At 52.7% G+C, this 230,686-nt stretch carries 192 protein-coding genes, 5 pseudogenes and 2 riboswitches (2 of these 199 running past the window's edge); of the genes and pseudogenes, 151 read left to right on the forward strand and 46 right to left on the reverse strand.

The annotated features are described in order from the left end of the window. The 6 genes from NST26_RS08410 to NST26_RS08435 all read left to right on the forward strand — a co-directional run. Positions 1-774 carry the 3' end of an endonuclease MutS2 gene (locus tag NST26_RS08410; RefSeq protein ID WP_340979014.1) on the forward strand. Its footprint begins 1,593 nt before the window's first position, so 774 of the gene's 2,367 nt are visible here — the last part of the coding sequence; the start codon falls outside the window, past its left edge; it ends in the stop codon at positions 772-774. Positions 775-806: 32 nt separating this feature from the next. After that, positions 807-1,226: a DUF350 domain-containing protein gene (locus NST26_RS08415; protein WP_036696710.1), complete on the forward strand. Its 420-nt coding sequence runs from the start codon at positions 807-809 to the stop codon at positions 1,224-1,226. Positions 1,227-1,356: 130 nt separating this feature from the next. Further along, on the forward strand, positions 1,357-1,902 hold the full coding sequence (locus tag NST26_RS08420; protein ID WP_339313264.1) for a hypothetical protein: 546 nt from the start codon (positions 1,357-1,359) through the stop codon (positions 1,900-1,902). Positions 1,903-1,983: 81 nt separating this feature from the next. Next, a complete protein-coding gene (locus NST26_RS08425) occupies positions 1,984-3,186 on the forward strand; it encodes an MFS transporter (RefSeq protein WP_339313265.1) in 1,203 nt (400 codons plus the stop codon). Between the two features lie 36 nt (positions 3,187-3,222). Next, positions 3,223-3,621 carry an Imm7 family immunity protein gene (locus tag NST26_RS08430; protein ID WP_340979015.1) on the forward strand — a complete coding sequence of 133 codons (399 nt, stop codon included), beginning with the start codon at positions 3,223-3,225 and terminating at the stop codon, positions 3,619-3,621. A 23-nt stretch (positions 3,622-3,644) separates the two neighbouring features. After that, positions 3,645-4,052 (forward strand): hypothetical protein, encoded by a 408-nt coding sequence (locus NST26_RS08435; protein ID WP_340979016.1) that lies wholly within the window; start codon positions 3,645-3,647, stop codon positions 4,050-4,052. Positions 4,053-4,450: 398 nt separating this feature from the next. Here the strand turns inward: NST26_RS08435 and NST26_RS08440 are convergent, their stop codons facing one another. Continuing rightward, a complete protein-coding gene (locus NST26_RS08440) occupies positions 4,451-5,152 on the reverse strand; it encodes a Crp/Fnr family transcriptional regulator (RefSeq protein WP_340954887.1) in 702 nt (233 codons plus the stop codon). 94 nt (positions 5,153-5,246) lie between these two features. On the opposite strand from NST26_RS08440, the gene NST26_RS08445 reads away from it, so the two are divergent. Both NST26_RS08445 and NST26_RS08450 read left to right on the forward strand, forming a co-directional pair. Then, positions 5,247-5,924, forward strand: a complete 678-nt coding sequence (locus NST26_RS08445) for a lactate utilization protein (protein WP_340954885.1) — start codon at positions 5,247-5,249, stop codon at positions 5,922-5,924. Between the two features lie 156 nt (positions 5,925-6,080). Beyond that, complete coding sequence (locus NST26_RS08450; protein WP_340979017.1) at positions 6,081-6,800, forward strand: response regulator; 720 nt, start codon at positions 6,081-6,083, stop codon at positions 6,798-6,800. Between the two features lie 126 nt (positions 6,801-6,926). Here NST26_RS08450 and NST26_RS08455 read toward each other — a convergent pair whose 3' ends face one another. Further along, positions 6,927-7,385 (reverse strand): hypothetical protein, encoded by a 459-nt coding sequence (locus NST26_RS08455; RefSeq protein WP_339254937.1) that lies wholly within the window; start codon positions 7,383-7,385, stop codon positions 6,927-6,929. Between the two features lie 184 nt (positions 7,386-7,569). Here NST26_RS08455 and NST26_RS08460 point away from each other — a divergent pair, with 184 nt between their 5' ends. The 4 genes from NST26_RS08460 (at position 7,570) to NST26_RS08475 (ending at position 12,890) form a co-directional block, all read left to right on the forward strand. Then, entirely contained in the window at positions 7,570-9,000 is a 1,431-nt protein-coding gene (locus NST26_RS08460; RefSeq protein WP_340979018.1) for a flavocytochrome c, read from the forward strand. A 25-nt stretch (positions 9,001-9,025) separates the two neighbouring features. Continuing rightward, positions 9,026-9,385, forward strand: coding sequence for an FMN-binding protein (locus NST26_RS08465; RefSeq protein WP_036722498.1), 360 nt, complete (start codon positions 9,026-9,028; stop codon positions 9,383-9,385). A 204-nt stretch (positions 9,386-9,589) separates the two neighbouring features. Continuing rightward, positions 9,590-11,203, forward strand: coding sequence for a DcuS/MalK family sensor histidine kinase (dcuS, locus tag NST26_RS08470; protein ID WP_340979019.1), 1,614 nt, complete (start codon positions 9,590-9,592; stop codon positions 11,201-11,203). Positions 11,204-11,330: 127 nt separating this feature from the next. Continuing rightward, complete coding sequence (locus tag NST26_RS08475) at positions 11,331-12,890, forward strand: flavocytochrome c (RefSeq protein ID WP_340979020.1); 1,560 nt, start codon at positions 11,331-11,333, stop codon at positions 12,888-12,890. Between the two features lie 83 nt (positions 12,891-12,973). Here the strand turns inward: NST26_RS08475 and NST26_RS08480 are convergent, their stop codons facing one another. After that, positions 12,974-14,212, reverse strand: a complete 1,239-nt coding sequence (locus NST26_RS08480; RefSeq protein WP_340979021.1) for an NAD(P)/FAD-dependent oxidoreductase — start codon at positions 14,210-14,212, stop codon at positions 12,974-12,976. Positions 14,213-14,400: 188 nt separating this feature from the next. On the opposite strand from NST26_RS08480, the gene NST26_RS08485 reads away from it, so the two are divergent. The 6 genes from NST26_RS08485 to NST26_RS08510 all read left to right on the forward strand — a co-directional run bounded on the left by NST26_RS08485 (position 14,401) and on the right by NST26_RS08510 (position 18,403). Further along, complete coding sequence (locus NST26_RS08485; protein ID WP_036696741.1) at positions 14,401-14,634, forward strand: hypothetical protein; 234 nt, start codon at positions 14,401-14,403, stop codon at positions 14,632-14,634. Between the two features lie 32 nt (positions 14,635-14,666). Continuing rightward, complete coding sequence (locus NST26_RS08490) at positions 14,667-15,065, forward strand: spore coat protein (RefSeq protein ID WP_209878353.1); 399 nt, start codon at positions 14,667-14,669, stop codon at positions 15,063-15,065. 168 nt (positions 15,066-15,233) lie between these two features. Further along, positions 15,234-15,725, forward strand: a complete 492-nt coding sequence (locus NST26_RS08495) for an Lrp/AsnC family transcriptional regulator (protein WP_036696743.1) — start codon at positions 15,234-15,236, stop codon at positions 15,723-15,725. Positions 15,726-15,738: 13 nt separating this feature from the next. Beyond that, on the forward strand, positions 15,739-16,956 hold the full coding sequence (locus NST26_RS08500) for an aminotransferase class I/II-fold pyridoxal phosphate-dependent enzyme (protein ID WP_036696744.1): 1,218 nt from the start codon (positions 15,739-15,741) through the stop codon (positions 16,954-16,956). 200 nt (positions 16,957-17,156) lie between these two features. Then, positions 17,157-17,411, forward strand: coding sequence for an aspartyl-phosphate phosphatase Spo0E family protein (locus NST26_RS08505; protein ID WP_051477788.1), 255 nt, complete (start codon positions 17,157-17,159; stop codon positions 17,409-17,411). Positions 17,412-17,500: 89 nt separating this feature from the next. Continuing rightward, positions 17,501-18,403 (forward strand): alpha/beta fold hydrolase, encoded by a 903-nt coding sequence (locus tag NST26_RS08510; RefSeq protein ID WP_340979022.1) that lies wholly within the window; start codon positions 17,501-17,503, stop codon positions 18,401-18,403. Positions 18,404-18,457: 54 nt separating this feature from the next. Here NST26_RS08510 and NST26_RS08515 read toward each other — a convergent pair whose 3' ends face one another. Next, entirely contained in the window at positions 18,458-20,533 is a 2,076-nt protein-coding gene (locus NST26_RS08515) for a methyl-accepting chemotaxis protein (protein WP_340979023.1), read from the reverse strand. 258 nt (positions 20,534-20,791) lie between these two features. On the opposite strand from NST26_RS08515, the gene NST26_RS08520 reads away from it, so the two are divergent. From NST26_RS08520 to NST26_RS08540, 5 genes are all read left to right on the forward strand, one after another. Further along, complete coding sequence (locus NST26_RS08520; RefSeq protein ID WP_340979024.1) at positions 20,792-21,571, forward strand: class I SAM-dependent methyltransferase; 780 nt, start codon at positions 20,792-20,794, stop codon at positions 21,569-21,571. A gap of 142 nt (positions 21,572-21,713) precedes the next feature. Beyond that, positions 21,714-22,280 (forward strand): cob(I)yrinic acid a,c-diamide adenosyltransferase, encoded by a 567-nt coding sequence (locus NST26_RS08525; protein ID WP_036696754.1) that lies wholly within the window; start codon positions 21,714-21,716, stop codon positions 22,278-22,280. Next, on the forward strand, positions 22,277-23,377 hold the full coding sequence (locus tag NST26_RS08530) for an RluA family pseudouridine synthase (RefSeq protein ID WP_340954867.1): 1,101 nt from the start codon (positions 22,277-22,279) through the stop codon (positions 23,375-23,377). The genes NST26_RS08525 and NST26_RS08530 overlap by 4 nt, the downstream gene beginning before the upstream one ends. 431 nt (positions 23,378-23,808) lie before the next feature. Next, entirely contained in the window at positions 23,809-24,174 is a 366-nt protein-coding gene (locus tag NST26_RS08535; protein ID WP_036696760.1) for an arsenate reductase family protein, read from the forward strand. A gap of 27 nt (positions 24,175-24,201) precedes the next feature. Beyond that, a complete protein-coding gene (locus tag NST26_RS08540) occupies positions 24,202-25,143 on the forward strand; it encodes a 5'-3' exonuclease (protein WP_051477787.1) in 942 nt (313 codons plus the stop codon). A gap of 43 nt (positions 25,144-25,186) precedes the next feature. On the opposite strand, the gene NST26_RS08545 is transcribed toward NST26_RS08540, so the two are convergent. Then, entirely contained in the window at positions 25,187-26,164 is a 978-nt protein-coding gene (locus NST26_RS08545) for a hypothetical protein (protein WP_340954864.1), read from the reverse strand. After that, the gene (locus NST26_RS08550) at positions 26,161-26,574 is read right to left on the reverse strand and encodes a peptide deformylase (RefSeq protein WP_340979025.1); all 414 of its coding nucleotides are present in this window, start codon (positions 26,572-26,574) and stop codon (positions 26,161-26,163) included. The genes NST26_RS08545 and NST26_RS08550 overlap by 4 nt, the downstream gene beginning before the upstream one ends. Positions 26,575-26,762: 188 nt before the next feature. On the opposite strand from NST26_RS08550, the gene NST26_RS08555 reads away from it, so the two are divergent. From NST26_RS08555 to NST26_RS08565, 3 genes are all read left to right on the forward strand, one after another. Further along, positions 26,763-28,256: an alpha-N-arabinofuranosidase gene (locus NST26_RS08555; RefSeq protein ID WP_340954860.1), complete on the forward strand. Its 1,494-nt coding sequence runs from the start codon at positions 26,763-26,765 to the stop codon at positions 28,254-28,256. A gap of 12 nt (positions 28,257-28,268) precedes the next feature. After that, entirely contained in the window at positions 28,269-28,547 is a 279-nt protein-coding gene (locus NST26_RS08560) for a DUF6171 family protein (protein WP_340954857.1), read from the forward strand. A gap of 212 nt (positions 28,548-28,759) precedes the next feature. Further along, entirely contained in the window at positions 28,760-29,038 is a 279-nt protein-coding gene (locus NST26_RS08565) for a hypothetical protein (RefSeq protein WP_340979026.1), read from the forward strand. A 295-nt stretch (positions 29,039-29,333) separates the two neighbouring features. On the opposite strand, the gene NST26_RS08570 is transcribed toward NST26_RS08565, so the two are convergent. Further along, the gene (locus NST26_RS08570; protein WP_339254968.1) at positions 29,334-30,266 is read right to left on the reverse strand and encodes an ArsR/SmtB family transcription factor; all 933 of its coding nucleotides are present in this window, start codon (positions 30,264-30,266) and stop codon (positions 29,334-29,336) included. 139 nt (positions 30,267-30,405) lie between these two features. Next, a riboswitch (cobalamin riboswitch) is annotated at positions 30,406-30,600 on the forward strand. A 285-nt stretch (positions 30,601-30,885) separates the two neighbouring features. On the opposite strand from NST26_RS08570, the gene NST26_RS08575 reads away from it, so the two are divergent. From NST26_RS08575 to NST26_RS08645, 16 genes and pseudogenes are all read left to right on the forward strand, one after another. Beyond that, the gene (locus NST26_RS08575; protein WP_036722468.1) at positions 30,886-31,650 is read left to right on the forward strand and encodes an energy-coupling factor ABC transporter permease; all 765 of its coding nucleotides are present in this window, start codon (positions 30,886-30,888) and stop codon (positions 31,648-31,650) included. After that, positions 31,650-31,943, forward strand: a complete 294-nt coding sequence (locus tag NST26_RS08580; RefSeq protein WP_036722466.1) for an energy-coupling factor ABC transporter substrate-binding protein — start codon at positions 31,650-31,652, stop codon at positions 31,941-31,943. Before NST26_RS08575 ends, NST26_RS08580 begins: the two co-directional genes overlap by 1 nt. Beyond that, positions 31,940-32,728, forward strand: coding sequence for a cobalt ECF transporter T component CbiQ (gene cbiQ / locus NST26_RS08585; protein ID WP_036722464.1), 789 nt, complete (start codon positions 31,940-31,942; stop codon positions 32,726-32,728). Before NST26_RS08580 ends, cbiQ begins: the two co-directional genes overlap by 4 nt. 12 nt (positions 32,729-32,740) lie before the next feature. Further along, positions 32,741-33,601: an energy-coupling factor ABC transporter ATP-binding protein gene (locus NST26_RS08590; protein WP_340979027.1), complete on the forward strand. Its 861-nt coding sequence runs from the start codon at positions 32,741-32,743 to the stop codon at positions 33,599-33,601. Between the two features lie 14 nt (positions 33,602-33,615). Further along, positions 33,616-35,328 (forward strand): annotated as a pseudogene (gene cobJ, locus NST26_RS33995) (precorrin-3B C(17)-methyltransferase); the annotation flags it as partial. 87 nt (positions 35,329-35,415) lie between these two features. After that, positions 35,416-36,660 (forward strand): annotated as a pseudogene (locus tag NST26_RS34000) (sirohydrochlorin chelatase); the annotation flags it as partial. Continuing rightward, entirely contained in the window at positions 36,657-37,451 is a 795-nt protein-coding gene (gene cobK / locus NST26_RS08600) for a precorrin-6A reductase (RefSeq protein WP_340979029.1), read from the forward strand. The pseudogene NST26_RS34000 and the gene cobK, both read left to right, overlap by 4 nt. A 2-nt stretch (positions 37,452-37,453) precedes the next feature. After that, positions 37,454-38,119 carry a precorrin-8X methylmutase gene (locus NST26_RS08605; RefSeq protein WP_339257381.1) on the forward strand — a complete coding sequence of 222 codons (666 nt, stop codon included), beginning with the start codon at positions 37,454-37,456 and terminating at the stop codon, positions 38,117-38,119. A gap of 1,108 nt (positions 38,120-39,227) precedes the next feature. After that, positions 39,228-40,301: a cobalt-precorrin-5B (C(1))-methyltransferase gene (locus tag NST26_RS08610; protein ID WP_340980820.1), complete on the forward strand. Its 1,074-nt coding sequence runs from the start codon at positions 39,228-39,230 to the stop codon at positions 40,299-40,301. Then, complete coding sequence (cbiE, locus tag NST26_RS08615) at positions 40,294-41,520, forward strand: precorrin-6y C5,15-methyltransferase (decarboxylating) subunit CbiE (protein WP_340979030.1); 1,227 nt, start codon at positions 40,294-40,296, stop codon at positions 41,518-41,520. Before NST26_RS08610 ends, cbiE begins: the two co-directional genes overlap by 8 nt. 31 nt (positions 41,521-41,551) lie before the next feature. Continuing rightward, positions 41,552-42,427, forward strand: a complete 876-nt coding sequence (gene cobI, locus NST26_RS08620; protein ID WP_340979031.1) for a precorrin-2 C(20)-methyltransferase — start codon at positions 41,552-41,554, stop codon at positions 42,425-42,427. Beyond that, positions 42,424-43,221 (forward strand): precorrin-4 C(11)-methyltransferase, encoded by a 798-nt coding sequence (gene cobM, locus NST26_RS08625; RefSeq protein ID WP_076079758.1) that lies wholly within the window; start codon positions 42,424-42,426, stop codon positions 43,219-43,221. The genes cobI and cobM overlap by 4 nt, the downstream gene beginning before the upstream one ends. Next, a complete protein-coding gene (locus tag NST26_RS08630) occupies positions 43,214-44,353 on the forward strand; it encodes a cobalt-precorrin 5A hydrolase (protein ID WP_340979032.1) in 1,140 nt (379 codons plus the stop codon). The genes cobM and NST26_RS08630 overlap by 8 nt, the downstream gene beginning before the upstream one ends. Position 44,354: 1 nt before the next feature. Further along, entirely contained in the window at positions 44,355-45,944 is a 1,590-nt protein-coding gene (locus NST26_RS08635) for a cobyrinate a,c-diamide synthase (RefSeq protein ID WP_340980822.1), read from the forward strand. A 424-nt stretch (positions 45,945-46,368) separates the two neighbouring features. Next, positions 46,369-47,250 (forward strand): ROK family protein, encoded by an 882-nt coding sequence (locus NST26_RS08640; RefSeq protein WP_051477785.1) that lies wholly within the window; start codon positions 46,369-46,371, stop codon positions 47,248-47,250. A 168-nt stretch (positions 47,251-47,418) separates the two neighbouring features. Next, positions 47,419-48,435, forward strand: coding sequence for an HRDC domain-containing protein (locus NST26_RS08645; protein ID WP_036722453.1), 1,017 nt, complete (start codon positions 47,419-47,421; stop codon positions 48,433-48,435). Positions 48,436-48,605: 170 nt separating this feature from the next. Here NST26_RS08645 and corA read toward each other — a convergent pair whose 3' ends face one another. Then, on the reverse strand, positions 48,606-49,541 hold the full coding sequence (gene corA / locus NST26_RS08650; RefSeq protein WP_209873045.1) for a magnesium/cobalt transporter CorA: 936 nt from the start codon (positions 49,539-49,541) through the stop codon (positions 48,606-48,608). Between the two features lie 526 nt (positions 49,542-50,067). Then, positions 50,068-50,199, forward strand: a riboswitch (SAM riboswitch). Between the two features lie 116 nt (positions 50,200-50,315). Here corA and metA point away from each other — a divergent pair. The 3 genes from metA to mqnC all read left to right on the forward strand — a co-directional run bounded on the left by metA (position 50,316) and on the right by mqnC (position 53,816). Continuing rightward, on the forward strand, positions 50,316-51,233 hold the full coding sequence (metA, locus tag NST26_RS08655; RefSeq protein ID WP_036722451.1) for a homoserine O-acetyltransferase MetA: 918 nt from the start codon (positions 50,316-50,318) through the stop codon (positions 51,231-51,233). Between the two features lie 49 nt (positions 51,234-51,282). Then, positions 51,283-52,449: an aminotransferase class I/II-fold pyridoxal phosphate-dependent enzyme gene (locus tag NST26_RS08660; RefSeq protein WP_340954830.1), complete on the forward strand. Its 1,167-nt coding sequence runs from the start codon at positions 51,283-51,285 to the stop codon at positions 52,447-52,449. 230 nt (positions 52,450-52,679) lie between these two features. Next, positions 52,680-53,816: a cyclic dehypoxanthinyl futalosine synthase gene (gene mqnC, locus NST26_RS08665; protein WP_340954829.1), complete on the forward strand. Its 1,137-nt coding sequence runs from the start codon at positions 52,680-52,682 to the stop codon at positions 53,814-53,816. A gap of 96 nt (positions 53,817-53,912) precedes the next feature. On the opposite strand, the gene NST26_RS08670 is transcribed toward mqnC, so the two are convergent. Continuing rightward, entirely contained in the window at positions 53,913-54,614 is a 702-nt protein-coding gene (locus NST26_RS08670) for an HAD family hydrolase (protein WP_340979033.1), read from the reverse strand. 320 nt (positions 54,615-54,934) lie between these two features. Between NST26_RS08670 and NST26_RS08675 the strand changes: the two genes are divergently transcribed. The 23 genes from NST26_RS08675 (at position 54,935) to NST26_RS08785 (ending at position 84,565) form a co-directional block, all read left to right on the forward strand. Further along, positions 54,935-59,305: a bifunctional 2',3'-cyclic-nucleotide 2'-phosphodiesterase/3'-nucleotidase gene (locus NST26_RS08675; protein WP_340954822.1), complete on the forward strand. Its 4,371-nt coding sequence runs from the start codon at positions 54,935-54,937 to the stop codon at positions 59,303-59,305. 146 nt (positions 59,306-59,451) lie between these two features. Then, positions 59,452-60,294: an SPFH domain-containing protein gene (locus NST26_RS08680; RefSeq protein WP_036722389.1), complete on the forward strand. Its 843-nt coding sequence runs from the start codon at positions 59,452-59,454 to the stop codon at positions 60,292-60,294. A 13-nt stretch (positions 60,295-60,307) separates the two neighbouring features. Beyond that, entirely contained in the window at positions 60,308-60,481 is a 174-nt protein-coding gene (locus tag NST26_RS08685) for a toxin-antitoxin system HicB family antitoxin (protein WP_036722388.1), read from the forward strand. 456 nt (positions 60,482-60,937) lie between these two features. Continuing rightward, the gene (thrS, locus tag NST26_RS08690; RefSeq protein WP_209872960.1) at positions 60,938-62,875 is read left to right on the forward strand and encodes a threonine--tRNA ligase; all 1,938 of its coding nucleotides are present in this window, start codon (positions 60,938-60,940) and stop codon (positions 62,873-62,875) included. 171 nt (positions 62,876-63,046) lie between these two features. After that, positions 63,047-63,748: a 3D domain-containing protein gene (locus NST26_RS08695; protein ID WP_143803748.1), complete on the forward strand. Its 702-nt coding sequence runs from the start codon at positions 63,047-63,049 to the stop codon at positions 63,746-63,748. Between the two features lie 134 nt (positions 63,749-63,882). Beyond that, complete coding sequence (locus tag NST26_RS08700) at positions 63,883-64,029, forward strand: hypothetical protein (protein WP_200869501.1); 147 nt, start codon at positions 63,883-63,885, stop codon at positions 64,027-64,029. A gap of 236 nt (positions 64,030-64,265) precedes the next feature. Further along, the gene (gene liaF, locus NST26_RS08705; RefSeq protein WP_340954817.1) at positions 64,266-65,345 is read left to right on the forward strand and encodes a cell wall-active antibiotics response protein LiaF; all 1,080 of its coding nucleotides are present in this window, start codon (positions 64,266-64,268) and stop codon (positions 65,343-65,345) included. Then, entirely contained in the window at positions 65,346-66,410 is a 1,065-nt protein-coding gene (locus NST26_RS08710; RefSeq protein WP_340954815.1) for a sensor histidine kinase, read from the forward strand. A gap of 64 nt (positions 66,411-66,474) precedes the next feature. Further along, positions 66,475-67,128 (forward strand): response regulator, encoded by a 654-nt coding sequence (locus tag NST26_RS08715; protein WP_036722382.1) that lies wholly within the window; start codon positions 66,475-66,477, stop codon positions 67,126-67,128. Between the two features lie 267 nt (positions 67,129-67,395). After that, positions 67,396-68,391, forward strand: a complete 996-nt coding sequence (locus tag NST26_RS08720) for an ROK family protein (RefSeq protein WP_340958114.1) — start codon at positions 67,396-67,398, stop codon at positions 68,389-68,391. A 156-nt stretch (positions 68,392-68,547) separates the two neighbouring features. Continuing rightward, the gene (locus tag NST26_RS08725; protein ID WP_340954812.1) at positions 68,548-69,759 is read left to right on the forward strand and encodes an MFS transporter; all 1,212 of its coding nucleotides are present in this window, start codon (positions 68,548-68,550) and stop codon (positions 69,757-69,759) included. Between the two features lie 263 nt (positions 69,760-70,022). Further along, entirely contained in the window at positions 70,023-71,684 is a 1,662-nt protein-coding gene (locus tag NST26_RS08730) for a S1C family serine protease (RefSeq protein WP_339254985.1), read from the forward strand. A 130-nt stretch (positions 71,685-71,814) separates the two neighbouring features. Continuing rightward, positions 71,815-72,501, forward strand: coding sequence for a response regulator transcription factor (locus NST26_RS08735; RefSeq protein WP_036722376.1), 687 nt, complete (start codon positions 71,815-71,817; stop codon positions 72,499-72,501). Position 72,502: 1 nt separating this feature from the next. Further along, a complete protein-coding gene (locus tag NST26_RS08740) occupies positions 72,503-73,954 on the forward strand; it encodes a sensor histidine kinase (protein WP_209872944.1) in 1,452 nt (483 codons plus the stop codon). Positions 73,955-74,011: 57 nt separating this feature from the next. Further along, entirely contained in the window at positions 74,012-74,968 is a 957-nt protein-coding gene (locus NST26_RS08745; protein ID WP_036722368.1) for a 4-hydroxy-3-methylbut-2-enyl diphosphate reductase, read from the forward strand. Positions 74,969-75,229: 261 nt separating this feature from the next. Beyond that, on the forward strand, positions 75,230-76,276 hold the full coding sequence (gene aroF, locus NST26_RS08750; RefSeq protein WP_339254986.1) for a 3-deoxy-7-phosphoheptulonate synthase: 1,047 nt from the start codon (positions 75,230-75,232) through the stop codon (positions 76,274-76,276). 13 nt (positions 76,277-76,289) lie between these two features. Further along, positions 76,290-76,568: a hypothetical protein gene (locus tag NST26_RS08755; protein WP_076079776.1), complete on the forward strand. Its 279-nt coding sequence runs from the start codon at positions 76,290-76,292 to the stop codon at positions 76,566-76,568. Continuing rightward, on the forward strand, positions 76,558-77,982 hold the full coding sequence (glnA, locus tag NST26_RS08760) for a type I glutamate--ammonia ligase (RefSeq protein WP_036722362.1): 1,425 nt from the start codon (positions 76,558-76,560) through the stop codon (positions 77,980-77,982). Before NST26_RS08755 ends, glnA begins: the two co-directional genes overlap by 11 nt. Before the next feature lie 542 nt (positions 77,983-78,524). Next, complete coding sequence (locus NST26_RS08765) at positions 78,525-81,272, forward strand: GH36-type glycosyl hydrolase domain-containing protein (protein WP_340954808.1); 2,748 nt, start codon at positions 78,525-78,527, stop codon at positions 81,270-81,272. Between the two features lie 145 nt (positions 81,273-81,417). After that, positions 81,418-82,299: a hypothetical protein gene (locus tag NST26_RS08770; RefSeq protein WP_340954805.1), complete on the forward strand. Its 882-nt coding sequence runs from the start codon at positions 81,418-81,420 to the stop codon at positions 82,297-82,299. Positions 82,300-82,405: 106 nt separating this feature from the next. Beyond that, positions 82,406-83,497, forward strand: coding sequence for a 3-phosphoserine/phosphohydroxythreonine transaminase (serC, locus tag NST26_RS08775; protein ID WP_036722639.1), 1,092 nt, complete (start codon positions 82,406-82,408; stop codon positions 83,495-83,497). Positions 83,498-83,692: 195 nt separating this feature from the next. Then, positions 83,693-84,157, forward strand: a complete 465-nt coding sequence (trmL, locus tag NST26_RS08780) for a tRNA (uridine(34)/cytosine(34)/5-carboxymethylaminomethyluridine(34)-2'-O)-methyltransferase TrmL (protein ID WP_036697752.1) — start codon at positions 83,693-83,695, stop codon at positions 84,155-84,157. A gap of 153 nt (positions 84,158-84,310) precedes the next feature. Then, entirely contained in the window at positions 84,311-84,565 is a 255-nt protein-coding gene (locus NST26_RS08785) for an AbrB/MazE/SpoVT family DNA-binding domain-containing protein (protein ID WP_340954801.1), read from the forward strand. A 386-nt stretch (positions 84,566-84,951) separates the two neighbouring features. Here the strand turns inward: NST26_RS08785 and NST26_RS08790 are convergent, their stop codons facing one another. Together NST26_RS08790 and NST26_RS08795 are read right to left on the reverse strand one after the other, a co-directional pair. Beyond that, positions 84,952-86,019 carry a phosphodiester glycosidase family protein gene (locus NST26_RS08790; RefSeq protein ID WP_036722359.1) on the reverse strand — a complete coding sequence of 356 codons (1,068 nt, stop codon included), beginning with the start codon at positions 86,017-86,019 and terminating at the stop codon, positions 84,952-84,954. Next, positions 86,016-86,423 (reverse strand): hypothetical protein, encoded by a 408-nt coding sequence (locus NST26_RS08795; protein WP_036722356.1) that lies wholly within the window; start codon positions 86,421-86,423, stop codon positions 86,016-86,018. The genes NST26_RS08790 and NST26_RS08795 overlap by 4 nt, the downstream gene beginning before the upstream one ends. Positions 86,424-86,706: 283 nt before the next feature. Here NST26_RS08795 and NST26_RS08800 point away from each other — a divergent pair, with 283 nt between their 5' ends. The 6 genes from NST26_RS08800 to NST26_RS08825 all read left to right on the forward strand — a co-directional run bounded on the left by NST26_RS08800 (position 86,707) and on the right by NST26_RS08825 (position 94,101). Beyond that, positions 86,707-87,363, forward strand: coding sequence for a response regulator transcription factor (locus NST26_RS08800; protein ID WP_036722353.1), 657 nt, complete (start codon positions 86,707-86,709; stop codon positions 87,361-87,363). A 67-nt stretch (positions 87,364-87,430) separates the two neighbouring features. Beyond that, on the forward strand, positions 87,431-88,648 hold the full coding sequence (locus NST26_RS08805; RefSeq protein WP_340954798.1) for an aminotransferase-like domain-containing protein: 1,218 nt from the start codon (positions 87,431-87,433) through the stop codon (positions 88,646-88,648). A gap of 267 nt (positions 88,649-88,915) precedes the next feature. Further along, positions 88,916-90,373: a glycoside hydrolase family 1 protein gene (locus NST26_RS08810; RefSeq protein ID WP_340954795.1), complete on the forward strand. Its 1,458-nt coding sequence runs from the start codon at positions 88,916-88,918 to the stop codon at positions 90,371-90,373. 248 nt (positions 90,374-90,621) lie between these two features. Further along, the gene (gene licT, locus NST26_RS08815; protein ID WP_036722348.1) at positions 90,622-91,473 is read left to right on the forward strand and encodes a BglG family transcription antiterminator LicT; all 852 of its coding nucleotides are present in this window, start codon (positions 90,622-90,624) and stop codon (positions 91,471-91,473) included. 238 nt (positions 91,474-91,711) lie between these two features. Next, entirely contained in the window at positions 91,712-93,613 is a 1,902-nt protein-coding gene (locus tag NST26_RS08820; RefSeq protein ID WP_036722345.1) for a beta-glucoside-specific PTS transporter subunit IIABC, read from the forward strand. A 209-nt stretch (positions 93,614-93,822) separates the two neighbouring features. Beyond that, on the forward strand, positions 93,823-94,101 hold the full coding sequence (locus NST26_RS08825; protein WP_036722342.1) for a hypothetical protein: 279 nt from the start codon (positions 93,823-93,825) through the stop codon (positions 94,099-94,101). An 818-nt stretch (positions 94,102-94,919) separates the two neighbouring features. Here NST26_RS08825 and NST26_RS08830 read toward each other — a convergent pair. Then, positions 94,920-95,819, reverse strand: a complete 900-nt coding sequence (locus NST26_RS08830) for a DUF2161 family putative PD-(D/E)XK-type phosphodiesterase (RefSeq protein WP_340954788.1) — start codon at positions 95,817-95,819, stop codon at positions 94,920-94,922. A 170-nt stretch (positions 95,820-95,989) separates the two neighbouring features. On the opposite strand from NST26_RS08830, the gene NST26_RS08835 reads away from it, so the two are divergent. Then, on the forward strand, positions 95,990-97,885 hold the full coding sequence (locus NST26_RS08835; RefSeq protein WP_036721316.1) for a PrkA family serine protein kinase: 1,896 nt from the start codon (positions 95,990-95,992) through the stop codon (positions 97,883-97,885). A 195-nt stretch (positions 97,886-98,080) separates the two neighbouring features. Here the strand turns inward: NST26_RS08835 and NST26_RS08840 are convergent, their stop codons facing one another. Then, positions 98,081-98,962: a hypothetical protein gene (locus NST26_RS08840; RefSeq protein WP_340954786.1), complete on the reverse strand. Its 882-nt coding sequence runs from the start codon at positions 98,960-98,962 to the stop codon at positions 98,081-98,083. 161 nt (positions 98,963-99,123) lie between these two features. On the opposite strand from NST26_RS08840, the gene NST26_RS08845 reads away from it, so the two are divergent. Genes NST26_RS08845 through NST26_RS08860 form a run of 4 tightly spaced genes read left to right on the forward strand, consistent with a single transcriptional unit; the run spans position 99,124 to position 102,318 of the window. Beyond that, the gene (locus NST26_RS08845; RefSeq protein ID WP_340954782.1) at positions 99,124-99,711 is read left to right on the forward strand and encodes a TetR/AcrR family transcriptional regulator; all 588 of its coding nucleotides are present in this window, start codon (positions 99,124-99,126) and stop codon (positions 99,709-99,711) included. Positions 99,712-99,769: 58 nt separating this feature from the next. Continuing rightward, positions 99,770-100,687, forward strand: coding sequence for an AraC family transcriptional regulator (locus NST26_RS08850; RefSeq protein ID WP_235191717.1), 918 nt, complete (start codon positions 99,770-99,772; stop codon positions 100,685-100,687). Positions 100,688-100,741: 54 nt separating this feature from the next. Beyond that, positions 100,742-101,674, forward strand: a complete 933-nt coding sequence (locus tag NST26_RS08855) for a VanZ family protein (RefSeq protein WP_340954778.1) — start codon at positions 100,742-100,744, stop codon at positions 101,672-101,674. Between the two features lie 38 nt (positions 101,675-101,712). Then, a complete protein-coding gene (locus NST26_RS08860; protein WP_340954776.1) occupies positions 101,713-102,318 on the forward strand; it encodes a DJ-1/PfpI family protein in 606 nt (201 codons plus the stop codon). Positions 102,319-102,751: 433 nt separating this feature from the next. Here NST26_RS08860 and NST26_RS08865 read toward each other — a convergent pair whose 3' ends face one another. The 4 genes from NST26_RS08865 to NST26_RS08880 form a co-directional block, all read right to left on the reverse strand. Then, positions 102,752-105,169 carry a transglutaminase domain-containing protein gene (locus NST26_RS08865; RefSeq protein WP_340979034.1) on the reverse strand — a complete coding sequence of 806 codons (2,418 nt, stop codon included), beginning with the start codon at positions 105,167-105,169 and terminating at the stop codon, positions 102,752-102,754. A 250-nt stretch (positions 105,170-105,419) separates the two neighbouring features. Beyond that, a complete protein-coding gene (locus NST26_RS08870; RefSeq protein ID WP_340980823.1) occupies positions 105,420-106,163 on the reverse strand; it encodes an MBL fold metallo-hydrolase in 744 nt (247 codons plus the stop codon). Positions 106,164-106,398: 235 nt separating this feature from the next. Continuing rightward, positions 106,399-107,796: a SpoVR family protein gene (locus NST26_RS08875; protein ID WP_340979035.1), complete on the reverse strand. Its 1,398-nt coding sequence runs from the start codon at positions 107,794-107,796 to the stop codon at positions 106,399-106,401. A gap of 94 nt (positions 107,797-107,890) precedes the next feature. After that, a complete protein-coding gene (locus NST26_RS08880) occupies positions 107,891-108,808 on the reverse strand; it encodes an ArsR/SmtB family transcription factor (RefSeq protein WP_340979036.1) in 918 nt (305 codons plus the stop codon). A gap of 270 nt (positions 108,809-109,078) precedes the next feature. Between NST26_RS08880 and NST26_RS08885 the strand changes: the two genes are divergently transcribed. The 3 genes from NST26_RS08885 to NST26_RS08895 all read left to right on the forward strand — a co-directional run bounded on the left by NST26_RS08885 (position 109,079) and on the right by NST26_RS08895 (position 112,765). After that, the gene (locus tag NST26_RS08885) at positions 109,079-110,875 is read left to right on the forward strand and encodes a glycoside hydrolase family 2 protein (RefSeq protein WP_340979037.1); all 1,797 of its coding nucleotides are present in this window, start codon (positions 109,079-109,081) and stop codon (positions 110,873-110,875) included. Positions 110,876-110,909: 34 nt separating this feature from the next. Beyond that, the gene (locus NST26_RS08890) at positions 110,910-112,025 is read left to right on the forward strand and encodes a glycoside hydrolase family 88/105 protein (protein ID WP_340979038.1); all 1,116 of its coding nucleotides are present in this window, start codon (positions 110,910-110,912) and stop codon (positions 112,023-112,025) included. A 110-nt stretch (positions 112,026-112,135) separates the two neighbouring features. Next, complete coding sequence (locus NST26_RS08895) at positions 112,136-112,765, forward strand: hypothetical protein (protein WP_340979039.1); 630 nt, start codon at positions 112,136-112,138, stop codon at positions 112,763-112,765. A gap of 294 nt (positions 112,766-113,059) precedes the next feature. Here NST26_RS08895 and NST26_RS08900 read toward each other — a convergent pair whose 3' ends face one another. Next, positions 113,060-115,312 carry an FAD-dependent oxidoreductase gene (locus tag NST26_RS08900; protein ID WP_340979040.1) on the reverse strand — a complete coding sequence of 751 codons (2,253 nt, stop codon included), beginning with the start codon at positions 115,310-115,312 and terminating at the stop codon, positions 113,060-113,062. Between the two features lie 138 nt (positions 115,313-115,450). Here NST26_RS08900 and NST26_RS08905 point away from each other — a divergent pair, with 138 nt between their 5' ends. The 5 genes from NST26_RS08905 (at position 115,451) to NST26_RS08925 (ending at position 120,856) form a co-directional block, all read left to right on the forward strand. After that, positions 115,451-116,248: an AraC family transcriptional regulator gene (locus tag NST26_RS08905; protein WP_340979041.1), complete on the forward strand. Its 798-nt coding sequence runs from the start codon at positions 115,451-115,453 to the stop codon at positions 116,246-116,248. 103 nt (positions 116,249-116,351) lie between these two features. After that, complete coding sequence (locus NST26_RS08910; protein ID WP_340979042.1) at positions 116,352-117,128, forward strand: GNAT family N-acetyltransferase; 777 nt, start codon at positions 116,352-116,354, stop codon at positions 117,126-117,128. A 57-nt stretch (positions 117,129-117,185) separates the two neighbouring features. Continuing rightward, positions 117,186-117,554, forward strand: a complete 369-nt coding sequence (locus NST26_RS08915) for a hypothetical protein (RefSeq protein WP_340979043.1) — start codon at positions 117,186-117,188, stop codon at positions 117,552-117,554. Positions 117,555-117,808: 254 nt separating this feature from the next. After that, positions 117,809-119,374 (forward strand): glycoside hydrolase family 43 protein, encoded by a 1,566-nt coding sequence (locus NST26_RS08920; RefSeq protein ID WP_340979044.1) that lies wholly within the window; start codon positions 117,809-117,811, stop codon positions 119,372-119,374. Positions 119,375-119,404: 30 nt separating this feature from the next. Continuing rightward, a complete protein-coding gene (locus NST26_RS08925) occupies positions 119,405-120,856 on the forward strand; it encodes a glycoside hydrolase family 28 protein (protein WP_340979045.1) in 1,452 nt (483 codons plus the stop codon). A gap of 25 nt (positions 120,857-120,881) precedes the next feature. On the opposite strand, the gene NST26_RS08930 is transcribed toward NST26_RS08925, so the two are convergent. Beyond that, positions 120,882-121,751 (reverse strand): helix-turn-helix domain-containing protein, encoded by an 870-nt coding sequence (locus tag NST26_RS08930; protein ID WP_340979046.1) that lies wholly within the window; start codon positions 121,749-121,751, stop codon positions 120,882-120,884. A gap of 74 nt (positions 121,752-121,825) precedes the next feature. Between NST26_RS08930 and NST26_RS08935 the strand changes: the two genes are divergently transcribed. The 4 genes and pseudogenes from NST26_RS08935 to NST26_RS08950 form a co-directional block, all read left to right on the forward strand. Further along, positions 121,826-122,716, forward strand: a complete 891-nt coding sequence (locus NST26_RS08935; RefSeq protein ID WP_340954740.1) for a pectinesterase family protein — start codon at positions 121,826-121,828, stop codon at positions 122,714-122,716. Between the two features lie 56 nt (positions 122,717-122,772). Continuing rightward, positions 122,773-123,807, forward strand: coding sequence for a dienelactone hydrolase family protein (locus NST26_RS08940; protein WP_339313330.1), 1,035 nt, complete (start codon positions 122,773-122,775; stop codon positions 123,805-123,807). Between the two features lie 35 nt (positions 123,808-123,842). Continuing rightward, positions 123,843-124,970, forward strand: coding sequence for a glycoside hydrolase family 88/105 protein (locus NST26_RS08945; RefSeq protein WP_339313331.1), 1,128 nt, complete (start codon positions 123,843-123,845; stop codon positions 124,968-124,970). A 1-nt stretch (position 124,971) separates the two neighbouring features. Beyond that, positions 124,972-125,166 (forward strand): annotated as a pseudogene (locus NST26_RS08950) (phosphoribulokinase); the annotation flags it as partial. Positions 125,167-125,246: 80 nt separating this feature from the next. Here NST26_RS08950 and NST26_RS08955 read toward each other — a convergent pair. Continuing rightward, complete coding sequence (locus NST26_RS08955; RefSeq protein WP_036721371.1) at positions 125,247-125,738, reverse strand: DinB family protein; 492 nt, start codon at positions 125,736-125,738, stop codon at positions 125,247-125,249. Between the two features lie 299 nt (positions 125,739-126,037). Between NST26_RS08955 and NST26_RS08960 the strand changes: the two genes are divergently transcribed. The 7 genes from NST26_RS08960 (at position 126,038) to NST26_RS08990 (ending at position 135,597) form a co-directional block, all read left to right on the forward strand. Beyond that, positions 126,038-128,905 carry an S-layer homology domain-containing protein gene (locus NST26_RS08960; RefSeq protein ID WP_340979047.1) on the forward strand — a complete coding sequence of 956 codons (2,868 nt, stop codon included), beginning with the start codon at positions 126,038-126,040 and terminating at the stop codon, positions 128,903-128,905. Between the two features lie 193 nt (positions 128,906-129,098). After that, entirely contained in the window at positions 129,099-129,848 is a 750-nt protein-coding gene (locus NST26_RS08965; protein ID WP_340979048.1) for a response regulator transcription factor, read from the forward strand. Then, positions 129,845-130,780 carry a sensor histidine kinase gene (locus tag NST26_RS08970; protein WP_340979049.1) on the forward strand — a complete coding sequence of 312 codons (936 nt, stop codon included), beginning with the start codon at positions 129,845-129,847 and terminating at the stop codon, positions 130,778-130,780. The genes NST26_RS08965 and NST26_RS08970 overlap by 4 nt, the downstream gene beginning before the upstream one ends. Before the next feature lie 104 nt (positions 130,781-130,884). Further along, complete coding sequence (locus NST26_RS08975) at positions 130,885-131,802, forward strand: ABC transporter ATP-binding protein (RefSeq protein WP_076079106.1); 918 nt, start codon at positions 130,885-130,887, stop codon at positions 131,800-131,802. Further along, entirely contained in the window at positions 131,795-132,487 is a 693-nt protein-coding gene (locus NST26_RS08980; protein ID WP_076079105.1) for an ABC transporter permease, read from the forward strand. The genes NST26_RS08975 and NST26_RS08980 overlap by 8 nt, the downstream gene beginning before the upstream one ends. 241 nt (positions 132,488-132,728) lie before the next feature. After that, positions 132,729-134,546 carry a PAS domain-containing sensor histidine kinase gene (locus tag NST26_RS08985; RefSeq protein WP_340979050.1) on the forward strand — a complete coding sequence of 606 codons (1,818 nt, stop codon included), beginning with the start codon at positions 132,729-132,731 and terminating at the stop codon, positions 134,544-134,546. A 250-nt stretch (positions 134,547-134,796) separates the two neighbouring features. After that, the gene (locus NST26_RS08990; RefSeq protein WP_340954721.1) at positions 134,797-135,597 is read left to right on the forward strand and encodes a class I SAM-dependent methyltransferase; all 801 of its coding nucleotides are present in this window, start codon (positions 134,797-134,799) and stop codon (positions 135,595-135,597) included. 268 nt (positions 135,598-135,865) lie between these two features. On the opposite strand, the gene NST26_RS08995 is transcribed toward NST26_RS08990, so the two are convergent. The 3 genes from NST26_RS08995 to NST26_RS09005 all read right to left on the reverse strand — a co-directional run bounded on the left by NST26_RS08995 (position 135,866) and on the right by NST26_RS09005 (position 138,130). After that, positions 135,866-136,711 carry a DegV family protein gene (locus NST26_RS08995; protein WP_036721385.1) on the reverse strand — a complete coding sequence of 282 codons (846 nt, stop codon included), beginning with the start codon at positions 136,709-136,711 and terminating at the stop codon, positions 135,866-135,868. A 155-nt stretch (positions 136,712-136,866) separates the two neighbouring features. Further along, positions 136,867-137,727 (reverse strand): AraC family transcriptional regulator, encoded by an 861-nt coding sequence (locus NST26_RS09000; RefSeq protein WP_200869495.1) that lies wholly within the window; start codon positions 137,725-137,727, stop codon positions 136,867-136,869. Positions 137,728-137,836: 109 nt separating this feature from the next. After that, positions 137,837-138,130 (reverse strand): alpha-amylase family glycosyl hydrolase, encoded by a 294-nt coding sequence (locus tag NST26_RS09005; protein WP_340954715.1) that lies wholly within the window; start codon positions 138,128-138,130, stop codon positions 137,837-137,839. Between the two features lie 63 nt (positions 138,131-138,193). Here NST26_RS09005 and NST26_RS09010 point away from each other — a divergent pair, with 63 nt between their 5' ends. Next, positions 138,194-138,901 (forward strand): HAD family hydrolase, encoded by a 708-nt coding sequence (locus NST26_RS09010; RefSeq protein ID WP_340979051.1) that lies wholly within the window; start codon positions 138,194-138,196, stop codon positions 138,899-138,901. Here NST26_RS09010 and NST26_RS09015 read toward each other — a convergent pair. The 4 genes from NST26_RS09015 to NST26_RS09030 all read right to left on the reverse strand — a co-directional run bounded on the left by NST26_RS09015 (position 138,891) and on the right by NST26_RS09030 (position 146,204). Further along, complete coding sequence (locus NST26_RS09015) at positions 138,891-141,209, reverse strand: glycoside hydrolase family 65 protein (protein ID WP_340979052.1); 2,319 nt, start codon at positions 141,207-141,209, stop codon at positions 138,891-138,893. The genes NST26_RS09010 and NST26_RS09015 overlap by 11 nt on opposite strands. Positions 141,210-141,883: 674 nt before the next feature. Next, positions 141,884-142,546: a beta-phosphoglucomutase gene (pgmB, locus tag NST26_RS09020; RefSeq protein ID WP_340954707.1), complete on the reverse strand. Its 663-nt coding sequence runs from the start codon at positions 142,544-142,546 to the stop codon at positions 141,884-141,886. Positions 142,547-142,971: 425 nt separating this feature from the next. After that, positions 142,972-144,006, reverse strand: coding sequence for a LacI family DNA-binding transcriptional regulator (locus NST26_RS09025; protein WP_036721398.1), 1,035 nt, complete (start codon positions 144,004-144,006; stop codon positions 142,972-142,974). A gap of 449 nt (positions 144,007-144,455) precedes the next feature. Beyond that, on the reverse strand, positions 144,456-146,204 hold the full coding sequence (locus NST26_RS09030) for an alpha-glycosidase (protein WP_340954703.1): 1,749 nt from the start codon (positions 146,202-146,204) through the stop codon (positions 144,456-144,458). An 866-nt stretch (positions 146,205-147,070) separates the two neighbouring features. Between NST26_RS09030 and NST26_RS09035 the strand changes: the two genes are divergently transcribed. The 7 genes from NST26_RS09035 (at position 147,071) to NST26_RS09065 (ending at position 156,646) form a co-directional block, all read left to right on the forward strand. Then, positions 147,071-148,405 carry a sugar ABC transporter substrate-binding protein gene (locus NST26_RS09035; RefSeq protein ID WP_036721401.1) on the forward strand — a complete coding sequence of 445 codons (1,335 nt, stop codon included), beginning with the start codon at positions 147,071-147,073 and terminating at the stop codon, positions 148,403-148,405. A gap of 101 nt (positions 148,406-148,506) precedes the next feature. After that, positions 148,507-149,820: a sugar ABC transporter permease gene (locus NST26_RS09040; protein WP_209872835.1), complete on the forward strand. Its 1,314-nt coding sequence runs from the start codon at positions 148,507-148,509 to the stop codon at positions 149,818-149,820. Continuing rightward, positions 149,817-150,665 (forward strand): sugar ABC transporter permease, encoded by an 849-nt coding sequence (locus NST26_RS09045; protein ID WP_340942434.1) that lies wholly within the window; start codon positions 149,817-149,819, stop codon positions 150,663-150,665. Before NST26_RS09040 ends, NST26_RS09045 begins: the two co-directional genes overlap by 4 nt. Positions 150,666-150,785: 120 nt before the next feature. After that, the gene (locus NST26_RS09050) at positions 150,786-152,966 is read left to right on the forward strand and encodes a methyl-accepting chemotaxis protein (protein WP_036721405.1); all 2,181 of its coding nucleotides are present in this window, start codon (positions 150,786-150,788) and stop codon (positions 152,964-152,966) included. 80 nt (positions 152,967-153,046) lie between these two features. Further along, positions 153,047-153,733: a Type 1 glutamine amidotransferase-like domain-containing protein gene (locus NST26_RS09055; RefSeq protein WP_051477732.1), complete on the forward strand. Its 687-nt coding sequence runs from the start codon at positions 153,047-153,049 to the stop codon at positions 153,731-153,733. A gap of 358 nt (positions 153,734-154,091) precedes the next feature. Then, positions 154,092-154,988, forward strand: coding sequence for an AraC family transcriptional regulator (locus tag NST26_RS09060; RefSeq protein ID WP_076079140.1), 897 nt, complete (start codon positions 154,092-154,094; stop codon positions 154,986-154,988). Positions 154,989-155,140: 152 nt separating this feature from the next. Next, positions 155,141-156,646, forward strand: a complete 1,506-nt coding sequence (locus tag NST26_RS09065; RefSeq protein WP_340954695.1) for an alpha-glucosidase/alpha-galactosidase — start codon at positions 155,141-155,143, stop codon at positions 156,644-156,646. 521 nt (positions 156,647-157,167) lie between these two features. Here the strand turns inward: NST26_RS09065 and NST26_RS09070 are convergent. The 6 genes from NST26_RS09070 to NST26_RS09095 all read right to left on the reverse strand — a co-directional run bounded on the left by NST26_RS09070 (position 157,168) and on the right by NST26_RS09095 (position 168,914). Next, entirely contained in the window at positions 157,168-157,743 is a 576-nt protein-coding gene (locus NST26_RS09070; RefSeq protein WP_340954692.1) for a DUF2812 domain-containing protein, read from the reverse strand. Continuing rightward, positions 157,743-158,075, reverse strand: a complete 333-nt coding sequence (locus NST26_RS09075) for a PadR family transcriptional regulator (RefSeq protein ID WP_036721415.1) — start codon at positions 158,073-158,075, stop codon at positions 157,743-157,745. Before NST26_RS09075 ends, NST26_RS09070 begins: the two co-directional genes overlap by 1 nt. A 286-nt stretch (positions 158,076-158,361) precedes the next feature. Continuing rightward, positions 158,362-159,522, reverse strand: coding sequence for a sporulation protein YhbH (gene yhbH, locus NST26_RS09080; protein WP_036721417.1), 1,161 nt, complete (start codon positions 159,520-159,522; stop codon positions 158,362-158,364). 114 nt (positions 159,523-159,636) lie between these two features. Further along, entirely contained in the window at positions 159,637-161,322 is a 1,686-nt protein-coding gene (locus tag NST26_RS09085; RefSeq protein WP_340954689.1) for a hypothetical protein, read from the reverse strand. Beyond that, positions 161,319-168,038, reverse strand: a complete 6,720-nt coding sequence (locus NST26_RS09090) for a DUF7507 domain-containing protein (RefSeq protein WP_340979053.1) — start codon at positions 168,036-168,038, stop codon at positions 161,319-161,321. Before NST26_RS09090 ends, NST26_RS09085 begins: the two co-directional genes overlap by 4 nt. Positions 168,039-168,269: 231 nt before the next feature. Next, positions 168,270-168,914 (reverse strand): methyltransferase domain-containing protein, encoded by a 645-nt coding sequence (locus tag NST26_RS09095; protein ID WP_340979054.1) that lies wholly within the window; start codon positions 168,912-168,914, stop codon positions 168,270-168,272. 172 nt (positions 168,915-169,086) lie between these two features. Between NST26_RS09095 and NST26_RS09100 the strand changes: the two genes are divergently transcribed. Both NST26_RS09100 and NST26_RS09105 read left to right on the forward strand, forming a co-directional pair. Beyond that, positions 169,087-169,515 (forward strand): hypothetical protein, encoded by a 429-nt coding sequence (locus NST26_RS09100; protein ID WP_340979055.1) that lies wholly within the window; start codon positions 169,087-169,089, stop codon positions 169,513-169,515. A 205-nt stretch (positions 169,516-169,720) separates the two neighbouring features. After that, positions 169,721-171,997 (forward strand): copper amine oxidase N-terminal domain-containing protein, encoded by a 2,277-nt coding sequence (locus NST26_RS09105; protein ID WP_340954681.1) that lies wholly within the window; start codon positions 169,721-169,723, stop codon positions 171,995-171,997. Between the two features lie 86 nt (positions 171,998-172,083). Here the strand turns inward: NST26_RS09105 and NST26_RS09110 are convergent, their stop codons facing one another. Continuing rightward, positions 172,084-172,539, reverse strand: a complete 456-nt coding sequence (locus NST26_RS09110; protein ID WP_036721420.1) for a hypothetical protein — start codon at positions 172,537-172,539, stop codon at positions 172,084-172,086. Between the two features lie 167 nt (positions 172,540-172,706). Here NST26_RS09110 and NST26_RS09115 point away from each other — a divergent pair, with 167 nt between their 5' ends. Further along, positions 172,707-173,084 carry a DUF423 domain-containing protein gene (locus tag NST26_RS09115; protein WP_036721421.1) on the forward strand — a complete coding sequence of 126 codons (378 nt, stop codon included), beginning with the start codon at positions 172,707-172,709 and terminating at the stop codon, positions 173,082-173,084. Positions 173,085-173,173: 89 nt separating this feature from the next. Here the strand turns inward: NST26_RS09115 and NST26_RS09120 are convergent, their stop codons facing one another. After that, complete coding sequence (locus tag NST26_RS09120; protein ID WP_036721422.1) at positions 173,174-173,707, reverse strand: hypothetical protein; 534 nt, start codon at positions 173,705-173,707, stop codon at positions 173,174-173,176. A 212-nt stretch (positions 173,708-173,919) separates the two neighbouring features. On the opposite strand from NST26_RS09120, the gene NST26_RS09125 reads away from it, so the two are divergent. Further along, entirely contained in the window at positions 173,920-174,222 is a 303-nt protein-coding gene (locus NST26_RS09125) for a YunC family protein (protein ID WP_340954676.1), read from the forward strand. Between the two features lie 275 nt (positions 174,223-174,497). Continuing rightward, on the forward strand, positions 174,498-174,959 hold the full coding sequence (locus NST26_RS09130; RefSeq protein WP_036692784.1) for a Dps family protein: 462 nt from the start codon (positions 174,498-174,500) through the stop codon (positions 174,957-174,959). A gap of 132 nt (positions 174,960-175,091) precedes the next feature. Here the strand turns inward: NST26_RS09130 and NST26_RS09135 are convergent, their stop codons facing one another. Then, on the reverse strand, positions 175,092-175,598 hold the full coding sequence (locus NST26_RS09135; RefSeq protein WP_340954674.1) for a MarR family transcriptional regulator: 507 nt from the start codon (positions 175,596-175,598) through the stop codon (positions 175,092-175,094). 208 nt (positions 175,599-175,806) lie between these two features. Here NST26_RS09135 and NST26_RS09140 point away from each other — a divergent pair, with 208 nt between their 5' ends. From NST26_RS09140 to NST26_RS09175, 8 genes are all read left to right on the forward strand, one after another. Next, on the forward strand, positions 175,807-176,835 hold the full coding sequence (locus NST26_RS09140) for a nitroreductase family protein (protein ID WP_340954672.1): 1,029 nt from the start codon (positions 175,807-175,809) through the stop codon (positions 176,833-176,835). A gap of 173 nt (positions 176,836-177,008) precedes the next feature. Then, positions 177,009-177,791 carry a Fe-S cluster assembly ATPase SufC gene (gene sufC / locus NST26_RS09145; protein WP_036721433.1) on the forward strand — a complete coding sequence of 261 codons (783 nt, stop codon included), beginning with the start codon at positions 177,009-177,011 and terminating at the stop codon, positions 177,789-177,791. A 25-nt stretch (positions 177,792-177,816) separates the two neighbouring features. After that, positions 177,817-179,118: a Fe-S cluster assembly protein SufD gene (sufD, locus tag NST26_RS09150; protein ID WP_340954669.1), complete on the forward strand. Its 1,302-nt coding sequence runs from the start codon at positions 177,817-177,819 to the stop codon at positions 179,116-179,118. Beyond that, entirely contained in the window at positions 179,115-180,341 is a 1,227-nt protein-coding gene (locus NST26_RS09155; RefSeq protein WP_036721439.1) for a cysteine desulfurase, read from the forward strand. The genes sufD and NST26_RS09155 overlap by 4 nt, the downstream gene beginning before the upstream one ends. Further along, positions 180,328-180,756 (forward strand): Fe-S cluster assembly sulfur transfer protein SufU, encoded by a 429-nt coding sequence (gene sufU, locus NST26_RS09160; RefSeq protein WP_036721441.1) that lies wholly within the window; start codon positions 180,328-180,330, stop codon positions 180,754-180,756. Before NST26_RS09155 ends, sufU begins: the two co-directional genes overlap by 14 nt. A gap of 30 nt (positions 180,757-180,786) precedes the next feature. Further along, positions 180,787-182,184, forward strand: a complete 1,398-nt coding sequence (gene sufB, locus NST26_RS09165; RefSeq protein ID WP_036721442.1) for a Fe-S cluster assembly protein SufB — start codon at positions 180,787-180,789, stop codon at positions 182,182-182,184. A 498-nt stretch (positions 182,185-182,682) separates the two neighbouring features. Beyond that, positions 182,683-184,452 carry an ABC transporter ATP-binding protein gene (locus NST26_RS09170; RefSeq protein ID WP_340954666.1) on the forward strand — a complete coding sequence of 590 codons (1,770 nt, stop codon included), beginning with the start codon at positions 182,683-182,685 and terminating at the stop codon, positions 184,450-184,452. Further along, positions 184,449-186,317, forward strand: a complete 1,869-nt coding sequence (locus tag NST26_RS09175) for an ABC transporter ATP-binding protein (RefSeq protein WP_340954663.1) — start codon at positions 184,449-184,451, stop codon at positions 186,315-186,317. The genes NST26_RS09170 and NST26_RS09175 overlap by 4 nt, the downstream gene beginning before the upstream one ends. A 93-nt stretch (positions 186,318-186,410) precedes the next feature. Here the strand turns inward: NST26_RS09175 and NST26_RS09180 are convergent, their stop codons facing one another. Beyond that, complete coding sequence (locus tag NST26_RS09180; protein ID WP_340954660.1) at positions 186,411-186,659, reverse strand: DUF7667 family protein; 249 nt, start codon at positions 186,657-186,659, stop codon at positions 186,411-186,413. 266 nt (positions 186,660-186,925) lie between these two features. Between NST26_RS09180 and licT (NST26_RS09185) the strand changes: the two genes are divergently transcribed. Next, positions 186,926-187,771 (forward strand): BglG family transcription antiterminator LicT, encoded by an 846-nt coding sequence (licT, locus tag NST26_RS09185; protein ID WP_340954658.1) that lies wholly within the window; start codon positions 186,926-186,928, stop codon positions 187,769-187,771. Between the two features lie 230 nt (positions 187,772-188,001). Next, a complete protein-coding gene (locus NST26_RS09190) occupies positions 188,002-189,864 on the forward strand; it encodes a beta-glucoside-specific PTS transporter subunit IIABC (RefSeq protein ID WP_340954657.1) in 1,863 nt (620 codons plus the stop codon). Between the two features lie 113 nt (positions 189,865-189,977). Here the strand turns inward: NST26_RS09190 and NST26_RS09195 are convergent, their stop codons facing one another. Continuing rightward, on the reverse strand, positions 189,978-191,018 hold the full coding sequence (locus NST26_RS09195; RefSeq protein ID WP_036721450.1) for an HD-GYP domain-containing protein: 1,041 nt from the start codon (positions 191,016-191,018) through the stop codon (positions 189,978-189,980). A 159-nt stretch (positions 191,019-191,177) separates the two neighbouring features. Next, positions 191,178-191,426 (reverse strand): molybdopterin converting factor subunit 1, encoded by a 249-nt coding sequence (gene moaD / locus NST26_RS09200; RefSeq protein WP_036721451.1) that lies wholly within the window; start codon positions 191,424-191,426, stop codon positions 191,178-191,180. A gap of 152 nt (positions 191,427-191,578) precedes the next feature. Between moaD and NST26_RS09205 the strand changes: the two genes are divergently transcribed. From NST26_RS09205 to NST26_RS09245, 9 genes are all read left to right on the forward strand, one after another. Further along, complete coding sequence (locus tag NST26_RS09205) at positions 191,579-193,018, forward strand: bifunctional metallophosphatase/5'-nucleotidase (RefSeq protein ID WP_036721453.1); 1,440 nt, start codon at positions 191,579-191,581, stop codon at positions 193,016-193,018. Between the two features lie 75 nt (positions 193,019-193,093). Continuing rightward, entirely contained in the window at positions 193,094-193,915 is an 822-nt protein-coding gene (locus NST26_RS09210; protein WP_209872766.1) for an undecaprenyl-diphosphate phosphatase, read from the forward strand. Positions 193,916-193,974: 59 nt separating this feature from the next. Continuing rightward, positions 193,975-195,081 (forward strand): HD-GYP domain-containing protein, encoded by a 1,107-nt coding sequence (locus NST26_RS09215; RefSeq protein WP_036721458.1) that lies wholly within the window; start codon positions 193,975-193,977, stop codon positions 195,079-195,081. Positions 195,082-195,250: 169 nt separating this feature from the next. After that, complete coding sequence (gene yfkAB / locus NST26_RS09220; RefSeq protein ID WP_339255043.1) at positions 195,251-196,390, forward strand: radical SAM/CxCxxxxC motif protein YfkAB; 1,140 nt, start codon at positions 195,251-195,253, stop codon at positions 196,388-196,390. An 18-nt stretch (positions 196,391-196,408) separates the two neighbouring features. Next, positions 196,409-197,767: a hemolysin family protein gene (locus NST26_RS09225; RefSeq protein ID WP_036721461.1), complete on the forward strand. Its 1,359-nt coding sequence runs from the start codon at positions 196,409-196,411 to the stop codon at positions 197,765-197,767. Positions 197,768-197,985: 218 nt separating this feature from the next. After that, complete coding sequence (locus tag NST26_RS09230; protein ID WP_036692819.1) at positions 197,986-198,201, forward strand: spore coat associated protein CotJA; 216 nt, start codon at positions 197,986-197,988, stop codon at positions 198,199-198,201. 3 nt (positions 198,202-198,204) lie between these two features. Further along, complete coding sequence (locus NST26_RS09235; RefSeq protein WP_036721463.1) at positions 198,205-198,471, forward strand: spore coat protein CotJB; 267 nt, start codon at positions 198,205-198,207, stop codon at positions 198,469-198,471. 48 nt (positions 198,472-198,519) lie between these two features. Next, entirely contained in the window at positions 198,520-199,089 is a 570-nt protein-coding gene (locus NST26_RS09240; RefSeq protein ID WP_036692823.1) for a manganese catalase family protein, read from the forward strand. A gap of 553 nt (positions 199,090-199,642) precedes the next feature. After that, on the forward strand, positions 199,643-200,527 hold the full coding sequence (locus NST26_RS09245) for a hypothetical protein (protein WP_340954649.1): 885 nt from the start codon (positions 199,643-199,645) through the stop codon (positions 200,525-200,527). A gap of 271 nt (positions 200,528-200,798) precedes the next feature. On the opposite strand, the gene NST26_RS34005 is transcribed toward NST26_RS09245, so the two are convergent. Next, on the reverse strand, positions 200,799-200,951 hold the full coding sequence (locus NST26_RS34005) for an IS3 family transposase (protein ID WP_445323366.1): 153 nt from the start codon (positions 200,949-200,951) through the stop codon (positions 200,799-200,801). Beyond that, on the reverse strand, positions 200,942-201,436 hold the full coding sequence (locus NST26_RS09250; protein ID WP_340954646.1) for a hypothetical protein: 495 nt from the start codon (positions 201,434-201,436) through the stop codon (positions 200,942-200,944). Before NST26_RS09250 ends, NST26_RS34005 begins: the two co-directional genes overlap by 10 nt. Before the next feature lie 814 nt (positions 201,437-202,250). Here NST26_RS09250 and NST26_RS09255 point away from each other — a divergent pair. From NST26_RS09255 to NST26_RS09280, 6 genes are all read left to right on the forward strand, one after another. Further along, on the forward strand, positions 202,251-203,435 hold the full coding sequence (locus NST26_RS09255; RefSeq protein ID WP_340954644.1) for an acetyl-CoA C-acetyltransferase: 1,185 nt from the start codon (positions 202,251-202,253) through the stop codon (positions 203,433-203,435). A 34-nt stretch (positions 203,436-203,469) separates the two neighbouring features. Continuing rightward, on the forward strand, positions 203,470-204,213 hold the full coding sequence (locus NST26_RS09260) for an acetoacetate decarboxylase (protein ID WP_340954642.1): 744 nt from the start codon (positions 203,470-203,472) through the stop codon (positions 204,211-204,213). A 46-nt stretch (positions 204,214-204,259) separates the two neighbouring features. Next, complete coding sequence (locus tag NST26_RS09265; protein ID WP_036721470.1) at positions 204,260-204,928, forward strand: CoA transferase subunit A; 669 nt, start codon at positions 204,260-204,262, stop codon at positions 204,926-204,928. Further along, the gene (locus NST26_RS09270; protein WP_036721471.1) at positions 204,921-205,577 is read left to right on the forward strand and encodes a 3-oxoacid CoA-transferase subunit B; all 657 of its coding nucleotides are present in this window, start codon (positions 204,921-204,923) and stop codon (positions 205,575-205,577) included. The genes NST26_RS09265 and NST26_RS09270 overlap by 8 nt, the downstream gene beginning before the upstream one ends. A 98-nt stretch (positions 205,578-205,675) precedes the next feature. Continuing rightward, positions 205,676-209,995, forward strand: a complete 4,320-nt coding sequence (locus NST26_RS09275) for an S-layer homology domain-containing protein (protein WP_340954637.1) — start codon at positions 205,676-205,678, stop codon at positions 209,993-209,995. Positions 209,996-210,077: 82 nt separating this feature from the next. Continuing rightward, positions 210,078-210,959, forward strand: a complete 882-nt coding sequence (locus NST26_RS09280; RefSeq protein ID WP_340958112.1) for an Rpn family recombination-promoting nuclease/putative transposase — start codon at positions 210,078-210,080, stop codon at positions 210,957-210,959. A gap of 84 nt (positions 210,960-211,043) precedes the next feature. Here NST26_RS09280 and NST26_RS09285 read toward each other — a convergent pair. The 3 genes and pseudogenes from NST26_RS09285 to NST26_RS34015 all read right to left on the reverse strand — a co-directional run. Then, a pseudogene (locus NST26_RS09285) lies at positions 211,044-211,322 on the reverse strand (short-chain dehydrogenase); the annotation flags it as partial. Positions 211,323-211,400: 78 nt separating this feature from the next. Further along, positions 211,401-211,463 (reverse strand): annotated as a pseudogene (locus tag NST26_RS34010) (hypothetical protein); the annotation flags it as partial. Next, positions 211,450-211,524: a MerR family DNA-binding transcriptional regulator gene (locus NST26_RS34015; RefSeq protein ID WP_155991183.1), complete on the reverse strand. Its 75-nt coding sequence runs from the start codon at positions 211,522-211,524 to the stop codon at positions 211,450-211,452. The pseudogene NST26_RS34010 and the gene NST26_RS34015, both read right to left, overlap by 14 nt. Positions 211,525-211,752: 228 nt before the next feature. On the opposite strand from NST26_RS34015, the gene NST26_RS09295 reads away from it, so the two are divergent. Next, positions 211,753-212,358, forward strand: a complete 606-nt coding sequence (locus NST26_RS09295) for a DUF1349 domain-containing protein (protein ID WP_340954636.1) — start codon at positions 211,753-211,755, stop codon at positions 212,356-212,358. 40 nt (positions 212,359-212,398) lie between these two features. On the opposite strand, the gene NST26_RS09300 is transcribed toward NST26_RS09295, so the two are convergent. After that, complete coding sequence (locus NST26_RS09300; RefSeq protein ID WP_340954634.1) at positions 212,399-212,944, reverse strand: hypothetical protein; 546 nt, start codon at positions 212,942-212,944, stop codon at positions 212,399-212,401. Positions 212,945-213,067: 123 nt separating this feature from the next. Here NST26_RS09300 and NST26_RS09305 point away from each other — a divergent pair, with 123 nt between their 5' ends. Continuing rightward, complete coding sequence (locus NST26_RS09305; RefSeq protein WP_340958110.1) at positions 213,068-213,664, forward strand: TetR/AcrR family transcriptional regulator; 597 nt, start codon at positions 213,068-213,070, stop codon at positions 213,662-213,664. A gap of 22 nt (positions 213,665-213,686) precedes the next feature. On the opposite strand, the gene NST26_RS09310 is transcribed toward NST26_RS09305, so the two are convergent. Next, positions 213,687-214,649: an NADP-dependent oxidoreductase gene (locus NST26_RS09310; RefSeq protein ID WP_340954632.1), complete on the reverse strand. Its 963-nt coding sequence runs from the start codon at positions 214,647-214,649 to the stop codon at positions 213,687-213,689. 183 nt (positions 214,650-214,832) lie between these two features. On the opposite strand from NST26_RS09310, the gene NST26_RS09315 reads away from it, so the two are divergent. From NST26_RS09315 to NST26_RS09375, 13 genes are all read left to right on the forward strand, one after another. Beyond that, entirely contained in the window at positions 214,833-215,420 is a 588-nt protein-coding gene (locus NST26_RS09315) for a TetR/AcrR family transcriptional regulator (RefSeq protein WP_209872679.1), read from the forward strand. Between the two features lie 66 nt (positions 215,421-215,486). After that, positions 215,487-216,425 (forward strand): aldo/keto reductase family protein, encoded by a 939-nt coding sequence (locus NST26_RS09320; RefSeq protein ID WP_209872675.1) that lies wholly within the window; start codon positions 215,487-215,489, stop codon positions 216,423-216,425. An 18-nt stretch (positions 216,426-216,443) separates the two neighbouring features. Then, positions 216,444-217,466 (forward strand): SDR family oxidoreductase, encoded by a 1,023-nt coding sequence (locus NST26_RS09325; RefSeq protein WP_340979056.1) that lies wholly within the window; start codon positions 216,444-216,446, stop codon positions 217,464-217,466. 177 nt (positions 217,467-217,643) lie between these two features. Then, positions 217,644-218,303 (forward strand): class I SAM-dependent methyltransferase, encoded by a 660-nt coding sequence (locus tag NST26_RS09330; RefSeq protein WP_340979057.1) that lies wholly within the window; start codon positions 217,644-217,646, stop codon positions 218,301-218,303. A gap of 131 nt (positions 218,304-218,434) precedes the next feature. Continuing rightward, positions 218,435-218,632: a DUF1877 family protein gene (locus NST26_RS09335; RefSeq protein ID WP_340980827.1), complete on the forward strand. Its 198-nt coding sequence runs from the start codon at positions 218,435-218,437 to the stop codon at positions 218,630-218,632. A gap of 69 nt (positions 218,633-218,701) precedes the next feature. Further along, positions 218,702-219,706 (forward strand): CapA family protein, encoded by a 1,005-nt coding sequence (locus tag NST26_RS09340; RefSeq protein ID WP_445323367.1) that lies wholly within the window; start codon positions 218,702-218,704, stop codon positions 219,704-219,706. Positions 219,707-219,937: 231 nt separating this feature from the next. Next, a complete protein-coding gene (locus tag NST26_RS09345; RefSeq protein WP_340979059.1) occupies positions 219,938-221,659 on the forward strand; it encodes a sensor histidine kinase in 1,722 nt (573 codons plus the stop codon). A gap of 40 nt (positions 221,660-221,699) precedes the next feature. Continuing rightward, positions 221,700-223,259: a response regulator gene (locus NST26_RS09350; RefSeq protein ID WP_036721496.1), complete on the forward strand. Its 1,560-nt coding sequence runs from the start codon at positions 221,700-221,702 to the stop codon at positions 223,257-223,259. Positions 223,260-223,451: 192 nt separating this feature from the next. Beyond that, positions 223,452-224,378 (forward strand): ABC transporter permease, encoded by a 927-nt coding sequence (locus NST26_RS09355; RefSeq protein ID WP_036721498.1) that lies wholly within the window; start codon positions 223,452-223,454, stop codon positions 224,376-224,378. Positions 224,379-224,463: 85 nt separating this feature from the next. After that, positions 224,464-225,327, forward strand: coding sequence for a carbohydrate ABC transporter permease (locus NST26_RS09360; protein WP_425355110.1), 864 nt, complete (start codon positions 224,464-224,466; stop codon positions 225,325-225,327). Between the two features lie 70 nt (positions 225,328-225,397). Beyond that, positions 225,398-226,966: a DUF3502 domain-containing protein gene (locus NST26_RS09365; protein ID WP_445323368.1), complete on the forward strand. Its 1,569-nt coding sequence runs from the start codon at positions 225,398-225,400 to the stop codon at positions 226,964-226,966. Positions 226,967-227,075: 109 nt separating this feature from the next. Further along, positions 227,076-229,430: a beta-galactosidase gene (locus NST26_RS09370; RefSeq protein WP_340979061.1), complete on the forward strand. Its 2,355-nt coding sequence runs from the start codon at positions 227,076-227,078 to the stop codon at positions 229,428-229,430. Positions 229,431-229,559: 129 nt separating this feature from the next. Beyond that, on the forward strand, positions 229,560-230,686 hold the beginning of the coding sequence (locus tag NST26_RS09375) for an ATP-binding protein (protein ID WP_340979062.1). The gene runs 1,981 nt beyond the window's last position; the window shows 1,127 of its 3,108 coding nt (coding positions 1-1,127); the start codon lies at positions 229,560-229,562; its stop codon lies off the right edge, out of view.

Consider the following 230,686-nt stretch of genomic DNA (forward strand, 5'->3'; position numbering starts at 1 on the left):
GCAGAGAACGAACGCATACGGGCGGAAGAGATTCGCCGTGAAGCGGAGGAGTTCCGTAAGCGGCAGCAGCAGGAGCTGGAGAAGCTGGAGGGCTCACGCGACAAACGCCTTGAGAAGGCAGAGAAGGATGCCAGCGAACTTCTGGCCAAGGCGCGCAAGGAAGCCGAGGAGATTATCAGTGACCTCCGCCGCCTGGCGCTGGAGGAAGGCGCATCCGTCAAGGAGCATAAGCTGATCGAAGCGCGCCGCCGGCTGGATGAAGCAGAGCCTGCGCCACGCAAGAAGGCTGTGCCGCGCAGCGCGGTCAAGGCGCCGCGTAAGATTCAGCCAGGGGATGAAGTGAAGGTAGCGAATGTGAATCAGAAGGGCCTTGTGGTTGAGCTGAGTGGTACCAAGGAAGCGGTGGTACAGTTCGGCATCATGAAGATGAAGGTCAATCTGAGTGATCTGGAATTCCTGGCCTCCGCCCCGGATGCTCCTCCGCCGGCTCTGCGCAGGGCCACAACGGTCAAGCGTACACGCGATGAGAATATCCGTAATGAGCTTGATCTGCGCGGTGCGAACCTGGAGGAAGCCATTATGGAGACCGACCGCTTCATCGACGAAGCTTTTCTCGGCAATCTGGGGCAGATCTCCATTATCCACGGCAAGGGGACGGGGGTCCTGCGGACAGGAATACAGGAATACCTCCGCAAGCACAAGCATGTCAAAAGCTATCGGCTCGGGAACTATAATGAAGGCGGCGCGGGTGTGACGGTAGCTGAACTGGAGTAGCGCCCATAGTCCGGCAGGGAAGAGGGAAAAGTGTGCAGGATAATATTGATCTTTTGCTGGAACATCCGCTGGGGGCGCTGCTAGGCTACTTCACTGTCGCCATATTGGGGCTGGTCGTATTCCTGTCCTTCTTCGAAATGGTGACGAAATACAACTGCTGGGAAGAAATCCGTAAGGGGAATGTGGCCGTAGCCATGGCAACCGGAGGCAAAATCTTCGGAATCTGCAACATCTTACGCTTCAGCATTGAAGCGGGGGCATCCATCTATGAGACGATGAAATGGTCGGTTGTAGGCTTTTTGCTGCTGCTGCTGGCTTACTTCCTGTTCGAGTTTTTTACTCCGGTCTTTTCAATTGATGAAGAGATTGCCGCAGATAACCGGGCCGTAGGACTGACAGCCATGCTGCTCTCCATATCCTTGTCCTATGTTATCGGCGCGGCCATATTCTGAATTAGGGGGCAGGGAGATGAAGCTGCTGATTCGGATTCTGTTTTTTTCAGCCCTGGCTTTTATAGCGGCCGGCATTATATATTTAACGGTGAATTGAACCGAATGTGAGTAAGCGAAGGAGATTATACAGATGGAGACAACAGTTTGCCCATGGTGCCATACCGAGATTGTATGGGATGAGGAGTTTGGCCCCGAGGATACCTGTCCTCATTGCAATAACGAGCTTAGCGGCTACCGCACAGTAACGATAGGTGCAGAGGATCTGGAGGATGAAGAGCCGGATACGCAGGAAGCTTCCGGGGAGGAAGAGATCAGCGACGATAATTTGTGGGATGACGACGACAAGGATAGTGTGGTGCCTGTATGGGGTACGCTGGGCCAATTCGGCGATGACTATGATCTGAAGCGTTATGAGGACAAGGTCTCAGGCTTGCTGGCTGCCCAGCTGGAAGCTCCGGAATGTCCGCAATGCCATGAGCTGATGCTTCACTCCGGTACGCAGCAGGTGGACGGGTTCACCCCGGCAACGCCGGAAGCGCTAGGCGGCGCAGCCGTGCTGAAGCCTCCTTTTGCGCTGAATCTGTACGTCTGTCCTTCCTGCTTCCATGTGCAGCATAGTCTGGCGCAGGAAGACCGCATCCAGCTTGTCCGCAATCTCAGCACCGCAGCCGAATAAAGTTCGGATTCATGCTTTCCCTGCCGTCTGGACATGTTAGTAATAGATGATGTGTCTTAGGACGAGCAGGGAGGGCTAAGCATGAGAGGTTCTGAACGGGGACAGGCGGCGCTGCTGCTGGCTGTAGGCGGGCTATACCTTCTGGCTACAGTGCTTGCAGGGACGTTCCTCAACGTATATCTGTGGAAAAGCCGGCAGAACTTCGCCATGATCGGCTGGTTCACCGTGGCCCAGCAGCTTGCGGTGGGTCTCAGCTTTTGGCTGGGCGGCAAGTGGGTGAAAGAACATAACAAAATGAATGCCCTACGGCTGGGAATTGCCGTATCGGGCTTTTTTTATTTGCTGGTGCTGTGGCTGCGGGGCGACGCGATTCATTACATTTGGCCGCTGGGCGGGGTCCTCGGGCTATCCATCGGGCTGTACTGGCTGGCGTTCAATATTGTTTTCTTCGAGATTACCGATGCCAAGAACCGCGATTTCTATAACGGGTGGATGGGCCTGCTCGGTTCCCTGACTGGAATAGCCGGACCCTGGGTGTCCGGCTGGATGATCTCCCGCTGGCAAGGCGGACAAGGCTACCGTATGGTATTCATACTGTCGTTATGTATCTATGGGTTGGCTGCTGTGCTCAGCTTCGGCCTGCGCAAACGGCCGCGCGGTGAAGCCTATCTCTGGCTGGAGCCCTGGCGCGAGCTTACCCGCAGGCGCAGTCCTTGGCGGCCAGTTGCGGCGGCGCTAGTATTTCAGGGCATCCGGGAAGGCGTATTCTCCTTCCTGATTGGTCTGCTCGTCTACATTGCAGCACAAGAGGAGAGCAAGCTGGGACAGTTCGCCCTGCTGACCTCCGCCGTCTCCCTGATCAGCTATTATGCGGCCGGCAGATGGTTCAAGCCCCGCGCCCGCCTCGGCGGTATGCTGGCAGGCAGCCTGCTGCTCATCGCCTTCCTTCTTCCGCTGCTATGGAAGGTGAACTTTACGACCCTCCTCATCATGGGGATCGGGACCTCACTCTGCCTGCCCCTCTACATGCTGCCGATGCTGTCCACCAGCTTCGACCTGATGGGAGTGTCCGAGGAGAGCGCCGGCAAACGCGTGGAGCTGGTAGTGCTCAGGGAGCTTAGCCTGATGAGCGGCCGCCTCCTCGGCCTGCTGATCTTCATCGCCGTGCTGTCCCTGGACCAGTCCCTGCGGACGATCACGCTGCTCATGCTCCTGCTGGGGGCCGCGCCGCTGGGGAGCTGGGTGGTGGTGCGGGGGTTGCTGGGGCAGAGGGGGAGGTTTTGATTGTTTTCATCAAATATCTAGGAAGCGGGTGAGAAGATGTACGAGTTTCATGGCTGGGCTACGATCCGGGAGACATTTGAAGAAGATTCTGAAAATTTAGAATTGGTGTTCAAAAATATACAAAACTTTATCTTAGAGTTGGGTTGGAGTGATGGACTCCTAAAAGTCTATCCCGCAAATGGGACGTATCATCTTGCTGTAGGAGGATTTTTGAATCACAAAAGTTTCGAGGCCGGGGAGATCATTGAGCTATTTCAATTCATCGCAGACCAAGCACCGGGTTCTTATGGCTTACTCTATACAAGAGATGATGAGGATATCGAAGGCTACGATAACGAGTTCAAAGTCTACGTACTAGCCCGAGGAACTCTAAGGCGGCAAGAGGATGTCTGGTTATCACCGTTTGTTCCGGTCGTGGAGGATGACATATTATAGTGACCAAGCAGGAGAGGATTCATATGTTTGCAATGAGTGTAGATGAAGTTAACTTAGAGATCAAGAGAATCAATACGCATTTAAGTCGATGCTTATGGATGGATTTTGAATTTTGTCGCATGGATGCAGGACAAATTGTTTTGTCAGGTAGCATTGACCAAAGTAGTAATGAATATGCGATAGATATTGAGTTTGAAGAACCTTATTTTGTTTCAACTTTATTTTTATGGCATACGGATACAGCCAAAGTTTTTATTGAACTAGCCAATGATGATGAAATCATTGACTTGAATCAAAAATATAGGGTAGAACTGGGGAATTATATTTTCAAAATCAGTGTAGAGGGTTTTGATAAAATTCCAATTTTTATAGCAGCAAAAAAAATATCATTCAAAATATTAGAAGGAGATCCTTTTCCAAGAAGTAAGTGAAAAACTTGAATACTGCCATGTAGGATATTGATGGTTCTTGAGACACTTAGTCAAAAAAATTATGGCATGAAGATGAGTTTACAATAGCGGACCCATTCGATTTTTAGATTTAACCAACAACCTTGGGAGGCCTAGAGTCTTTCAAGATTGTTTTGATTGGCGAAATTTACTAATCTATATAGAATATAAAGATATATGGTTAACTAAATATACCCTTCTGCGCAACATTTGTAATATAAATAACCGTCCAAAGTTCGAAAATTAAGGGCGTGCGAAACAAAGTTTTTTTCAATAGAAAACCACCCCCCAATATCATCCAATCAAAACTGGAAAATCGGTGAACTCCCCCATAGTAACTGCCGTCACATAAGCAAAGACCACACCAGCCCTGCTTGCTATTACTGAACATCCTTTTCCACTGCTTCTTCCAGCAGCCTAAACTCATTTCTATAAAACTCAATCAAGCCGTCCCGCTTCATCCATGCCAGCTCTCTGGACAAGGCGCTGCGGTCTACATCCAGATACTCGGCCATCGCTTCTCGATCAAAGGGAATCGTAAAAGTTTCTGTTCCAGCATCACGCATCACTCTTGTTAAATAAGTTAGAACCTTATCCCGAATAGTCGGCATAATTAGACAATCATTCCGGTCATGCAATTCTAACGCACGTTCGGCAATACTATCAAAAAGATTGCCAAGTAATTGTTCGTGACCCATACATAGCTTCGTGCAACGGCTCAATATGCTTTGGATAGGAATAAAGAGAACCTCAAGCGGTTCTATGGCCTGTACTGACATCGGGCATCTTCTTCCACGGCTGGCAGCTGTGAGAACAGCGGTATATCCACCCGGGTAATGGAGGGATACAATAATTTGTTTTCCTTTGACGTTCAATTTCGTACTTTGAGCGAGGCCCTGCAATATGATGCCGACATCATCAACGTAATCGCCCTCACGGACAACCATCTCATCTTTTGCATATTCTTTGCGTGTGGCTGACAGACATTCAAGCATTTGGGGAATATCATCTGGAGCAATCCCTGTAAATAAACGTGATTGGCAGAGGGATTTTAAGTTATTCTGAGCGGCTTCGCGTTGCATGTGCAACATCCTTTTTCTTTTTACTATACTATATTAATCATACATACACACGAAGTTTAGCCACCTTGTCTAACGTCAGAACGGAGGAAGAGCAATGCAAACGAAAGAAGATTCAATCAAAGCGAGAAACCGGCTGTTAGCCTCCAAGGTTATGAAAAATCTGCAAAGCAGAAAATTTGAGGCCTATTACTGTGACAACGCCATAGAAGCTGCGGAAAAGGCGCTATCCTTAATTCCGGAACAGTCTTCGGTATCTTGGGGCGGTTCAGTCACGCTTGAGGACATCGGGCTTCTTGACCGGGTACGCCAAGGCAACTATGCAGTCATTGATCGTGATACAGCGCAGACGATGGAGGAACGTTATGACCTCATGCGCCAATCTCTTTTGTGCGACACCTATTTAACCAGCTTCAACGCGGTTAGTGAAGATGGGATACTGGTCAATATCGACAGTGTGGGCAATCGGGCGGCAGCGGTTACTTTTGGACCGAGAAGTGTGGTTGCTGTCGTGGGGATGAATAAGGTGTGCAAGACCGCTGAAGATGCAGTGATAAGAGCCAGAACCTATGCCGCTCCCATTAACGCAAACCGTCTTTCGAGTTCGTCCAGCCCATTTTTACATTCACCGCAAAAAACGCCCTGCCTAATCAATGGTGCTTGTGCAGATTGTAAATCAGAGGATTGTATCTGTTCTTACATCGTCGAAACAAGAATGTGTAAAACAGCGGGGAGAATAAAGGTTATCCTCGTTGGTGAATCTCTGGGATTTTAATTTTTTCGGCACCGTTCGGTTAATTTCTCGAATTGGTGTCTTTTTGTTAGTTTTGATTCTATGTCTCAGCACACCTCCCTCCAAAATTCTCCGCCGCAATGTTATATTAGTTGTAGTTATATGTAGTTATAGTTTCACAAAAGACAAGGAGACCCCATGAACATTAAAGTACTAATCGTTGAAGATGACCCGATGGTGGCGAAGTTTAACCGGCATTATCTGGAGCAGGTTCCGGGTTTTGAGTATGCGGGCTGGGCGGCGACAGGGGATGAAGCGAGAACTATGCTGGAGGAGCAGCAGGTAGATCTGGTGCTGCTGGATATTTATATGCCGCGTGTCAGCGGGCTGCAGCTGCTCTCTGCTCTGCGGGAGCAGGGGAGCAAGGTGGATATCATTGTGATCTCTGCCGCCAGTGACAATGCCAGCATCCGCAAGGCGCTGCAGAACGGGGCCGTGGATTATTTGATCAAGCCGTTTGAGTTTGCCCGGTTTCAGGCGGCCTTGTCAGCGTATCGTGAAGATTATCAGCTAATGCACAAGGAGCACCTAAGCCAGGAGCAGCTGGATAAGCTGCTGCGGCATTCGCTCGGGACGGAAGAGGAGAAGTACGCTGCCCTGCCGCTGCCCAAAGGGCTTGCCGAAGGCACACTGGAGAGCATCTGGAGCACAATTAACCGGCTGGAGAGCCCGGTGTTCTCCACGGAGGATATCAGCAGTCATGCGCCCATCTCGCGGATCTCGGTCCGCAAATATCTGGCTTTTCTAACGGAGGCAGGTATTCTGGAAATGGAGCTTAGCTACGGGGCGGTAGGCAGGCCGGTGTATATGTATAAGGTGAGACCTGAAGGGCATGAGCTTATCCGTAAATATCTATGAGCGTTCTCTTAAAATAAAACGGAGTCAAGGTGTCCCGAGGCTGCCCCAGGCGTTCCATGACTCCATATAGCCGTCACATTAGCTGTGAAGGTTATTAAGCTATGCCATACATAAGCGTGCGCAGAATCAATCGAAGGCCTGCTGCAGAGCCAGCGGACTGAACTCGTTAATGATTTTATAGGCTACCAGGTGCGGGTTGTTCATGTCATTGTCATAGATAATCATGTGATGCTTGCCCTTCAAAATAATGTCGAACCGCTGCTTCCGGTCGGCCTGGACGATGGTAATGTAATAGCTGTACTTGTTGTCTGTGCTCACATTGCGGGCGGATTTCATCAGGCGGACGCTGGAGAAATCATCGTAGATCCGCTTAATCGCTTCCGGCTCAGTAAGCACAATATCCTTCTGTTCACCGGGAACAGAAGATAGGCGGGTAATTTCCAGAGCGGCGATATCTTCCAGATGGATGGTTCGGGTAACTACTCTTTTGAATGAAGTATAGCGGCTCGCGGTGTAGCTCATCAGGGAGACACCGGCTGCTGCCAGAACAGCACCGGCCAGCCAATATTTTTCGCTTTTTTCCATAGTTTCTGTTCCTCCTAGTGATACGGTTGTATAAGCTCTAATTATAAATCTATAAACACATTCAAGCAAATTCACTACCTTTATTTACTTTATCATTTCTTTAATTACTAAATATTCTTGTCAGGGCTCCTTCAGGTTATGATGATTGTGAAAATATGCACAATAACAATTGGAGGAGAACTGAATGAACAGAAAGAGATGGGGAAGTCTGCTGGGCAAGGGGTTGCTGCTGGCAAGTCTGGTGGTATTGCCTGCATGTAACAGCACCAAAGGGGAGTCTACGGACATTGTTATTATCGGCGGCGGCGGCGCGGGAATGACTGCTGCCATTGAAGCGCATAATCAGGGAGCCAAAGTGATATTGATCGAAAAAATGCCTATGCTTGGAGGCAACACCGTCCGTGCGGAAGGCGGATTGAATGCGGCAGGAACACCTTATCAGGCAGCGGCTGGCATTACAGACAGTCCGGAGCTGCATTTCGAGGATACCATGAAGGGCGGCAAGAACCTTAATAACCCGGATCTGGTCAGAACACTTACGAACGGTGCGGCGGTTTCGGTGGAGTGGCTGAAGGAGAATGGAGCCGAGCTGTCTGAAGTGGGACGCGCAGGCGGGGCAAGCGTGAACCGGATTCACCGTCCGGCAGGCGGGGAAGCGGCAGGGAATTTCATCGTAGTCGCGCTGAAGAAGAAGCTGGAGGAGTACAAGATTGATATGCGCCTGCGGACGACTGCCGATGAGATCGTCAAGAACAAGGACGGCGTGGTTACTGGAGTGAAGGTGACGGATAAGGATGGCAAGCAGTACACGATTAGTGCGAATTCCGTTATCCTGGCGGCTGGCGGTTTTGGAGCTAACATGGACATGATCAAGGGGTACCAGCCGAAGCTGGAAGGGTTCTCTACCACTAACCACCCGGGCGCAACCGGCGATGGTACAACGATGGCAGAGAAGATCGGTGCCAAGCTGGTAGATATGAAAGAAATCCAGATTCATCCGACCACCATTCCGAATCAAGGCGTGCTGATCACGGAAGGGGTACGCGGAGACGGTGCGATTCTGGTCAATAGCGAAGGCAAGCGATTCACGAATGAACTGCTGACCCGCGATGTCGTGTCCCAGAATATTTTGGCCCAGTCCGGTAAAGTAGCTTACCTGATCTTCAATGATGAGCTGCGTGCGAACCTGAAGGCAACTGAGGTTTACTTTGGAATGGATTTGGTCAAAGAAGCGGCAACACCTGAAGAATTGGCGGCACAGATTGGTGTAGATGGCAAAGCGCTTGCGGATACACTGAAAACGTATAATGGCTTCGTTGCTTCCGGCAAGGATACAGAGTTTGAACGGCCGGATCTTGAGCTGTCTTTTGAAAAGGGTAAATATTATGCAATTCAGGTAACACCGGGAATCCACCATACCATGGGCGGAGTAGCAATTAACACCCAGGCTCAGGTGCTGGATACCAAGGATCAGGTCATTGCCGGGCTGTATGCTGCGGGCGAAGTAACCGGCGGAGTACACGGCGCGAACCGTCTGGGCGGTAATGCACTGGCAGACATCACTACCTTCGGGCGGATCGCAGCGGATGAAGCTGTGAAGGCACTTAAGAAATAGGAACTTTCAGAAGGAGGAGTTATTCATGCACAAGTGGACAAAAACCTTGCTGTTCTCTGCCCTCGCGGCTGCAACAGTACTAACAGCTGGATGCTCATCATCTTCCGGCAAGTATGTGGACGGGACATATGATGGAACAGGCAAAGGGGTTAAGAGTGATATTAAAGTGGCGGTAGAGATCAAAGATGAGAAGATCGACGCCATTACCGTACAGGAGCATAAGGAGACGCAGGCGATGATCGATGCGGCTGTAGAGAATACGATTCCTGAAATTATTGAAAAGCAAACCACAGAAGGCGTAGACGCCCTCTCCGGGGCTTCCGGCTCCAGCGGCGGAATTATTGAAGCGGTGACCCAGGCGCTGGAACAGGCCAAGAAGCAGTAAGCTATCATCTATTTGTCTATACAAGAGTTGTGAAAAGTTCATTCCAGCAAGCCCAGCCCTCCTGTCTCCGGCAGAACGGCTGGGCTTGCTGCATAGTTCCATCCCCAGAAACAATCACTCTGGAGTAGCTTTACAAATTCTAGTTCAAATAATATAGTTCGAATGGTATAGGAATATGGGATATGAAGGGAGGTCTTCGCACCAGTGGCCAGGAAAAAAAGCTACAGTCTGCGCACAATGATTGCCGTCATGGTGTCTGCCGTTGTCCTGCTGGTACTGCTGATTTTATATTTTATTTTCCGGAATCAGATTATTCCGCAGACCCGGCAGGCACTGGAGGATAAGGCGATTACGATTGCCCGTACCATCGCCCTGATTCCGCTGGTCTCTGAGGGACTCAGTGAGGGCAACAGCAAGGAGATTCAGGACTACACCTCAAGGATCGCCCGCCGCAATGATATTATGTTCGTGGTCGTGACAGATATGAAGGGAATCCGCTATTCTCATCCGGATGCTTCGCTGGTCGGTCTGCCCTTTGCGGGAGGCGGCCAGGAGATATCGCTGCGCGGAGGGGAGAGCATCTCCGAAGGGGCTGGTCCGCTCGGCAGATCCCTGCGCGGCTTCGTGCCAGTCTATAACAACCGGGGGCATCAGGTGGGTGTGGTCATTGCCGGTCTGTCCCTGGAGCGGGTCGAGCGGCTGGTCCTGATGAATGAGTGGACGATTATTGCGATTCTGGTCTCGGGAGCCTTGCTTGGAGCGGGAGGAGCATTCATTCTGGCGGCCCGGATCAAGCGGATGGTGTTCGGGATGGAGCCGGAGGACATCTCCAAGCTGCTCCAGGAACGCAGTGCGATGCTGGAATCCACACGTGAGGGAATTATTGCCGTAGATCAGGAGGCGCGGATTACCATCCTTAATATGGAAGCACAGCGGCTTCTGCGGGCAGCGGGGATTGGCGGGAGCGCCATGAACCGGCAGATTGCCGAGTATTGGCCGGAGCTGGGTCTTGAGCAGGTATTGGCTGAGGGAGAGGGGATACAGGACCGGGAGCTGGAGCTGGGAGACAGCTCTCTTTTGGTGAACAGCCTGCCAGTCCGGGTGAACGGGAACATCGTTGGCGCGATTGCTACCTTCCGGGATGAAACCGAATTGGCTGTGCTGGCGGAGAAGCTGTCGGGAGTCTCGGTCTATGCAGAAGCGCTGCGCTCCGGTGCCCATGAGTTCATGAACAAGCTGCATGTCATTATGGGCATGACGCATATGGGTCTGTATGATGAGCTGCAGCAATATATTCTGGGAACGGTAAGCAATTACCAGAAGGAGATCGGGTCGATCACAAGACAGATCAAGGACCCGGTGCTGGCCGGATTTCTGCTGGGGAAGCTGAGCCGGGCACGCGAAGCGGGGATGGAGCTGCTGCTGACCGGAGACAGCTATCTGCCGGAGCCGGCTGATCCGCAGGTGATTCATGAGCTGATTACGATTGCCGGCAATCTGCTGGATAATGCTCTGGAGGCGCTGGGGGAGCTCTGTGAGCAACCCGTGAAGCGGGTGGAGCTTGCTTTTCAATATGAAGAAGGGCGTCTGCTATGCGAGGTTAGCGACAACGGTCCGGGAATTCCGGCGGGCCTGGGGGAGAAGATCTTCGTTCAGGGCTACTCCTCCAAGGGTGAACAGCGGGGAATCGGCCTATATCTGGTGAAGAAAAGTGTAGACAAACTCAAGGGTCATCTTGAGCTTGCCGCCGGCTGCGGGCCGGGAGCACATTTTATCGTGGATGTGCCTTATGAGGTGAAGGAGGAGGAGGGTGTGTGAACATTTAAGGTCCGCATACCCGCTTACTTTAGTTACAAAACTCTTTAATAATTTACGGAAGGTTCCACAAACCGCTTCTTTGGCGCTATGATAATTGTGAAAATATGCACAAGGGGGCACAACTCACATGAATAAGAGATTAACAGCGGCGCTTATCCTCATTCTCTCCGTGATGCTGGTCATTGCAGGCTGCGGAAACAACAATGCGGGCAGCAGCAAGAATGAGAGCAAGGAGGCAGGCAGCGCGGCTACAGAGCCGGCAGCAACCACTGCACCTACTGAGAAGCCGGAGGCCGTGTCGGGAGCATCCGAAGCGAGCTATACTCCGTACGATCAGTTAAAGGATAAATATGATATCGTCATCGTCGGCGCGGGCGGTGCTGGAATGTCTGCTGCGCTGGAAGCCAAAGCAGCCGGCATGAACCCGGTTATCTTAGAGAAAATGCCGGTTGCCGGCGGCAATACGACCAAATCCTCCTCAGGGATGAATGCCTCGCAGACCAAGTTCCAGAAGGAGCAGGGCATCGAAGACAGCAACGAACTGTTCTATGAAGAGACCCTTAAGGGCGGACATGATACGAACAATAAGGAGCTGCTGCACTTCTTTGTGGATCAATCCGCAGGTGCCATTGACTGGCTCGATTCCATCGGAATCCGCCTGAACAATATTACAATTACCGGCGGTATGAAGGAGAAGCGTACCCATCGTCCGGAGGACGGCTCGGCCGTGGGACAATATCTTGTAGCAGGACTTGTCCGCAATGTTCAGGAGCAGGGAATTCCGCTGTTCGTCAATGCGGATGTGAAGGAGCTTACGGTACAGGATGGTAAGGTGAACGGCGTGAAGGTGCTGTTCAACCAGGCCGATGACAAAACGATCAGCGCAGCAGCAGTTATCGTAACCACCGGGGGCTTCGGTGCCAACAAGGAACTGATTGCCAAGGTTCGCCCGGATCTGCAAGGACTGGTAACGACCAACCAGATTGGCAGCACCGGCGACGGCATTGCCATGATTGAGAAGGTCGGCGGAACTACCGTAGACCTGGATCAGATTCAGGTTCACCCGACTGTACAGCAGGAGAAATCCTACCTGATCGGTGAAGCGGTCCGGGGAGAAGGGGCTATTCTTGTATCTGCTGAGGGCAAGCGCTTCGGCAATGAGATGGATACCCGTGACAAGGTGACGGCTTCAATTAATACACTTCCTGAGAAATCCGCTTATCTCGTGTTCGACGCCGGAGTGAAATCCCGTGTCAAGGCGGTAGATCAATACATCAAGATGGGTGTAGTCAAGACCGCAGATACCATCGAGGCACTGGCGGATCAGATGAAGGTTCCAGCCGCTGCACTTAAGACCACCGTGGAAACATGGAACAGTGCGGTGAAAAGTAAGTCGGATGCCGAGTTCGGCAGAACAACCGGTATGGATAATGATCTGTCCGGTGCTCCGTATTATGCGATTCAGATCGGCCCTGGAATTCACTATACGATGGGCGGAGTGGTGATCAACACCAACACTGAGGTCTTGAACAAAGACGGCAAGGCGATTACGGGCCTGTTCGCGGCAGGAGAAGTGGTCGGCGGGCTGCACGGCGAGAACCGTATCGGCGGTAACTCGGTAGCCGAGATTATTATCTTCGGACGTCAGGCAGGGATTAAGTCGGCTGAATTTGTAAAAGCGCAATAAGCTATTATCCTATATTGTTCTCATGTAAAAGGGATGCTCCGCAGCCATCAGGCTATGCGGGCATCCCTTTCTGTGTTGCAGCTCTAAGGTTGTATCGCCGGGGAGGGCGCAGGCTTGGCCGACCGGGTCAGCGAGAACAGCTCCAGCTCCGGACGGCTTTTGCCGGCCAGCGTATCGGCAAGCAGCTCGGCGGCAATCATGCTGTAGACCGTGCCGTTTCCGCCATAGCCTTCAATGAAGTAGCAATGCGGGAATTCCGGGTGCGGCCCCATATAAGGCAATCCGTCACGGGTGGAGCCGAAGACCGCTCCCCAGGAATATTCGGCCTTGATTCCTTGAAGTTCCGGGAACAGGGCCGTAAGCTCCTCGACCAGACGCTCACACTGGGAGAGGACCCTTACCTCACGCCGCTCCACGCTGGTAAGCTGCTCATCCTTGCCGCCGGCGATAATCCGGCCTTCCGGGGTAGTCCGGAAATACAGATAAGGCCGGGCCGTTTCCCAGAGCAGGCTCTGCTCATGCCATTTTGGAAGATGTGGCAGAGGCTCGGTCATAATAGCATAGGTGTTGATCAGCTCTGCTCCCCGGTCCTTCTTCATCTCCTGGGTCTCGTACCCCATAGCAAAGACGACTTTCTTTGCAACAATCCGCCCCTGTCCGGTATGACAGATTACGCCGTCTGGATTGTACTCATAATGAAGGGCTTCGGTATGCTCATAGACCCTTACCCCGCCGGAGTGCGCTTTATGAATCAGGCTGTGTACCGTCCGCAGCGGATTGGTTTCCGCATCTCCTTTGGAATACAGCGCACCTTGTTTGGAGAAGGCGTAATGGGCGCGGATCTTCTCCGCCTCCCAGAACTCCGAGTCGAAGCCGTGCTTGATCAGATTCTCATTCTCCAGCTTCAGCATATCCACATCTTCCGGGACGCTGGCATAGAGCAGACTGGTGCGTTCGATGATCTGCGGATCGATGTCCAGCTTGCCGGGCAGGTCAAGAATCGCACGCATGGCCTGCTGGCAGAGTCTGTAGAACAGCACGCCATTCTCTTCCCCAAAAGTATTCATGCAAGCTGTCAGCGACTTGTCATTGGCGATCTGCAGCAGTCCCGTATTGGCGTGGGAGCTTCCGGTACCGATCGTTCTTTTATCGATAAGAACGGTATCTGCTCCACTGAGGGACATGCGGTAAGACATCATCGCTCCGCCCATCCCGCCGCCTACAATGAGACAGTCGCAGGTTATATCTTCCTCAAGCACCGGATATACCGGAGGCTCAGGCAGTGTGTGTTCCCAGGGCAGTTGCCCGCTGACGAGTTTCATAGATCTGTTCGCTCCTTTATGTCATTCAGAGTATTATTATTTGCACTATTGAAGAGTCTCATGCGTCAAGACCTTAAGGATTATTCATCATATGTGAGCTTGCTTAATGTACCTTCTGGCACATAAACAGCCTTCTCCTGAAGCATACTAAGGAACGCTTGAACAACCAGAAGGAGGGACTACCGAACATGCAATCTAACCAAATGCAGGCACTTAGCGGAAAAGAATTGGAATACATTGCCGATTCCATTTCCAATGAGGATTTGCTGATTAAGCAGCTCGCGGCTACAGCCGGAACCACTCAGAACTCTGCCGTGCAGGGGATCTGCATCCAGCAGATTCAGAGTCATACCCATCACATGGATATGCTGGTCCAGCTGCTCCATCAGCATCAGCAGTACGCACCATCACAGCCGCAATAACAGAACCCACAAACTTTGAAGGAGGTTTTACTGTGTACGCACAGAATGGAACACCGTTTATGGCGGATGAAGATTTACTGAACACAATTTTGGCTGATCTGAAGCGGACTGTCCGCGAGTACACCACAGCAGCTACAGAATCGAATTGTCCCGCCGTCAGACGGGTATTCAATGATCTGACTATGGATACCCTCAGAATTCAGGGGGAATTGTACATGCAGATGTCGCAAATGAACATGTACACCCCTCCGGGCAAAGCGCTGCGCCAGGATGTGGACAAGCAGATTCAGAGTGCCCAGCAGACCCAGCAGAAGCTGCAGCAGTTCGTGCGTGAGAAAACAGGCGGGGCAGGAGCGTATAACCAGCATTCGAATGTTTCGCAGCACCAGCCGAACGTCCAGCAGCATCATAACGGTTCCTATTATATGTAACCCTGGCGATGGCCCTGTGAAGCATTAGAGCGCTTACCCGGCCATGCAGGAGAAAATATAAAGGGAATGAAGTCAAATAGCCCCGCCTCGGCGGGGTTATTTTGTTTGCAGAACGGCACTTTTCATGTCATATTAATACTAAACTCTTTTTTGCAGGAGGCCCTGAGAATGAATGAATTGAAGAGGAAAGTGCTGGAACTGCTCAAGGAGGACGCGCGAAGCTCAACGGCATTAATGGCGACCCTGCTTGGTGCGGAGGAAGAAGATGTGAAGACCGTGATCGCTGAAATGGAGCAGGATCATGTCATTGTGAAATACGCGACGGTAGTCAATTGGGATAAAGTCGATGATGAACGGGTGACGGCGCTGATCGAGGTGCAGATTACGCCGGAACGGGGCCGCGGCTTCGAGGGCATTGCCGAACGGATCTATCTGTATCCGCAGGTTAAATCCGTCTATCTGATGTCCGGCGCTTACGATCTGCTGGTGGAAGTGGAAGGACGCAATCTGCGCGAGGTCGCTAATTTTGTGTCTGAGAAGCTGTCACCGATTGATGCTGTGCTCTCTACCAAGACGAACTTTACGCTCAAAAAATACAAACAGGACGGTATCATCTTTGAAGAGCATGAGGAAGACAACCGTCTGATGATATCTCCGTGAAGGATGTAATGTCATGATCATTAATAACGCTCAGCACACAGGAGATAAAGGCAAGTCGATGAACTCTTATTTGGCCCCGCTGGTCCAGCAGATTCAGCCTTCGGGCATCCGCAAGTTTTTTGATCTGGCGGCAGGCAGCAAGGATATTATCTCGCTCGGTGTCGGCGAGCCGGACTTCAAGACGCCCTGGCATGTGAGAGAGGCCTGCGTCTATTCGCTCGAACGAGGCTTCACCGGTTACACCTCCAATGCCGGAATGCCCGAGCTCCGCGAGGGGATTGCCGAGTATCTGGAGACCCGCTTCGCCGTGAAGTATGATCCGGCGAATCAGATTATCGCCACAGTCGGCGGCAGCGAGGCCATTGATTTGGCTCTGCGTGCCCTGATCTCTCCAGGAGACGAGATTCTGATACCCGAGCCATGTTACATCTCTTATTCTCCGATTACGGCTATCGGCGGCGGTATTCCGGTAGGCATTGAGACCTTCGGGAAGAATAACTTCAAGCTGACTGCCGAGGATCTGGAGGCCAAGATTACCCCGCGCTCGAAGATTCTGATTCTCTGCTATCCAAGCAATCCGACGGGTGCCATCATGAGCCGTGAAGATTGGGAGCCGATTGCCAAGGTGGTAGAGAAGCATGATCTTATCGTCATCTCGGATGAGATATATGCCGAGCTTACGTATGGAAGCAACCATGTCAGCTTCGCTTCGCTGCCGGGGATGCTTGACCGGACGATCCTGGTCAGCGGGTTCTCCAAGGCCTTCGCCATGACCGGCTGGCGGATGGGCTATGCCTGCGGTCACCCGGACCTGATCTCAGCCATGCTGAAGATTCACCAGTATACCGTCATGTGTGCGCCTTCGATGGGCCAGGTGGCTGCGCTGGAGGCCCTTACCAACGGAATGGAAGAGAAGGACCGCATGACAGACTCTTATAACCAGCGCCGCCGATTGATTGTCAAGGGGTTGCGGGAGGCGGGACTTGAGTGTCATGAGCCGCAGGGTGCCTTCTATGCATTCCCTAGTATCCAGGCCACCGGCCTGACCTCCGACCAGTTCGCCCAGCGTCTGCTGCTTGAATATAAGGTCGCCGCCGTTCCGGGAAGTGTCTTCGGTCTGGGCGGAGAAGGCTATCTGCGCTGCTCCTATGCCACCTCGGTGTCCCAGTTGAATGAAGCGGTTGAGCGAATTGGGGCATTTGTCTCACAGCTGGCCCGGGAAGGGGCCTGACAAGGCTCGACAAAGAAGTAAATAGAACTATAGCCGATCACCTTCTGATATGGTATTATTTTACTCTAAGGACAAGAAACACCTGTAATACACTTACATGGACCTCTTATTCCGGGAATAAAGGCGCTTCATATCTGGTTGCATAGAACCACACAGTTCTTATCTGGATGACGCGCAATACTACATCAGGAAGGGTGATTGTGCTGAGCGCAGATTATTACTTATCCTCCTTTGGCGGGAAATGTGGCTCCGGAAGCGGGCGACCTCCTGCCAGAGAAGATGCGAATGCACGCAGGCTCTCGCTGGAAGATGAAATTCAGATGCTCCGCAGCAGAATGGAACAGCTCTTTATGCAGGAGAAGTCCTTTACCTCGGATAATGTAATAGCAATCAGCAGCTTGCTGGATCTCAAGATTAATGAGTATATGAGAGGCCGCCACCGCAAGAGCAATTAATACGGCACGATTATATCAAGCGGATGTCTTCCTTTGGGGAGATGTCCGTTTTTTTTGAATAATGAAGTACCGGAAGGTGGAGTATGAAAATGATCAAGGTATTTAAAAGCGAGTCCGGCAAAGAACAGGTTCTAAGGTCCTATAACGAGCTTCTTGACGCGTGGGGGACGGAATTTCAGGAGCTTGATGTGGAGACCCCTTATGGGACAACTCATTGTATAACAGCGGGAGAGCCGGAGTCACCGCCCTTGCTCCTATTACACGGGGTAGGCGATAATTCGGCGGTGATGTGGCTGCTGAATATGAAGGAGTTGTCCCGGCATTTCCGCTGCATTGCGGTAGATACGCTGGGAGGACCGGGGAAGAGTGTTCCAGGTGAGCTGTTCCATAAACGGACCTTTGACCAGGTGGATTGGATTAACAAGGTCGCAGATGGGCTGAAGCTTGACCAATTCTGTGTGGCAGGAGTGTCTAACGGAGCATATATGGCCTTCAATTACATGGTGAACGGGCCGGGAATAGCGCTGAAGGCTGTCTGCATGGAGGGAGGAATAATCATTTCTCCAATTAAAAGCATGATACATACGCTGATGATGATGTTCCCGGAGATTCTTGTTCCTACACGCAGCAATCTGCTCAAGGCAGCCCGCAAGCTCAGCTCCCCGGCCTCAGGCCTGTTCGACAAGCATCCCGAAGTCGGGGAGCATCTGGTGCTGTTAATGCAGAATCATAACCAGCAGGCGATGTTCGCCCATAAGCTTCAGCCCTACGAACAAGAGAAAGCGGTTACGTTCCGGGATCAGCTATACTTCCTGCTGGGAGATTATAAGCTGAAGCAGAAGCGGGAGCTCACTGGAACACTGGATGCTGGCGGGTTCCGCTACACGGTCATCCCGGACGCCGGTCACGGCGTGAATCATGAGCAGCCGGTGCGGGTCAACCGCGAGCTGGTGGCTTTTTTGAAGGGAAGGAAGGGGAGCGAATCTATATAAATAACCCCCTGTGCTGGTCCGAAGACCTATCAGGGGGTTAGCACTGTTGCTCTGTTAGTTAACCTTGAACGTGGCCACTGCCTGCTGTAGCCCATCGGCCATCTTCGCCAGCTCGGTAGAGGCTGCGGCTACCTCCTCCATGGAGGCGAGCTGCTCCTCGGAGGCCGCGGCAGCGCTCTGGGAACGCTCTGCCGCCTGCCTGGCCACTTCTGCCATCTCCGCCACCGAGGAGGTTAGTTCCTCGGTTCCGGCCAGCAGCTGCTCGGAGGAAGCAGACATCTCATGAACTTGGGTGTTAATCTCGCCGATGCCGCCAAGAATATCCGTGAACAGACGCCCGGCCTCGCCTACCATCCGCGAGCCTTCCTGAACGGCACCGGCATTCGCCAGCACCGCATCGGATGCGGCACGGTTGCCCTGCTGGATCTCAAGAATCAGGGTGCTGATATGCCCGGCGGCTTCGGCTGTCTGCTCGGACAGCTTCTTCACCTCACCGGCAACCACGGAGAAGCCCCGCCCGTATTCGCCCGCTCTGGCAGCCTCAATCGCCGCGTTTAAGGCCAGCATGCCGGTCTGATCGCTGATGCCTTTGATCAGACCAATGATGTTGCCGATCTGCTGGGATTGTGCGCTAAGAGAGGTAATCATGCTGGAAGCATCTGCGGCGGTCCGCTCCATCTCTTCCATCCGGTCCACCGCCTCCGTAATGACGGAATACCCGTTCTGCGCCTGGCCTGCCGCCCGCCCAGCCGCTGCTGCGGTGTCCATTGAGGCCTCCGCGATCCGCTGCACACCGGCGGCCATCTCCTCCATCGCTCTTGCAGACTCGCGGGTGGACTGCATCTGCTGATCCGCTCCGGCTGAGAGATCCTGAATATTCTCCACAATAGCCTCTGTGGTGTGATTGGTCTGGTTGGCGCTAGACATTAATTCCTCCGAGGTCGAGGCGACTTGCAGCGAGTGATCGGCAATGGTCCCCAGGAGTCTGCTCAGATTGGTAATCATCTGGTTCAAATGCCCGGCCATATTGCCGAATTCATCCTCACTGTCTACCTCCAGCTTCCCGGTGAAGTCTCCGGCAGCCATCTGCCGGGACATCTCATTGACCCGAGTCAGCTTACGGGTAATATAGCGGCTGTATAGATATACGGCTGCTACCGTCAGGATAAGACCTGCAAAGCTAACCAGCAGAATAGACCTTAGCAGCCCTTTAAGCGGCGCATACAGCTCCTGTTCCGGCATGGCAAGACCCACGATCCAGCCGGTATCCGGCAGCTTTTCATAATACATCTGGATGGTCCCGCCGGAATCGGCATAGGTTACCATCCCCTGATTCTGCTGAAGCATTTCTGCTCCCGCTGCGGACAGACTTGCGCTTTTTTCATCTGTTATTTTCAGCTGCATATTCTTCTCGTCATCCGGTCCGGCAATGTAATTCCCCTGCTTGTCCAGCAGGAAGGCCCAGCCTGTATTCCCCACCTTGGTCTGTTCGATCCTGCTCTGCAGCGTCTTGAGATCGATATCTCCGGCCATGACACCCAGCAAGGTATTCGTGGTATCCCGGAAAGGAACAGTAAACGTAGCCATCGTTGTCCCTGTAATTGTGTCATAGAATGGATCTGTAAACGCTGCATGGTCTCTGCCGATAGTGTACCAGTTCTGCCCGTGATAATTATAATCGGGGTCATTGTACTGCTCGGTTGTCACAATTTTGTCGCCGTCTCGGTGGGCATAGGTGGAGAAGTACTTCAGCTTGCTGTCATACCGTCCGGGTTCAAAATAAATACCCACACCATATGTATCCGGATTAGCCTCCAGCGCACTAGACAGCATCGTCCGGTATTGATCCAGTGTGAATTCCGCAGCGTGACTCTCCAGCGTCCTTGCCAGAACCTCGGGAACCTTGCTGTGCACATTTAAGTTCGCATTAATTTCGTTAGAAATATCTGATATCTGCACATTCATTTTTTGTGTAACCTCGCGCTGGATAATGCTTTTGGAATACATGTACGACAACAGAGCGACCAGCACCAGCGTGATCAGAAAGATGGGCAGGATGAATGCAAATGTTCTCATACGTATGCTTTTGAACCGGAGCCTGGAAATCCCCTTGTGAACAACATTAGCCATGTTAATCCCCCCATTAGATAGTGAAGCTATTTATACCTGTATTGAATATCATCGGCTGGAGAGCTGATTTTGTTGTTACTTTTTGTCGAAAAAAATAAAAAAATGTCGTATATCTAAGTCTGTGGGGTACGACCAAAGGCGGAGACGGCGGCAGACCCGGGGCTGATGTCCGCTTCCAATTGTAGGCATATAATGAATATTCACGAACATCACAAAGTATGGGCTTGAACCGTACTGTGTCAGGAGAGGAAGATATTCATGCTGCATGATCAGCTGTTGAGGGACCCGAATACATATGAAGAGCTTAAGCTGGTTAGTACGGGGGCGGTCAATCCGGCAAATGGACGGAAGTACCCGTGGAAGCACGGGTATTTGGCTTTTATGGAGGAAGCGGATGCCACAGGCAGTAACCGGAAGTACCTGGAGCTGTACAACCGGATTGCCCGTTTCTACCGGCTGTCCAACAAGCTGTATTTCGCGCTGAAGTTCGGCGGAGAACGCAGCTATAGAGAGCAGTTCCTGTCTGCGCTTGAGCTGCGCGGCGGTCAGCGTGTGCTGGAGACCTCGGTGGGCAGCGGTGATAATTTCCCGTACCTTAACATGAAGGCCAAGAACGCGCAGGCCGAGCTGTACGGGCTGGATATTTCCAGCGGAATGCTGAAGCAGGCGGTGCGCAATCTGCGGCGGTGGAAGTTGGAGGCACATCTGTTCCAAGGGACTGCTGAGGAGCTGCCTTTTCAGGACAACAGCTTTGACTGCGTGTACCATGTCGGCGGAATCAACTGTTTCAGCGATCCGCATGCTGCGGTACTGGAGATGATCCGGGTGGCGAAGCCGGGCACAAGGCTGATGATTGCCGATGAGACGCAGAAGCTGGTGAAGGGAACGTACGGGAAGGTGCCGGTGGTTAAGGGATATTTTGCAGAGGGAGCGGACATGCCGGAGATGCTTGGGCTGATTCCGCCGGAGATGCTGGAGGTAGAGTACAAGGAAGTGTGCAAGGGCCTGATGTATTGCATTACCTTTCGTAAGCCTTGAGGCGAATTGTGCGGCAGGACGATTACGGACTTCCTCCTCAGGGTTTTATTTACATGTCTTTAATGTTGATCTTTGTTTGCCACCCTACCTAAGAACGATTACACTATTACTATGTGATTTTGCAACTTAGGAGGGAAGTATCATGGCGATCTATACGCGTACGGGGGATAAGGGGGAGACCTCGGTGATTGGCGGCCGGGTAGGCAAGGACGATGTCCGCGTCGAGGCTTACGGCACCATTGACGAGCTGAACTGCTTCGTTGGCCAGGCACGGAGCCTGATGGAGGACGAACGGTTTCTGGATGTCCGCGAGCAGCTGCTGGAGATTCAGCACGAGCTGTTTGACTGCGGATCGGATCTGGCGTTCGTGAAGCTGAGTGAGAACCGCTATAAGGTGAAAAGCGAGATGGCCACCCGCCTGGAAGGCTGGATCGATGCGCTTCAGGCCGAGAATCCGGTGCTGGAGCGCTTCATCCTGCCCGGCGGAAGCCAGCTGTCCTCGGTGCTGCATGTCTGCCGGACGGTCTGCCGCCGGGCCGAGCGCCGGGCAGTGACGCTGGGCCGCAGTGCGGAGATTAACCCGGAGGCGGTAATCTATCTGAACCGGCTGTCCGACTATTTCTTCGCTCTGGCCCGTGCCGCCAATACCCGGCTGGAGATTGCTGAAGTAGAATATCTGCGCAGCAAAAAGGTGTTCCGGAACAAATGACCAGCTATTATCCCCCCATCTCCTATATCGTGCCGCCGTCCGAGGACGGCTGGCTGCTCAAAACCATCCTGCAAAAGAGGATGGAAGTCTCCCGCAAGCTGCTCTCCCGGCTCAAAATGACGGACCTCGGCATTACCCTGAACGGAGAGCGTGTCTATATCAGCGTCAAGGTGAGCAGCGGGGATCAGGTCCAGATCCGGATGGAGGAGGAGACGTCAGAGGATATTTTACCGCAGCCGATTCCCTTCGAGATTCTGTATGAGGACGGGCATCTGCTTGTGGTAAGCAAAGCCGCAGGAATGATTGTCCATCCGACCCACGGCCATTATACCGAGACCCTGGCGAATGGTGTGGTTCATTACTGGGCAGAGAAGGGCGAGCGGGTCCGCTTCCGCCCCGTACACAGGCTGGACCAGGAGACCTCCGGGGTGCTGGTGATTGCCAAGAACCCGTACAGCCACCAGCACATCTCTGAACAGATGATCGCAGGAACGGTGGACAAGCGGTATACCGCGTTCGTGCACGGCGTGCCTGCTCTGCCCAGCGGCGATATCGACGGTCCGATCGACCGCGACCCGCTGGAGCCGCACCGGCGGATTGTAACGCCGGACGGCTATCCCTCCTTGACCCGGTATGAGGTCAAGGAGGTCTATGGCAGCGCCGCTTCACGCGTCGAGCTGAAGCTGGAGAGCGGGCGCACCCACCAGATCCGGGTGCATATGGGGTCGGTCGGCTGCCCGCTGATCGGTGACGGGATGTACCGTCACCCGCTGTATGGGCAGGCGGCTGACAGCCGGGCGGAGGCGTCAGCGCCGGGCGAGGAGCGGCGTGCGGGAGAGTCGGCGGTGACCGCAGGCGGCGAGGAGCAACAGGTGCAAGAGCTGGCGGTGACCGCAGACGGCGCGGCGCTGCCGCCAGGCGACGCCGCCCGGCTCGCGCAGATCGCGGAGCTGGACGCGGCCATTCCGCGCCAGGCGCTGCATGCGGTGCGGCTGGCCTTCCGGCATCCGGTGACGCATGCCGAGCTGGTGTTCGAGGCTCCGCTGCCGCCGGATATGGCGCTGCTGCAGGAGAAGCTCCGGCAGTCGGCGCGGTAAGTAAGCGCCGGACATGTTCTGGCCGCAGCTGTCAGCTGCCGCAGCGGGCAGCAATTTATATGCTCCGACTGTTCATAGAGTAACCATTCTGCCACCGCAGGAGCACAACAGCAGACAAATAAGTGCCAGGCTGCACTTATTCCCGGCTATATGGCAGCTCCGCGGCAAGCAAGTGGAAAAAGTACAACTAATATTGCCCCATACTTCGCAAAGTAACGATTGTTCCCGATTTAAGTGCCGAAAATCCAACTATTTCCTCTCACAATGCGGATTTGAATGGAATAGTTGTACATTTTCCACCTAATGATTCCTGGTGTATTGCCGGTCGGGAATAGCCGCAGCTATGCAGACGGTCCAGTCAACGATTAAGCAGCAGTGACGACCTGTAGGACTAGCATCACTGCTGCACATTATAATAGAAGGAGAAGACGATGAGTAACTTGAAAGTATATCAATATCCCAAGTGCAGCACCTGCCGCAGCGCAGTGAAATGGCTGAAGGAAGCAGGGCATGAGCTGGAGCTGCAGCATATCGCAGAGCAGCCGCCAACTGTGGAGGAGCTGCGCGTGCTGGTGAAGCACAGCGGCCTGCCGCTGAAGAAGTTTTTTAATACGAGTGGTGAGGTCTACCGGGAGCTTGGCCTGAAGGATAAGCTTGCAGACTTAAGCGAAGACGAGCAGCTTGCACTGCTGTCTGCACATGGAATGTTGATTAAGCGTCCGGTAGTCACTGACGGCAAGAAGGTTACCGTAGGCTACAAGGAAGACCAGTACGCCGAAGCTTGGAGCAACGCCTAAATTAAGGAATACAAGGAGAGGTTACACATGAGCACAGCAACAGAAATGAAGGGCCGGGTCATGATTGTCGATGGAATGGCTCTGCTGTTCCGCGCTTTTTATGCTACCTCTTATGGTGGATATATCCGCAAGACCCGCGCCGGACTGCCGACGAATGCGGTGTATGGATTTTTGCAGTATTTTTTCGATGCGGTAAGTACGTTTGAGCCTTCACATGTGGTCTGCTGCTGGGATATGGGCAAGGGCACGTTCCGTTCGGAGAAGTACGAAGGCTACAAATCGAACCGGATTGACGCGCCGCTGGAGCTGATCCCGCAGTTCGACCTCGTGAAGGAGGTTGTGGCAGAGCTGGGCGTGCCGAATATCGGGCTGGTCGGATACGAGGCAGATGACTGCATCGGTACACTGGCTTCGTGCTACAGCGGGGAGTCGGAGGTCTATATTCTGACGGGGGATCACGACATGCTCCAGTTGGTGAATGACAGCGTCAAGGTCGTGATTATGAAAAAAGGCCGCTCTAACTATAAAGTGTATGATCCGGCTGAGCTTTTGGCAGAACGGGGCCTCACTCCTGCGCAGGTGATCGACCTGAAGGGCTTCATGGGCGACACCAGCGATAATTATCCTGGAGTGAAGGGCATAGGCGAGAAGACGGCCACCAAGCTGCTGACCGAATACGGCACGGTAGAAGGGGTCATTGAGAACCTGCATCTGCTGCCCAAGGGCGTACGTGCCAAGATTGAAGCGGATCTCGACATGCTGCATCTCTCTCGCGAGCTGGCGGAGATCCGCTGTGATGTGCCGGTAGTCTGCGAGCTGGCCGAATGTCTCTGGGAGCTGCAGCGGGATACGGCGGCACGCAAGTTCCAGGAGCTGGAGTTCGGCAGCCTGATGCATCTGATCGGCGGAATCGCCGAGGTGCGGGATGACCGGGGGATCGTGCAGATTGAGCTGGGAGATCTGGGCTGAGGCCGGAATAGACAGCAAACCAAACAAGACAGTAGATACTCACCTATCGTGAGTGTGTACTGTCTTGTTTGCGTGTGAAGAGATAAACCGCATTGTCCCCGGAGGGCGGCACAAGCAGGCGCGATAATTCCTCATTCAGCTCCATGCTGAAATGCTTAGCCTTATCATACGCGTCGAAGTCACCGGTGATCGCCGGATCTCTTGTGCCGATTACAATATACAACTCTACAGATTCCGTATTAAAAACATGCTTCTCGTACGGGTTGCCGGGCACCGGCCAGGAACAAAGCACAACCTTAGGAGCGTATTTGCTCAGGGCGGCTTTGGCATCGGCTTTTTCCACAAAATCCGGGTAGGTGATATAATGCGCCCAGCTATAATCATCGGTTGCCTGGCAGGCCGTGCCGTTATCGTTAAGGAATCTCGTCAAGGTACCGTCACCCGCACCGATCTCCAGGCATGCCTTGTCTCCGATCAGAGCGGACAAGCGCTTGATTAACGTACGGGAATAGAAGCAGTAGATCCCTTGTTTGTTGACAAGCGGCATCAGCACTTTGGGGCGGATAATCAGCTTCCAGCATACCCGGAACAGAGGGAGCGATACGGGCTTGCGTACAAGCTTTTCCTTGAACAGGAGCTTCTGCAGAATATAACCGTCCCAGAGATTGAACCGGACAGGCCCGGAGGCTGATTCGGCGGACACCGCTAATTGCAGCTGTTCGATCAGATAAATGGCAAAGCGGGCTTTAATAATATTAGGAAGAAAAGCGTTGATAGTGGTTTGATTAAAGCCGCTTTTGACAATTTTGTTCTTCGCTATTATGGCGCTGCTGGTATAGCTGGCGAGCAGATTATGGATCAGGTTGGCGCGCTTTTGGCTCGATAGGGCATTGATCTCAAGCAGCACTTCTTCCTTGTACTCCGGATATTCTGACAAAAGCGTACGGGTATCGGTCTCATTCCTCAGAATTTGCTCGGCGGCCGTCTTGCTGAAGGTTATCGCTCTCAGGTCCCGGCTCAAATGACAATACCCTCGCAGTGATCCACCTCATGCTGGATAACCTGCGCCGTAAATCCGGTAAAGCTATCCCGGTGCTTTTTAAAATTATAATCGAGGTACTCTACCTCAATATAGTCGTATCGTTTCGCAGGACGTACGCCTTCGAGCGACAGGCAACCTTCCTCAGTGTCATAAGGACGGGCACGCTTGACGATCACCGGATTGATCATCGAAAGGGTTAATTGCTGCTCCACGCGGATGGCGATGATGCGTTTGTTGACGCCAATCATGTCCGCAGCCATGCCGACGCACCGGTCGGAGTTGGCGTTCAGGGTCTCCACAAGATCCATTAACACGGGCAGATCCTTCTCCGTGGCCGGCGCAGATTTCTGGCTAAGAAGCGATATATCTTTATTGATAGGTCTAATCATCATACTCTCCAATTATGCTGTATTTGTGTGTCCATAATATCATTTTTGGCGGGGAAGTGAAATGCGGGAATGCGAGAGGTGCTGCTTAAGATAAAGATTGACGAACTAGAGGAAGCTTGATTATAATGTTAATATAAGTGTTAAATGATTAACAAATATATTAATCTAAAGAGGAGCGTTAACTTCCCATGGCAGAACGCATTGTACTGAACACCGACATCCGCAAAGGTAAGATTGACCGCAACATCTACGGACATTTCGCTGAGCATCTTGGACGCTGTATCTATGAAGGCATCTGGGTGGGCGAAGATTCCCCTATTCCGAACACCAAAGGTATCCGCAACGACGTAGTGGAAGCGCTTAAAGAAATGAAAATTCCGGTATTGCGCTGGCCGGGCGGCTGCTTCGCCGATGAATACCACTGGAAGGACGGTATCGGCCCGAGCGAAGAGCGCAAGCGGATGATCAACACACACTGGGGCGGCGCGGTAGAGAACAACCATTTCGGTACACATGAATTCATGCTCCTCTGCGAGATGCTGGGCTGCGAGCCGTACATCAACGGTAACGTAGGTAGCGGAACTGTTCAAGAGATGTCCGAGTGGGTGGAATATCTGACCTTCAACGGAGTCTCGCCAATGGCTGAGCTGCGTCAGAAGAACGGCCAGGAAGATGCCTGGAGCGTTAAGTATTTCGGCGTGGGCAACGAGAACTGGGGCTGTGGCGGTAACATGCGTCCTGAGTTCTATGCTGATCTGTACCGCCAATATCAGACGTATGTACGTAACTATGGAGACAACAAGATCCACCGGATCGCCTGCGGTGCGAATTCGGATGATTATAACTGGACGGAAGTGCTGATGCGTGAAGCTACCCGCTTCATGGATTCAATTACCCTGCACTATTACACCCTGCCTAATTCGGACTGGAATCATAAGGGCGCGGCTACAGGCTTCGGAACAGACGAATACTTCACAACGTTGAAGAAGGCGCTATTCATGGATGAGCTGGTTACCCGCCATATTGCCATCATGGACAAATACGATCCTGAGAAAAGAGTCGGCCTGATCGTTGACGAGTGGGGCACCTGGTATGATGTTGAGCCGGGTACGAACCCGGGCTTCCTCTACCAGCAGAATACGATCCGCGATGCGCTGGTGGCCGGCTTGACGCTGAATATTTTCCACAAGCACAGTGACCGTGTACGGATGGCGAACATTGCCCAGACCGTGAACGTGCTGCAGGCTGTTATTCTGACCGAAGGCGAGAAAATGCTCCTGACTCCTACTTATCATGTATTCAACATGTATAAGGTGCATCAGGATGCAGAACTGCTGGAGTTCACCGTGGACAGCCCGGTATACAGCTATGATGGCGTAGAGATTCCTGAAGTATCGGCTTCGGCTTCAGTCAATGCTGAGGGCATCATTCATGTCAGCCTGTGTAACCTGAATCACGCGTCATCGGCAGTGTTGCCGCTTGCCCTGCGCGGATTGGCTGGTCAAGCATCCGTAAGCGGAACAACGCTGGCCGGAGCTTCCATCGATGCCCACAATAGCTTTGAGCAGCCGGAAGCTGTAACACCGCAGGCATTCAGCGCCTTCAAGCTTGAAGGGGATACGCTGACTGTAGAGCTGCCACCAATGTCGGTAACGGTACTGGCCATCACTCCACAAGCCTAAGGAGAGAACTGCATGACAACCACTTCAGCCTGCAAAGGATGCCGGGAGGAGTACAAGGTCACGGAAGCACAGATTGCCCGCATTCTGGCGTCCTCCATGTTCAACCCCGGCAATACCGCTTCAGACGAGGTCTATGCCGAGCGGCTTGCGCTTTGCGGGGCTTGCCCCAAGCTGCAGGATGGCGTAACCTGTACCGCCTGCGGCTGTATCATTCCCGTCGTGGCCCGGCTGAAGGCCCGCAGCTGTCCGCTGCCGGGCGGCGGCGGCAAGTGGCAGCCGGTGGCGGAATGACGGCCCACGCCTAACGGCTAGGGGCCAGGCGAAAAGATAGGCTAGAAGCCGCTCTTGTCATAAGAGACGGATCGATCACCGATAGCCCCTCCAACCTGCACAATGCGGCGGTTGGAGGGGCTTTTTTTTGCGTTGTGGAGGTGAGGGGGAGGAAGAGGAAATGAGAGGGATAAATCCATCTAATGCGGCGTGAAAGTGGGCTGGAGGAGGAAATGAGAGGGATTTATCCCACTGATGCGGCGGAAAGTGGGCTGGGTGAGGAAATGAGATGTATAAATCCCTCTAATGCGGCAGAAAGTAGGCTGGGTGAGGAAATGAGAGGGATAAATCCCACTGATGCGGTGGAAAGTGGGCTGGAGGAGGAAATGAGAGGGATAAATCCCTCTGATGCGGCGGAAAGTGGGCTAGATGAGGAAATGAGAGGGAAAAATCCCTTTGGTGCGGTTGGAAGTGGGCTGTATGGATGTTGCGAGGGGCATAAGTGCCCCTGAATTTGCTGAAAGTGAGCGTTGAGCAGAAATGAAGAGCACTAATGCACCTGAATTTTGCTGAAAGTGAGCGTTAAGCAGAAATAAGGAGTATTAGCTCTAAAAGTAGCTGAAACGAAAACTAACCTACCTACCTACCTACCTACCTACCTACCTACCTACCTACCTACCTACCTACCTACCTACCTACCTACCTACCTACCTACCTACCTACCTACCTACCTACCTACCTACCTACCTACCTACCTACCTACCTACCTACCTACCTACCTACCTTCTACACACCCTAATCTGGCTTTCATATAGGACCCGGCAAATCTGCCACGCCATCTGTATAAAACAACTCAAACACCAAATCCTCGTTGTAGTTGCCGAAGCCCTTGCCGAACAGGGTGAGGCCACCAATATGCTCGGCATCCTCCTCGACAGAGAGCCGGAAGGTCCATTGTTTGTTGCGGATGCCTACCTGATCCAGGGTGACCTCCGACAGCTTTTGCCCATCCATGAAGGTACCCGTCTGAGTAATCCGCAGCTGCTTGAGCAGGCCGTATTGATTGGTGAGTGCAGGCCACCAGGCCGGGGTGTATTTTCCCGGATTATCTCCGTAGTCACCGGGGCTGGTCCAGAAGCCGAGCGATTGTCCGTTCAGTGTGAAGGTAATATCCGACGGCCAGTTGTTGTTGACCGACGGGGCTTCGGAGGCGATCTCCATCGTGATGGCAAGCTCCTCCGGCTGCTGGCTCGACAGCAGGAAATTCGGGATTTTATACTCCACGAACCCCTTTCCGAACCAGAGAATCCCGGCGTTCACCCGCTCCTGGTCCCAGAAATAACGGGGATCGTCAAAGTGCCCGATGACCCTCTCTGTCGTAGACAGTCCGCAGGTAGGCTCGATCTGGAAGTCGGAATAATGCCCCACAGGGATGTCCTTGCGGTACCCTCTGCGCGGAGTCCGGGCCTGTCCCGGAAAAACTATCTCAGCCCCGTCGGCGGCCAGTGTACAGATCTTCTGCAGACCGCTTTTACCGGGAGCCATATGGCTGCGGATCAGCCCGGCGGCTTCGAGCTTGCGCACATGCATGGTCATAATCGCACTGCTGAGCTTGAGGGCTGCGGCCAGCTCCTTCACGTTCATGGGCTTATCGGACAGCAGCCGCAGCATATGCAGGCGCACGGTACTGGACAGGGCCTCGTACACGGGCAAAGATTGTTCGGTTAGATCAAGTTTCATCGGATGCCTCCACGTTCAGGTTATATAGTTAATAATTATATTACTCAAATAAAATTTCTACAAGCCATGATTGGCTGCAGGCGAGCTTTTCCAATTTATATCACAGACAGGCCAATCTCTGTCCGCTATGATGTGAGATGAATTAGCAATGAAACAAGGTGCTCTTGCCGGAAGCGGCAAGGGATAACAGGGAATCGGGTGCAACTCCCGAGCGGTCCCGCCACTGTATGGAAGAGCTGCACTTCATGAGGTCACTCGGGAAGCCCCCGGGGAAGACGAAGTCTGCAGCGCCTGTATTCCAAGCCAGGAGACCTACCTTGTCTACGCACACCACGACTCTACGCGGATAGGAGCGGTGTACGGATAGGTTAATGAGAAGAGGCGTTCTGCCCTGATGGACCGGAGAAAGCTTGGTGCTTCAAGGTGATCCCCGGTTATAGCTGCTGGATACAAGGATACGGCCCATAGTGATGGGACGGTGAAAAGCACCTTGTTCCGCTTCGCCACGGGTTGCGCGCTCTATCGAACTTGCCTGCGTACATACACTCCCACCCTATAGGGTGGGTTTTTTGGGCTTTATGATCTGTAATGGGAAATCAACAAACATGGAGGGTGACAAATGAAAAAGCACAGATGGTGGAGCTTTGCGGCACTGGTTGCCGGATTTACGGTGTACTTTATGCTGAACGAACCGGGGACGGCCCGGGCGATGCACATTATGGAAGGATTCCTGCCGGTTGGCTGGGCGGTGTTCTGGTGGGCGGCGTTTATCCCGTTCTTTGTCCTTGGAATCTTCAAGCTGAGAGCCATGACCCGGGAGAATCCGGAGCTGAAGCTGCTGCTGGGTCTGGCCGGGGCGTTTACCTTCGTACTGTCTGCGCTCAAAATGCCTTCCGTGACCGGAAGCAGCTCCCACCCCACCGGTACCGGACTAGGTGCGGTAATGCTGGGGCCGCTGCCCATGAGCGTAATCGGCTCGATTGTCCTGCTGTTTCAGGCGCTGCTGCTGGCGCACGGCGGGATCACTACGCTTGGAGCCAATGCGTTCTCGATGGCGGTGGCGGGTCCTTTTGCCGGATATGCAGTGTATAAGCTGATGATGAAAATGCCGGACCGCGAGAAGCTAGCCTTGTTCTGTGCGGCTGCGGTGGCTGATCTGAGTACGTACGTAGTGACTTCCTTCCAACTGGCGGTGGCTTTTCCGGCGGCGGATGGCGGCGTTCTGGCTTCTTTTCTCAAATTCGGGGGAATCTTTGCCGTGACGCAAATCCCGCTGGCTATCAGTGAAGGGCTGTTGACGGTACTGCTCTGGAACTGGCTGAAATCGTATAGCCCGAATGAATTGTCGCTGCTGAAACGCAAGGTGAACGGAGGAAGAGCCTAATGAGCAATAAATGGAAAAATGGGTTGATGCTGCTGGTTGTTATTCTGCTGGTCATTCTGCCGCTGCTGCTGGTTAATGGGGAATTCGGCGGGGCCGATGATGCGGCTGAAGGTGTGATTACCGAAATGAATCCTGACTATAAGCCGTGGTTCAAGCCGCTGACCGAGCTGCCGGGTGAGACGGAGAGTATGCTGTTTGCATTGCAGGCCGCGATTGGTGCCGGTGTGATCGGTTATACCCTGGGGCTGCTCAAGGGCAAGCAAGGCGGGACGAAGCAGCATAGCAGCAAGTGATCCGGCGGATTGACGTTCTCTCTTACAATAATGCTCTGCGCCAGTTGTCCCCGATGTGGAAAAGCTCGTTCGCAGCCCTGATGTTCCTTCTCTCTTACACCGTACATCCGGTACTACAGGCTGCAATTACCCTATGGATGATGTCCTGGTGTGTATTGCAGGCCCGTATTCCCTTCCGTGCTTATGGCATGCTGTTCGGCACAGCGCTGCTGTTCTATGCGCTTAGCGTACCGGCGCTGCTCGTGGAATTCGGGCATCCGGCTGCGGGAGAGGCAGGGATATTCCCGCTTCCGGGACTGAACCTGCCGGTATATGTCACAGCGGCGGGACTTCAGCGGGCAGGGGAGCTGCTGGCCAGAATCTCTGCCTGCATGAGCTGTTTCTTCTTCCTGATGTTTACGACTCCGTTCAGTGAGCTTTTGCAGGTGCTGCGCAGGCTGCGGATGCCGCAGATTGTCCTGGAGCTGATGCTGATTATGTACCGCTTCTTATTCCTGCTGAGTGATGCAGCGCATGGTCTGCTGCTGGCCCGCAGGCTGCGCGGAGGCCGCCGGGGCTACAAGGCCAGAATGCGGGAGACTGCGGCTATGGCAGGAGCGCTGTTCGGCAACACGATGCACCGGTATTACGGATTATCGCAGGGGCTGCTGGCCCGCGGATTCACAGATGAGATTATTCTCCCGCCTTATACGGCGCGTCCTGTGCCGCGGCGCTATACAATCCAGGCTTATGCCGGGATTGCGCTACTGCTGCTGGCTGAGGCGTACTTTATCACTAACACATGAAAGGAGTCACCCATGGATCAGGAATCTAGCTTGGCTTGTGACGGAGTGGTGTTCCATTACCCGGATACGAAGGAGCCTGCACTGCATGAACTGACGTTCTCCATCCCCGCAGGCAGCAAGACGGCGGTGCTCGGTCATAACGGTTCAGGCAAATCCACGCTGTTCCTGCATGCCGTCGGCATTTTGCGCCCACAGCAGGGGACGGTTGTGCAAGGAGGGAAGGCGTTATCCTACTCCAAAAAAGAGCTGGCCGCTCTGCGGCGGAAAGTGGGCCTGGTCTTCCAGGACCCCGAGCAGCAGCTGATTCTCAGCACTCCGCTGGAGGATGTGTCGTTCGGGCTGCGCGGCAGCGGCATGGCTGAACAGGCTATCGCTGCGCGCTGCCGGGAGGTCATGGAGCTGCTGAATCTAACCGGCCTGGGCGATAAACCGATTCACCAGCTTAGTCTGGGCCAGAAGAAACGCACGGCACTCGCCGGTGTACTGGCTATGGAGCCGGAGCTGATTCTATTGGATGAGCCGACCTCGTATCTGGACCCGTTATCGGAAACGCAGATGCTGAAGGGGCTTGAAGCCATACATGCTAAAGGGACAACCGTAGTTATGGCTACGCATGATATGGACCTAGCCTACCGCTGGGCGGACTGGATTATTGTGCTGGAGCATGGAAGATGCCGGGCGGCGGGGACGCCGGAGGAGATTTTTGCGGGACGGGAAGAGCTATTGTCCATCGGGCTGGGACTGCCGCTGCTGGCTGACTTATGGTTCAGCCTGCCTGCCAGCCTGACCGCAGGGCAGAGCGCTCCCCGCACCGCCGGGGAATTCAAGGTGAAGCTGCATAAGCTGCTTGCGCTTAACCACAGCTATTCATGAACGGGGGAAGAAGAATGAAGAAACAAGGAAAGCTGCTGATTATCGGCTTCGGCCCCGGAGCGCTGGAACATATTACCGGCCGCGCACTGGCTGCGCTGGATGAGAGCGAGGCGGTCATCGGCTATACCACTTATGTAGATCTGATCAGGCCGCTGCTGCGGCACCAGGAGATTGTCGGCACGGGGATGACTGAAGAAGTCAGCCGGGCCCAGGAGGCCGTCCGCAGAGCTGAAGCGGGCCAGAGAATTGCGGTAATCTCCAGCGGCGATGCCGGTGTCTACGGAATGGCCGGGCTGGTCTACGAGGTGCTGATCGAACGCGGCTGGAGCCGCTCAGAGGGGGTACAGGTGGAGGTGATCCCGGGAATATCGGCGATCCAGTCCTGTTCCTCGCTGCTTGGAGCCCCGATTATGCATGATTCCTGCACGATCAGCCTGAGCGATCATCTTACGCCCTGGGAGAGCATCGCTGCGCGTGTGGAAGCGGCGGGGGCGGCGGATTTCGTCATTGCGTTCTATAATCCGCGCAGCGGCAGACGGACGCGCCAGATTGAAGAAGCGCGCACCATTCTGCTGCGTTACCGTGATCCGGCTACACCGGTAGGCATTGTCAAAAGCGCCTACCGTGACCGCCAGCAGACAGTCGTAACGACGCTGCAGGATATGCTGGAGCATGAAATCGGCATGCTCTCAACCGTGGTGGTCGGCAACTCTGCTACCGTTGTCTATGAGGATCTTATGATTACGCCGCGCGGATATGAACGCAAGTACAGTCTCGGGGCACAGACGCAGACGCTGAAGCCGCACGAGCGGCTGCGCACAGCCGCAGAACCGTGGTCGCTGGCTGCGGCGGAGTCCGGGCAGGCAGAGGAGGCAGCTGGAGCCGGAGCGGCCAAAGCTGTTGTTGCGGGGAGAGCAGCAGAGACTGGGCAGAGGGATGCAGCAGATGTTGGAAGCGAGACCGAGCCGGGACAGGTGAAAAGTGCAGAAGCATCAGGTTCGGTTCGGATGGAATGGGCGCTGGGCTGTGGCGAAGCGGAATCAGGACAGACGGAAGAGGCTGCTGCGCAGAGCCTGGCTGCTGCTCCGCAGGTGGAGCGGCTGCGGAGCTTGTCCGGTCGCCTGAAGGCATCCACCGATTCTTCCTTCGAGCTGGAGATTGCTCCCGCAACCGGCAGCCGCAGCTTCAACGGTGATCAGATGAAGCTGCTGGCTGAGCTTGCAGGCAGCGATGGGCAATTGATCTATACGAAGGACGGATATTTCCTGCTGCGCGGCAGCCGGAATGAAGAGGCAGAGGCAGGAGCAAGGCTGCTGGAGGCCGGACTGAATGTAAGTACGCCTGGAGATTACGTGAAGGTGAAGACCTGCGGATTCTGTGAGCTGCGCAGAAGCGGGGCGTTAAGTGCTGCTGTCCGGCTCCACACCCTGCTGTATGGAATGGCTGTGCCCAGAGAGCTGCACATCAGTGTAGCCGGCTGCGGGATGGCTTGCAGCTCCGCTGTGCTGGATGATATCGGACTGGTAATGTCGCGCGGCAGCTATGAGTTGTATCTCGGCGGCAAGAAGTCCGGGCGGGGTGCCCATGCAGGGATTTTGGTGCGTGAAGGGATGGACGAAGAGCAAGCGGTAGCCGCTGTAGCTGCCGCAGTTGAGGACTACAGGGCTCATGGCCGGGAGCAGGAGCGGTATCATGCGTTCCGGGAACGGATGGACAGCGCAACAGGGAGTGCAGCCCATACATCCGATAACGATAACAGCAAAGAAGGAGTGCAGACGATGAGAACGGTATTACTGGTGGGACACGGGAGCCGGGTTCAAGCGGGAAATGAGGAGCTGCTGGAATTCACCCGACTGCTCGCAGCCCGTAAGCCGGAGCTGAAGGTTGAGACCTGCTTCATAGAGCTGGCCTCGCCTTCCATCGCTGGCGGAATTGCCAGATGCATTGAGGGCGGTGCGGCGGAGATATACGTTGTGCCGATTATTTTGTTCGCGGCAGGTCATTCCAAGCTCGATATTCCAATGGCGATTGATGAGGCCAAGCAGAGATATCCCGGGGTGAAGTTCATCTACGGACGCCCGCTGGGGGTGCAGGACCGTGCCGTCGATATTCTGCTGGAGCGGATTCAGGAAGCAGAACGACTTCCACTCCCGCCGGTGAAGGCGGCTGGCGGAATGGACCTGGACCTGCGCGGGAACGGTGCATCCACGATTGAGGATAAGGACACCATCGTACTGCTGATGGGACGCGGGGGCAGTGACCCGGATGCTAACAGCGATCTGTATAAAATAAGCCGGCTGCTCTGGGAGAGAACAGGCTACCGCAGCGTGGAAAGCTGCTTCATTGCCATCGCCAAGCCTTCGCTGCCGGACGGGCTTGAGCGCTGCCTTGCACTGGGTGCGCGCAAAATTATTGTTCTGCCGTACCTGCTGTTCACCGGAGTGCTAATGCAGCAGTTCGCAGAGAGAGTGGCGCAATTCGCAGCGGAGCATCCCGGGCTTGAAGTGGAGATCGGCGGCACACTGGGCGCACATCCGCTGCTGGCGGATATGCTGACAGAGCGGATCGAGGAGACGCTGGAAGGGCGTGCCTTCAGCAACTGCGATAACTGCAAATACCGCGATGCAGCCTCTTTGCATCATCACCATCACCATCATGGTGAGGAGGAGCACGGGGAGCATGGGCATGGACATCACGGGCATGGGCATCACAGTCATGAGGGACATGGACACGGGCGCCATGAGCATGGAGATGAAGAGCACGGACACGTACATCACTGCCATGGGAAGCATGGGCATCACGAATGTGCGCATCACGGGCATGGGAATCACGGGCACACGCACGAGCATGGGCGACATGAATGTACGCATCACGAGCATGAGGAACATAGGCACGGGCACCACTGCCATGGGAAGCATGGGCATCACGAGTGTGCGCATCACAGGCATGATGAACATGGGCACACGCATCACGCGCATGAGCATCACTGCCATGGGCGGCATGATGTAACGGAGGCGGCGGCTCCGGCAGACGATCTGGCGCTTCGCCAGCCGCGATGATCTTCATGTTATGCGGCACCAGCGACGCCCGCGAGCTGGCTCAGAGCCTCCTGCGCCAAGGCCTGCCGCTGCAGGCCAGCGTGGTGACGCCCAGCGGGGCAGAACGCCTTATGGCCGCAGGCATCCGCACCCGCGTCGGCAGACTGGACCGCGCGGCGATGATCGCTTTGCTGCAGGCGGGCGGGTACCGAGCCGTGGTGGACGGCAGCCATCCTTTTGCGCTGGAGGCCCATGCTAATGCAATGGAAGCTGCTGCTGCGCTGGGGTTGCCTTACTTCCGCTACGAGCGGCAGAGCCTTATCTATAACAGCCATCCCCGGCTGTTGCTAGTGCATTCCTATGAAGAGGCTGCGCGCAAGGCTAAGGAGCTGAAGGGCTCTGTGATGCTGACTACCGGCGGCAAAACGCTGGAGATTTTTGCGGAGGAGCTGCTGGGAGATCCGGACATCCGGCTGACCGTAAGGCTGCTGCCTTGTCTGGAGAATCTGGAGAAGTGTCTGGCCCTTGGGATAGAGCAGCGGAATATTATTGCGCTTCAGGGCCCTTTTAGCAGAGAGATGAATGAGGCCTTATACCGGCAGTATGGCACCCGGGTGATGATTACCAAGGAGAGCGGGGCCGAGGGCTCGGTGGATGAGAAGCTGCATGCCGCGCTGGATATGGGGTTATATGTGATTTTGATTATGCGGCCGGGGCTGTCCTTCGGGGATGGCGGAACGGTGTTTGATTCTTTTGACGAGATTACGGCTGCTGTGAAGAATGCGCTGCTAATGACGAGGGAAGAGGGATGAATGTGGATTTCGGGACAGAGTTCAAGCCGGTGACCGTACAGCCGCAGGAGATAGAGGGTCTAAGCTTTCAGATGATTACGGAGGAGCTGGGTGAACATTCGTTTAGTGCATTGGAGTACCCGATTGTACAGCGGATTATTCATGCTTCGGCTGATTTTGAGCTGGGGCGCAGCCTGGTGTTCCATCCCGGGGCGATTGAGGCGGGGATTCACGCCATTCTGCAGGGCAAGCCGATTATAGCGGATGTGCGGATGGTGGAGGCGGGCATTGCCAAGGAGCGGATTCAGCGGTACGGCGGCGAGGTCCGGGTACATATTTCAGATCCTGATGTGGTGGACGAGGCGAAGGCGCTGGGAACCACAAGGGCGATTATCGCAACGCGCAAGGCCTGCGCACAGGCACCGGGGGGGATCTATGTCATCGGCAACGCGCCGACTGCCCTGCTGGAGCTGATCCGTCTGGTAAAGGCAGGCGCCGCCCAGCCCGGACTTGTCATCGGCATGCCCGTTGGCTTCGTCTCTGCGGCGGAATCCAAGGATGAGCTGCGCAAGCTGGATATTCCATACATCACGAATATCGGCCGCAAAGGCGGCAGTACAATCGTGGTCGCCGCAGTGAACGCACTAAGTCTGCTGGCCGTCCGCCGGGCGGCGGGTGAGCTGGGGTAGCTTGATCAGAGAATCAGATCGCTGAAGCGTAGGGCTGGTGAGTTGTCATATCCCGATTAAGGTGCAAGTGGTATGCTCAATCGCACTCTGTACAACTAAATGCTCTGATGTACGAGTGAATAGCCATTTAGCTGTAAAACGTACAATTAAACTTTTCTATAATCGGTGTTCTCCTTCATTTGGGCAGATATAGTTGTACAGATTACAGTTAGATGAGGAAATCCTCCCTTTTTGCGGGTTTTAAATGTACAGAATACAACTACTATCTCAAATTATTTACTTTTTTAGTTCTAATAGTATTCTTTACAACAGAATTCGTGATTTTATAGTTAAAATCCGGTTCTATTGTAGTTCGTACACTTGATTTCTGGATAAAGGCTCCAAAACACCTCCCCCGCCAAATTCTAATGTACAAAATGCAGCAGACTTACTTTTTTGGCGGATTTGGGGTTCAACTAATGTACAAAGTGCAGTGGAGCCAGAATTTGTATAAAAATCTCCTGATTTGCTTAGAAGCAGCAGTATAATCAGGTTATATAGAGAGTAAGACAGGTTACCTGCCCAGGGCGAAAGCTCAGCGGATAAGCATCAGCGATGTGAAGATAGTTCAGATTCTGAGGATTTATTCTTAGACCAACAGCAAAGAGGGATTGCCATGACCAAGGAAATACCCGGTCACGCCGTCAGGCAGAACCGGAGCCAAGAAAGCGGGGAGGCAGGGGCGGGGCAAGCAGAGCGGGTAGAGCAAGCAGCCGGACCTGAATTCGATCAGGGATCTGAGCAGTTGGAGCAAGTAGGCAGCCCCAAATTCGCACAGGCGGCTGAACGTTTGGAGCACGCAGCCGGCTCCGAGATCGAGCAGATGGCTGGGCAGGTACAGCAGGCTATCAAACCCGGATTGCCCGGATTCGATCAGGCAACTAAGCAACCGGAGCAAGCCAGCTGCCCCGAGTTCGATCAGGCAGCCCAGCAGGTGGAGCAAGCAGACGGCCCCGAGATCGAGCAGGAGGGTGATCGTGTACAACAGTCTGCTGGGCCTGAGTTCGCACAATCGCCCGATACCGGATCGCCCGATCACGATTCCGAAGAAGCGCCCCCTGCTCCTCCGATGCGCAGGGGCTACACGACAGGGGCCTGTGCCGCAGCGGCAGCCGCAGGTGCGGCCACCCTGCTCATTACAGGGGAGAGCCTGCCTGCGGTAGAGATTGATCTGCCGGCCGGGTTCCGTCATACCTTTGAGCTGACTGGCTGGCAGTGCGCAGGGTCGCATACGGCAAGCTGTGCCACAGTGAAGGATGCCGGAGACGACCCGGATGCGACACATCTGGCGTGGATCGAGGCGGCGGTGAGCTGGCGGGATCAGCCCGGCGTGGAGATTGACGGGGGCCGCGGTGTTGGCCGGGTGACGAAGCCGGGGCTGCCGGTGGGCGTCGGAGAGGCGGCGATTAACCCAGTGCCCCGGAGGATGATTCAGGAGGCGGTATCCGCCGTACTGGAGGAGCACGGTGCAGTGCGGGGCCTGAGGGTAGTCATCAGCGCGCCGGAGGGCGAGAGCATCGCCATGAAGACGCTGAATCCCCGGCTGGGTATTCTGGGCGGCATTTCGATCCTGGGCACGCGGGGCGTGGTGACCCCGTTCTCCACCGAGGCCTACAAGGCGAGTGTGGTTCAGGCTATCTCGGTGGCGGCTGCGGCGGGGAACCGGCAGGTTGTGCTCACCACAGGCGGCAGCAGCGAGAAATACGCCATCGCGATGTTCGCAGAGCTTCCGGAGGAAGCTTTTATACAGATGGGGGAATATGTGGGCTTCTCGCTGGAGCATGCCAAGGCATACGGAATTCGCAAGGTTACCTTCGTCGGGATGGCCGGCAAATTCTCCAAGGTGGCTCAGGGGGCCATGCTGATTCACTCCAAGAACGCGCCCGTCGATTTCGGATTTCTGGCAACCGTTGCGGCGGGGGCGGGAGCGTCCCCGGAGCAGGTGCAGGAGATTGCTGCCGCCAACACAGCCTCACAGGTCGTGGATATGATGACTGAGGCGGGGAATCACACTTTTTTCGAGCAGCTGTGCAGGCATGCCTGTGAACAGAGTCTGGCGCATATGAACGGAGGCATGATTGTGGAAATGGTGCTCATTACAATGAAGGGCCGGGTGCTGGGAAGGGCGGAGATTCATGGATAACCTGATTTATGTAATCGGGATCGGTGAGGATGGCGCCGGCGGCTTGACACCGGATAGCTTAAGTATAGTGAACAACAGCGAGGTGCTGCTGGGCGGCGAGCGGCAATTGAATTTTTTCGGCAGGTATAGAGGGGAGAAAATCGTGCTGCAAGGCGGGCTGAAGCCTTTTACAGACAAGCTGGAGGAGGTGTGGCGTGAGCGGCGGACGGTGGTGCTGGCCTCGGGGGACCCGTTCTTTTTTGGGATTGCGGGTTATCTGGTCCGCAGGTTCGGACCGGAGCATGTGGAGGTGATCCCCCATTATAGCAGTGTGCAGCTTGCGTTCGCGCGGCTCGGGGACAGCTGGCAGGATGCTGAGCTGATCAGTCTGCACGGGCGTCCCATTCAGGGACTGGCCCAGCGTATCGACGGCAGGCACAAAATCGCTCTGCTGACAGACGAGAACAACACCCCTGCGGTCATTGCCGCTTATCTGCAGGAGTTCGGGATGGTGGAATATGAGGCGTTTGTCTGCGAGCGGCTTGGCGGCGCAGAGGAGATCTGCCGGTTCTGGACGCTGGAGGAAATGGAGACCAGGGAGTTCGCAGCGCTTAATGTCGTGATCCTGCGCCGTAAGCAGGAGGTCTCCGCTCCCGTGCGGCGCGGATTCGCTTATCCCGACGGGGAGTTCCGGCAGCGTAAGCCGGAGAAAGGCCTGATTACGAAGCGCGAGGTCCGCGCTCTGGTGCTTTCGGAGCTGAACCTGTCCGAGGATGCAGTCGTGTGGGATATCGGTTCCGGCTCGGGTGCGGTGGCTGCGGAATGTGCGCGGATCGCCAGACTCGGGAGGGTCTACGCTCTGGAGAAAAGTGCGGAGAACCTGCCGAATATGGCAGCGAACCGTCTGAAGTTCCGGGCGGATTTCGAAATCATTCAGGCGAAGGCGCCGCAGGGCTTAGCGGCTCTACCTGACCCGGATGCCGTCTTCATCGGCGGGAGCGGCGGTGAGCTGGCGGCCATTATTGAACATAGCGCTGCGAGACTTCAGCCCGGCGGACGGATTGTGGTTGGGGCGATTACGGTGGAGACGCTGCATGGCAGCATGGAGGCGCTTAAGGCCGCAGGGCTGGCCTGCGAGGTGACGATGCTTCAGGCGTCGCGCGGCAAGCTGATTCTCGGCATGACCCGGTTCGACGGGATGAATCCCGTTTATGTGGTCAGCGGCCGGAGGCTTCATTAATCATCAGACAATAACGAAGGAGGAACCCGCAATGAAGACCGATGTAACTGAGCCGCGTGAGCAGGCTGCGGAGGGACAGGAAATATCGTCAGGAGAAGCTGCAGGGACGCTGTGGACAGAAGCAGCGATACAGGCGGCCAGTGCGTTATTTGACCCGCTGGATGCAGAAGAGCTGGAGCTGGAGGAAAGACTGACTCCCCGGGCGCTCGGAACGTTATACGGCATAGGCGTTGGCCCCGGCGACCCGGAGCTGATTACGCTTAAGGCTTGCCGTCTGCTGCGGGAATGTCCGGTGATTGCCTACCCGGCTACCAAGAAGGGAGGCAAATCCTACGCCTATGAAATCATTGAGCTGCATGTAGACCCGCAGGACAAAATCATGCTCGGACTGGTCTTTCCGATGACGAAGGACCCGGAGCTGCTGGCTGGCGGCTGGACCCGTACGGTAGAGCTGTGCTGGGGAGAGCTGAGACAGGGGCGGGATGTGGCTTTTGTGACGGAAGGCGATCCTAATCTCTTCAGCACTTTCATACATCTGTCCCGGCTGATGCAGGAGCTGCATCCCGGCGTGCCGGTCGTCTCGGTTCCGGGAATTTCCTCGGTGCTGGGCGCGGCGGCGGCGCTGGAGCAGCCCCTGGCGGACGGCAATCAGCGGGTGGGGATCATCCCGGCTACGGACGACAGAGAGGCGCTTCGGGAAGCGCTGCTGCATCATGATACGGTGGTGTTCCTTAAGGTGGCGAAGGTGCTGGATCTGGTGCTGGATGTGCTGGATGAGCTGGGCTTGTCCGGCCGCGCCTCGGTGGTAACCAAGGTCACCTCCCCCTATGAGACTGTCTGGCGCGATGCACGGGACCTGCGGGGCAAGGAAGTGGAGTACCTGAGTCTGATGGTGGTGAGCAAATGACTGAGCTTGCGTCGAAGGTATACATTGTAGGTGCCGGACCGGGCGACCCGGAGCTGATTACTGTAAAAGGCAGCCGAATCTTGCGCTCCGCTGATCTGGTGCTGTATGCGGATTCGCTGGTCAGCGAGGAGCTGATCCGCAGCGCTAAGCCCGGTGCGCAGGTGCTTCAGAGCTCGGGCATGGATCTGGAGCAGCAGGTGGAGCTGATGACGCTTGCCGTGCAGTCCGGTAAAAGCGTAGCCCGTGTCCACACCGGAGACCCCGCCATGTACGGCGCGATTCTGGAGCAGATGTCGCTGCTGAAGCTACGTGGCGTCGCTTACGAGATTGTACCGGGCGTCAGCTCGGTTTTTGCCTCTGCGGCGGCGGTTGGCGCAGAGCTGACCGTGCCGGAGCTGACGCAGACGGTCATTCTGACCCGTGCGGAAGGGCGCACGCCGGTGCCTGAGCGTGAGCAGCTGCGCAAGCTGGCGGAGCATCACTGCACGGTGGCGCTGTTTCTGAGTGCATCACTGGCCGGTCATGTGAGCAGTGAATTCCTGGCCGCAGGCTGGAGCCCGGAGACCCCGGTGGCGGTCGTGAAGCGGGCCACTTGGCCGGATCAGCAGATTCTGCGGACCACGGTTGAGAAGCTGGAGGCGGACCTGCAAGGTGCTGGCATCACCATGCATGCCATGATCCTGGCCGGCTGGGCGCTGGACCCCGGGCTGACGGACCGCGATCAGCACCGCTCCAAGCTGTATGACAAGACCTTCACCCACGGCTGCCGGGAAGGAATCGGCTCCGGTGAGTAAGCGGTATGCGGCTGTTGCCATTACGCGGAGTGGCATAGAGCTGGCTGTGAAGCTCGGCGGGCGGCTTGGCGGGACTGAGGTCTTTGCCTATGCCAAGTATAGCGGAGAGCTGGAGGCGCGGAGCGGGGAGATCACTGTTTTTGACGGACCGGTCAGAGGGGTGCTGCCTAGGCTCTTCGGGAGCTATGAGGCGGTCATTCTGTTCTTCTCACTGGGGGCGGCTGTCCGGCTGACGGCTCCGCTGCTGCGGGATAAAAGAACCGATCCTGCCGTCGTCGTCATCGATGAGCGCGGGGAGCATGTCATCAGCATGCTCTCCGGCCATCTCGGCGGAGCGAATAAGCTGACACTGGAGATTGCGGAGCTGCTGGGCAGCCATCCGGTGATCACCACGGCTTCGGATGTGCAGGGCACCTTCGCTGTCGATCTGCTGGGCCGGGAGTACGGCTGGCGTGCCGACAGCTTCACCTCCATGAAGGGGGTTAGTGCTGCGCTCGTTAACGGGGAGCCGGTAGCCTTTGTGCAGGAGAGCGGGGAACGTGACTGGCTGCCGCCGGGTGCTGAGGTGCCGGAGCATGTCTCTATGTTCGCAAGCAGAGCCGAGCTTCGGCATAGCGGACGCAGCTTCAGCGCAGCGATTGTGGTAAGCGACCGGGTGACGGAGGAACCAGAGGAGGACGCACCGGCAGATACTACTCTGGCCGAGTACACTGTAGTGTATCGCCCGCGCAGTCTGGTGCTTGGACTCGGCTGTAACCGCGGGACGTCTGCGGAAGAGCTGGAAGCGGTGGTTCTGCGCACTCTGAATGAGCTTCGTCTGTCGCTCGATAGTGTGCGGAATGTGGCGACAGCCGGGATCAAGGGGGATGAAGCGGGACTCTTGGCCTTGTGCGCCAAATACAGCTGGGAGCTGGTTCTGTACACCCCGGAGCAGCTCAATACAGTAGAGCTGGACCATCCGTCTGAGGTGGTATTCAGGGCAACCGGGGCTTACGGTGTCTGTGAACCTGCTGCGCTACTGTCTTCAGGTGCGCATTCGCTCCTGCAGCCTAAGCTCAAGAGCGGCAATGTGACCATCGCCGTAGCCCGGATTGTCTATCCCGGAGAGAAGGAGGGGAAGAGCGGTGAATGAGCTGAGGAATGCAGCCGGATATGAAAAAAAGCCTGGATCAGCCCCCCGTGAGCCGCAGGCGCATCCCCGCCTGGTCATCGCAGGCACAGGCAGCGGCTCGGGCAAAACAACGGTCACACTGGGGCTGATGCGCGCTTTTGCCCGGCGGGGCCTGAACGTTCAGGGCTTCAAATGCGGCCCTGACTATATCGATCCCGCCTATCACACTGCGGTCACAGGCCATCCCTCGCGCAACCTGGACTCCTGGATGACTTCAAGCGACTATCTGCAGGAGTATTTCCTGCAGGCTTCGGCGGATGCTGACCTGTCCGTCATTGAGGGCGTGATGGGGTTGTATGACGGCAAGGAAGACACAGCACTGACCGGATCCACGGCGGAGATCGCCATCCTGACCGCCAGCCCTGTGCTGCTGGTGGTCGATGTCCGCAGCATGGGGCGCAGTGCGGCGGCGATAGTGCTGGGCTTCCGGCAGCTGGAGCCGCAGGTGCAGATTGCCGCCGTTCTGGTGAACCGCTGCGGCAGCGAGGGTCACTACCGGTTAGTTAAGGCTGCCATTGAAGCAGCCTGCGGGATTCCCGTGATTGGCTGGCTCCCCCGCGACAGCGGGCTGGACATCCCGGAGCGGCATCTGGGCCTGCTGCCCGCTGTGGAGCGAGGGGAGCTTGCGCCCTTGTTCGAGCATGCCGCCGATATGCTGGAGCAAGGCACGGATCTGGAACGGCTGCTGGAGCTTGCGGCTGCCGCTCCTGCTGTGCAGGGGCAGCCTGTGTCGCCGGAGCAAGAAGCCTTGCTTGCCTGCAAGCAGACGCCGGACCAGCAAGTCCGCTCCCTTACATATGCGGCTGAACTTTGTAACCCCACTGCTCAGATACATAAGACACAGGCAGGCCCGGCGGGGCCTGGCCCGCTCATTGCCATAGCCCGGGATGCGGCGTTCAATTTCTACTACGCCGATAATCTGGAGCTGCTTGCACATGCGGGTGCTAAGCTGGCTTACTTCAGCCCGCTCAGCGGTGAAGGCATTCCGCCGGAAGCGGACGGCATCTATCTCGGCGGCGGCTTCCCGGAAGAATTCGCGGCGGTGATTGCCGCGAACCAACTCTTCCTAAGCGGCCTGAGATCCGCCGCAGACGCTGGAATGCCAATGTATGCGGAGTGCGGCGGCTATATGGTGCTGGCCCGCAGTCTGACCGACCGCACCGGCACGGTGCATGAGATGGCCGGAATCATTCCGGCGCATACCGTGATGCAGGAACGCCGGGCGGCACTCGGGTATCGTGAAGTTACGGCACTTCACGACTGTCTGCTGCTGAAGCAGGGCGAGCGTCTGCGCGGCCATGAATTTCATTACTCCGTCATGAGCTATCCTGAGGGGGCAGCCCGGACCTATGCCTACGAGAGTAAGGGCAGAGGGGGCAGCCAGCCGGAAGGCTACATCAGCGGCAGCATTATGGCTGCTTATGCGCATATCCATCTGGCCTCCCATCTTTCGGCAGCAGCCCGGCTTGTAGCAGCCTGCCGGGCCTATCGTGACAGCAAACAGGCTGTGCAGCAGCATGTTCCCGGCTCCCGCAACCAACAAGTGGAATAACGTATTTTAATTTATTAATTTTCATGGGATGCCCGGCAACAAGTGGAAAAACAACATCAATTCATGTTACTTTTAGCTACTTGGGCTAAAATGGGCAACATTAAGTGTTGTTTTTCCAACTGTTGTTCTAGCATCGGCTATTCGTTCATTAGCAAGTGTAGAAAATCCAACTACCCCCGTCCCGTTCAATGCGGCCTAAGCCTCATCAGCAAATCACTTATTCATACTGTATGTCAACCGCTTGTCATACGTATATTTGATACGTATAATAGGACAAGAGAACGCTTCATTATCGCGCACGGGCTGGTCAACGGGCAAGTTCCAGCGCAGGAAACTATCATTGTATTTATCGTATCTCAGGAGTCTATCGAAATTATCAGAAGCAACAGCATATGGATGCATCAGGAGAAGGGGGAACGCTGCAGTGAAATTGTTGGGAGCGATTGAAGCAGGGGGAACGAAGTTTGTATGCGGTATCGGGAATGAGGACGGGACGATTATCGACCGGGTGAGCTTTCCGACGGCTACTCCTCAGGAGACTATGGGCCAGGTAATGGATTATTTCAGCGGAAAATCAGTGGAGGCTATCGGGATCGGTTCCTTCGGACCGATTGACCCTGTTATCGGCAGCCCCACCTATGGATATATTACAACCACACCGAAGCCGCATTGGGGCGGATATAATCTGGTTGGAGCCGTGGAGGAGCAATTCCGGGTTCCGATCGGCTTTGATACAGATGTAAACGGCGCAGCGCTGGGCGAGTACACCTGGGGAGCAGCGCAAGGGCTGGACAGTTGTCTCTATATCACGGTGGGCACCGGGATTGGTGCCGGTGCTGTGGTAGGCGGGAAGCTCGTTCACGGTCTGTCCCACCCGGAGATGGGCCATATTCTGGTCCGTCGTCATCCCGAGGACCACTACGAAGGCTTCTGCCCTTATCACGGCGATTGCCTGGAGGGTCTGGCGGCGGGTCCGGCCATCGGCAAGCGCTGGGGTAAGCCCGCGGGCGAGCTGCCTGCGGATCATCCGGCCTGGGCGATGGAGGCCCACTATCTGGCTCATGCTCTTATGAACTATGTGCTGATCCTCTCGCCGCAGAAGATCGTAATGGGCGGCGGTGTGATGAAGCAGAGCCAGCTCTTCCCGCTGATCCATGCCAAGCTGCAGGAGCTGCTCGGCGGATATGTGCAGCATCCAGCGCTCAATGAAGAGATTGGCAGCTACATTGTGCCTCCGCAGCTTGGAGATAACGCCGGTCTGTCGGGAGCACTGGGTCTGGCCAAGCTGGCTTTAGACCGCAAGTAGGATATTTTGTCAAAAAGAGATTGACTGTTACGTAATATATGGTATTCTAGGTTTTAACAGTATAGCATTTAAGAGGAAGCACCTCTTTCACGAATGTCGTGGGAGAGGTGCTTTTTTTGCGTTCAGAGCGCTCATGCGTACTGTAAGACGACGAAAGAAGGGATTCATATGCAGATCGTATTTATGAACCGTTTGTGCAGAAGATCAGGAATGGACGAAGAGAATTTTGCCCAGCTGTGGATTGGAGAGGAAGAGGGTCAGTGGCGTCTTGGCTGGCGTGATTTCTCCGGCGAAGAGGAGACGGGCGACAGCCTGTGGTATGAAGGCGGATCATGGAATGAGATGCTGTGTGTTTACCGGCACGAGCTTGCCGTGAAGATGGGGGATGGCTACCGCCCGCTGATTGACGGGGTATTTCATGATGACGATAACCTCAGCAGCCGCAGCCAGGAGCAGCTTAAGCTGCAGTATTACAGTGAGCAATACGGGAATGAAGCCATCTTCGAGGAGCTGTGCTCCTGGCGCAGAGGGAAGGCCTCCAGTGAGCGGAAGGCGCCTTATATCCTGGCCAGCAACCGACTGCTGCGCATGATCAGCGCATTTCTTCCCCGCACGGAGGAGGAGCTGCTGCAGCTCCCGGGTGTGGGTGAAGGCAAAGTCTCACAGTATGGTGCAGACTGGCTTAGCATCACCGCGGCGGCTGAGCGTGAGCATGATTTTCCGCTAAGCTGGGTGAATCATGCCATAGACGAAGAGAGCTTCGTATCCTGGCACTATAAGCAGAAGGAGCTTAAGTACAAGAAGCAGCTGGAGCGGCTGAGACTGCGGCGCGTTCTATTACAGGGGATTGAAGAGGGACAGGGGATGGAGCAGCTCAGAGTGCTTAGCGGAGTTTCCCGCCGTGAAGTGCTTGAAGTGGTAGAGGAGCTGGAGAAGGACGGCTACTCGGCCGAGAAGCTTATTGCCCTGGAGCTGAGAGAGGTGAGTCCCGAAGAACAGAACAATATTTGGACAGCCTATGAACTGATCGGCGACAACTTCCTGAAGCCTGTCCTCTACAAAGCCTACGGCGACAACTTCGTACCTGCTGACGGACTTGATCTGTATTACGAACGCCTGCGGCTGATCCGCATCCGCTTCCGGCGGGAGCATCCGGCGGCGTTAGGGATAGTTACCCCTCAATAATTATTGAGTCTGATGGCCTGCATCAGTCCCAATCTACGGTCCTGATGACCGGAATTCCTGATCGGCGCAGACGCATTACATACTGGTGACATACCAAAAAGACGAAGGCTCTCCGAGTCCCGGTAGCCGGGTATACGGTGCCTTCGTCCTTCGTATTCGTCCGCTCTGCTTCATAGCCACTCCTTCTTACGGAAGATAATTAGCATTCCGCAGCCTAGCGTCACCATAACGGCAATGACGCCATAGTAGCCGTACTCGGTGTGGATCTCCGGGATATTGTCAAAGTTCATGCCGTAGATTCCGGTAATCACGGTCAGCGGCATGAATATGGTAGTAATTGCTGTAAATACACGCATGATTTCATTGGCTCGGTTCGCAATACTGGACTGATAAGCTTCGCGCAAGTTGCCCATGAGATCGCGGTATGTTTCGAAGGTCTCAGAGATCTTGACCGCATTCTCATAAATATCGCTGAAATACTTCTGCAGCTGATCGTCGATCAGGCGAAGATCCTTCTTGTTGAGTGTGTTGATAACTTCCTTCTGCGGGCCGAGCATCTTCTTCAGCCAGAGAATCTCACTGCGCAGACCGATGATCTCGCTCAGATGCGATTTCTTGGTATGCATGAGGATGTCTTCTTCCAGCTTCTCGATCCGCGCTTCAATCCGGTCACCGACCGAGAAGAAGTTGTCGACAACGAGGTCGATCAGCAGATACAGGAAGCGGTCAGGCGTACTGACCTCCTGCTCCCACAGTACGGGCTTCAGGACACGCAGTTCATGGATCTTCTGCTTCGTAACGGTAATAATGAAATGTCTGCCAAGGAATACATTGAGTGCACGGAGGAAGATTTCCTCATCATCGAACCGGATGCTGTTCACCACGATGAAATAATGACTCTCATAAATCTCCAGCTTCGGACGCTGATCCTCTTCACTTAGACAGTCTTCCACAGCCAGATCATGCAGGCCGTATATAGGCTGAAGCTCTACAAGGTCCTCCACATCGGCATCAATCCAGTAGAACCCCTCAGCAGGGGCGGTTAAAGTTTCTTCAATATTGTCAATAGGCGTAAAAACCCCTGCATTCACCAGCCGGATTTTCATCTGATTCACTCCTTATGTCCCTGGTCTTCTCCAGGGGTATGCTAATTTCAGCACACGGAAAAAATCAGCTTGGCCGGTGGTACAATCATGGACGAAGGCCAAAAGACGGTCCGAGAGCATGAAGAAAAAGGGCTCCCGCCGCCGGCAAGCTGATGTTAATCCTGTGTGGTTGTTCATTCTGCACGCTTATTCGCGAGCCCGGGTCGCCTTCCATTGTTCTCTCACCTCTTCTTTTCGCCGTTTTTTTTGAAATATAAGAATGTATAGGTTTCACACGATCCCTTATCCTTATATTTCTCGCTGAAACGGTACCGTCCTTTAAAGGGACGGCAAAGCCGTTTCCACTTGGTTGAAACACTTGTCTAGTATAACGCCGGGATATGGCTCTTACAAGAGAAATTGTTTTCTGTTATAAGGCCCCTTCAGCATTGTATGGACTTGACGAAAAGGAGGTTCATGATTTAAAGTGAAATTTAAGAAAAAGCATCGTTCAGATGCTTAAGGTTATTCAACTGAATACAGCTAAATCTTATCAAGAGCAGGTGGAGGGACTAGCCCGATGAAACCCGGCAACCGGCGTGTGAACGCACGGTGCTAATTCTTGCGGAAGCTTTGCAGGGCGTTGTTCGTCCGGCGGAAGTTCTCTGGCAGATGAGAGAGGCGCATATGACTGCATGATATGACCTTTCTCGCCCGGGAAAGGTCTTTTTTCGCTACCCTGCCTCAGGTTGAACCACCAAGTGGAACCCCATTTCAGTTAAGGAGTGAACAGCAATGCCTATCAAAATTCCCGACAGCCTGCCGGCCAAAGAAGTATTATCCGGTGAGAATATTTTTGTAATGGATGAAAGCCAGGCCTTCCATCAGGATATCCGTCCTCTCCGGATCGCCATCCTGAACCTGATGCCTACCAAAGAAACTACTGAGACCCAGCTGCTGCGCCTTATCGGGAATTCCCCGCTTCAGGTGGATGTTGTTCTGCTGCACCCCAGCTCCCATACGTCGAAGAATACTTCGGCAGAGCATTTGAAGAGCTTTTACAAAACCTTTGATGAGATCAGCCACCGCCGGTTCGACGGCTTGATTGTAACCGGCGCTCCCGTAGAACAGCTTGAGTTCGAGGATGTCAACTACTGGGAAGAGCTGAAAGTGATTTTTGAGTGGAGCAAGCAGAATGTAACCTCGACCATGCACATCTGTTGGGCGGCGCAGGCAGGGCTGTATCATCACTTCGGCGTGCGCAAGGTGAGTCTGCCGGACAAATGCTTCGGAGTGTTTCCGCATACAATGAGCCATAATAATGTCAAGCTGCTGCGCGGCTTCGATGAAGTGTTCCATGTTCCGCATTCCCGCCATACCGACGTCTCCCGTGAAGATATTGAGCAGAACCCGGAGCTGCAGATTCTGGCAGAATCCGAGGAAGCCGGGGTGTACCTGGTGGCTACGCATGACGGGAAGCAGATTTTTGTCACCGGACATTCGGAGTATGATCCCTTCTCCTTGAAATGGGAGTATGACCGGGATATCGCCAAGGGGCTGGAGGTTGCCCTGCCGAAGCACTATTATCCCAAGGATGATCCGACACGCACACCGCCGGCAGTCTGGCGCGCCCATGCTAACTTATTATTCGCTAATTGGCTCAATTACTATGTATACCAGGAGACTCCTTACGATATCGGGGCATTTATCTAAGAGGTTGACTTATTCTTAATAGAAGTAATTAATCAGGAGGGCAATGGAGATGGATGAGAAACTGAGAATTGAGAGCAGACTGGCACAGATTGGTTCAATGGAGGACCCCGCCACCGGGGCCATTAATTACCCGATTTATCATGCGACAGCCTTCCGTCACCCGCGGCTTGGACAGAGCACAGGCTTTGACTACATCCGCACCAAAAATCCTACCCGCTCTGTCCTAGAAGAAGCGGCAGCGGCCCTGGAATCAGGGGATGCCGGCTTCGCCTGTGCCTCCGGTATGGCTGCACTGACTACAGTGTTCACCTTGTTTGGACAAGGGGACCATCTCATTGTATCGCTGGACTTGTACGGCGGTACTTACCGGCTGCTGGAACGGATTCTCTCCAAATACGGCATCAGCGCCTCCTATGTAGATACGAATGATCTGGATGGCCTGGAAGCGGCCCGCCAGCCGGGCACGAAGGCTGTATTCATTGAGACACCGACCAATCCGCTGATGATGATTACGGATGTCGAAGCCGTATGTACCTGGGCCCGCCGTCACGGGCTACTCACAATTGTGGACAATACGCTGCTGACCCCGTTCTTCCAGCGCCCGCTGGAGCTTGGCGCAGATATCGTGGTTCACAGTGCGACTAAGTATCTGGGCGGGCATAACGATGTGCTGGCGGGGCTGATTGTGACCAAGGGTGCAGAATTGTCGGCTGAAATGGCTGTCCTGCATAACTCCTTGGGAGCCGTTCTCGCGCCGAATGACAGCTACCAGCTGATGAAGGGCATGAAGACCCTCGCCCTGCGTATGGAGCGGCATGAGAGCAACGCCCTGGCTATTGCCCGTTATCTGCAGGAGCATCCGGCTATTGCCGAGGTCTTCCACCCGGGCCTGCCGGACCATCCGGGTTATGCCATTCAGAACCGCCAGTCCTCCGGCAACACCGGGATCTTCTCCTTCAAGGTAAAAGAGGCCAGCTATGTGGAGCCGTTGCTCCGCCATATCAAGCTAATTGCCTTCGCCGAGAGTCTGGGCGGTGTGGAATCGCTGATGACCTATCCGGCGATACAGACCCATGCCGATATTCCGGCTGAAATCCGCGATGCTGTAGGCGTGGATGACCGGCTGCTGCGCTTCTCTGTCGGCATAGAGCATGTAGATGATCTGATCGCCGATCTCGGGCAGGCCCTGGAGGCCGCCGGGAGCGAGCTGGAATAAGGCGATGCGCCGCCGGACCTGCCCGGCATGCGAGATTCACAGAACGTACAAGCAGCAGTGCCTTCGGGCACTGCTGTTTAATTTGCCTGGAACAAGGGCATTTATTCGGTCCTGTGCAGCGAAACATTTTTCAAGAACAGCCGATTGTGATACGATGGGAGAACGGACTATTTTTATTTCAAATTGTATTTATCTCATAGACTTCATAGATGAAGAGGAGGCCGTCAACAGTGAGTGCAGTCGATCTTATACTGGATAAGGCACTGAAGGGTGAACGTCTTCAGTTGGAAGATACGATCACATTATTCGAGAGCAATGAAATTGAGAAAATGGGCGCTGCCGCAGATATTATTATGAAGCGCTGGCACCCGGAGCCAGTGACGACATTCGTCATCGGCCGCAACATTAACTACACCAATGTATGTGATGTATACTGCCGATTCTGCGCCTTTTACCGCAGACCCGGTTCGGAGGAAGGCTATGTGCTTCCCGATGAGACGATCTACCAGAAGATTGCCGAGACCATGAGCGTAAACGGAACCGAGATTCTGATGCAGGGCGGTACGAATCCCAATCTGCCGTTCAGCTATTATACGGATATTCTGCGCGGCATCAAGCAGCGGTTCCCGGAGATTACGATGCATTCCTTCTCACCGGCGGAGATTATGAAGATGGTGGAGGTCTCCGGCCTGCCGCTGGAGCAGGTCATGCGTGAGATCCATGCTGCGGGCCTCGATTCCCTGCCCGGCGGCGGTGCAGAGATTCTCGATGACCGTACCCGCCGCAAGATCAGCCGGCTCAAGGGCTCCTGGCGCGAGTGGATGGACGTCATGCAGACCGCACACCGGATCGGCATGAATACAACAGCCACGATGGTGATCGGTCTGGGCGAGAGTATGGAAGAACGGGCGCTGCATCTGCTGCGTGTCCGTGAGGCCCAGGACGAATGTATTGCGAACAAATATGATTCCGAGGGCTTCCTGGCGTTCATCTCCTGGACCTTCCAGCCGGATAATACGAACCTGAAGCTGGACCGCCAGACCCCGGAGGAATACCTGAAGACCGTAGCGATCAGCCGCCTGGTGCTGGACAATATCAAGAACTTCCAGTCCTCCTGGGTAACGATGGGGCCTGAAGTAGGCAAGCTCTCCCTGCAATACGGCTGCAATGACTTCGGCAGCACGATGATTGAGGAGAACGTAGTCTCCTCGGCGGGCGCCACCTACAAGGTCAACATCGAGTCGATCACCCAGCTCATCCGCGAAGCGGGCAAGATCCCGGCGCAGCGCAACACGCGCTATGACATCCTGCGGACGTTCGAGGATGCGAGTGTCAAGATTGACAATGATTTTGTGATGCAGAACTAGAATAAATAAAGAAAACAAAAATAACGGAGTTAATCTACAAATTGTAGTTTTGACTCCGTTATTTTTTTATGCTCAACTGCAATGCTTGTTCCATTTCTATAAATAGGATAATAAATCGGATAGCTTTTTGAGGTTTAGATACTTTGTGCTTGCTTGAGAATTCGGTCTTGATAGGACTAATACGGATTGTATACCCAGAGCTGATGCACCATCTAAGTTCTGCTCATAATCATCGACAAATACTGTTTCTGTTGCCGGCAAATGCATCGCATTAAGTGCATGGCTGAACATGCCGGGATTAGGTTTGTTTACTCCAAGTTCAAAACTAAGTGTCATATTATCAAAATACTCATAAATACCAGCATTTTTAAGAACCCTTTTGATTGACGGGTCTGTATCTGAAATAACTCCAATCATATACTTTTCTCTCAGGCTTTCAAGGGTCTGCTTTGTATGATCAAAAAAAACGTAATTAGAATCGTTATACACTCTATCATATGCAATGATTTCAGCTTGTTCGTTGGTAAGGTGAATTTCAGGTAACCCTTCAGCCATTGTTTTATAGTAATTTGTATATCTTTCAAGCTCCTCATCTTCAGTTTTGTAAACTTCATTTTTGAGGTGCTCATTTGCTTTTGAAATTGCTGTATTCAATTGTTCTTGTGGTATTGACCCTAGTATTTGCGGATTTATGTATTCCAACGCTTTTAATGTTATCCTCCAATCACCTGTTGCAGGGCGGAAAATCGTCCAGCCAAGGTCGAGAAATATACCACGTACAGGTTTTTGTATAGTCATTTCAACTCCCCCTATAAATCCTATGATATTGGTAAAAATCCATTTATAAAAGAGTAATTAATCTGTTTTTATTTCCTGTTTAACCTGTCTAACAGGGTGGAGTCCAATTGAATTGGCTTTTTACGCTTTCTTCACTCGATTGTTCACTTGATTGTAAATTGATATCGTTATATTTTACAAAAAACGATGAATTAATGTGAGATTTTACACAACAATTTATAAGAGTTAATGGAATTTGATAGATTCATAGGGAAGGCTATGATACAATTTTTCGGACAGTGGTAGAATAATATAGCAATCACAGGGAGGAAATTAGATTTATGGGAGAGAGAAGATGGAACAAGCCGATAGCTTCTTTATTGGCTACCACAGTTCTGGCAGCACAGATGCTGGGCGGAGTATTCAATGTTCCTGTGCTGGCGGCAGGAAAGGCGGAGGCTTCTCCGGTGATTAATCCGGGAACCATTAATTTACGCTTGATGAGCACGACTGATGTTCATACGAACGTATATGGATGGGACTATTTCAAGGGTGCCGCCTCCGCGACTGTAGGTCTGGACCGTACTTCAACCTTAGTAAAGGCTGCACGCAATGACGCAGAGGGGAAATACAACCTTTTGCTGGATAATGGCGATTTAATTCAAGGAACACCGCTGGGAACGTATATGGCCCAAGTGTCTGATTTCAGGACTAGCGAAGACCAGATTCATCCGATCATCGCAGCTATGAACCTCATGGGTTATGATGCAGCAACCTTCGGCAATCATGAATTCAATTATGGTTTGGATTATCTGGACCGGACAGTTAAAGGCAATGTAAGCAGCGCAACTTATAAGGAGTCTACGGGAGCGAAGTTCCCTTATGTGAATGCAAATATTTATAATGTATCCGATAATGATAATACATTTGAACCTTATAAAATCATCGATAAAGAGGTAAAGGACAGCAACGGCAACACCGTTACCATTAAAGTCGGCCTCCTGGGTCTGGTTACTCCGCAGATCATGGAGTGGGACAAGGTGAACCTGGAGAAAAAGGTTATTGCCAAAGATATTGTGGAAACGGCGAAGAAGTTTGTTCCTGAAATGAAGACGGCTGGTGCGGACGTTATCGTCGCCATGACTCATTCCGGGTTCGACGCTGCTGCCGCAGAAGGAACCGGAGCAGAGAATGTCATTAACCTGCTGAGCAAGGTCCCTGGCATCGATGCCATTACCTTCTCGCATACCCACAAGGTATTCCCGACGAACGGGGATGACAGCAAGCTGGATGCTTCCTTCAAAGATCCATCCACCAAGCTCCCTTACAATAATGATGTAGCCAAGGTAGACAACCTCAACGGCCATATTAATGGCACTCCGGCAGTACAAGCGGGCTATGGCGGAGGTTACCTGGGCCTTATCGATCTGAAAATCGCCCAGAACAGCAGCGGCAAATGGGCAGTAGACAAAGCAGCTTCCAAGGCTTCTACGCGCTCTATTGCTGGCGCTGCCGTTGACACCGCTATCGATGATCTTGCCGGAGCGGCACATCAAGCTACGATTGATTACGTGAATCAGCCGCTTGGTGTAACTTCTGCGCCGATGAACAGCTATTTTGCTATGGTACAGGATGATCCGACAGTCCAGATCGTAACCTATGCCCAGCAGCAGTATGTATCTAACTTAATTCATACGAACGAGAATCTGGCCGGCTACAGAAACCTGCCGATCCTGAGCGTCGGCGCACCGTTCAAGGCTGGACGCAACGGCCCTGAAGAGTATACAGATATCAAGAAGGGCGACCTTACAATAGCCAGTGCAAGCGATCTGTATCTATATGACAATACGCTTAAGGCGATTGTAGTGAAAGGTTCGACCGTCAAAGAATGGGTAGAGATGAGTGCAGGAGCGTTCAACCGCATCAAGCCGTCCATCTCTACACCGCAATCTCTGTTAAATTCAGCATTTGCTGTGTACAATTTCGATGTGATTGACGGCATCCAATATACGCTTGATGTCACCCGCAATGCCAAGTACAAGCCCGATGGAAGCATCAACGATAAATCCTCCAGCCGGGTAACCTCCATCACTTATGGTGGCGAGCCGCTGGACCTGGATCAGGAATTCGTGGTCGTTACCAACAACTACCGTGCAAGCGGCGGGGGTAACTTCCCAGGTGTCAAAGAAGCGAAAATGATTATTGATTCCCAAATGGAGAACCGCCAGGTGCTGATGGATTACATCAAGGAAGCGGGAACAGTTGATCCAACAGCAGACAACAACTGGTCGATTGCTCCTATCGAAGGGAATGTCACTGTAACGTTCCCGTCTTCACCTAAAGCAGAAGCAGTCGCTCCTGCTAACATTAAAGCTACGGGTGCTACAGATGTCAGAGGCTTTGAAATCTACAACCTTGACTTGAAAAAAGCTCCTCCAACCCCAACGGGAGATGTTGAAGTTCACCTACTGGGCATCAATGACTTCCACGGCCAACTGGACACTACCTCGGTGGTGAACGGGGAAGCTGTAGGCACAGCGGCTACACTTGCTGCTTATTTGAAGGAAGCCCGTGCCAAATATGAGCATTCACTGCTGTTCCACAACGGCGACTCTGTGGGCGCCTCCGCTCCGGTATCTTCGCTGGAACGCGACAAGCCTACGATGGAATGGATGAACCTCATGAAGTTCGACGTCGGCACCCTTGGGAACCATGAGTTTGACCAAGGTGTTGAGGCGATGAAGGCTCAAATCTATGGCGGTAAGGACCCTAAGAACGAGAAGGTCGTCCATAATGGCGCAGATTTCGATTATATCAATGCCAACGCAGTAGACAGCACTACTGGCAAACCTATTATTACCCCTTATGTTGTAAAAGAAATTGGCGGCGTGAAGATCGGTTTCATCGGAGTTGTGACCAAAGCAACGCCAAGCAAAGTATCGCCAGCCGGTACAGCTGGTGTGAAATTCCTGAGTGCCGAGGAAGAGGTCGCGGCGATTGAGAAATATGCGGCCGAGCTGAATGCTCAAGGCGTCAAGACGATCGTGGTGCTTGCCCATGATCCGGCAACAACCAAGGTTGATCCGGTTACCAAAAAAAATGTATCCACCGGTGAAGCTGTAGATCTGGCTAATGCGCTTCCTGCCAATTCCCCGGTTGATGTGATCGTAGCCGGAGACAATCATGGCTATGCCAATGATACGGTGAACGGTAAGCTGATCGTTCAGGCTTACTCTTACGGAACGGCTTTTGAAGACATCAAGCTGGTGATTGACGGAGCTACAGGTACAGTGAAGAGTAAAACAGCCACTGTAACGAACACGGTTCAGAGTAAAATCACACCGGATGCCGAAACCAAGGCGTTGGTGGACTACTATCTGAGTCGGCACCCTGAATTAACCAAGCCTGTAGGAACTACTGACGGTACCATCACCCGTACAGATGCCTACACTAAGGAATCAGCATTGGGTAACCTGATTGCAGATGCGATGCGTCATGCTATCTTCAAAGAGGGCGAGAAAGATCCTGCTGATTTCGCCTTCATGAACCCGGGCGGTATCCGTGCGGATCTTCCGAAAGGCAATGTAGCGTTCGGAGATCTGGCGAAGATCCAGCCGTTCGGCAACACACTGGTGAAGCTGACCCTGACTGGTCAACAGATCAAGACCCTGCTGCAGCAGCAATGGGCTGTTAAGGCTGACGGCACCGCAGACACGAAGACATTGCAAATCTCAGGGCTGAAATATACAGCGAACATGTATCTGCCGGTTGCAGAGCGTGTGGCTAACCTGACTAAGGCTGACGGAACACCTATTGAAATGTCGAAGAGCTACACGGCTGTAGTCAATAACTTCATGGCTGCGGGCGGCGACAATTACAAGGTATTGACTGAGGCAAGCGCCTCGCTGGCCGGACCGATTGACCTGGATGTATTCTATGAATACATTAGGGACACATTCAACGGCGGGGCGATCACTGCTGCCATTGAAGGCCGGATCACTAATGTAGAGAAAGACCCTGGAACGGTTAATCCGAACCCTGGTAACCCTGGACCGGTTACAACTGCAACACCGAAGCCAACGGCTTCGCCTTCGGCCACTCCAAGTCCGGCAGCTACACCTGCGGCAACAGCAGCTCCAACGCCAAGCCCGGCTGTACCTGTTGTAGCCTTCAAGGATCTGGGCAAGGTAGCCTGGGCCGCAGATGCCATTAATGCATTGGCAGCCAAAGGCATTATCAAAGGAATGGATGGCACAAACTTTGCACCAATGAAAAGTGTAACCCGCGCAGAATTCGTAACCATGCTGGTTCGTTCACTTGATTTGAGCAATTCGGCTTCACCTGCAAAATTCAGCGATGTGAAGCAGGGAGTCTGGTACTCCGATACGATTGCTGCGGCTGTGAATGCAGGTCTGGTCAAAGGCTCAGGCAACGGTAAGTTCGAGCCGGGCCGTGAGATTACCCGTGAGGAAATGGCGATTATGATCGCGAATGCCCTCAAGAGTCAGCTGCAGCCGGTAGACGCTGCAACGTTGAACAAATTCACGGATAAGGCCAAGATTGCCCCTTACGCCCAGCAGGCAGTGGCACAGCTGACTCAGATTGGTATCGTCAACGGAGTGGATGCCAAGCAGTTCGCACCGAAGAGTATGGCTAACCGTGCCCAGGCTGCGGTCATTATCTTCCGTATGCTGGAGAACAAAGCATCATAAGTAAAAGTTTCATCATGTGATCATGAAATGATAATCCATCAGAGAGAAGGCCCGTGCAGAAATAGCGCGGGCCTTTTTTGGTTTACAATTGTATCCAAAAGTGATATCATAATCATATCAAATACATATCTAATGGAGGCGGCTTTATGAAAGAGAAAATTTTGCATCCGGTCAGCGGTTTTTGGGTCATCGCTCTGATTGCCATTTGTATCGGCGGCGGGATTTATGGTGCGGTTCAGGAATATGTGGCATTGCCTGTTATCCTGTTCGTAGCGGCGTTCATTTTGAGCACCAGTATATCCGTGGTTCAGCCTAACAAGTCGGTGGTAGTGACTTTTTTCGGCCAATATGTGGGCACTATTGCAGCAAGCGGACTGTTCGCGGTCATTCCGTTCAGCATCCGTAAGACGGTATCTCTCCGGGTCCGCAACTTCAACAGCGTGAAGCTGAAGGTCAATGATGTGGAAGGTAATCCGATTGAGATTGCTGCGGTGATTGTGTTCAAGGTCATTAATTCCGCCAAAGCGCTGTTCGATGTAGATAAATATATGGCATTTGTGGAAATTCAGAGTGAGACAGCACTGCGTCATGTGGCGAGTAAGTACCCTTACGATAACTTTAATGAGACCGGCATGTCCCTGCGGGCCAATGCTGATGAAATTGCCAAAGAGCTTGCCGTAGAGCTGCAGGAACGCTTATCCCTTTCAGGTGTAGAGGTCATTGAAGCCAGGCTGACCCACTTGGCTTACTCTACCGAGATTGCCAGCACGATGCTGCAGCGCCAGCAGGCTTCGGCCATTCTGTCCGCCCGCCAGATCATTGTGGAGGGAGCTGTCAGTATGGTCGATATGGCGATCCGTCAGCTTAAGGAGAGCGGTGTAGTTGAACTGGATGAAGAGCGCAAGGCAGCAATGATCAATAACCTGATGGTCGCGATTGTGTCTGAGCGCGGCGCGAGCCCGGTAATCAATGCCGGCTCGTTGTACTAAAGGCGGTAATATTATGGCGGCCAAAAAAAGCTTTCCGCTGCGGATCGATCCCGAGCTGCACGAAGCGCTGGAACGCTGGGCCGGAGAAGAGTTTCGCAGCGTAAACGGACATATCGAATATTTGCTGCGTGAGTCTTTGAAGCGTGCAGGCCGCTTGCCGGTTAAAAAACGCCGGGAAGAAGAATAATCTGCCCGGGGCGGCGGCCCTTCTGGCCTGAAGACGGACAGCCGTTTTGCGCTTGACGGAAGATAAGCTGAGATTTATAATTGCCTTAATTCATGTTATCAGCGTTGACGAAGATATGAACCACTTGCTTTGGACCGTTTCAGAGAGAGGAAGCCTCAGGCTGCAACTTCCTCCGGTACCGGCTGTCGGTTTACCCCTTTGTAGCTGCGGTTATGAACCCCTGACGGCTTCCGTACTCCGGAACCTTAACGGATAGTAAGAACCGCCGGTTCATGGCCGTTATCCCCATGCTAACGAAGGATTATATTCTGCAGTGAAGCATAAGCAACTGCTGCAAGGATAGATCGAATTTGGGTGGAATCACGGGTGCAATCACTCGTCCCTTTGCGGGACGGGTGTTTTTTGTGTGAAGAGTTCAAGGAAGTATAGCCCAACAAACCTTAGGAGGAAGTAATCATGTCAGTAAATATTAAGCTTCCGGACGGATCGGTCCGGGAATACGCAGACGGCAGCAGCATTGATGATGTAGCCGCCTCTATCAGCAGCGGACTGCGCAAGAACGCCGCAGCAGGCAAGCTCAACGGGATTGTCGTAGACCTGTCAACACCGCTGCAGGAAGGCGATCTGGTAGAGATCGTAACTCTTGATTCGCCGGAAGGTCTTGAAGTGATGCGCCACAGTACAGCCCACCTGATGGCGCAGGCGGTAAGACGCCTGTTCGGCACCAAGGAAGTGAAGCTTGGAGTCGGTCCTGTGATCGAAGACGGCTTCTATTATGATATGGACCTGGAGCATCCGCTCAATCCCGAGGATCTGCTGAAGATTGAGAAGGAAATGGACCGTATCGTCTCGGAGAATCTGCCGATTGTCCGGCATGAGGTCAGCCGGGGGGAAGCACTGGAGCGCTTCGGCGAGCTGGGTGATCCTTACAAGCTGGAGCTGATTGAAGCTCTGCCGGAAGACAGTGTCATCACGATCTATGAGCAGGGCGAATTCTTCGACCTCTGCCGTGGCCCGCATTTGCCGTCTACGGCCAAGATCAAGGTATTCAAGCTTATGAATGTGGCCGGGGCTTACTGGCGCGGGGACAGCAAGAATAAGATGCTGCAGCGTGTCTACGGCACAGCCTGGATCAAAAAGGCACAGCTGGATGAGCATCTGCGCCTGCTGGAGGAAGCGAAGAAGCGCGACCACCGGAAGCTGGGCAAGGAGCTGGAGATTTTCACCTTCAACCAGTTAGTTGGACAAGGCCTGCCGATCTGGCTGCCTAAGGGCGCGAAGCTGCGCAGTATTCTGGAGCGTTATATTGTCGATCTGGAAGCAAGCCTCGGATACCAGCATGTCTACACTCCTGTACTGGGGAACGTAGAGCTGTACAAGACTTCCGGGCACTGGGAGCACTATCAGGAAGATATGTTCCCTAAGATGACTATCGATAACGAAGAGTTCGTGCTGCGCCCGATGAACTGCCCGCACCATATGATGATCTACAAGAGCTCGATGCACAGCTACCGCGATCTGCCGATCCGTATTGCTGAGCTTGGGATTCAGCACCGTTATGAAATGTCAGGAGCCTTGACTGGTCTGCACCGCGTGCGTTCCATGACGCTGAATGACTCGCATATCTTCTGCCGTCTGGACCAGATCAAGGGCGAGTTCATCCGCGTGCTGGAATTGATTAAGCAGGTATACAGCGACTTCGGGATTGAAGATTACCGGTTCCGCCTGTCCTATCGTGATCCTAAGGATACTGAGAAATATTATGCCAACGACGAGATGTGGGAAACTGCACAGCGTATGCTGCGTGAGGTAGTCGAAGAAGCCGGCCTGCCGTTCTACGAAGCCGAAGGCGAAGCAGCCTTCTATGGTCCGAAGCTAGATGTGCAGATTAAGACTGTACTCGGTAAAGAAGAGACACTCTCGACCGTACAGATTGACTTCCTGCTGCCGGAACGCTTTGAGCTGGAATATGTAGGCGACGACGGCCAGAAGCACCGTCCGGTTGTCCTGCACCGCGGGATTCTGGGAACGATGGAACGGTTCGTAGCCTTCCTGCTGGAGAACTTTGCCGGTTCACTGCCGCTCTGGCTGTCTCCGCAGCAGGTGAAGATTATTCCGGTATCGTCAGCCTTCGACGACTATGCGAAGGAAGTGGAAGCGAAGCTGCTGCGCAGCGGCATCCGTGCGGAAGTGGATTTACGCAATGAGAAGATGGGCTACAAGATCCGTGAAGCTCAGCTCGAGAAGCTGCCGTACATGTTCGTGGTCGGCGAGAACGAGATGAACGCGGGCAGCGTAGCGATACGTAAACGCGGTGAAGGGGATATCGGTGCCCAACCTCTGCAGGAAGCGATTGATTCACTTGCACAGGAAATTGCCGGACGTGTAATTTAATTCAGTCTGATTACTGAACCTCTGTTATAAGCCTCGTGAGACCGCTATGGCGCGGTGTCATGTATAAAGTTTTGTGAATCGGGAAACCCTCGTACTATGGGGAGGGTTTAACTAATGAACAAAATGGGCTTATACCAGAGGTTTTGGTGTCTTTTCGTCACGATCGTCCTTATGCTGACCGCTGCCGGGATCTTCCCGGATTACGCGCGCAAGTCAGCCCAGGCGAGAGGGATGGAGGACACTGCAGGGCAGCATGGAAGCAGCATACAGAAGCAGTCACCCGTTGATCGTCAGCAGGCAGGCTCAGCATCCCGTCTTGGAGGCTCTTCAAGAGCCGTACAGCCGGATGCTGCAGACAAAGCTGCTAAGCCAGAGGTACAGGCAGCTAAGCCTAAGAATGCTGTCAAAGCACCCGGCTCGGTACCGGTAGCCGCTCCGGCTCCAGAGCAGATTATCACCTCGCTGAAAGTAATGGCGACCGGCTATACAGCCGGATACGAATCCACCGGCAAGACCGCTAAGCATCCGGAGTACGGGATTACGTATTCAGGAGTGAAGGTACGGCGGGACAAGAATGCGGTATCCACGATTGCAGCGGACCCGAAGGTGCTGCCGCTGGGGAGTATTTTATATATACCGGGTTATGGATATGGAATTGTGGCCGATACCGGATCGGCAATCAAAGGGCGAAAGATCGATCTCTACTTCAGCACCACCAAGCAGGTCTACAAGGAATGGGGCAAGAAGTCGGTCGTGGTTCAAGTGATCAAACGTGGCGACGGCAAATGCACGGAAAGTATGCTGAAGAGCCTTGGCCATGCCATCCAGACTTATAATGCAGTTCCGCAATATTTGCTGGAAGAAGCTATTTAACGGATGCTTTCGCTGGACAATCCGGGAGTTTGAATTTATTTTCACGTGAGCATGCATAATACAGCGGGCTGCTTCCCATAATATCGACTGGGGCAAATACTTGCTTCTTCCGATACAATAGGGAGGTGAATCTCGTGGCTAATTCCAAGAAACCAAAGGTACAAGAAAACTTCAAAACACCAAATGAAAAATACAATGCAGAGTTCGCTGTTGAAAATGACGGTGCAACTAAGCAAAGCAGCTCTTCTATGACCAAGCCGGCTCAGAAACCGCAGCAGTAATGCTGGGTTCCCGGTAAGCTCCTGAAGCAACAAGCTGTCCTCCCATGTCCGGATTACGGGCTGGAGGGCAGCTTTTTTATGCGTTTATAATTCAACTTATTATTCCAGTTGTCTCGGTCTGGAGACTGAGATGCGGTTCCTTCTTACGCCGCTGTTCTCCGCCGCATTCTTCCTGTAGACTAAGGCTATAAGTGTTCAAAAGGAAGAGTTGTATTTACGACAAGGAGGATGACATTATGAAACGAAGGTTCACCAGCCAGGTACTCGGAGGCCTGCTCCTCGTAGGTCTTGGAGGAATGTTCCTGCTCCGGCAGATGGGCTATACGGATTTCAGTCTGGGTTCACTGATCTCCACCTATTGGCCGGTTATTCTGATCGTGATGGGCGTACAACGGTTTTTGGCCCCGGATGAGGAGCGTTCAAGATTCTCTGCAACACTCGGCGGATTTATATATCTGGCGATCGGTGTATTTTTCCTGGGACGGAATTTAGACTGGTTCTACTATTCGGCAAGCGACTTCTTCAAAATGCTGATTCCGGTCATGCTGATCGGCGGCGGCTTATCCGTCATTTTCAGACCGCGGCCGGGCACTCCGCCTATACCTCCGGCACCGCCTTCACCGCCCGGCTATTACCCGCCTGGACCCGGTAAGAGTCCGCTGGATACAGCGCCGCCCGCTCCGCTCGAATCTACGCTCGATCAGCAGTTCGAGCAGAAATTCGGCAAGCCGGCAGGCAGCGTGGACCGGAACTGGAATGATTATCTGCATAAGAATGAGGAAGACGCAGACGGTAACCCGCTGCATGACTCGGCAGATACCCGCTGGCAGGAGAAGCAGGAGCGTCAGGAGCGCAGACGTCAGGAGCGTCAGGAACGGCATGCCCGCCGTCATGGCGAATGGCATGAGGAGTTCCAGGATTCCGGGAATGATAAGGATGCGACGAACCGCTCGGCTTTTATCGGTGATGTGCATATGGGCAAGGAGCATTTTCAACTGAAACGGACCAATATTTCCCAGTTTATCGGGGATACGGTGCTGGACCTGACCAATGCGCAGATTCCTTACGGCGAGACCAAGATTAATATCTCTGCTTTTGTCGGCGACATTAAGGTATACATTCCAGACGATATGGATCTCGGGGTGTCTGTGAATGGCAGCTCGTTCATCGGTGATATGCAGGTGCTTGAGCAGTCGCGCAGCGGGTTCATGAGCAATGTGCAGTGCAAGACGCCGTATTACAAGGAATCGGGCAAAAAGGTCCGTATCAACGTTAGCTGCTTCATCGGTGACGTTAAAGTTAAAACGGTGGGTTAAATGGGGATCTTCAGTAATACCAAGTGGATGCTGCTGGTGTATTTCCTGCTTAGCGGCGGGGTGAGCGCGGGGCTGATGTATGCGGGGACATGCCTGGGCTATATTCAGGTGGTGGATACCCGGATGTGGATCTACCTGTGTCTGGGCATTGTACTGTTCACAGTTATCATCGGTTACATCGCCGGTCAGCGGATTCAGCGGCGGATCGATCATCTGGATCTGAATATGCTGCAGGTGGCTAAGGGCAATATGTCGGTGAGGATGCCGGAGAGCGAGGACCAGTCTTTCGCACGTGTCTACCATGAGTTCAACATCATGATGGATACGGTCGAGAAGAAGATGAAGCGGCTTCAGCAGCTCGGAGAACAGGAAGTTATTGAGAAGGAAAAGGCAGCGGAGAGTGCGGTACTGGAAGAGCGCAGGCGTATGGCCCGGGATCTGCATGATACGGTGAGCCAGCAGCTGTTCGCTATTCACATGTCCGCCTCTTCGCTGCCTAAAGTGCTTGAACGCAGCGCAGAGCACGGGCAGACGGTGATGGATCAGCTGATCAGCATGTCCCAGATGGCACAGAAGCAGATGAGGGCGCTGATCGCACAGCTGCGTCCGGTGGAGCTGGAGGGGCGCAATCTGTTCGAGGCACTGGAGAAGTGGTTCCCGGATTACTGCCGCCAGAACGGGCTCAAAGGGGTGAAGGAGCTCGAGCTTCAGGGTGAGCTGTCCGAAGCGATTGAGCATCAGCTGTTCCTGATTATTCAGGAATCAATGGCGAATATCGTGAAGCATGCCGGTGCACGGGTGGTCAGTCTGTCCCTGCGGGAGGTGCCGCGCCAGGTGGTGCTGAGCATCAGCGATGACGGTCAGGGCTTCGAGCACGTGCAGCACAAGCAAGGCTCCTACGGGCTCACAACTATGCGTGAGCGTGCCGAGAAGCTCGGCGGTCAGGTCGAGATTATCAGCCGCAGGGGAGCGGGAACGACGATCCGCGTACATATTCCAAAGTTTGTCCAAGGCCGCGCGGAGACCGCTGCTGACGGGATTGAAGCCGATTCTGAAGAGGCTTGATGGGCTCAGCGGTGATGAAGCCGGGGCTGAATCATGCTTTACACAATGTTAGGGGGAGTACAGAATGAGTCTCGTAAAAGTACTGCTTGTAGATGATCACGATATGGTGAGGATGGGCCTCAAAACCTATCTGATGCTGGACCCGATGTTTGAAGTGATCGGAGAAGCAGCCAACGGTCATGAAGCGCTGGCGATGCTGCGCGAGCTGGGACAGGAATCGCTGCCGGATCTGGTGCTGATGGATCTGATGATGCCGGTGATGAACGGGGCTGAGACCACCCGCGCGGTCCTGGCCGAATTCCCCGGGCTCAAGATCGTCATCCTTACCAGCTTCCTGGAGGACGATCTGGTGGTCGATGCGATTGAAGCCGGGGCTGTCAGCTATGTGCTGAAGACCGTCTCGGCAGAAGAGCTGATCTATGCGCTGCAAGGCGCCTATCGCGGCATGCCGGTGATGACCGGCGATGTGTCGCAGGCGCTGACCCGCGGCATCCGCCAGCGCACGGTCCAGGGCGACACCTCCGGCTTGACCGAGCGGGAGAAGGAAGTGCTGCTGCTGATCGCCGAGGGCAAGACGAATAAGGATATCGGCGAGGAGCTGCATATCAGCATCAAGACCGTGAAGACCCATGTCAGCAACCTGCTGATGAAATGCGAACTGGATGACCGCACCCAGCTGGCGATCTACGCCCACCGCAAGGGCTGGGCGCAGGGGTAGCAGCTGCCGGTTTTTTGACTAAATCTAATGATCTATATAGATTGAACTAAAAATTTAAGTTAAAGGAAAAGTGGCGGAGGGGAATTTTGGAACTGGAGGAGCGGTAGCGACCGCCTTTGTCTACGGATTTCAACCGTTAAAAACGGTATAAAATCATGAAATCTGTAGACAACAGCGGCCGGAAGTCCAAAACTTCTCTGGAGTCACGGCTAATTCCAAAACATAAAAACATTAGTTCAATTTATATAGTGAACCGATAAGGAGGCTATCCGAATAGCAAACGCCAATCTGATGAAGGAAATTAACCTGAATAATGTGCGCCAGGTGATGAAACGGATGGAGACGGCTACAAAACCCCAGCTAGCTGCACTGACCAAGCTAAGCGTAGTAACTGTGAACTCATTAGTTAAGGAGCTGTCCGAGTTAGGGGAGTTGTTTGAAGACTTGGTGGTGCCTTCCAACGGGGGCAGACCCGCACAGACCTATCGCTTTAATTACGATTTCAGTCTCGCGTTGGTGATGTACGTGACAGAAAAAGCGGGAAAAGTACTGATCTCCGCCGCAGTTATCAATTTGAAGGACGATATTCTGATGAAGGATGAGCATATCATCCCGGTTTTCGAAAGAGATTTTTGCTATACAATTATTGAACATGCCCTGAACCGGTATCCTTCCATCAAGGTCATTGGCATAGGTATTCCGGGACAGGCGGTAAACGGTGAAATTAAGGTTAGCAGTCTCCGGGAGCTGACGGGCACCCGGTTAATAGAAGAGATTGAAACCCGGTTTGGGCTGCCTATTCTGGTGGAGAATGATGTGAATGCCGCGATCAGCGGATATTGCATGAAGCATAGCGAAGGCGAAGAGCAATATTTACTGGGTCTCTACTTTCCGAACGGTTACCCGCCGGGTATGGGGATATACCTGCACGGCAGCCTTCTAAAAGGAAATCAGGGGATGTCAGGAGAGGTAAAGTTCCTTCCTGATATGCCTGAGTGGAGCCTGGAGATCCCCCGGGACACATTCATAGCTGCAACCTGCAGGATCTTACAGACGGTGAATGCTGTGCTGGCCCCGGATAGAATTGTCATCTATCAGGACAGAGTGGAGGATGCCGTCTGGACATCGGCCTGGACAGCCTATCAGCTTCAGCACCCCATGCCTGTTTATCCGGAAGTCATCTTACAGCATACCTTTCAGGAAGATTTCGAGCACGGTCTGCGCAGGCTGACCCTGAAGGAGTTAGAGCCGGAGCCCGTTTAGACCTAACGTACTAAGAACCCTTGTTAACTATACAGGGGTTTTTTTGTTGTTTTTGAATCATTCAATCCACTCCTTGACAAAAAATAAGAGAGAGAACATACTTAGTATATATACTTTATAAAGTTTATTTATTAAGTGGTTTTAGGAGGAGAATCATTGTCTACGTATTTTTTGATTATTATTTATCTGGCTTTTATTAGTCTGGGACTTCCCGATTCTTTACTTGGCTCTGCGTGGCCTGTGATCTGGCCAGAGATGGGTTCATCGCTGGGGTCGGCGGGAATCATCTCGATGATTATTGCCGGAGGGACCATCGTGTCCAGTCTGTTCAGCAACACAATCGTGAAGCGCCTGGGGACAGGACGAATTACCTTTGTCAGTTGCCTCTTAACCGCCGCCTCATTGTTCGGATTCTCCGTGTCTCCATCTGTGTTGTGGTTCATTGTAATGGCCGTTCCGCTGGGTCTTGGGGCAGGTGCAGTGGACGCGGCACTGAATCATTATGTGGCTGAACATTACAAGGCTCATCATATGAGCTGGCTGCACTGCTTCTGGGGCGTAGGCGCGACCCTGGGACCCATGATTATGGCAGTCAATCTCGTACACGCCCAGTCCTGGAGAGGGGGATATGCGGTTGTGGCCATCATTCAGTTCGGATTCGCAATGCTTCTGTTAGTGACACTTCCGTTATGGAAAAAGGTTGCTGCCACGCGCGAGCCTCAGCTTCCCGCAGCGCTTAGCAGCACTCTTCCAGAGGAAACGGCAGTGAACCTTAAGCCGCAGGCGAACACCCTCCGCTTGCAGGGCGTTAAGCCTACTCTGTTGACGTTCTTGTTGTACTGCGGGATAGAAGCAATGGTTGGACTGTGGGGCGCCAGTTATCTGGTAGGCGCAAGGGGAGTTGCGCCAGATACAGCAGCGGCCTGGATCTCCGTATACTATGCGGGCATTACAGTTGGCAGGCTGATTACCGGCTTCATCACTTTAAAAGTCCATAACCGCCTGCTTATCCGTTACGGTCAATTGGTGACCATTATAGGCGGAGCTATTCTTGTAATCCCGCTCCATCCGGCCCTCTCGCTTGCAGGCCTGATATTGATTGGTCTTGGCCTCGCACCGGTTTATCCGGGTCTCCTGCATGAGACGCCGGTCCGGTTCGGCAAGGAGAATGCAGCCCGCTTAATCGGGTATCAGATGGCGGTAGCCTATACGGGGACAACGTTAATTCCGCCGTTATTCGGACTTTTATCCGTGCGCACCAGCATTGCCGTTTTCCCCTTTGCTGTACTTACGTTACTGATCTTCATGTTCGGCAGTACAGAGCGTGTGAACCGGCTATTGGGCCAATCCACTTTAGGGAGGGAATAAACGGATGGCTTATATTCTTATATGCGCAATCATCTGGCTGGCCGCCTACTTTCATATGGCCGCATTCAAAGAACCTATGGAGGTGAAGCCTATCCGTAGTGTAGAAGATCTGTTTGATTAATCAACGATCCATCATCGTCTTGGTATCTTTTATCTCCGCTTAAATTGTTTTTAATGTGACCTTAAGGTTTACAGTACAAAATAAGGACATCAAAACAAATAACACTTTGCCTGACACGGCAAGGCGCGGGAGGAAAGTAAACATGGACGATAACAAAAACAACTTCAATCGTGAGAACAACTACAATCGTGATCATGAACCGGGACCGGATCGTGAATGGGACAATAATCATAATGATACTGATAACAGCACTAATTCAACCGCAGAAGGCGGCTCCTACTACTATTCTTACGGACCTTTCAAATCGCTGAACAATGATGAGATGAACGGCAATGACCCGCAGCATTATAACCGCCGCGATCCTGAGCGGGTAGAGGTTACACCGCCACAGCCGGTGAAGTCCTTACCGTATAACACATCGCTTCGCACTACCGGCAATGACGGGAACGGCGGACGCGGCGGCAATCCTCCTGAGGGGGGCAACGGCTGGCAGTACAACCGTAAGCCGAAGAAGCCGGTGAAGGCGGTACTGGTATCTTTTCTCGCCGGAATGGTAGTCTTATCAGGCTCCATGTTCATGGCAGACCGGGGGAACTGGTTCACCGGAGGCCAGGAGGCAGCCACAGTTGCAACGAATCCGGCAGGGAAGACGGCAAGCGGCAATGCTAATATTACACCTTCCACTTCCGCAGCGGCGCTGGTCACCGGCTCGGGAGATGTATCCGGCGTAGTTGAAGGGGTAGGGCCGGCAGTCGTCAAGATTGAGACGCTGGTGAAATCGAACAACTCGCGGAATAGAAGCAGCAGCCCGAATATGAGCGATCCATTCTCACAGTTCTTCTTCGGTGATCAATTCGGCGGCGGAGGTTCCGGTTCGAATAATTCGGAATCCCAGCCGGGCTCGAATAATTCTTCTCCGCAGCTTACACCTTACGGTATTGGTACAGGCTTCATCTATGATTCGAACGGTTATATCCTGACCAACCAGCACGTGGTAGATGGTGCCGATGTCATTCAGGTTACCGTAGACGGCACCTCCAAGACTTATGAAGCGAAGCTGCTGGGCTCCAGCAAGGATCTGGATCTCGCCGTACTGAAGATTGAAGGCTCGGACTTCCCGTCTGTGGCGCTTGGCGATTCCGATAGCATTAAGGTCGGCTCAGAGGTTGTGGCGATCGGGAACCCGCAGGGCTTCGACCATACAGTGACAACCGGGGTGCTCAGTGCCAGAGGCCGCAGTATTGATATTGCCGAAGAAGACGGTAGTGGTACAAAAACCTACAAAAATCTGCTGCAAACCGACGCCTCGATCAACCCGGGGAACTCCGGCGGACCGCTGCTCAACATGAATGGCCAGGTCATCGGTATGAACGTTGCAGTAAGCAGAGATGCCCAAGGGATCGGTTTTGCGATTCCGGTAAATACCATTAAAGGCGTGGTAGATAAGCTTGAAGCCAATCAGGAAATTCCTAAGGAACCGGTGCCGTTCATTGGGGCTACTCTGATGACGATTACCGATGAAGTTGCCAAGCAAATGGGGACAACGATTAAAGAAGGCTCTGTAGTAGCTGAAATTGTCTTTAAATCTCCTGCTTATACAGCGGATCTGCGTCCTTACGATATCATTACAGGAATTGACGGAAAGAGCTATGCTACCAGCCAGGATCTGATCACTTACATCCAGACGCTTAAGGTAGGCGATAAGGCGACTCTGAATGTGGTCCGTGACGGCAAAAAGCTGGATCTGCCGGTAACGATCGGCAACAAGAATGATTTCGAGACCACGCAGACTCAGAAGCAATAAGCACATCATGCGGTGGGCGTTAGAGCGGAAGGGGCAACCCTTCCGTTCTGTGCTGTTCGTGTACGGATGCGGAGAGACTGGTGCATCTGATACAATAGAGATATATGAATGAGACAATGGGGGCTGCCGGATGCGACCGAATATACTGATAATTGATGATGATGAGAAAATAACCTCTATGCTCCGCCGCGGGCTGGCCTTTGAGGGCTATGATGTCAAGACGGCGTCCAACGGGGCTGACGGGCTGCGTGCCGTTCTGAACAGTGACCCAGATGTGGTCATTCTGGATGTTATGATGCCCCAGGTGGACGGGTTCGAGGTCTGCCGCCGTCTGCGGGAGGGCGGGAGCAGCGTTCCTGTGCTGATGCTGACGGCAAAGGATGAAATCGAGCACCGGGTGAAGGGGCTGGACCTGGGCGCGGATGACTATCTGGTGAAGCCGTTTGCGCTGGAGGAGCTGCTTGCACGGGTACGGGCACTGCTCCGGCGCAAAAGCGAGCAGGGCGGTAGCCCGGATCAGGCCGTCACCTATGAGGATATTACGCTGGATGTGGATTCCCGGGAAGTGACCCGCGCCGGGCGGCGCCTGGAGCTGACGGCGAAGGAATTCGAGCTGCTTCATCTGTTCATGCAGAATCCGAAGCGGGTGCTCTCCCGCGATCTCATTATGGATAAGATCTGGGGATACGATTACAGCGGGGAATCGAATGTCCTGGAGGTATATATTGCAATGCTGCGTCAGAAGACGGAGGAGCATGGCGGCAAACGACTGATTCAGACGATCCGGGGAGCCGGTTACATCCTAAGAGGTGACTAATATGTCCATACGTTTGCGGCTTACTGCCTGGTATTCGGGAATTCTGGCTGTCATGCTGCTGGTTTTGTCCGGCGTGATCTATGCGTTCGTCTATATTAATACGTACGGCGATTTGAAAAACCGGCTCCAGAATCAATCGCATCAGGTAGAGCTGAAGGCGGGCCTGAGCCCGGACGGAAACCTGCAGCCTGTGCTTGGGGGACCAGCGGGTCAGAGCCTGTTCGCCCAAATGTACATCTATGATCTGGACCGGCTGATTCTAAGCCCAAATATGACCGAAATTAAACTGAAATTCCAGGTTCCCGCCAAGGAGGACCTGCATAACCAGGAGGGATTCCTGCAGGCCAGCTATGGCGGTAACCCCTTCCTGATCTATCAGCGGGCGGTTGATGTAACGCTCAACAACAGTCTGCCTGCGCCTGCTGTCCTTCAGGTCGCCGTCTATACGGGGGAACAGGTCACGCTGCTGAACCGGCTGAAGAATATTCTGCTGGCCGGCTCCTTCGCTACCCTGCTCGCAGCCTTCACCTTCGGCCTCTTCCTGGCCCGCAAGGCGATGAGTCCGATTGGCAAGGTCATTGAAGCTGCGAATGGAATACAGACGGGAACTGACCTTAGCTCGCGGATCGTATATGACGGTCCGCAGGATGAGATCGGACGGCTGATTGAGACGGTGAACAGTATGCTCGGGCGGATGGAAGGCTTCTATACGGGGCTGGAGGAGGCCTATGCCACGCAGCGCCGCTTCGTCTCGGATGCTTCGCATGAGCTGCGGACACCGCTTACAACCATCCGCGGGAATATTGATTTGCTGCAAAAGGTCTGGGAAATGAAGCCGGATGACAGCCGGATGTCTGAGGCGGATATCCGCCAGCTCTCAATTGAATCGGTGAAGGATATCGCCGATGAAGCGGCACGCATGAGCCGTCTGGTAGCGGATATGCTCTCCCTGGCCCGGGCGGATACCGGCCGGACCTTCGAGATCGAGCCGGTAGCGCTGGAGCCGATGATGACTGAGGTAGCCCGCCGGGCGTCCTTCCTGACGCGCGAAGCGGAGTGGTCTGTAGGTGAGATGGGCCATCTGAATGGTAAGTATATCCTGGGGAATAAGGATTACCTGCAGCAGATGATGTTTATTTTCATTGACAATGCGTTCAAATACACTCCGGCCGGTGAGGTAACGCTGGATGCCTTGCTGTATCAGAATCAGGTGGGAATCCGCATTGCTGATACGGGAATCGGGATGGACAAAGATGAGGTGCCGCATATCTTCGACCGCTTCTACCGTGCAGATGAATCCAGAGGAATTACGGAAGGCATCGGGCTAGGACTGTCCATTGCCAAATGGATTATTGAGGAGCACGGAGGCTCTGTTGAGGTGGTCACCCGTCAGGGGGAAGGGACGACCTTTGTGATCTGGCTGCCGCTTCTCTTTGCCCCGCCGCTGGAATAGGGTATAATTGAGTGGCTCCTATTACAGCAGTCATTGACAGCAGAAAGCGGTGAATTCATGGAAGTCATCAAAATCTCTCCCCGGGGTTATTGCTATGGCGTCGTCGATGCTATGGTGATGGCACGGCAGGCTGCGCAGAATCTGGATCTGCCCCGGCCGATTTATATACTGGGCATGATTGTGCACAACAGCCATGTCACGAACTCCTTCGAGGATGACGGAATTATTACGCTGGACGGGCATAACCGTCTGGATATTCTAGATAAAATAGATAAGGGAACAGTCATCTTCACAGCCCACGGCGTATCGCCTGAAGTACGTAAGGTGGCACGCGCCAAAGGCCTGACTACGGTGGATGCTACTTGCCCGGATGTGACGAAGACGCACGACCTGATCAAGGAGAAGGTTGATGAGGGCTGCGAGATTATCTATATTGGCAAGAAAGGCCACCCGGAGCCGGAAGGTGCGGTGGGAATTGCGCCGGAGCATGTCCATCTGATCGAGAAAGAAGAGGACATTGCCGGCCTCTCTATCCCTTCCTCACGGATTGTCATTACGAACCAGACCACAATGAGCCAGTGGGATATCAAGCATATTATGCGCAAGCTGCTGGAGACCTTCCCTGGTGCCGAAGTTCATAATGAGATTTGTATGGCTACGCAAGTGCGGCAGGAGGCTGTCGCTGAGCAGGCGGGCCAGTGCGAGCTGGTTATTGTGGTCGGTGATCCGCGCAGCAATAACTCCAACCGCTTGGCGCAGGTATCAGAGGAGATCGCGGGAGTTACAGCCTATCGCATCTCGGATGTATCCGAGATGAATACAGAATGGCTGAAGGGAATCACCAAGGTAGGTGTGACTTCCGGCGCTTCTACGCCGACGCCGATCACCAAGGAAGTCATTAATTATCTGGAGCAGTATGACGAAGCGAAGCCGGAGACCTGGGAGATCAAGCGCACAGTCAATATGGCGAAGCTTCTGCCTCCTGTGAAGAACAAGACTGCCAGCACCAGCTGACAGGTCTGCATAACAATAACGATGAACTCATAGCGGATAACCGGCAGTGCGGCCTGAGAGGGCTGTGCTGCTTTCTTCGTTTTTGCCACATAGAATTCACACGGAACGGGGAATAATGGTTGACTGAAAGGGGAATATGCGATAAAATTACTTTAGTGCTTAAAAGCGTACACGCGTCGTAGCGAAATAGTAAATCAGAGAATTAGCAGTGTGCCGGTCTATCCAACAACACTAATACGGGTCCAAAAGGGGAGCTATAATATGATCGTTATTACATCCAACCAAACACCTCAGGAACAGGTGAGTGAGATTATTGCCGTGATTGAGAAGGAAGGCTTGCAGGTCCATCTCTCTGTAGGGGCTGACCATACCGTAATCGGACTGGTAGGGGGCGTCACTCCGAAGCTAGCCGAGCATCTTCGCCAGATGAAGGGCGTGGAGAATGTAGTTAAGATTACCAAATCCTATAAGCTGGCGAGCCGCGACTTCCATCCGGAGGATACGGTTATCGATATCCGCGGAGTGAAGATCGGCGGGGAGAACTTGGTTATTATGGGCGGTCCGTGTGCCGTAGAATCTCCGGAGCAGATCGATGAGATTGCCCGGCTGGTCAAGGCTTCCGGCGGCCAGGTACTGCGCGGAGGTGCCTTCAAGCCGCGTACCGGACCTTACAGCTTCCAAGGGGTTGGCGTGGAAGGGCTGACAATGATGGCGGAAGCCGGCAAACGTCACGGCCTGCTGACCATTACTGAGGTCATGACGCCGGAATACGTGGATATTTGTGCTGAGCATGCGGATATTCTGCAGGTAGGTACACGCAACATGCAGAACTTTGACCTGCTGCGCAAGCTGGGGACCTGCGGCCGTCCTGTGCTGTTGAAGCGCGGGTTCAGTGCGACCTATGATGAGCTGCTGAACGCGGCAGAATACATTCTCGCGGGGGGCAACCGGGATGTCATGCTGTGCGAGCGCGGCATCCGTACCTTCGAGACTTACACGCGTAACACGCTGGATCTGTCGGCCATTCCTGTGTTGCAGAACCTCAGCCATCTGCCTGTAATCTCTGACCCGAGCCACGGCACCGGACGCCGCGAACTGGTAGCCCCTATGGCCAAGGCCTCGGTTGCTGCAGGCGCCAACGGTCTGATCATCGAGATGCATACCGACCCCGATAACTCCATGACCGGAGACGGCGTTCAGTCTCTGTTCCCTGAGCAATTCGACAGCCTGCTGCGGGATCTGGAGAAGCTGGCACCGCTGGTGGGCCGCAAGTTCTCTCCGTCTCTGGAGGCTGCGCCTGTAGTATGATTGTCAACGAATAATGACTATTGAACAGCTCTCTTCTCCCGCTTCAGGCTGGAGGATGAGAGCTGTTTTTGCTGCATATTGGACAAAGGTGACATGGAATCCGGATGAAATTGGTATTTTCACCAAAGCGTCAGAATATCTCACATTGTCGCAAGAAATACCTGACATAAGCATTGACGATGTTAGGTATGCGATTTATAATGACGACAGCAAAAAAATAAAAACAAGAACATTTGATACGATGAGCGGCCTAATGTTCGGAATCTGGGGAGGAATTAAGCATGTCGGTTGAAAAAGTATTGCAGACGATCAAGGAAAACAATATCGAGTGGGTGGATTTCCGGTTTGTAGATTTGGGTGGACGTGCTCACCATATCTCTTTGCCAGCATCCGCAGTTGAAGAAGAAACCTTTGTAAATGGAGTAGCATTCGATGGTTCTTCCATTACAGGCTTCCGGGGGATTGAAGAGTCGGATATGGTAATGATGCCTGATCCAAGCACCACTTACATTGACCCGTTCACTGCTCACCCGACACTGAACATTATGTGCGACATTTTCACGCCTGATGGCGAACGTTATGAGCGCGACCCGCGCGGTATCGCAGTGAAGGCTGAAGAATTCCTGCAATCCAGCGGTGTAGGTACAGCAGCATTCTTCGCACCTGAATCCGAGTTCTTCATCTTCGACGATGTCCGTTACGAGAGCGGAATGAACACTTCCTCCTTCTATGTGGATTCCGAAGAAGCAGCATGGAACACAGGCCGTAAGGAAGAAGGCGGCAACATGGCATTCAAGGTTGGCGTGAAGGGTGGATACGTGCCTGTAGCTCCAGTGGATTCCCAGCAGGATATCCGCAGTGAAATGTGCCGTTTGCTTGGTGAAGCGGGTCTCGAAATTGAGCGTCACCATCACGAAGTAGCAACAGCAGGCCAGGCGGAAATCAACTTCCGTTTCGATACCTTGAAGAAAACAGCTGATAATCTCCTCACTTACAAATACATTGTGCAGAACACTGCACGCCAATACGGCAAGGTAGCCACCTTCATGCCAAAACCGCTGTTCGGCGATAACGGTAGCGGAATGCACGTTCACCAATCGATCTTCAACGGCAGCGAGCCTTTGTTCTATGAAAAAGGTGCTTATGCCAACCTGAGTGAAATGGCGCTGCACTACATCGGCGGTATCCTGTATCATGCTCCTGCATTGATCGCGCTGACGAACCCAAGCACCAACTCGTTCAAGCGTCTGGTTCCTGGCTATGAAGCACCGGTCAACCTGGTCTATTCCAAGGGGAACCGTTCCGCTGCTGTCCGTATCCCGGTAGCTGCTGTGACACCTAAGGGCTGTCGTATCGAATTCCGTACACCGGACTCTACGGCTAACCCATACCTGGCCTTCTCCGCTATGCTGATGGCTGGTCTGGACGGAATTAAGAAGAAGATCAACCCTGAAGAAATGGGCTACGGTCCGCTGGACAAGAACATCTACGAATTGTCTGATGCAGACAAAGAGAAGATCCGCAGCGTTCCGGGTACCCTGGACGAAGCTCTGGATGCACTGGAGGCTGACTTCGAATTCCTGACAGAGGGCGGCGTATTCACCAAAGACTTCATCGATAACTATATCGCCCTGAAGCGTTCCGAAGCTCAAGCCGTTGCCATCCGCGTTCATCCGCATGAATACTCCCTGTACTTCGACGTATAAGCTTATAAGATAAGCTAGTGTAAAACTAGCTGGATAGAGAGGCCCCTGGAATCTTTTGATTCCGGGGGCTTTTTGTATTTATCGTGTAAACAAACTTCGGTGACAGCTGATCGTGCTGGAGGGTGAGGTGAATGGTGGAAGGTGAAAGGGATAAATCCCTCTGATTTAGAGGGGAGTTGGCAAATGAGTTAAATGAGGAGCACTAGTGCACCCGAATTCGGAGAATGTGTGCTAGTTGAGCAAATGTGGAACCCCGTTCGTACTTGTTACAAATAGCTTAATATTGTGGTTTCGTAAATTTTCGTTACTAAAATAGTATTAATGTAATGAAATTACAATTATATGTGATTATCTGAGCTTTAGAGTATTAATTTTGCACATTAATCTCTGCTCATAAGTCACAAATAACGCTTTACAAAGGAAAATAACGGTGTAATAATGAAACCGAAACCGATTTCGGAAAGCGGTACCGGGCTTTGCGATTATGTGGTCATACGCAATCAAGAATACGTCTGCTGTTAGGAAAAGGGAGGATGAATGTATTGAAGGAGCAATTAAAGGTGTCAAGATCGGGCTGGAGCTTCACCGGGAATAACGGGGACTTTCGACTGGAGCAGCCGGACCGGAGCAGCTTTTTATATTTTCCGCTGGTGAATGAAGGGGGCATGATGTCCTCGGTCAGTCCTAAGCTGCATGGTCAGGCCACTTCGGGCCATAATACCTTTCTGACACCGCCAATCTCCGTGGAGGATCTGCATAACTCCCGCGCCTCGCGCAATTTCTGGGTGTACATTGAAGGCAAGGGCGCCTGGTCGGCTGCCGGCAATTCTGCACGGCAGAATGCGGCGTTCTATGGCGAAGCAGCAGATGAATCCTTGCTGGAGGCAGGACTTCTGTGGCATCGGGTGACGCGGGAGAGTAAGGAGCTGGGGCTGAGAGCGGAGATCACAAGCTTCGTACCCTGCGGCAACGACAAGGTTGAGCTGATGAAGGTGGTACTTACAAACAGCGGTACAGAGGCGCTTACGCTGACATCTACAGCGGCTATTCCGTTGTATGCGCGTTCTGCGGATGATCTGCGCGATCACCGGCATGTCACCTCGCTGCTGAACCGGATCTATACTTCGGCGTATGGCGTAGAGGTGCAGCCTGCGCTGTCCTTCGACGAACGCGGCCACCGGGTGAATCATACTTCGTACGGGGTATTCGGGGCTGGTGAGGGCGGAGCGCTGCCAACCGGATTATTCCCGGTGCAGGAGGAATTCATCGGCGAGGGCGGAAGTCTGGACTGGCCGGAAGCGGTCGTGAACAATCTGGCGCCGCCGATTGGGGAAGATGGCGGAGTGCCTTGGGAAGGATATGAGGCGCTGGGTGGTTTGCGGTTCGCCGCAATCACTTTGGAGCCGGGTCAGAGTCATTCTTATGTCGTAGTCATGGCGATTGACAATGATAGAATCGATGTGCAGGCGCTGATGGCCAAATATGGCTCTGCTGCGGCTTTTGACGCGTTGCTTGATGAGAATAAACGCTTCTGGGCGGATAAAGTCAATACGGTAAAATTCCATACCGGAGATCACGCCGCCGACGAATGGATGAAATGGGTCACGCTGCAGCCGGTGCTGCGCAGGCTATACGGCAACTCGTTCCTGCCTTACCACGATTATGGCAGAGGGGGACGCGGCTGGCGCGATCTCTGGCAGGATTGCCTGGCTCTGTTGATTATGGAGCCTGCGGATGTGCGCAGCCTGCTGCTGAACAACTATGCCGGAGTTCGAATTGACGGCAGCAATGCGACGATCATCGGGCAGCAGCCGGGCGAATTCATTGCCGACCGCAACAATATTCCCCGGGTCTGGATGGACCATGGTGCGTGGCCGTTCCTGACTACCATGCTATACTTGGATCAGAGCGGGGATCTGGACTTCCTGCTGCAGGAGCAGACTTATTTCCGTGATACCTTCATGAACCGCTGTAAGGACCGCGACGCCTCCTGGGAGCCGGGGGCAGGAAGCAGTCTGCGGACAACTGCGGGCGAAGAATATACAGGTACTATTCTGGAGCATATCCTGCTGCAGAATCTGGTTCCTTTCTTCAATGTGGGTGAGCACAATAACATCCTGCTGGAAGGCGCAGACTGGAACGATGGCCTCGATATGGCTGCACAGCGGGGCGAAAGTGTTACATTCACAGCCTTCTATGCCAGCAACCTGCTCGATCTGTCCAAACTGCTGGTTACCCTGAAGGAACGGACTGGCGGAGATACGCTGGAGCTGGCCGAAGAGATGGTGCTGCTGCTTGACTCGCTCGGCCAAGCTGTCGATTATGAATCGGTGACGGCCAAGCATGAGCTGCTCAGCCGCTTCTATGCTGCTGCACCGAATAAGGTGAGCGGGGTAAGAGCCGTGCTGACGCTTGAAGAGGTTGCAGCAGATCTCTCCCGTAAGGCGGAATGGATCTTCGATCACCTGCGCCGCAATGAATGGGTAGAGAGCGGACACGGTGACGGCTGGTTCAACGGCTATTATAATAATGACGGTGAACGTGTAGAAGGGGAATGGGCGGAGAGCACACGGATGACGCTTACCGGTCAGGTCTTCCCGCTCCTCGGCCACGCTGCTGCTCCAGAGCAGATTCCTGCGATCATCTCTGCGGTAGAGCGCAATCTGTACGATGAGAAAATCGGCTACCGTCTGAACAGCAACTTCGGCGGCATTCAGCAGAATCTGGGCCGGGCATTCGGCTTCGCCTTCGGACACAAGGAGAACGGAGCCATGTTCAGCCACATGACCGTTATGTACGGCAATGCGCTGTATAAGCGCGGATACGTCAAAGAAGGCCGCAAGGTGCTGGATTCACTGTATAATCTGAGTGCGAACTTCGAGGTGAGCCGGATGTATCCCGGAATTCCGGAATATATCAATGAGCAGGGCAGAGGAATGTATACGTATCTGACAGGCTCGGCAAGCTGGCTTCTGCTGACGATGGTAACTGAGGTATTTGGCGTCAAAGGCAAGCTCGGCGACCTGCTGCTGCAGCCGAAGCTGGTGAATGAACAGTTTGACGGCGATAAGAGCGCCTCGATCAAGACTATCTTTGCCGGACGCGAGCTGAAAGTCGTCTATATGGCCTCTGGAAGCACGGAATACGGAGAGTATCAAATACACGCAGCCCGCTTGAACGGGGCTGAGGTAACGCTTCAGCGCGTCTCAGAGGGTGCTGTGATTCCACGCAGCCTGTTGACAGACCTGCCTGAAGGAGAAATTCATCTGCTGGAGGTAGAGCTGGCCTAAAGCCGGAGCTGCTGAATTCTATCGCCTGCTTTGCCGGTCCGCGCGGAGCAGGCGTTTTAATATCCAAATAACCCGTATAGAATGGGCTTGGAAATGCTATGATAGGATGTGCTGCGTCCAACCAGGACAGAAAGGAAAGAGATCAATGACACGTATACTATCCAATGGAGTACTGACCGTAGAGATTGCTGATGTGGGAGCCTATGGAGGCACCCGTTTTGACTGGACAGGATTTATTACAGGCGTGAAGCTGGACGAGGGCGGGCATACCTTTTGTGTTCCGGAAAGTCTGGTGCCTGGGCAGGGTACTGGAGGGATAGGCCTCTGCAATGAGTTTGGCATTTCCCGGGCAATTGGCTATGAAGATGCTGCTCCTGGGGAATGGTTCCCCAAGCCCGGCATCGGGCTGCTGCAGAAGCAAAGTGATGAGCCTTATTCATTCGTCGGGGAGTATCCGCTTAAGCCATTCCCGATCACTGAAGAGTGGAGCGAAGACTCGGTTACATACACTGTGCAGCCGCTGGAATGCCGGGGCTACAGCATGCGGCTGGTCAAGACATTGAAGCTTGAAGATAACCGGCTGGATATTTCCTACAGGATAGAGAATACAGGGACCGAAGCGCTGCGGATTGAAGAGTATATTCATAATTTTGTCGGCATTGATGGGGCGCTGGTAGGGACGGATTATGAGCTTAGGCTGCCGGGAACGCCCCAGATCGTAGCCCCGGAATCGGCGTATACGGAGAATTTGCTCAGCATAGACGGGAATAGCCTGACATGGGCCGGGGAACTGGACCGCCAATTCTATTGCAGACTCGAAGGCTGGGAGCAGGAGGCGGACTATTACTGGGAACTGATCCATAAGCCTACTGGGGCCTGCATCAGAGAGAGCGGAGATTTCGCTGCTGAGCGGATTGCGCTGTGGGGAGACAAGCATGTAATTTCACCCGAGGTTTTTGCAGACATCACTATTTTACCGCGTCACAGCAAGGGTTGGAGCCGCAGCTACCTGTTTTCAGCCTCCTGATTGCGGCCTAGCTTACCTCATATGTGAATAATTATACTTGCTGGTGTTTATCGTTATCTGCTATCATAGCGATATCCATATTCATAGGAGAGAAAGGGTGGGAGTTATTTTGAGCAAGAGAGCATACAATTTTAATGCCGGTCCGGCCGCATTGCCGCTGGCAGTATTGGAACGTGCACAGGCGGAGTTCGTTGAATTCCGGGAGAGCGGAATGTCCATTATGGAGATGTCGCACCGCGGGGCGATATACGAATCCGTGCATAATGAAGCTCAGGAACGCCTGCTTTCGCTCCTCGGCAATCCGCAGGGCTACAAGGTATTGTTCATTCAGGGCGGAGCAAGCACACAGTTCGCCATGGTTCCGATGAACCTTATCGCTGAAGGCCAGGTCGGCAGTTATGTCATGACAGGAAGCTGGGCGGACAAAGCCCTGAAGGAAGCCAAGCTGACAGGCGGCGGTCATGTAGCCGCATCCTCCGCAGATAAGAAATTCCTGGCTATTCCTGAGCTTAGCAGCATCAAGGCTGCGGACAATGCCGCTTACCTGCATATCACCTCGAATGAGACGATTGAAGGCACGCAGTATGCACAGTATCCTGATGCCGGTAACATTCCGCTGGTTGCCGATATGTCCAGTGATATTCTGAGCCGCGACTTCGATGTGAACCAATTCGGTCTGATCTATGCCGGTGCACAGAAGAATCTCGGACCGTCGGGCGTTACCGTAGTGATTGCCAAGGAAGAGCTGATCGCAAGTTCTCCGGCGAATATTCCGACGATTCTGCGGTATGATACTCATTACAAGAACAACTCTCTCTACAATACGCCGCCATCCTTCTCTGTATATATGGTTAACGAAGTGTTAAAATGGATTGAGGAACAGGGCGGGCTTGCCGGCACTGAAGCCAAGAACCGTGACAAAGCAGGTCTCCTGTATGATTATATCGATGGCAGCGACGGCTTCTACCGCGGAGTTGCGGAAGAAGGCAGCCGTTCCATCATGAATGTAACGTTCCGGATGCAATCGGAGGAGCTGGAGAAGCAGTTCATCAAAGCTTCCGAAGCGGAAGGCTTTGTCGGCCTCAAGGGACACCGCAGCGTAGGCGGCTTACGGGCTTCGATCTACAACGCAGTCCCACATGAGAGCGTTAAGGCGCTGGCTGATTTCATGAAGCATTTCCGGCAAACTCAAGGGTAATGAAAGAACGTTCCTGACCTTCCGCCTTGCAGCGGAAGGTTTCTTCTTGCCCGCAGCCAGGATCATAGAGCCCGGCCTGTGTCCGGCCTGTATCTGCAAGCAGCATCAAGAACACAACACAGGGCCATGGAGGACACGGCGGATACTTACTCCGCCGCACTCCTTAAGACCCTACAGAGAGGAAGCATTCGTATTATGGCATTACACATTGTGCTGGTGGAACCGGAAATACCGGCGAATACCGGCAATATCGCCCGTACCTGTGCGGCCACAGGAACCCATCTCCATCTCGTGCACCCGCTGGGCTTCCGCACAGACGATGCTACGCTGAAGCGTGCCGGACTCGATTATTGGCATGCAGTGAATATTGAATATCATAATTCCTTCAGTGAAGTTTTGGAGAAGTATCAGGAAGGGCGGTTCTTCTACGCGACCACCAAGGCCAAGAAGCGCTATAGCGATTTCGCCTTCCGGGATGGAGACTTCTTCGTGTTCGGGAAAGAAACCAAGGGGTTGCCGGCAGAGATCCTGGAGGCTGGTCAGGAAACGGCGATGCGGATGCCGATGAGCGAGGCGGTCAGATCGCTTAATTTGTCCAATTCGGCAGCGATTGTGGTCTATGAAGCGCTCCGGCAGCTCGATTTCCCACAACTTTTCTAAAAGTTGACATCATTTTTTATTTTTTTCAGCAGGATTCGACATTTTAGTAACGAAATAGTTGATTAGTGCCGAAGAAAGTAATAGGGTACGTGAACTTGGATGTCAGAAATGGCACTACTAATCATAAGTTGAACAGGAGAGTGTAAGTTAGATATGAAACCTGCTGGCGTTGTACGTAAAGTAGATCAGCTGGGTAGAATTGTTCTGCCTAAGTCTCTGCGTAAAAGGTATCAAATGAATGAAGGTGATCCTGTAGAAATTCTTGTTCAGGGCGACCACATTATTCTGGAGCGTTACCGTCCGAAGTGTGTCTTCTGCGGATCTATGGAAGGCGTAAGCGAATATAAAGAACGTTACATTTGTTCAAGTTGCCTTACCGAGATGACCCAACTGCCAAAACACGCGTAAGCGTAGAGCGCATCAATTATCTACATAGGGTAAAACGCGTAAGCGCGTCTTATAACATGGATGCTGGTTGGACTCGGCTTCAGTGAATAGTGAAGAACACAAAAAGAGCGCCGCACACATCAGTGCGGTGCTCCTTTTTGTGGTATACGTCCATCAGATGGTTCGCGGAGGGCGGGTCACAGCCCCTTAGTCTTGTCGTCGTTGTAGGAAGAAGTAAGAATACCAGCCAGAAACAGTACAAATACCAGGGTCACGATCCAAAAAGTCAGGGAGAACGACATGCAGGCACCTCCATTATTGACGATCTTCGTTACCCTGAGTATACCCTTTTAATCTGTAAAAATAAATGAAAATGTGATATTTAGCATTGACGGTTATACTCGGAATTACTTGAAGAACAAGAAGTTGGTTGGGACGCGGCGCAAATTGCCGTCGGAAGGCTTGTTAATGACCTTGCCGCGGAAAATCATGGACGATGAGCCGCCGCCGTCCAGGTTATAAGCATCGATGACGCCGAGATTGTACAGCTTATCCTGCAGCTCAGCCAGTGTAGCTCCCGAGTTACCGTTCTCGTTATATCCGTCAGCGACCAGAATCAGCAGCTGATTATCCTTGTAGTTACCGATGACGGTCCGCGGTGCCCGCTTCGGGGCCAGCTGCCATTTCAGCGGAATGGCTGTCTTGCTCTGATTCTTCAGCAGCACAGGGACGAAGGTTGCTCCGAATACCGGCTCCAGCTGATCGAGCTGGTCACGACTGGTGAATTTGCCGCCGATCAGCTGGCCGGATTTGTTCAGGCCGACGAAGCTGAGATCCTTGTAGCTGGGCTCGAAGCCGTACAGATATTCTCCGCCGACGATGGTGGTCGAGAGCGGATAACGCTTGCCGTTCTGATCAGCGAAGCCGCCGGCATTAATACCGGCCGAGGCACCGTAGCGGTTCACGGCCTGCAGTGTGGTCTCGGAAGCGCCCGTGCCGTCACCGGCCAGGCTCATCTTCATGGCTGAGGTATCCTTCAGCTTAATCTTCATTGCGTATGCTGTATAATTGCCGGGGTTCAGCCGGTATAATTCAATGGTAATCCGGTCGCTGCTGATCACATCGGCAGGAATGCCGAGCCGGGAACTAATCCGGCGGTTGTAGATCCGCTCAGGACGGGAGGTCTGGGCCGTTGCTGTGCTGACCAGTGTGTTCATAGCGTTCGTGGTCTGCTTGTAGAGCTGTGCGCTGGTACCGATAGAGTCTATGGTGTAAGCGGCATAGCTCTTGGCTACAGCCAGGTCCTGCTTCAATTGCGCGGTTTCATTCACGGGTCCGGGGTCAGCTGCGAAGGGGGCGGTATTCAGCTTAAGCTCAAGCGGAGGCTGGTACAGCCACAGACAGAGCAGCAGTCCGAACAATGGAGCGGTCAGGAGCATGAAGAACCGGTTCACTCTTTTGACAGGAGTCATCATTTCAGCAGATCCATCTCTTTCTTGAGCGTATCAAGCTGTTTCTTGACCTCGCTTAATTGCGTGTACAACTTGTTGCTGTTGTCCGTCTTGTTACTGGCATTATCCTTGGTGAAGGTCAGCAGCTCGTTGAACGTCTGCACGGTGCTCTGAAGCTCCTTCACTTGTTCTGACAGGACGGCGATCTTCGACTCGTAGTCGGTCTTCAAAACGGTAAGCTGCTGCTGGCTTTGAGATCCAAGCTCGCTCAGCACCTGATCCTTCAGATGATTGGTGTAGCTGTACACGGCATATACGCCGGCTGTGATCATCAGAATCCAGAACAGTAGAAACCATTTGACGGACGAGCCGCTTCTCTCTGCACTCCGGCGAGAGTGTACCCGGGTCGATTCCGCTAGCGGTTGCATTTCATCACCTCAAGCCATATTTTTTCAAGTTCTCATTCTATCAGACTTTCAGGTTTTTCGCAAAAGTGAAAGAGCCGCGCAGAAACGACAAAAAGTAATTGCATCCTGTTAAACTACTGCGATACAATTTCTATAGATTGGAATATCTGATGGACGTATTCAAGGTAAAAGTAGGAAGAATAGACTTATGACAGCATAGATCCTTGCTTGCGTGTTGACAGGAAACGCTTACAGCGCTTTCCATTCTGGAAAATTATATAGATAGCAGGAGGTCTGGGCATTAATGACGAAGGTCTGGCAGGTGGTCATCGTGGGATGTCATCCCACAAGTATGCTGGGAACAAAATTAATTCTGGAAGATGAGGAGGGACTAACGGTAGATGGCATGTTCGCTACCTGGGAAGAATGTCTCGCGGGCATGGAGGAATTAAGGCCTGATCTGGTGCTGAGTGATTATCAGATGCATGACGGAACCGTAGAGCAGGTGCTGCCGGACATGAAAAAAAGCTCACCGTGCTCCCACATTATTATCATGACGGAGGAGAACGATAAGGAGATATTCCTGCCCCTGATTGAACTGGGAGCGAGCGGGGTATTGTCGAAGGGAGCCACCCCGGATCAGCTTCTGCAGATGATCCGCGGCATCCGCGAAGGGTTCCTCTCCATTCCGCTGGAATGGATCGAAAAGGGCTTCCGTCCGGTAGCCTCCTCCAGAGGGCTGGAAGGTGTCTTGCAGCTGACACAGACGGAGATGTTCATCATGGAACGCATTGTGCAAGGAATTACATACGACAAAATCGCACTTGAAATTGAAGTCAGCCGCCGTTCGATCGATAACTACCTGCGAAAGATTTATGTGAAGCTGGAAGTATCGACAAGAGCGCAGGCAATTGAGAAGTTCGCGCTTTTCTCAAGACAGAACAAGCAAATCTACGCATAATCCCTGTATTACGACATAATGGCGTCAGGACTGGAATATTCTTAAACCAGATAAAGGGGGGAAGCGTATGAAGTATGAGTTTTCTTCGCGCGCACATACATTGTTATCTTCACCGCTGCTGAGTATCCGTAAGGAGACACGCCGGGGTACGCTGATCTCGCTGGCAGAGGAGCTCCCGGCAGAAGAATTATTTCCGCTGTCGCTGCTGTCTGAGGCGGCATCTACCGTGATCTCCACAGATGCAAGTGCGCTGCAGTACGGGGAGCCTGAAGGGTATGGCCCGCTCCGCGAATGGCTGACCGGAGATTGGCTCCACAGCAAAGGGGTGGCGGTAACCGAAGGCGGAGTGCTGCTGACAACGGGCAGCCAGCAGGCCATCGATCTGCTGTCCAGGGTGTACATCGATCCCGGGGATCATGTGCTGGTTGAGAATCCGACTTCTCCCGGTATTCTGCAGGCGCTGCGGATGCAGGGAGCCGTCATTATTCCGGTCCAGGGGGATGGGGACGGCCTGCTGCCGGATCATCTGCGCCGAACGATCCGCAGCTATAGGCCCAAGATGCTGTTCGCTGCGCCAAGCTTCACCAACCCCAGCGGAGTACTCTGGAGCCTTGCCCGGCGGCAAGAGATTCTGGAGCTGTGTATCTCACATAATGTGCTGATCGTAGAGGATGATTCCTATGGCGATCTGCACTTCCAGCGGAGTGAGGGCCACCCCTTCAAGAAATATCCTACTCTATATGCGCTGGAGAATGTCAGCGAGGGCGGGCATGTGCTGTACATCGGCTCCTTCAGCAAGACGGTCGCGCCGGCGCTGCGGACGGGCTGGGCGGCGGGAAGCCGCGAGCTGATCGGCATGATGGCTGCCGCCAAGCAGATGGCGGATTGGCAGTCCAGCTCGCTGAACCAGCGCCTGCTGCATCATCTGCTCAGTGTGTCGGCTTTTGATCTAAGGGAGCATATCGCGCTGCTGAACCGCGAATACAATACCCGCCTGAAGCTGATGGCGGAGCTGCTGAAGCGTCCGGCCTGGAAGCACAGCGTGTATGATATGCCGGCCGGCGGCATGTTCCTCTGGGTATCGCTGCCTGAAGGCCTGGACGCGATGGCTCTGCTGCGAGCTTCGCTGTCCAAGGGGGTAGCCTTCCTGCCTGGTCCGCTCTGCAGTGTAAGCGGAGGCTCAGACCGTATCCGGCTCAACTTCAGCCATCCCGGCCGCGATGAGCTGCTGCTTGGAATGAATCTGATGAGCGAAGCGGTGACCGAGTTCACGGCGCGCAGCTAGGGGAGAAGGAACGGGCGCAAATATGAGCTTCACAGAAATTGAGCGGATTTTCATTTGAATTTTGCCGGATGCTATGTTAGGCTGGAGTCAATTAAATCTTCCATAAACACATCGTTTACTGGATTGTTACTGGCCGTGCCAGGCAAAACCTAAACTGATGGTGACTGATTTGAACCCGTTCGCCGGGCTCGATGATCTTGCCATAGGTTTAGGTTTTTCTGTTATATAGGCCATGCAGAAAGATCATAATGAAAAGGGGTAAGGACTATGGCTACAGTACTTAACGGATTTCCTGAGCATTTCTTATGGGGCGGGGCAACCGCTGCCAATCAGCTGGAGGGCGCTTTTGATCAGGGAGGCAAAGGGCTGTCAACCGCAGATATGATCGCCTTCGTGCCAAAGGATAAGCGCATAGGGGATCATTCCATGGAGATCTCTTCGGAGCGTATCGCCCGGATTCTTGCCGGAGAGACGGATGACTGGTTCCCGAAACGCGAAGGCGTTGACTTCTATCACCGCTACAAGGAGGACATTGCTCTATTCGCCGAAATGGGCTTCAAGGTGTTCCGGCTGTCGATTAACTGGGCACGGATCTTCCCGAACGGCGATGATGCCGAGCCTAACGAGCAGGGTCTGCAATTCTACGACGATGTATTCGATGAACTGTTGAAATACGGCATTGAGCCGCTGGTTACTCTCTCGCACTATGAGACTCCGCTCGGTCTTACACAGAAGTATAACGGCTGGGCCAGCCGTGAAGTGGTCGGCTTCTATGTGAAGTATGCTGAGACTGTATTTACACGTTACCGGAAAAAAGTAAAGTACTGGCTGACCTTCAACGAGATCAATGTCATGCTGTTCAGCCCGTATACCGGAGGCGGTATTCTTACAGACCGCGTGGAGAACAAGCTGCAAGCGGTCTTTCAGGGGCTGCACCATCAGTTCGTAGCAAGCGCCCTGGTTACCAGACTCGGACATGAGATTATTCCAGGCTCGCAGATTGGCTGTATGCTGGCCCGTATGGAGAGCTACGCGCATACCTGCAATCCGGCGGATGTACGTAAGAGACAGCAGGAGGACCAGCTGAATCTGTTCTTCACGGATGTGCATGCGCGCGGCAAGTACCCGCGTTATATGAACCGTTATTTTGCCGAGAACCATATTGAGATTGTCCGTGAACCGGGGGATGATGAGCTTCTTGCTGCGAATACAGTAGATTTCATCTCGTTCAGCTATTATATGACGCTTACGGTGTCCGCAGGTCCGGAGGGTGAGGCGACTGAAGGAAATCTGCTGGGCGGCATCAAGAACCCGTATTTGAAGGCCTCCGACTGGGGCTGGCAGATTGATCCTGCGGGCCTGCGCATTACCCTGAACAACCTGTACGACCGTTACCAGAAGCCGTTGTTCATCGTAGAGAACGGGCTGGGCGCATATGACAAGGTGGAGGAAGACGGATCGATCCATGACCATTACCGGATTGATTATTTGCGGGAACACATCAAGGAGATGAAGGAAGCGGTTAAGGACGGCGTGGAGCTGATGGGCTATACGGCCTGGGGCCCGATTGACCTGGTGAGCATGTCGACCTCGGAAATGTCCAAGCGCTACGGCTTCATCTACGTAGACCTGGACGACACGGGAAGCGGCACGCTGAACCGCAGCAAGAAGGATTCGTTTGAGTGGTACAAGCAGGTGATTTCGTCGAACGGTGAAATATTGTAGGTGAAATGGGGCAAGCTTAAGAAGCACAGGTCTTAATAAACCGTTTTCATAAAAGTGTTGTCATATTAACAATGATATGCTAAGATGCTGCTACAGGTAGAATAACTGGATTGTTACTGTTCATTCAGGCAAAACCAGAAACGGGCACTCTTTTGATGCCGTTTTGGTTTTGCCTTTTTTAACACGATAATGTTGTATCCCCGCGCCTGCGGGGGGATTTTATTACTCTGACGGTGTAAGGTGATGGAATGAAAATTGCTAAGGTGCTCAACAACAATGTGGTCACCGTACTCGATGCCAGCGGGAAGGAACGGGTCGTAATGGGCCGCGGTATCGCCTTCAAGAAGCAGGCCGGGGATGATGTTGAGGATGCTCAGGTCGAGAAGGTATTCGCCCTGGAGAATAAAGAAGGTTCACAGAAGCTGATGTCGCTTCTCTCGGAGATCCCGCTGGAATATGTGGAATGCACCGATGAAGTGATCCGTTATGCCGAGACGGTGCTCGGGGAGAAGCTGCATGACAGCATCTATATCTCCCTGACGGACCATATCCATTTCGCCATCGACCGCCACCGTCAGGGGCTTCAAATCAAGAATGCACTGCTGTGGGAAATCAAGCGAATGTACCGCAAGGAGTTCTCAATTGGACTCAAGGCGCTGCAAATTATCGAGGAACGGCTTGGGGTTCTGCTGCCGGAGGACGAGTGCGCTTTCATCGCGATGCATCTGGTTAATGCGCAGATGAACGGTGAGATGCGGGAGACGGTAAGTATCACGAATATCGTGAAGGACATCTTGAATATTGTCCGGCGGAGCTTCCTGATTGAGCTGGATGAAGAATCACTCGGGTATTACCGCTTCCTGACCCACCTTAAGTTCTTTGCGCAGCGGGTGGTTCAGGGCACTCCGATGGAGGAGCGGGACCATGATCATGCGCTGCATGATCTGGTCATGAAGCAGTACCCGGCTGCCCATGCGGTTGCGGTGAAGATAGCGGACTATTCCCGCAAGATATACAAACGGGTCTTGTCCAAGGAAGAAATATTGTATCTGACCATTCATATTGAACGGATTATCCGTAATGAGGATATAACAGAATAATGTGGTGCAGGATTGCAACTCGGAACAGAGGCAAAACCTAAACCCGGACAGTGCTGGAGGCAGAAGACTGCCTTTCCCCGCTGATCGGCGTTTAGGTTTTTTTAAATATAAAAATTTATATGTTTCATGCTATACATTATCCTTCTATTTCTCGCTGAAGCGGTACCGTCCTTTGAAAGGACGGCGAAGCCGTTTCTGCTTGTGCGGAAAACATACTACATCTAAGGAGCAACATCTTATGAATACAAAAGAGCTGTCCAAAGAAATATTGAAGCTTGTCGGCGGAGAAGACAATATCGATCAGGTAACCCACTGTATGACCCGTCTGCGCTTCAACCTGAATGATAACAACCGTGCGGACAAAGCGGCGCTGCAGAAGACGGACGGGGTTATGGGCGTGATGATTAACGGCGGGCAATTCCAGGTTATTATCGGCAATGATGTGCCGGTGGTCTACAATGAGCTGATTGGCAATATGTCCGTTTCTCCTGAGATGAAGGCTTCCGGTGACAAGGTGGAGAAAAAGAAGCAGAATCCGCTCAGCAAGCTGTTTGACTTCATCTCGGGAATCTTCACACCGATCCTGCCGGCCATTACCGGTGCGGGGATGATCAAAGGGATTGTCGCCCTGCTTGTCGCAGTAGGCTGGATGGGGACAGAGAACTCCACGTATATCATTCTCTCGGCGATCGGGGACGGTGCCTTTTACTTCCTGCCGATTGTTCTGGCCATCAGCGCTGCCCGTAAGCTGGGAAGCAATATGTACATCGCTGCTGCGATAGGTGCGGCCATTCTGCATCCGACCGTCACCACGCTGCTGGGGTCCGGGGAGCCTGTTACCTTCGCTTCACTGCCGGTGGTAGCTGCAACCTACGCTTCGTCCGTCATTCCGATTGTGATTGCAGTATGGCTGGCCTCCTATGTGGAAAAAGCCGTTGATAAAGTAACCCATGCTTCCCTGAAGCTGATTATCGTTCCGACGGTTACGCTGCTGGTCATTGTGCCGCTTACCCTGATTGCCGTAGGCCCGCTGGGAGTAATTATCGGAGATGGCCTGACTGGAGGGATCAGCTGGCTGTTCGAGAATACGGGATTGTTCGCAGGCCTGCTGCTGGGCGGAACCATGTCGCTGCTGATCATTACCGGGATGCACTATGCTCTGATTCCAATCATGATCGCATCCATTGCACAGCTTGGCTATGACTATATGATTCCGATTATGATGGTAGCGAACTTCGCCCAGGCGGGCAGTGCGCTCGGTGTCTCACTGAGAACGAAGAACAGCAAGCTGAAGTCCCTCTCCCTGTCCACAAGTATTACGGCTTTCATGGGGATTACAGAACCGGCTATGTACGGTGTGAATATGCGGCTTAAGAAACCGTTCATCGCCGCCCTGATCGGCGGAGCCGCCGGTGGTGCGTTCCTCAGCTTGTTCAAGGTAAAAGCGTATGTCATCGGCGGACTCGCCGGGCTCTCCGGCATCCCGATGGTTCTCGGTGCGACCTTTGTCTATTCGGTCATCGGCTTCGCCATCGGGGCGGCAGTTGCTGCCATTGTCACTTATATTATCGGCTTCGAGGATGAGCCGGAAGCTGCTGCTGCTGCGCCTGCGGTGACTTCTGCCGAGCCTGTCGCATCTGACGCTAACACTACTGTAATCGGCGCTACTGCTGAGTCTACGATGGTGAATCAAGAGGTGTTCAGTCCGATTGCCGGAGCGGTGAAGCCGCTCAGCGAAGTGAGCGACCCGGCCTTCTCGGAAGAGATTATGGGTAAAGGATATGCCATTCAGCCGTCCGAAGGCCGCGTAGTCTCGCCGGTCCAGGGAACGGTGTTCTCGCTCTCGAAGAGCGGACATGCCATTGGTCTGGTCAGCGACAGCGGAGCGGAAATGCTGATCCATATCGGCATCGACACGGTGAAGCTGAAAGGCCTGCATTTCTCGCCCAAGGTAACCGCCGGAACCCGGGTGGCTGTCGGCGATCTCCTGATGGAATTCGATCTGGTCGAGATCGAGAAGGCTGGTTATAGCACGATTACGCCGGTTATTATTACGAACATCCAGCAGTACCAGTCCATCCAGTCTGCTGGCGCCACCTGGGTTAAGGAGAAGGAGCTGCTGTATACGGTGCTTGCTTAGGGCGAGCCAGGAGCGAATAAGCGAAGGGCTGGGGGCTTGGAGTGAATGAGTGAAGAGCATGGTATAAACCAGTAGGATATTCTAGAGTATAGATCAGGTAAGTGGATAGAGAAGGTACAAAGGAGTTGTCGCTCGCAGCAGGTCTGCGTGGGGACAACTCCATTTGTGCTTGTATAGTTAGCGCGAGAGATGATTCGCAGGCTGAATGTGTGCGGAAAACTGAATACAATGTGCTGGGGCGATGGGGCGAAGGTAAGCGGACCAAATGTGTGCGGAAAACCGAATACAATGTGATGGACGAGGGTAAGCGGGCCGAATGTGTACGGAAAACCGAATACAATGTGATGGACGAGGGGAAGCGGGCCGAATGTGTGCGGAAAACAGAATACAATGTGATGGACGAGGGTAAGCGGGCCGAATGTGTGCGGAAAACCGAATACAATGTGCTGGGGCGATGGGGCGAAGGTAAGCGGACCAAATGTGTGTAAAAAACCGAATACATGTATTGGCGCTTATCCAGTAACTTTATTCTGTGGAGATAGGTGGAAAAAGAGCATCTAATTTGACTGGATTCCTGAGAGTTGGGACTTTAGTTGGAAAAAGTACATTTATTCAGCTGAAATATGCTACTTGAGACAAAATGATGGAAAATAAGTGTTTTTTATCCAACTAATCTTTTGCGCCGGGAAAAACTCAATGATTTAAGTGTTGATTTTCCATCTATTAGCCGGGCAGTAGAGCGGGAACGTCTCACAATTGTGTGAATGCCCATGTAAAGGGAGGCGCTTCCGCTCGGGTTCGGCAGGTGGAGCTGCGAACGGATAGGCAGTCGCAGCGGCCCAGGTCCGGCAGGTGGAGTAGTGAGCGGATGGGTAGGCGCGCGGCCCAGGTCCGGCAGGTGGAGCTGCGAACGGATAGGCAGTCGCAGCGGCCCAGGTCCGGCAGGTGGAGTAGTGAGCGGATGGGTAGGCGCGCGGCCCGGGTCCGGCAGGTGGAGTAGTGAGCGGATGGGTAGGCGCGCGGCCCGGGTCCGGCAGGTGGAGTAGTGAGCGGATGGGTAGGCGCGCGGCCCGGGTCCGGCAGGTGGAGTAGTGAGCGGATGGGTAGGCGCGCGGCCCGGGTTCGGCAGGTGGAGCAGTGATCGGACAGATGGGCAGACACGGCGGCCTGGGTCCGGCTATTGGGGCTGCGAACGGATAGGCTGTCGCAGCAGCCCAGGTCCGGCAGAGGAGCTGCGAACGAATCGGCGGGACCTGGGCTGAGGGCGGCCAGAATCCGCTGAGATCCGCTCCGGCCGGGCGCGGGCCTACAGCTTGCCCGCGCTGATCTCCGCGACCGCTGCATACTCGATCAGCGCGGCTTGTCCGGCGGCCGTGAGCGTGTAGCGGCCGCGCTGCACCCGGAAGAACCACGCATAGTAGTTCTTCTGCAGGATCGCAGCGGCGCCGGGTACGCCGCTGCGCTTCCGCAACGCGGCGGGCGTGACGCCGACGCCGCGCGCGCTCTCCGCCTGGCTGTGCGCAGCCGCCGGGCCCGCACCCGCAGCGGCATCACCCGCCGCCGCTGCTGCCGTACCCGCGGCCGCCGACTCCCCGGCGGCCAGGGCAGTGCCCGGCGCGCCGCTTAGCGCCGCGCGCCCCCCGCCGAGGCCGGCCGCTCCGGCGGCTTCGGCCTCCAGGGCCTGCAGCGCGAGGGCCACGCGCAGCGCCTTCTCGCGGTAGGCAGTCACGAGCTTGACGCGCGTGCTGCCGCCGGTGTTGTAGTCCCCGCTGCGCTCGCGGAACTCATAGAGCAAGCGCTCGCGGCGGCGCACCGCGCTGCGGGCCTGCGGCGGCGCGTCGCCCGGCTCCGCGAGCACCTCGACGAGCGGGGCCTTCGTCTTGTAGAAGACGACGGTGATCAGCCCGAGGCCGAGCCGGCGGCACAGCCCGGTGAGCTCGCCCCAGCGCTGGTTGACCGCGCCCTTCTTCTCCCTGACGCGTTCTACCGCGAGGTAGACGTTAGGGCTGAGCCGCAGCCGTTCAATCCCCTGCAGCAGCAGGGCGAGATTGAACGATTTTTTCATCTCCACAATGAGTGGCGGTGCCTCGTCCTCCCGGATGCCCACCAGATCACAGGTCCGCACCTCACCCTTGATGTCATAGCCTTGCCGTTCAAAAAAACTCTTCAAAGGAGCATACAGCTCCGTCTCCTGCTTGATTGCCATTCGTATTCACTCCTGCCCTGAATTGCAGCGTAATTATAATAGAGAATTTATGATTCTCTATTATAGCACAGCAAAAAAGAGGTCAACTATTCCGGGCTCGCCGCATAGGTATGTAATACACTTTCTAAGCTTGGTGGAGCAAGTAGGAGCGCAAGAGGAGGCAGCGAGCCATGGATATTTTTGAGCGTATAGCAACGCATCGGGCTGAGAACGACCGTTTGGCGTGGAGCGGCACTTTCAAGGACTATATAGAACTGCTTAGAGTAGACCCCTCTCCCGCCAAAACGGCTCATTCCCGCGTATACGACATGATCAAGTCACACGGCGTCGAGGACATTAACGGACGTAAACGGTATAAGTTTTTTGAACAGGAGATCTTTGGACTGGATCGTGCGGTGGAAAAGCTGGTGGAGGAATACTTCCATTCCGCAGCCCGAAGGCTGGATGTGCGTAAACGGATTCTGCTGCTGATGGGACCGGTCAGTGGAGGAAAGTCCACCTTGGTAACGCTGCTGAAGCGCGGCCTGGAGCAATATTCGCGCACGGATGCGGGTGCGGTGTATGCCATTGAGGGCTGCCCGATGCATGAGGACCCGCTGCATCTGATTCCGCTGGAGCTGCGGCCTGAGATCGAACGCGAGCTGGATGTACGGATTGAAGGCAATCTCTGCCCGTCCTGCCAGATGCGGCTGAAGAATGACTACCACGGGGATATTGAACGTGTGGCGGTTACCCGGGTGCTGTTGTCGGAAGAGGAGCGGGTAGGGATTGGTACATTCAGCCCTTCCGACCCGAAGTCGCAGGATATCGCGGATCTGACCGGCAGTATCGACTTCTCCACCATTACCGAATTCGGCTCGGAATCCGATCCGCGGGCTTACCGCTTCGACGGGGAGCTGAACAAGGCCAACCGCGGGATCATGGAATTCCAGGAGATGCTGAAATGTGACGAGAAGTTCCTGTGGAATCTGCTGTCGCTGACTCAGGAAGGCAATTTCAAGGCCGGGCGGTTTGCGTTAATTTCGGCGGATGAGATGATTATTGCCCACACGAATGAGACCGAATATAAATCCTTCATCTCCAATAAAAAGAACGAAGCACTCCAGTCCCGCATGATCGTCATGCCGGTTCCCTATAATCTGCGCGTCTCTGAAGAGGAAAAAATCTACGCCAAGCTGATCGGCCAGAGCGATATGAAGCATGTGCATATTGCCCCTCACGCGCTGCGCGCGGCGGCGATCTTCTCCATCCTGACCCGGCTCAAGGAGAGCAAGAAGCAGGGGATGGATCTGATCAAGAAGCTGCGCATGTACGACGGCGAAGAGGTCGAGGGCTACAAGGAAGCGGATCTGAAGGAGATGCAGACCGAATACTTAGATGAAGGCATGTCCGGCATCGACCCGCGTTATGTTATTAACCGCATCTCCAGCGCCCTGATCAAAGGCGATCTGCAGTGCATGAACGCGCTGGATGTGCTGCGGGCAATCAAGGACGGTCTGGATCAGCATCCTTCGATTACGAAGGAGGAGCGCGAGCGTTATCTGAACTTTATTTCTATTGCCCGCAAGGAATACGATATTCTCGCCAAAAGCGAAGTGCAAAAGGCCTTCGTCTACTCTTTTGAAGAATCCGCCAAAACGCTGTTCGAGAATTATCTCGACAATATCGAAGCCTTCTGCAACTGGTCCAAAATCCGCGACCCGCTTACCGATGAGGAGATGGAGCCGGATGAGCGGCTGATGCGCTCCATTGAAGAGCAGATCGGCATCTCGGAGAATGCGAAGAAGGCCTTCCGCGAGGAGATCCTGATCCGTATTTCGTCCTACTCCCGCAAGGGCAAGAAGTTCGAGTACAACAATCACGACCGGTTGCGGGAAGCCATCGAGAAGAAGCTGTTCACGGACCTCAAGGATATCGTCAAAATCACCACTTCCTCCAAGACACCGGATGAAAGCCAGCTCAAACGGATCAACGAGGTCAGCCGCCGCCTGATCGACGAGCACAACTACTGCCCGATCTGTGCCAATGAGCTGCTGAAATATGTCGGAAGCCTGCTGAACCGCTGACGGAGGTAGCTTCACGGATACTGGAGACCGGGGACTGCCATCAGGCAGTCCTCTTGTCTGTCCCGGAGCTAATTAAGACTTGTATGCTCAGCCAAAAGGGAATATCCCAGGCCATGGTGATGGCTTAGGGATATTCCCTTTAGTCTAGCGAAGCGCCTGATCGGCGAATCCGTGCGGACTGGATAACTAATTCTTCTAATCCTCCTGAGAGTCCTTAGGCTCCTGCTCCTTACCGCCAATCTTGAAGCTTAATTGGCCGTTATATTTGCCGAGCTGTCCGCCCACGCCGATGCCTGCACCTTCGCCGCCGCCGAACTGGGCTTTGGCCTCAGCCCCGATGCCCTTGTTGCCGCCGAGCTGAACATGAGAGTCAAAGCCTGCACCTTGACTAAGCCCCAGATGAGCACCCGCATCTGCATTCAGCCCGTGATCGCCCCCGGCCTGTGCGCCCAACTTGACATCTGCGCCTTGCCCGCCGCCGAGCTGGGCCTTGCCTTGTGCAGCCACCCCGTATTTGCCGAAGGCCTGGGCTTCGGCGTTCACTCCGAGGCCTTGCCCGTTGCCCACATGGGTATCGCCTTGCGCTTCGATCCCGTAGGAGCTGCTGCCGATATGGCCGTCTGCCTGCATGCTTGCGCCGCTGTACGCCAGGTTTCCTCCGGCATTCATGCCGATGCCGTGTTTACCCCCTAACTCGCCTCCTACATCGACATGAATTCCCTTTCCGCCGGCCTGACTTGCCCCGGGATGGCCGTCCACCGGCTTGTTCGCGGCAGCCGGATGTCCGCTTTCGAGGACCGTCTGCGGCTTGCTGGCATTCTGAATCTGCTGCCAGCCGTCCATGTTGTCCTCCGCATGGTCATTCTCGAGCTTATGTGGAGCGGCCGGAGGTTCGGAGGCCCTGACAGTCTGCGTATTCCCGGCAGTTGTGGAATTCTTAGCAATCCTCGGAGCGGTCTCCTCAGTGGACTCCGAACGTATCAGGTAGTGGTAATGCGAATAAGGGTAGGGCTGCGGCAGATGCCGATAGCCTGACGGATGAGCTGAGCTGTTCGAATCTTCGTTCCTGTAATTCATGCGGGAACCCTCCATTCTTGAAGTCATTACAATAGCCTATTCACCGAAATGGGAAGTGATTCGTGTCAGCTGAATATAAAAGTGCATTGTAATGCCTGCAAGGCTATGCTACCATTATGAATGAATTATATATTATTCACTCAGGCGCGGAGGGCTTACGGATGGAAGATAAGAAGGCTGAGATTTTCAGATGCGGCAAAGAGCTGTTCAGCTCCAAGGGCTTCAAGGACACCAATATTTCCGACATCACCAAAATGTGCGGATATGCCGTAGGCACGTTCTATAATTATTACGCTTCGAAAGAGAAGCTGTTCATCGATATTTATCTGCAGGAGAACGAGAAGCTGAAGCGGAGCATCCTGCAATCTTCGGTCAATCTGGACGACGAGCCTGCCAAAGTGCTCAAAGAAATCATGGCGCTTAATTACAGCGGGATCAATACGAATCCAATCCTGAAGGAATGGTACAACAAAGCTCTTTTCAGCAAGCTGGAGAAGGAGTTCTATGAGCATGGCGGAATAGAGGGTATTCATGAAATGATGAACAGCGGCACGCTGGAATTAATCCGGCACTGGAAGTCCAGGGGGAAAATCAGAACAGATCTGGAGGACGGGATGATTCTAGCTTTGTTCAACTCTATTCCGTATATCGACATTCACAAGGAAGAGATCGGGGCAAGCCATTTTCCGCAGCTTCTGGATTATATAGTGGAATTCATCATGAAAGGCTTGACGGATACGAAGAGCTGATTATATAGCAAGACTGGATCAGTCCCGCAGGCCGCCATCTGCTATAATGTATGCACCTATGTATACTGAAAGGCCGGTGGAGTCACTGAATTACAGCAGAGAGATCGGGCGGAGTATTGATTATATTGAGGAGCATCTCATGGACCCGCTGACAGCGGAGCAGATTGCGGCGTATGCGGGTTATTCGCTGTTTCATTTTTGCCGGATGTTCAGCCAGTCTCAGGACATGCCGGTCATGGAATATGTGCGCACCCGGAGATTGTCGCGGGCTGCCGTTGAATTGTTCAACGGGCGGAGAATTACGGACATCGCGCTGGAGTATGGGTTCGAGACTCCCGGCGGCTTCGCCAAAGCCTTCCGCAAGTCTTACGGCTACAGCCCCTCCCAGTATGCGGCGCGGATGAACGGCTATGTCCGGGACCGGCTGGCGTATGACATCAAGGAATACATCGCGGAGCCTGTATTGGTGACGAAGCCTGCTTTTAACGTAGCGGGGTATGGAATCGAGACGGATGTAGAGGCCGGGAATGCAACGCAGGATGTCGCTTCCTTCTGGTATTACTATGAGGGTGACAATCTGGAGGATCAGATGTACGCAAAGCTGAATCCGCCGAAGCACGGGGAGGTCGGCTTATGTATACCGTCAGACGCTGGCGGTAATGCTGTGTATCTGCTGGGGGTTATAGTGGAGGACTTCAGTAAGGTCACTCCTGACATGCTTACGGCTGCTGTACCGGCGGCGCAGTACGTGGTATTCACGACACCTCCGGTGGACGCTACTGATGAGGCGAGACCGGAGACTTTTGCCGAGGTGGTCAAGAGTACCTGGAGATATATCTTCGAGGACTGGTTCCCGGGCAGCGGCTACATGCATGACGAAGATAAACTGAACTTTGAGTTCTACGACGAACGCTGTCACGCCCGCGTGGATTCCGTGATGGAGATTTATGTCCCTGTACGGGAACGGGTTTCATGAAACCACTAACCGTTTAATTGAAATAAGTGGAAATGTAGAGTGAAGGAGTTAACCATGGTCAAACAACGCAAGAATTTGCTAACGGTAACTATATTGTACACACTGTTTGTTCTTTATTTTATGTTCTTTGCTTTCGGCAGAGGTGAGGCATCGGATCATACCGTCTACACCTTTATTTTCATGCCCGATAACTTCCTTCTGCTGCCGTATCCATCTGATCTTCTACATCCCAGCCTCATGAGTATGGTGGGTTTCGGGAACACGCTTGCGTTTGTTCCTTTCGGCATATTGATTCCATGGCTGTACCGGGTCGGCTTCGTCCGGTTCATCACCTTATTCTTCATCGCGATTCTTGTGCTTGAAACGATCCAGGCTCTTACCTTCCTGGGCAGCTTCGATATCAACGACGCTCTTCAGAATTCGGTTGGGGCAGCCCTCGGCTTCGGAGCGTACAAGCTTGGTTTCCGTAACCGCAGCCTCGGGCGCAATCTGGTGGCAACGGCTATATCAGGGTTGGTTCTTTTTATAGCTTTATGGGGACTAGGCGCGGCGGTAGACAAAATATTAACTAAAGTAGAGGGTCCGTTTACGGCGATCATGGAATGGACGGACACCTCGGGCAATTCATCCGCAGACAAACCGGATAGTATTCAAATCAACGGACAGAAGATACCGCTCCGCTCTAATCTGTATGGCGCTGAAGGCGGAGATTCCAGAACATTCACGTACAAGTCTGAGGGACAGACGATTTTCTCCTTCACTTTCGGAAACCCCGAACCAACGGATTATTCCGGTGAGATCAGTATTACCCGGGATGGCCAGGAGATTCTGAATTATACTGGAGATTTTCAGCGTACTAATCCTGAACAGTACCCTGTGGTATATGAGATGCCGGTTGAGCCCGGGGATGAGCTGAAGATCACGATTAAAGGCGGCTTGAAAGTATGGGATGTGGGGTATAAGAAGATGCAGTATTTCTGGCAATGAGTGCTTGATCTTCTATTCAGAGAGGATGGGTGACGGTTATGAAAATGGCATTTGTTCTGTTCGACGGCATGACCAGCATGGATTTTGTGGGGTTCTATGAAGCGGTGAGCTGGGTGGCGATCCTGAAGGCGAAGGAGGATGTATCCTGGACCTTCTGCGCCAACAAAGCGGAGGTGACGGATGACCGGGGGCTGACCATGAAGGCTAATGAGGTGTTGCCTGATCTGGGGGATTTCGATCTGGTCTTCCTCCCGGGCGGCATGCCGACCCGGACACTCCGCAATGATGAGGAGTTCATAAGCTGGATACGGACGGCAGAAGGCGCACGTTATAAAGTGTCGGTGTGCACGGGGGCACTGCTCTTAGGGGCGGCAGGATTCTTAGAGGGGAAAAAAGCGACCACGAACTCGTCAGCCTACGATCTGCTTGCCCCTTACTGCGGGGAAGTCATTAAGGCCCGGGCCGTCCGGGACGGTGATACCTTCACCGGAGGCGGAGTAACGTCCTCGATCGATCTTGGTCTGTACCTGATTGAGTGCTTAGTGGATACAGACACTGCACGCCTGGTGCAAAAAAAACTGGAGTACCCTTACTACCAGGCAGGTAAGCTGAGCGATATCTACTATCCGTATGAAGTGGAATAGACAGAGGGCGGTGTGATTCTACAAGAAAGGCAAGCCCCTGCATCAGGGCTTGCCTTTTGCCCATATATCCGGTGGATGCACCTTTGCGGCCGCTCAATGTGATCGGTTTTTCGCCTACATTTGGCCATATCCGTGCGCCACTGCTTAATGTAGTCGGTTTTTCGTCTACATTCGGCCATATGCCTGCGCCACTGCTTAATGTGGTCGGTTTTTCGTCTACATTTGGTCATATGCCTGTGCCACTGCTCAATGTAGTCGGTTTTTCGTCTACATTTGGTCATATGCCTGTGTCACAGCTCAATGTGGTCGGTTTTTCGTCTACATTTTGGATTCCTCATTCGTAAGAGCACCTATCCATGGGCAGGCGTAAATCATAATTCCCTAACAGCAAAAAAGGCAAGCCCGTAGCAGGGGCTTGCCTTTTCTTGTCCGTTTATTGCCCGGCTGCAGCGTCCAATTGAACCGCAACGTAGCTTCCCAGCTCAACCATGCCTGCACTATCCAGCTTGGCGGCATCGTGTTGCTTGATGACCTCGGCGGTTTTCTGCATGAGCTCCGAGCTGTCGGTATTGCCCAGAACGCGCAGGACTACCAGCGTCTCGCCTTTCTTCAGCTGTTCGGCCAGCTTGGTCTTGTAGGCTTCCAAAGAATCTACTTCCAGTCCTTGTGTCACGTAATAATCGTAGGCATTGCTGGTGGCCTTGAACTGAGGCAGCTCATGGTCCAGCCAGTAGGCATTGTCCATCACATACTCTACATCGGTGGCTGTAGCGTCATTGGAGTTATAGAGCAGATAAGGAAGTCCGGTATTGGTGGCGTTATTGGTCGGGTCAACATTGACCCATTCGTCGCCGATCTTCACCTTGTTCCAGGCGTGATTCACGCCGCTCATGGTTCCTGTGACGACCATCGAAGGGACCTGGACGAGATCAGACAGCAGCTGGAAGGTATGGGCATAGCTCATGCATACGCCGACTTTTTTAACCAGAATGCCATAGGTATTGAAAGAATCGTTATACTTCGCATCTACTGTCTTGAACTCCTGCTCCATGGCATTCTCCAGTGCAGCATCGTCATAGGCGGTGTTATCATTCAGATAATCGTAGATCGCCATCTGTTTCTCATCCGCGCTCATGCCTTCCTTGATCACAGCAGCGATTACTTTATCTGCCTCGGCAAGGATCTCCTTCTGCTTTGAGCGGATGATCTCGGCAGAATCATCGTACTTCACATTCAGCGTCAGCTTCTCATAATCGTAGCCATAGCCGCGGAAGCCGAGAATGAGCGGGTTCTGGTAGACTACCTTCTCAATTACATCCACCAGGGTACGGGCATTCTGCGCCTCCGGGAAGGCTTGCAGCGAGATTTCGGTGTCGCCGTTCATCAGGGTCAACGCGAGATACTCCTCTAGCGCAGAGTCTGCATGAATCAGATCTGCCCGTATCGTGGTGCCCGGAACCGCCTGTTTGTTGCCTTCCTCTACCTTGCTCTTGGTATTTTCTTTTTGCTGGTCGATGACATTATCTACAGGTTCACTGGCGTTGCCGTTATTGTTGTTGTCAATGATGGTCGGTACATCCGGTGCAGGTACATAATCCGTGTCATTCTGCGGCTCCACATACCCGGGATTCGCCTTGTTGCTCTGGGCGGCGGCAAGACTGGTAATATCCGCTTCCGTCAATTGCGTAACCTGGACATAGCCTTTGAGCGCAGTACCTTGTATCGTGTACGGGACATCGGTTGGACCGGAAGCCTTAAGAGTCACAGCTCCGGTATCGTACATCACTGTTACTGAGGCTTTGGAACCGTCAATGAACTGGACCGGGACGGTCTTGGGCAGCTCTTTGGCATTCTTGTACAATTTCAGGTTGATGTTATCCTCAGGAGCCACGGTGCGCGGCAGCCGTTTGGATAATGCCACGGTGTCCACCGAGCGGCTGAATCTGGATTCTTTGTCTCCCTGAACGGCAGTAACGTAATATTCTCCTTGCACATTGTTGTTCTGGACGCTGGTAATGGTCTCATCCACAATGCCGAGCGCACCGCGGCCGTCCTTCATGAAGTCGTTATACGCATTGCCCTGTACCGTTGCAATCTTCAGCGGACGCTGATCCGCATAGCCCTGCTCGGCGCCGCTGAGCGGCTCATTGATGTTCTCCATTGTAATATGGGAGGCGCTGTAAATATTGTAGCTTTCCGCGCCCGGAACTTCATTCCATACCAGAGTCAGTCTTCCGTCAGGACTGATGTCGGCTTGCAGCGTCGGCGTGGGCAGATCCGATTTCACCGTAAACGGGATGATCACCGGCTGCTTCAGCAGAGTAGGCGACTTGGCATCCAGGTCATAGTTGAGCCGGATGTAGTAGACCGGGGCGTTCCCCCAGGAACTGTCTCCCGTGGCACGCAGAGAATCGGAGGGAAGGACGCCGAAGCCGAGCGGCTTGATTGAGTACACGCTTTTGCCGTCTACGAGCTGTGAATCCTCAAGGGTCGCGACCTTGCTCTCCGGCAGCGCCTCGATATCGGTATGTACGGATAACGTCTTGCCAATGGCTTCTGAGCCAAGATCGGTATTGAATCTGAAGATGAATTCCATATCCTGCTCCACATTATACATAGGCATGATGCCCGGATTGTGATCTGCTTCGTCCGAATCATACTTCTGCTTCAGATCGTACACGGTCTGTGAAGCCTCCGGCGGAGGGTTCCCCGAAGTGTTCTTCGTCTCGGCAGCTGCCGTGGCGGCGGGGCTGGATGAAGGCGCTGGACTTCCTTCTTTGCTGCCCCCCATGCAGCCTGTCAGAATCACACACATGATGAGCAGCAGTATTGCCATTTGTTTCACTTTCACTTACGTCCTCTCCCGTCTGGTTTCTGTATGAGGGTAATTATAGACCATCCAGAATTACCCATTATAAATCACAGGAGATATTTAACCCATTCGGATACTATTAAAACAAAATTGGGATAATTTATATTTAAGTATTTTTTGCAGCAGGGGATATGGGGGAGAGGGGGCGATGGGAAGGGCGGATTTATTATTTTCTGGGCAACACGCTTGTCATACTTTTCGACATTTCTTTAGTATTTGTTTAAGCCGTTTACGCTTTCCTGACAAGCTCTTGGAGCTGGTCATTAACGTTACCCTTACATAATCCTCCGTGATAACAAATAACCGATGTAATGTCGAAGTCTAAATATTTTTCTAGGGAACGGAAAGCTGTGTTCATATCCGGTGTGGAATGCGGGTGGGGTCCCCTCAAGATGCCTTCCACACTGAACATTGCATCACCAACAACAAGGGTTTTGCTTTGTTTCAAATAAAGACTAATATGTCCAGGCGTATGCCCGGGTGTAAAGATAACTTGAATTCCCCCGCAATACGGAAGCTCTTGTCTGTCAGCTAAGGTTCTGTCAACTTTGGCCTTAGGAGAGTTCTTTAACAAGTAGGCTACTATTTTCAAACGTTCGTCTTCCGGAAGGGATTCTAATTGCCAAGCCATACTATCGAGATTCACTTTCATAAGGGGCAATTGGCCTTCAATATATGGTTTATCCAGCCCATGAGCGTATACTTTAATATCTCCATCAAGTTCCTGCAGGATTTCAGGAAGACTGCCGATATGGTCAATATCTTGATGAGTTAAAATGATTGCCTTCAACTTATCCATGGAGACTCCACACTCGTTCATGGCTGCACGTATTTGCTCGAATTGACCGGGTGTGCCGGTATCAATTAAAATAGCAGCTTCATCGTCCCAAAGCAGGGTAGGATTCAATTCTTGACGACTGCCGAATACTTCAACCTGCAATTCCAGCATTTCTACTCCATTTGAAATTTTCATCATTTCTTCTCTCCTATTATATGAATTAGTACTCTTTACTATATAAACGAATGGGAACCATCTAAAGATACGGGGGAGCAATCTTTAAGTTTACTGAAGTTTGGAGCAGAAGCAGCATTCGTATCAGATTGGTTGTCATGGGACGGTATAAATTCTTATGTTATCAAAAACGAGCCGCAGCGTAATTGCACATAGCAACTACACTGCGGCTTATTGTGCGAACTCATACGTTTCTTTACATAAACCGCCGCTGCACCTTTTTGCCGTCATAGGTGAACAGGGCGTTTTTGTCTTCCACGACGGTCTGCAGATGCACGGTCCGGCCCCAGAGGGCGTAGATATGCGGGAGCGTGCGCTCCAGATATTTCAGATCCAGCTCGATACTCTCGTAGCGGTGGGCAATCAGCAGTTCGCCGTTCCGCTCATAATCGGCATCCTGGATGACGAGGTACGGGGAGCCGCCGTTCACCCGGGCCAGCACCAGCTGGTCTCGGACATTCTCCCATGCCTTATCGGTAATTTTCCACTCCGGGCCTTTTTTCTCGAATACATAGAGGTCCAGGTCGTTCACCAGTTCCTTTGAGAGATAGCTGCGGATGAAGGAGAGGTCGGAATCCAGCTCGCGCACCTCGAACATTTTGTCCCGGTCCCAGCGGCGTTCGATATCCTCGAAGATTTTCAGCCCCAGATAGTACGGATTCAGGCTCTGACGGGAGGGCTGCACCACCGATGAATTTAGCTTGGCGTATTCGACAGTCTCTTCTGGGGTAAGGTCCAGCTCGCGCATGATCCGCTGATGCCAGTAGGAGGCCCAGCCTTCGTTCATGATTTTGGTCTCCATCTGCGGCCAGAAATAGAGCATCTCGTCATGCAGCATAGTCATAATATCGCGCTGCCAGTCCTCCAGAGCGGTGGAATACTGCTGGATGAACCAGACGATGTCCTTTTCCGGCTCCGGGGGGAAGGTGCGTTTGCCAGCGGTTTCCGGCACTGGCGGGACGTCATCACTCTTTTCCAAGTCCCACAGCTCACTGTAAGCATTAGCCGGTCCAGGCCCGCCGGGAGGGGCGTCCTTGCGCTCCTTCATCTTAGCTTCAAGCAGATGGGTCTTGCCCAGCTTGCGCGGTTGGATCAAGCTGGGATCGATATGCTCCTGGATCGCCAGCACGGAATCAATGAAGCTTTCTACAGTGTCTGTGCCATAAGTGACGGAATAATCATTGATGCGGTCGGCGGTGGCCGCCATGCTCTCGACCATATCCCGGTTGGACATGGAGAAGCGCATATTGTTCTTGAAAAAATCGCAATGCGCCAGCACATGCGCAACAATCAGCTTATTTTGCACCAGGGAGTTGCCATCAAGCAGGAAGGCATAACAGGGGTTAGAGTTAATGACCAGCTCATAAATTTTGCTCAGGCCGAAATCGTATTGAGCCTTCATTTTATGAAAGGTTTTGCCAAAGCTCCAGTGCCCGAACCGGGTAGGCATCCCGTACGCACCGAAGGTATAAATAATATCCGCCGGACATATCTCATAACGCATCGGATAAAAATCGAGCCCGAACCCGGAAGCAATCTCCGTAATCTCGGCAATCGACCTCTCCAGCGCTTTAATCTCATCATCACCGGGCATGCATCCATCTCTCCTTCCAGCTTGTGAACCGTTCTTCCTATGTATATGGGGGGAGGGGAGGGAGTATGATGGGCAGGCCCAGCCTAAATATCCATTACTCTGCTTCTGTGTAAAATAGCTTAAGCAGCATATTCTGCGGATAATTTCCAAAGTGCTCCCCGAAGATGGTAAGTCCGCCTTTGTTCTTAGAATTCCCGTCAATACCAATCCTTAGCTTGATGAAGGGGGAATCTTCGATTTTTAATTGGGCGAGTGTAACCGATGATATTTTTTGACCGTCTATTCCGGTATCTTTCTTGGTGACTCTTAAATGCTTCAAAAGGCCATACTGGCTTAGTTCGTTATCCCACCAGTTTGGTGTTAATTTCCCGCGCACATCTGAAAAATTACCCGGAGCCGTCCAGGTGCCTAAAAAAACATCGTTGATATAAAAAGCGATATCACTGGGCCAATTATTGTTGGAGCCAGGAAACTCTGAAGAGAGCTCTAAGGATAACTCTAATAATTCTGCAGTGAAATTATGGTTGAAATCATTCGGAATCATATATTCAACGAAGCCTTCGGCAAACCAAAGTAAGGATGCATCGATCCGGTCATTGGAGACGAAGGTCCGTTGATCATCTAACTTGCCGATAATTTTAGCCTGGCTGGCTAATCCGCAGGTAGGGGTGACTGAGAAATTAGAATAGTATCCCAGCTTGATTTCATTCGTAATGACTTTAAAAGGAAGATGGAGCTTCTGGGGTAAGTTGAGGGCAATATGATCCACAGCAACAATGAAATTCTTTTTTCGGCTGTCGGCAGCCTCCAGGTTGTCCTGGAGCTTGATGATTTTGGCGTCCTCCAGTAACCGGATATGGCGTGAGACGATCGCTTTGCTTAAGTTAAGTTTTGCGGCCAGCTCACTGACAGTAAGCGGTGTATGTAACAATAGTCTAAGCATCGAAGCTCTTGTATCAGATGCCAATGCCTTCAAAACAGAAATACCATTCTCATCGAGTTCTAAGAACATAATTATACCTCCTTGTCATATCTGTGGCTTCCGCCGATTGTTGAATAGTATAACATATTGTTAACTTTTTAGTTTACAATAAACGATCTAATTAAGTATGGATTTTTATTTGTATACCACAAAGTTGAAAATCAAAGATAACGCTGATATAAGCTTGAAAGAACGCTTTCATCATGGTAGTATTTGCTTGCCCGCGAGGGAGATTTACTATCTAAACTACAAAAAGTTAACTTTTATTGTTGTGACTACTAAGATGGGAGCTGAAGCTGGATGACACACAGGATGGAATATCCGCGTCCGCAGTTCGTCAGAGACGCATGGCTTAACTTGAATGGAACCTGGCAATTTGAATTTGATGACAGGAATGAGGGAGCCGCACAGCGGTGGTTTGATCCAGGTGAGAGCTTCAGCCAGACCATTCAGGTTCCCTTTGCTTTTCAGACCCCTGCCAGCGGAATACATGATACCACTTTTCACGACTATGTCTGGTATAAACGCAATTTCACACTTGATCCGGACTGGTATCAGAAGCGGGTGATATTACATTTTGGAGCGGTAGATTATAGAGCTTGGGTGTATGTGAATGGTCAATATATCGGGATGCATGAGGGCGGACACACTTCATTTTCGTTTGATATTACCCATGCCTTAACCGGACAAGAGGAACAGGTAACGGTTCACGTGGAGGACCCATCAACAGACGAGACCATACCCCGGGGCAAACAGTTCTGGATCGAGCAGCCGGAAAGCATCTGGTATACGCGCACGAGCGGGATTTGGCAGACTGTGTGGCTGGAGGCGGTAAACCCTGTGCATATTCAGCAGGTGAAGTTTACGCCGGATTTGGATCAAGGGAGTGTTGGGATAGAGGTTAAATCGGAGGGACATGGATCAGAAGAATTAGATTTGGAACTTCGTATTTCTTTTGGCGGAGTACCTGTTATTCAGGACCGTGTACGATTATTACAGCCTATAACACGCAGAATGGTAGATCTGTTTGGTCTGAAAATATTCCGCACCAACTTCCATCGGGCCGGCTGGACATGGAGCCCGGAAGCTCCTAATTTGTTCGATGTGGAAATGAAGCTGTACGATCACGGGGTTGAGGTGGACTCGATTCAATCGTATTTTGGCATGCGGAAGGTGCATACAGAGAATGGTATGGTCTATCTGAATAACAAACCTTATTATCAAAAGCTTGTACTGGACCAAGGGTATTGGCAGGAAGGACTGCTTACAGCGCCAACGGATGAACACCTGAAGACAGATATTGAATTAGCCAAAGAATTAGGGTTCAACGGTTGCCGTAAGCATCAAAAGGTTGAGGACCCGCGTTTTCTGTACTGGGCAGATCAGATAGGGTTCCTTGTATGGGGAGAATGTGCTGCCAGCCCCTCTTTTAATAGTGATGCGGTAGCCCGGTTAACCAGAGAATGGATTGAGATTATTGACCGTGATTTCAATCATCCCTCGATTGTGGCATGGGTTCCGCTTAACGAAAGCTGGGGCATTCCGCTGGTGAAATCGGATAAGCAGCAGCAGTATCACAGCTTAGCTATGTATAGTCTTATTCATTCATTGGATAATACCCGGTTAGTGATATCGAATGACGGATGGGAAATGACGTTGACTGACATCTGTGCGGTACACAATTATCAGCATGGCAGAGCAGATGAGCCTGATAAGTATGAAGAGTTCAAGCGGATTCTTTCTACAAAAGATACGATGCTTGCTTCCAATCCATCAGCCCGTAGTGTGTATGCAGGCGGTTATGAGCATCGGGGCGAGCCGATCTTGTTGACTGAATTCGGTGGTATAAGCTACAAGGCTGGCGCTGACGATGGCTGGGGATATACCAGTGCACAATCTGCAGAGGATCTTGTTCTGGAATACGGAAGAATTATGAAGGCGGTATACGCGTCCAAGATTATTTATGGATATTGTTATACGCAGTTAACGGATGTGGAGCAGGAGATTAACGGCCTGTTGGCCTATGACCGGACACCCAAATGCGATCTGGCGTTAATTAAAGAAATTAATGATCAGTGGCACCTGCGGACCATTTAAGCGGACCTAAGGAATAATAAGGAGCTGATAATCGATGACAAATGAACTATTGCTTGAGAAGATCGGGCTGGTCGTAGACAGGCTTATGAACCTGGGCGGCAGCGACTATGAAAAGGATAAAACTGTGGTTCAGGCCGATACCAGAGTAGGGATTGTGCAACGGGATTTCGGCATTGAAGAATGGGATTGGCCTCAGGGCGTAGGTCTTTATGGTCTGTACAAGCTGCAAAAGTATTATGGCGATACGCGCTATATGGAATTTTTCCGGAATTGGTATTCGCGTAACCTGGAGGCAGGCCTGCCTTCCAAAAACATTAATACAACAGCTCCTTATTTGCCTCTGGTGCTGCTCCTGGATCGGCTTGAGTCTTCCAGTGAACTGGAAAAGCTATGCCGGGAACATGCGGATTGGCTCATTCATGAGCTGCCCAAAACCAAAGAAGGCGGCTTTCAGCATACGGTCACTGCCATCGGCAACCGGGATGGAATTCACCTGCACAATGGACAGTTATGGATTGATACGCTTTTTATGGCGGTTCTGTTTCTGAACCAGGCGGGGCGCAAGTTCAACCGGCCGGAGTGGGCGCATGAGGCTGAACACCAGATCCTGCTCCATATCAAGTATTTGTTCGACAAACATACCGGCTTATTCTTCCACGGCTGGAGCTTCGAACGCAATGATAATTTCGGCAGTATCTTCTGGTGCCGCGGCAATTCCTGGTTCACCTATGGTATCGTCGATTACCTGGAAGCCTGCCAGGATTCGATTAGTCCGGGGTTCCGCCGATTTCTGATTGATACGTATACGGCTCAGGTCAATTCTCTGGTATCCCTCCAGGCAGCTTCCGGTCTCTGGCATACCGTCCTGCAGGACCCATCCAGCTATGAAGAGGTATCCGGGTCAGCCGCAATTGCCGCAGGGATTATCAAAGGCATTAAGGCCGGTATTCTGGATTCCTCCTATCAGGCTGCGGCAGACAAGGCCATTCAGTCGGTATGTCAAAATATTAGCGGAGACGGAACCGTACTGAATGTGTCAGCGGGAACCGGTATGGGAATGGATAAGGAGCATTACAAGAACATTGCTCTCAGACCTATGGCGTACGGACAGTCCTTGGCTCTTATTGCGTTATATGAAGCGTTAAACTAAACGGCAAAAAGCCTAATCCTTGAGCAAAGGATTAGGCTTTTTTCACAATAAACTATGTTAAGATTACGTTAATTAACACTTGGATATCGACGAACGGGGAGGGATAAGTAATGACAGACTTTACAGTGATTCGAGACCTGTTCCATATTACGGAACCGTGCGGATTTGATCATGAATCGTTAACGCCGTGGATGGAACGCTACGGACATATTCCGCAGGTGTTGCGGGCGTATTATACGGAGCTTGGGGCCCACTCTGCATTGAACGCGACTCAGGATTTTCTGGTTCAGCCTCACAATTTTCCGCGTTATATGGAAGAAGATTACTGCATCTTTTATACCGAAAATCAAGAAGCCTGCGTGTGGGGAATCCGTGCAGCGGATATGAAGCTTGATAATCCTTCCGTTTATGTGCGCAGCGGAGCGGAATGGGAGCGCCTGCGTTCGTCTGTTAAGGAATTTTTGCTGGCCATGGCCCATTTGCAGGCAGTGCTGGCGATGGAGTATAGCAGCGAAGAATATTGGGATATCGATGAGGTTGTTGCGGAGCGAATTGAGCAGAACTTTCCATCCCGCCAAGCGGATTCGGATTTGTACACGGGCGTACGCTTTTTTGGCCGGCCGGGTGAATTGATTGTGATTATGAACAACAACGGGGGCCATCTGCTAATGTTCGCGGCCGAAGACGAGGAACGCCTTGATGAATTGTACAACCTCTTTGAGCAGTGGACGGATCAATAGCTCCTTCAGCGTCAAAAGGGCCTGACCGCAGTCAGGCCCCGCTCAACATCCATCAAACAGTTTGCATTTTATTTGAACTGGAACCAGGTTGAATTTGCAACTGTGGTTGAATCGGACTTCACAAAAGTAACATATACCGTATGGGTTCCTACAGCGGTTCCAGCATTAAGCGGGATATTCTTAACTGACCATGTTTGCCATCCATACTTGTTTTAGCTGTATTACCGAAGTCTACATTTTAAATGCTATAGCCTTCCGCTTCAAATTTCAATGTATTAAATTTAGTCCGCTCCCTTAACCGTACACCCGCACCTCAATAATCTCCGCATACTGGCTTCCGTTAGTTGACTCAATCACGACGCGCAGGCGGCCGGTTGTCACAGCTTCGTTCAGCGTGTGTACCCGCTTGCGCTTGTGGTTGTCACGTTCCCCGGCAACTGAGGTCCATTTGCCGTCCAGGTAAGCTTCAATACGATACTCCTTAACGAGTGTTGGCAGGATTTCGTAAGGCGTAATATGATGATGCAGGTTGATCAAGTCCTCGTTGACATCGTCGTTGAAGGTAACGTGAACCTCGCGCAGAGTTACCGGCTCGTTCCAGGCCAGCTCCAGCCATTCCGGCTGATCGGAGGCCATCCGGTCAGAGGACCACATATGCGGACCGCCGTACGGGCGGAGGTAGCCGTCGATAACTTTATCCGCAGCGAAGGCACTCGTTATCCCGGACAGGCGGAGACACGGGGCTTTGTGGTCGAATTTCTTTTTGTCCCATTGCACTACGGGTTGTGCAGGCGGATTCTCGCCAAAGTCCCGCGAGGCTGCGGGGGTGTCACTATGCCCGTAGGCGAGCATTCCTGAAGCGGGCTCATCTGCCATATGCAGCGACAGTACAGCGTTGGCCTTGACGATCAAGAATGCATTGCGCGGTGACTCCGGCTTCCACTGAACCGGGAGCTTCACCCACTGGGCGGCTCCGGCCTGAACGGGAGCTGACGCGGACTGAATCAGCGTATGGGGAATATAATTCTCGGGCCGTCCGGTCTCCCATAGCTCGACCGTCAGCTCTGCGGCTTCGGCCGCATCGATCAGCAGCTCAATTCCGTCCAGCCCCGGATCGGCCGCAACGGTGATGCCGATGTTCGCTGTGAGCGGGACGCTGAACGCGGATTGCTCCACACCGAACCGGCTCCGCTCACTGGAAGCGCTGAGCGCAGCCTTCAGCGCCAGATCGGCATCATCCTCGTTGCGTAGCCCGAGGACGGAAGCATCCTGGCGCAGCATCGTCTGCTGCAGCTCGTTCAGGTGGGCCGCATGCAGTTCGCGCGGCGATTTTCCCTTGGCGGCGCAGAGTGCCGCGCCGATACCGGCGGCTTCGCCGATGACGGCGCAGGTAGCCATGACGCGGGTCGTGCCGAACGCGACATGCGAGGCGCTGATGTCGCGGCCGGCCATCAGCAGATTGCTGACGTTCACCGAATACAGCGAACGGAACGGGATGTGATAGCTGCCGTCCGAATACATATGCTTCGAGCCTGACTCTGTAGCGTACACTCCCTGCGGCGGATGCAGGTCAATGGACCAGCCGCCGAACGCTACGCGGTCCGGGAATTCGCACTGGGCCAGGATATCGTTCTGATTCAGGACATAATCGCCAATGAACCGGCGGTACTCCCGCTTGCCCGGAGTCGAGCCGACCCATTCCAGCGTCATGTTGTCAGCGTCGAATTTGCCGGAGTTCTTAATATAGTCCCAGATCCCGTAGATCACAGACCACAGCTCGTCGCGGATGGCCTCATTGTCATGAACAGTGTCCTGCTCGCCGCCGAATTCGATCCACCAGTAGGCGCAGCCGTTGTCGCCGCTGCGGATGATGCGGCGCTCGGCAATAGAGGTTTGTGTAATATCCTTTGCCATGGCTGGAGCGATATATTTGACCGGATGACCTGCGTCCTTGGTATAGAAGAGCAGTGTGCTGCCGAGCGTAATATCATCTGCGACCAGCGGCGCCCATTCCTCATTATATTCTTCGCGTGCTTCACGGCCCAGCCGGTACTCTGCCCCTGCCAGGAAGCCTACCAGGCCATCTCCCGTACAGTCCAGAAAGACCGCGCTTTCAAAAGTGATTCTCCGCTCCGACCCCATCATCCACCCGGTCACGGACCGGATGCTCCGCTGGCCGCTGCCATCCTCGGAAGCATCGACCTCATGAACATCCGTGTTCAGAAACAGCTGAATGTTCGGCTCGGCCTTAACCGCTTCAAGCACAACCATATCCCAGAGATACGGATTGCCGTCTTTGTTGCGGTACTGGTTCTCCACAAACAGCTCGCCCATAATCCCCGTTTCACGGGCATACCGGTGGATACCGTGCGAGGTTGCACCGCATACCCATACCCGCACCTCACTGCTGGAGTTACCGCCGAGCACCGGACGGTTATTAATCAGCGCCACACGCTGGCCCAGACGGGCTGCCGCAATCGCCGCGCATACCCCTGCCAGTCCGCCGCCTACCACAGTTACATCCGTGTTGACCGTTTCACTACGCATTGTTGAACCTCTCCTTTGGTGTGTGTTAATATATCCGTAGTTTCATGATAGAATAATCAATAATCAAATGACATGCATATAATTTCTTGATTTATACACTTTATTTCATTGAATAATACATCTGAGGGGAGTCAGAACATGCGCATGAATTGGTCGGTTCGTCCGGCAGCCCACATCTATTGGGAGCAGAAAAAACAGTTCCTGCTGGAGCACGACACCTACCCTGTGTGGACCTTATTTGCGGTGGAGCAGGGACAATTCGCTTACCGCTTCGGAGACCACGAAGGGGAAGGAGGGTCCGGGGACATCATTGTATGTCCGCCGGGGACAACCTTTTACCGGAGAACGCTTAGTCCGTTGACCTTTCATTTCATACAATTCGAATGGGAGGAAGAGGGGGGACCAGAGGACGCCGCAACGCTTGGAGGCAGATGGACTGTCAGGGATGTGGAGCGCCTGATGTCTACCTACCGCTATATGCGGAGTATCGGAAGAGGGATTCAGGAGGAGCCGGGCTATAGCCGGATGAAGCATATGCTGGAGGATCTGTGGAGGCTGCTTGAAATCGAGCGCAGCAGTGCATCCGAGGAGCTGCGCTCTGGAGAGACAAGCCCGGGCCCGCTGATGCAACAGGCTAAGCAATGGCTGCTGGAGCATGCCTGTACACCTATGACCCTGCAGGAGCTGGCCGCTACCCTTAATATTACTCCGGTACAATTAACGCGGCGATTCCGTGCGGCCTTCGGGACGGCCCCTTCAGACTTTGTAACTGGACTCCGGCTCAGACGCGCCTGCCAGCTCTTGGAGGATTCAAGGTTGCCCATTGAACTGATCGCCCAGCAGTGCGGTTACGAGAACGGCTTCTACCTAAGCCGGGTGTTCACGGCGAAGCTGGGATTAACACCATCCCGGTACCGTAAGCTGCACCGCGTATAATAATAACAATTGTATGGATCAACGAATTATATTATCATGTAATTAGCTGTTTATCTAATTTGTTGTAAACCATACTGTTTTCTCTAGAAAGGAACGTTTTGAAATGATTGAGAACGAAGCTTCTGCCATCGCCGCAAGAAATATAATGGATGCTGATCAAGATAACACTTTTCCCACATTTGCGTATTCGGTATTAGACAGTTACATTGACGGGGACATCATCGTCGATAAGTCTTCGGCGCTGATCGGTACTTCTTCAGGCATTTATACAGTGGTTGGGGATGAGACAAATGATGATTTTGCACCCATGCTTATGCACGAATTCAAGCGTAGAGAGATGCTTAATCAGAGATTTACGTTATTTTCATCCTCTGAACGATGGGATCGCAGAATCAATGAGCTTTTAGGGGCGAAGCTGCAGCGGATGCCGAGGTATTCTTTTACATTCAATGAGCACCGTTTCATGCAATCGCAAAGAGTGGGTATACCGGATGGCTTCTGGCTGAACAGGACAAACAAGGAATCGCTTGAGGTGAATAGAGAGTTCGATGCAGCGTACATCCGGAAATACTGGGGATCGGTGGAGCGTTTTGCGGACAAGGGCTTCGGTTTCTTTGTTACGGAACACGATGTATTTGCTGGGGAATGTGTCTCTATATTCTCGTCCGAACAGTACGCTGAAATTGATATAGTGACGAATCCTTTGTTTAGGGGAAAGGGCGTGGCTCAATGTGTTGCCGAAGCTTTTATCCTGGAGTGCTTAGAACGTCAGATCACGCCAAGATGGGACTGTGACCTTCACAATACTGCCTCTATCCGGTTAGCGCAGAAACTACATTTTGCCGCTCCAGAGACCTATTCGCTCTATGTGAGGAAGTAAGGCTGAATTATTGTAGTAATATATGGGTATGTAGATGGAATAGGGAGGGGGAATTGCATGCTTAAGCATTGGCATAGACTGTTCTTGCTGGTTGCAGTATTCTTATTGATTGCTGGCTGCGGCCCTACGAAAGCAGATGTCATTGATCAGCTAGTGTCCAAGGAAGAGAATGTACTCCACTTGCATATGTTCTCCAATTCACGGGATTGGGATGATGAAGTAAATGAGGCGCTTAATTCCGAGCCTGCGCTTGTGGAGCATATCCCGCATGTGACTGTGCATACAGAGGAGAAGAAGCTGAAGTGGCTGGAGCTACTGGGCCTGGAAGCGAAACGGCCCTTAATTGTGATTTTTGATCATGAACAAATGGTGTATCACACAAGTGAGCCTGAACAGCTGAGAGAGTATGCTAAAACACTTGATTAATGCAATCTGATTCATCCATTCCAGTAAGCCGTTGCCAGAGTGAATTCTGCTTCGATAGTACAGCGACAGCCAGAGACGTTATCCGTCCTCTGCTGTCGCTGTTTCTGTTTGTAGGACAAGAAAGTATAAAAAACAAGAAAAAGAACATAGAAAGCGCAAGAAAATTAAACTTATCCGAACTATAATTGGTTATGCTTACATATCGTTGATTTAGTATTCGTACCTATTGCCCGTATGAAGGAGGACTTCCGAATTTGAGAACATTCCGTAATCCGGTGCTGCCGGGCTTCTACCCCGATCCTTCGGCTATCCGTGTAGGAGAGGACTATTATCTGGTTACTTCAAGCTTTGAATTCTACCCCGGGGTTCCGGTCTTTCACAGCAGGGACCTTGTCCACTGGCGTCAGCTGGGCCATGTGCTGGACCGTCCGTCCCAGCTCAATCTGGACGGAATTCTCCCGTCGAGAGGGATTTGGGCACCGACTCTCCGGTACCATCAAGGTCTCTTTTATATGATCACGACATTTGTTGATAATCACAAGCAGCCGCATAATTTCTATGTAACCACAGCTGATCCGGCGGGAGACTGGTCAGATCCGGTCTGGTTGGAGGATGCGCCAGGCATTGATCCCTCGCTGTTCTTCGATAAGGACGGCAAGGTCTACTACACTGGTAACCGGGTGCCTCCCGGGGGCCAGGATTATCCGAAGCATATGGACATCTGGCTGCAGGAGATTGATCTGGCGCAAGGCAGGCTTACCGGCCCGAAGCACAGTCTCTGGCAAGGTGCGCTGAAGAAAGCGCATGCCCAGGAAGGGCCGCATCTGTATTCCATAGGAGGATGGTATTATCTGCTGATCGCTGAGGGCGGCACCGGCCATACCCATGCGGTAACGGTTGCCAGAAGCCGGAACGTGACGGGGCCTTATGAAGGATATCGGGCGAACCCGATCTTGACCCACCGCCATCTCGGCAGGGAGTACCCCATCGTGAATACGGGTCACGGGGAACTTGTCGAGACGCAGCATGGGGAGTGGTGGATGCTCTGCCTGGCCTCCCGGACCTGCGGGGGATATTACCGCAACCTGGGCCGGGAGACCTTCCTGGCACCGGTCAAATGGGAGGACGAATGGCCGGTAGTGAATCCCGGCAAGGGCGTAGTTGAGCTTGAGGGGCCAGCACCGGATTTGCCGGTGACGCAGTGGCCGCTGCTGCCGGTGCGTGATGATTTTGCTGACGGGGAGCTTAGCCCCGTCTGGAACTTCCTGCGCACGCCGCGCGGTGAATTCTGGAGCCTCAGCGAGCATCCGGGACATCTGCGGCTGCGGCTGAAGCCGGAGGTGCTTGCAGAGACCGGCAATCCGGCTTATATCGGAAGACGGCAGCAGCATCTCAGCTTCAGAGCCGCAGCGGAGATGCGCTTCCAGCCGGAGGCCGCAGGCGAGAGCGCCGGACTGGCCCTGATCCAGAATGCGGATAACCACTTCCGCTATGAACGGGTGGCAGAGGATGGCAGGCAGCTGCTGAAGCTGACCGTGCGCAGCAGAGGAGCTGAGCAATTGCTGGCCTCTGCGCCTTATCCGCTGGATACCGTACAGCTTAAGGTAGAAGCCAGGGGGCAGGATTACAGCTTTTATTATAGAGCTTCAGGATCAGACACCTGGACCGCACTGTATGAACAGGCTGACGGCCGGGTGCTGAGCACGGATTGGGCCGGAGGATTTACGGGGGCCTATATCGGAATGTATGCCAGTGCGGGCGGAGCACAGAGCAGCAATGTTGCGGATTACGGCTGGTTCAGCTATGAAGAGCTTGAATAGATCTTGATTAGACAGAGATGGAGGAATACGATGACTAATATACATGATTTCGAAGTTTATCCAATCCCGGAGCTGCCGCAGATTCCGCAGCGGACCTTCCGTATTACAGACTATGGGGCAGAAGCTGAAGGGCTGCTCTGTACATCTGCTATACAGGATACCCTGGATGCCTGCGCAGCTGCGGGAGGAGGAACGGTGATCATCCCGCCTGGAATCTGGCGTACCGGGCCGCTGACGCTGCACAGCCGAATTAATCTGTGTGCCGAGCGGGGGGCACTGGTATGCTTTGAACCCGACTATTCGCGGTATCCCCTGCTGTTCTCCCATTACGAAGGGACTGCCGGCTGGCGGTGCCAGGCTCCGCTGGACGGTGAGGATCTGAGCGATGTAGCCATTACCGGTGAAGGCATCTTCGATGGCAGCGGTGAGGCCTGGCGTCCGGTGAAGCGCTTCAAGCGGACGGAACTGGAGTGGAATAGCCTGCTTGCCTCCGGGGGGGCCTTGGATGAACAGGGTGAGATCTGGTGGCCTTCCAAGGAAGCGCTTGCGGGAGAAGCCTGTTATCTGAGCCTGAAGAAAAAAGGCGAGACAGCAATGGAAGCCTACCTCCCTGCCCGTGCGTATCTGCGTCCAGCGCTGCTGAGCCTGCGGAATTGCCGTAGAGTGCTGCTGGAGGGGCCGACCTTTCAGAATTCTCCTGCCTGGTGTCTGCACCCCGTGGGCTGTGAGCAGGTTACGATCAGACATATTCAAGTGCGCAATCCGTGGTACTCCCAGAACGGGGACGGGCTGGATCTGGAGTCCTGTACACATGCGCTGGTCGAGCACTGCGGGTTCGATGTAGGCGACGATGCCATCTGTCTGAAATCGGGCAAGGATGAGGAGGGCCGCCGGGCAGGAAGAGCTTGCCGGTACATTACGATCCGCCATTGTACGGTCTATCACGGACATGGCGGGGTAGTGATCGGCAGTGAAATGTCGGGCGGTGTACATGCAGTCCGGGTGAACGACTGCGTGTTCATGGGTACGGACATCGGGCTGCGCTTCAAGAGTACCCGGGGAAGAGGCGGCGTAGTAGAGGATATCCGGGTAGAAAATATACAGATGTCAGGCATCGTCCATGAAGCGGTCTCCTTCCACCTGTTCTATGCCGGGGTTGAGGGGTCTGAGGGCTATGATGAGCAGGAGGTCCCGGTCACGGAGGAGACTCCGCAGTTCCGTAACATTACGCTGCGGAATATGGCCTGCTACGGGGCGGCAACCGCGCTGCTGGTGAACGGGCTGCCGGAAATGCCGCTTGCTGCGCTTACGGTGGAGAATTTCAGCGCCATAAGCAGGCGGGGCATCATCCTGCGCCATGCCGCAGGTCTGAAGCTGGACCGGATTAGGCTGCAGACGCAGGAGGAGCCGCAGGTACAGATGCATAAGTGCAGTGATGTTGAGCTTGTCCGTTCAGGAGAGCTGGCCATCACAGAGCATTAAGCAGAGGTACGGGGCGGAACGGATACTACCCTCCAGACTCCGGTGCAGGCAGTGCCCCCGCTTCCTTGCGGAACTGGAGCGGGGTCAGGCCGGTTGATTTCTTGAAAGTTTTATTGAAATGGGACAGATGCTCGAAGCCGACTGCCCCTGCAATCTCCTGGATTCTGGCGGGGGTACCGGCCAGCAGGCGCTGGGCCTCGCGGACCCGGATATGGACGATATATTCCCGGAAATGAAAGCCGGTCAGGCGATGAAATACCCGGCTCAAATAGGACGGACTGATGAAAAAGTCCTTGGCGGTCTCTTCCAGCGTAAGCGCTTCCCGGTAATGGGCACGGATATAGGTGGCGACATCGGTTACCAGATGGTGCAGCGGATGGAGGGTCCCGCCGGACTGGGCCGTGCTCTCCGAACGCTGGAGCAGAATCATCAGCTCGGTCAATAGCGCGGTGACACAGGCTTCGTACAAGGGCCGCCGGAGGCGGGATTCCTCCAGCATGCGGTTCAGCAGGGACTCCGCTTCATTCTGCTCGCGCAGGGTCAGCCTGAACAAGCGGTAGCGGCGGCTCTGGAACCACTGCTGCTCGTCCCTCAGCACCGGGGGCAGCAGCAGCGGGTCATAGTTGATCAGGATCCGCTCGAACTCGGCCTTCTCAGAGCTGGCCGTGGAATGGAGCTCACGGCCGGGAATCAGAATCAGCTCGCCTTTGTGGACCGTAACCACCCGGTCGTCCACGAAATATACACGCTCCCCGTCCGTCAGATAATACAGCTCAGTCCATTCATGGCTGTGGGGGCGCGGCATGGCAGTGATGCCTTTGCGCTTCATATGCTGGATGCTGAAGCGTCCGTCTTCAAGATAATATTTGGGATTAGGGCCAGATACGCTGTTCATACATCTCCTCTTCTCCTGGAAGCTGTTACGGTTATTATAGAATACATTCAGGTTGCTGTGAAAGGAGCCGTTCAATGTTAATGATAGTCTCGAAGAATGCCGGAGAAGGATTCAGCAGTCTGCAGGAGGCGCTGGATTCCATTCCGCCGGGGGAGATGCAAGCCGTAACCATACGGATTAAGCCCGGGATCTATGAGGAAAAGGTTACGGTTGTCCGCGAAGCCCCGCCCATCCTGCTGCTGGGAGAGGATCAGCATTCCACGATTATCTCGTGGAATGATAATGCCCATACGCTCGGTGCGGACGGTGAACCGCTGCGTACCTTCCGCACCGGGACGCTGAACGTGTTCGCAGAAGGCTTCACTGCCGAGAATCTGACCATCCGCAACACTTCCGGCCCGGGAACAGGACAGGCGGTCGCGGCGTTCGTGGATGCCGGGCAGGCTGTGTTCCGGCGTGTACGTCTGTTAGGGGACCAGGATACCCTATATACCGGGCCGGGGCGGCAATATTATGATGATTGCTACATTGAGGGGGATGTGGATTATATTTTTGGCCCGGCCACCGCGTTGTTTGACCGCTGCCATCTCCATAACAAGCGCTCGAGAGGGTATATCACAGCGGCTTCAACGCCGGAGGGAGCCGCCTTCGGTTATGTGTTCCTGGATTGCCGGATTACCGGCGGCGAAGGGGTAAGTGAGGTCTATCTCGGACGCCCTTGGCGCCCTTACGCGCATGTCGCCTTCATCCGCACGGTAATGGACGGATCGGTGACCGGCGAAGGCTGGCATAACTGGGGGCAGCCGGACCGGGAGCAGTCCAGCCGCTATGAAGAGTACGGCAGCAGCGGCCCGGGCGCTTGCCCCGAAGGCCGGGTGGCGTGGTCTCGCCAGTTAACTGCGGAGGAAGCCGCACAGTACCGGATCCTGTCTGTGCTGGACGGCTGGCATCCCGAGGGCTATTAATCACTTGGACCGTGGTACACCCGGACCCAGGCATTCAGGATTGGAGGATTTCCCTGATGGAATCACTTGAACAATATATCAATCAACTAACGGCGTCTGCACCGCGCAGCTCTGCCTTCAGCGCAGACCTTCCATTCGGACAATGGCGGGCATCCCTTACCGCGAGGTTCATAGAGCGGCTGGGCGGATTCCCTGCTCAGAGGGCGGCACTTGAACCGGTACGGCTGGAGCGTACAGTCTGCAGCGGATATATCCGTGAACGTATAGAGATCACCACCTATGAAGGACTTAGAATGGCCCTGTATCTCCTGATCCCGGAAGAGCCGGCAGGCTCTCCCTGCCCGGCTGTGCTGGCTATTCACGGGCATGGCTACGGCAGCCGCGAGATTACCGGCTTGAACCCGGACGGGTCGGAGCGGACGGGGGACCCGGGACTGCATAAGGATTTTGCCGTCTCCCTGGTGAAGCAAGGCTTCGTCGTTGCGGCTCCCGAGGTACTCGGTTTCGGAGACAGGCGTCTGGCTGAGGATCTTGCCAGCGGCGAGCCCGGACGTAATTCCTGCTTCCGCCTGTCCGCGGCGCTGCTGATGACAGGGCAGACGATGGCAGGCTTCCGCATCTATGAGACGATGCGGGCGCTGGATTATCTGCAGCAGCGGGATGAGGTGGACGGTGAGCGGATCGGCATTATGGGCATCTCCGGCGGCGGGCTGGTGGCAGGCTTCACGGCTGCACTGGATGAACGGATCAGCAGTGCGGTGGTCAGCGGCTACGCCAATACGTTCCAAGACAGCATTCTCACGCGGAATCATTGTCTGGACAATTACATTCCGGGCATTCTGCTGGAAGCGGAGATGCCGGACCTGCTGGGCCTGATTGCACCGCGCGGGCTGTTCCTGGAGGCGGGGGATGCGGACCATTTGTTTGGTCCCGCCGCCGCGAGGCAAGCCTTGGACCGGCTTGAGCTGATTTATGCGGCAGAGGGCTATGGAGGGCGGCTTGCGGCGGATTTTTTCACAGGGGGTCATGAGATTCATGGGGAACCGGCGTATGCCTGGCTGCTTAAGCAGCTTGCCGGTCCGCAGGAGTAGGGTAACAGTTAGCGCAAATGACAGGAGGAATAGAGATGTCTATATCAGAAGCAGTAAGCACAGGCTTATCCCGCAGAATCGCGGATACCTTCATCGGTCAATGCAATGAACAAGGGGAACACGAGTATGTAATGGAGCGCTGGGCGTATGTCCCCGGTATGCTGCTGATGTCAGTGGCCCGGGCCGGGATGCAGCATAACGAGCCTGAGTACCTCTCGTTCATGCAGCGGCATATGGACAGCTTCATCGGGGAGGACGGAAGCATCCGCTCCTATTCGCTGGAGGAATATAACCTGGATCAGATCAATCAGGGCAAGAATCTGTTCTGGCTGTACCGTCAGACGGGTGAGCAGCGCTACGCGGAAGCCGCTCATCTGTTGGCAGCGCAGCTCATCGGACAGCCCCGGACCTCGGAAGGCGGCTTCTGGCATAAGAAAATATATCCCTTCCAGATGTGGCTGGACGGATTATACATGGCTTCGCCGTTCCTGGCCGAATACGGGGCAGTCTTCGGGCGCCCGGAGCTGATCGATGAAGCTGCCCGTCAGCTGCTGCTGATTGAGCGCCGAACCCGTGATCCCCGTACCGGCCTGTTCTATCACGGCTGGGATGAATCCCGGGAGCAGGAGTGGGCGGATTCCTCCACCGGATTGTCGGCCCATTTCTGGAGCCGGGCGATGGGCTGGTACGCGATGGCCGCCGTGGACTGCCTGGAGCATTTCCCGCTGACCCATCCGCAGCGGGGAACGGTCATGGGGATTTTTCAGCGGATGTGCGGTGCACTGGTTGAGGTGCAGGATAAGGAGAGCGGCCTGTGGTATCAGGTGCTGGATCAGGCGGGACGTAAGGGCAACTACCTTGAAGCAACAGGCTCCTGCATGTTCGTCTATGCGATGGCCAAAGCCCTGCGGCTGCGTTATCTGGAGCCTTCCTTCAAGGCAGCGATGCTAAGCGGCTACGAGGGAATCCTTAAGCATCTGATCACCGAAGATGAACAAGGCGTTCATCTGCATCAGATCTGTCACGGGGCAGGGCTCAGCAAGGACCGCAACGGCTCCTACGATTACTACATTTCCGAAGCGGTTGTATCAGATGTACCTATGGGGGTAGCACCGCTGCTGCTGGCTTCTCTTGAAGTGGAGAGGTACGTTGCCGGGCAATAGGCTGTATGACCTCAAAGTATACCTGCATACGGATGGGGAAACCGAGCTGAGGCGCAGGGGAATCCGGGATGTGGCTGAGCGGGGCACGGATATCGGATACTTAATGAAGTCCCATCAACAGCGTAGAATTCAGTATGAATTATTCATGCATCCGGTTCATGAGAGGTTCGATATTGTGATTAGGAATCAAGATTAAGCATCGTTTATATCCAAAAGAATGATCAAAAGCTGCGGCTCCATCTATCCAGATTTCAGAGGACAGACGGGGCCGCAGTTTTATGCTTTAGTGACCGCAACCGTTGCTGCATATTTCTCTATCTGCTTCTTGTGATGCTTGTCGTGGGAGATGAAATCTCTCAGATACTTGCGGATACTGAATTTCTTGCCGTCACCATCGGGATGGTTCTGTTCAAGCGCCGCATCGCTGAAAGAGGCCGCAAGCCCGGTAATCTTGGTCCGGTACAGGACGAATTGCCGGATGGCTTCCTGCCGGGTCACAGTTCTGGCGTATAATACCGCATTGGCATTGAATGCATTGAAGTCGAGATGTGCGGCTGTCAGCGGCAGGCCTTCTTGGATTTTGACCAGGGCCTCCTCATAAAAGTATTTGTCCCACAGCATGATGTGGCAAAGGACATCCTGCAGGGACCATTTACCCGCCTCCAGCGGAGCCTCCCAGTCTGCATCTTCCATGCTGTCCAGCGATTGAATATAGGGGATGAAGGATTCGAATTCAAGAATGAGCTGCTTGTTGGTTTTGGCTGCCATGATCATACCACCTTGTCTGTCAGATTGAATAAGAGTTTATATCACTCATTATAATAGGAGGAACTGGACGACAGCCTGTCAGGTTCGCAGAATTCATAGACTGGATGATATGACTAGAACCGGGCAGTCATTAGGCGGTATTTTCACTTTCCCGGTTAGAAAATAAAATCCGGAAATATACCAATCTTTTACCGGAATCATGCTATAATTTTAACGGATTCATAGGGCTTAAGGATTAGTTAGAGCAAGGAAATTTATAATTTGTATGCTTTTATAACTACATAGTCGGGGGAATCAGTTTGTTTATCAAAAGAAGTGTAAGCAAAAAAGTAGTCGCTGGAGCACTAGCCATATGTCTTGCGATATTGCCGGCAGGCGCAGCTTTTGCGGGTAATGCGCCGGATCTGGCAGGAAACTGGGCGAAGGATCAAATCAGCAGGTGGATGGATCAAGGTCTGATCTCCGGCTACCCGGATGGGGAATTCAAGCCGGATAACCCGGTCACCCGGGCGGAATTAACGGTTTTGATTAATAGGGCTTTTGGATTCACTGAAACGAAAAAAGCTAATTTTAACGATATCTCCAGCAGTAAATGGTATTATTCAAGTATTTTGCAGGCTAATGCTGCAGGTTACATTCAAGGCTACGAGGATGGGACCTTTAAGCCTGATCAGAAGATCAACCGGCAAGAGCTGGCTGTGATCATCAGCAAGCTGCTCAAGCTGACAGCATCGGCTGCGGCTCCTGAGTTCAAGGATATTACTAAGAGTGCAGCTTGGAGCAAAGGTGCGATCGGGGCTGTCAGTGAACAAGGTATCATGAAGGGTTTCGGTGATGGGAACTTTCGGCCTCTCGCTTATACAACCCGGGCAGAGACCGTAGTCATTTTGGATAGGGCTCTATCGGTGCTAAATGCAGATTCCGATGAATATGTAATCATCTATGAAACACCAGGTATATATGGTCCGTTGTCAGGAATGTCGGAAGTAGACAGTGATGTAGTGGTCAGCGTGCCGGGTATCACACTCCGTAATATGAATATCACTGGAGATCTGCTGCTGGGAGAAGGCATAGCTGAAGGCGATGTGCGGCTCCAGAATGTAACAGTAAAAGGCAATACCGCAATTGAAGGCGGCGGGGTGAACAGTATTCATCTTGCCGATTCCACACTGGGTTCTGTACGTGTTGACAAGGAAGATGGCAGTGTAAGAGTGGTCGCTGAAGGAAAGACCCAAATCCATAACCTTCAGATTCAGTCCGCTGCTGCCGTTGAATCCCTCACCGGAGCTGAGATCAGCACTCTCACGTTATCTCCTGAAATTCCAGCGGATGCCCGCATTCTGTTGACCGGCAGCTTCAAGGCTGTAAATATTCTTGCCTCACGCCTTAACATCGAACTCAGCGGGGGCACTGTGGAGGCAGTCAATCTTGATAAAACAGCGGGCAGTAATAAATTGTCCAATAGCAGCAATATCAAGTCCATGACAATGAACGCCGGTATACAAATATCAGGTAAAGGCAACATCGGGAATGCGGTTGTCAACGCTTCGGGCATTACAATGGAGAATGCTCCAGGTAAACTTACGATCGGCACAGGTGTTCCGGCAGATGTGAAAGTAAATATAGCCGGTTCTGATCTAACGGTTGCTGCGTCTTCGGCGGCCCCAACAGCGGCTGTACTAGTTGGCGGCGGAGGGGGAGGAGCTGGTGGAGGCGGCGGAGGTGGCAGTACGGTAGAGACACCGGCGCCAGCAGCGACGCCGACACCAGTCCCGACGGAAGAACCGACACCGGCACCAACACCAGTCCCGACGGAGGAACCAACACCGGTGCCAACACCAGAACCGACGGAGGAACCAACACCAGTGCCAACACCAGAACCGACGGAGGAAGCAACACCAGCACCAACACCAGTACCGACGGAGGAAGCAACACCAGCACCAACAGCGAAGCCAACGGCGGAAACTTCACCGTCACCGTCGCCGTTAGCGACACCAACAGCGGTGTTTTCACCGACACCTTCGCCGTCCCCATCCTCGTGGCCGGAAGTAACACCGACACCCACACCTTGGTCAACGGCAACGGCATCTCCAACACCGCCTGTTCTTAATCTTAGTCTTATACAAGGGGTCATTGAGCGTGCAGACGGGAAGGTTGTAGATTCAGGCACTATATACGTAGAACGGGATAGCGATAGCGATAGCGATCATACGATTTACACCGCTGGAGTGATGAACGGGCAATTCTTGATGAATTTGCCGGATGGGACGTACAGAATTTACTCCATGCGTTCCACAACTACACAAGAGATCATTTCACTCTACTATATGTTTTACGTTATGAATGGCAAGGCAGATAGAGAAGTGCATATTCTCATTCCTGAGCAGCAGGCCGGTACGATCCAGTATTGGGACGGGACCGCATTTGAGAATGGTGAAATTATTGTACAGCGCTTAGACATCGGACCGCTTGGCTGGTATAGTGCCGAAATCCAAGCAGGCAGGTTCAACTTTAATCTACCGGACGGTCATTATAACGTAGAAATGTTAATCTATGGCGAAACCAACAATCAATTAAGAATTAATTATTTATTTGAGGTCATTGACGGGAAGAGCAATCTGGATATAAAATTGCCTCCAAAAATTGAAGGGAATATTAGCTTCGTGGACGGCTCCCCGATTGACGACGGATGGCTGGAAATTAGACAAATGAATGCTCAGAATTACGGAATTTACAGGGTCCCTGTGGTTGCAGGTAAGTTTGATCTTTATTTACCGGATGGCGATTATAACATACAACTGCTGAACATTAAGAATTCAGAAAGTATAGCCTTACGCACACAGATAACAATTGTCAATGGTGAACCTGCCGCTGGACCGATTGATATCAAGGTACCTTTAGCAATATCAGGCAAGATCTATAATGAGGATGGAACTCCACATGCTAATGGAGTGCTAATGATTACTGAGGCCGGTACGGATTCTCCGCTTTCCTATGCAGCAACAGTTACCAATGGCAATTTTGATTTTTATCTGCCGGATGGGGAATACGATGTATTATTCTATTGGGATGCTGAGCATCAAAAGAGAATCGATATAAATCGTAAATTTAAAGTTGAAGAGGGCTTGCTTGTTGATCCCCTCGATATTATTTTGGCTAAGGAATAATAACCGAATACAGCAGATGATCAGGAAAACAGAGCAGCGCTTCTCCCATTGCCGGAGAGCCGCTGCTCTGTTGCATGTAAACCTTATTCAATAGTCATTCAGTACACAACCGTATGTATGGTTAGCTCTTTTTAGTAGAATCGCGTCTGCAGCATTGATATACTTTAACAAATAGGAGTACGGGAGGTTCATTATGCAACAGAGGGTGCTGCTGATCGAAGATGATGAAGCGATCAGCGAAATGGTTCATTCTTATTTGACCAAAGAGGGCTATGAGGTAGAGACCGCATATGACGGGGAAGCGGCGGTGAGCAAGTTCGTCGGAGGTCTTCCTTATGATCTGGTGCTGCTGGATCTGATGCTGCCGAAGCGCAGCGGCACGGATGTGCTGCAGATGATCCGCAGCGGCAGCCTTGTGCCGGTGCTGATTATGTCAGCAAAGGACAGCGATGTGGACAAGGCGCTGGGGCTGGGCTTCGGCGCGGATGATTATATTACCAAGCCGTTCTCGATGATTGAACTGGCGGCCCGGGTGAAGGCGGCGATCCGCCGGGCGGGGTATGCTGCATCTGGAAGCCAGGCTGCTGCCGCGAGCGGGGTGCAGGATGGCGGAGAGACACAGCCGGAGAAGCCGAAAGGAATCGAGCTGCGCGGGCTGAGTGTGGACCTGGATAATTTCTCGGTGCGGAAGAACGGGCAAGAGCTGAAGCTGACCGCCAAGGAGTTCCACATCCTGAAGCTGTTCGTGAGCAGTCCGGGCCGGGTATTCACCAAGGCGCAGATCTACAGCCAAGTCTGGGAAGAGGATTATTATGGCGATGAGAATGTAATTAATGTACATATGCGCAGATTGCGCGAGAAAATTGAGGATGATCCCTCCCATCCGGAGTATATCAAAACGCTGTGGGGGATCGGCTACAAGCTGGGGGATGTGCTGCTGTGATCATTCTGTTGCTGGTTCTGCTTGTACTGCTACTTGTGGTCACTACGTTACAGTTCCTGAAATCACGGCAGCATGCCCGCCAGTTGGACTACATTCACTATAAGCTGGAGAGCATTATAGAAGGCGGATCGTATGAGCGGCTGCTGCTGATGAGCAGCAGTCCGCAGGTGCAGCAGCTGCTGACCGACCTGAATCGGCTGCTGGATGTCAATCATCAGGGAGCGGCTAAGCGGAGTAAGCTGGAGCAATCCATGCGCGGAATGCTGGCGAATGTGTCGCATGATCTGAAGACGCCCCTGACGGTGGTGCTGGGCTATATTGAGACGCTGCTGCATGATGAGGCGATATCCAAGGAAGAGCAGGAACGGATGCTGCGGACGATTCATACCAAGGCAGGTGAGGTCATTGTGCTGATGAACCGGTTCTTTGATCTGGCGAAGCTGGAGTCGGGGGACCGGGATATCCCGCTCTCGCGGGTAGAGCTGGGCGAGGTCTGCCGCCGGAATATTCTCTCCTTCTATGATCTGCTTAGTGAGAGCGGCACGGAAGTGCAGATCGAGATCCCGGAAGAGCCGCTTCATATCATGGGCAACGATGAGGCACTGGACCGGATTCTGACGAATCTGCTCTCCAACGCGATTACCTACGGTAATGCAGGGGGAGTGCTGGGGCTGAAGCTGTATCCGGACGCCGGACGAGTCTGCATAGAAGTGTGGGACCGGGGCAAGGGCATCGCCGAAGGCCACGAGGATAAGGTGTTCGAGCGGCTGTACACCCTGGAGGATTCGCGTAACCGCGACTATCAGGGCAGCGGCCTGGGACTGACGATTACGAAGCGACTGACCGAGCAGATGAACGGGACTATTTCCCTGAGCAGCCAGCCGAATGTGCGTACGGCATTTACGCTCTCTTTTCCCAGACAGTCCTTCTGAAGCTTCTTAAGAATTAAGTAAGATTTCAGTAAGAAAAAAGCAAATTCCGCCCTGTAGAATAAATACCAGGAAGAACAAGACGATGCTAAAGGGGATAACGGAAAATGACAACGATACTCCGGACATGGGATCTGACCAAGGTCTATGAGGATAAGGAAATTGTTAGCAGTGTGAATATGGAGATTAAGCAGGGTGAAATTTACGGATTCCTGGGACCGAACGGCGCCGGCAAAACAACGGTGATGAAAATGATCACGAATCTGGTTAAGCCGACGGCGGGCGAGATTGAATTTGCCGGGGAGAAAATGACCCACCGCTCTTACGACATGCTTAAGCGCATGGGCAGCATTATTGAATACCCGGTGTTCTACGACAAGCTGAGTGCCCGCGAGAATCTGGCGCTGCATGGGGAATATATGGGTTTTTATGATGCCAATGCAATAGAGGAAGCGCTCGAATTAGTGAAGCTGAGAGCCGTGGACAGCAAACCGGTGAAGAATTTCTCCCTGGGGATGAAGCAGCGGCTGGGCATTGCCAGAGCGGTCATGACCAAGCCGGAGCTGCTGATTCTTGACGAACCGATTAACGGGCTGGACCCGCTTGGAATCAAGGAGCTGCGCGAGGTGTTCCGTATGCTGAGCCGTGATTATGGCATGACCCTGCTGATCTCCAGCCACATTCTGGGTGAAATCGAACAGATTGCCGACACGATCGGCGTAATCCGTGAAGGAGTGCTGGTGGAGCAGGTGGCAATGGATACGATCCGGAGCCAGCAAACCCAGTATATCGAGCTGGTGACCAGCGAGTGCACGAAAGCCGTCTTCGTCCTGGAGGGGAAGCTGGGTCTCCGCAATTACAAGGTGCTTGACCCGCGGACCATTCGTGTCTATGAAGACATCCCGCAGCTAGAGCTGAGCCGGGCCCTGTCCGCAGCAGAGGTGGAGCTGGAGAGTATGAGCAAGAAGCATCATTCGCTGGAGGATCATTTTGTGGAACTGATGGGGGGCGTCAACCATGTTTAAGTTAATCCGGCTGGAGCTGCGCAAGAGTAAATTCACTTTTCTTAAGGGCGTGCTGATTGCGGATCTGGCCATTCTTACTGCTATGATCTTGCTGATTTTTACAGGGATGGATGATGGGGAATTCGATACTTATGGCGAGATTTTTCAAGGAGTATTCATATTTGTAAAAGCGACTTATATCGTCTTCGCCTCTGTGTTGCTTAGCAAGCTGGTCATCGACGAATACAAAAACAATACGATTACTGTGTTGTTCACGTACCCGGTACCCCGCAAAATGCTCATGGCCGCCAAGCTGATCATTGTCTTTTTGTTTACCTTCTTCGGCATTTTGCTGTCGGATATTGCCATCAGCAGCCTTCTAGCAGGAAGCTTGTATGTGTTTCCGAATGTTATTCAGGAGACATTGACCCGGGAGCTGATTACTACTCACCTACTCAGCGCGGGGACGGATGCGCTATACGCGGCAGGCATCGGGCTGATTCCGTTATACTTCGGAATGCGCCGCAAATCCGTATCCGCCACGATTGTGTCCGCCGTGTTGATCGTCTCGCTGATATCCTCCGGCAACAGCTTCGGCGGCTTCCGCATGGGGGATGTGTTCGGGATTTCGATCACGCTTGCCTTGGCCGGTATGGCGATTGCCTACCTCTCCATCCGCAAGATCGAGCATCAGGATATAAGCTGAGGCTGCCGGAATCGAAGCCGGTCCACTCTTAGAAATGCAGCAGACAGTGCGGTCCTCCTGAAGGATTTGCACTGTTTTTGTTGTTGTACAGCCTGGTTAGTGCTATGTTTTTCTGGCGACCGCTAACGTTTTTTTTGCTATAATAGGAACTAATTCAGAGAGTTCTACATAATCAGAGCGTTTCTGCAGTCTTCGGACGCTAACGATAGCAGGGTTGAAGGAGCAGCGGAGGAGGTGGGCTATGCTTAAGGACTGGGCTTCTATTCTGGACAACGCGCTATCTGGTGAAAGTGCTTATAGGGCGTTGTTCGATCATCATCCGGACTTCATTATTGTGCTGGACAGGCAGGGAAGGTACAGGGACAGTAACCGGATTTTAAGTGCTGAGGAGGCAGGCAGACTGAACGATTGCCGGATGCATCCGCCCGGTGAGGCTCATTTCGCAGCTGCCCTGGCCGGGATTACATCGAGCTTCGAGCTGGCCGTGGAAGCCTCGGAAGGACATGAAGAGACGGGGAGAGGGGCCGGCGGTGCTGAGCCTGGGGGAAATTATGGTGCTGGAAGTGCGGGAAGTACCAGTGCTGGAAATGTGGTAAGTGCTGGTGCTGGAAGTACTGAGAGTGCTGGGAGTTCTGGAAGTGCCAAGGGAACGGGAAATGCTTGCGGTTCAGGGGTTACGGTACGCTATGTGCCGCTTCACACAGACGAGGGCATTGCCGGTGTATTCGCTATCCTCCATGATCCCGGAAACCGCCCCCTGTCCAGTCTGCTGCATAGCTGGGTGAGCATGAGCAGCAGTCTTGCGGCAGGTGCTGAGCGGAATGTGCAGGCAGGAGACGAGTGTTCTGCGTATGCGGATGAAGTGGCCGCCGCGAAGGATGACGAGGAGCTGCCGCAGGCCGAATTCGTGTTCGAGATGGCCGAGGACAAACGGCTTAGCCTCATTCTGAACTCCGTCTCTGCCGGAATCTTCGGCCTGGACAACCTCGGCCGGACCATATTCATTAACCGTGAAGGGGCAGAGATGCTGGGCTACGAGCCGTCAGAGCTGACCGGGCTGCCGATGATGGAGATAATCCATTACATGCATGGAGGCGCGCCCCTCCATTCTCTGCTGGAGTGCCCCATCACGCTTACCCTGCAAGACGGAGTTACCCGCAGCAAGGCGGATGAAGTGTTCTGGCGCAAGGATGGGACCAGCTTCTTCGTGAATTACCGGATCGCTCCGCTGCTGGACAGAGGGATGATCTGCGGTGTGGTTATTTCCTTCAGCGATATTACGAACGAGCGGCAGATTCTCCGCGCCAAGGAATCGGCAGAGCGGGCCGCACAGGCCAAGTCGGATTTCCTGGCAATGATGAGCCATGAGATCCGTACGCCGATGAACGGAATGATCGGTATGGCCGACCTGCTGCTGGAGACCGAGCTTGGGGAGGAGCAGCGCAGCTACGCCGAGATTCTGCGCAGCAGCAGCTACAGCCTGCTGCAGATTCTCAATGACATCCTTGATTTCAGCAAGATGGAGGCGGGCAAGATGCCGCTGCAATCCGAACGCTTCGATCTGCGGGAGATGCTGGAGGGCATTATTGATCTGTTCACTCCAAAGGCGGAGGAGAAGAAGCTCTCTTTGCGCTGGTGGGCAGATACCAGTGTGCCGGACATCGTCACGACCGATCCGAGCCGGCTGCGCCAGATTATCGTCAATCTGGTCGGCAACGCGCTGAAATTCACCGATCGGGGCAGTGTCACCTTGTCAGTCAAGAACATCCCGCTGCCTGCCTCACCGGAATATCTGCTGGAGTTCTCGGTCCGTGATACCGGTGTAGGCATTGCCGACAGCAAGCTGAATCTGCTCTTCCAGTCCTTCTCCCAGCTGCATCCGTCCATTAATCGCAAATACGGCGGAACCGGACTGGGACTTGCCATCTGCAAGCAGCTCGTGGAGCTGATGGGCGGAACGATCTTCGTGGAGAGCGAGGAGGACCGGGGATCGATCTTCCGGTTCATGCTGCCTTTTATGAAGGAAGAGGCGGAGCTGGAGCCGGAGTTACTCTCCTGAGGGTTAACCTGAGCCGGGGGCTGACGCTCACTTGTGTTCTCGTATATCGAGGACAATCACCTGTATTCTCAACTCTCAAGCCAGACAACCCGTTCCCCAAGATACAGTGGGGCGGGTTATTTCTGTTCGTTATATCGACTTTAACGCATGGGTAGCGTAAACCATTAGATTTCAGCTTGTTGCATTATAACCGGATTGTAGTAAAATCAGAAAGTGCCATTTCCAAATTCTTCTTACAAGGGGGAGTAACATGCAAGAGCAGATGTCACGTACGAATAAGGCGGCTTGGGAGACAAAAGCCTATCAGGCTTGGACGCAGTACCATGGTTCACCTGAGGAGCTTGCAGTGCAGCTGCAGCAGGATCCCGCACATACGCTGCGGTATTGGCTCAAGTACACGGGCGATCCGTCAGGCTTGAAGGTGCTGAATCTGCTTGGCTCTCACGGCAGGAAGGCCATTTGCTTCTCGTTGCTTGGCGCTGATGTTACCGTCGTGGATATTTCAGAAGAGAACCGCTTATATGCCTGCGAGGTAGCGGAAGCAGCGGGGGTGAAGCTGGATTACATCTGTGCAGACGCAATGAATATCCCCGGAGAAGAAGCCTTGGGAACGTTCGACGTGGTGCTGATGGAGTTTGGGATTTTGCATTATTTCACTGATTTGAATGCGGTGTTTGCCTTGGTCCGCAGACGGCTGAAGGCAAATGGACGACTTCTGCTGACCGACTTCCACCCGTTCGCCAGGGCATGGCTGACCACGAAGACGCTTCAGCATCCCACCGGCAATTATTTTGACGATACGCTTAGAGAAAGTGAAGTTGCGTTCGCCAAGCTGCTTCCTGAAGAGGAGCGTTCCGGCTTAGGACAAGTGGTGGTGCGGAGCTGGACGCTGGGGGATATCCTGACCTCTGTCGCTTCGCAAGGATTATATATCCGTACCTTCGAAGAAATCAAGAGTGCCGAGCACCCGGGATTCCCCGAATTCTACACGCTGGTTGCCGATGCTGTTGAGGGGCCGCTGAGCCCGTTATATCCCGATACAACAACGTAAACGTAATACAATCCCATGCAAAAGAAAAACAGCAGGTCCCCCGGAGACTTGCTGCTGTCGCGGTGGCACATGGGCCAAATGTAGGCGGAAAACCGCATACAATTGCGGACGCTTGCTTGTTGCAGAGACGTCAGACAACCCATGAACACGAACAAACAGCAGGTCCCCGCCAGGAGACTTGCTGTTTCTTGTGGTAAGCTGTGGCTGTTCGGCAGTTGCCTGATCCGGCAACTACCGGACCTGATGCCTGCTGCGGGGTCCAACCGTTCTAGCGCATATACATCAGACCCACCGTAGCAGGTCCGCAGTGACTCCCGATGACACAGCCGGCATGAATGACGGCGATTTCCTCAACACCGGTCTGCGCGCGCAGCGCGGTCTCCAGAATTTTGGCATCCTCTTCAGCCAGCGTATGGGCAATAATGAGCAGCTCCTTGTCCATATCGGCGGCATTCGCCAGCGCATGGTGGAGCATCTGTTCCACGGCCTTCTCCTTCTTGCCGCGGATGCGGGCAACGGGGACAATGGCTCCGTCCACCAGCCGGAGAACCGGACGGATCTTCAGCAGGCTGCCGATAAAGTTCTGCATCCCAGAACAGCGGCCACCCATGTATAAGTAGTCCAGCGTATCGACAACGAATTCCGATTCTACCCGGTTACGGGCTTCGGTAATCATTGCTGCGATGTTGGCAGCGCTCTCGCCTGCGGCTGCGGCACGTGCAGCCTTCATGACCAGCAGCGCGATTCCGCCGCATAAGGTCTCAGAATCTACGACATGCACCCGGCCCTCCGGGAATTCACCCGCTGCCAGTAGAGCATTCTGATATGTAGAAGATAGAGCAGAGGATAGACTGATATAGACAATATCATGGCCGCTGCTGATCACCGGCTGGAACGCGGCGATGAAATCAGCAGGGGAAGGCGCAGCGGTCTTAGGCAGGGCACCGCCCGCAGCAACCCGGCGGTAGACCTCCTCGGGGGTAATTTCGACCCCGTCCTTGAAGGTACCGTTCTCAAAAACTACATATAACGGCACAATGCCGATATCATATGTGTCCTTCCAGCCTTGCGGCAAATCGGAAGTGCTGTCTGAAAAGATTTTTACGATAGACATGAATATCTCCTTCACCGATCTCGGATGAGAATACACTAGATTATGAAAACTATAATCTATTTATTATACCAAGCTTGGGAAGAATCTCAAAACAAAAAAACAGCTCCACTGTCCAAGCAGACAGCGAAGCCGTTCCCCAAATATCAGCACTGTTCTTATTTCTTCATCACCGGAATCCATACTTCACAGACATAATCCTCTGATCTCGTATCGCCGGGCGGGTATAACTCGATCTCAGGGCCGCCGGTATGCTCGTAGCCGGTTCCCGGGAACCATTCCTGGAAAATGCGTTGCCAGACTCCTTGAATGGCATGCGGCAAAGCACCCTCGGACCGGAAGACTGCCCAGCTGGCGGCCGGAACGACAGTGGTCTCATACCCTTGTGCATCTGTCTCCGGCGTTCCTTCCACCCCGATCCAGTAGGTAAGCTGTTCCTTTTTCATATCCATATCCGTGCAGATGCCAAGCCATTCGCGGGAAGACGCAAGCTCGATCAACTTATCGGAAGTGCCGTCCTCATTGCATTCGTCCCAGAACTGCGGGATTCTCCGGAGATTCTCCCCGTCCCGGGTAGTTACCTCTATTGATTTGCCGATGACGGTAAAAGCTGGTTTATCCACGATTTTGTAGTCCATGTCCTGATCTCCCTTCAATGATAGGTGGAACGAGATGCGGGGGAAGGCTTTGAGCTGTACGCCGGACTTACGCGCTTCCGAGGGGGTAATCCCATGGGCTTTGCGGAACGCCTTGGCGAAGGACTCCGGCGAGTCGTAACCGTATTTCAGCGCCACATCCAGCACACGGACCTTGGACACGGCCAGCTCCTGGGCGGCCAGCGTCAATCTGCGCTTGCGGATATAGTCGGCCACGGTGAAGCCGGTCAGCATACTGAACATGCGTTGGAAGTGGAACGGTGAGACAAAGGCCACCTCAGCCACTTCCTCAATGCGCAGCGTTTCAGTCATTTTCAGCTCCATATAGTCCAGTGCATTCTTCATTCGGATCAGCCATTCCAAGCTCCCCATCTCCTTCTGAAATCATCCTATCATACCACCGCACAGATGTTCCTGTTATTCTCTGCTCATTCATGACAGGGTTCTGCCTGCGTCCTATCCACCTATGATGTCATACTTGAAGGGGTTTGTCAGCATCCGTTAGACTACCCGATCCGGCAGGCTCTAGGATTAGCCACTTTTCACCTTCCAGGGTGCGGGTATAGGCATAGATATATTCATGCTCCGGCAAGAGCAGCTCATAATCGGCATAGACCATAATGGGATGCTGCTTACGCAGACGAATCAATTCTTGATAATAATAAAATACCGAGTCCGCATCAGCCGGTGCCTGCTCCCCATTAATCTCGGTGTAGCGCGGGCAGATCTGGTAGACTACGGCTTCTTTCCAAAAGGTTCTTTTCATAAATGTAGCTCCATTACCATGGTATATTAGGTTTATAGGTTGCAAGGGAATGGAGGGATTGGATTGACAATTCAAGCGGTTCTTTTTGATTTGGATGGAACATTGCTAGACCGGGATACATCCCTGTTAAAGTTCGTACAAGATCAATACAGGCGTTACCCGGAGCTTCAAACCGTTGATCATGATTTGTTTGTTCATCGTTTTATCGAACTTGATAATCACGGCTACCTGTGGAAGGACAAAGTATATCAACAGATCATACAAGAGTTCTCTATTTCGAAGCTGGACTGGAACTTGCTATTGGATGATTACTTATACAACTTCCAGCAACACTGTACAGGCTTCCCGAATTTGTTAACTATGCTTACTGAGCTGAAGAATCATGATCTGAAGATTGCGTTAATCTCGAACGGTTATGGTCAATTTCAATACGATAATTTCAAGGCATTGAACATCGTCCATTTATTCGATGAGGTGCTTATCTCCGAATGGGAGGGACTCCGTAAACCAGATCCGGCCATCTTTCATCGTGCATTAACAAGATTAGGTGTAGACGCGGGCAATGCTCTTTTTGTTGGCGATCATCCGGATAACGATATTCGGGCAAGCCGCGAAGCGGGAATGAAGGCCGTCTGGAAACGGAGTGAACAGTTTGTCACAGTGGCCGAAGCGGATGCAGTCATTGATGATTTGGCAGAATTAGTGGAGCTCTTATTGAAAAAAGCCCCGAAGAAGCCACACATCTTCGGGGCTGATAAGCTTACACCGTGACAGAAGCGCCCCCGGCACTGACAGTGCCTAGTCCGTTCACCATATACTCCTTGCCGTGAATGGTGAGGGAGGCTGGAACCTCGGTTTCGTTGCTGACGGTAACCTGTGCATCGGTCACGGTCACTTTTAGCCGGGAGCCGCGGAACATAATTTTGAACGAATAGGAGGTCCAGTGTCCCGGATTGGACGGGTTCAGAACCAGCCGGTCGTTCAGCACGCGAAGTCCGCCGAAGCCATGAACAACGGACATCCATGTACCCGCCATGCTGGTGGTATGGCAGCCGTCCTCCGTATCGTTATTGTAATTGTCGAGATCCAGGCGTGAGGTCCGCAGGTACATCTCATACGCCTTCTCCTTGTAGCCCAGCTCACTGGCCAGAATGGAATGGATGCAAGGGGAGAGGGAGGACTCATGCACGGTAATCGGCTCGTAAAAGTCGAAGTTGCGCTTCTTGGTCTTCAGATCGTAGCGGTCGCCCAGGAAATAGAGTCCCTGCAGCACATCCGCCTGCTTGATAAAGCAGGAGCGCAGAATCCGGTCCCATGACCATTTCTGGTTCAGCGGCAGGTTCTCCGGCAACACATCCTTGACCTGAATGATCTCCTTGTCAAGAAAGCCGTCCTGCTGGAGGAAGATTCCGCGTTCCTCGTCAGCGGGATAGTACATTTTGGCGATAATCTCACTCCACTTGGCCGTTTCGCTCTCCAGCAGCTCCAGCTTGTCGGCCAGCTCAGCGTAACGCGAACCCTCATTCTCCTGCACATAGGCCAGAGCCTCAAGCGTGTATTCCATCGTCCAGGCGGCCATCCGGTTCGTGTACCAGTTGTTATTGACGTTATTCTCGTATTCATTCGGGCCGGTGACGCCCAGCATCACGTATTTGTCCTTATGCGCCACGTAGTTCACACGCTCCTCCCAGAAGCGCGCAATCTCCACCAGCACCTCCAGGCCGTATTGAGCCAGATAAGCCTTGTCGCCGGTATAATTCACATAGTTATAGATGGCATAGGCAATCGCGCCGTTGCGGTGAATCTCCTCGAATGTAATCTCCCACTCGTTGTGGCACTCCTCACCGTTCATCGTGACCATCGGGTAGAGCGCGCCTTTGCGGTAGCCGAGCTTACGGGCGTTCTCCTTGGCCTTCTCCAGGTGCTTGTAGCGGTAGATCAGCAGATTGCGGGCAATCGCGGAGTCGGCGGTACTGAGATAGAACGGCACACAATAAGCTTCCGTATCCCAGTAGGTGCTGCCGCCGTATTTTTCCCCGGTGAAGCCCTTCGGCCCGATGTTGAGCCGGTCATCCTCACCCGTATACGTCTGATTCAGCTGGAAAATATTGAACCGGATCGCCTGCTGCGCCGACACATCGCCCTCAATAATAATGTCGCTCTCTTTCCACTTGTCGCCCCAAGCCGCAGCCTGTTCTGTCAAAAGCGCCACAAATCCCGCCTCCCGCGCACTTTGCAGTGCCGACCCGGCGGCATCCACGAGCTGTCCCAGCCCGTAATTGCGGGAGGTGACATTCGCAGCATACTTATAAATAACCAGCTGATCGCCGGATTGTACCGGAACATTCACTGTACTGCCCACATATTTGTCTTGCTCCAACACCTCTGCTTCGGCCGCAACCGGCTCCCCATTCAGCAGAATGTCGAAGACGAAGGCGGAGGTGACATGGAAATCAAGCTTTTTGGTCTTCAGGGTCAAATGTCCGCCTTCTGGTCCGGCCTTCTTCTCCACTTCGTTCCAGAACTTCTCGTCATAGTTGGAGTCCTTGTTCTTGATATCGCCGTCCAGGTAGGGGGTTACGGTAATATTCCCTGCAAAATTGAGCGGAGTGAGCGAATAGCGGATCGCCCCGATCTCCTGACGGACCATGCTGACGATGCGGATGCTCTCAACCTTCACTTCTTTGCCGTCTTGGGTGGTTGCGGTGAAGCTGCGTGAGAGCGTGCCTTCCTTCATATTGAGTACGCGGCGGAACTCTGTAACTGTGCAGGTAGCCAGATCCAGCGGGGTTCCGTCCAGCTCGATGTTAATTCCGATCCAGTTGGTGCTGTTCAGCACTTTGGCAAAATACTCCGGGTACCCGTTCTTCCACCAGCCGACCCGTGTCTTGTCAGGGTAATAGACCCCGGCCATGTAGCTGCCTTGCAGGCTGTGCCCGCTGTATTGCTCCTCGAAGTTGGCTCTGCCGCCCATGTATCCGTTCCCGATACTAAATACGCTTTCGGATATTTCCTGGGTTTGCGGATCAAAGGATTCTTCGATAATGGACCATTCGTTGATTGTTAAGTATTGTTTCATGATTTTGGCTCCTTTAAGGGGGGATGGGGATATAAAATGAACCGTGTGCCTCAGTCTTGCCGGTACGTGCAGGCCACTCCGAATGCGAAAGGATGTTACGATCGCTGTTGTCCCCGGATGCCTGTATTCAAGCTATAAGGTAAGCATCCGGGGACAAAGGCGAACGCTGGCGCTTCTGCACATTCCTTTCGCTTTCTGCGCTGATCACGCACCTAGGAGATTTCACACACCGTTCTTTTACTGATGGTAGGGTAGAAGATGCAAGTGCAGCATCTGATCTGACTGATGATCTGCTGATGATTTTGATTAATGAACTGAACTGATTAATTGAACTGATGAATTGAACTGATAAATGTATAGAGAAGTGGATGTTTTCTGCACCATGAGCGAAGCTCAGAGGTTCAGACTTAGAGTTAGTTGTATTCTGTGCATTTAAAAGGTGCGATTAGAGGGACTTGAGTCGTATAACTGTAGTCTGTACAACTAAATCTGCCCTAAAAGGTCATATCAGCTTAAAAGGGATAGCATAGGTGTACAAAGTACAACTAAGCCGATACCCGGGGGATAAATTGGCAATATAGTTGTACAAAGTACAGTTAGGCTGTCCGGCGGACTAGAGATGCCGCTTGAGCGGAAGGGCTCACGGCTAGGCTCACAGGCTCTGTTACTATTCGTCATACAGTGGCAAAAGATTCCTTCAGTGTGGCAACAGTGAGCTGCCGCAGGGAATGGACAACTAGTGTGGCTCCGCCTAGCGTCTCGGGTGAGCCTATGCCCACGCTGCGCATACCGGCACGGGAAGCGGCCAGGATACCGGCAGCGGCATCCTCGAAGACGACGCAGTGTGCGGGAACGGTATCCAGAGCCTGCGCACCCAGCAGGAAGACCTCCGGGTCAGGCTTGGCCGCGCTGGTATGCGTGCCGTCGATGATGGCATCGAAGTATGGGGTCAGGCCGGTATTGTTCAGGATGGTCATCGCGTTCTTGCTGGCGGAGCCGAGGGCTACCTTGATGCCGGCTGTCCGGCATTCCTGCAGAAAGTCCAGGGCGCCGGGCAGAATCTCCGAGCTGTCCATCTTGGCGATATACTCGACATAGCGGTTATTCTTTTGCTCCGCCAGCCGGGCTTTCTCGTCTTCGCCAAGTGTGATGCCGCCGATCTCCAGCAGAATATTCAGCGAAGCGGCCCGGCTGACGCCCTTGAGCCGCTCATTATCCTGCTCTGTGAAGACAAATCCAAGCTCTTCGGCCAGCTCCCTCCAGGCAATATAGTGATACCGGGCAGTGTCCACGAGAACACCGTCCAGATCGAACAGGCAGGCTTTGATATCTGACATGTTGAACCTCCTAATATGATTAGTTAACAATTAGATGTGGTTATCGCGCCAACTGGGCAAGAATCCTGCAAAATATGCAACATTTCTCTGCGAATCATGCCCCGCTGGCGGAAATCCTGCACAAAATGCAACAATCGGTGAAAGCTGGGTGCCAACGGGGCAAGAATCCTGCAAAATATGCAACATTTCTCTGCGAATCGTGCCCTGCTGGTGGAATTCCTGCAAAATGTGCAACAATTCCTATTCACACGAGGGCCGAACAGTGAAAACTAAAAAAGTGTGTATCAGCCCCAGCCTCACCGCCAGTAGCCGCAGGCGGGAATCCCCCTACCAGCAACATTCTGAACTTTAGCGCAAACGTTTGTACAAAGTTCCAAAAAATAAATGAAGCGTAACTCTGCTTCATTCATTTTCTTGTACATGCCTTAATTTCCCGGAGTATGCATAGAGGACTCCCGTACAATTAGACGGTGGGGAATGACAAAACGATTCGTATATCCGTCCTGATTATCCGGCTTCTGAATGTTCTGGATCAACACCTGAGAGGCCGTATAGCCAAGATGATAAATCCCGATATCAATGCTGCTGATCGGAGGACTGGACAGCTCGGAAAGCGGGATATTGTTGAAGCTGACAATCGCCAGATCCTCAGGGACCTTGTACTTCAGCTCGTTCAATCCGCGGAGTACCCCGAATGAGACCATATCATCCACCGCGACAAGCGCTGTCGGACGGTTCGGAAGATTCATGAAGAAGGACATCGCCCTATAGCCGCTGTCCTGCAGGAATTCGCCTTCAACGATCCATTCATCCTTCATTTCCAGACCCTTGCCCTGCATGGCCTTGCGGTAACCCTCCAGCCGGTCGCGCGAGACGATGAGGTTCGGCGGCCCGCTGACGAAGCCGATGCGTTCATGCCCCATGGAGATAAGATGATTCGTCGCATCATAGGCGGCCATGATATTATCATTGTCCACTGACAGAATATCCTCGTAGCGGTCGCTCCGTCCCACCAGGACAAAGGGATAACCGCCCGACTGCAGGAAATCGATCACCGCATCGTCTTTTCGGGAATACAGCAGAATAACGCCGTCCACGCGGCGTCCCTTGAGCAGACGGGAGACAGCTTCAAGCTCCTCCTTCTCGTTTGCTCCGGAGCTGATCAGCACATCATAGCCGGAACGGCTGGACTGAGTGACGATCCCGCGGATTAATTCCATAAAAAACAAATTGGAGAACAGCTCTTCAGCCGGTTTCGGAAGAATGATGCAGATGCTGTTAGTGGTCTTGGATACCAGACTTTTGGCCATCATATTCGGGGTGTAGCCCATTTCTTCCATAATCACTTTGACCTTACGGGAAGTTTCTAAGCTGATTCTGGGATGGCCTGACAACACCCGGGACACCGTGGAGGGTGAGACCCCCGCTTTCTTGGCAACGTCCTTAATGGTAACTGTCATAGAAACCTCCTAATGGAACCGTTTGCTTTACACAGTAATATTAATCGAAGCGGGGATGATTGTAAATAGTGAAACCTCGCATAGGGCGTAATCCCCGTGGCTTCTACGTTCTGAGCACTATACGGCGATACGGCTTAAGCTATTGTGAATCTGGAAGTGGAGCAGAGGGGGATGCAAATCTGTGCAATGAACAAGGGGATTTTGTGCAAAATTAGTGCAAATAGAGTAGAGTTTGTCTTATCAATCTCTAAAAAGTAAGCAGTTGAACATTACTTTTCCGGAAGAATAGCTGGTTCGAAAATTTTAGCAGACACCTATAAATACTCATTATATAGAGGACACAACAGAATTGATTCTATTGTGTCCTGTACTAAGTAGTAGCTCTATTTCATTCTACAAACGTTTGCTCCAAAATGTTCTGGATCAGCCCATAAGAAACCGATCAGAGTTTAGGACATATTGGCCTGGAGCACAGCGAAGCCGTATGCAGGCAGCCTCAGTGACAGCTTGCCGCGTTCGGCATGGAGCGCTTCGCCGGTCCACAGATTCTTCCAATTGCGTTCCTGGACGTCCAGCCGGAAGGTCTGCACCGTCTCCTCCGTATTAATCAGTACGATAATCAGATCATCACCCAGACTGCGCTCGTAGGCCAGCTTGCTGCCCCCGGCTGCGGCTTCAAGGAAGGTGAAGCGTCCGGTGCGCAGCGCCGGATGGCTGCCGCGGATCTCAATCAGCTTACGGTAAAAGTTGAATAAATTGCGGTCCTGCCGCTCCGGGTCCCACTCCATACATTTACGGCAGTCCGGGTCGCCTCCGCCATCCATTCCGATCTCGTCTCCGTAGTAAATGCAGGGCGTGCCCATGAAGGTGAACTGGAACAGTGCAGCCAGCTTCATGACGTTCTTATCGCCCTCGGCTACAGTCAGCAGACGCGCAGTATCATGGCTGTCCAGCAGATTGAAGGCGACCTCACTGGCCTGGAGCGGATACCGGGACAGCTGTCTGCCGATCGAATGGGCGAAGCCTTCCGCATCGAGCGTTCCGTAGACGAAGAAGTCAAGCACTGCATCTGTGAACGGGTAGTTCATGACGGCATCGAATTTGTCGCCTTCCAGCCAAGGGGCTGATTCATGCCAGATCTCGCCCAGAATGTAAGCCTCGGGATTGGCACGCTTCACGACTTTGCGGAAATCACGCCAGAATTCGTGATCCACCTCGTTGGCCACATCCAGACGCCAGCCGTCGATGCCCACCTCCTTGATCCAATACTCGGCGACCTTCAGCAGATACTCCTTCACCTCAGGATGCTCTGTGTTCAGCTTCGGCATCAGCGGCTCGAAGGCGAAGGCATCGTAGGTTGGAATATTGTTCACGACCTGGAGCGGATATTCCCTGATATGGAACCAGTTCTTATACTCCGAATCCTCGCCCTTCTCCAGTACATCCACGAACGGGGCGAAGGTACGGCCCGCATGGTTGAAGACCGCGTCCAGCAGCACACGGATGCCGCGCTCATGACAAGCATCGACCAATCTTTTCAGCGTGTCCACATCACCGAAATGCGGATCGACCTGCATATAGTCCTCCGTGTCGTATTTGTGATTGGTGGTGGCAGTGAAGACCGGTGTGAAATAAATGCCCGTAATGCTCAGCTCCGTCAGATGGTCGAGATGATCTATGACACCCTGCAGATCTCCGCCGAAGAAATTATCCGGCCGGGGGGTTCCGCCCCAAGGCTCCACATTAGCGGGACTTATGTCAGGATTGCCGTTAGCGAACCGTTCCGGGAAAATCTGATAAAACACCGCATCCTTGACCCAGGCCGGAGGCGTGAAGACATCACCGCGGCTTATGTAGGGAAATTCGAACAGGCGGTTGGGGTTCGCGGGACGCTCCTTCTGGAAATCACTCTCTGTCATCCAGATGCGCTCTTGGCCCTGCTGAAGCAGGAAGCCATATTTCAGCCTGCGGTAGAGCGGAACCGATTCGCATTCCCAGTAATCGAACATCGCATCGGAAGTGAACAGGGTCATCGGGATCAATTCCTTGGTGGTATCCCAGGCATATTTATCACCCGCCCAGGCGAAGACCTCGGTCAGATCCCCCTTCTTGGCACGCAGCCGCAGGTGGATGGTGTTGTGATCATAGGCATACGACCAGTTCAGACGGGGACGATGATACACGGCTTCTAATAACATATTAATTCCTCCTAGATTTAGTTTGGCTATATAGATTGAACTTTAAAATTTAAGTTAAGGGAAAAGTGGCGGAGGGGAATTTTGGAACTGGAGGAGCGATAGCGACCGCCTTTGTCTGCGGATTTCGACCGCGAACAGCGGTATAAAATAATGAAATCTGCAGACAACAGCGGCCGGAAGTCCAAAACTTCTCTGGAGTCACGGCTAATCCCAAAACATAAAAACCAGTAGTTCAATTTATATAGATTCCACACCCGATTCTGCACACAACAAAAAGGCACAACCGCCGGTTAGATTACGCCGAGGTTGTACCCGAGAAGGGACAGTGCCTTTAGATTGGTGAAGAATGAGGTGTTTCATGATGGTTTGGATTATAGCACGGAACAAAATGAGGTTCAAGAGGTTTGTACAAACAGTTGCACAAAGTTTTAGGAAGGGGAAACCGATTTCCAAAGTCTGTAAATTGATAATATTTAGCAATTATATAACAATATTCGTTCAAATACGACAAAAAATGCAGAAAAGAATTTTGAAACCGAAGTATATCCAAGTTATTTAAAGAAATCATGCGATAAAAATAGTAAAGGTAACATTATCCATAATAAACGGCTAAATTCAATTGAATTTACTATGTGCAAACGTTTTTACAACTGCGAGTTAGCTGATGTATTATGGATTCAGGAATGAAGCGCTTTCTAAACCGGGTATAACGTATTCGGAAGAGGCAATTGGAGAAAGCAGAATTTTTTTTGAATCCTCTGAAATCGTTTGCGCAAAGTAGGGAGCAGCAACGTCAAGTCAGTCAAGTCAAAAGAAGCATCATCGTCAAATCAAGTGATATACACACACAGGAGGGGTTAAAAGGAATGAATCTCAAAAAACTTATGGTTCTCACCGCAGCGTGCTCGATGGCAATGTCAATTACGGCGTGCGGCTCAAACAACAATGCCGGAGGAAATGCGGCAGCCACTAATGCTCCTGCGGATAATGCAGCAGCTACCGATAATGCGGGGGCAGGCAGCGACAACGCACCGGCAGCAGGTGAGATCGTCCCGGAAGAGGGCGCTTCACTTGTGATCTGGGAGAGTAAGGAAGAAAGACAGTTCGCTGAAGAAGTTGCGAAGCAGTTCACTGCCAAGTATAACGTTCCGGTCAAAATTGAAGAGGTAGCCCCGCCGGATCAGGTTGGCAAGCTCACCCAGGATGGCCCTTCCGGTCTGGCTGCGGACGTCATCATCATTCCTCATGATAATCTCGGCAAGGCGGCAAGCGCGAGTCTGCTGCTCCCTAATGATATTTTTGCAGAACAGACCAAGGCGGAGAACACTGAGGCTTCCATCGTGGGTTCTTCCTATGACGGCGAGCTGTACGGCTATCCGAGAGCGGCGGAGACCTATGCGCTGTTCTACAACAAGTCTCTGGTCAAAGAAGCTCCCAAATCCTTCGATGACGTTATTGCCTTCAGCAAAACGTTCACGGATAAAGCCAAGAACCGTTACGGCATTATGTGGGAAGTCGGCAACATGTACTTCAACTATCCGTTCATCGCCACTACCGGAGGTTACCTGTTCGGCAAAGACGGTACCGACAAGGACGATATCGGCCTGAACAATGAAGGTGCGATCAAAGGCCTGACTGAATTTGCCAAGCTGAAGGAAGTCCTGCCGATCAAGAGCGGTGACATCAACCCGGACATCAAGCGCAGCCTGTTCAACAGCGGGGATGTCGCCATGGATATTACAGGACCTTGGGAGCTTGCGGGATATAAAGAAGCGCTGGGCGACAACCTCGGAATTGCTCCGGTTCCTACTATTGACGGCAAAACCGCCATTACCTTCTCCGGGATCAAAATTTTCACCGTCAACGCCTACACTCAGTATCCGAATGCGGCTAAACTCTATGCACACTTTGCTTCCGGCAAAGATTCGCAGCTGACACTTAACAAGCTGGTCGGCTCCGTGCCGACGAACCTCGAAGCGCTGAAAGATCCACAGATTACGGGTGACGAGTTCGTATCCGCGTTCGCAGAACAGGCGAAGAACTCCCAGCCGATGCCTTCGATTCCTGAGATGGGGAACGTCTGGAGCCCGGTGAATGCTGCACTTCCGGCCATCTGGGATAACAATACTGATCCGAAGGCAGCCATGGACAAAGCCGTAGAGCAGATTAAAGACCTGAACAACGGGGCTTCTGCCCAGTAACTACACAATCAACAGCTTACCGTGGAATTAGAGTTGCCCGCCGCATAGCCTGCGGCGGGCAGTTTCCTTGAATTCCGCACGGAGAGGAGAACGGAAGGGAAATGCAGCGACACAAAGCGAGAGCTGGAATACTGTCGGCCATTTTTATGGGACTCGGGCAAATATATAACCGCCAATTCATCAAAGGGCTTATGTTCATAGCTGTAGAAGCTGTGGCACTTATCTATTTCATTAGCAATCTGGGAAGAGCCTTCTGGGGGATTACTACGCTCGGGGAATCTCCAAGCCGTCTGGAAAAGGTAAAGGGGATTGCCAAAATGGTTCCCGGGGACCATTCCATCGTCATTCTGATTGAAAGCCTGATCACCCTGCTGTTCTTTGTGTTATTCCTGATCATCTGGTACATGAATATTAGGGATGCCTATAAAATCGGAGCAGAACGCGAAAACGGCCGTCCGTCCAATACATTTAAACAATCTGTACGTTACATCCTCGACTATAAATTCGCCCAGAGCTTCCTGCTGCTCCCGGGTATGGGCATTCTGTTCTTCACCATTATGCCGATCATCTTTATGATCATGCTGGCCTTTACCAACTATGCTGCACCGAACCACATTCCTCCGGCGAAGCTTGTAGACTGGGTAGGGTTCGAGACCTTCCGCAATCTGCTGGTGCTGAAATCATGGAGCCATACCTTTTACGGTGTACTTACCTGGACCATTATCTGGGCGGTTCTTTCGACTGTAACTACTTATTTCGGCGGGATGCTGGTTGCCCTGCTGATCAGCCAAAAAGGCATACGCTTCAAAGGCATGTGGAGAATGCTCCTGATCATTCCTTACGCCATTCCGCAGATGATCTCGCTCCTCTTGATGCGCAACCTGTTCAACGGGCAATTCGGCCCGATTAATCAGTATCTCGGCTATTTCGGACTAGGCGGCCTGCCTTGGCTGACTGATCCATTCTGGGCCAAGGTTACGGTTATTGTCGTCAACATGTGGGTGGGAATTCCGGTATCCATGCTGCTGATTATGGGGGTGCTGACTACGATTCCCCGCGATATGTATGAGGCGGCCGAGGTGGACGGTGCGACCAATTACCAGAAATTCCGTATCGTTACCCTGCCGATGATTCTGTTCTCTACCGCACCTACGCTGATTATGCAGTTCGCGGGGAATATCAACAACTTCAACGCGATCTTCCTGCTGACGGGAGGGAACCCGGTGAACGGAAACTACCAGTACGCCGGCTCGACGGATCTGCTCGTCACCTGGCTGTATAAGCTGACGCTGGATCAGAACAAGAATAATATGGCGTCTGCGATCGGCATTATCCTGTTCATCATTGTTGCCGGGTTCTCCCTGTACAATTACCGCCGGACCAAATCGTTCCAAGAGGAGGATATGATTCAATGATCATCGGACGCAAGGCAGCGAATTTTATTCGTCTCTGCTTAAGCTATATCGTTCTTGTTGCACTGGCGGTTGCTGCAATCTATCCGGCACTCTGGATCCTGCTTGCCTCGTTCCGGCCGGGTAAATCCCTGTACAGCAAGACGCTGATTCCCGAGACATTCACCCTCGCCCACTATAAGGAGCTGTTCACCTCACCGGTCTATATGTTTGGAACCTGGTATGGGAATACGCTTAAGATTGCGGTGTTCTCGATGCTGATCGGGGTGGTGCTGACGCTGTTGACCAGCTATGCCTTATCCCGGTTCCGGTTCAAAAGCCGCAAGACCACCATGTCCACACTGCTGATTCTCGGGATGTTCCCGGGCTTCATGAGCATGATTGCCATCTATCTGCTCCTGAAGGAATTCAACCTGCTGGATACCCATCTGGCGCTGATTATTGTCTATGCGGCCGGAGCGCCGCTTGGAGGAACGCTGATCGCCAAGGGGTTCCTGGATACGATTCCGCGTTCGCTGGATGAAGCCGCGCGGATTGACGGGGCGAGCAACTTCGGGATTTTTACCCGGATTATTCTGCCTTTATCCCGTCCGATGATTACTTATATAGCGCTGACCCTGTTTGTGGGCCCGTGGGTCGATTTCATCTTCGCCAAGCTGATTCTGCGGACCAAGGAGAACTGGACGGTTGCCGTGGGGATGTGGGATATGGTCAATACGATGCAGAATTCCAACTTCACGCTGTTCGCGGCGGGAGCCGTGCTGATCTCTGTACCCATAATGATTCTCTTTGCCTTCCTGCAGCGTCTGCTGGTTGACGGCCTGACGGCGGGGGCAAGCAAGGGGTAGAAAATAGTAATTAGACAATGTATGTACGAATAACGGGTGCGGCCTTGAAGCAGTTCTGAGGGGCTGCACCTTTCTTTTATGGAGGAGAAATCGTAATCTGCATGATAAGGGGAGAGTGTAATGAAACGCCGGCGATTCATTAATTTCAGCTCGGTTGGCGTCAAGTTATTCGTAATTCTGTTCTGTACTATTGTCCTGTTGTCCTCAGTTCTGGGCTTAACCTCCTATTATGCGGCAAAAGGGATCATTACCGATGAGGTGGCAGCAGCCTCCTCACAGTCCATTGTCCAGGCGGCGGACAAGCTGGATTTCCTGTTCGCTGAATATGAAGCGCTCTCCAGGCAATTCGCTGTAGATCCGGCGTTAAAGGCTGATATGGAGACGGTTAATCGCCCGTCCGCCGGTACGGTTGCAAGGTCAGCCGCAGAGGACCGGATACGCCGCAAGCTGGACTCCGTCAGAGGATCGGATGAGCGGCTGCTCGGAGTCCGGCTGGTCGCAAGAAGCATGGTGGACGCCGAATCCTACAAATCGACGGGGATTAGCGGAGTGCGCAGTGATGAAGGCATCCTGGCCCGGATGAAGGAGATTGATAACGGTAAAGGCAATCCGGTCTGGTTCCCCGTCCGGGCTAAAGGCTTCTTCGACGCGTACAGCGAGTCCGCTATGACGATGGGCCGTCTGCTGCGGAATATTCAGAATCCGGCGGCAGAGTATTATATGCTGATCGAGGTGAAGGGACAGGCACTGACAGATGTGCTGTCCAACCTGCATATCGGGCTGGGTGGGGAGATCCGCATCCTCGATTCTTCGGGCCGGGTTGCATACAGTGCTGACGATGCACTGCTCGGGCAGGCTTCTTACATACATACTGGAGCGTTAAAGGACGGGGCGCTGACGGGAGTGCAAAAGGGTGAGGAGCAGAAGCTGCCTGGGGCAGTGAAGAGTGAGGAGCGGGAGCTGACCGGAAAACGGGAGAATGAGGGACAAGAGCCGGCCGGAGCACGGCAAGGGGAGAGCGGGAAGCGGTCCTTCACAGCCGGGGATGAGCAGGGGAGTGCGCAGCTGGTAGTCTACCAGCCGTTGAGTACAGCGGACTGGACGCTGCTGGGTTATGCGCCGGTGAGCGATTTCACCAAATCGGCCGACAGGCTGCTCTATATTACCTTGCTGGTAGTCTTGGCTGCAGCCTTGATTGCTCTGATCATTGGCTACGTTCTGGTGCGGCTGATCGGCCGTCCGCTTGGCAAGCTGGCCCGGTTGATGGAAGAGGGCGAGCAGGGCAATCTGCAGGTGCGGACCAGCTTCAAGGGCCGGGATGAGATCGGACGGCTGGGCCACAGCTTTAACCGGATGATGGAGCAGATCTCCCGGATGGCCGGGCAGAGCAGCAACTCGGCTGCTGAAGTGCTGGTGACCTCGGAGCAGCTCGTTGCCGCTTCCGGCGCGATCAGCGGCCAGGCCAGTGAGGTCGCAACTGCTACCGGCGAAATCGCCGGGGGAGCCGCCAGTCTGGCAGCCGAGGCCGAGAGCAGCAATGCCAAGGTGGAGCTGATGGGCGGCAAGACCAGCGAAGTAGCAGAAAGGAATGCAGTGATGGCCGCTTCCGCTGAGAAGGTCATGGAGGTCAGTGACCAGGGAGCGGAGCGGATGAAGAGGCTGGTATCGCAGAGTGAGGATGTGCTGAAGCTGATGGACCTGATTCAGGAGAATTCAGCCATGCTGCGGGATAGCACGGTGCTGATCCGCAGCATTCTCTCCCCGATGATTGCGATGAACAAGCAGACGAATATTCTGGCGCTGAACGCTTCAATTGAAGCCGTGCGCGCAGGCGCCGCCGGGAGAGGCTTCATAGTCATTGCCAATGAGATCAGAGGGCTGGCCAATCAATCGAGTGAGTCGATTGCTTCTGTCTCCCGGATTACCGAGGAGATCAGCGGCCATATCGAGAACACGGTCAAGGTTGTGAGTGAGGCTGCGCCGATGTTCCACAGCCAGCTGGCCTCGGTCCGGGAATCCTCGCTCATCTTCGGGAGTGTGAGGGCCGAGATGGAGGTGTTCAGCGGAGTTCTGAACCAATCCTCGGCGGCGGTCTCCGAGCTGGCCGAATACCAGCAGCAAGTGGGACAATCCATGGCGAGTGTGATCTCGGTGGTGCAGCAGACCAGCGCCTCTACGGAAGAGGTGGCGTCCATGTCCTCACAGCAATTCACGGTCAGCAGGGAGCTGGTCGCCCTGTCGCACAGGCTGGAGGAGCTGGCGGAGCAGCTGAAGCAGTCGATGATTTCTTTTCAGGGCTGAAGGGATAAAAGGCTGAGGGGGAGCGGGCGAGGAAGCGTATTGCGGGAACCTGCGCTTTTCTATAAGATGGATGAGGTAAGATGCAGGATATCTTGAATACTGAAGGTGATGTCATGGACAAGCATTTATTTCTGAACGGCGGCGGTCCTCCGTTTACCCGTGGACTGGCACGGAGGTTCGTAAGCGTGATGGCAGCAGGACCAGTCGCTGTATTATTTGAAGAAGGCGAAGACTGGCCGGACTATATGGCAGCTTGCATGCAGCCGCTGGTTGACGCGGGGATATCCGAGATCCGTTATTTGCCGCTGAAATCCACAGCGGTGGAGACAGCTATGGAGAGTCTGCGGGCTTGCGGCGGGATCTTTATCGGAGGCGGGGATACGGATCTGTATGCCGACCTCATTGTGGATACAGCTATCGGGGAGGTGATCCGACAGCGGTATGAGTCCGGTGTGCCGGTTACCGGCTTCTCGGCAGGAGCCTTGATTAGCCCGGAGTGCTGTGTAATTTCCGCCAAGGATAATGAGAGCAGACAATTCAAACACCGCAAGGGCCTTAATCTGATTCCTGATCTGCTGCTATCCGTCCATTTCACCCAGTGGGATGAGGAGGAGCATCTGCGGACAGCGGTCCGTACCCTCGGGGAGCTGCCGAATTACGGAATTGACGAAGAGACCGGCATCTACCTGCTGAATGGACAGCCCGAAGAGATAGAGGGTGGCGCGGTGTACAGTCTGGTGAATGGAATATTGACAAAGATTCATTGAAGATGATGAACGGGAGCAGAGGGCGCGGGCCTTCTGCTCTTTTTTTTGCGCCGGGGAATCTGGGCATGTAAGCTCCAGACTGGTATGAAGGCATGTAGGCGGAATGTAATCGGAAAACCGATCACAATCGGCTGGCGAGGGGTGCGTAGGCGGAATGTATGCGGAAAGCCGAACATAATTTGCTGGCGAGAGGGTCGTGGGCGGAATGTAATCGAAAAACCGAACACAATTTGCTGGCGAGGGGTGCGTAGGCTTGTGGATGGGGGGAGGGGGCAACTCGCTTCTTGTCCTGCCTGCGCTCAAGCGATACACTTGTGCTATCGATACTGGCAGAGGGGAGGCGGGCGGTGTGGCGGAGATGAACGGGAGTCTTTTTGAGCAGGGATTGCTGGAGCGGGATTATAGCCCGCACTTTCTGGCTTACTATTATAAGCAATGGAGCAATTATACGATGGCTTACCATCATCACAACTCCACGGAGATCATGTATCTTATCTCGGGCAGCTGTGTAGTGGAGGTGCGGGATGAAGCGGGCGGCGATACGCCCTTCCGGCTGAAGCGGGGAGAGATGATTCTGCTGGATGCGGAGGTGCCGCACCGGCTGATTGTGGAAGAAGGCTCCTCATGCCGGATGCTAAATGTGGAATTTGCTTTTACCGAATATGGGGGAGTAGTTCCGTCCATTGGCAGCTTGGCCCGGGAGGAGGAGGTGTTGGCAGAGCTGCTGCGGCATCCGTTCGATAGTCTGGTGTTGTCCGATCAGGAGGAGGTTTTCCATGTGTTGAAGGCGCTGGTGCTGGAGCTGGATCAACGCGGGCGGAAGGGGAGCAGCATGGTGCATCTGCTCTTTGCGGAGCTGCTGCTGCGTCTGGCCCGGTTGCGCATGGAGTCGCTCCCGTCCAGCCAGCAGCCCTCACAGCTCTACGTGCGGCGGGCCATCGAATTCCTGCACCAGAATTATGACCGGAGCATTCAGGTTAAGGAGGTTGCGCTCTCCGTGAATGTTCACCCGGGTTATCTGCACCGCATCTTCCGGACGCACACAGGGCAGACCCTGACGGACTACCTGAACCAGCTGCGTATGGAGAAGGCCCGGATGCTGCTGGGACAGGGGGAGATTCCGGTAGCGGAGATTGCCGACTATGTGGGGATCAGCAGCAGGCAGTATTTTCATCTGCTATTCAAGAAATATTCAGGCTGCACTCCTATCGAATACCGCAACTCTATCGAACGCCATTACTGGAGTGAAGGATAGTTTCGTGTTCTACCGGGGAAGGGTATGGCGTATAGAAAGTTAGGATTGTTGACAGGATGCCGGCAAAATGGTCATGATATTGGTTACGCTTCCGGCAGTCCCCTTGTTACAATGGACAGGAGTCAATAATTCATTGCCGGAGGATGATTATTATGTCTTTTAAAGTAACCTTTATCGGGGCAGGCAGTATCGGGTTCACCCGCGGACTGCTGCGCGACCTGCTGACTGTGCCGGAATTCCGTAATATCGAAGTTTCGTTCATGGATATAAACAGCCATAACCTGGACATGGTCACCGAACTGTGCCAGCGGGATATTAAGGAGAATGGTCTGGATATCACCATCTCTTCCACTACGGACCGCAGGGAAGCGCTCAAGGGGGCCAAGTACGTATTTTGTACTATCCGTATGGGTGGCCTTGAGGCCTTCGCTACCGATGTGGATATTCCGCTGAAGTATGGCGTGGATCAGTGTGTAGGAGATACGCTGTGCGCAGGCGGGATTATGTACGGGCAGCGCGGGATTGCGGAGATGCTGGAGATCTGCCGTGATATCCGTGAGACAGCTGCGCCGGATGTATTGCTTCTGAACTACTCGAATCCGATGGCTATGCTGACCTGGGCCTGTAATAAATACGGCGGTGTGCAGACCATCGGGCTCTGCCATGGCGTACAGCATGGACATCAGCAAATCGCTCAGGTGTACGGCCTGGAGAAATCGCAGGTGGACATTATCTGTGCCGGGATCAATCACCAGACCTGGTATATCTCTGCGAAGCATGAAGGCAAGGATCTGACGGCAGGTCTGCTCGAGGCTTTCGAGAAGCATCCTGAGTACAGCCGTACCGAGAAGGTACGGATTGATATGCTCCGCCGCTTCGGCTATTACAGCACGGAATCGAACGGTCACCTGAGCGAATATGTGCCCTGGTACCGCAAGCGCCCGAGCGAGATCATGGACTGGATTGATCTGGGCGTATGGATCAACGGGGAGACGGGCGGCTACCTGCGGGTCTGCACCGAAGGCCGTAACTGGTTCGAGACGGACTTTCCGAACTGGATGAAGGACCCGGCGCTGGAGTACATCCCGGAGAAGCGGGGCGAGGAGCATGGCTCGTTTATTATCGAAGGGCTGGAGACAGGACGCGTGTACAGAGGCCACTTCAACATGGTGAACAACGGCGTGATCTCCAATCTGCCGGATGATGCCATTATTGAAGCACCGGGCTACGTGGACCGCAACGGCATCTCGATGCCGCTGGTCGGCGACCTGCCCCTCGGCCTGGCGGCTGTCTGCAATGTCAGCATCTCCGTGCAGCGCCTGGCGGTAGAAGCGGCTGTGCATGGCGACGACAAGCTGCTGCGCCAGGCGTTCATGATGGACCCGCTGGTCGGCGCCGTCTGCAATCCGAAGGAGATCTGGCAGATGGTTGACGAGATGCTGGTGGCCGGAGAACAGTGGCTGCCGCAGTACAGCGCAGCCATTGCGGAAGCGAAGGAACGCCTTGCCTCCGGTGACCTGATCCCGACGAATGCCGGCAACGAAGGCGCCGCCCGGCTCAAGGTGAAGTCAGTAGACGAGATGATGCAGGACCGCGAAGCCGCGAACAAGAACGCCGGGGAATCCGACAAGGGCAAGGACCGCGAGAAGGTGCAGTAAGCGGAGAAGGTAGAGTAAGCATAAGTCTACCGGAGTGAAGAAATATTGGAATTAGGGCTGTCCCAAAAGTCATGATGACTGCTTGGGATAGCCCTTTATTTTGGCGTAGGTAGAGGTGTGGGGCGAGCGCGCAGGGTCCGGGTGTATGTGTGTGCGAAAAACCGAACACAATGTGCTGGAGAGCAGGCACGCGGGCCAAATGTATGCGAAAAACGGCTCCCCTTGCTGTGATGGGGGAAATAGGTGGATAATGGGCACTTGCTAACCAATAAATAGACGATACTCCGGCAAGAGTTGGAAAAACAACACTTAAATATTCATATCTCTCCCGGTAGCAGCCAAATCGGCAATAGCAGATGCTGTTTTTCCACTTAGTTCCCTATAATCGTCAAACGTTGAAGAATTAAGCTGCATTAATCCACTTGTTATCTGCAGTGGTTGTGGATGCTGTAGCTATGGTTAGCCCGCAGGAGTATTAATTCTACTATTTCCGCTGGTTTGCGAGATTGTAAAGCAGTTCCTCACTCCCGAATCAGCTTCTCCTGCTGCAGCCGCGCGATCTTGCGGCGGATAGGCAGGCTGAGCCAGATGAAGAGCAGGCCCAGAATCACAACGGACACTCCCACGACGAGGTTGATTTTGTAGATGTTAGAAGAAGTGTTCAGCATAATCAGCATGAGATTTAAAGAGCCGATGATCAGCTCCATGAATGCGAGGGACAGATAGACTTTATAGATTCTCTGATAGTGCTTGATCTTGGAATCTGCATCGGTATAGATCTGGAAGGGGCCTTCAGAGGCCTTTCTTCTGAAGAACACCCAGCGTTGGTTCATGAAGGCACGATTGGCCTTGGTAGGGGTCCCGGATGGCACCCGCTCGGCTCCGGTCTCCTCCATGAATTGCAAGTAGCCTGCCGCCTCCTTCGGGTCCTTCTCCAGCAGCTCAATCCGGTAAATATACTCCCCCTTAGCGCTCTCTTCGAACACATAACGGGCCCAAGAATGCTCCACCAGGGCCAACCCCTTGGCCGACATTTCATTCAGCCACGCTTCCTCCTTCTCGAAATCCATGAAAAATTTGCGCACCACCTGACTCATTACACTTCGCCTCCCATTAGTTTTCTTCCATTAGTGAGCAACTCGTCAAGCCTTGTCATTTCACTCTGGACGATCGATTTGCCTAGCTCCGTAATCTGATACTCTTTCTTGCGGGAATCTTCTCCGCCAGCCAGCAGCTTGATCCAGCCTCGTTCCACAAGTGTGCTTAACGCCCCGTATAACGTGCCTGCACCCAGCTCCACACGCTGATTGCTCAGCAGCTTCACGTTCTGCATAATCCCGTAGCCGTGCATCGGGGTGAGCAGGGACAAGAGGATATAATAGACGCCTTCGGTCAGCGCCCCGTATTCATTGTTGCCGGACAATGCCATCACCTTCCTTATCGCGCATCTTTGAGTCTCATTTCACAGACCGGGAATTTCCTTTGTATCATTCGGCGTTATAGCACCTGACGTTATACCATGTGTCGTTATATCGTCAACCGATATATTTAGTATATCGGCTGCCGATATAATAGTCAACAGGGTTATGCGGTGCAAGTTCGACAGCACAAAAAACCCCGCACACCGCAATAAGCGGCAGGGCGGGGCGGGAACTCACAACAAGAATGCGCATAGCCCGGGGTGGCTTGGGCTGACAAGTCTAATGTCAGGCTGCTTAAGCTTCAGTAACCTTTTTGCCGAAAAAAGCCTTCAGCGCCAGATACACTTCCTTCTTATCCTTAATCACATAATGCATGAACTGCTCCTGCTTCAGGTGGCGGTAGGCGGACATCAGGGTGCTGCTGCGGTTGTACTGGTTCACCTCGCCGTAGCCGAACATGTTGCTGCGCTTCAGCAGCTCGCCGATCAGCTTGACGCAGCGCTCATTGTCGGAGGTCAGATTGTCGCCATCCGAGAAATGGAAGGGATAGATGTTGTATTTGGCAGGCGGATAGCGGCTGTCGATAATCTCCAGTGCTTTCTGGTACGCCGAGGAGCAGATCGTCCCCCCGCTCTCCCCCCGGGTGAAGAAGTCATGCTCGCTGACCTCCTTGGCTTCCGTATGATGGGCCAGGAACACAATATCCACCTTCTCATACTGGCGGCGCAGGAAGCGGGTCATCCAGAAGAAGAAGCTGCGCGCGCAGTATTTTTCAAAAGTGCCCATGGAGCCCGAGGTGTCCATCATGGCAATAATCACGGCATTCGAGTGAGGGACCGTGATGTCATCCCAGGTTTTGTAACGCAGATCATCAGGGCTGATGCTGTGTATTCCGGGATTGCCGCTGCTGGCATTGCGCCGCAGATTCTCAAGCAGTGTACGCTTTTTATCGATGTTCGACATCATGCCTTTTTTGCGGATATCATTGAAGACAATCGATTTGACCTCAATCTCTTCCTTATCCTTCGGCTTCAGATGGGGAAGCTCCATGTCCTGGAACAGAATATCCTCCAGATCCTCGAGATCGACCTCGGCCTCAACGGTATCCGCTCCGGGCTGATCGCCCGCTTTATCCCCTTTGCCCGGCTGGGCCGACTGGGAATCACGACCAAGTACATCCCCCACCTGGCTGTCCCCGTCTCCCTGTCCGACATGCTTCTGCTTGCGGAAATTATAGATAATCCGGTATTCATCCAGACTGCGGATCGGCACCTTCACAATCTGCTTGCCGCCTGACAAAATAATATTCTCCTCGGTAACCAGATCGGGCAAATTGCCCTTGATGGCTTCTCTGACCTTTTGCTGGTGACGCTCCTGATCCTGATGGCCTTTGCGGTGAAGGGACCAGTCTTCTTTGGATACGACAAATGCGTATGGACCGGACGGCTGGGACAAGGATGACCACCTCCCATGGACTGTGTTATTCGGTAATGTCACTACGGAGACTAAGACAAAGCAGCAGGTTGTAACTAAAGTATATTCAGGGAGATGGGGGATATGTGAGCTGTATTATTCACTGATTTCTTCCATGAGCAGCCTGTAGGTGTTAGAACGGGCTTCGCCGGAGTACCGGCGTCCGTCGATGGTGAACAGATACAGGGCAGCCGTGGAGCCTTGAAGATCCTTGCCCATATAATCCGAATTTATTGTGACAAAGTAAGTGAGTGTGACGGTCTGCCCCGCTTCCAGCGTTCCCAGAGCAACTGTTCCGCTATATGGCGTACCGGGCACGGCGATAGCGCTTATGGTAACGATATCGGGATTAATGACGGTACCCTGCGGTACAATTCGGATCACCGAGACCTCTGCCGGATAATTCCCGCTATTGGACACGTAAATGTTGAATTCCGCGATACCTCCAGGCTCGACGATGGGCGGCTCGCCCTCAATCTGAATGGAAATGATGGGCGTGAACAGCAACGTGGTCACCGCATTGGAGCGGGAGAGCTGCCCGACATTGCGCCCGTCCGGCAGGGAGAACGTATACTGGACCACTCCCTGATTCTGAATGGCCGGCGTCTGGCGGATATCGGTGGCACCTGGAATAGATACGAGAAAATCTACTGCCATAACAGCGCCTGCCCGTAAGGTGCCCAGCGGAATTCCGTCCCCGGGGCGGACGCCCCTCTGGGGAACCCCGTCAATACGGACACTGTCCCAGATGAACAGTACGCTTGGCGGAATGGCGTCCGTCAGCAGTGCGTTCACCGCCATATTACCGCTATTCTGTACAGTGAACTCGTACCGCAAGTTGTCACCGGGCGCCGCGCTGTACAGATCAACCTTCAGTTTTACCGATAATCCGGGCTGGATGACCGTAACCTGAACCGTATTGCTTGCAGTGGAGGTTCTGTTGTCGTTGACCTCATAAGAGATCTGCACGTTCGCCATAATCGCCGATCCTGGAGGGTTCGAGGCCACCCTCACACGGTAGGAGACCTCGGCGGCTGCGCCTGCAGGGAGCGAGCCCAGCCCGATGCCTGAATGTGGGTCGGCCTCAGGCTGATAAATCCCGCCAGCGATAACACTTCCGGGAAGGAAGGTGGTGCCTTCCGGAACGGGAAGCGTGGCCATGACTCCGGTCAGCGGCCGGGTGCCTTCGTTCCTGAGTTGAAGGGTATAGGTGACGACATCCCCAATGAAGGTAGTGGGAGTGCTGGCCGAGAGCAGTGAGGACAACTGGTAAGACAGCAAGGAGACACTAACCGGGTTGGAACGGATCTCCCCGTTCACCGTTCTTCCTTCAGGTGTAGTGAAGGAATACGTGCCAACCGCCCTGTTATGCAGCGCGAGTGAAGGCGGAAGCGAGATGACAATGACCTGGAAGGCGATACTGACTCCCGAATGGGGGGCGAGTAGGCCAAGGGGAATGCCGGAAGAAGGAGTGAGCCCCGGAAGGGGGACTCCGTCTCTAAGCACACTATTGGCAATGAACGAGACGCCTGGGGGAAGCACATCCGTGATGGTGACAACCGCCCCGGTATTGCCGCTATTCTTGGCGGTCACAGTGTAGACGAGCGTCTCCCCCAGGGAGGCGCTCAGGCGGTCTGCTTGCTTTTGCAGCGACAGTACCGGACCGACGACAAGGGTATTGACGGTATTGGAATAGGTAACCGATTCAGTGCCCTCTGCCGAGCTGTACAGAACCATGGACTGATTACTTACGACAGGCTGGAGCTGTGAGCCGTCTGTCATATGACGATGACCTGAACCTGGAAGGTTACCGTTGTGGTCGCTCCCGGGGCGATCGTTCCGATCACGATACCGGTGCCCGGATTTGCTCCGGGACGCGGAGTGCTGTCCACAGTTACGCTGCCTGCAACGAACTGGCTGCCGGCCGGGATCGGGTCAACAAGGACCACATTGTTGACGGGAACAATGCCGTTGTTGGTTACGGTAATCGTGTAGGTGATGATATCGCCGACTACAGCATCGACAGCCGGAGTGCTCTTGACTGCCGTTACGTCCGGTGAAGAGACCGGAATGACGAGTGTATTCGATAGTGTAGAGCCTGAGAGCAGACGTCCATCAGGCGGTGTGAAGGTGAAGGTTGCCGCCGCCTGGTTCACCAGCTGCTGCGGTGAAGGCAGGGAAGCCAGCGTAACCTGCAGGGTGACGAGCATAGTAACTGTGGCACCTGCTGGAACTGTACCCAGATTGATTCCGGTAGTCGGATCAGCGCCGGGAACGGGCTGGCCGTTAACCAGTACACTGTTCGGTATGAAGACAGCTCCCGCAGGGATAGAATCGGTTAAGGTGACGACTGCCGCAAGATTACCTGTATTGGTGACGCTGAGTGCATAAGTGACAGTATCTCCAACCGTGGCATTAGTGGTATCCGCAGATTTCAGGACACCGATAATCGGCTGGAATACCGGGGTAATTAGATTATTGGAATAAGAGGCGCCGGAGAATGCCCCGGAGGTGAAGCTGACCGAAGCCTGATTGTTCAGTGTGGCCGGATTAGGAAGACTGTTGACGAGAATATTGAAGGTGACCTGGACCACTGCACCAGGGGCGATCGTTCCGAGCGAGATCCCGTTCGCAGGGTTGCCCCCCGGCAGCGGAGTGCCGTCCACGACCACGCTGCCGGCTACAAAGGAAGAACCGGCCGGAATCGGATCGCTCAGCACTGCATTGTTAACCGGTGCAATTCCGTTATTGGTGACTGCGATGCTGTACGGAATGGTATCGGTCACTACGGCATCGGTAACAGTGGTGCTCTTGACCACAAGTACATTCGGCGAAGATACGGAAATCTGGTTGATGTTCGAGCTGGCCGACTGGTTGAAGACGCGTCCGTCAGGCAGCGTATAGTTGAAGGCGATAATGGCCTGATTGCTGAGCTGCTGGCTGGCTGGCAGCGTGTCGATCACTACAGAGAATACTATGGTCAGTGATGCACCGGCTGCAACACTGCCCAGAGGGATTCCGGTAGCGGGATCTGCACCCGGAGCAGGGAAGCCGTTAATCAGTACACTGTTCGGAACCAGAGTTGTACCTGCGGGAATGGTATCAGTCAGCGTGGCCGATGCCGCATAGTTCCCTGAATTGCTGACATTAACGGTATAGACAATGGTATCGCCTATCGTTGCATTCTGAGAGCTGGAGCTCTTGGCTGCAGCGATAACCGGCTGGAAGACCGGGGTGGTCACAATGTTCGAGAAGGCTACACTGGACAGGGCACCGGAAGTGAAGCTGACGGATGACTGATTGTTCAGTACACCTGAAGCCGGCAGAGACGTAACCGTTACGTTAAAGGCCACCGTTACAGAAGCGCCCGGAGCGATGCTGCCTATGGTCACCCCGGTAGCCGGTGAAGAAGCGGGACGAGACACGCCGTCTACGAGCACACTGCCCGGTACAAAGGCGGTACCGGCAGGCAGAGCATCTGTGAATACCACATTATTAACCGTAGCAATACCGTTATTGGTCAGGGTCACGGAATAAGTGATGGTGTCGCCCACATTGGTTGCGGTGGTTGCGGTGGTTTTGACGACAGCCAGATTCGGATTCGAGACAGGGATGGTCAGGGTATTGGTGAGCACCGACCCTCCCAGGGTTCTTCCGTCAGGCAAGGTGAAGCTGTAAGCAACCGTTCCCTGATTCACCAGCAGCTGCGGCGATGGCAGTGAAGTGATCACCACCGAGAATGAGACAGCTACAGTGGCCCCCGGAGCGATAGTTCCGGCAGCAATTCCTGTGGAGGGATTAGCTTGCGGCAGAGGCAGCCCGTTAATCAGTACACTGTTCTCCTCAAAGGTAGTTCCGGCCGGGATATTGTCCGTTACGGTCAGAATTGCTGCGTAGTTGCCTGTATTGCTGACCGTTATCGTGTAGGTTACGGTATCACCGACTGTTGCATTGGCGGTATTGGCTGTTTTGACCGCAGCGATATTGGGCTGGAAGACAGGCACCGCCACGGGATTGGAGAAGGTGGAGCCGCTAAATACACCTGAGGTGTAAGTTACTGTAGCCTGATTGTCTATGGAGGCATCCCCGGGTACAGAGGTGACAGTGACACTGTACGAGACGACGGCACTAGCCCCGGAGGCAAGCGTACTGAGTGTAATCCCTGATGCCGGGTTGGCATTCGGAAAAGGCACCCCGTTCACCGATACGCTGCCCGGCACAAAGGCAGCCCCGTCTGGTGTTGGATCACTGAGGATCACATTGTTCACCGGGTCTATACCGTTATTCGTGATATTTACGGAATATGCAATAGTGTCACCTAGTGCCACTGAAGTGGAGGAGGTGCTCTTAACCACCGACAGGTTAGGGGCAGAGACTGCGATGGTCACGGTATTGGAGATGGCACTTCCGCTGAGCAGCCGCCCGTCAGGCGGAGTGAAGGTATAGGTGGCGTTTGCCTGATTGACAAGCTGCTGCGGTGAAGGCAGAGACACGATGAAGACCGTGAAGCTGACAGATACACTGGCACCGGGAGCTACAGTTCCAACAGTAATTCCGGTATCCGGTGCAGCCCCCGGCTGAGGGAATCCGCCGACAATGACGCTGTTGGGGTCAAATGTAGTACCCGCCGGGATGTTGTCGGTTAACGTAACATTGGCTGCAAGGTTACCGCTATTGCTGACCACAATGGTATAGATGACCGTATCGCCAACTGTGGCGTTCAGGTCACTGGCGCTTTTGACAAGGGAGATCTGCGGTTGTGTGACCGGTGTGGTGGTGACGTTGGACGATGAAGAGCCGGAGAAGACCCCGGAGGTGAAACTGACGGTGGACTGGTTATTCACCTGTGAAGGAATCGGCATGGTTATTCTCACCTCGAATGTGACGGCAACGGAGGCTCCAGGCCCCAGGCTGCCGATTGGGATGCCGGCCGACGGAACTGACAACGGCTGGGAGACGCCGCCGACAATTACGGTTCCGGGAAGGAACGCTGCATTCTCTGGCAAGGGATCGCTGAGAATGATATTGCTGACAGAGGTAATGCTGTTATTCGTCAGCACGGAGGTGAATGTAAGGATGTCGCCGGTCACGGCATCAATGGCATTGACGCTTTTGACAACACTGACATTCGGTGCCGAGACGGGAACCGTAAGTGTGTTCGACACGGTGTTACCGCCAAGCTGACGCCCATCCGGCAGGGTGAAAGTATAGGATGCTGCTGCCGAGTTAAGCAGCTGCTGATTTGGGGGAAGCGAAGTAACCGTAACAAGGAAGCTGACTACGACGCTGTCTCCGGGAGCAAGCGGCCCCACCGGAATGCCTGTTAATGGGCTATACCCAGGCAGCGGGGTCCCGCCTATACTTACGCTGTTGGTCTCGAATACCGTCTGCGGCGGCAGGGCATCGGTCAGATTCAGCATTGCCGCGATATTGCCAGTGTTGCTGGCCAGGATGGAGAAGGAGAGCAGACTGCCGACAGAGGCCTGCGCAGGGCTTGAGCTTTTGACCAGTCCAATGACTGGAATGAAGACCGGGGTAGACACTGTATTGGATAGGGCTGCTCCGCTGAATGAGCCGGCCGTAAAGGATGCGCTGGCCCGGTTGCTCAGTTGAGGCGGGCTTGGAATAGAGTTGGCATTCACTTGGAAGACAACGATGCTTGTGGCACCCGCAGCAAGTGTTCCGAGAGCAATCCCGGCATTTGGATTGGCAGAGGGTACGGCCGTCCCGTTCACCGTGACAGTTCCTGCTACAAAGGCACTGCCTGCCGGAGCCGGATCAGACAGCACTACATTGTTAACAGCTACGCCGCTGGGATTGGATACAGAGACGGTGTAGGTAAGATATTCGCCTACAGCCACTGAGGTGAGATTGGCATTTTTGAGAATCGTGATGTTGGGGGCAGAGACTGGAATAGTCACCGTATTGGATACACTTCCGCCGGACAGAGAGCGTCCGCTGGGCAACTGATAGGTATAGCTGCTGCTGCCCTGGTCGGTCAAGGTTGCCGGAGACGGCAGGGACTGGACATTCGTCAGGAAGGTTACGGTCAAGGCGGCACCTGGAGCTACGGACCCGAGCGGGATTCCGCTTACCGGAGAATCTGACGGACGGACCGCACCGTTTACTGTGACGCTTCCGGCGACGAGGGCAGACCCGGCAGGGATCGTGTCAGTTAGGGTCACATTCGCTGCGAGATTACCGGTGTTCTGCACCTGCAGCGTGTATTGTACATTTCCTCCAACCGTGGCGCTGCTTGGACTGGAGCTTTTGACGATAGCGATTATTGGCTGGTACACAGGAGTGAGGATTGTATTGGACTGTGTGATGGCGTTAAATGTCCCAGAGCTGTAAGAGGCCGATGACTGGTTGGCGAGCTGGCCGTTTCCCGGCACAGAGGTGACACTTACCTGGAAGGTTACCGTTACGCTGGCTCCCGGGGCAATGGTGCCCACGGATATCCCCGAAGCCGGATCAGCGGCAGGCCGTGCGGTTCCCGCTACCACCACGCTTCCAGGCACCAGAGTGCTGCCGGCGGGTATCGGATCAGAGAGCACAACGTTCGTGATGGCGACGATTCCGTTATTAGTAACCACAGACGTATACTGCAGGGTATCGCCTACGGCGACATCCGGGAAGCTGGCGCTTTTGACAAGGGCAACATTCGGCAGTCTGACCGGTATGGTGAGCGTATTGGAGGCAGCCGTACCGCTCACGGTCCGCCCGTCAGGAACCTGGAAGGTATAGGCGGCTGTAGCCTGGTCCACCAGCTGCGGGGGAGAAGGCAGACTGTTCACCAGTACACGGAACTGGACTGTAGAGCTTCCTCCCGCCGCGATGGTGCCAATGGCGATCCCGGCGGCGGGATTACCCGCCACAGGCGTGCCGTTTACCGTGAAGCTTCCCGGAATATAGGAGCTGCCGGCAGGAATGTTATCCGTGAGCGTAGTAGTGGCTCCGATATTGCCGGTGTTGGAGATTTGCAGGGTGTAGAGAATCTGGTCTCCGACGGTTGCGTTGGTAGTATTGGCGCTTTTGACAATGCCGAGAACCGGAGAATAGACCGGCAGTGATTGTGTATTGGATGGAATAACCCCGCTCACAATCGGGCCTCCGGCCACACTCTGGAAGGTGAAGGCGGCAGTGGCTGTGTTGGGAACAAACTGCGGATTAGGCAAGGAAGTTACCCTGGCTTGATAGGTAACCGTTATAGAAGTGCCAAGGGCCAGTGATCCCAGCGGGATGCCGGAGGTTATATCATAAGTCGGCCTGGAAACACCGGCAACCACCACGCTTCCTGCGACAAAAGTAAGACCTGCCGGTAAAGTATCTGACAATACAACACTGGCTGCACTTGCCGTACCGGTATTGTTGACCGTTACGGTGTAGGTGACCAGATCGCCAACGATGGTACCGGCGACATTTGCGCTTTTGGTCAAGGAGATCTTGGGCGCATTGATGTCAATTTGCAGCCCGTTGGCGTTAACGACATACGCATCGCCCGAAGTTGTTAAGGTCAGGAGTGCGGAGGACTGGTTATTGACCAGGCGCGCAGAGACATCCACATTCGTGATATCCCAGCCCTGCCGCCCGCCGACAATGTTAGAGCCTGGACTGCCGTTGGTCTGGTTGCGGGTGCCGAACGTACCGGTCGTATTCAGATTGCCGGTATCATTATTAATCTGCGAAGCGAAGAAGTTATTGGCAAAATTGTTAGGCCCGGAGAGGGCGACCTGAGTGGTGGAGGTAGGGCCGAAAAGCGCCTGGTCTCCCGAGCGGTTGGCATCTCCTTCCTGGGCGCTGAACTGGATACGTCCGCCCAGCGCGCCGGTAACAGGTGTGGCGAAGCCTGTAATGGTGGTGACCACCGGGGCCGAGGAGGCTTGGACAAGGACAGCGCCTGCGCGCAGGGACATGTTGCGGAAGGGCAGCGACGGATTCTGGTAGATGACAGCAAGTGTCCAGCCGGCATGGTTGGCAGTGGAATCTCCGGGAATTACAATAGTTCCGACTACACCGCCAGTGACATAGGTTCCGGCACCGGAGGCTTGAATGGTGCTGGTGACATTTGCGGAACGGACATATGCGAGTGCACCCCCGCCCAGATCCACCGAATTGGCTGTGGCTGAATCGGGGGTTACACTGACCGTGTTCCCTAGCGGTGTAGTGAAGGATACAGGATTGTTGATTGCCGCAGTGAGATTGACGGTACCGTTAACATAGGAACCGCCCCAGATCAGCTCGGCATACAGAACTGTGCTTCCGGCAGGGAGAACCAGAATGGCTGCTGAACTGTTGCTCTGATATAGACTGGTAGTGCCAGCAGGATAGGTGCCGTATACAGAAGCTGTATTAATCGTAGAGAAGCCTCCGATACTGTCCTGTGTACCCGGTACACCGGCAGTTTCAGAGCGGCTTAGTCCCAGCGTGTTGCCAGTGAAAGTGATGGCGCCTGTTGCATTAACCGTAGACCGAACGACTAGAGGAATAATTTTCACCTCCTTTTGAATAGAAGCTCAGACAGCAAGTGGAAACGGCTTTGCCGTCCTTTTAAAGGACGGTACCGTTTCAGCGAGAAATAGAAGGATAAGTTATCATGTGAAACAAATAAATTCTTCTATTTTCAAAAAAAAAGCAGACCGGCTCCTGTGTGCGCCGATATGCCATCTTGCTTGTGTTGTATTAACCTATGTTCCGTTTTGGGCAATCTTGTATGTCCATCCCGAATTTTATAACATATATTTCCTGTCCTGCAGCCGAAGCCGGCGCTCTAGCAGTGCCTGTGGTTCAGGCAGCACCTTCCGGCTCATCGCCTCCAGTTCCTCATCGGTAATCTCCCGCTTAATGACGGCGAAGTGGTACATAATTTCGTGAACGACATTGGACTGCAGCGTCTTCAGAACCTCGAGCTCTTCCGCATCATACAGATTGTCGTCATACGGATATTGATAGAACAGCTCCATCCGCAGCAGTCTGAAGTCAAACGGCGGCAGCGGCACGGGATAATCCGGGATCTCCGGGCACAGCGGGCTCTGATAGGGCTGGAAGAAGCGGCCGGTAAAATACCGTGGGGTATACTCATCGAACTTTTGCTTAAACATAGGGTTGGAGGCATGCGGGAAGCTATGGGCATAGGGTGAGAGAATACACACAACCGCTTGGTGTGTGCTTATTCTATAAATCTCTGACATCGCTGCAAACAGATCGTTCACATAAGGCATCACCCGGCTGGCCATAACGAATTCAGCCGTATTGTCGGGCAGGGGGATTCCTTCGCAAATATCGCAGACGATATCCACCCCGGGGTACTGTGTGCGGTCGATTCCCAGATACCCGGACTCTTTGCCGGGGCCGCAGCCGATATCGATTCTCAAGGGATACCACTCCTTCAAATGCTGAATAAGGCTCTTCATCTATTGTATTAGTCCGGCGCTTCTGTGCGTACGGCTGATGCCCAGCCCGTAACGGCAAGTTTACACTACCCGGCTTATGGGGTAATCCATAGGTAAGGTAAGCAGCACACAACCAACAGAGGAGGTACACATCATGAGACTAGAGCGTACGCTACCCGCTATGACAGCAATCGCTGTATTGATGCTCACCCTGACGGCTTGCGGCGGGAACAGCCCTGCGGAAGCCCCCGGAGAATCGTCCTCAGCAGGCTCATCGGGAATCCCTGTACAGACAGCGGCGTTACCTCTCGCCAGTCCGGTGCTGAAGCCTGGTCCTTCCGCAGCCGCAGAGTCAGAGAAGATCCAGGGCTCAGGCACTTATGTCGGGCAGATGGATACCCATTCCGTGGAGATTGTGACAGAAGAAGGGCCGACGGCCTTTGAACTCGGTGCAGGCACAGCGGATGCGCCGGAAGGGCTTGAGATGGATGATCCTGTAGTATTTACTTATGTGGAAAAAATAGTCGGAAAAGATCCTGTCGTGATTCAGCGGGTATTGTCCAGTCTGACCAAAGCGGACTGATCCGGCAGAGTGCCCTGAACCCGAACCCGGGCTGCAATGGCGGAATACCCCATGGGTATCCGCCTGTTGCAGTTCTTTTTGCCGCCTTTGGAATCGGCTCCAAAGGTTATTTTTTTGTAACCGGTTCAAAGAGAAACTTTTTCCGCCCGGCTTGCGTCAAAGAGATAGAAATTGAGATTGGTTTCCTATCCGGGAGGGTGAGCTTGTGAAAAAGTTATGGATTTCGATTGTAGCAGGATTATTGGTGTTCCCGATGTTGTTTCAGGCTCCGGCCCAGGCAGCAGCAAAACCCATCAGAGTTATTATTGATGGAGTGACCTTGTCCACAGACCAGCCGCCGGTAATGGTGAACGGACGGACCATGGTTCCGCTGCGGGCTATCTTTGAAGCCTTCAATGCCGACATCAAGTGGAATCAGAAGACACAGACAGTAACAGCTTCCCAGAACGATACAACGATTGTACTGAAGATTGGCTCCAAGATCGCAACCATCAACAACAAGGCAGTCAGCCTGGATGTGCCGGGACAGAATCTGAAGGGCCGCACAATGGTGCCTACCCGCTTCGTAAGTGAAGCGCTCGGCCGCGAGGTCGGCTGGAATCCGGCTGCGCAGATTGTCACGATCACCACTCCGGTTCCGGTAGGCGGGAATGCGGCTCCGGTATCGGGAGTAACCGCTCAGGATATCAGCGATTATGGAGACGGCCGGGATCTGCAGGTCAGCTTCAACCGTGCGGCCGACGAATCGCTGGTGGATCAATACCGAGTGCTTGTCGCCAAGACCGGTACTTCACTGAACCTGTCGTCTGCACTGGCAGTAGGTGCCAATAACTACTCCGTTGCTCTGGTAACAGGAGCTAATCCTGTTGTGAAGCTGAACGCTGCCGCCAGAACGATCGACGGTGACCTGATTAAGAATAATCAGGGATATAGCGTATATGTAGTGACAGTCGGCAAAGGCAATAATACCAGTGCCCTCTCCAGTGCAGCTGCCGTTATTACATTGCAGAACAAGGCAGTTCCGGCACTGGGCACCGTCCAGGCAACGGATACCAGTGATTACGGGGATGGCCGGGATCTCTCCGTCAGCTTCAACAAGCTGGCCGATGAGAGTAAGATAAGCTCTTACCGGATCTTCGTAGTCAAAGCGTCCAATTCCACAGTGTTTGACCTGGGCAGAGCCAATGCGGTCTCCAGCAGCAATTACACGCAGATCAACAAGACGGGGAACAACATCAGTATGAACCTCTCCTCCGGCTCCAGAGATACAGATGGAGCGCTGATCAAGACGGGTGTGAGCTACCGGGTATACGTACTGGCGGTTGACAGCAGCAATGCTGCGAATAATGTGCTGTCACCTGCTTCAACGGCCCTTACACTGGCCAATGCAGGGGTATCCAACCTGAACGTGACCGATGTGAATGATTATAATGACGGGCGGGATTTGAAGGTTACCTTCAACCATGCCACAGACGAGACCAATATTAGCCAATACCGCATTCTGGTGGTGCCTGTGAATTATTACAGCAGCTTCAGCTTAAATGATGCGAATAATGTATCCAGTGCGAATTATACGGCGGTAAACACATCAGGAACCTATACCGAACAGATCCTGAATTCTTCCAGCAAAGATGTTCGCGGTTCCCTGATCAGGAACGGAACCAGCTACAAAGTGTATGTGCTCGCGGCAGGCAACTGGAACAATTCGGGTTCGAATGTGCTATCCGCTGCTTCTCCGGCGATTACGCTGGTGAATACCTCCGGCCTCAGTGCCATATCGAATCTAAGTGTGAGTGATGTGAACGATTATGGAGACGGCCGTGATCTGAGAGTATTGTTCAATCATGCCGGAGACGAATCCTACATCAGCCATTACCGGATTCTGGTGGTGCCTATGAATTATTACAACAGCTTCAGCTTGTCGGATGCGAATAATGCGGGGAATTATACAACCGCAGGTACATCCGGGGACAGCACCAATCAGGTGCTCGATAGCTCAGCCAAAGACGTACGCGGCGCAGCCATCAAGCCGGGAATCAGCTACCGGGTATATGTATTGACTGTCAGAAACGGCAGCTACCAGGGAGCTAATGTATTATCGGAGGGATCGGCAGCCATTACCTTATCGGCTAAGCTTCCCGTCACCTCCGTGACGAATGTGACCTACGGCATGGATAATGGCAAACTTGTGGTTAACTTCACCAAGTCTGCCCGTGAGTCGAATATTTCCGAATACCGGGTATTCGTAGTCCCTTCCAAGCAGAGCTTCGGCACTGCAGAAGCTCTTAACGTGCAATCGTCTTACTACAGATCAGCAGTTCCTAACGGAAGCAGTCTCTCTATAGCGGCTGCAGCCAGAGATATTAACGGTAACCCGATTGTCAAAGGCACCAAGTATAAGGTATACGTGCTTGCGGTAGCCAACAGCTCTGGAGTGCAGAACGGCGGACTGTCCGATTCAAGCGAAGAGTTCGAGATCTAAGCGTCCAGCTCTGTATATAAGGCTCCACAACAAAACACAGCATGTCCCGGTTCAAGGGGATATGCTGTGTTTGCGTACACGAGTTATCATGATGCTCCGGCATTTACCAGAACAACGGACAGCAGAAGCATGAACAGAAGGAGGAAGCCGGCGTTAATGATGGTGCCGATAATAGCAAAAACCTTGCGCCGTCTGCGCAGGGTCAGGCCGATAATACCGGTAACCGCCCCTATGATATTCACTGCGACCAGGATCAGCATCGTCAGGCCCAAATACATAATCGTTTCTGCCGAATCGGCAATCAGTTTATTATGCTCATTCATCAGAGAAGACGCTTGCGCTCCTACATACACGAAGGTAATGGCATAGCAGACCAATGTAAGTAGAGCTATTACGAACGAAGCGATACCGGGGCCCGAGTGCTTATAGTCGCGTTTGTTCTCCTGGTATACATAATCCGGGTTCATGTCTTGTTCAGAAGAGCCCCATCTTGCAGGCTCGGTTGCGGCGGTGTCCGATTTGGGAGGTGTATGATAGTCCATTTGGCTGCACTCCTTGGGGTGTAATAGGTTATTACTACCACTTCATCATAACAGCGCTCTAAATGCAAGTCCTCAGGAATACAAGCTACAGAATGATGCGGCTGGCAAAAGGCGAAGCTGATTGTTAAGATAGGAGAAGTTCAACTCAGGGAAGGAGCTGTATATCCATGCAACGAAGATTGGTGGGCTGGGGAGCCTTGCTGGGTATGCTGTCTGTTGCCATCGGCGCGTTCGGATCGCATATCCTGAAGCCTGTAATCAGTGAGCACTATCTGCAGGTGTACGAGACGGGCGTCCAGTATCATATGTTCCATGCGCTGGCCCTGATACTTATCGGGCTTACCGCTGGGCAGTGGGGCGAAAGTGTCCGTCTGCGCTGGGCAGGGCGGCTGATGGTTGCCGGGGTTGTCCTGTTCTCGGGCAGCTTGTACATCCTCAGTATTTCCGGTGTCAAGGTTCTCGGAGCAATCACTCCGCTGGGAGGCGTATGCTTCATTGCGGGCTGGATTTGCCTGGCCTTGGAGGCCTTCTCGCGCAAGAAGTGAATAAGTGCGGCAAGAGCTGCGTATCCGCCAAAATAATCGTAAGAGAAAGAAGCACCCGCCCCGGAACCCGGAGCGGGTGCTTCTTTCTCTTACAGAAATTCATCGATTTCATTAAGCTTGAACGTGTAGACCTGCTTCTCGTCTACATGGTATACACTCAGCGAATTCTCCGTTTCGTCTAAGTTCAGAATACGGCAGGGCATGGATACCTGTTTGCCATGCCGGTTCGCACGCAGCCGGACGAGCTGGTTATTCTGAATGTACTGTCTGATTTTGCCGAATACATCTGCTGGAGTTTCTGCCGGAGCTGCTGCAGGCTTCTTGGCTGCGGGCTTCTCCGCAGGCTTGGCTGCCTGAGGGTCTGCCGGCTTCTCCGGCAATTTCACTGGCACCGGAGCAGGTGTGAAGTTGTCATTCTTCAGAGCCATTTTTGCGGACTTCAGCAGATGATCAATGGCTCTTCCAAGCTCTAGCCCGGAGTTAATGTTGAAATCAGTGACTTTGTCGCTTGAATTCAACATTTCAAGCAGGAACTGCAGCGCAAGCGGGTTGGTGCGGGCATTAATCAGGATGTCGACATTGAAAAGATAATTGCCGTCGGTGTGTTGTAGTTTCTTATCCATTAATCCCCCAGCTTAATCGTTAATCACGATTTCTTTAATTTAAATTAGTGTATAAACTATACCATTAAATAAGCGGAAATTATATACCCTCCTGTATAGAAATAAGGACTTCTGACCCTCCGATTTCTCCATGAACTAGGACAATCGTCCACACGTGGCCTGAACCGTACGCATAACCTACAACGTGAATGTGAAAGGAGGAGGTGCTGCAGATGGTAACAATAGAGCCCATGCAGGTGGGCGATCATGTCCTGGTGGGGGTTGAGGTGAGGCTGCCCAAAACGACGCTGCTCAGCATCAGCACAGACAAGGGATATATTATGTGCGGGGCGCTGGACATAGGACTGCTGAACGAGGTGCTGAGCGACCGGAAGATTATTGCGGCAAGGGCTGTCGGGGTGCGCACGCTTCAACAGCTGCTGGCCGCGCCGCTGGAGTCCGTAACTATAGAAGCAGAGAAGCTGGGAATCGTTCCGGGCATGTCCGGTGCAGAGGCCCTGCTGCTAATGATGTAAGGCACATAGCGATGTGTAGTCAGCCAAGGAGCTTCCCGGCCCCTTGGCTGACTTTATTCTGTCTTGAACCGTATCATTTAGCATAACCGGCGCTTGCTTGGTTCATCCTACGGGTGAAGACACAAGCATTCAGCTAGCGGCGGGGAAGAAGGCTTGTCCGGGGTCAGGCTTGTTTCGCCCTCCAGGCAAAAGGGTAAATGGAGAATAGACAACTGCAAGGCCGGACAATGGACAAGCAGCCGGCTAAATTCAATGGATAAGGAAGGGATCATCTCATGGCTAAAGCATCAAACAAAGTGAACACCGCTTCATTGGAACAGGTACTGAACCGTCAGGTTGCTAACCTGAACGTATTGTATGTGAAAGTGCATAACTATCACTGGTATGTGAAGGGGGAGCAGTTCTTCGCCCTGCATGTGAAGTTCGAAGAGCTGTACGATGATATTACACTCAAAATGGACGAGGTGGCTGAACGCCTGCTGAGCATCAAGGGCAGCCCTGCAGCAACTATGAAAGAATATCTGGAACTGGCTACCATTCAGGAAGCCACCGGCAAAGAAGATGCCCGCGGTATGGTTCAGGCGCTGATCGAAGATTTCGCTACAGTAGCGGAAGAACTGACAGAGGGCATCGAGCTGGCGGAAGAAATCAGCGACCAGCCGACGGCAGACCTGTTCATCAAGATCCGCACGGATCTGGAGAAGAACCAGTGGATGCTGCGCGCTTTCCTGGGCTGATTGCGGGATAAATAGCACAATGATTTGAATATAGGAATAAAGTCTCCCCTGAAGGGAGGCTTTATTTATTTTTCAAAATATAAGGATTCATGTGCTTCGCATGATCCCCTTTAAAGGGCAGCGTAGCCCTTTCTACTCGAATTCACTAAGATTCAGGGGGAGCATTCTATTCTCATCAATCATCATTTGAATGAATTTCAGTGAAGCCTGCAGCTCCGGTTCCGAGAATTCACCCATTTTCTCAATGAATTTCTCCTCCAGGTTCTTGTGCATCCGGGCGTGGAGTTCAAAGAGCTGTCTGCCTTTAGGAGTAAGGCTGAAGTAGATTTCTTTCTTGTTGTCATTCATCCGGCTCCGCTTAATGCAACCATCCTGGAGAAGCTTGGTGCTGATCTTAGTGATGCTCGCCTTGGACAATTTCAAGCTCTCCGCGATGGTAGTGCTGTTGACAGGCTCGTAATTGCCGATGCAGTCGATGACATGAATACTGGTCAAGCTGGTTGAAGTGAGAGTAATCCCGTACTTCCGTGTGAGATCCGTAAATACATCCATTTCGGTTACGAAAGTCTCTTCAACTAAATGGGAGAGGTGGAGAAAACGGTCATACAGCAGCCGCTTAAGTCCTTCAGAGGAATGCATAGGGCTTAGCATCTCCTTTCTGCAAAGTACCTTTATTCTAACTTAAAATTATTAACGTGTAAACTAAATATTCAGACGAGTTATTTATAATAAATTGCTGATATTAAATTTAATAATATAGATTGACATCGTATTTCTTTCAAAATATAGTTAACTGGTAAACAATATGAATTATTGAATGCCAAACGATATTTTGGGGGGGATGAAGATGAAGGATGTGTCCACAACGGTTAGGGAACGGCGGACCATACGGAGATTCAGCGCTGCACCGGTTGAACAAGAACGGATTATTTCCTTGATAAAAGAGGCGGCTGGCTTATACGAGTCCGAAGATACGCCGCACTGGCGCTGTCTTTACTTCGGCACTCCCGAGTCCCGTGAAGAGCTGGCTGAATCCATGATGGCGAAGGTGACGGGCGGCCGGCTCGGGAAGCTCCTTCCTGCCCGCATGACAGATCTTCTAAGAAGACAAATCACGGGTACTCCCGCTCATGTAATCTTCATCGCCGAGTCCGCCGGCACGGAGCGGGAGCGGGATGAGAATTACGCGGCGGTCTGCAGCATCATGCAAACGGTTCAGCTTCTGGGCTGGGAACAGGGGCTGGGGATGCTGTGGTACACAGATCCCTTGATTCTGAGCGAATCGTTCTATAAGCTCATCGGCTGGCGTGAAGGAGAGCGGTTTGCGGGGATACTGGAAATCGGCTCCTTCGACAAAGCGCCGCGAGGACGAAAAAGAACACCGGCAGAACGGAAATGGACAATTATCGGGGAAGACAGCCGCCAGCTTGAGGATGCCGCTCCTTTCTCCGCGTACAATGTCCTTAGGCTGCTGAACGAGGCGGTCTGGGCACCGAATGACGGCATGCGGGAGCCTTGGCGGTTCATCTATGTGACGGGTGATAAGACAGAGGCATCAGGCAAACTGCAGTTCTCTGAAGAGGCACTTTCACCGCCGTTTCTGCTGGTCGTAGCCAGAGAAGAGACGGACGCGCACAAGCAGGATGAGGATTATGCCGCGGTGTGCAGCCTGATACAGAATTTTCAACTGCTGGCCCGGTCTGAAGGGTGGCAGTTGCGCCGCAGGATTCCGGAATGGGTCTATGACCGGAAGCAGTGTGAGTCCTTCGGGCTTCGTCCGCTGGAACGGATCGTCGCAGTACTTGAAGCGGGGGAACATAAGCGTTATTCAAATTCCGTTTTTCCTATTCCCGCAGTGAAGATAACCATTAATTAATTTGATAAAAAAGGGCCGATGTAATAAAATTAGTGAGAATCATTGATAATCATCCTGATTCACTTTATAATAATTATAATGTGATATAAAATCTAATTGCTTGTAATCAGGGTTAACCTGTGACAATACAACTTTCTGATTTCGCAAATCGATCAATGGAGGGAATAATAATTATGGCAGCAGAATTTGTCATTGAGGGACTGAAAGCGACGATTGAAGGAAAAGAAATTCTGAAGGGGATTAACCTTCAGATGAAGGGCGGAGAAATTCACGCCGTGATGGGACCGAATGGTACTGGTAAAAGTACGCTGGCCTCAGCTCTGATGGGTCATCCCAAGTATGTGGTTACAGAAGGTACGGCCTTGCTCGAAGGTGAAGATCTGCTGGAGATGGCAGTGGATGAGCGCGCCCGCGCCGGGTTGTTCCTCGGGATGCAATATCCAAGTGAAATCAGCGGAGTGACGAACTCCGACTTCCTGCGCAGTGCGATTAACTCGCGCCGTGAAGAGGGCAGTGAGATCTCACTGATCCGCTTCATCCGCCAGATGGAAGCCAAGATGAAAGAACTGGATATGAACCCTGAATTCCTGCACCGTTATCTGAATGAAGGCTTCTCCGGCGGGGAGAAGAAGCGTAACGAGATTCTGCAAATGATGATGCTGGACCCTAAGATCGTCATTCTTGACGAAATTGACTCCGGCCTTGATATTGACGCACTCAAAATTGTTGCTGATGGCGTGAACTCCATGCGCAGCCCGGAACGCGGATTCCTTGTTATTACCCACTATCAGCGGTTGCTTAATTATATCAAACCTGACTATGTGCATGTCATGATGCAGGGACGGATTGTGAAATCCGGCGGTCCTGAGCTGGCACAGAAACTGGAAGCAGAAGGTTACGAATGGATCAAGGAAGAGCTCGGCATTGAAGACGAAACTGTAGGACAAGAAGCTTAGAAACGCTGGAAGGAGGAAATCACTTATGACGACGCAAACCATTCTTCCCGTGGATGCACAGCAGCTCGGCGCACAATCGCAGAGCAGCGGCGAACCGGGCTGGCTGAAGGACAGCCGTTTGAAGGCTCTGGAGCTTGCCGCAGGGCTTGACCTGCCGAAGCTGGAGAAGACACGGATTGACCGCTGGAATATCAACAACTACGGGGAATACAAGCCAAGCCAGGCGCTGGCGGCACTTCAAGATGCACCGGCTTCTATTGCGGGGCTGATTGAAGGACAAGAGGAAGGCAGCCTGATTATTCAACGGAATTCAGGGGCTGTATATGCCCGCCTGGCTCCGGAGCTGGCTGCGCAAGGTGTTATTTTCACCGATTTGCAGACTGCAGTCAGAGAGCATGGAGACCTTGTTCAGCGTTATCTGCATAAGGCAGTATTGCCGGAAGAGCACTCCATCGCCGCACTGCATGCAGCACTATGGAACGGCGGGGTATTCCTCTATGTTCCGAAGAATGTTGTCATCGAGACTCCGCTGCAGGCGGTTCTGCTCACGGATGACGCTGAAGCTGCCTTTGTACCGCATATTCTGATTGTTGCCGATACTAACAGTTCGTTGACCTACGTGGATAACTACGTATCCGATAAGACTGAAGCGGGTCTGCATAACGGAGCCGTTGAAGTATTCGTAGGTGTAGGTGCCACTGTGAGATACGCTACCGTACATCAGCTGGGGCAGGATACAACGGATGTGACGTACCGCCGCGCCGTTGTGGAGAATGACGGCACCATTGAATGGATCATCGGTGAGATGAACTATGGAGATACAGCCAGCGATACCAAATCGGTGCTTAAAGGCAACGGCTCAAGCTCAGATGCGAAGGTCATTGCTGTAGGCTCCGGTTCGCAGAAGCTGAGCTATACTACACAAGCCCAGCACTTCGGCAGAAATACACCAAGTGACATGATCACGCGTGCTGTTATGCGGGATTCAGCAACCTCGATTATTAACGGAATTACGAAGATTGAGAAGGGTGCTACCAGAGCTGACGGACAGCAGACAGAGAAAGTTTTGATGCTAAGCCCCAAAGCGCGCGGAGACGCCAACCCGATCCTCCTTATAGATGAAGATGATGTAACCGCAGGCCATGCCGCTTCCGTAGGACAGGTCAATTACGAGCAAGTCTATTACCTGATGTCCCGGGGATTATCGCGGCATGACGCAGAAACACTGATCATATACGGCTTCCTTGCACCTGTTGTATCGCAAATTCCACTGGAGGGACTGCGCAATCAGCTCCAATCTCTTGTGGAAAGGAAGTTAGGCCAATGATTAGCAGTCAGATCCGGGAGCAATTTCCCATCCTGAACCAGAAGATCAACGGCCATCCGTTGGTCTACCTGGACAGTGCGGCCACTTCACAGAAGCCGCGCCAGGTCATTGAGGCGGTCAAGTCTTACTACGAATGGGATAATGCCAACGTACACCGCGGGGTGCATACCCTGGGGAGCCGGGCAACCGATGCGTATGAAGGTGCCCGCGAGAAGCTGAAGAACTTCATTAATGCCCGCAGTGTGAAGGAAATTATCTTCACACGCGGGACAACGACCGCGCTCAATATTGTAGCTTCCTCTTACGGTCCTTCCGTCCTGAAGGAAGGGGATGAGATCGTGATTACCCAGATGGAGCATCACAGCAATTTCATTCCCTGGCAGCAGCTGGCCAAGAACACCGGGGCTACCCTGAAATTCCTGCCGCTGCAAAAGGACGGTACGATCACGCTGGAGGATGCCGAGCAGACGATTACTGCCCGGACCAAGATCGTAGCCATTGCGTATGTATCCAATGTCATGGGCGTTACTCATCCTATCAAAGAGCTTGCAGCGATTGCCCACCGGAACGGTGCAGTAATTGTGGTGGACGGTGCACAGAGCACACCGCATCTGAAGGTGGATGTGCAGGACCTGGATTGCGATTTCTACGCCTTGTCCGGGCACAAGATGCTTGCACCTACTGGTATCGGTGCTCTCTACGGCAAGAAGGCGCTGCTGGAAGCTATGGAGCCGGTTGAATTCGGCGGCGAGATGATCGATGATGTCGGGCTGTATGAGTCTACCTGGAAGGAGCTGCCGTGGAAGTTCGAAGGCGGAACACCGATTATTGCAGGTGCCGTCGGCTTAGGAGCAGCGATTGATTTCCTGCAGGAGGTCGGGATGGATGAGATCCACCGCCACGAAATGCAGCTTGCAGCATATGCGGAGCAGCGGCTGTCGGAGGTCAGTGATCTGACGATCTATGGTCCCCGCAACCGTCAGGTGGGGGTAGTCACCTTCAACCTGGGTGATGTTCATCCGCATGATGTGGCCACCGTGCTGGATGCAGAAGGCGTGGCTGTCCGCGCGGGGCATCATTGCTGCCAGCCGCTCATGCGCTGGCTGGAGGTCAGCTCCACCGCCCGGGCGAGCTTCTACCTGTACAACAATGAACAGGATGTAGATGCGCTGGTTCAAGCCTTACTTAAGGCAAAGGAGTATTTCAGCTATGAACTTGGATGACTTATATAGACGCGTAATTATGGATCATTACAAAAATCCCCGGAATCGCGGCTCATTTGAAGATGACGCACTTAAGATTGAGCTCAATAACCCTACCTGCGGCGACCGCATTACGCTTCAGCTTAAGGTGGAGGATGGCGTCGTCCAGGACGCCCGTTTCAGCGGCGAAGGCTGTTCAATCAGCATGTCGTCGGCTTCGATGATGACGGAAGCGGTCAAGGGCCAATCGATAGCGCATGCGCTTGAGATGGCCGACAGCTTCTCCTCTCTAATGAAGGGTGAGGAAGCAGATTTCGGTGACTACGAAGATATTGAAGCCCTGTCCGGTGTTAATAAATTTCCGGCGCGGATCAAATGTGCCACTCTGGCCTGGAACGCGCTTCGCAAAGGCATAGATACGCAAAGAAGCTTATAAAATAATATTACACACAAGGAGGCTGACACCATGGCTAAGAAAGCGCCTGATATGGAGGAATACCAGTACGGATTCCGTGACGAGCACAAGTCGATATTTCAGTCTGGTAAAGGACTCACGGAAGAAATCGTCCGGGAAATCTCCGCAATCAAAAACGAGCCGGAATGGATGCTGGAATTCCGGCTGAAATCCCTGGAGCAGTTCCGTAAGATGCCAATGCCGAAGTGGGGCGGCAATCTGGATGATCTGGATTTCGAAGATATCCAATATTATGTTAGACCTTCCGAGAAGCAGGGCAAGACTTGGGAGGAGGTACCTTCCGAGATCAAAGAGACCTTTGACAAGCTGGGAATTCCGGAAGCGGAGCAGAAGTTCCTTGCCGGTGTCTCTGCACAGTATGAATCTGAGGTAGTCTATCACAGCATGCAGCAGAACCTGGAGGATCAGGGTGTGATCTTCACAGATACGGATTCCGCACTGCGTGATCATCCTGAGCTGTTCAAGAAGTTCTTCGGCACAATCATTCCGCCTGCAGACAACAAGTTCGCCGCACTTAACAGTGCCGTTTGGTCAGGAGGCAGCTTCATCTATGTTCCGAAGGGTGTGAAGTGTGAAGTTCCTTTGCAGGCTTACTTCCGCATCAACTCCGAGAATATGGGACAATTCGAGCGTACTCTGATTCTGGCAGACGAAGACAGCTTCGTGCATTACGTTGAAGGCTGTACTGCCCCAATCTACAGCACGAACTCTCTGCATAGTGCAGTGGTTGAAATTCTCTGCATGAAGAACGCCCGTGTCCGCTATACCACCATTCAGAACTGGGCACCGAACATCTACAACCTCGTTACCAAACGTGCGGTTGCCGAAGAGAATGCTACGATGGAATGGGTAGATGGCAACATCGGCTCCAAGCTGACTATGAAATATCCTGCGGTTGTTCTTAAAGGCCGTGGAGCCAAGGGTTCTGTATTGTCCATCGCGGTAGCGGGCAAGAATCAGCATCAGGATGCAGGCGCCAAAATGATCCACTTGGCACCGGATACCACCTCAACCATCGTATCCAAGTCGATCAGCAAGCACGGCGGCAAGGTCACTTACCGTGGACTCGCTTCCTTCGGCCGCAAGGCAGAAGGCGCGAAATCCAATATTAAATGCGATACGCTCATTCTGGATAACGAGTCCACCTCGGACACGATTCCTTACAATGAGATCATGAACGATAACATTGTGCTTGAGCACGAAGCGACGGTCTCCAAGGTATCTGAGGAGCAGCTATTCTACCTCATGAGCCGCGGTCTCTCCGAAGCTGATGCCACGCAGATGATTATTATGGGCTTTATCGAGCCGTTCACCAAAGAGCTGCCGATGGAATATGCGGTCGAGATGAACAGATTGATCAAATTCGAAATGGAAGGCAGTATCGGGTAACTAGCTGCCTCTTTCAATAACCAGGCGATATACAGTGAGTGTCCACAGAACTTTGATGCAGGTTGGTCAAAGCTCTGTGGGCACTTTTGTGTTTTATAGGAACATAAAATACCTTTTATTAGGCTTTCAAAAAGCTGCTTTGCATCGTTGAATCTTGCTATATCTTAATTGAGCAGTATTTGCGAGGAAATAGCAGCATTTAAAACTACGGGCGTCCATTAGCCCCTGCTTAAGCCCGGTTTATTCCGGAAAAAGAGGGAAAACGGTGGTTTCTCCCCTTTGCCGCATTAAATTAGGGATGATAAACTGCTTAAAGTCACTAAATTGGAAGCGCTAAAAAAGCTAGCTTACGGTGCGATATTTAGAGACCAAGTTTTTGCTTACGGAGCAGGTTACTTCGTAAAGCTAAGTTTATGCTTACGGAGCAGGTTACTTCGTAAAGCTAAGTTTATGCTTACGGAGCCAGCTTTACTTCGTAAAGCTTTAAGGAGGAGAGATATGGATGTTCTCAGGCAACTGCGGGGCTTTTATCGGGAGAAGCTGCACTATCTGATTCTGTCGATTGTATGTTTGGCGGCCGCAACTGCAGTGGGGCTTATTACCCCCAATTTGTTAAGGAGATTGATCGATGATGTTATTGTTCCCCTAAAGTTTACTGAGGTGCCCGTACTCGCTCTCAGTGTGCTTGCTGTCATTATTGTCAAGGCGTGCCTGCAGTTTGCCCATGGATTTTTCGGCGGACGGCTGGGGAATTTCCTGGCCTACCGACTGCGCAATGCCTGCTATGAGAAGCTGCAATTTCTGTCCTTCCGTTATTATGATACGGCGAAGACAGGTGACCTGATGTCCCGGCTGACCGGGGATTTGGAAGCGATCCGGATGTTCATTGGCTTCGGATTTGCCCAACTGCTGAATGTGTTTTTCATGGTTTTGTTCGGCTCCATTATGATGTTTACCATCAATTGGCAGCTGACGCTGGTTACTCTGATCACAATGCCGTTTCTGGCGGTAGTCGCACTCAGATTTGAATCCAAGATTCATCCGGCCTTTCAGGAGATGCGCCTGGCGTTAAGTTCCCTGACAACGGCTGTACAGGAGAATGTCACCGGGGTAAGAACGGTCAAATCGTTTGCCAGAGAGGCCTACGAAGTTGAGAAATTCTCACACCGTAATGAACGTTATAAAGATAATCAGATTTTTGCGGCCGAGCTGTGGAGTAAATTCTTCCCGTTCATGGAGCTGCTGGCTTCGGTCAGTGTAGCGATCCTGCTGGGTGTCGGCGGTACGCTGGTTATCAACGGGAAGATGTCGCTGGGTGAGCTGGTTGCGTTCTTCAGCCTGATCTGGTACATTATCGGCCCGGTATGGGGACTCGGGTTCCACATCAACAACTATACCCAGTCGAAGGCCTCTGGAGAACGTGTGCTGGAAGTGCTGAATCAGACAATCGATGTCCGGGATCAAGAGAATGCCCGCGAGCTTGCAGCGGCAGAAGTGAAGGGTGAGGTGGAGTTCGATCATGTCACCTTCGCTTACGGCAACAAAATGCCGGCAGTCAAGGATATTCATTTCCATGCGGAGCCTGGTGCGGTCATTGGATTCCTTGGCGGAACGGGGTCCGGTAAATCCACGATTACCCAGCTGATGATGCGTGCTTATGATGTGAATCAGGGCAGTATCAAGCTCGATGGCGTGGATATCCGCGAGTTCCAGGTCCGTAGTCTGCGCTCGCAAATATCGACGGTATTCCAGGAGACCTTCCTGTTCTCCTCATCGATCCGCAATAATATCTCTTATGGATTGAAGAATGTCAGCATGGATGAGATCATCCGTGCCGCCGAGCTGGCGAAGGCGCATGACTTCATTATGGAGATGCCGGAAGGCTACGATACGGTAGTCGGGGAGCGGGGAATGGGTCTCTCGGGCGGCCAAAAGCAGCGGATTGCCATTGCCCGCGCACTGCTCAAGAATCCGCGGATTCTTATTCTGGATGATGCCACCAGTGCGGTGGACATGGAGACAGAGCATGAGATTCAGGCCGGGTTCCAGGAGGTTATGCGCGGACGGACCACCTTGATTATTGCCCACCGGATCTCCTCCCTGCGCCATGCCGATCAGATCATTGTCATGAATGAAGGGAGAATGGTCCAGCAGGGCACCCATCAGGAATTGATTGCGGTCCCGGGACCTTACCAGGATGTGTACCGGATTCAGTATGCCGATTATTTAGCCAGGGATATGAAGCGAGAGGCGGGTGATCCGGCATGAGTCTTGAGACCTCCAAGCAGACCGCTGACGGCGTATTAAATACCGACAACAGTAAGGTTGAAGAACAGACGCTTGAAGAACGTTTTATCTACAAAGACGATGATGTGATCGACAAGGCTTTTGACTGGAAGCAGTTCACCCGCTTATTCAGCTATATGAAGCCATATGCGAAGCAGATGCTGCCGCTGGTCTCGATCATGATGATTCTGGGGACGATTACCAAGCTGACGGTTCCATTCCTGACCAGTATGGCGATTGATAAAGCGATTGCTCCAAAAGACGGAAACACCAGCTTGACGCTGCTCTACACATTAACAGCCAGTGTAATCATTCTGTATCTGATTCAATGGATTGCCGGCGTATACCGGATCAAATATACGAATGTGATCGGCCAACGGGTGATTTATGACCTGCGCTCGGACCTGTTCCGGCATATCCAGAAGCTGTCCTTCAACTTCTTTGATAAACGTCCGGCCGGATCAGTCCTGGTCCGGGTGACGAATGATATCAACTCGCTGCAGGATTTGTTCACCAACGGGGTTGTCAATCTAATGATTGACTGTGTGCAACTGTTCGGCATTATGATAATTCTGCTGCTGATCAACTGGAAGCTGGGGCTGGCTGTGATGATTACGGTGCCCCTTATGTTCCTGATCTCGACCAAGCTGCGGCAGAGAATCCGTATTGCCTGGCAGGATGTGCGTATGAAGAACTCGCGGATCAACTCCCATCTGAATGAGTCGATTCAGGGGATTCGCGTCACCCAGGCCTACACGCAGGAAGAAGAGAACATGCACTATTTCGATGCCATGAATATGGACAGCCGGAAGTCGTGGAACAAGGCCTCAGCCATGAACCAGGCATTCGGTCCGATCATTGAAGTCACCGGCGGCTTCGGGACGATGATTCTCTTCTGGTTCGGGGCTTACCTGATTCAGTCGGGAGAGCTTACGGTCGGCTTCCTGGTCGCCTTCAGCAGTTATGTCAGCAACTTCTGGGACCCGATCAACCGGCTGGGACAGATGTACAATCAGCTGCTGGTGGCGATGGCCTCCTCCGAGCGGATCTTCGAATATCTCGACGAACAGCCTGCGGTTCAGGATAAGCCGGGAGCAACCCCGCTGTCCAAGATTAAGGGAGATATTCACTTCGATAATGTTGTGTTTGAATATGAGAAGGGCCGTGCGGCACTCAAGGGCATTAATCTGGATGTCCACGCAGGCCAATCCATTGCACTCGTAGGACATACCGGCTCCGGCAAAAGCACGATCATCAACCTGATCGGCCGGTTCTATGATATCAAGAGCGGCGGCATCACCATTGATGGACGGGATATCCGCGAGGTTACACTCCAGAGTCTGCGCGAACAGATCGGGATTGTCTTGCAGGATACCTTCATCTTCTCGGGAACGATCCGCGACAACATCCGCTTTGGGCGGCTGGATGCCACGGACGAAGAGATTGAAGCGGCCGCTAAGGCTGTAGACGCCCATGATTTCATCGTCAAGCTGCCTGCCGGTTATGATACCGAAGTAGAGGAGCGGGGAAGCGCACTGTCCATGGGACAGCGCCAGCTGCTGTCCTTCGCCCGGGCGCTGCTGGCCGATCCGCGGATTCTGATTCTGGATGAAGCGACCGCCAGCATTGATACGGAGACGGAGATCAAGATTCAGGAAGCGCTGAAGCTGCTGCTTCAGGGCCGGACCTCCTTCATCGTCGCCCACCGCCTCTCGACCATCCGCCATGCGGATAAGATCGTGGTGCTGGATCACGGCGAGATCAAGGAAGAAGGCAACCATGCCGAGCTGACCAAACACGACGGTATTTATAACGGATTAATAGAAGCACAGTTCCGCTTCTTATAGAAGCACATGCAGCAGCCTGGCCCCGATGTGGGGGAGGGGCTGCTGTTTTTTTTGCGTCTGGAATGATAAGGGGGAGCGTAGAGTTCCTTCCCGTTAAGGCCGTTTTCCCGGCTTCCCGCTTACCCGGACCTCCAGCAGCTGCGTGCTGATCTCCTGCTGCCATCCGGTATCTTGAGTACCCTCTGCCAACAGAGCTTCGATATGGAGGCGGGCCATTTCCCAGCAATAGACGGTGTTGACATGCAGGCAGTGCTGAAGCTCGTCTTGCTCCGCCGGAGCCAGCGGACGCTTCTGACTAAGGGTATATAGCTCGGCAAGGCGCTGATGAACCGCAAGCATCATATCTCCTCCTTGTATTACTGTCTTCTATTAGCGTGACCCAGGAAATACGGTTTCAAACCGGAATGAAGCCTAATATGAATATTCAGATCTTTAGAATAAAAAAAGTTCTTGAAATCGCTTTTATTTATGCTACAATAACAGTAATACAGGATTGTGACCGGTAACGCGGGCAATGCCTAAGCTGATGCGAGTATCATTTTATGAATGATATTGGGATCAACTTAGGCTTTTTTTGTACAAACTATGCGTCAGGAGGTGAAATTGAGATGATTATCGAGAAGGTGCTGAACAATAATGTGCTCCTGACCAAGAACCAGAAGGGCAAGGAGGTTATTGTGATGGGCAGAGGGATTTCCTTCAATAAGGTGGCGGGGGATTATGTTGATCCTGCCAAGGTGGATAAGATTTTTCTGCTGAACGAGAATGAATTCACTGCCCGGCTGACTGAACTGCTGAATGATATTCCGGTAGCTCACCTGGAGCTGGCCAGCGGCATCGTCACCTACGCCAATGAAGTGCTGCATACAGAGCTGAACGATAATCTCTATCTGACGCTGACGGATCATATTCATTTCGCGCTGGAGCGTTTTGAGAAGGGGATTCAGCTTAAGAATGCGATGCTGTTTGAGATCAAGCGCTTTTACCGGAAGGAATTCGGGATCGGGCTGGATGCCCTGAAGATGATTGAACAGACCACCGGCCTCTCGCTGGGTGAGGATGAAGCCGGCTTCATTGCCCTTCACCTGGTTAACGCCAGAATGGATGGCACCGAGGTAAGATCGACGATCAAGATGACGGAGATCGTCCAGAACATTCTGAACATCGTTACCTATCATTATAAGGTGGTGCTGGACGAGACCTCGCTTAACTACTCGCGGTTCCTGACCCATCTGCAGTATTTTTCCATGCGGGTGCTGAAGAAGGAGACCAATAACAGCGGGGAAGAGTTCCTCTACAACCAGGTGAGGCTAACCTATGTCAAGGCTTTCGAATGCGTTGGCAAGATCAATGAATATCTGGAGAAATCCCATGGCCAGAGCCTCAGTAAGGATGAATATGTCTATTTGACGATTCACATTCAGCGTGTAACTGAACGCAATAGCCTGGAGTAACACGCAACATACGTAAGACTACAATATTTCATATATTTTCATATCATCTGTCAGGGTGTAACTGGTCATGCAGGCAAAACCTGAGCTGATGGCAAAATAGCGTGTGTTCTACGCCTTTTTTGCCTTGAGTTCAGGTTTTTCTTGTTTGCAGAGGGGAAAGATAGAAGGGCTGGCACAACTCGCCTCTGCAGCGATGCTTATATTACAGATCTCAAAAGGAGCAAACCCAAATGAGCAATAAAGACTTATCCAAACAAATTATCACACTCGTTGGCGGAGAAGGGAATGTGAATTCCGTCTTCCATTGTGCCACACGCTTAAGATTCAAGCTGAAGGATAACAGCAAAGCCAATAAAGCAGCGCTGGAGAAGACTCCGGGAGTCATTACAGTGGTTGAGAACAGCGGGCAATTCCAGGTGGTCATCGGCAACAATGTCAGCCAGGTATTCGAGCAGATTATGAAGGAAACCTCGCTTCAGGATGCGGAGAAAAGCGGCAGTGACGAAAGCTCGGAAAGCACCGGAGTTCTGGGTAAAGCGGTGGACATCATTTCAAGTATTTTCTCGCCGATACTGGGTGCACTGGCCGGGGCGGGGATTCTCAAGGGCTTGCTGGCCCTGATTCTGTCACTGGAGTGGATTAGTGCTGCCAGCGGCACATACATGATCCTCAATGCGGCTGCCGACAGCGTGTTCTATTTCCTGCCTGTCTTCCTGGCGGTTACGGCAGCGCGCAAATTCAAGGCAAATCAATTCGTGTCCATTGCCATAGCCGGAGCCTTGATCTATCCCGCAGTCATTGCGGCTGTAGGCTCACCTGACCCGCTGCACTTCCTGGGGATCAAGATCGTACTGATCAATTATTCCTCCAGCGTGATCCCGATTATTCTGGCGGTATGGGTGCAGTCGTATGTGGAACGCTGGTTCCGTTCCTTCATTCATGAGTCCGTGCGGAATATTCTTGTTCCCATGTTCGCACTGCTCATTGTTATTCCGCTTACGTTCCTGGCCTTCGGACCTGTAGGTTCAATGATCAGTGAGGGACTCGCTTCCGGTTATACTTGGCTCTACAATCTAAGTCCGCTTGTGGCCGGAGCCATAGCTGGGGCGTTCTGGCAGGTGTTCGTAATCTTCGGTGTACACTGGGGCTTCGTACCGATCATGCTCAGCAATATTGCTACACTGGGACAGGATACCATGCTGCCTATTCTCAGTGCGGCCGTTCTGTCGCAGGCCGGGGCTGTATTCGGTGTATTCCTGAAATCGCGGAACCCGCAGCTTAAGGCACTCGCCGGTTCTTCTACACTATCTGCGGTCTTCGGGATTACTGAACCAACCATTTATGGAGTTACCCTGAAGCTCAAAAAACCGTTCATCTATGCGTGTATCTCCGGCGCTATCGGCGGTGCAATTATTGCAACAGGCGGCGCAAGAGCATTATCCTTCTCACTGCCGGGTCTGCTGGCTCTGCCGACCTATTTCGGTACCGGATTTGTCTGGGTAGTCATTGGTATACTGGTAGCATTTGTACTGGCCGCTGTACTGGTGCTGGTGTTTGGCTACAAGGAGCCTGAGACAGATGCTGCTGCATCGGTTAACTTAAGTGCAACCTCGGGTACGACTACACCGACGCTGATTGATAAAGAACTGATTGTAAGCCCGCTGGCAGGAACGCTGCAACCGCTTGACACCCTGCCTGACGAAGCTTTTGCTTCCGGCGCCATGGGCAAGGGCATTGTAATCGAGCCTTCTTCCGGCATCTTAACCAGCCCTGTGAACGGAACGGTAACTACTGTATTCCCGACAGGACATGCCATCGGCATCACTTCGGAGAGCGGTGCGGAGCTGCTGATTCATGTCGGTGTCAATACCGTGAAGCTTAAGGGTCAGCATTTTACCAAAAAAGTGCAGGAAGGCGACAAGGTAGTCAAGGGTCAGCTATTGCTTGAATTTGACCTTGAAGCCATCCGTGCAGCCGGATTTGTAACCGCCACGCCTGTGATTGTCACCAACTCGGCACAATACCTTGATGTGCTTAAGAGCACAGGGACAGAAGTGCCTAGCGGTGAGCTGCTGCTTACACTTATCCGATAAAAGGATAGCCTCCCCCGGCCGGGGGAGGCTTCTGTTGGTATTCAACTTCAAGCAGCACTTCTGCGGTAACGCAGGAGGGGCTGCTTGATTTATTTTGCGTAGAGGAAATCTCTCTACTCCATATAAATCTCAACGACGGCAATTTTGCGTTCGCGGGACAGGTCAAGGAACTTGCCTTCGCTCTGTACAAGCGGACGGAAGACATCCAGCGGGTTGTTCATCACGATAACACCCATATCACCGGTGCTCAGCAGAACGCGCTTGCCGATGAAGTTAGGCATCAGGTGATTGATGAAGGCCTGGACCGGTTTGCCGTTCAGCTTCCCGAAGCTGAGGGAGTTGATCTCACGCAGAACGGAAATCAGCTCCTGCTTGGACTGATAGACCCGGTGAGTGGTCATGGCACTGTAAATATCCGCAACGGCTGCGATCTGGGCGTAAGGATGAATATCTGTCTTGGTCAGCTGCTTGGGATAGCCGGAGCCGTCCTCGCGTTCATGATGCTGCAGGGCAACCAGAGCAGTGAAAGGATCGTTCATGGAGTTCTGTATGATTTCGTACCCGTAAATCGTATGTAATTTGATCTCTTCGTATTCATCAGGGGTTAACTTACCAGGCTTATTCAGAATTGCGGGGGAGATGCGGCATTTGCCGATATCAATCAGGTATCCCGCACGCCCGATCTCGTAGCACTCTGTCTTGGAATATCCGAGCCACGAGGCAAGATAATACGAGAGCATGCCTACCTGCAGGGAATGATTGTAGGTATAGTTATCTTCCCGGTCCAGCAGCAGCAGGAGTGTCACTACGTCCTTATGTTTGTCCAGCGTGGACAAGGTCGGCTGCAGAATATCATCCACTACGGACTGATTGAAGCTGCCTTTGCTGAGCGCTTCCATATATAGAGATTCAAAACCGTCAATCGTGGTATCGAAGCTGCTGGCTGCGGCCTGAATGATTGATGTCCGGCTGGAAGGGGCGGGCTCTTCCTGTACCGTTTCAATGTCTACATAATCCACGCCGTGCTGTATCAGCTTGGCGATTTCCTCCATTTGCAGCCGTGATCCCTTAGGGAGTACATGCAGCCCGCGGGAGCTGAAGGTATCCATCCGCAGATGATCACCCGGTTTAAGATCCATCACGTGTACTCTCAATGACTAGGCCACCTTACTATAGCAATTTTTTACAGCATAGCAACAAAGTCCGCAATATTCAATGGTGTAAGAGTACTGATTGTAGCTTGCAGATTGTGCAACCCGCTGGTCCTACCCTGTTGTGTATCTATGCAGATTCGCGGAAGGGGAACGGTCCGGTTAACCGCCGGATACGGGCGGAATGAAGGCCACCTCTGAACCTTCGGTAATATCCGTATCATCAGGCGCATATTCCTGATCAACGGCTACAAGAGACACGCTGATCTGCGGCGCGGCATCGGGATAGGAGGCGGAGAGGAGTTCCTTCAGCCTGCCTGCTGTCAAAGGGGACTCCTGGGCGTGGAAGACCAGAGTGGAGGAGCCGATGATTTCGGCCAGACCGGCGAACAGCCGGATGGAGATATGCATGCTTTCTTCACCCTTTCTGGACTTAGCTTAGGACAGCTTATAATGATTACAATATACCATATTGGGTCTGAAAATGTTATGCTAACTCTAGAACTGAACAAGCCTGCCGCTTACTTTATAAACGGCTGTACAAGTGGGAGGGAAGCCAGCTTATGAAGCCTGGGCCGCAAAGATTAACCATTATTCATACCAATGATATACATAGCCACTTTGAAATGATGAGTCCGCTTGCGGCAGTGATATCCGCAATGAAGGCAGCGGCAGGCGAGGATCCGGTGCTGCTGCTTGATATCGGCGATCATATGGACCGCGCTGCTGTAGAGACGGAAGGCACGATGGGACAGGCCAACATAGACATTATGAATCTGACCGGATACGATGCAGTCACCATCGGCAATAACGAAGGCCTCACCTTCTCCAAGGAGATGCTCTCAGCCATATTTACAGGTATCCAGTGTCCTGTGGTATGCTGCAATTTCCTGGAGTCCGCTACCGGTGAGCCGCCGCACTGGATGCAGCGCCGCGCGGTTCTGGAGAAGGACGGCATCAAGATTGGACTGACCGGTGCTACGGCGGCGTTCACCTCCTTCTATTCCCTGCTCGGCTGGGATGTGCTGGACCCGGAAGAGGCGCTGCGCGAGCAGGTTCAGCTGCTTGCCCCGCAGGTGGATATCGTGATCATTCTGTCACATCTGGGGTTACCCGCAGACCAGAGGCTGGCAGAGAACCTGGAGGGCGTGCATGCCATTCTGGGCGGGCACACCCACCATATGCTGGAGCAGCCGCAGATGATTAACGGGACAGCCGTATGCGGAGCCGGCAAATTCGGCCGGTACGCCGGACGGGTGGTCTTCGAGCGGGAACAGCCGGACGGAGCGTTTCACCTGGCCGAAGGAGGCTGCACGGAAGTTGATCCTGCCTTGACGGAGGAGCTGATCGCTCCGGCGGCAGCGATCCATCTGCTGCGCGGGCGTGAGGCCCTGGAGGAGACGGTTGCCATCAGCGACCGCATGCTGCCGCTGGATCTGCAGGGGGAGTCTCCGTTTGGCAACCTGCTGGCACAGGCGGTCCGCCAGTTCACAGGCAGTCCCATCTCGCTCGTGAATACAGGCCAGCTGCTTGGCCCGCTGCCGGAAGGGAATATCACCACAGGCATGCTGCATGCCTTATGTCCTTCTCCGATTAATCCTTGTATTGTACAGCTGACAGGCAAGGATATCCGCACCGCACTTGAACAAAGTCTGATGGCAGAGTTCCGGAATAAAGTCATCTACGGATATGGCTTCCGCGGAGAGGTGCTGGGCACCCTGGCCGTGGACGGATTAAAAATCTTGTACGATCCAAGGGTCATGCCTTATGATAACGGTATTGCGATTTTTGCCGGCGGGGAGCAGCTGGAGGATACCAAGGTATATAGTGTCGGCACGCTGGATATGTTTACGTTCCGTACAGGCTACGAGAGTATAGCCAATGGCCGGGAGGCGGTATATTTGCTGCCTCATTTCCTCCGCGATCTGCTGCGGATGGAGCTGCAGCGGCCGGGGAGTCTGGATGAGTGTGAAGCGGTTCGCTGGGAGAGGCAATCCACCTGATGATCCACACCATGTTTTATTAAATTGATAGTTAACACAGTACCAGGTTTCATTGACTAGATCAGGAGGAGTAATATGGATACAATTACAGCCATTATTCTGGCAATTGTGGAAGGAATCACGGAGTTCATTCCGGTTTCTTCGACGGGACACATGATTCTAACGACTAAGCTTCTGGGATTTAACGAGCAGGATTCGATTATGAAGACGTATGAAATTGTGATTCAACTGGGGGCTATACTGGCGATTGCGCTGGTCTACCGCCAGCGGATTGTGGATCTGCTCGGATTCGGCCGCAGAGACAGAGGGGGCGTAATGCCGGCAGCCCGTCTGAACCTGATTCATGTGCTGCTGGGCATTGTGCCTGCGCTTGCTGTAGCTTTTTTTGCCCGGGACTTCATTAAAAGCCTCTTCGGGGCATCCACCGTCCTCTGGGCGCTGGTCGCAGGCGGTATTCTGATGATCATTGCCGAATGGGTCAACAAACGCAAGATCCGCGTGACGGCGCATGATCTGGATGATCTGTCCTACGGGCAGGCACTCTCGATCGGACTGTTCCAGATTATTTCCGTCCTCTGGCCTGGCTTCTCCCGTTCCGGCTCGACCATTTCCGGGGGGATGCTGAGCGGAGTGAGCTACAAGGCCTCGGCCGACTTCTCCTTCCTCATCGCGATTCCGATTATGTGCGCGGCCTCGGGGTATGAGCTGCTGGATTCCTACAAGAATTTCACGAGTGAGACGATCGGGTATTTTGTCATCGGCTTCATTATTTCCTTCATCGTGGCTTATGTGGTGGTAGTTCTGTTCATGAGAATGATCCAGAAGATCAGACCGACGCATTTTGCCATCTACCGCTTTATCCTTGCAGCCGCCTTCTGGCTGTTTATTATGCGTTGATTCTCAGCTTGGCATCACAGAAAAGCAATTTTACCGTTTAAAGGCAGGAGTGAGCCAAGGTGCGTCTAGTATCCGTCAATCGGCTTCAGGCCGGAATGAAGCTGGGTAAAAAAATATATAATGATGAAGGGCTGGTTCTGCTTGCGGACGGAGTGGAGCTTACCGATTCCCTGATCAAGCGGCTCGCCAGAATCGATATCGGCTATATCTATATTGAGGATTCGCTCACGGAGGATATTGTGATCCCCGGAATGCTGCAGGACGAGACGCGCAATCAGGCGCTCAAGGTCATCCGGAACCAGTTCCAGCAGATGTCCGGCGCCTCGGGAATTACCAAGGGCTTTTATCATCTGGATAAGAAGTTCTCCAAGGTGATGGATTCCATCCTTGATGACATGTCCCTGCAGGAGGACCCGATGATCATGCTGCTTGACATGCACACCGCTGATAACTACCTGTATGTCCATTCCCTGAACGTATGCCTGTATACGCTGGTGCTGGGGATTGCCCACGGCTACAGCAAAGAAGAGCTGCGGGTCATTGGGCTTGGTGCGCTGCTGCATGATATCGGCAAGACGCAGATTCCTGTCAAAATTGTTCAGAAGCCCGGTATGCTCAGCGAGGAGGAATTCCGCCATATGCAGGCGCATACCGAGATCGGATACCGCATTCTCAAGGAAGAGCCGAATATTCCTCTGCTGGCGGCCCACTGTGCCCTGCAGCATCATGAACGGATTGACGGCTCCGGCTATCCGCGCGGCCTGACGGGTCCGCAGATCCATGAATATGCGAAATGGCTGGGGGTCGCCGATTCCTATGATGCGATGACCTCCAACCGGATTTACAAAAAAGCCATGCTGCCCCATCAGGCGGTAGAAGCGCTGTATGTCGGCTCAGGAACTTTGTATGAGCAGAAGCAACTGGAGTTATTCAGAGACCGCGTGGCCATCTATCCGCTGGGACTTACGGTGAAGCTCAGCTCCGGCGAGAGTGGCGTGGTGGTCAAGATTGACCCCAGCACACCACATCGGCCTGTTGTCCGGGTGCTGAATGGACCCGAAGGCGAAACGGTTACCCCCTATGAGCGTGATCTCAGCAAAGCCCTCTCTGTAGTCATTGTGGATGTGACAGACGGGGGAGAACCTGTAGTGAAAAGTACCGGATAGGTGTTCTGCGCAGCGAGGAGAGAATAGGGTATCTGCAGGAATTGCGGAGCTGTATTCTCCGCCTTGCTGTTTTTTTGAGTAGTCGTGGTATGATATAGCTTAAGTTATCGTTCTTTTTCTTTTGTTTTGGGTTAATAATAAGGAATAAGCATTAAAGGAGCATTAAGAAATGAGTATATTAGAGCCATCATCTATAATCCCTGTAAAAGAGCTGTCGCCGGAGTACGATCCATGGGATCCGATTACTTCACTCCGCGAATACGGGCAGCATGTGCTGACCAGTGTAGAGATGACGGTCACGAATCTATGCAATATGCGCTGCGAGCATTGCGCCGTCGGCGACAGTCTTACGATGAAAGAGGGAGAGCTGCTGCCTTTAACCAAGATGCTGAAGCGTCTGGACGAGGTAGAGCACCTGCAGACTATCAGCATTACGGGCGGGGAGCCGATGTTCCGTGCCGGGACGGTGGAGAATACCATCGTACCGCTGCTGAAATATGCGCGGGAGCGGGGCATCCGTTCGCAGATCAACTCCAATCTGACCATGCCGTATTCCCGTTATGAGCAGTTGCTCCCTTACCTGGATGTCATGCATATCTCGTTCAATTATGTGAACGGCGATGACTTCCACGAGGTGGGCTTCGCGAACAGCGGGCACCCGGTCTCGAAGGAGGCCGCCTACCGGCTGTATGATACGATGCTGGAGAATTCCCGCCGGCTGAGCAGCGACGGAATGCTGATCTCTGCCGAGTCGATGATCAACTATCGTACACACACCAAGCTTCCCGAGATTCACCGGCTGATCGGGGACATGGGGGCTAGACGGCATGAGGTACACCCGATGTACGCATCCAGCTTCGCCTCGAAGCTGCCTGTGCTGTCGCTCCGGGAGATGAATACTGCTATTCATTCCCTCCTTGACCATCGTGACCCGGAGATGTGGATGCTGTTCGGCACGCTGCCGTTCTTCGCCTGCAGCTTCCTGGAGGAAGACCAGCAGCTGCTGAGCAGACTGCGCAGCGAGAAGAATGTAACGCTGCGCAATGATCCGGACGGAAGAAACCGGGTCAATGTCAACCTGTTCACGGGCGATGTCTTTGTAACAGACTTCGCCGACATATCCGCCTTTGGCAATATCAGCGACTCGAAGCTGGATGACATTTTCACGGAGTGGCAGACTAAGCATCCCTTGAATCAGCAAGTGAATTGTTACTGTGATGCGGCAGGCTGCTGCGGGCCTAACCTGCTCGTGGCCGATATGTATTATCCCGGGGTCGATTTCAAAACCAGAAAAGCGATCACCTTGTAGAAATGGGGCGTTATTATAGTGCATACGGAATTTGAAATAGGAAGATTAGTGCTTAATCTTTTGCTCGTTCTGGTGCTCGTATTATTAAATGGTGTATTTGTTGCGGCGGAATTCTCGCTGGTTAAGGTCAGACAGTCCCGTCTGACCCAGCTGGTCAGCGAAGGGAACAAAATGGCGGGATATGCGCTTAAGGTCAACAAGCGGCTGGATTCGTATCTGTCGGCCACCCAGTTCGGGATCACACTCGCTTCCCTTGGACTCGGCTGGGTCGGGGAACCGGCGATCTCGGAGCTGCTGGTGGAGCCCCTGATGTACCAGATCGGTGTTACTGACCAGACGCTAATCTCAACGGTATCTGTGATTATCGGCTTCTCGATTATTACCTTTTTACATATTGTGCTGGGAGAACTGGCACCGAAATCTCTGGCTATTCAAAAAACGGAAGGGTCAGCACTGTTGTTGTCCGCTCCGCTGATGTTCTTCTATAATCTGTTTCTGCCCTTCATCTGGGTGCTGAATGCGTCAGCGAACGCTCTGCTGAGATTGTTCGGCGTGGAGCCGGCCAGTGAAGCCGAGGCTGCCCATTCGGAGGAGGAAATCCGCATTCTGATGAATCAGAGCGCGAAGAGCGGGGTGATCGATCAGGATGAGATGAAGCTGATGGATAACATCTTCGAATTCTCGGACCTGCTGGCCCGTGAGGTGATGCTGCCGCGTACCGATATGGATGTACTGTACAGCAATCTTCCGCTGGAGGAGAACATGCGGATCATTACGGAAACGAAGCATTCGCGTTATCCGGTGGCCTTCGAGGACAAGGACCGGATTATCGGCTTCATCCATATTACGGATCTGCTGTTCGCCCCGCCGGAGCAGCAGAATGATCTGGCTTCCCTGGTCCGGCCGATTCTGAACGTGCCGGAATCGATGGAGATCAGCCATGCGCTACGGCTGATGCAGAAGAACAAGGCCCAGCTGACGCTGGTCGTTGACGAGTACGGCGGAACGGCGGGGCTGCTGACCGCTGAAGAGATTCTGGAGGAGATCGTCGGCGATCTGCATGACGAGTTCGAGGATGAACGCCCCAGCGTAGAGCGTAACGGCGATTACATCTCCGTAGAGGGCCGGATGCTGATTGAAGACGTCAACGATCTCACAGGCGTCGTGATTGAGGATGACGAGGTGGATTCCATCGGCGGCTGGCTGTTCAAGGAGCTGGAGGGCAATCCGTCTAAGGGCAAGAAAGTTGTGGTAGGCGATGTCACCTTCGAGGTGGAGGAGTCCACCCGGCTGCGGATCACCCGGATCAACATCCACCGCGAGCCGCCGCCAGAGTCCGAAGAGGATGCGGAAGCCGTGGAAGAGGAGAAGGAGTAAGCAGAAGTGTAACTCGTATTTTTTAATAGAGCAGGGTACTTCAGAAGCCGGTTTGCAGGGCTTTTGGGGTCCCTGTTTTTTTGTTGCTTAGGGCGATTTTATTGGGCAGTTGTTCTTTTCCACCCTTGGACTGTCATAAGTTAGTTACGAAGGTAACGATCAGAGATCTGGACATCCATCAGGCAATGCCGTCAAAACCTTACGAGGAGGAATGATCATTGAACTCCCAGGATCGCGTATGGACACCGTACAGGGGACCGTTTGATCCTTGTCCGCCGGTGCCGTTCAAGACGTATGTTGTGCCGCCGAATCAATTCGTCACGTTTCAGCCCCCGAATCTGCCGCAGTTCTCCCTGCCGGAGGCGCTCAAGCATGGAACGTTATGGCCATCGCTATACAGCCCTTATGAATCCAAGTTCAAAGGAGGGAAGTAGGCTATGGAAGCTAATCCTTGCGAGCCCCGTTATTACGAGATGCTGGAGCAGCTGCAGGTACTTGATTTTGCACTCGTAGAGCTGAATCTGTACCTGGACACTCATCCGCAGGATGTGAAGGCGATTGAGCAGTTCAATCAGCTGACGTATGAGCGCACCAAGCTGGCGAACCAGTTCCAGGAGCTATACGGACCGCTGCAGAATTTCGGCCGCGCCTATTCCAAGGCTCCATGGCAATGGAGCGAGAGTCCCTGGCCTTGGCAAGTCTAAGGCATGAAGCGGGGAATGAAATAGCCTTAAGGAGGGGGAAGTTCACGAATGTGGATCTATGAGAAAAAGCTGCAATACCCGGTGCGTGTCGGCAAATGTGATGTGCGGATGGCCCGGTATCTGATGGAGCAATACGGCGGTGCGGACGGCGAGCTGGCTGCGGCGCTGCGCTATATGAACCAGCGGTATGCTATACCCGATAAGGTAATTGGTGTACTAACGGATATTTCCACTGAGGAATTTGCCCACCTCGAAATGATTGCCACCATGATCTACAAGCTGACCAAGGACGCCTCGGTGCAGGAGCTGGAAGCCGCAGGCTTAGGCCCGAACTATGCGCAGCGGGATCATGCCTTGTTCTATAACAACTCTGCGGGTGTTCCGTTCACAGCTGCCTACATCGCTGCGAAGGGAGATCCAATCGCGGATCTGTATGAGGATATCGCCGCCGAGGAGAAGGCCCGGGCTACATACCAGTGGCTGATTGACATGACCGACGATGTGGATCTGCAGGACAGCCTCAAGTTCCTGCGCGAGCGGGAGATCATTCATGCGATCCGGTTCAAGGAATCGGTGCAGATCTTGATTGAGGAGAAGGATAAGAAGCGGGTGTTCTGAGCAAGAATTATAGTACATTTAAAAGACCGTTCTCTACTATAGAGAGCGGTCTTTTATGTTCTGGGGTGATATTTTGCGTGAATTTATTGATACGATTATCTACACGAAGGAAGAAAACGGGATTAATTTGAAAATCATTATAAAAGAGTGACACTTTTCACCATTCTAGTGGAATGCTACCTTGCCAAACGCTAAAACCTCTATTTCCATTATACAGGTAAAGACCCAAACTGAGCGCGTTTCCTTAAAATTGACCCGTCCCATAGTAATTGGTCAAGTCCCCAATTAGTAGACATTGGAAAAAGCCCTAAGTTGCAAGCTGGCGTCAGCTTGTCTAGTTTACTTTGTGCCTCAATATTTCGTATATCATAAGGATAGAGAGTTTCTACTCTTCAAATGTGATAAGAAACTCTCAATTAAGGCAATGTATATATGAAACAGTGGCTTTTAAGGTGTATTATCGGATATGTAAATATTTATTTGGGAACCGAATTTATTATATTGCGTAGTTAAAAGTATCTCCGATCCATAAATAAAAAAAGTAGGTGTGGGTGTGAATTATTTAAGGAATAATTATAAAGAAATTTTGGGTTTTATTCCATTTATTATGATTATTATAGGGATTATAATATTCAACAATTCTATTGAAAAAAATCAAAGTGAAGCTGATAATAAGACAGTGGGATTTCAAACATGGCAAAAAAATGTTCTAAAAGACAATTCACCAGATACTATTGAACTAAGGGAAGCAATAAATCCAGATAATCCTATATATGATATATACGATATTCTAAATACTATTCAAGTATTAGGAGTCAAAACTCTGAAAGATTATAAGGCATTTGTGAACTTGAACTCAAGAATTCCATCTTACATTAAAAAACCTGTTACATATACAATTGATAAGTCTATCAAAGAGTCTAAAGATATCTATTATGTGGAGTTTCAAGATGATAATGGGAATCCGTTAAAAGATCAAAGTGGCAAAAAGATGATTTATAAGGATGGAGATACAATAGATATTCCTCTGTCTAGGGAGCCATATAAGTATGTTTTTATACGTGGCAATGATATTATACCTTTTGTATACTCCTCAAGTGAGCAAATTGGAAAAATTTTGGATATAACTACAATACCAATAACATACATAGATAATGAAACAGTCGCTTCAACTTTATATCGTAACATAGATACAATAAAAATAGGATCAACAAACTTAAATATTCTATTTGTTGATCCTGCAAGTGTAAATAAAGCTTTACCGTATCATTTTATATTTAAGATTAATATTACCGATCCTAATCAAAACAATAATATAATATGGATAATAGGTATTTCTTTATTTATAATAATTATTATAATATTAGTCATAGTTTTTAGAGAGCAAATAACATATTTTGTTCACGATATAATTGACCGTATAAGACGAAGGATGTAGGTGCATTTTAATGTGCCTCCAGGCTGGACACAGTGGGGTATCGTTTTATTTTCGACAAGCCTTACTGTTGCCGAGTTTCCTTGTCGGGAAAAGGGTGTTTTTTTTCTTGCCAAGGACGACGTAGATGAATGACAATGAATGGCGTGAGAAGCCGGAGGCTGTACCGCCAATTATTGTCATAGGAGCGGCGAAAGCGAAAAAATAAAAGGAGACGTTATGGGTTGTGAATTGCACCCCATCAAGTAGACAGTACAATAAATAAAAATATCAATTACGCGGTCTTCGTCCTGTTTTCCATGGAAAAGATGGCGTTTAGTTTTGCCTGCAAACGATCGTAATTGTAAAAATGGATGTAAGTATTAACTGGTCTCTTCAGTTCTTCAAAGCTATGGTAGGTATGAAGATAAAGGCATATTACTCGGATTGAGTTGTACGCCTATTATTGAGTGTTGGCTTTACTCTATTCTCTTCTGTATACCATTTTTTCTTTACGTTATTATTGCTCAAAAACTGTTCGAGCACGAAAAGATTTTCCACGGATGAATAATCATCAACTGCTCTCTTATATAATTCGTATTCATTAGAAAACTTCCCAGATACCCTCTCTTTATAAAAATCTTTTAAACGATCGTATATATGCCCCTGACGTCGAACACATTTTTGCTTAATATTTCTAACTGTCCGTTCGCAATCCAGATGCTCATACTCCTTGTATGGGCTTTTCCTTTTGCAGTCTTTTTGTTTCAAGGTTTGCGTGGCAAAATAATTGCCGCAATGATTGCATTTCCAAAACTTATATTCAAACAACACCAAATAATGCAGGACTGAAAAAATTATATCTTCCACTGAAGAACAGGAGTAAATGAATCGATACGCTGTTTCGCTATTTTCAACAAATACCTTTCCCATGCTGAAATCATAATTATAATTCAAACAAACATATTGATATGGGGAAATTTTTTTTATTGATGGAGTTTACTCTATATTCCAATTTATAAAGTGGGTTTAACTCTCTAAGCTCAATCTTGTACGTGAATGTTAAAGATAAGAAATGTTTTAACACCTCAAATTCACTCACGGACAACCGTTATTCTTGGTGATGATTTCATTCAAACAAATCTTGTGTCTACTACTGTATGAGCGACGAGATTGCGATCCGGTTCAAGGAATCGGTGCAGATTTTGATTGAGGAGAAGGATAAGAAGGGTGTTCTAAGGATCTGAATAGCTACGGATAACGCCTCCAGACCCAAGTAAGGGTCGGAGGCGTTTTTTTAAATAGAAGAATTTATATGTTTCACGTTTTAAATTATCCTTCTATTTCTCGCTGAAACAGTACCGTCCTTTAAAAGGACGGCAAAGCTGTTTCCGCTTGTGTGAAATCTTTTGGTATGTTTTCATGCGTTTTTCTGAAATAACCATTAATAACCAGAATATCAAAGGAAATGATAGCATGACCTCGTTGGGGAGTGTACAAGGGCCGAGAGCTATTTGTATGTAAAATTATGTATATTTTTGAGTGTTGAGGAAACCGGCGTTTAGGCTTACACTGAATATGTAAATAAATACCAAATATTCAAATGGAGGAAGGCGATCAAGGCGGCATAGCGGATCAAGCTAATCAAGCTGATTAAGCCGATCTAAGCCGTAACGCATACTCTCTCATACATCGTGATCATACCCGCACGTAAGTCCACTACAATCAGAAAGGAATGTGAGATTTTGTGAACAGAGTTGCATTGGTAAGTCCCTTACGGACTGCAGTTGGTTCATTTAACAACGGACTTTCGACACTGAGTGCTACAGAATTAGGAGCGAACGTGATGACGGCCTGCCTTCAGCAAAGCCATGTAGAGCCTGCGTTAGTGGAGCAGATCTATCTGGGCAATGTCCTACAGGCGGGCGAGGGCCAGAATCCTGCCAGACAGGCGGCACTGCAAGCCGGTATCCCTATTGAAGTCCCTGCAACAACTATCAATACCGTTTGCGGTTCAGGTCTTCATGCCGTCGCTTTAGCTTACAACTCTATTCGGGCTGAACAAGGGAGTGTCCTTATGGCCGGAGGGATGGAGAGTATGTCGAATGCCCCTTATGTGCTGAGAAATGCAAGAAACGGCTATAAGCTTGGAAACAGCGAGCTGATAGATACCGTGGTCGCTGACGGGCTGACCTGCCCGATCAATCATTACCATATGGGCATTACAGCCGAGAACATTGCCGAGAAATATCATATTTCACGACTGGAGCAGGATGAATTTGCTTATGACAGCCAGATCAAGGCCGCCGAAGCTAAACGGAAGCAGGTGTTTGCAGAGCAAATTGTGCCTGTGATGACCACCAGCAAAAAGGAAACTGTATGGTTCGCGGAGGACGAGCATGTAAGAGGAGAGGTCAGCAAAGAGAAGCTTGCTCATCTAAAGCCTGCTTTTAAAGAAAACGGATCGGTGACTGCCGGAAATGCCTCGGGGATCAATGATGGTGCGGCGGCTGTGCTGGTCATGTCGGAAGACAAATGCAAGGAGCATGAGGTAGAGCCTTTAGCCTATATTAAGGGGTATTCACTGGTTGGCGTAGATCCTGCCTACATGGGAATGGGTCCGGTAAGAGCCATTAAGTCGCTGCTTAAGAATCAGGATATCCCTCAAGAAGCTATCGATCTGTTCGAGATTAATGAAGCCTTCGCGGCACAGGCCATAGCGGTATTGCATGAGCTGGAGATTAACCCGGAGAAGGTGAATGTCAATGGCGGCGCGATTGCGATTGGACATCCTGTCGGGGCAAGCGGAGCCAGAGTGTTAGTTACACTGGTGCATGAAATGGTACGGAGATCGTCGCATTACGGTATAGCCAGCTTGTGCATCGGAACGGGGATGGGCATTGCCATGCTGGTCGAGAACGCACGCTATTAACACAACGCTGACAGAAAGGGAGTTTAAGATCATTATGAATGCAAAAGAGGTTCTTGTAATGCAATCCATGCCTGCGGCCAGTCCGGGTTACGGGCGTCCGCCTTACCGCTTCATTGACCGTGAATTTATGGTCATCACTTATGAATCTGACCCTGCGGCGATCAGACAGGCGGTCCCGGAACCCTTGCAGCCGGATGGAAGTAACACCGTGTCTTATGAATGGATCAAGATGCCCGATTCGTCGGGTCTGGGAAGCTATGAGGAGAGCGGGATCGTGATTCCGTGTACCTTTCAGGGGGAGCCGTGCAATTTCGTGGCCCAGATGTATCTGAATAATGCGCCTGCCATTCTGGGAGGACGGGAGATCTGGGGGTTCCCCAAAAAGTGGGCCTCTCCCCGCCTGACAGTTGCAGGAACAGAGACGCTGACTGGCACGCTGCATTATAACGATGTCCTGGTGGCTGTGGGAACCATGCCTTACAAGCATAACCTGCTGGATACAGAGGACACAGCTAGAGCTATCGCCAAAACTCAAGTGAATCTGAAGCTCATTCCCGATGTGGATGGGACCCCCAAGATTGCGCAGCTGGTTGCCTACACTCTTGAAGATGTTCACGTAAAAGGCGCTTGGACCGGGCCGGCCCGCTTAAGCCTGATCCCCCATGTGAATGCCCCTGTGGCCGATTTGCCGGTGAAGACGTACCGCGGGGGAAAGCATTTCATTGCTGATCTAACGCTGCCCTACGGCAAAGTCATTCATGACTATATCATCCAGTAGCCTGTAGCCAGCTTTTCTCCAATAATAAACAAGGAGCCTGAAATCTATGATAAACAAATTAATCTCTGCCGAAGACGCCGTGAAGAGAGTGAAGGATGGAGATACCGTGATGGTCGGCGGTTTTCTGGCTGGAGGCCACCCCGAAGAATTGGTGCGTGCGCTTGTCGAGACGCAGTCAGCCGGTCAGCTCTCGCTAATTTCCAATGATACCGGCACCCCGGAATTATCGATCTATAAGCTGGTCAAAAGCGGCCGGGTCAAGCGGATCTATGCCTCCTATATCGGCTCTAACCCGGAAACGGGAAGACTGCTGATGACCAAGGAAGCTGAGGTGAATCTCTATCCGCAGGGCACGTTAGCTGAGAAAATCCGGGCTGGTGGAGCGGGGCTGGGTGGTGTGTTAACCCCTGTAGGAGTAGGGACGATTGTAGAGGAAGGTAAGAGGAAGCTCGATATTGAAGGGAGGGAATATTTACTCGAGCTGCCTCTCCATGCAGATGTGGCACTAATTCGGGCCCACAAGGCGGACGAGGCCGGGAATCTGGTGATTGACGGCTCTTCCCGAAACTTCAATTTCGTGATGGCGATGGCGGCGGATTATGTAGTAGCTGAGGTAGATACTTATGTGAAGCTCGGGGAGATTGATCCCAATCATGTCAATGTCCCGGGAATTTTGATTGATGCCATTGTAAAGGCGGGGAATACGCATGAATAACCGGGAATTCATTGTGAGAAGAATCGCCCAGGAGTTCAAGGACGGCGATGTGGTGAATCTGGGGATCGGTATGCCGACCCTGGCAGTCGATTATATTCCTGATCATGTTCAGATTATGCTACAGGCGGAGAACGGAATACTTGGAGTCGGCCCCAAAGCGGCGAAGTCAGAAGAAAACATCGACTGCATCGATTCTGGCGGCAGCTTCGTGACCACGATGGCCGGAGCTTGCTATTTTGACAGCGCGGTCTCCTTCTCGATCATCCGTGGGGGGCATGTGGACATCACTGTGCTGGGTGCGCTTGAAGTCGATGAGCAGGGCAATCTGGCAAGCTGGATGATTCCGGGGAAAAAAGTACCAGGCATGGGCGGAGCTATGGATCTGGTAGTCGGGGCTAAACGGGTCATTATCGCCATGGATCATGTGAGCAAGGACGGACAGCCGAAAATAGTGAAAGACTGCAAGCTCCCCCTGACGGCGGTACATGTCGTAAACACGATTGTCACTGAAATGGCGGTCATCGAGGTGATCCCGGGCCAGGGGCTGATGCTGATGGAAATTGCACCGGGTCTGACGGTGGAAGACGTTCAGAAGGCTACAGGGGCCGAGCTATGGATCTCCCCGGACCTGAAGGGGATTGCTGTCTAATACAATAAAATTTAATATGTTTACATTGTGATGACTCTACGAACATATTACGCCGTTATGCTGTCTACTAGAACAGACAACAAGGAGCGTGAAAGTTCGTGAGTAATCATCCATTTGTAAAGAAAGTATTAAGCGGGATCTTGGCTATGACGGTTCTGCTTCCCATCCTTACACCTGCTCTATCTCCGTTACCGACTGCCTTTGGGGATGCGGCGGAACCCAGCGGTGTCGTGAAGGTAGAGGATTTTGAACAGGTACGCTTAGCGGATCTAACCTTTGACAGTGCCCGCATTCACAGCGGCAGTCTGGCGCTTGAGACCAATCCGAAATACGTACATAGCGGAGCAAAGTCCCTGCGGATTGATTATGACTTCATTGGCATAACCGATAATCCGTCTCAGGTTGCCGTGGGTCCGGCGACTCAGCTGCCGCTCTCTAACCGAACACCTAAGAGAATAGGGATGTGGGTATATGCCAATCAGGAAGGCCATGGCCTGACCTCCAAGTTCTACGTGTCTTCCACCGGCAAATCCAAAACGTATGAAATCAGGAGTGAAGAGACCGGGATCGACTGGAGCGGCTGGAAGTATGTTGAGGCGGATATAGGTTCAGACCTGACCATGCCGGGTACACTGGCCTTCTACTTCCAGATGAAAGAAAGACAAATGAGCAAAAAGAATAAAGGCTCGATCTGGATTGATGACGTCAGGCTGATCTATGATGAGCCGGTTAATGAAGATATGGATGTGCCTGTGTTAAGTCCAGCGGCACCGGCTCCTAATCAAACCTTGAGCGCCCCTGTCTCTGACATTATTCTGTCAGCGGAGGATGCCAAGTCGGGCATTGACCCGGATTCCATCCGGTTAACGGTGGATGGTCAGCCTGCGGCACCGTCAACTTATGTCTATGATCTGAATCATAAGCAGATTACCTATCACCCGGAGCTTCCGCTGGCCGGAGGTTATCATCAAGTGCTGGCAGAAGTGAAGGATATGGCCGGCAATCCGGCAGCGGCAGAATATGCTTTTCAGATTGAGCATGGAGCCAGATTTACCTTGGAAGCCCCGGAGGAGGCCGTCAGTAATGAGACCTACCGGCTGAAGTTGAAGGCAACGGATGTAGGCGAGGCTAAGAGCTTTCATGCCAGAATCAAGTTCGATCCAGAGACATTGCAGGCCAATGTAATTAATGCACGCTCCGGCCTCAGCCAAGTGCAGACAGTTCTTGATAATACAGGCGGCTATGTTGAAGTCAGTGCCGAGGGATTGCAAGGGGATCAGGCGGATGCGCTGGCAAGTATTGATTTTGAGGTGAACCGCTCTGCGAAAATGGAACGCGGCGAGACGGCTAAGCAGATGGCTATGGTGGAAGGCAGTTTCGGGTATGAAAGCGGGACGAGAGTTCCTTCCTTAGCCTCCCCGCATAGGTATAAGATCGGGTTTCCTTACAAGCTCAGTATCAAGGGATCAGCGCTGCACACTCAGAGTATCATCACGGTTACCTCCCGCGCAGGAGCGCCGGTGGAAGGAGCCGGGATTGATTTTAGCGATACCAGCGGTCCTCAGACTTATGTGCGTGTAACCGCCGATGGGTCCAAAGTATATGCCAAAGCCGATCCATCGTCCGCAGTGTTGCTTGCTGTAGAGAAAGACGCGCGGATGTTCGCCACAACAGGCAGTGCCTCCGGATTCATCAAGGTGTATTTGCCGGATGGCAGCAAGGCAGGGTACATCTCATCCGCAGATGTGGAGCAGAGTGATCTTACCGCAGGAATAGGCTTGACGGATGCCAAGGGAGAGATCTATACGTCCCTGACGAACCTTGCCATTGGCACTTGGAGCGTTCAGGCTGTCAAGGATGGCGGGACCAGCGAGAGTACCAGTATGAATGTTGTAGCTCCGTTTGGCGGGGCAGATCCGCAATATGTGCAGACCTTTGTGACCGAAGATATGAAGACGATGATGAGCGTAGGGTGGCAGAGCGCGCCAAGTGTTCAAGAAGCTTACATCCAGTATATGAAAGATAGTGATTGGGTGGATAGTGATCTGACGAATGCTCCGGCAAAAGCAGCCACGCAGCGCGCGCTCTCCGAGGTGGAGGTCATTCCTGAGGTTGCAGGCGGACCTATGGGCGAAATCAAGCTTCATAACGCATTAGTCACGGGTCTTGAGCCAGGTACGGGCTATCATTACAGAGTTGGCTACGAAGGCCATTGGAGCGATTGGTCCAATTATAAGACGGTGGAGGCTGCGCCGGACAAACCTGTTTCCTTTGTATTTGTAACCGATTCGCATACCAAAGGGGACAATGGGCTGGAGACCTATCAGCAATTGATCCAGAATGCGTTCACGAATTATCCCGATACCCAGTTCGTTATGCATGGCGGTGATATGGTTGATGATGGGGCGGTTTTGAATGAATGGAACCAGTTCTGGCAAGCCTCGTCGATCTATACCTCCTCTGTTCCTTCAGCGTATGCCATGGGGAATCATGATGTAAAAGGGGGAGGAAAGTACATTTTCGCCAAAGGATTGGGGCTTCCTAATAATGGGCCAGAGCTCCAGAAGGAGTATGCCTATTCGTTCGATTCAGGAGAGGTGCATTTCGTGGTACTGAACTCCGAAGCAGACGAAGTCACGATGGGCAAGCAAGCGGAGTGGCTGCGGGAGGATCTTCTGAACAGTCATAAAAAATGGAAGATTGTCATGTTCCACAAACCTGCCTATCATACCGAAGATGGACGCGGCAATCTGATTGAATACACACAGACTTATTTTGCCCCTATTCTGGAAGAATTGAAGGTCGATCTGGTGCTGGAAGGCCATGACCATGTATATGCGCGCACCTATCCGATGAGCAAAGGCAAGCCGCTGCCAAGCGGAGAGCAAGGAACAGTCTATCTGGACGGCGGAGCGTCGGGCTGGAAGTTCTACGATGGAAGCAAATACGAGTATCTTGATTTCATGTTTGACGAGGATGTTCCCGTCTATTCTGCCATTCAGGTAAGACATGATGAGATCATCATCCAAGCCCGCACTACGCAGAGCGCAGAATTAATTGACAACTATACGATTGTGAAAAAGGATGAGCGGACAGTGACTTCCGTGGCCGTAGCCCCGGCCGAATTGAAGCTGAATGTCGGCGACACGCACGCGACGGTGCTTACGGCTACCTATAGCGATAACTCCACTGCCGATGTCACGAATCAAGCGGTATGGACATCTTCTAATGAGCGGGCAGCTACAGTAGACGCCCAGGGTATCATTCATGCCGTTGAAGTGGGAGAAGCTACCATCCAGGCGAATTACGGTAACATGCCGCCGGTGAAGCTATCGGTAACGGTTCAGGCAGAAGGTACGGTGCCAAAGCTGCTGAAGCTGACCGCCGAGCCTGGCACACACACCTTACAGGTGAACAAGCAAGCAGTTTCCGTGATTACAGCGGTATATGACAATGGAGCAAATATAGTGGTTACGGATCAGGTTCGTTGGACAACTTCAGATCCTGCGGTCGCCTCGGTATCGGACAAGGGGATCATTACGGGTATTGCAGCGGGGGACGGGGTAACGATTACTGCTTCCTTCGGCGGCTTAACCATTGCGATTCCCATCGTGGTTGAGGGCGGAACGGTACCGGTGGCAACGCCGACGCCGACACCAACGCCAACGCCACAATCGGGAGGAACACCGGCAGTAACGCCAGCACCAAAGCCGGCGGTAACACCGACAGCAACACCGTCATCGACAGCAACGACGACACCGGTACCAACACCGGCTATAACTGCCGGTCCCGCAAAGCCAACGGTAACCAGGCCTGTCCTGAAAGACACCTTGGACTTAGATGCGCTTAAATCTATCGTTGCAAAAGGCCGGACGGCTGCAGTTGTCAAGTTCCAGGATGTACCTGCCGTTCTGTGGAGTGCACCATTCATTGATCGTGCAGCCCGGATGGGGATGATAACGGGTTACGCGGATGGTTCATTCCATCCTGAAGCCAAAGTAACACGCGCTGAGTTTGCTGTAATGCTCACAAAAGCTTTTGGCCTCACGGGGTCGCAGGGGACCGGATTCTCCGATACGGAGGGACATTGGGCTTCGAAGGCACTTGCGGCGCTTCAACAGCATGGAGTCATTCAGGGCTACGCCGATGGTTCCTTCCACCCCAAACAGGAGATCACCCGCGCGGAAGCTGTGACTATGCTGGCGCGTCTTACGAGCTATGTTCCCGGCACACCGGCACCATTCTCCGACCTCCCGGCAAGCTGGGCGGCAGAGCCAATTAATGCCTTCGCTAATGCAGGCATTGTCACAGGGAAAGGCAATGGCGCCTTCAAACCAAAGGATTCTGCTTCCCGCGCTGAAGCCGTAGTGATGATCGTCCGGCTCATGGATAAGCTTGTTGAAGCGGGTGAAAAGTAGGATAAGTAGACAAAGCTAAAGCTTCTGAGCAGACAAGGGCAGCCCCATTTATTCGGGGCTGCTCTTTTTTTAGCAAGGTAAAATACCTTTACCACATGATGAGGCTTTTAAGAAGCTGCTGGAGACGTTTTTTCAGGAATTTATTGAGTTGTTTTTTCCTGAGCTTGATTCGATGCTGGATTATAATGAGACCCGGTTTCTGATGCAGGAATTGCTGGTGGATATTGTTGGTGAGGAAGCGCGGGAACTGGATCTCCTGCTGGAAATCCGCTACAAAGGACTGGACGGTTATATTCTCATTCACCTGGAGCCGCAGTCGTATCGGGATTCACGGTTTCATGAACGGATGTTTATTTATTTCAGCCGTCTATTTGAGCGCTACCGCAAAGAACATAAGCTGATTATTCCGATTGCCATCTTCACTTCAGATGAGATCAGGGAGGAGCAGGACACCTTGGAGATGGTTATTCCTGAGCACCAGATTCTGCGCTTTCAGTTTCTCAAGGTAGAATTGCGTAAGCAGAACTGGCGAAGATTTATTGATTCAGACAATGCAGTAGCTGCTGCGTTACTAGCTAAGATGGGGTATACTACAAGAGAAGCAAGAGATGTGCGCCGGGAGTTCCTGCGCATGTTCATGAAGCTGAAGACACGGCTCGATCAAGGACGGCTGGCGCTTGTGATGTCAGTGGCAGATTTATATTTCAAGCCGGACCGGGCCCAGGATGAAGAGATCATAAAAGAATTAATGATACAATACCCGGAGGAGGGTGAAGCGATTATGGAACTCATGCCAGCCTGGAAGCGTTGGGGATATGAAGAAGGTATAGCTGAAGGCATAGAACAGGGAATTGAACAAGGCCAGACGGAGATCATCCGTAAATTACTCCTTCACGGACTTACTCCAGAAGAGGTATCCAAAGCGGTGGAGTTACCGGTAGAGAAGATTAAGAAGCTGATGTAAGCGGAGTTCTATCATATTATGCGTACGCCCAAACAGACCGTCTACCCTAAGACGGTCTGTTTTCGTATGTTCCGATTCAATCTTTTATTCAATATAGCTCCTTGTCGCCTCATACATTTGCACTGCATATTTGTCAATCTGCTCCCGTGACATGCGCAGACGGTCTACGGATGTGCCGTATCCGATCTCCAAGAGTCCTTCAGTGAGTCCCTGGAAGATCCCGTCCGTGAATGCATCTAACGGCTCGCCATGGACATGCAGTCCTGATCCGCCGAGATCCGTATTCACAGCAGGCGGGGCAATCTCAATGACTTCAACGGAAGACTCAGAGAGCTGAAACATGGCAAGCCGCAATGCAATCGTGCTGTCCCCCTCCGCCATCCAGTCTACATATTGCCTGATCTGGCTTATGGGCATCTGTGTGTTTTTCAGATAGAGGATGATCTTAAGGAAAACGAGGTGATCCTCCGTAAAAATCCGCCTGCCCGCTTCATCCCGCTCCATCCCGCTCCATCCGGGGCAGTAACCCCTGCTTCTCATAAAAACGTATGGTAGATTCCCGAATCCCCTAACCGCGTTGCCGCTTCGCCAATGGAATAATAGTTCATCTGGAGGCCTCCAATTGATTGTTTAGGTGTCGACAGTTATAGGATACGACTTAAACCAAGGGTTAATTCAACCTAATTTATAAGAGTCTGTCAAAATATTACTATTGGTTAGTTTTCCATTTTGCTATATTATGAGAATGCGTTTGCATTCCATGAAAATTATCCAAAAATAGGAGGACTACCAAATGACTAAGACTGATTTTGCAGCGTACCAATGGATGAATGAAGGGAACATCAGGTTTGAGGATGACAGTATTATAATAGAGGCCACTGCTAACAGTGATTTTTTCTGCAATAACGGGGCGGTTGCGGAAGAAGGGCTGACGCCTGAGAGTCTGACCAACGCGCCTTTCTTCTATACTGAAGTATCCGGGGATTTCGTGCTGCGGGTGAAGGTGAGTCATGACTTCCGGGACACGTACGATTCTTCTTCCATTATGATTATGCAGGATCTGTCGGTCTGGGCGAAGGCTTGCTTCGAGCTGACAGATTTTGATACCCATGCGGTGGTCAGCGTAGTTACGAACCAGACCTCGGATGATGCGAACGGCTGCAATATTGAGGGTAATGAGGTATGGCTGCAGGCCGCCAGATCCGGGAATGCCTTTGCTTTTCATTATTCGACCGACGGCGTACGGTTTGACATGATGCGTTTCTTTAACCTTCCGGTGGGAGACTCAGTCAAGGTTGGGTTATTGGCGCAGGCCCCTACTGGCGATGGCGGGGATAGAATCTACAAGCATTTCTCACTGGAACAGCGGACGGTGAAAAATATAAGAGCCGGCATATAAGCCGGCTTTTTTTCGATGAACCAGCTGCTCCTGCCGGAGCTTAGTTCGAACCTTTGGCCTGTCTGGGCCAGATGAAATAGGTAACAGTGATGATCAGGTCAATGCCGACCACCACGGACCATACAGTCAGGATACTTAACAGCGCCTCCGTGCGGGCGGCATCGTCGATCCACAATATCAATCCATACAGAATACCGGCAGCGAGCACAAAAGAGAGCAAGTGCTTCACCCAGCCCTTGAAATAATGCTTGGCATGGTCCATGCCGTAACGCTTGGCCGGCTTCGTCCCTTGCTTGGTAACATAGTAGCGGAAGCGTTCGTCGGCCCAGGCGATCATGCTTTTACCGAATACAAGAGACACAGAAATATACACAGCCGCAAGAGCATGTGCTGTCGTAGCGGTAGCGCCCCGTGCCAAATCCACGCCGGAAATCAGTAACAGTAGGATATCGAGGACCGGAGTCATCGCCAGGAAAATGAGCCCCAGTGTAGGCCGCTTGAAAATATAACGTGCTGTAAAGCCTGCAAGAATGACCACCCAGAACAAGACCTCACAGGTCACAATCGCCCATGCCACCAGATTCATATAGCACCCCTTGTTATTGTTGATAGTAGTTATAGCCTAGTCGAAGTATAACAGCGGATTTTAAATAATACAATCGTATCATTTAAATTGTGCTTATCATTTCGGGTATGCTACAATATGGTCATGCCAAAAATTGTAGATCATTCCGAACGAAAATCGAATATAGCCGAAGCCACCTGGCGGGTCATTATCCGGCAGGGAATCAAAGGGGCTACGGTGCGTAATATTGCTGCCGAGGCGGGTGTTTCTTTGGGCGCACTGCGCCATTATTTCTCCACTCAGCATGAATTGCTGGAGTTTGCTATGAATCTGGTGAAGGAGCGCGTAACAGCGAGGATTGTGGACATTATGCAGTCGGAGCTTCCTCCGCGGGAGCAGATTATGAAGGTGCTGCTGGAGCTGCTCCCTACGGACGACAGCAGCATGGCTGAGATGGAGGTATGGTTCGCATTTACCTTCCATCTCAAGACTGGTGGGGAGAAGCCTGTTGAGCTTAATGATGCGATCTATCCGCTGATTGTGCAGATTATTGACTACCTGGATCAGCACGCACTCTTCAAGCAGGGGCTGGATAAGGGGGATGAAGCCGAACGGCTGTATGCCCTGATTGACGGCCTGGCCCTTCATGCCATGCTTGAGCCTGACAGGATGAATAAACAACGTGTGATCCGGGTGCTGAATGTTCACCTGGAATCTATCTGCACTCCAAGTACGACATAACAGCCTGGTTCTGTATAATGTTCTATCCCTGTCTCAGGATCACTAATTTCCCCCGAACCTTCCGGGTCTCATAATGATTATGCGCACCTACTATCCCCTGCATTGTAAACGGGAAAATCTCCTCCACATGCACCTTAAGCTTATGCTCGCGGACTTGCTGGATAATGGAAGCCAGATCCTTTGGGTTCGGCTCGATATAGGCAAACTGGGCCTCGATTCCGCGAACCTTGGGGTGGGTGGTGATCAGCGGGTCTACCAGGGAGATTAGCCTGCCGTTGTCCCGCAGAATCTGAAGGTTCTTCTGTTCGGTTGCTCCTAATCCAGTGTCCGCATCAATGGAAGTTTCTCTCACCATATCCAATACAATATCTACTGTGCCGGTTGCTTCTGCGAAATCAGTGGTCGTGTAGTCAATAACCTCATCGGCTCCAAGCTGCCGCACAAATTCATGATTATACTCCCGGGCGGTGGCCAGGACATAGGCGCCGTGCTGCTTGGCCATTTGCACCGCAAGATGTCCTACCCCTCCAGCGCCAGCGTGAATAAGAATCCGCTGGCCGGAATGCAGCTTGCCGTACTTGAATAAGGACTGCCAGGCAGACAAGGCAGAGGCGGGCAGGGCGGCAGCTTCCTGAAAGGAAAGCTCAGGCGGAATAACTACCGCTGAGTTCTCTTCCAGAGCTAAGAAGTCTGCGTAACCGCCGCCGGACCTGGAGAGCCCCATGACGCGGTCGCCCACCTTCAGCCGTGACACATTTTTCCCAATCGCCCTCACTATTCCGGCTACTTCTACTCCCAGCACATGGGGGAACTGCAGCTGCATGACCTCCTTGAATGCGCCTGAGCGCACCAGTTGATCAGCGGAACTGACAGTTGTGGCGTACATTTCAATGCGCACCTGAGTCTCGGTGATAGCGGGAGTAGGGAGTACCTCTTCTGTGAATACTTCGGGATTACCATAATGCTGAATAGCAATTGCATGCATAGCTGAATCCTCCGATCCGTGTATTTTGAGTCTCTGTTGATTTACGGGTAGACGTTCACTATAATGATCCTACCAGTGTGGTATAGCTGCATCAATTGCTAGAATTTCGGAATGTGTTCAGTATTGTACAGAATCTGTAGAAGTGTTCAAATCAATTCGAACGGGGCGAAGAAGGGGTTATTTATGGATAGAAGGATACGTAAATCGCAGGAGGCTATTATTGAAGCCTTTATCCAGCTGATTGCAGAGAAGAACTTCGAACAAATTACGATAAACGAAATAGCCGAGCGGGCCAATGTAAGCCGGGGCACCGTTTATTCGCATTATACCGACAAATACGATCTGCTGGACCAGTGCATCAGGACACATTTTGTCAAGCTGATTGACAGCTGTCTGCCGTGCGGCGAACAGGCGCTGTTTCCTACTGAGGCGGCTCTGCACTATACATTCCGTTACCTCGATGAGCATGCTTCGTTCTATGCAGCGGCGCTGGCTAACCAAGGGGTTCCCGCGTTCCGAAATCGTCTGCAGGCGGTACTGATACGGGGATTCGACAAACAGATGGATATGGGCGGCATTAACAAGATGATGGACAAGGGAATCCTGGTGCAATTTCTGGCTGTGGCAATGACCGGCATGATCGAACAGCTGGTTACGCGTGCAACGCCTTATTCAGCAACAGAGCTATCCGGGCAATTGTGGGCACTCATGGAGCGTAACCAGATGGTCCCGCCGTCCGCTCCGCTTTCTATTTCTACCAAATTGTTCTAGAATGAATAGGTGCATATAGCAACCGGTTGGTGGGAACTGCCGGATTCAGAGAGGAGCAGAGGATTAATGAAATACCGCAGATTAGGTGGGACCGGACTTAAGGTCAGTGAGATTAGCCTGGGAAGCTGGTTGACCTACGGAGGATATGTGGAGCAGGACAATGCCGTTAAGGCCATTGAAACCGCTTACTCCCTGGGCATTAATTTTTTTGATACCGCGAATGTCTATGAGAAGGGGGCGGCGGAAAAGGTGCTGGGAGCTACCCTGAGCAGCTATCCGCGCGAATCCTACGTGCTGGCGACCAAGGTGTTCGGGGTCATGGGTGACGGTCCCAATGACCGTGGTCTGTCCCGGAAGCATATTACCGAGCAATGCCATGCCAGCCTGAAGCGGCTGGGCGCTGAATACGTGGATCTGCTCTATTGTCACCGGTATGATCCGGAGACCCCGATCGAGGAGACGCTGCGGGCGCTGGATGATCTGGTCCGTCAGGGCAAAGTGCTCTATGTGGGGGTCAGTGAATGGACAGCGGCGCAGATGACCGAAGCCCTTGCGGTTGCCGACCGGTATCTGCTGGATCATATCGTGGTCAATCAGCCGGTCTATAATATGTTTGAACGTTATATCGAGAAGGAGATTATCCCGCTTGGGCAGCGCAAGGGAATCGGACAAGTCGTATTCTCTCCGCTCGCTCAAGGTCTGCTGACCGGCAAATACAGCTCGGTCTCCGAGATTCCGGCAGACAGCCGGGCTGCCCGGCTCGACTGGATGCGCAAAGGAATTACGGAGGAGAAGCTTACGAAGGTTCAGGAGCTGGGCAAGGTTGCCGCTGAACTGGATATCTCTGTAGGCAATCTGGCACTGGCCTGGATTCTGCGCCAGCCGAATGTATCCAGTGCCTTGGTCGGCGCGAGCCGCCCTGAGCAGGTGGAGGAGAATGTAAAGGCTTCCGGCATTGAGCTGAATGAGGATATACTGGCCCGAATTGAAGAAATTATCGGTTAAGAGAGAGGGAGGATACAGATGAAGGTTCTATTTATCGGAGGTACGGGACTTATCAGTCAGGCGGTTTCCCGGCTGGCAGTAGAACGGGGAATAGAACTGTATCTGTTCAACCGTGGAGAGCGCAGCGGCTTCGTGCCTCAGGGCGCACAGGTGATTCAGGGCGATATCCGTGACAAAGAGAAGGCAGCCGAGGCGCTGAAGGGGTATGACTTCGATGTTGTTGTGGACTGGATTGCCTTTACGCCGGAGCATGTGCAGACAGATGTTGACCTGTTCACAGGCAAGACGCAGCAGTATATCTATATCAGCTCGGCTTCCGCTTACCAGAAGCCCCAGCGTAATTATCTGATTACCGAAGAGACTCCGCTGGTGAACCCTTATTGGCAGTATTCCCGGGATAAGATTGCCTCCGAGCAGCTGCTTCTGGAAGCGTATCAGAGCAGCGGCTTCCCGGTGACCATTGTCCGTCCATCCCATACGTACGGAGATACAGCTATTCCGGCGGCGCTGACCAGCTGGAGCCATCCATGGTCTCTGGTGGAACGCATCCGCAAGGGCCAGCCGCTCGTTATCCATGGCGATGGTACCTCTCTATGGACATTGACGCATAATACGGATTTTGCCAAAGGCTTCGTTGGATTGCTGGGACTTCAGGAGGCGATTGGAGAAGCGGTTCATATTACCTCGGATGAGGTACTGAACTGGAATCAGATCTATGCGGCCATCGGGGAGGCAGCCGGCCGTGAGCCGAAGGTTGTACACATGTCTACGGATTTCATCGTTGCGAATACCCCGCCGGGAACAGCGGACGGGCTGATCGGGGATCAGGCGGTCAGCAGTGTGTTCGACAACAGCAAGATCAAGCGTCTCGTTCCTGACTTCGCCGCTACTGTGCCGTTCGCTGAAGGGGTGAAACGGTCGGTTGCCTGGTTCGAGGCCCATCCAGAATTGTGCACAGTCGACCAGGATTGGTCCAAAATGCTGGACGGATTGATCGCCAGGCACGGCGTTGATGCGAAGCTTTTGACCTATTACGTGTAAAGAGAACTAATAGTATCTATCAGAATATTTCTTCATACCGGAACAGGTGCTGTCCATAGAGGATGGTGCCTGTTTGTGTATAAGCAGTGTCAGGTTATAACCCAGGTATAGCATGAAACCCGGATTCGTGAATATACTCTGACTACCGAAATCCCCACGAGTAAAGGAGTCCTGGTCATGCCGACACATCCTTACGTCTCCCGTTTTTTTGTGAATACCGATGCACGCCGTGACAAGCTGATTTATGATTTGCCGGAAGCCTGGTGGAGCCGTCCTTATGAATATGAATGGTGTACCCATTTCATATCACCGCATGATGTCGTGCTGGATGCCGCCTGCGGGATCTCTCATCCGCTCAAATTCTATCTTGCCGAGCATAGCGCTGAGGTCTATGCCTGTGATAAGGATGCCCGGATTCTGTCGCATGAAGCGATTATGCAGAATATCACCGAGGATGTCGGAGCAGCTGCAGCCCGTCAGGTAGAGGCCGGACCTGTGAACAGGCTGCACTTGGCCCAGGCTGATCTGACATCACTGCCTTATGAGGATGAGAGCTTTGATACGGTTTTTTGTATCTCGGTGCTGGAGCATCTGTCTGTGCAGGAAGCGGTCCTGGCCGTCCGTGAGTTTCATAGAACGCTTAATGGAGAAGGACTGCTGGTGCTGACCTTTGATTATCCGACCGTCAACCTGCCGCGGATGAATGAGATTCTGCTCCAGGCCGGATTTCAGTATTGGGGCGAGACGGATTTCAATCTTCCGGCAGATGCCGTGCGTACAGACCAGTGGGGCGGCCTGAGCTGCTTCCGGGCAGTGCTTAAAAAAGCGCAAATCTAGCAAAATTCACCCATCATTTGGTTGTTTCCTTCCATTGTAGTAGAATAGCTTCAAGGGCAGAAGAAAGAAGGAGACAATCTCATGGGGATGATCGGCAATTACCTGGCTGTACATGCTGAATTGCTTCAGCTCTGGAGGGAATAGAAGAAGCCTGGCTGAGGGAACACTACCCTTTCCGGCAGATGATGGAGGAAGGAATCTACCCCCTTATGGAGGATGATGAGGCGGAAGAATTCTTTGATTATATCTATACGTATTTCAAGGCCATCCGGGAGTTCTACCAGCAGGCAAGCGCGAGTGCATCCTGCGTTGTGTTCTATATTTCCTAGTCACAGTCATTATTATATTACATTAGAAAAAGGAGCTAGAGAACGTTGCGCAGATATGCTGTTATATTCATGATTCTGCTTCTGCTGGTCCCCGCTGCGGGGATAAGCGCCCAAGGGACTGCTCCGCAGGAGGAGATCCGCCTTACGTTTGCCGGGGATATTCTGCTGGACGGCTTTGTCGGCGACCAGATTGCCAAGCATGGCGTGGATTTCCCGTTCGCCAAGGTAGCACCTGTGCTGCAGAAGGCCGATCTTGCTTTTGCCAATCTGGAGACTCCAGTCTCCGTGCGCGGGGCTGCGGCCAGCAAGACGTTCGCCTTCCGTTCCAAGCCGGCGGCACTTGCGGGATTAAGCAAAGCGGGGATCGACGGCGTGAGCGTAGCCAATAATCATATTCTGGATTACGGCCGGATCGCGATGCTGGACACGCTGATTCATCTGGATAAGAACAATATTGGACACACCGGTGCGGGTGCTAATATGGATGAAGCCTTCAAACCGTATGTCAAGACCGTCAAGGGCAAGCGGATCGCCGTTCTGGGTACAAGCCGTGTGCTGTCTGACCCTTCCTGGTATGCAGGCAAGAACAGCCCGGGAGCAGCCTCAGCCTATACGGCAGAGCCGCTGCTAAGTGCGATTAAGAAGTCTGCCAAGGATAATGACTATACGGTTGTCTATATTCACTGGAATCAGGAATTCAAGGATTACCCGGAAGCGTATGCGCGGAAGCTGGCCAAGCAGATGATCGACAGCGGGGCAGATATCATCCTGGGCGCGCACAGTCATTGTCTGATGGGTATTGAATATTACAAGCATAAGCCGATCTATTATTCACTGGGCAACTTTGTGTTCAACCGTTCTACACGGGGCGGAGACAAGACCTTGCATTCCATGCTGGTTAACTTCACCATTAACCCGTCAGGGGTAACCAGCAGCATTACACCGGTCAAAATCATTGGCGGCCAGCCGAATTTCATGGGGGATGCCTACAATAAAGAAACCATTAAGAAGCTGAACCAGCTCTCCTTCAATGCGAAGATTGCAGCGAACGGGGCAGTCGGTGAGAAGCTGTGAAATAAGCCGGCGTAACAGTTCTTATCCATGAATCTGTATGATCCATCTCTTATAGCCCGGGGAGCCGCTTCCTAATCCTCCCTGGGCTGTTTTGCGTTTTCCCGGTATTCTTCATTTTGTGCTATTCATTCTTAGCATTGTGCTAACAGCGCGGAGTGAATCTGCTCTACAATATGAATATTAGTTCTATAGAATAGCTGTAACGAATTCCATGCAGAGGATGTCCAGTGAATGATGCCCAAGCTTAAGAAGTACATGCCTTTCACCTATAAAATGATGATTCCTTATCTGCTGCTGGTTCTGCTTACAGATGTGTTCATCGGCTATATCTCCTATTCCATGCTGACCGATTCCAGGACAGAGATGGCCGAGTCCAACATCCGTACAGGCATGGAGCAGTCGAGGAACAATATCCGCTATCAGATGGATGAAATACAGCGGATGTCGGACAACCTGTTCGGCAGCCAGCCGTTCCAGCGTGCGCTTGAGCTGAAGGGGACGCCGTTTGAGATCTATCTGACGATGCTTGACGAGATTATCCCCCAGATTACCGCGCCGCTGCAGCTGTTCGGGAACAAGATCCGCTTCATGCTCTACACCCCGAACTCAGATCTGAACATTGTGTCCGGTGATAATCTGGATGAGCCGATCATTACCAGCGATTACTATATTCTGCCGCTGGACGATATTACAGGCAGTCCATGGTATCGCTCGCTGAAGGATTCCAAGCGTGATAATTTGTGGCTGCAGATTGATACGGACCAGAAGCTGGGCAACCTCTCGCATGTACGCAGACTCGTCAACTTCAGTGATTACAAGTCGCTGATCGGTTATGTGCGGATTACGGTATCGCTGGAGGACCTGTTCGGCGGCTTCGACACCTTCCCGCTGGAGGAAGGAATTACGCTGCGGCTGGTGGAGGAGACCACTGGGGACGTTCTGTTCCAGCGGGGTCCCGCCAATAATAGCAGCGGGGAGGGGAGCTTCCTCAGGCTGCAGGAGCAGATTCCGGGCAGTAACTTCATTATTGAAGCGATGGTTCCGCATAAATATCTCACTCAGGATGCCGGACGCCTGCGCCGTGTGATTATCGCAGTCTGCAGTCTGAGCTTCCTGGTTATGACCCTGATCGGGTATGTGGTAGCACGGATATCGGGACGCAAAATGAGCCGGATCGTAGGCCTGGTACGCTCCTTCCAGGACGGGAACTTCCAGAAGCGCATCCGCTTCTCCGGTAATGATGAATTCGTGCAGATCGCGGATTCCTTCAATGATATGGCCTCCAACATCCAGGGGCTGATCAACAGCGTGTATGTGCAGGGAATCCAGAAGAAGCAGGCGGAGCTGGAAGCCCTGCAGGCACAGATCAATCCGCATTTTCTATATAATACACTCTCTACCATTAGCAGCTTGGCCAATCTGGGTGAGATCGGCAAGGTCACGGAGATGGTCCAGGGGTTGTCCCGGTTCTACCGGCTGACGCTTAATCAAGGCAATGTCTATATTGAACTGGAGAAGGAGCTGGACCAGGTGGCTACTTACTTGGAGATCCAGCGGGTCAAATATGCGGATGCCTTCACGCTGCACGTGGATGTGGACGAGGAGATTCTGCACATGCAGGTGATTAAGCTGCTGCTTCAGCCTTTTGTCGAGAATATATTCAAGCACGCCTGGTTCGGTGAGACCATCGCCATCCGGCTGACCGGCAAGCGGGTGGGGGACAATATTGAGCTCAAGGTAATCGATAACGGGATTGGCATGCGTCCTGAAGTGGTTAAGCGTATGATGCAGGGGCCGAGCCAGTCAGGCGGTTACGGTGTGAAAAATGTGGATGAGCGGATCAAGCTCAGATACGGCGATGCTTACGGGGTGAGCATTGCCAGCTTCTACGGAGGCGGGACAACCGTGCGGCTGCTGCTCCCTGCCGGGCTTCAGGGTGATGAGGAGCTGTAAAACTTAGGGTCAGTTACACCTACAGGAGGACAAGATTGCGATGAGTATCAATGTATTGCTGGTTGACGATGAAGCGATTGATCTGGAATGGCTGCGGCGCAGAGTGCTGGCCAGCCCGCTGGATCTTGCAGTGGTAGGAACGGCGAACAGCGGCTTCAATGCGCTTAAGATCATGGAACAGGAGCGGGTGGATATCATCCTGTCCGATATACGGATGCCCATTATGACGGGGACGGAATTCGCGCGCCGGGCGAAGGTCATCCATCCAAAGGTCAAAATTGTCTTCATCAGCGGCCATGAGGATTTCAGCTATGCCAAGGAAGCGATTGAGATCAATGCCTCCGGTTATTTATTGAAGCCTGTGGAAGACAAGGATCTCTACGACATGCTGGAATCCTTGTCTGCTGCTCTGGAGCAGGAACGGGAGAAGAACCGTTCATTTACCGAGGCGCTGTCCCTGGTGAACAAGGAGCTGATTCTGCGCTGGTTCGAGGATGCATCGCCTGAGCCGGCGGAGCAGCATCTGCGCAGTGCCCTGAATCCGCTGCTCATGAAGGGGGCGGCTGCAGCGATTATTGAGATTGATGATCTGGAATGGAAAATGCGCGACCTGTCCGAGGAGGATGCGCGGGTCAAGACGCGGCAGATGGCCGGACTGATCAGAGCGTTCGTAGAGAGCACCCAGCTGGGAACGCTGATTCCTGTCCATCATCACCGGTTCGTCATTCTGTGCAGCCTTCCGCAGGACAGCTTCCTCAGTCTGCTGGACGAGCTGATTAAGCAGATGGCCGGGAGCTCACCCTGCACCTTAACCATCGGGGTCGGGCGTTACGCCCAGGATGAGGCGGGGCTGCATGAATCCTATCAGCAGGCAACGGCTGCACTCAGTGCGAAGTGGCTGCTGGGCAAGAACCGGCTGATCCGCGATAATCTGGAGTCCTCCCCGCGCGGGACGCCGGGGGCGAGGATTGAACAGACCGTTGTGCAGCTGCTGGAGGCTATCATCCAGTACGATCTGGTGGCGATTGACGATCATCTGCTGGAGCTGTTCACGAATGCGGGCAAGAAGGATGTCTATGAGCTGATTATCCGGATCACCTCCAAGCTGCATGCGGACCTGCAGCAGCAGAATGAGAATCTGTATGAGCTGCTCCAGTGGGAGTCTCATCAGCCGGACATCCTGTTCCAGTTCGAGACGATTCACGATATCCTGTCGTGGATGAGACGGAGATTCTTCGAGCTGTCGGAGCTGCTGTATGTGAAACGGCAGCGGCAGAAGCGCAAGCTGATCGACGAGATTATGAATTATGTGGAGGAGAATCTGGAGAAGAAGATCACGCTGAAGGAGGTAGCCGCCCACTTTGACTTCACCCCGAATTATCTGGGCTTCCTGTTCAAGGAAGAGTATGGGGTTCCCTTCAGCGAGTATGTTAACGAACGCAAGACAGGCAGAGTGTTCGAGCTGCTCAGTGATCCGACGCTTAAGATCTATGAGATAGCCGAACGGATGGGCTATAAGAATATTATCTATTTCAACCGGCAGTTCAAGCAGATCACCGGCATGACGCCGGGGGAATACCGCAAGAAGCAGAAAATCTAAGCTGATGATTACCAAACGTTGCCAGTCCTGATTTCCAAATCAGAGGCAACGTTTTTTGTTTTTTTGGAAAGTATATATTTAAACGGATCGTTGAAAAAGTATTACTTTTAGTTGATAGCCCTAATCCACACCGGAAGGACGCTTATTTATAATAAGGCTATAGAGAAATGGGAATGGGAAAGGGGATTCAAGATGAAACAGAAACAACACGGATTCTGGGATGACGTCAAGAAATACAGATCCTTGCTTCTTATGCTGACACCGGCAGTATTGTTCTTTCTGCTATTTGCTTATCTGCCCATGTCGGGCATAGTGCTGGCATTCAAGCAATTTGATTATACTGGCGGGGTATTCGGCAGTCCGTGGAACGGACTGGATAACTTCAAATTCTTCATTGATTCCGGTGACGCCTGGCGCGTAACCCGAAATACAGCGTTATATAACATCGCATTCATCGTTGTGAACAACGGGCTTCAGATCTTCGCAGCGATCCTGCTGTTCGAGGTAGCGGGCAAATGGTTCCGCAAGCTGACCCAAACGGTATTGTTCCTGCCTTATTTCATCTCCTGGGTTGTAGTTGGAGCCATTGCGTACAACCTGTTCAACTTCGATGTAGGTACCGTTAATGTATTGCTGAAGGGACTCGGTATGCAGCCGGTGGATATCTATAATACGGCAGCCTACTGGCCGTTTATCCTGGTCATTGTCTCCGCCTGGAAGACACTGGGCTACGGAACGATCATGTATCTGGCCGCCATCACCAGCATAGACACCGAGATGTACGAAGCCGCCGAAATTGACGGCGCGAATATTTTCCAGCGGATTATGAAAATTACGATTCCGAACCTGATGCCGACTGTCATCATTCTGGTGCTGCTGGCGATCGGTAATATCTTCCGCGGAGACTTCGGGATGTTCTACAATATGGTCGGCAACAACGGCCTGCTGTTCTCATCCACAGACGTAATCGACACCTTCGTCTTCCGCTCGCTGACCACATCCAATGAAATCGGGATGTCTGCGGCAGCCGGCTTCTACCAATCCCTGCTCGGCTTCGCAACCATCATGCTGGCCAACTATGCAGTACGCCGATACGACAAGGATCGCGCTCTATTCTAGGACAAGGAGGTAATGCCCAATGAGTTCAACCACTGCAAATATTCAATCACCGGAAGTACGCAGAAAGCCTGCTAACCGGGACAAGATGGTGCTATCCATCATCGGATACGTAACCCTAACGGTACTGGCCATATTCTGTATCTTCCCATTCATTCTGGTCATCTCTTCCTCTCTGAGTGAAGAGAGCGCGATTATCGAGAAAGGGTTCCAAATCTTCCCGACCGCCTTCTCGACAGAGGCGTACAGCCTGCTGTTCAAGTATCCGGCTGAGATGCTCAGAGCGTATGGCGTGACGATCTCCGTTACGGCCATCGGTACTATCGTCGGATTGTTCCTGACGTCAATGACAGCCTACGTGCTGTCCCGGAGAGATTTCAAATGGCGCAGCCGCTTCTCCTTCTTCTTCTTCTTCACTACATTGTTCAGCGGTGGTCTGGTTCCATGGTATCTGATGATCATCAACTATCTGCATCTGAAGGATACGCTTCTGGTACTGATTCTGCCGATGATGATGAACGTCTTCTATATTATTGTCATGAAGTCCTTCATGAGCAGCATCCCGGATGCGATTACAGAATCCGCCAAAATTGACGGAGCCGGCGATTTCCGGATCTTCATGCAGCTGATCGTGCCGTTGTCCAAGCCCGCCCTGGCGACCATTGGCCTCTTCATTGCCTTGGCCTACTGGAATGACTGGTATAACGCCTTGCTCTTCATCTCCAAGTCGGAGCTGATGCCGCTGCAGTATTATCTCTACAAAATGTTAGGCAATATGGATGGAATGCGTAAGGCGATGATGGCTTCCGGTGCGGTGGTCAACACAGACCTGCCAACCGAAAGTCTGAAGATGGCCATGACGATTGTGGCTACAGGGCCTATCCTGCTGGCGTATCCGTTCATCCAGAAGTATTTTGTAACAGGACTAACGATTGGTGCAGTCAAAGGATGATTACAGGGCAACCTGGTTATCAATATAAGACTTAAAGCAACTATTATTTAAGGGGGAAATACAGGTCATGATGAACAAGAAAAAGAAATTGACAGTTACGCTTGCAACGATGATGGCGCTTGGAACGGTCCTCAGTGCCTGCGGCGGCAATAATAATGGTAATACAGGAGCGGAGGCTACGAAGGCTCCGGCAGCATCCGAGGGAACGAATTCCGGCGCTGTGGACACCTCCAAGGAAGTGAAGCTCAAGATGATTCTGCTCGGGCCACAGCCCGGGGATTATGACAAGGTCTTCAGAGAGCTGAACACTAAGCTCAAGGAAAAAATCAATGCTACCGTAGAAACCGAATTCCTCGACTGGTCTGACTGGACCCAGAAATACCCGCTGAAATTCGCAGCGAATGAAGACTTCGATCTCGTATACACAGCGAACTGGGCCTTCTATAACGATCAGGCGCTGAAAGGCGGATTCCTGGAGCTAACGGATGATATGCTGACCAAATACATGCCACAGACCTGGGAAGCGATGCCGAAAGTGAACTGGCAGCAAGCCAAGGTGGACGGCAAGCTCTACATGGTTCCTAACAACAATGTTGAAGTAACCGACAAAGTGGTGCTGTACCGTGAGGATCTGCGCAAAAAGCATAACCTGCCGGAAATCAACAGTCCTGAATCGTACGCGACTTACCTGAAGGCGATTGCCAAGGACGAAAAGGGCATTACTGCCTATGGAGCCAAGCCGGCGGACGGCTGGAAATTCCATGAGCTGGATCAGACGCTGCTGGAGCAGAACAACAACTTCAACCTGGTAGATGCCAGCCTGCTGCCGCTGGCGTACAAGCTGGATGATGCAACCGGTAAAGTCTTCAACATCTATGACACACCGGAATTCACTTCCCTGCTTAAATATTACAAAGACCTGGCCGATAACGGCGCCTGGTCCAAGAACGTAGTCAGCAACAAAAACGATGTATGGCAGGATGTGAAAGCAGGCAAAGTATCCTCTTATGCGCACAATCTGGGTACTGTAGCTGCTAACCTGGCTGAAATGCGCCGTGACAAACCGGATGTAGAGCTGGGCATTGCTGACCTTACCCCGGACAAAAAGAAAATTGCTGCGATCTCAACGCAGAACGGGATGTCCGTGCATGCAACCTCTAAGAATCCTGAGCGCGCACTGATGCTGCTGGATTTACTGCAGAATGACAAGGAAATTCACGACTTGACTATGTACGGTATCGCCGGAAGCAACTACAACCCGGAAGGCGACAAGAAGTTCACCGCCGGTCCTGCTGCCGCTAACTACACAGGCTTCTCGAACTGGGGCTGGAACTCCCCGCTGAACCGTCAGGATGCAGCGTATCCTAAGGAAGCGGACGATATGTTCAACACTTGGCAGTCCAGCATCTATCACTTCCCGCTGGAAACCTTCGTCTTCGACACTACGCCAGTGAAGAACGAAGTGGCTAATATCGGCAACGTGATGCTGCGTTATGCGATTCCGCTTGAATATGGCTTGATCGAAGATCTGGCGAAAGGCCAGGCAGACCTGATCAAGCAGCTGAAATCAGCAGGTCTGGATAAGGTGCAGACTGAAATGCAGACACAGATCGATGCGTTCCTCGCAGCGCAGAAATAACAGAATAAGCTTACGGGCTGCTCCAAAGCAATAGCTTTGGGGCAGTTTTTATGAAATTATAGGTATAGGTTGTACAAGGATCATACAATATGGCAAAGGAGCAATTCTCATGAGATATACGATACAGGCTGGGGTGTCTCCCAAAAAAATCTACCCGTCCACACTGAAGCTGGGCGGGAGCAATCCTCAAGGGGATGAGATCCGCTTCACGAATTATTATATGGAGCGCAGCGGCAAGCCTTATTTCGCCATCTGCGGGGAATTCCATTATTCACGGTATCCCGAAGCGGATTGGGGGAGTGAAATCGCCAAGATGAAGCTGTCCGGCATCAATGTGGTGGCGACCTATATCTTCTGGAATCATCATGAAGAGGTGGAAGGAGCGTTCGAATGGGCAGGCAACCGCAATCTCCGGAGATTCGTGGAGCTGTGCCGGGATAATGGCCTATACGTCATCCTGCGTGTGGGTCCGTTCTGTCATGGCGAGGTCCGTAACGGCGGACTGCCGGACTGGCTGTTCGGCCGGGAATTCGCTGTGCGCTCCAATGACGAGGGCTACCTGAAGTATGTGAACCGCCTGTTCAAGGAGATCGGCAATCAGGCCGATGGACAGATGTTCAAGGATGGCGGCCCGGTGATCGGGATTCAGCTGGAGAATGAGCTGAATGCTGCGGCCGCTCTCTGGGAAGAGACCGCCAAGCAGGGTGACGAATATCTCAGCGGCGGAGCGAGCGGTGAAGCGGGATCTGAGCATATGCGTCTGCTTAAGCAGTATGCGGTGGATTCCGGTCTGATCGCTCCGATCTATACCAGCACCGGCTGGGGCGAGGCGCCGTTCCTGGAGGATGAGGTGCTTCCGCTCTACGGAGGGTATGCCTATACTCCGTGGAGCATCAGTGACCCGAATCAGGTTCAGAAGCCGACGCCGGAATATGTATTCGTGAATTTCCATGATGACAAGGCGCCGGGCGGCGAATTCAATCCGCCGTATGCGCGGACGAAATACCCGTTCGCTTGCTGTGAGATGGGCGGCGGGATGCAGACCTGGTATCTGTCCCGGTTCCAGGTTGAGCCGGAAAGTGTCATCGCCATGACCTTAATGAAGCTTGCCGGAGGCTGCAACTTCATCGGGTATTATATGTTCCATGGCGGAACCAATCCGGTGGGAAGAACGGGATACCTGAATGAGAGCACTACGCCGAAGCTGACTTATGACTTCCAGGCGCCAATCGGGGAATTCGGCCAGATCCGTGAGTCGAATCACCTGCTTCGTCCGCTTCATTATTTCCTGCGCCGGTTCGCAGACCGGCTTGCACCGATGGCAACTGTGCTTCCTGAAGGGGCAGAAGCAGTTACGCCGGAGGATGCGCACACGCTGCGTTATGCAGTCCGCACGGACGGCAAGTCCGGGTTCCTGTTCGTCAATAACTATCAGGACCATGTGGAGATGGATACGCACGAGGAGGTTGTGTTTGCGGTAGAACTGGGAGAGGAGACGCTAAGCTTCCCGCAGCGGAGCAAGCTGACGGTTCAGCCCAAGGCTTCCTTCCTGCTGCCGTTCAACTTCGCGCTGGATGGTCTTAATCTCAAGGCTGCCACGGCCCAGCCTGTTACGGCTATTGAAACGGAGGAAGCAGCCACCTACTTCTTCTCTATGCCGGAGGGCATCGACGCTGAATTCCAGATTGACGCAGATACCGGTATTCTGGAGGTGAGCGCGGAGAGCGGAGACGTAGCAGAGAATGGCGGCTATAATGTGCTGATTCCGCATCACCAATCTTCTATGATTGTGATCCGGCGGGACGGAGCCAGAGAAGTCCGTATCTATGCCATGAGTGCTCGTGAAGCTGCGGCTCTGTGGGAGCTTGAGGAGAACGGCTGCAGCCGCATCATCTTCTCACCGGTTCCTCCGGTTCAGACCCCGGGCGGAATTGAATTCATCAGCCAGGGGCATCATGCATTCACATTCCGTGAATACACGGGCGGAACTGAGGCGGCAACGCAGTGGAATACCGCACAGGCGGATGCAACGGTCAGCGGACGACAGGATGGCTGGTTCCAGGCTTACGAGGTACAGGTACCGCAGAAGGAAGTCGCCGTTACGATGCGCCGGATTCAGGATCACAAGGTTGTCCTCCAGTTGCCCGAAGAAGTCCTGGAGGGTTCGGAAGAAGTCCTGCTGAGCATTGATTATACAGGCAATGTGGGCTATGCCTTCGCTGCCGGGCAGCTGTTCCACGACCATTTCTATAACGGCTTGCCGTGGGAAATCGGCCTGTCGCGGTTCCGGGAGGTACTGCGCCGGGGCGAGATCGTTCTGGAAACGACACCTCGCCGGACAGGTGCTGTTAAGCTGGCCGACGATGCAGCCATGGCTGTGGAGAAGGTATTCGAGGGCGAAGCCGTCGCCGTGTTCCATAGTGTGACCGCAACAAAGGTGTACCGGATCGGACTAACAAGATAATGCAAGAAGGAAGCACTGTCCAGGAAGCTCCGCTGGATGGTGCTTTTTTCTGTTTAAGTATTTTGTGAGATTTTTATAAGTGCATTAAGTTAGAATGAGAACATCGATGATTTGAACTGGAGGCTGTTTGTGAGAAAGGTAAATATCCGCAGACTTGCGGGAATCGGCATATTCTTCTGTATTATCTTTTCTTTGATCTTCATGATCTTCTCACTGACCCGGCCTCCTCAAAATGAGGTAAGCGTGGAGAAGGGAGTACTGGATCTGTCCTCATGGAATCTTGAGCAGCAGGGAGTCGTGAATTTGGATGGTGAGTGGGAGTTTTACCAGGATGAGCTGCTGAGCCCTGAGGATTTCCGGCAAGGCCGGTATGATTCTCCGCCTGCCTATTTGAAGGTTCCCGGTACCTGGCGCGGCAAGAATCCCGCTGGCGGGATGAGCAGCAGGGGTTCAGGCACCTACCGTTTGCAGGTATTATTGAAGGATACCGATGAAATACTCGGCTTGAAAATAAGAAGCATCCGCATGGCCCACCGTCTGTTTATTGGTGGACAGGAGGAGGGGGCCAGCGGGTTTCCTTCTACGGACAAAGGCGCGTTTCAACCCGGAAACACACCGTATTCGATATTTTTTCATCCGGATACCCGCAGGCTCGAGATTGTGATCCAAGTCTCTAACTATAATTTTGTCACCGGAGGAATTGTGAACTCCCTCACGCTTGGAGCACAAGAGGACATCACCCGGCGCAACATGATACAGATCGGTGCGGATATCGGAATCATTTTGATCTTGGCCATGTTCGGTGCCTATCACCTCAGCTTCTATTTTATTGGCCGCCATGAGAAGGAGTATTTGCTTAGCGGATTTTTCTTATTGTTTCTGGCCTTGCAGAACTCCTTGTACGGGGAAAAGATGTTTCAGCGTCTCCTGCCGTCGGTCCCCTTTGATTTTTCGTATAAGCTGCTGGATGTCAGCCACTTTCTTAACGCGATACTGATTATTGTGTTCTTTTGTACCGTAGAGTCGCACCTGATGTCGCTGCGCAGGCTGAAGCTGATTCTTACCCCGTTTATGGCCTATCTTGTTATGGTTGTGCTTTTGCCATATGCGGTGCATATTCGAGTGAAATATTTCTTTATATTCTATCTCTGGATCGTTATGCTCGGCATTGTAGCGAGAATGGTCTATTTGTATATCCGCAGGCAGAGTCAGGTGGCAGACCGTGCGGAGCTGATGCTGTTCATTGGCGGAGCCAC

Source organism: Paenibacillus sp. FSL R7-0128 (assembly GCF_038002245.1).
Taxonomy (GTDB): Bacteria; Bacillota; Bacilli; order Paenibacillales; family Paenibacillaceae; genus Paenibacillus_AQ; species Paenibacillus_AQ silagei.

Bases quoted from the DNA above. Each gene is read 5' to 3' on its own strand.
- NST26_RS08420 (WP_339313264.1), top strand. From the start codon at position 1,357: ATGGAGACAACAGTTTGCCCATGGTGCCATACCGAGATTGTATGGGAT.
- NST26_RS08425 (WP_339313265.1), top strand. From the start codon at position 1,984: ATGAGAGGTTCTGAACGGGGACAGGCGGCGCTGCTGCTGGCTGTAGGC.
- NST26_RS08430 (WP_340979015.1), top strand. From the start codon at position 3,223: ATGTACGAGTTTCATGGCTGGGCTACGATCCGGGAGACATTTGAAGAA.
- NST26_RS08435 (WP_340979016.1), top strand. From the start codon at position 3,645: ATGTTTGCAATGAGTGTAGATGAAGTTAACTTAGAGATCAAGAGAATC.
- NST26_RS08440 (WP_340954887.1), bottom strand. From the start codon at position 5,152: ATGCAACGCGAAGCCGCTCAGAATAACTTAAAATCCCTCTGCCAATCA.
- NST26_RS08445 (WP_340954885.1), top strand. From the start codon at position 5,247: ATGCAAACGAAAGAAGATTCAATCAAAGCGAGAAACCGGCTGTTAGCC.
- NST26_RS08450 (WP_340979017.1), top strand. From the start codon at position 6,081: ATGAACATTAAAGTACTAATCGTTGAAGATGACCCGATGGTGGCGAAG.
- NST26_RS08455 (WP_339254937.1), bottom strand. From the start codon at position 7,385: ATGGAAAAAAGCGAAAAATATTGGCTGGCCGGTGCTGTTCTGGCAGCA.
- NST26_RS08460 (WP_340979018.1), top strand. From the start codon at position 7,570: ATGAACAGAAAGAGATGGGGAAGTCTGCTGGGCAAGGGGTTGCTGCTG.
- NST26_RS08465 (WP_036722498.1), top strand. From the start codon at position 9,026: ATGCACAAGTGGACAAAAACCTTGCTGTTCTCTGCCCTCGCGGCTGCA.
- NST26_RS08475 (WP_340979020.1), top strand. From the start codon at position 11,331: ATGAATAAGAGATTAACAGCGGCGCTTATCCTCATTCTCTCCGTGATG.
- NST26_RS08480 (WP_340979021.1), bottom strand. From the start codon at position 14,212: ATGAAACTCGTCAGCGGGCAACTGCCCTGGGAACACACACTGCCTGAG.
- NST26_RS08485 (WP_036696741.1), top strand. From the start codon at position 14,401: ATGCAATCTAACCAAATGCAGGCACTTAGCGGAAAAGAATTGGAATAC.
- NST26_RS08495 (WP_036696743.1), top strand. From the start codon at position 15,234: ATGAATGAATTGAAGAGGAAAGTGCTGGAACTGCTCAAGGAGGACGCG.
- NST26_RS08500 (WP_036696744.1), top strand. From the start codon at position 15,739: ATGATCATTAATAACGCTCAGCACACAGGAGATAAAGGCAAGTCGATG.
- NST26_RS08510 (WP_340979022.1), top strand. From the start codon at position 17,501: ATGATCAAGGTATTTAAAAGCGAGTCCGGCAAAGAACAGGTTCTAAGG.
- NST26_RS08515 (WP_340979023.1), bottom strand. From the start codon at position 20,533: ATGGCTAATGTTGTTCACAAGGGGATTTCCAGGCTCCGGTTCAAAAGC.
- NST26_RS08520 (WP_340979024.1), top strand. From the start codon at position 20,792: ATGCTGCATGATCAGCTGTTGAGGGACCCGAATACATATGAAGAGCTT.
- NST26_RS08525 (WP_036696754.1), top strand. From the start codon at position 21,714: ATGGCGATCTATACGCGTACGGGGGATAAGGGGGAGACCTCGGTGATT.
- NST26_RS08530 (WP_340954867.1), top strand. From the start codon at position 22,277: ATGACCAGCTATTATCCCCCCATCTCCTATATCGTGCCGCCGTCCGAG.
- NST26_RS08535 (WP_036696760.1), top strand. From the start codon at position 23,809: ATGAGTAACTTGAAAGTATATCAATATCCCAAGTGCAGCACCTGCCGC.
- NST26_RS08540 (WP_051477787.1), top strand. From the start codon at position 24,202: ATGAGCACAGCAACAGAAATGAAGGGCCGGGTCATGATTGTCGATGGA.
- NST26_RS08550 (WP_340979025.1), bottom strand. From the start codon at position 26,574: ATGATTAGACCTATCAATAAAGATATATCGCTTCTTAGCCAGAAATCT.
- NST26_RS08555 (WP_340954860.1), top strand. From the start codon at position 26,763: ATGGCAGAACGCATTGTACTGAACACCGACATCCGCAAAGGTAAGATT.
- NST26_RS08560 (WP_340954857.1), top strand. From the start codon at position 28,269: ATGACAACCACTTCAGCCTGCAAAGGATGCCGGGAGGAGTACAAGGTC.
- NST26_RS08565 (WP_340979026.1), top strand. From the start codon at position 28,760: ATGAGAGGGATTTATCCCACTGATGCGGCGGAAAGTGGGCTGGGTGAG.
- NST26_RS08570 (WP_339254968.1), bottom strand. From the start codon at position 30,266: ATGAAACTTGATCTAACCGAACAATCTTTGCCCGTGTACGAGGCCCTG.
- NST26_RS08575 (WP_036722468.1), top strand. From the start codon at position 30,886: ATGAAAAAGCACAGATGGTGGAGCTTTGCGGCACTGGTTGCCGGATTT.
- NST26_RS08580 (WP_036722466.1), top strand. From the start codon at position 31,650: ATGAGCAATAAATGGAAAAATGGGTTGATGCTGCTGGTTGTTATTCTG.
- NST26_RS08590 (WP_340979027.1), top strand. From the start codon at position 32,741: ATGGATCAGGAATCTAGCTTGGCTTGTGACGGAGTGGTGTTCCATTAC.
- cobK (WP_340979029.1), top strand. From the start codon at position 36,657: ATGATCTTCATGTTATGCGGCACCAGCGACGCCCGCGAGCTGGCTCAG.
- NST26_RS08610 (WP_340980820.1), top strand. From the start codon at position 39,228: ATGCGCAGGGGCTACACGACAGGGGCCTGTGCCGCAGCGGCAGCCGCA.
- cbiE (WP_340979030.1), top strand. From the start codon at position 40,294: ATGGATAACCTGATTTATGTAATCGGGATCGGTGAGGATGGCGCCGGC.
- cobI (WP_340979031.1), top strand. From the start codon at position 41,552: ATGAAGACCGATGTAACTGAGCCGCGTGAGCAGGCTGCGGAGGGACAG.
- cobM (WP_076079758.1), top strand. From the start codon at position 42,424: ATGACTGAGCTTGCGTCGAAGGTATACATTGTAGGTGCCGGACCGGGC.
- NST26_RS08645 (WP_036722453.1), top strand. From the start codon at position 47,419: ATGCAGATCGTATTTATGAACCGTTTGTGCAGAAGATCAGGAATGGAC.
- corA (WP_209873045.1), bottom strand. From the start codon at position 49,541: ATGAAAATCCGGCTGGTGAATGCAGGGGTTTTTACGCCTATTGACAAT.
- metA (WP_036722451.1), top strand. From the start codon at position 50,316: ATGCCTATCAAAATTCCCGACAGCCTGCCGGCCAAAGAAGTATTATCC.
- NST26_RS08660 (WP_340954830.1), top strand. From the start codon at position 51,283: ATGGATGAGAAACTGAGAATTGAGAGCAGACTGGCACAGATTGGTTCA.
- NST26_RS08670 (WP_340979033.1), bottom strand. From the start codon at position 54,614: ATGACTATACAAAAACCTGTACGTGGTATATTTCTCGACCTTGGCTGG.
- NST26_RS08675 (WP_340954822.1), top strand. From the start codon at position 54,935: ATGGGAGAGAGAAGATGGAACAAGCCGATAGCTTCTTTATTGGCTACC.
- NST26_RS08680 (WP_036722389.1), top strand. From the start codon at position 59,452: ATGAAAGAGAAAATTTTGCATCCGGTCAGCGGTTTTTGGGTCATCGCT.
- NST26_RS08685 (WP_036722388.1), top strand. From the start codon at position 60,308: ATGGCGGCCAAAAAAAGCTTTCCGCTGCGGATCGATCCCGAGCTGCAC.
- thrS (WP_209872960.1), top strand. From the start codon at position 60,938: ATGTCAGTAAATATTAAGCTTCCGGACGGATCGGTCCGGGAATACGCA.
- NST26_RS08695 (WP_143803748.1), top strand. From the start codon at position 63,047: ATGCTGACCGCTGCCGGGATCTTCCCGGATTACGCGCGCAAGTCAGCC.
- liaF (WP_340954817.1), top strand. From the start codon at position 64,266: ATGAAACGAAGGTTCACCAGCCAGGTACTCGGAGGCCTGCTCCTCGTA.
- NST26_RS08710 (WP_340954815.1), top strand. From the start codon at position 65,346: ATGGGGATCTTCAGTAATACCAAGTGGATGCTGCTGGTGTATTTCCTG.
- NST26_RS08715 (WP_036722382.1), top strand. From the start codon at position 66,475: ATGAGTCTCGTAAAAGTACTGCTTGTAGATGATCACGATATGGTGAGG.
- NST26_RS08730 (WP_339254985.1), top strand. From the start codon at position 70,023: ATGGACGATAACAAAAACAACTTCAATCGTGAGAACAACTACAATCGT.
- NST26_RS08735 (WP_036722376.1), top strand. From the start codon at position 71,815: ATGCGACCGAATATACTGATAATTGATGATGATGAGAAAATAACCTCT.
- NST26_RS08740 (WP_209872944.1), top strand. From the start codon at position 72,503: ATGTCCATACGTTTGCGGCTTACTGCCTGGTATTCGGGAATTCTGGCT.
- NST26_RS08745 (WP_036722368.1), top strand. From the start codon at position 74,012: ATGGAAGTCATCAAAATCTCTCCCCGGGGTTATTGCTATGGCGTCGTC.
- aroF (WP_339254986.1), top strand. From the start codon at position 75,230: ATGATCGTTATTACATCCAACCAAACACCTCAGGAACAGGTGAGTGAG.
- NST26_RS08755 (WP_076079776.1), top strand. From the start codon at position 76,290: ATGACTATTGAACAGCTCTCTTCTCCCGCTTCAGGCTGGAGGATGAGA.
- glnA (WP_036722362.1), top strand. From the start codon at position 76,558: ATGTCGGTTGAAAAAGTATTGCAGACGATCAAGGAAAACAATATCGAG.
- NST26_RS08770 (WP_340954805.1), top strand. From the start codon at position 81,418: ATGACACGTATACTATCCAATGGAGTACTGACCGTAGAGATTGCTGAT.
- trmL (WP_036697752.1), top strand. From the start codon at position 83,693: ATGGCATTACACATTGTGCTGGTGGAACCGGAAATACCGGCGAATACC.
- NST26_RS08785 (WP_340954801.1), top strand. From the start codon at position 84,311: ATGAAACCTGCTGGCGTTGTACGTAAAGTAGATCAGCTGGGTAGAATT.
- NST26_RS08790 (WP_036722359.1), bottom strand. From the start codon at position 86,019: ATGATGACTCCTGTCAAAAGAGTGAACCGGTTCTTCATGCTCCTGACC.
- NST26_RS08795 (WP_036722356.1), bottom strand. From the start codon at position 86,423: ATGCAACCGCTAGCGGAATCGACCCGGGTACACTCTCGCCGGAGTGCA.
- NST26_RS08800 (WP_036722353.1), top strand. From the start codon at position 86,707: ATGACGAAGGTCTGGCAGGTGGTCATCGTGGGATGTCATCCCACAAGT.
- NST26_RS08805 (WP_340954798.1), top strand. From the start codon at position 87,431: ATGAAGTATGAGTTTTCTTCGCGCGCACATACATTGTTATCTTCACCG.
- NST26_RS08810 (WP_340954795.1), top strand. From the start codon at position 88,916: ATGGCTACAGTACTTAACGGATTTCCTGAGCATTTCTTATGGGGCGGG.
- licT (WP_036722348.1), top strand. From the start codon at position 90,622: ATGAAAATTGCTAAGGTGCTCAACAACAATGTGGTCACCGTACTCGAT.
- NST26_RS08820 (WP_036722345.1), top strand. From the start codon at position 91,712: ATGAATACAAAAGAGCTGTCCAAAGAAATATTGAAGCTTGTCGGCGGA.
- NST26_RS08830 (WP_340954788.1), bottom strand. From the start codon at position 95,819: ATGGCAATCAAGCAGGAGACGGAGCTGTATGCTCCTTTGAAGAGTTTT.
- NST26_RS08835 (WP_036721316.1), top strand. From the start codon at position 95,990: ATGGATATTTTTGAGCGTATAGCAACGCATCGGGCTGAGAACGACCGT.
- NST26_RS08840 (WP_340954786.1), bottom strand. From the start codon at position 98,962: ATGAATTACAGGAACGAAGATTCGAACAGCTCAGCTCATCCGTCAGGC.
- NST26_RS08845 (WP_340954782.1), top strand. From the start codon at position 99,124: ATGGAAGATAAGAAGGCTGAGATTTTCAGATGCGGCAAAGAGCTGTTC.
- NST26_RS08850 (WP_235191717.1), top strand. From the start codon at position 99,770: ATGTATACTGAAAGGCCGGTGGAGTCACTGAATTACAGCAGAGAGATC.
- NST26_RS08855 (WP_340954778.1), top strand. From the start codon at position 100,742: ATGGTCAAACAACGCAAGAATTTGCTAACGGTAACTATATTGTACACA.
- NST26_RS08860 (WP_340954776.1), top strand. From the start codon at position 101,713: ATGAAAATGGCATTTGTTCTGTTCGACGGCATGACCAGCATGGATTTT.
- NST26_RS08870 (WP_340980823.1), bottom strand. From the start codon at position 106,163: ATGAAAATTTCAAATGGAGTAGAAATGCTGGAATTGCAGGTTGAAGTA.
- NST26_RS08875 (WP_340979035.1), bottom strand. From the start codon at position 107,796: ATGCCCGGTGATGATGAGATTAAAGCGCTGGAGAGGTCGATTGCCGAG.
- NST26_RS08880 (WP_340979036.1), bottom strand. From the start codon at position 108,808: ATGTTCTTAGAACTCGATGAGAATGGTATTTCTGTTTTGAAGGCATTG.
- NST26_RS08885 (WP_340979037.1), top strand. From the start codon at position 109,079: ATGACACACAGGATGGAATATCCGCGTCCGCAGTTCGTCAGAGACGCA.
- NST26_RS08890 (WP_340979038.1), top strand. From the start codon at position 110,910: ATGACAAATGAACTATTGCTTGAGAAGATCGGGCTGGTCGTAGACAGG.
- NST26_RS08895 (WP_340979039.1), top strand. From the start codon at position 112,136: ATGACAGACTTTACAGTGATTCGAGACCTGTTCCATATTACGGAACCG.
- NST26_RS08900 (WP_340979040.1), bottom strand. From the start codon at position 115,312: ATGCGTAGTGAAACGGTCAACACGGATGTAACTGTGGTAGGCGGCGGA.
- NST26_RS08905 (WP_340979041.1), top strand. From the start codon at position 115,451: ATGCGCATGAATTGGTCGGTTCGTCCGGCAGCCCACATCTATTGGGAG.
- NST26_RS08910 (WP_340979042.1), top strand. From the start codon at position 116,352: ATGATTGAGAACGAAGCTTCTGCCATCGCCGCAAGAAATATAATGGAT.
- NST26_RS08915 (WP_340979043.1), top strand. From the start codon at position 117,186: ATGCTTAAGCATTGGCATAGACTGTTCTTGCTGGTTGCAGTATTCTTA.
- NST26_RS08925 (WP_340979045.1), top strand. From the start codon at position 119,405: ATGACTAATATACATGATTTCGAAGTTTATCCAATCCCGGAGCTGCCG.
- NST26_RS08930 (WP_340979046.1), bottom strand. From the start codon at position 121,751: ATGAACAGCGTATCTGGCCCTAATCCCAAATATTATCTTGAAGACGGA.
- NST26_RS08935 (WP_340954740.1), top strand. From the start codon at position 121,826: ATGTTAATGATAGTCTCGAAGAATGCCGGAGAAGGATTCAGCAGTCTG.
- NST26_RS08940 (WP_339313330.1), top strand. From the start codon at position 122,773: ATGGAATCACTTGAACAATATATCAATCAACTAACGGCGTCTGCACCG.
- NST26_RS08945 (WP_339313331.1), top strand. From the start codon at position 123,843: ATGTCTATATCAGAAGCAGTAAGCACAGGCTTATCCCGCAGAATCGCG.
- NST26_RS08955 (WP_036721371.1), bottom strand. From the start codon at position 125,738: ATGGCAGCCAAAACCAACAAGCAGCTCATTCTTGAATTCGAATCCTTC.
- NST26_RS08965 (WP_340979048.1), top strand. From the start codon at position 129,099: ATGCAACAGAGGGTGCTGCTGATCGAAGATGATGAAGCGATCAGCGAA.
- NST26_RS08975 (WP_076079106.1), top strand. From the start codon at position 130,885: ATGACAACGATACTCCGGACATGGGATCTGACCAAGGTCTATGAGGAT.
- NST26_RS08980 (WP_076079105.1), top strand. From the start codon at position 131,795: ATGTTTAAGTTAATCCGGCTGGAGCTGCGCAAGAGTAAATTCACTTTT.
- NST26_RS08985 (WP_340979050.1), top strand. From the start codon at position 132,729: ATGCTTAAGGACTGGGCTTCTATTCTGGACAACGCGCTATCTGGTGAA.
- NST26_RS08990 (WP_340954721.1), top strand. From the start codon at position 134,797: ATGCAAGAGCAGATGTCACGTACGAATAAGGCGGCTTGGGAGACAAAA.
- NST26_RS08995 (WP_036721385.1), bottom strand. From the start codon at position 136,711: ATGTCTATCGTAAAAATCTTTTCAGACAGCACTTCCGATTTGCCGCAA.
- NST26_RS09005 (WP_340954715.1), bottom strand. From the start codon at position 138,130: ATGAAAAGAACCTTTTGGAAAGAAGCCGTAGTCTACCAGATCTGCCCG.
- NST26_RS09015 (WP_340979052.1), bottom strand. From the start codon at position 141,209: ATGAAACAATACTTAACAATCAACGAATGGTCCATTATCGAAGAATCC.
- pgmB (WP_340954707.1), bottom strand. From the start codon at position 142,546: ATGTCAGATATCAAAGCCTGCCTGTTCGATCTGGACGGTGTTCTCGTG.
- NST26_RS09025 (WP_036721398.1), bottom strand. From the start codon at position 144,006: ATGACAGTTACCATTAAGGACGTTGCCAAGAAAGCGGGGGTCTCACCC.
- NST26_RS09030 (WP_340954703.1), bottom strand. From the start codon at position 146,204: ATGTTATTAGAAGCCGTGTATCATCGTCCCCGTCTGAACTGGTCGTAT.
- NST26_RS09035 (WP_036721401.1), top strand. From the start codon at position 147,071: ATGAATCTCAAAAAACTTATGGTTCTCACCGCAGCGTGCTCGATGGCA.
- NST26_RS09040 (WP_209872835.1), top strand. From the start codon at position 148,507: ATGCAGCGACACAAAGCGAGAGCTGGAATACTGTCGGCCATTTTTATG.
- NST26_RS09045 (WP_340942434.1), top strand. From the start codon at position 149,817: ATGATCATCGGACGCAAGGCAGCGAATTTTATTCGTCTCTGCTTAAGC.
- NST26_RS09050 (WP_036721405.1), top strand. From the start codon at position 150,786: ATGAAACGCCGGCGATTCATTAATTTCAGCTCGGTTGGCGTCAAGTTA.
- NST26_RS09055 (WP_051477732.1), top strand. From the start codon at position 153,047: ATGCAGGATATCTTGAATACTGAAGGTGATGTCATGGACAAGCATTTA.
- NST26_RS09060 (WP_076079140.1), top strand. From the start codon at position 154,092: ATGAACGGGAGTCTTTTTGAGCAGGGATTGCTGGAGCGGGATTATAGC.
- NST26_RS09065 (WP_340954695.1), top strand. From the start codon at position 155,141: ATGTCTTTTAAAGTAACCTTTATCGGGGCAGGCAGTATCGGGTTCACC.
- NST26_RS09070 (WP_340954692.1), bottom strand. From the start codon at position 157,743: ATGAGTCAGGTGGTGCGCAAATTTTTCATGGATTTCGAGAAGGAGGAA.
- NST26_RS09075 (WP_036721415.1), bottom strand. From the start codon at position 158,075: ATGGCATTGTCCGGCAACAATGAATACGGGGCGCTGACCGAAGGCGTC.
- NST26_RS09085 (WP_340954689.1), bottom strand. From the start codon at position 161,322: ATGACAGACGGCTCACAGCTCCAGCCTGTCGTAAGTAATCAGTCCATG.
- NST26_RS09100 (WP_340979055.1), top strand. From the start codon at position 169,087: ATGAGACTAGAGCGTACGCTACCCGCTATGACAGCAATCGCTGTATTG.
- NST26_RS09110 (WP_036721420.1), bottom strand. From the start codon at position 172,539: ATGGACTATCATACACCTCCCAAATCGGACACCGCCGCAACCGAGCCT.
- NST26_RS09115 (WP_036721421.1), top strand. From the start codon at position 172,707: ATGCAACGAAGATTGGTGGGCTGGGGAGCCTTGCTGGGTATGCTGTCT.
- NST26_RS09120 (WP_036721422.1), bottom strand. From the start codon at position 173,707: ATGGATAAGAAACTACAACACACCGACGGCAATTATCTTTTCAATGTC.
- NST26_RS09125 (WP_340954676.1), top strand. From the start codon at position 173,920: ATGGTAACAATAGAGCCCATGCAGGTGGGCGATCATGTCCTGGTGGGG.
- NST26_RS09130 (WP_036692784.1), top strand. From the start codon at position 174,498: ATGGCTAAAGCATCAAACAAAGTGAACACCGCTTCATTGGAACAGGTA.
- NST26_RS09135 (WP_340954674.1), bottom strand. From the start codon at position 175,598: ATGCATTCCTCTGAAGGACTTAAGCGGCTGCTGTATGACCGTTTTCTC.
- NST26_RS09140 (WP_340954672.1), top strand. From the start codon at position 175,807: ATGAAGGATGTGTCCACAACGGTTAGGGAACGGCGGACCATACGGAGA.
- sufC (WP_036721433.1), top strand. From the start codon at position 177,009: ATGGCAGCAGAATTTGTCATTGAGGGACTGAAAGCGACGATTGAAGGA.
- sufD (WP_340954669.1), top strand. From the start codon at position 177,817: ATGACGACGCAAACCATTCTTCCCGTGGATGCACAGCAGCTCGGCGCA.
- NST26_RS09155 (WP_036721439.1), top strand. From the start codon at position 179,115: ATGATTAGCAGTCAGATCCGGGAGCAATTTCCCATCCTGAACCAGAAG.
- sufU (WP_036721441.1), top strand. From the start codon at position 180,328: ATGAACTTGGATGACTTATATAGACGCGTAATTATGGATCATTACAAA.
- sufB (WP_036721442.1), top strand. From the start codon at position 180,787: ATGGCTAAGAAAGCGCCTGATATGGAGGAATACCAGTACGGATTCCGT.
- NST26_RS09170 (WP_340954666.1), top strand. From the start codon at position 182,683: ATGGATGTTCTCAGGCAACTGCGGGGCTTTTATCGGGAGAAGCTGCAC.
- NST26_RS09175 (WP_340954663.1), top strand. From the start codon at position 184,449: ATGAGTCTTGAGACCTCCAAGCAGACCGCTGACGGCGTATTAAATACC.
- NST26_RS09180 (WP_340954660.1), bottom strand. From the start codon at position 186,659: ATGATGCTTGCGGTTCATCAGCGCCTTGCCGAGCTATATACCCTTAGT.
- licT (WP_340954658.1), top strand. From the start codon at position 186,926: ATGATTATCGAGAAGGTGCTGAACAATAATGTGCTCCTGACCAAGAAC.
- NST26_RS09190 (WP_340954657.1), top strand. From the start codon at position 188,002: ATGAGCAATAAAGACTTATCCAAACAAATTATCACACTCGTTGGCGGA.
- moaD (WP_036721451.1), bottom strand. From the start codon at position 191,426: ATGCATATCTCCATCCGGCTGTTCGCCGGTCTGGCCGAAATCATCGGC.
- NST26_RS09205 (WP_036721453.1), top strand. From the start codon at position 191,579: ATGAAGCCTGGGCCGCAAAGATTAACCATTATTCATACCAATGATATA.
- NST26_RS09210 (WP_209872766.1), top strand. From the start codon at position 193,094: ATGGATACAATTACAGCCATTATTCTGGCAATTGTGGAAGGAATCACG.
- yfkAB (WP_339255043.1), top strand. From the start codon at position 195,251: ATGAGTATATTAGAGCCATCATCTATAATCCCTGTAAAAGAGCTGTCG.
- NST26_RS09235 (WP_036721463.1), top strand. From the start codon at position 198,205: ATGGAAGCTAATCCTTGCGAGCCCCGTTATTACGAGATGCTGGAGCAG.
- NST26_RS09240 (WP_036692823.1), top strand. From the start codon at position 198,520: ATGTGGATCTATGAGAAAAAGCTGCAATACCCGGTGCGTGTCGGCAAA.
- NST26_RS09250 (WP_340954646.1), bottom strand. From the start codon at position 201,436: ATGGGAAAGGTATTTGTTGAAAATAGCGAAACAGCGTATCGATTCATT.
- NST26_RS09260 (WP_340954642.1), top strand. From the start codon at position 203,470: ATGAATGCAAAAGAGGTTCTTGTAATGCAATCCATGCCTGCGGCCAGT.
- NST26_RS09265 (WP_036721470.1), top strand. From the start codon at position 204,260: ATGATAAACAAATTAATCTCTGCCGAAGACGCCGTGAAGAGAGTGAAG.
- NST26_RS09270 (WP_036721471.1), top strand. From the start codon at position 204,921: ATGAATAACCGGGAATTCATTGTGAGAAGAATCGCCCAGGAGTTCAAG.
- NST26_RS09295 (WP_340954636.1), top strand. From the start codon at position 211,753: ATGACTAAGACTGATTTTGCAGCGTACCAATGGATGAATGAAGGGAAC.
- NST26_RS09300 (WP_340954634.1), bottom strand. From the start codon at position 212,944: ATGAATCTGGTGGCATGGGCGATTGTGACCTGTGAGGTCTTGTTCTGG.
- NST26_RS09305 (WP_340958110.1), top strand. From the start codon at position 213,068: ATGCCAAAAATTGTAGATCATTCCGAACGAAAATCGAATATAGCCGAA.
- NST26_RS09310 (WP_340954632.1), bottom strand. From the start codon at position 214,649: ATGCATGCAATTGCTATTCAGCATTATGGTAATCCCGAAGTATTCACA.
- NST26_RS09315 (WP_209872679.1), top strand. From the start codon at position 214,833: ATGGATAGAAGGATACGTAAATCGCAGGAGGCTATTATTGAAGCCTTT.
- NST26_RS09320 (WP_209872675.1), top strand. From the start codon at position 215,487: ATGAAATACCGCAGATTAGGTGGGACCGGACTTAAGGTCAGTGAGATT.
- NST26_RS09325 (WP_340979056.1), top strand. From the start codon at position 216,444: ATGAAGGTTCTATTTATCGGAGGTACGGGACTTATCAGTCAGGCGGTT.
- NST26_RS09330 (WP_340979057.1), top strand. From the start codon at position 217,644: ATGCCGACACATCCTTACGTCTCCCGTTTTTTTGTGAATACCGATGCA.
- NST26_RS09340 (WP_445323367.1), top strand. From the start codon at position 218,702: ATGATTCTGCTTCTGCTGGTCCCCGCTGCGGGGATAAGCGCCCAAGGG.
- NST26_RS09345 (WP_340979059.1), top strand. From the start codon at position 219,938: ATGATGCCCAAGCTTAAGAAGTACATGCCTTTCACCTATAAAATGATG.
- NST26_RS09350 (WP_036721496.1), top strand. From the start codon at position 221,700: ATGAGTATCAATGTATTGCTGGTTGACGATGAAGCGATTGATCTGGAA.
- NST26_RS09355 (WP_036721498.1), top strand. From the start codon at position 223,452: ATGAAACAGAAACAACACGGATTCTGGGATGACGTCAAGAAATACAGA.
- NST26_RS09360 (WP_425355110.1), top strand. From the start codon at position 224,464: ATGGTGCTATCCATCATCGGATACGTAACCCTAACGGTACTGGCCATA.
- NST26_RS09365 (WP_445323368.1), top strand. From the start codon at position 225,398: ATGAACAAGAAAAAGAAATTGACAGTTACGCTTGCAACGATGATGGCG.
- NST26_RS09370 (WP_340979061.1), top strand. From the start codon at position 227,076: ATGAGATATACGATACAGGCTGGGGTGTCTCCCAAAAAAATCTACCCG.